This is a genomic window from Mesorhizobium sp. P160187, assembly GCF_057766425.1.
On record NZ_JBYMDX010000003.1, the window covers coordinates 2,568,711 to 2,795,393 of the forward strand.

The window sequence follows — 226,683 nt, forward strand, 5'->3', positions numbered from 1 at the left end:
TGGAAGGCGCTGTTTTATCTCGGAATCATGCTGCCGCTGTGGTCGAGCTACCTCGTCAAGATCTACGCCTGGAAGTTGATCCTCGCCAAGGAAGGCATTCTGACCTGGCTGCTGGCCAAATTGCATCTGCTTTGGATGCTCGATGGCTGGCTGTCGCTGCCGGTCGTCGGCGGCAATTCCCTGTCGGTCTCCGCCACCGGAACCTTCATCGCCTTCGTCTATGTCTGGCTGCCGTTCATGATCCTGCCGGTGCAGGCGGCATTGGAGCGCGTGCCCGGCAATCTGGTCGAGGCGTCCTCCGATCTCGGGGCGTCGCCGGGCCAGACCTTCCGCAACGTGCTGTTCCCGCTGGCGCTGCCCGGCATCGTCGCCGGCTCGATCTTCACCTTCTCGCTGACGCTGGGCGACTACATCATCCCGCAGATCATCGGCACGTCGCGGCTGTTTATCGGCCAGGCCGTCTATTCGCAGCAGGGCACAGCCGGCAACATCCCTCTCGCCGCCGCCTTCACCGTCGTGCCCATCGTCATCATGGGTTTCTATCTCTGGGGCGCCAAGCGCATGGGGGCCTTCGATGCGCTCTGACGGTTCGCAATCCGCCCCGCTCGGCCTCAAGATCGCAGCCGCTTGCGGCCTGCTCTTCCTGCACCTGCCGATCCTGCTGATCTTCGTCTATGCCTTCACCACGGAAGAGAAGAGCTTCGTCTGGCCGCCGCCGGGGCTGACCACGCAATGGTTTGCCGTCACCTGGAACCGGCCGGATGTCTGGCAGGCGCTGTCGCTTTCGGTCCGTGTCGCCGCCATCTCGACGGCGATTGCCTTGATCCTGGGCACGCTGTGCGCCGCCGCCGTGTCACGGACGAAATTCTTCGGCCGCGAGACGATCTCGCTGCTCGTCATCCTGCCGATCGCGCTGCCCGGCATCATCACCGGCATCGCGTTGCGCTCGGCCTTCTCGCTAGCCGACATCCCGTTCTCGTTCTGGACGATCGTGCTCGGCCACGCCACCTTCTGCGTTGTCGTCGTCTACAACAATGCGGTCGCCCGTTTCCGCCGCACTTCCGGCTCAATGATCGAGGCCTCGATGGATCTCGGCGCCGACGGCTTCCAGACCTTCCGGCACGTCGTGCTGCCCAACATCGCCACCGCTCTGCTTGCCGGGGGGATGCTCGCCTTCGCGCTCTCCTTCGACGAGGTCATCGTCACCACCTTCACCGCCGGCCAGCAGCAGACCGTGCCGATCTGGATGCTGGAAGAGCTGATCCGCCCACGCCAGCGTCCGGTCACCAATGTCGTCGCCATGGTCGTGGTGCTGGTGACGCTGCTGCCCATCCTTGCCGCCTATTACCTGACCCGCGACGGCGACCAGATCGCCGGTTCGGGCAAATGAAGAACAGCGAATAGGGAGTAGCGAATAGCGAATAGGGGAGATTGCACGACCAGCCCTATTCGCTACTCGCTATTCGCTACTCGCTCCTGACCGAGGAGAACCTGCATGGACACCCAGATGCTGATCGGCTCGAAGTTCGAGAACGGCACCGAGACCGAGGAGCCGATTCTGAATCCAAAGACCGGGGCGACCATTCTCAACCTGCCTGAAGCAAGCCAGGCGCAGATCGAGGCGGCTGTTACTGCCGCCGGGCGAGCATTCGTCTTGTGGTCACGCACAACGCCGGCGCAGCGCTCCGGCTATCTCCTCAAGATCGCCGACCGCATCGAGGCCAACGCGCGGGAGTTCGCGGCGCTCGAGGCGCTGAATTGCGGCAAGCCGATCAACGCCGTGCTCAATGACGAGATCCCGGCGATCGTCGACTGCTATCGTTTCTTTGCCGGCGCTGTGCGTTCGATGCCGGGCGTGGTCGCCGGCGAATACATTCCCGGCCACACCTCGATGGTGCGGCGCGATCCGATCGGCATTGTCGCTTCCATCGCGCCGTGGAACTATCCACTGATGATGATGGCCTGGAAGCTGGCGCCGGCCATTGCCGGCGGCAACACCGTCGTCTTCAAGCCGTCGGAGCAGACGCCGCTGACGGCGCTGAAGCTGGCCAGGATCCTGGCCGAGGTTCTGCCCGAGGGCGTCGTCAATGTCGTGCTCGGCCGCGGCGACAGCGTCGGCAACACGCTGATTAATCACGCCAAGGTCAACATGATTTCGATCACCGGCGACGTCGCCACGGGCAAGAAGGTGCTGCAGGCCGCCGCCAAGTCGGTCAAGCGCACGCATCTGGAACTCGGCGGCAAGGCGCCGGTCATCGTTTTCGACGACGCCGACCTTGGCGCCGTGGTCAACGGCCTGCGCGCTTTCGGCTACTACAATGCCGGGCAGGATTGTACAGCCGCCTGCCGCATCTATGCCGGCAAGAAGATCTACGACAAGCTCGTCGCCGATCTCTCATCTGCCGTCTCGACCATCAAATACAACCAGCCCGACGACACCGAAAACGAGATCGGGCCGCTGATCTCGCGCCGCCAGCGCGATCGCGTCTCGAGCTTCGTCGAGCGCGCTTCGGAACTGAAGCACATCGAGATCACCACCGGCGGCAAGCCCGGCGAAGGCTCCGGCTTCTATTACCAGCCGACGGTGGTTGCCGGCGCGCTGCAGGAAGACGAGATCGTGCGCCGCGAAGTGTTCGGTCCGGTCGTCTCCATCACCCGCTTCTCCGAAGTCGATGAAGCCGTGAACTGGGCCAATGACAGCGACTACGGCCTGGCATCCTCGGTGTGGACCAAGAACGTCTCGCGCGCCATGGCGACGGCCGCCCGTCTGCAATATGGCTGCACCTGGATCAACACCCATTTCATGCTGACCAACGAGATGCCGCATGGCGGGCTGAAGCAGTCTGGCTACGGCAAGGACATGTCTCTCTATGCGCTGGAGGATTATACCGCCGTTCGTCATGTGATGGTGGCGCATGGGTAGAGGCCGCCACTATCTCTAAAATATTCGCCAACCCGTTTTCTGTACATTAAGCGAGAGTTACTTTTGCGGTACGGCGGGAGTTCACGATTTACTGAATATTCAACCTGAACGAGCAGCCTCTTGCCGGGAAACCGCGCGGCGAGGGGTTTGCGCATGAACACGACCAAGATCAAGCTGGTACTCATTGCCGGCTTCTGTCTGCTGATCGCTGTGTTCGGCGGCAAGGACATGATCAAGAAGAGCGGCTGGCCCGAGGCGCCTGCTGAAATCCTCGCGGTCAATGTCGAATGCGACATGGAATCGACCACCCACAAGATTGTCTACAAGACCGTCAGCACCGCCACGATCCCGTGCGAACTGGTGGATGCGTTCAAGACGGTTCATGCTGACAAAGAGTGGAAGGTGACCCAGAAATTCACCGGCACCTTGCGCGTCGGCACCGGCGCCGACGCCGTCGAGGCCACGATGGAGCTGAACAAGAACGGTGCCCGCGAACCGCAGGTCGGCGACAAGCTCACCGTCGTCCAGAACCCCGCCAACCCCACCCAGATCGAACGCACCGGCATGACCGGCACGCGTTTGACGATCGTCATTGGGGCTGGACTGCTCGGCGCGTTGCTTCTCTATCTTGCTTTCAAACCCCGCCGGCGGATGTCGACCTCCGCCGTGGCGGGCAACCCTGCCGGAGATGCCGGCGCGGACCAGCGCGCGCGCCAGGCCGACGCCTTGATAGCGGCGGCCCTGGCCAAGCAGGCCACATTGCCCAATCAGCCGGCACGTGTCGCGGCTGCCGGATTGGCCAGGGAAGGGCGGTTTTCCGGGCAGCGGACGAGTTTCGGCCGCCGCAACTGATGGCCGAAAACTGCTGCACCTGCCACGGCTACTCCACGATGCGGTAGATGTTCCAAAGGCTGGTGCCTGAAACGACGTAGGGCTCCATCTCCTTGCCCCATTTGGCGTGGGCGTCGATCATGCCGATCCTGGCGAAGAAACCCTCCAGCTGGGCAAGGCTTTCGACCTGATGATGCGATTCGACCGTCGCTTCCCGAGCTCCGATCGAACCGGTCATGATCTGGAACTCGAGATCGGCAATGCCGACCTGAGAGCCGATCTCGCGTTCCCATTTCTTCAACAGGTCGAGCACGGTCTGCTTGTGCCCGAACTTGGCGTCGATCTGCCATCTGGCGCTGAACATTTTTGTCTCCTCCAGTTTTGCGGCCCAAACCGCGGTTGATCTTTTCGCGGTGCAACTACTCGTCCCAAGCCTGCACGACCGTCTGTCGTGCAATCCGCCCATTCTTCAGCTCCAGCATCGCCGCGCAGAACACTTTCGTTCCGTCCGGATAGACGCAGGCCTGGGTGAAGGCGAGATTGTCGCCGTCGGCGATGGTGGTGTCGACCTTGTGGGTCATCGCCCGGCTGCAGATGTCGTCCCAGAACGTGCTGATCGCCGCCCGGCCGCGGATCTCGCGCGGCTTGCTCGGCGGATTGTTGCGGTCGATCACCCGCACCAGCGCGTCGTCGGCATAGAAGCTCGCCAGCATCCTGCCGTCCCGTCCTTCGATCGCTTTCTTGATCGCCGCGCCGTCCACGCTTTGCGTCTTTGTCAGCATTTCTTCCTCCATGGCCCGTCGATCGGGCGGTTGATGATCAAGCACTGCCCGGCGCGCACCGCCGGGCGTTTGTCTTTCACTGCGACTTGGCTTTGACGGCTGCGAACACGCCGTCGGTCTGCTGTTTGAAGGTCGCGAAATCGACCTGGCTGCCGTTGAGCATCGTCGACCAGTGGCGAACGATGGCCGCCATCGCGATCGCTTCCTTGATCTCCTCATCGGTCGCGCCATTGAGCTTGGCGGCCTCGGTGTGGAAATAGATGCAGTACTGGCAGGGGATCTGCGAGGCGACGGCCAGCCCCAGCAGTTCCTTGGTCTTGCCGTCGAGCGCGGTCTTGGGGTTGAGCTGCACACCCTTGATCTCGGCCCAGGCGCCGGCAACCGCGACATCCGGCAGCGTCTTGAACATGTCCGGCACCGAGCCGAGCGTCGCCTCGATGTCCTTGTAGGCGGCGGCCGCCGAGGCATCCTCGGCCCTGGCGGGAGCGATCGTGAACAGCGCGCCAACGCCTGCCGCTATCACCAGCGATTTGATCGACCTGTTTGACTTCAGCATTGCATCCTCCATCCGCAGTGCCTTTCCCGGCGACATCCGCCTGGCCTGCGTGGAGAGAATTGGTACGCCTCGACCCCACCTGGCCGCTTCGCCCGAAAGCGCCATGGTCCCTATGGCCCGTCCGGGCCAGCCTGCCTGGCGGAAAATGCCGCTGCCGCCGCCCGTGACGGCAAATCGAGCTTCAGCAATATGTTGGCGACATGACGCTTGACCGTATGCTCGCTGAGCCTCAGCTCGGCGGCGATCGCGGCATTGCTCTTGCCGTCGGCGATCAGGATCACCACCTCGCTTTCGCGCGCCGTCAGTTGAGCCGGCTCGGCGGGTTTCGCCTTGGGGCGGCAGGCCGGCTCCAGGTGCTGTTCCGACGTCGCCTGGACCAGCGCCAGCGGCTCGTCCAGCTCATCCACCGTGACACGCCCGGCATCGATGAAATACAGGCCGGACCCCGCCGCCAGATCGGCCGCCAGCCGCGACGCCAGAATGTCGCCGCGCCCGGCATGGGCGGCGATCTGCATCGTCACCCGTGCCATCAGCCCCACGGGCGGCCCGCGCATTTCGACCTCGCCGACATGGGCGCCCTGGGCGCTTGCAATGCCCATATGTTGCGCCGCATCGCGCAGTGCCGCCGCGCAGCGTATGGCCCGCGCCGGCCCGTCGAAGCGCGAGATCATCAATTCGCCATGGATGCCGGCAACGCGTCCGCCATGACGGCCGACCAGCTGCCGCCAGCTCTCCTGGAAGCGCTCGCTGCGCTCGCTCCACATGCGGTCGCCAACCCGCGCCGTGTCGTAGATGCGTGTCGCCAGAAGAGCGGCAAGCACGCGCTCCGCTTCGGCCACGGCACGCTCGCCGGTCAGGAATTCCTCGATCAGGTCGGCCACCCGGTCGACATCGCCGGTCCAGATCGGGTGGTCGCGCCCGGGGACCTCGACCAGTCGCGCATTCGAGATGTTTTTCGCCAGAAAGCGGCTGGCTCCGGGGTCCACCCGCGCGTCGTTGCGGCGATGGATGAGCAGAGTCGGTGCGCCGATCGCCGAAAGCACGCCGCGCACGTCGATCCCGGCATTCATTCGGGCAAGAGCGGCCGCTGCCGTCGGACTGGCCGACAGCCGCTCGAAGCGGGCCCACCACTGGGTGAAATGCGCATCATCTACCCGGCCGGGAGCGAAGTTGGGCAGTGTGGCGCCCGTGCCCCATTCCGTGCCGGCCGTCGCGATGAAGGCCTCGAGGCGCTCCGGCGACATCACCCATTTGTGGAAATGCGCATAACCGCCATAGAGCGCCAGCGCTCGTGTCCGTTCCGGATAGGTGGCGGCAAACAACATTGCCATCGGCGCGCCTTCCGAAGCGCCGAGCAAGGCCGCGCGGCCGCTGCCGGTGGCATCCATCACCGCGCGCACATCGTCCATGCGGGTTTCGAGGCTGGGCAGGTGGCGTGGGTCGACGCGGTCGGACAGGCCGGTGCCGCGCTTGTCGAACAGGATCAGCCGCGAGAACGCCGAGAGCCGTTTCAACAGCCTGGCGTAGCCCTCGTCTTCCCAATGCAGGTCGAGATTGGAGATGAAGCCAGGCACGAAAACCAGGTCGAACGATCCCTGGCCGACCACCTGATAGGCGATCCGCACGTCGCCGCTGAGGGCATATCGCGTCTCGATCGGCCTCACGTTGCTATCCCGCCCGGCCAGACGATTTCTGATCGCCGACCATAGCAGACGCCCGGCGGATGCGGCAGCCAAACTTTAGAAGACAGGAATATAGCCCGCGGCGAACCGTGTTCGCCCGCCATTTCTGGGGGAGGCTATTTCTGGGGAGCGGCGCTCTCTGCACCCGTGGGTTGGACGTAGCCGATGCTCACATCGGCCTGCTCCTCGGTCTTCGGCCGCTTGATCCTGGCCGAGGCCACGACGACGAGTTCGTCAAAACCTTCGCCGCCGCTGTCCAGCATCTCGAAGAACTGCCGGCGCATCCTGGGCTCCCAGAACTTGTTGATGTGCTCGGCCACGCCCGCCACACCTTCCTCGCGGGGCCTTGAATGGAAGAAGGCGGCGATCTGGTTGGCCATGCGCACCAGCTTTTCCCCGGTGCTCGTGATGTGTTCTTCGTCATGCGACATGCTGGGCAACTCCCAAGACCACCCGTTCCGGGTGGGTGAAAACATCGAAATCGTCGCCGCGCACCAGCGCCACCAGCGTCATGCTGGCCTCATCAGCGGTGCGGATGGCGAGCGCTGTCGGCGCCGAGACGGCGATGATGAAGGCCGAGCCGATCGCCGCCGTCTTCTGCACCATCTCCACCGAGACGCGTGATGTCACCACCACCGCGCCCGATGCACCGTCAATGCCGGCCTTCGCCAGCGCGCCGGCCAGCTTGTCCAGCGCATTGTGCCGGCCGACATCCTCGCGCGCCATGACGATGCCTTTGCCGGGAATGTAGAAGCCCGCTGCATGCACGGCGCCGGTTTCTGAATGCAGAGGCTGCACCTTGGACAAAAGCTTTACCGAACGGGTGATATCGTCGGCTTCAAGCGTAAGCTTGGACGCACCAACCTTGTCGACCGAGCGCATCGCTTCCTCAATCGATTCGATGCCGCACAGCCCGCAGCCAACCGGCCCGGCCAAGCGCCGGCGCCGCGTCTCGAAGCGCGTATTGGCCTGGTCCTTCAGCCGGATCTGGATATCGATGCCGGCGCCATGGTCCTCGACCTCAATCGCATCGATTTCGTCAGGCAAGGCTATGATGCCTTCGGTCAGAGAGAAGCCGAGCGCGAAATCCTCGAAATCGGCCGGGCTCGCCATCATCACCGCATGGGTGGTGCCGGCAAAGGAGAACGCCACCGGCGTCTCCTCCGGCACCATGCGGTTGGCCGCCGCAGTGCCGCTGGCGCGGTGGGCAAGGCGAGAGATTTGGGTGGTGGCTTGGCCTTTTCGGGTCACGAGGCGCGCCCCTCTGCCCTGTCCGTCCTTCGCAGTAGCTGTGGAGGCTCGCGCCTTTCCTCTCCCCCCTCCGGAGGGAGAGGAAAGGCGCCAGGCGGCATAAGCTCGCGTCCTTCCTCTCCCCCGTCGATCGGGGGAGAGGTGTTGAGCAAAGCTCGACGGAGTAGGGGTCGACCAACCGTCAAGATTGAAGCTCTTATTGTCGAACGCCGTGGCAAGACTACTCCGCCGCTTCCAGCTTTGCGATGCGGCGGCTCTGCTCGGCCTGCTCGTTATAATCGCGCTGCCAGTCCGAAGGCCCGTTGGAGGCGCCGACCTGCACCGCGGTCACCTTGTACTCCGGGCAGTTGGTCGCCCAGTCGGAGAAGTCGGTGGTGATGACGTTGGCCTGCGTGTCGGGATGGTGGAACGTTGTGTAGACCACACCTGGCGACACCCGGTCGGTGATCAGCGCACGCAGCGTCGTCTCACCCGAACGGCTGGTCAGCCGCACCCAGTCGCCATCGCGCAGGCCGCGGTTCTCGGCATCGTGCGGATGGATCTCCAGCCGGTCCTCCGAGTGCCACATGACGTTTTCGGTGCGCCTTGTCTGTGCACCGACATTGTACTGGCTGAGGATGCGACCGGTGGTCAGCAGCAACGGGAAACGCGGCCCGGTCCGCTCGTCGGTCGCCACATATTCTGTGCGGATGAACTTCCCCTTGCCGCGCACGAAGCCGTCGATATGCATGATCGGCGTGCCGAGCGGCGCCTTCTCGTTGCAGGGCCATTGCACCGATCCGACACGGTCGAGCAGATCGAAAGAGACGCCGGCGAAGCTTGGCGTCGTTTTGGCGATCTCGTCCATGATTTCGGAGGGATGCTGGTAGTTCCAATCCAGCCCGATCGCGCGGGCAAGCTCCTGTGTCGCTTCCCAGTCGGCATAGCGCGCCTTCGGCTCCAGCACCTTGCGCACCATGTTGATGCGGCGCTCGGCATTGGTGAAGGTGCCGTCCTTTTCCAGGAAGGTCGAGCCCGGCAGGAAGACATGCGCGTAGTTAGCTGTCTCGTTGAGGAACAGGTCGTGCACGACGACGCATTCCATCGCCGCCAGGCCGGCCGCGACATGCTTGGTATCAGGGTCGGATTGCAGGATGTCCTCGCCCTGGATGTAGATGCCCTTGAAGGATCCGTCGACGGCGGCATCCAGCATGTTGGGGATGCGCAGGCCCGGTTCGTCGTCGAGCTTCACCCCCCACAACGTCTCATAGATGTCGCGCACCGCCTCGCCGGAGATGTGGCGGTAGCCCGGCAGTTCATGCGGGAACGAGCCCATGTCGCAGGAACCCTGCACGTTGTTCTGGCCGCGCAGCGGATTCACCCCGACGCCCGGGCGGCCGATATTGCCGGTCGCCATGGCAAGGTTGGCGATAGCCATAACCGTGGTCGAACCCTGGCTGTGTTCGGTCACGCCGAGGCCGTAATAAATCGCGCCATTGCCGCCCTTGGCATAGAGCCGTGCAGCACCTCGGATCAGTTCGGGATCGACGCCGGACAGCTTGCCCACGATTTCGGGGCTGTTTTCCGGCAAGGCGACGAAAGAAGCCCAATCCTGGAACTCCGCCCAGTCGCAGCGATCGCGGATGAAGGCTTCGTCGAAAAGCCCTTCGGTAACGATGACATGCGCCAGCGCCGTCAGCACCGCCACGTTGGTGCCGGGCTTCAGCGGCAGGTGATAGTCGGCCTCGATATGCGCCGACTTGACCATTTCGGTGCGGCGCGGATCGAGCACGATCAGCTTGGCGCCCTGGCGCAGCCGCTTTTTCAGCCGCGAGGCGAACACCGGGTGCGCGGAAGCCGGATTGGCGCCGATGATGACGGCGACATCGGTGAAATCGACGGAATCGAAATCCTGCGTGCCGGCCGAGGTGCCATAGGTCTGGCCGAGGCCGTAGCCGGTCGGCGAGTGGCAGACGCGCGCGCAAGTGTCGACATTGTTGTTGCGGAAGCCTTGGCGCACCAGCTTCTGGACGAGATAGGTCTCTTCATTCGTGCAGCGCGAGGACGTGATACCGCCGATCGAGGTGCGGCCGTATTGATACTGGATACGGCGGAATTCCTTGGCCGTATGGGCGATGGCCTCTTCCCAACTCACCTCGCGCCAGGGATCGCTGACCTTTTCCCGGATCATAGGCGACAGGATGCGGTCCTTGTGGGTGGCATAGCCATAGGCGAAACGGCCCTTCACGCAGGAGTGGCCGTGGTTCGCCTTGCCGTCCTTGTAGGGCATCATGCGAATGACTTCGTCGTCCTTCACTTCGGCCTTGAACGAGCAGCCGACGCCGCAATAGGCGCAGGTGGTGACAGCGGAACGCTCGGGCATGCCTTTCTCAAGCACGGTCTTTTCACGCAGCGCATCGGTCGGACAGGCCTGCACGCAGGCGCCGCAGGACACGCATTCGGAGGCGATGAAATCCTCGTGCATGCCGGCGACCATGCGCGATTCGAAACCGCGGCCCTCGATCGTCAGCGCGAAGGTGCCCTGCACCTCCTCGCAGGCCCGCACGCAGCGCGAGCAGACGATACATTGCGCCGGATCATAGGTGAAATAGGGGTTGGACTCGTCGCGGGCGATGTAGTCGACCGCCAGCGAGCCATGGCCGGGCGCGACGCCGTTTTCCTGCTTGACGTGGTTGCGGCCCTCAATGCCGAAGCGGTTCTCGGTCAGGCCGACCGATTTCGCCACAACGTCGAACTCGCTGGCGCCGGTGCCGGCCTTCTCGTTCCAGCCGGTCGGGTGGTCGGAGACGTAAAGCTCCATGACACCGCGGCGGATGGCGTCGAGCCGCTCGGATTGCGTGCGCACCACCATGCCTTCGCCGACGGGGGTCGTGCAGGATGCCGGCGTGCCGCCGCGCCCGTCGATCTCGACCAGGCAGACGCGGCAGGAGCCGAACGAGTCCAGCATGTCCGTGGCGCAGAGTTTTGGGATCTCGACCCCGCCTTCCATCGCCGCGCGCATGATCGACGTACCCTCCGGCACGCTGATGCTGCGGCCGTCGACGATCAGCGTAACCTGCTTTTGCGCCTTCGATTCCGGGGTTCCGTAATCGAGTTCTTCGATGAGTGTCGGGAAGTCGGCCTTGATATTCATCTGCCAGCTCCTATTCAGCAGCCACGCGCGCCGGCGCGGGCTTGAAATCTTCGGGGAAATGGGTGATCGAGCTCATCACCGGATAGGGCGTGAAGCCGCCCAGCGCGCAGAGCGATCCGAACTTCATCGTGTTGCAGAGATCGGTGACCAGTGCCAGGTTCTTCTCCGGCTCGATGCCGGCGGCAAGCCGGTCGATGGTCTCCACCCCGCGTATCGAGCCGATGCGGCAGGGCGTGCACTTGCCGCAGCTTTCGATGGCGCAGAACTCCATGGCAAAGCGCGCCTGCTTCAGCATGTCGGCCGTGTCGTCGAACACGGTGATGCCGGCATGGCCGATCAGCCCGTCGCGCTTCGCGAACTCTTCGTAGTCGAACGGCGTGTCGAACAGGCCGCGCGGGAAATAGGCGCCGAGCGGGCCGCCGACCTGCACCGCCTTCACCGGGCGACCTGTGGCCGTACCGCCGCCGATATCGTCGACGATCTCGCCCAGCGTCATGCCGAACGCCGCCTCGAACAGGCCGCCGAACTTGACGTTGCCGGCGATCTGTATCGGGATCGTGCCGCGCGAGCGGCCCATGCCGAAATCCTTGTAGAAGGCAGCACCCTTGTCCATGATGATGGGCACGGAGGCCAGGCTGATGACGTTGTTGATCACCGTCGGCTTGCCGAACAGACCCTGGATTGCCGGCAGCGGTGGCTTGGCTCGCACCACGCCGCGCTTGCCTTCAAGGCTGTTCAGCAGCGAAGTTTCCTCGCCGCAGACATAGGCGCCGGCGCCGACGCGGATTTCCATGTCGAAGGCGTTGGGCGAACCCAGCACGCTGACGCCGAGCACGCCTGCCTTGCGGGCGACCTCGACAGCCTTGTTCATGACAGCCACCGCATGCGGATATTCCGAGCGGATATAGACGAACCCCTTGGTCGCGCCGGTGGCGATGCCGGCAATCGTCATGCCTTCGATGAGCACGAAGGGGTCGCCCTCCATAATCATGCGGTCGGCAAAGGTGGCGCTGTCGCCCTCGTCGGCATTGCAGACGATGTATTTGCGGTCAGATGTCGTATCGAGCACCGTCTTCCACTTGATGCCGGTCGGGAAGCCGGCGCCGCCTCGGCCGCGCAAGCCCGATTCCGTGACCTGTTTGACGATGTCGAGCGGCGCCATGGCCACCGCGTTCTGCAGGCCCTTGAGCCCGCCCAGTGACTTGTAGGCATCGAGCGATAGCGGGTCGTTGATGCCGCAACGCGCAAAGGTCAGGCGCGTCTGCTTGGCCAGGAACGGGATTTTGTCGGGCGCGCCCAGCCAGCGCTTGTGATGCCCGCCGGTGAGAAAGCCGCTGTCGAACAGGCTCTTGACGTCCGATGGCTTGACCGGCCCGTAAGCGACGCGGCCCTTTTCGGTCGCGACCTCGACCATCGGTTCGAGGAAATAGGCGCCGCGCGAGCCGTTGCGGACGATCTTGGCCTCGACACCCCGTTCGGCCAGTTCCGCACGAACAGCCTTGGCGACTTTTTCGGCGCCGAGCGCCAGCGCGCCGGAGTCACCTGGAATGTAGATGCGCGGGATCATGAGCGTACCTCCGCGACGATCTCTTCGATCTTCTCGTCATCGAGCCGCCCGATCACCTCACCATCCAGCATCGCCGACGGTGAACAGGCGCACAGCCCGAGGCAATAGACAGGCTCAAGCGTAACCGATCCGTCGCGGGTGGTCTCATGGAAATCGATGCCGAGCAACTGCTTGACCTTTGCGGCGATCGCATCCGAACCCATCGACTGGCAGGCTTCCGCCTGGCAAAGCTTGAGCACATGCCGGCCAGCCGGCCGGGCACGGAAATCATGATAGAAGGTCACGACGCCATGCACTTCGGCCCTCGACAGGTTCAGCCCATCGGCGATGACGGGCACGGCGTCCTGCGGCACGTGGCCAAATTCTTCCTGGATCTCGTGCAGGATCGGCAGCAGGGGGCCTTCGAGGCCCTTCAACTCCTGGATGATCGCCGCCGTGCGCGACTGTATCTCGGTACTTGCAGGCTGCATCGTCACGCAGCGCCCTCCCTATCGTAGCGATCGATGCATATAATCGTCCAAAAGCATGAAGCGGTTTTGGAACAACGACATGCCTACGCCGCTTAATCGCTAAGTGCTTAAGAAATCAGAGGAAACCTCTGAAATCAATAAAGCGGTTTCGTTGCACGATAGAAAATTTCTATCGCGCCGATTGACCAGTTATGACTAGCTCAGCGATTGGTGCGGAAATCGTCTGCCAGCGCCATCGCCTCGTCCAGCAGCGCCTGCACCAGCGGCGTGTGCGGTTCGCGCGGCGCGGCGACCAGCCCGACCGTGTGGCTGGCATCCGGTTCGACGATCGGAATGGCCCGGATCGGCTCGGAAAAACCGAATGTTTCCGCCAGGTTGAGCGGCATGATCGACGACCATTTGCCTGTCCGTATGTGGGAGAACAGCACGATCATCGAGTTGGATTCCAGTGTCGGCCGCACCTGCACGCCGGCCTCGGCCAGATGCTGGTCGATGATGCGGCGGTTCTGCATGTCCGGCGTCAACAAGCAGAGCGGCAGCTGGCTGATTTCGGCCCATGTCACTTTGTCGCGATCCGAATAAGGATTTCCGACCGCCGTGATCAGCTGGTAGCGCTCGTCATAGAGCGGCACGCTGGTCACCCGTCCGAGAGGCTCGTTGTCGAGATAGGTGATGCCGGCATCGACGTCGAAATTGCCGAGCAGCGACAACACCTCGATCGAGGTGCGCGACAGGATAGAGAAGGTGACGCCCGGATGCTTCTCGCGAAATGGCGTCGTAAGCCGCGCCACCATGGCGAGGGCGGTTGGGATGGCGGCAATACGGATACGCCCGGACAGGCCATGTCGCGCCGCCCGCATCTCTTCGCGCATGGTCCTGGAATCGCCGACGATGCGACGCGCCCACACCAGCACCTGCTTGCCTTCCGGCGTCAGCCCCTGAAAGCGCGAACCGCGATTGACCAGCATGACGCCGAGCTGGCCCTCCAGCTGCTTGATCCCGGCCGACAAGGTCGGCTGCGTGACGCCGCACGCTTCCGCCGCCCGGCCGAAATGCTCCTCCTTGGCCAGCGCGATGAAGAATTCGAGCTTGTCGATCATACCATCCGTCCGTTCGTTGCGCGCAAGGTCGGGGAAATTGCCTTTCGCCGCAAGCTCTACCCGCAATTGGCCATGCATCCACATCTTTGGGCCGGCTGGCTGTTTCCCCCGGCCGAACACGGCGCTATGTGGTTGGATGGAATACGAGGAGATCGGACATGCTGGGCTGGTTCCGCAAGCTTTTGCCGCGCGAAGATCGCTTCTTCGACCTCTTTGAACGGCATTCCCGCACCGTGGTCGGCGGCGCCGAGGCGCTGGAGCAGCTCCTGCAGGGCAAGGACATCGATCGTTGGTGCCAGAAGATCATCGATCTCGAGGACGAGGCCGATCATATCACGGCCGAAGTGCTGCTGGCGGTGCGGCGTTCCTTCATCACGCCCTTCGATCGCGGCGACATCAAGGACCTGATCCAGTCGATGGATGACGCCATCGACATGATGCACAAGACCGTCAAGACGGTGAAGCTGTTCGAAAAGAAGGAATTCGACCCGCTGATGCAGGAGATGGGTGGCGTCATCGTTGCCGCCTCCAGGCTGGTTGCCGAAGCGATCCCGCTGCTCAGCAAGGTCGGCACGCACACGGTACGCCTCAACGCCATCGCCGAAGAGGTGATGCGCGTCGAAAGCCGCGCCGACGATCTGCATGAGCAGGGATTGAAGGACCTGTTCAAGCGGCATGGCCGCAGCGATCCGATGGCCTACCTGATCGGCTCGGAGATCTACGGCCAGCTGGAGAAGGTGGTCGACCGCTTTGAGGACGTCGCCAACGAGATCAGCGGCATCGTCATCGAGAACGTTTAGGCAATGGAAGCCACCATCGCCTTTCCCGTGCTGATCGGCCTTGTCGCCGTCGCGCTGTTTTTCGATTTTCTCAACGGCCTGCACGATGCAGCGAACTCCATCGCCACCATCGTCTCCACCCGCGTGCTGAGACCGCAATATGCGGTCCTGTGGGCGGCTTTCTTCAATTTCATCGCCTTCATGTTCTTCGGCCTTCACGTGGCTGAAACCGTGGGAAAAGGTATCGTCGACGTCAGCATCGTCACGCCGGCGGTGATCTTCTCGGCGCTCGTCGGCGCTATCGTCTGGAACATCGTCACCTGGATTGCCGGCATCCCGTCCAGCAGTTCGCATGCCCTGATCGGCGGGCTTGTCGGCGCCGGCGTTGCAAAGGCTGGGCCCGGCGCCATCGTCTGGACCGGGCTTGGCAAGACGGTCGCCGCAATCGTCGTGTCGCCGGCGACAGGGTTTGTTCTGGCGCTGGTCCTCATCCTGGCCGTTTCCTGGCTGTTCGTGCGCCAGACACCGTTCGCCGTCGACAGCACTTTCCGCGTCATGCAGTTCTTTTCGGCCTCGCTTTATTCGCTAGGGCACGGCGGCAACGACGCCCAGAAAACCATGGGCATCATCGCCGTGCTGCTCTATTCGCAAGGCATGCTCGGCGGGACGTTCTACGTGCCGCTGTGGGTCGTCCTCACCTGTCAGACAGCACTGGCGCTCGGCACTTTGTTCGGCGGCTGGCGCATCGTTCACACGATGGGCTCGAAGATCACCCGGCTGAATCCGATGCAGGGCTTCTGCGCCGAGACCGGCGGCGCCATCACCCTGTTTGCCGCCACCTGGCTCGGCGTCCCCGTGTCGACCACCCATACCATCACCGGGGCCATCATCGGTGTCGGCGCCGCCCGCCGCGTCTCGGCCGTGCGCTGGGGCATTGCCGGCAACATCGTCATCGCCTGGATCGTCACCTTGCCGGCCACGGCTGCAATTTCGGCGCTCACCTACCTTGCGGTTGGCCTGGCAAGGTGAGGCGGACACCGTGGTGCTTGGAGTCGCTGCCAATCTGCACTATCTGAGCCGCAGCCAAACGCCTTAGGGAATAATGCATGTCCGTCACCAAGGAAATCGTCACCGAGCGTCTGAAGACGGTCAACGGGCCGGACTTCACCGGCAACATCGTCGACCTCGGCATGGTTTCGGAGATTTTCATCGCCGATTCGAAAGTGTTTTTCTCGATCACCGTTCCCGCCGCCCGCGCACAGGAGATGGAGCCGCTGCGCGCCGCAGCCGAGCGTGTCGTCAAGGCGATCCCTGGTGTCGCCGGCGCCGTCGTCGCGCTGACGGCGGAGAAGAAGGGCGGCGGCATGGAGGCTCCGGTTGCGTCGCGCCCGGCGCCCAGGCCGGCACCGACGGCCGCGCCCGCCGCGCCGCGCCCAGCTCCACACTCCCCAGCCCCGCACGCCCCGGCCTCGCAAAGCTCGGGCAAGCGCGGCGTGCCCGGAATCGAGGCGATCATCGCGGTGGCGTCCGGCAAGGGCGGCGTCGGCAAGTCGACCACCGCTGTCAACATCGCGCTTGGCCTCGCCGCCAACGGTTTGCGTGTCGGCGTGCTCGATGCCGATATTTATGGCCCGTCCATGCCCAGGCTGCTCAACATCCATGGCCGGCCGCAGACCGTCGACGGCAAGATCCTGAAACCGATGGAGAATTACGGCCTTAAGGTGATGTCGATGGGCTTCCTCGTCGACGAGGAGACGCCGATGATCTGGCGCGGTCCGATGGTGATGTCGGCGCTGACGCAGATGCTGCGCGAGGTCGAATGGGGCCGCCTCGACGTGCTCGTCGTCGACATGCCGCCCGGCACCGGCGACGCGCAGCTGACCATGGCCCAGCAGGTGCCGCTGGCCGGCGCCGTCATCGTCTCGACCCCGCAGGACCTGGCGCTGATCGACGCCCGCAAAGGATTGAATATGTTCAAGAAGGTCGACGTGCCGCTGCTCGGCATCGTCGAGAACATGAGCTATTTCATAGCCCCCGATACCGGCAAGCGCTACGACATCTTTGGCCATGGCGGGGCGCGGCGCGAGGCCGAGCGACTCGGCGTGACCTTCCTCGGTGAAGTGCCGCTGGAAATGGGCATTCGCGAAAGTTCTGATGAAGGTGCTCCGGTGGTAGCGTCGAAGCCAGACAGCGCCGAGGCGAAGATCTATCGCGGCATTGCTTCGAAGGTCTGGGACCGGGTCAACGAAGAACGCGGCGCGGCCGAAGCGGCGGTGCCGAACATCGTGTTCGAGTAGCTCGGATATGCCTTCCCCTTGAGGGGAGGGTGGCCCGAAGGGCCGGGTGGGGTCCGCGGTGACACGCTCGACGCTATTTCTTTACAAGTCGAGGCAGCTCAACTCAGGTTGAGGCAGTTGAGGCGACCCCACCCGCCTCGCTTCGCGAGGCACCCTCCCCTCAAGGGGGAGGGGAACCCACCTTCTCACCAAAGCTTGAGAAAAACTGCCCGGCCAGCTTCTTCGAAGTCGATTCGATGAGCCGGCTGCCGAGTTGGGCGATCTTGCCGCCGACTTCGGCTTTGGCCGCGTATTTGAGGACCGTCGCATCCGGCCCGTCCGCCGTCAGCGTCACGTCGGCGCCACCCTTGGCGAAGCCGGCAATACCGCCCTTGCCCTCGCCCTGGATGGTGTAGGAGTGCGGCGGCTTCAGGTTCTTCAACGTCACCTCGCCGTTGAATGTCGCCTTGATCGGTCCGATCTTCAACACCACCGTCGCCGCCATTTCGGTCGGCGATTTCATCTCCAGGTGCTGGCAGCCGGGAATGGTCGCCTGCAAAACCTTCGGATCGTTCAGCGCGTCCCACACTTTCTGCAGGGGGGCGGCAATGCGTTCCTCGCCTTCGATCACCAAAGCCATCGACACCTCCCGGACAGACTTCGAAGGCCTAACGCACGGTCTGGTCTGTGTCTATCGCACCAAAGTCCGGTTGCGACGGTGCGCCCTCTTGCCTGCTTCCGCGCGTTGCCATATCGATTTGTCTTACAAATACGGAGACCATGATGGCAGGCGCCCCCACCGGAAAGAAGAAGTTTCGCTCGCAGGAGTGGTTCGACAATCCCGACAATCCAGGCATGACCGCGCTCTACCTCGAGCGCTACCTGAACTACGGCCTGACGCGGGCCGAGCTGATGTCGGGCAAGCCGCTGATCGGCATCGCCCAGACCGGCTCGGATCTGTCGCCATGCAACCGCCATCATATCGAGCTCGCCAAGCGCGTGCGCGAAGGCATCGTCTCGATGGGCGGCATCCCCTTCGAATTCCCGTGCCATCCGATCCAGGAGACCGGCAAGCGCCCGACCGCGGCACTCGACCGCAACCTTGCCTATCTCGGCCTGGTCGAAGTGCTTTACGGCTATCCGCTCGACGGCGTCGTACTGACCATCGGCTGCGACAAAACCACGCCGGCGCTGCTGATGGCGGCGGCCACCGTCAATATTCCGGCCATAGCACTTTCGGTCGGACCGATGCTCAATGGCTGGCACAAAGGCAAGCGCACGGGATCCGGCACCATCGTCTGGGAATCGCGCCAGCGGCTCTCCGCCGGCGAGATTGACTATGACGAGTTCATGGACATCGTCGCCTCATCGGCGCCGTCGACCGGCTATTGCAACACCATGGGCACCGCCACCACGATGAACTCGCTGGCAGAGGCGCTCGGCATGCAATTGCCGGGTTCGGCTGCCATCCCGGCGCCCTATCGCGAGCGCGGCCAGATCTCCTATGAGACGGGCAAGCGCATCGTCGAGATGGTGCATGAGGATCTGAAGCCGTCCGACATCATGACGCGCAAGGCCTTCGAGAACGCCATTGTCGTCAATTCGGCGATTGGCGGCTCGACCAATGCGCCGATCCACCTCAACGCGATTGCCCGCCATCTCGGCGTGCCGCTCACCAATGACGACTGGCAGACGGTCGGCCTCCATGTGCCGCTCATCGTCAATCTGCAGCCATCGGGCGAATATCTCGGCGAAGACTATCACCATGCCGGCGGCGTGCCGGCTGTGGTGGCCGAGTTGATGAAGGCCAAGCTGCTGCCTTATCCCGAAGCGATGACCGTCAATGGCAAGACTATCGGTGACAATTGCAAGGGTGTCGCCAACGAGAACACCGACGTCATCCGCACCGTTGCCGAGCCGCTGAAGGCCAATGCCGGCTTCATCAATCTCAGCGGCAATCTGTTCGATTCCGCCATCATGAAGATGAGCGGCATCTCGCCGGAATTCCGCGAACGCTATCTCTCCAACCCGAACGACCCGGAAGCCTTCGAAGGCAACGCCATGGTCTTTGACGGGCCGGAGGACTACCACGCCCGCATCGACGATCCGGCGCAAGGCATCGACGAGCACACCATCCTATTCATGCGCGGCGCCGGCCCAATCGGCTATCCCGGCGGCGCCGAGGTCGTCAACATGCAGCCGCCCGCTTATCTCATCAAGAAGGGCATTCACGCGCTGGCCTGCATCGGCGATGGCCGCCAGTCGGGCACATCCGGCTCGCCGTCTATCCTCAACGCTTCGCCGGAGGCCGCCATTGGCGGCGGCCTGGCGCTGCTCAAGACCGGCGACCGTGTGCGCATCGACTTACGCAAAGGCACTGCCAACATCCTCGTCTCCGACGAGGAAATCACGCGGCGCCGTGCCGAACTGCAGGACGATGGCGGCTATCATTATCCCAAGCATCAGACGCCATGGCAGGAGATCCAGCGCTCCATGGTCGACCAGTTCTCGGAGGGCATGGTGCTGAAGCCGGCGGTGAAATACCAGGACGTCGCGCACACCAGCGGCGTGCCGAGGGACAATCACTAAGCACCCGCTTGATATGAAAATGCCGGCCTGATCGGGCCGGCATGAAAGCCTTGGCGTAAGCTTGTTTGGATGGCGGCCTCAGGGTGGAGGCGGGCCGGACGAAGCGGCGATGGCTGTGATGCCGGAGAGTCGTCCTGCCTTGCGGATGACTGGTGTGTGATACTGTTTCTTCATAGGACCCGTTGCCCGTTTTAGATCACTGCTCGCACGCCAACTGATCCCACCTGTCAGTATGACATTGCAGTCCTCGTCAGTTTCGGGTTTTTTGACACGAAATCAAGAGGGGTCCAGAGAGTCGTCCATGATGATGGTTTTCCGCCACGGGCGTATCCTTGCCGCCTAGCCCGATCGACATTGCCCCGGTCGACATTGCTATTGTCGGCGCGGGCATGGCCGGTCTCTTCCTGGCGTGGCGCTTGTCCCAAAGTGAAAAGCCCGCAAGGATCGCTGTTTTCGAATCCGCCGGTCGCGTCGGCGGTCGGGCCTCCACGGTCTCATTTCCCGGAGAGCCGAACTTCGGCATCGATCTCGGCGCGATGATGCTGATGCCGCAACATCGGCTACTCAAAAAACTCATGGCGACGCTGGATGTAAAGCTGTCGGGTATGGACGTCGTCACCGGCGCCAACCGGCTCCATCTGCGCGGTAGGAGCCTGCCCTACGCCGCTATATCGCGCTTTGCGCCGCGCCGCCTGTTTGCCTATGACGTGACGCGTCGGCTGCAGGAAAAAGGCCCGTCCCGCCTGCTGCGAAAGGCGGCAGCACTGATCCTGCCGGGTTCGGAGGCCTTCGGCAGCGCCGAATGGAACGGCGCCGCAGGCTTCGTTTATGGCGGCCGCAAGCTGGCGGATTGGGCGACTTGGGATGTGCTGGCGACGGTCTTGACCCCGGAGGAAATGGCTTTTGCCGAGGACGCGGTGGGCTATTCGTTGCTCCTGCGTGGACCCAACGCCGCCGAGACGTTCAGGCTTGCGCTCGGCGAGCTGAGCGGCGGCCGCTCCTATTGTTCCCCCGATGGCGGGTTCCAGCCGGTTGCGGAGCGAATGGCCGGGCGGATCGCTGTCAGCGGCGGCGCCGTCCATCTCGATCACACCGTGACCGCCATCGCCCGCTCGGCGCAAGGGATGGTCTTGTCTGTCGAGGGGCAGGGCGGGACGGTCGAGGCGCGCAAGGTCGTGCTGGCGTTACCGGTCCGCCCCCTGCGGACCCTGCTGGAAAAGTCCGGCATCGAGCAGCCCAGCGATCTGCCGGCACCGGAACCCTGGCCGATGCTCACGCTGGCCGCCTGCTATGCCAGCCCGTGGTGGGCTCGAAACGGCATCGCGGCCGGCCACAGCGTGACCGATCTGCCGGCTCGCCAGATATGGCAGTTCACAAAAGCGGACGCTCGCGACGCGACGATTCGTCGGAGCGTCGCCATGGCCTATTGCGATGGCAAGCACATGGTATTCTGGCGCTCACTGCTGCCTGAGCTCGCTCGGCGCCACGGCTTTGCGGTTTTGGCCGAGGGACATTCCGCGCTGGAGGCCTTTCACGGCCAGATGGTCGAAGTCCATGGCAAACACGGCGCCATCTCGAAACCCATCGGCGGGTTTGCGCAGGATTGGGGTGCGCCGGCCTATGGCGGCGCGTCGCATGTCTGGGACCGTGGCATAGATATCTCCGGTATAAAACTGGCGAGCCATACGCTCGCTCCGGGCATTCATGTCTGTGGCGAAGCGTGGTCCAACAATCACGGCTGGATCGAGGGCGCGCTGGAAAGTGCGGAAGACCTGTTGCAGCGGGAATTCGGGCTCGACGCCTGGTTTGCCTGAGACTCCGGAAAGGCGATGAAAAACGATCCTACATTCCCATATGAGTGGTCGGCTATCGGACGGAAAGTATCAACGTGACTAAACGGCGCTCTTCCCTCGGTTTCCTCGGCATGTTCGGCCGCTCGGGTGACTTGCGGGAACTGGACAACGCGCTGCGCGGCGCCGACCTTCACCCGGCACTGGTGCCAGAGGGAGTAAAGCTCACCATCGTCAATCTGATGAAGGATCACTGGCCGGACGAGCCCCCGCCAGAGGCTTATCGGTCCGTGGCGCAGCTGTTTGGTTATTGCATCGCAGGCCCACAAACCTTTGAGCAGGCCAATGGGCCGGAGCGGCGGCTGGACGCTGAGCGCCGCATCGAGGCAGCGCTTGAAACCGGCGACAGCCTGGATGCCCAGATCGTGCTGATGGCGCTGCATGGCAAGCTGATCAGCGCCGAAGTCGTCGAGCGCTTTGGGCTAAGTGCGGACTGACCTTCGTAAGGTGAAGCTTACCCGCCCATGCCGCTGCGTGGCAGCTTGATCATCTCGCCGAAGCGGGCGCGCAATTTGTCGTCTAGCAGCTTCGGCACATGGCGCGGGAAGCGCTCGGCAAGCACGCGCTTCTTTTCGATGATCGCCCGCTGCAAGATGTCGGGCCGGCCCTTCTCGTTCCATTCCTTGGGCGAAAAGCGGTCGCCGACGGCCGGATAAAAATACTCGGTCTGCATCAGGCGCAGCGTCTGCTCGTTGCCGAGATAGTGGCCTGGGCCATTCATGCAGACTTCGGTGATGGTGTCGATCGACAGCGCTTCGTCGGTCACTTCGATGCCCCGCACGCAGCGCAGGCAGTGGCCCAGCATGTCATTGTCTATGATCAGGCTCTCCAGGCAAAAGCCGAGCAGCGAGGCGTGCATGCCCGCCGATTCATAGACCAGATTGAGGCCGGCAAGACCGGCCATCACGTCGGTGATCCCCTTTTCATAGCCGGACTGGATGTCGGGCAGTTTCGAATCCGTCATGCCGGCGGCCGAGCCGCCCGGCAGGTCGTAGAACTGCGCCATCTGCGCGCAGGCCGAAGTCAGTACTGCCTGCTCGGCCGAGCCGCCCGACATGGCGCCGGTCCTCAGGTCGGAGACGAACGGCCAGGTGCCGAAGATCGCCGGATGCCCGGGCTTGATGGCGTTGACGTAGATGAGGCCGACCAGCACTTCGGCCACCGCTTGCACCACAGCGCCGGCAATCGCCGCGGGAGCGGTGGCGCCGGCCTGGCCGGCCGATAGAAGCAGGATCGGGATGCCGCCGTCGACACAGGCTTCGAGCACGCCGCAGGCGTCCTCGGCAAACTTCATCGGCGGCACGACGAAGCAATTGGAGTTTGACACGAACGGCCGGGCGCGAAAGTTCTCCTCGCCGCCGGCGATCGCATAAAGCATTTCCAGCGCCGGCTGCACGTTCTCGCGCACCGTGAACGAGGTGCCGACATGCTTCGACGTGCCCATCACGCAGGCGTAGAGCGTGTTGAAGTCCATTTCGAGCGGATCGGGAATGTCGCGCGGCACCATCGGCCGCTGGAAGAAATGGATGTTGTCGAGCCCTTCGACGAGGCGAGCGGCATCATAAATGTCCTGCACCAGCGACTCGCGGTATTCGCGCTTTTCGACATCGACCAGATGCACCGCCGCACCCGCCGTGCCGTAATGCACGCGCTTGCCCTGGATCAGCATGTCATGCCTGGGGTCCTGGCCGTGCAGCGTAAAATTTCGCGCAGCTCGTCTGATCGTGTCCATCACAAGCCCGCGTGGGAAACGGACGCGGCCGTCATCGCCGTAAACGGCGCCGACCCCGGTCAGCGCCTCGACGCAGGAGGGAATGGCATTGGCGAAGCCGACGGTCTCCAGCAGCGTCAGCACCGCTTCATGGATGCGCTCCTGGTCGTTCCGGTTGAGCGGGCCGTAACTGCCGCCTTCAAGCCCGGCACGTACCGGCCTGATGTCGTCGGCCAAAGGTGCTGCCCGCATGGCGCGGCGCGCTTCGCGCCCGCCGGATCGTCGCGAACGCTGGTCGGCTGATGTATCTTTAGGAGCCGCATCCTTAAGAGCCGCATCCTGCTGCTCAACAGCCACTGACATGGGGGGCACTCCACCTTTAGCTTGCGAAACACGACGCGGTGATTGGTCCACCGTCGGCCTGCTTCGTCCCTCTGTCAGCCGACTATGCCGTTGCCATTGGCCCAGCCTATGGGCCAGTCAACGCAGCCGAGTATGCCAGAGAGCTAATGCAGAATGTTGGTGATCATGCCAAGGGCCGGGCTGTTCAAAGCCCCGGCACAGGCAAATCAGGCTGCAGCGGGCCTGCGTCCGGCTGCGGTCGCGAGCTCGCGAATACCCGGCTCGATGTGCTGCAGTGCGATCGAGGAAATGCCCAAGCGCATGAAACGCGACGGCTTTTCGGTGCGATCGAAGAAGCGATCGCCCGGCTCGATGATGACGCTGCGCGAGGCCGCGGCCTCGGCCAGTCCACGTGAATCGGTGCCGCGCGGGCCTTCCAGCCAGAGCGATGTGCCGCCGGCCGAATCGGTCGAGCGCCATTCCGGCAGGAATGCGGAAATCGCATGGACCAGACGCTTGCGCCGCTCGTCGAAGGCCGACGACAGCCGCCGCACCAGGGCTTCGTGATGGCCGAGCGACAGGAACAGCGCGACCGCGCGCTGGTTGTTGGCCGGCGGGTGCCTGAGCATGAAGCGACGCAGCGCCCTGAGCTCGGAGATTAGTCCAGCCGAAGCGACGATGTAGCCAAGCCGCAGGCCCGGAGCCAGCGTCTTCGACATCGAGCCGACATAGACGACGCGACCCGAGCGATCGAGGCTCTTCAGCGCCTGCTGCGGCGCCTCGTCGAGAAGCTGGCTGTCATAGCCGTCCTCGATGATGATCTGGTTGTGGCGGTTGGCGCGCGCCAGAAGGTCCTGCCGCCGCTCCGCCGACAGCGGCACCATGGTCGGGCAGTGGTGGCTGGGGGTGACGAAGACAAAGCCGGAATCGTTGGGAATGGACGAGGTGACGATGCCGGACTGATCGACCGGAACCGGCTGGATTTCGGCGCCTGCCAAGCGGAAGATCGAGCGCGCGTCGGGGTATCCCGGGTCTTCCATCGCGACCTTGGAGCCCTTTGTCATCAGCAGTGTCGCCAGCATATAGAGCGCGTTCTGGGCGCCCAGCGTGACGATGATCTCGTCCGGATTGGCGAAGATGCCGCGCCGCGGCAACAGCCGCGCCTGGATCTGCTCGATCAAGAGCGGATCGTCACGATCGACCATGTCGGAGGCCCAGTTGCGGATTTCGAGCACGGCCAGCGCCATGCGGTTGCACTCACGCCATTCGGCTGTCGGGAACAGCGCCGGGTCGAACTGGCCGTAGACGAAGGGGTAGGAGGACTTGATCCAGTTGTCGTGCTTGGCCGGTGGCGGCATGTCGCTGGCGGCGATCTGCCGGCGTGCCTTCCAGTCGATCTCGTTCTGCTGGTCGGGCGCCTTCTGGTGCGGCTTGGCGGGGGTGGCCAGCACATCCGGATTGACGAAATGGCCGCGCCGTTCGCGCGCCACCAGGAAACCTTGGTCGACCAATTGCTGGAACGCCAGCACCACAGTGCCGCGCGCGACGCCGAGTTTTTCAGCCAGGATGCGGCAGGACGGAAGCGGCATCGAAGCGGCGATCTGCCGGTCGAGAATGGCGGCGACGATCGCCTGACGGATCTGCGCCTGCAGGGTCTGGCCCGATTCCGCCGAAATCCGGAACAGGCCGGACCATATGGCCGTGTCGTTACGCTGTGGCATGGAAGGTGTTCCTCGATGGCCAGTCTTTTTTGCTTGGCTGGACCAGCGGAAGGTAACCGTGGCACAAGGGGTTGCGCCAATCAATTTTTCTGATCGCTGGGATTTATGCCAGTGATCTATGCGCGACGCGCAGCGTCGTCGCATCCCCGGGTGACGCTTGCGTCATCCCGCAGCGCGGACGCCCGCGCGATGCGAAGCGTCGTCGCGCCTCATTATCCCCAGCGCGACGCGCAGCGTCGTCGCTACTCCCATCAAATCATCCAGCGCGGCGCGCAGCGTCATAGCTCCATCACATCGCACTATGCTGCACTGCGTCATCCCCACGCATTGAAACATGCGGAATTCGGCTCAATAAGATCAGCGCGACGACACGCGCCGGAAACATCCGGTCTGATAAGATGTCGTGAAAAACGATCAGGAGCCGAAAGTGGATCATTCCTCCTTCGACAAACAGCTTGTCGCCTTGCGTGCTGCGCGCGCGGCGGCATCGGGTACGATGCGCGAGGCTTTTGCCGCCGACCCCAAGCGCTTCGAGACGTTCTCGGCCAGCGACGGCGACCTTTTGCTCGACTGGTCGAAATGCGCGGTCGACCAGGGCACGATGGAACTGCTCGAGAAGCTCGCCGCCGCCGCCGATCTCGAAGGTCGCCGCGCCGCAATGTTTTCCGGCAAGAAAATCAACATCACCGAAGACCGCGCCGTGCTGCACACGGCGCTGCGCAACCTCTCGGGCAAGGGCGTCACCGTCGATGGCCAGGACGTCAAGGCGGATGTGCTGTCCGTGCTCGACGCCATGGGCGCTTTCGCCGACGCCATTCGCTCCGGCAAGGCCGCCGGCGCCACCGGCAAGAAAATCACCGACATTGTCAACATCGGCATTGGCGGCTCCGATCTCGGCCCGGCCATGGCGACGCTGGCGCTGGCGCCCTATCACGACGGCCCGCGCGCGCACTACGTCTCCAACATCGACGGCGCCCATATCCACGACACGCTGAAGGGCCTGTCGGCCGAAACCACCCTGTTCATCATCGCCTCGAAGACCTTCACCACGGTCGAGACGATGACCAATGCCGAGACGGCGCGCGAATGGGTGCAGAAGGCGCTCGGCAAGGAAGCTGTCGGCAAGCATTTCGCCGCCGTCTCGACCGCGCTCGACCTGGTTTCCAAGTTCGGCATCGAAGCGGATCGCGTGTTCGGCTTCTGGGACTGGGTCGGCGGCCGCTATTCGCTGTGGGGCGCCATCGGCCTGCCGGTGATGATCGCCATCGGCCCGCGCAACTTCCGCGCCTTCCTCGATGGCGCGCATGAGATGGACGAGCACTTCCGCACCGCACCCCTGCAGAAGAACCTGCCGGCGCTGCTGGGGCTGGTCGGCTGGTGGCATCGCGTGATCTGCGGTTATCCGGCGCGTGCGGTCATCCCTTATGACCAGCGCCTTTCCAGGCTGCCGGCCTATCTGCAGCAGCTCGACATGGAATCGAACGGCAAGGGCGTCACCCTCGACGGCACGCCGGTGACGACGCCGACCGGACCGCTGGTCTGGGGCGAGCCCGGCACCAATGGCCAGCACGCCTTCTTCCAGCTGCTGCACCAGGGCACCGATTCCATCCCGGTCGAGTTCCTTGCCGCTGCCGTCGGCCATGAGCCGGATCTGAAGCACCAGCACGATCTACTGCTTGCCAATTGCCTGGCCCAATCGGAAGCGTTGATGAAGGGCCGCACGCTGGACGAGGCTCGCGCGCAGATGCTGGCCAAGGGCATGAAGCCGGCCGATGTCGACAGAATAGCCCCGCACCGCGTCTTCTCCGGCAACCGCCCCTCGGTGACGATCCTCTACCGCAAGCTCGACCCGCGCACCTTCGGCCGGCTGATCGCGCTTTACGAGCACCGCGTCTTCGTCGAAGGCACTCTGTTCAACATCAATTCCTTCGACCAATGGGGCGTCGAGCTCGGCAAGGAGCTGGCGACCGGCCTGTTGCCAGTCGTGGAAGGCAAGGAGAGCGCCGCCAAGCGCGACGCATCGACGGCCGGGCTGGTGGCGCGCATCCAGCAACTGCGGGGGGCGCAATGAAAAATCCGGCCGACATCAAGGGCATATTGTTCGACAAGGACGGCACGCTTGTCGATTTCAACGCGACCTGGCTCGGCATCGCCGATTTCATGGCCATGGATGCTGCCGAGGGCGATCGCTGGAAAGCCGACAGGCTGCTTTCAGCGGCGGGCTTCGATTTTGTCGCCAAGCGTTTCAAGCCGGATTCCATCTTCGCCTCGGGCACCAACATGGATGTCGTCGAACTATGGTTCCCGCGCCTGTCCGACGAGGACCAGATGCTGGCCGTCGCCCGTTTCAACGAGATCACCTCGGTGCAAGGCTCATCGATGGCGGTGGCCTTGCCCGGCATCGTCGCGGCGCTGACGGCTCTGCACAAGCGATCCTACCGGCTCGGCGTCGCCACCAATGATTCGACTGCCGGTGCCGAAAAGACCATGGTCACGCTCGGCGTCGCGCAGCTGTTCACCGCCGCCTATGGCTATGACGCGGTCGCCAATCCGAAACCGGCGCCGGACACGATCGTCGCCTTTTGCGACCTGACCGGGTTGAAGGCGTCCGAGATCGCCATGGTCGGCGACAACCGCCACGACCTGGAGATGGCGCGTGCCGGCGGCTGCGGCCTGGCGGTCGGCGTGCTCTCCGGCACCGGCACGCGGGAATCGCTGGCGTCGATCGCCGATGTCGTTCTGGATTCGGTTGCCGACTTGCCGGACTTTCTGTCGGCGCGGGTCAAGGAGACGGTCTGACGGGGGCCTGGGGCAAACTCAATTCGGCTCGGGATTTCCCCGCCAATGGCCGAGTTGGGGGAAGCAGCCATGAAACTATGGAGCTTCTGGTTTGTTTTCGGACATAGTGGGCTACTCATCAGCAGAGCAAACGTACCCGCATCTGCCGCACCTGATCTTGGCGCTTGCGTTATCGATGTCTTCGCCAGGCTGAAGCTCGAAGCCGCGATTTTCGCACTTTGGGCAAACTATGAAGCCGATACGTTGAACAACTTTAATCCACGCCATTCGACTTCTCCTATCAACGGCTAATCCAATCTATTTTCTGCCCCTTGAGGTTTGTCCACAATGAGTAGAATCCGGCCATTCAGAGCGACTGGGCTTTGCCGCGTCGCGCTAGCAATCTTCCGGCTCGAACCAAAACACACCGCTCGGCTTGGTCACATCACCCTTTGCGTCGCCGAAATCCGGCACCTGATATTCGGCGAGCAATCGTAGCCGCGACAGCGGCAGATCGGCGCGGCGGGGATCGCCGACCAGCACCTCGATGCCGGCTGCCAGGCAGCGGTCGAGGAACGGGATCATCCGCAGAGCAACCTCGCGGCCGTAGAACACGTCGCCGGCAAGCACGAGGTCGACCGCTGGCGGCGGGCCCGTCGTGATATCCTGGTCGACAATGGTGATCTCGACGCCGTTGGCCAACGCGTTGAGGCCGATCGCGGCGACGCCGTTGCGATCGATCTCCGCCGCGATCACCGCGCTGGCGCCGGCCTTGGCGGCGGCGATGCCGACGAGGCCCGAGCCGGCGCCGAGGTCGAGCACGCGGTGACCGGCCACGATTTGCGGATGGTCGAGTATATAGCGCGCCAGCACGGCGCCGCCGGCCCAGGCATAGGCCCAGTAGGGCGGCTGCGGCTCAGCTTCGTGCTCCTCGGTCTGGCTGCCGTCTTCCGGTCCATGAGCTCGCCACTCGACAAGCCGCCTCAGGCCGCTGCCGGAATGAGCCGTATAGAGCTGGATTTCACGAAGGGCGGGAACGGGCGCAAGCCGCAGGTTCGCCTTGATGAACACTACTGCATCGGGACGCCGACTATCGTCCGCCATCCCGCCGTCGCCAGGCTCGCCGTTCAAATTATTCCCGCAGCGCCCGGCGCAAAATCTTGCCCACCGGCGTCTTCGGCAGCTCGGTCCTGAACTCGATGTATTTCGGCCGCTTGTAGCCGGTCAGGTTCTCGCGGCAGTAGGCGGTCAGCGCCTCGACGGTCAGCGCCGGGTCCTTCTTGACCACGAACAGCTTCGGCACTTCGCCCGAATGCTCGTCCGGCACGCCGACCGCCGCCACTTCGAGCACGCCCGGATGCTGGGCGACGACTTCCTCGAGTTCGTTGGGATAGACGTTGAAGCCGGAGACCAGGATCATGTCCTTCTTGCGATCGACGATCTTGGTGTAGCCGCGCTCGTCCATGAAGCCCATGTCGCCGGATTTGAAGAAGCCGTCCTTGGTCATCACCTTGGCGGTCTCGTCCGGCCGGTTCCAGTAACCGGCCATGACTTGCGGCCCGCGGATGCAGATCTCGCCGACTTCGCCGAGCGGCAGGTTGTTGCCGTCATCGTCGCGGATGACGATCTCGGTCGACGGCAGCGGCAGGCCGATCGTGCCGGTGAAATTGCTGTCGCTGAACTTGTTGGCGGTGGCCACGGGCGAGGTCTCCGATAGCCCGTAGCCCTCGGTGATCGAATTGCCGGTCAGCGCCTTCCAGCGCTCGGCAACCCCCTTCTGCACCGCCATGCCGCCACCCAGCGTCATGATCAGCGGCTTGAAGTCGAGCTTGCGGAAATCCTCGTTGTTGAGCAGCGCGTTGAACAGCGTGTTGAGGCCGGGGAAAATGTGCATCGGGTATTTCTGCAGCTCCTTGACGAAGCCGGGAATGTCGCGCGGGTTGGGAACGAGCACGTTCTGGGCGCCCTGCTGCATGCCCATCAGCGCGTTCACCGTCAGCGCGAAGATATGGTAGAGCGGCAGTGCGCAGATGAAGTTGAGATGCGCCGGTTTCGGCTTGATCGCATAGGCGTCCTGCAGCCACAGCGTGTTCTGCGCGACATTGGACAGCACATTGGAGTGCAGCAGCACAGCACCCTTGGAAATCCCCGTGGTTCCGCCGGTATATTGCAGGAAGGCGACGTCGCTGGCTTCCATCTTGGCCGGTTTGAAGGCGATGCCGGCGCCGGCTTTCACCGCCGCATTGAACTTGACATGGCCGGGCAGCGACCAGGCCGGCACCATCTTCTTCACCCGGCGCACGACGAGGTTGACGATCGTGCCCTTGAGGGCGCCGAGCATGTCGCCCATCGCCGCGACCACCACATGCTTGACCGCCGTCCTGGCAATCACCGCGTCCAGGGTGCTGGCGAAATTCTCCAGAATGACGATCGCCTGCGCGCCGGAATCCTTGAGCTGATGTTCGAGCTCGCGCGGCGTGTAGAGCGGATTGATGTTCACCACGACATAGCCGGCGCGAAGCAAGGCCATCATCGCCACCGGATATTGCAGCACATTCGGCATCATCAGCGCCACGCGTGCGCCCTTCTGCAGGCCCTTCGATTGCAAATAGGCGCCGAAGGCGGCCGATTGCCGCTCGAGTTCGGCATAGGAGATCGACTTGCCCATGCAGACGTATGCCGGCTGGCCGGAAAACTGCTTGCAGGCGCCGACGAGGAAGTCGCCGATCGAACTGTAGGGCAGGGCGCCGATCTCCGCCGGCACGACTTTCGAATAGCTTTTTAGCCATGGCTTTTCCGGCAACCCCGCGGCAAGCGCCGTCAGCGTATTCGGCAGTTTTTTGGCCACGCCCGTCGACGGCTTCGAGGCGGGCTTCGCCGCGGCTGTCTTGGCGGCTGGCGGCTGGGCGGGCTTTGCAGCGGGTGCTGTCTTCCCAGCGCGGTTGACCGCAGGTTTCGCCGCCGGCTTGGCGCTTGCCTTCGCCTGCGTCGAGGTTGCCGTTGGCTTGACGGCGGGAGTGGCTTTGGCCGGTGGCGCTTTCGACTTGGCGGCAGCGGCGGCCGGTTTTGAAGCTTTCGCCGCTTTTGCTTTCGCCGGGGCCGTTGTCTTTGTTGCTTTCGCCACCTCTAGCCTCCCTGGGTCGTTCTGTTGCCTGCTCCTGCTGCGCCGCCTCGATGTGGTGAGGCGTCCTCCGCTGCAGCGATGTCGCGGATTCCCGGAAAATCCAGCGTGTCATCTATCTATTGCGACTATCGGCGGCCGTGCAAGTCTTGCCCCAGCGGCAGGACGGCAAAGGTTTGCCGTCGAAATCCTTCCCGCGATGCCAGCTCAGGCAATGCCGTCCTGTCATCTCGGTGGCGAAACCCAGGCTTGTGGATTTTTGGCTTAGGATTGCTGCGATCAATGAAAAAATGCGGTCGTTAACAATCCCGTGATTAGCAGATTTTGCTATTTGTTTCTGCAGTTCGTCAAAGACCGAGAAATATTTTCTGCTTACGGTGGGGTAGGCAAACAGGGTGTTCCAAAGCCGGAAAAACGGTGCTTATATGCGCGCTTCGCGAGCCTATAGAGGGGCTTGGAAGAACATCAGGGAGTGCTCAATGAGAAAGAAACTGACTTTTGCAGCCGCGTTGCTGGCTGCAAGCGTCCTCGGCGGTGTGGCCAATGCCAAGACGCTGGTCTATTGCTCGGAGGCCTCGCCGGCCAACTTCGACCCGGGTACCACGACGGGCGGCAACGACTTCGACGCCTCGTCGCGCACCGTCTATTCGCGCCTGGTCGAGTTCAAGCATGGCGGCACCGAAGTTGTGCCCGGTCTCGCCGACAAATGGGAGATTTCGGACGACGGTCTGGTCTATACTTTCCACCTGCATCCGGGCGTGAAGTTCCAGACGACGGATTTCTTCAAGCCGACGCGTGATTTCAATGCCGACGACGTCGTCTTTTCGTTCGATCGCCAGTTCAACAAGGAAAACCCCTGGAACGGCGAGAAGTACCTGCCGAACCTGACCTGGGACTACTACACCGGCATGGACATGCCGAAATACGTCGCCAAGTGGGAAAAGGTCGATGACCTGACCGTGAAGCTGACGCTGACCGAGCCGAACGCGCCGATGCTGGCCAATCTCGGCATGGACTTCGCCTCGATCGTGTCGAAGGAATATGCCGACCAGCTGGAAAAAGACGGCAAGATGGCCGACTTCTCGACCAAGCCGGTCGGTACAGGTCCGTTCCAGTTCGTCGACTACCAGCTGGATTCGGTCATCCGCTATGCGGCCAACCCGGACTACTTCAAGGGCAAGGAAAAGATCGACGATCTCGTCTTCGCGATCACGCCTGACGCCACCGCCCGCATCCAGAAGGTGCTCGCCGGCGAATGCGATATCGCGCCCTATCCGAATCCTGCCGACATCGGCACGATCAAGGCCAACGCCGACGTGACCCTGATGGATCAGGCTGGCCTCAACATCGGCTATATGAGCTACAACACCACCATCCCGCCGCTCGACAAGCCTGAAGTGCGCCATGCGCTCAACCAGGCGATCGATCGGGAATCGCTCATCAAGTCGCTGTTCCAGGACGCTGGCGCCACGCCGGCCGTAAACTTGATCCCGCCGACCATGTGGTCGTGGAACAAGGACGTGAAGTCCGACGCCTATGATCCGGAAGCCGCCAAGAAGGTGCTGGCCGATGCCGGATTGAAGGAGATCCAGCTTTGGGCCTCCGACCGCGTCCGTCCCTACAACCCGAACTTCCAGCGCGCCGCCGAACTGATCCAGGCTGACTGGGCCAAGGTCGGCGTCAAGGCGGAAATCGTCAGCTACGAGTGGACGAAGTACCGCGAAGAAGGCAAGAAGAAGGAACGCCCGGGCGCCTTCCAGATCGGCTGGACCGGTGACAATGGCGATCCGGACAATTTCTTCGCCACGCTGTTCGCCTGCTCGGCTATCGGCGTGTCGAACTACTCCAGCTGGTGCGACAAGGACTTCGAGGATCTGATCCAGAAGGCCAAGAAGACCAGCGACCAGGCCGAACGCACCAAGCTCTATGAAGAGGCGCAGGTTGTCTTCCAGAAGCAGGCTCCGGCCTTCCTCATGGCACACAGCCAAGTCTACGCAGTCGTGCGCAAGAATGTCAGCGGCTTCATGATGGACCCGCTCGGCATTCATCGCTTCGACGGCGTCGACAAGGCCGAATAGAACTGTTAGGCGGGCGGCGCGCAATCAGGCGCCGCCCGCTTTTCAAGATGCTCCGATATCTCCTAAATAAAATCGTCTTGGTGCTGCCGACGCTGATCGGCATCACCATCTGCGCCTTCGCTTTCGTCAGGCTGCTGCCCGGCGATCCCATTCTTGCCATGGCCGGCGAGCATGGCGTGTCGCCCGAGCGTTACGCGGAACTGAAGGAACAGTTCGGCTACAATTTGCCGATCTGGGAGCAATACGCGCATTATGTCCGCGATGCCGCGACCGGTAATTTCGGCGTGTCGATTTCGTCCAAGCGGCCGGTCATCGAAGATTTCATGACGCTGTTCCCGGCAACCATCGAGCTCTCCGTCTTCGCCATGATCTTCGCCATGGTGCTGGCCATACCGGCCGGCATCATTGCTGCGGTCAAACGCGGCTCCTGGTTCGACCAGGGGCTTATGGGCACCGCCCTCGTCGGCTATTCCATGCCGATCTTCTGGTGGGGCCTGCTGCTGATCATCTTTTTCTCCGGCTATCTCGGCTGGACCCCGGTTTCAGGCCGCATCGGCCTTCAGTTCTTTATCAAGCCGATCACCGGCTTCTTGACCCTCGACAGCCTGCTCTACGGCAAGTGGGATGCTTTCCGCTCGGCATTGAGTCACCTGGTGCTGCCGACAATTGTGCTCGGCACCATCCCGCTGGCGGTGATCGCGCGCCAGACGCGCTCGGCCATGCTCGAAGTGCTGGGCGAAGACTATGTGCGGACCGCCCGCGCCAAGGGCCTGTCGTCGTCCCGCGTCATCGGCGTGCATGCGCTGCGCAATGCGCTGATCCCGGTGGTCACCACCATCGGCCTGCAGGTCAGTACCCTGCTCGCCGGCGCCATTCTCACAGAAACCATCTTCGCCTGGCCGGGCATCGGCAAGTGGATGGTCGAATCCATATCCAAGCGCGACTATGTCGTCGTGCAGTCAGGCTTGCTGCTGATCGCCCTTATCGTCATGGCGGTGAACCTGATCGTCGACGTGCTTTATGCCGTCATCAACCCGCGCATCAGGGCGGCGTGATGAGCCAGTCGACCGAAATCGCCCCGATGGCCGCCGGCAACCCTGACCGTCTGACCGGCTTCAGGACCTTCTGGCACTATTTCTCGGTAAACCGCGGCGCCGTCATCGGCCTGTTCGTCTTCATCCTTTTGGTGCTGGCCGCGCTCTTTGCACCGCTGCTGGCACCCTATGCGCCCGACATCCAGGACAAGACAGCTTTCCTGCGTCCGCCGGCCTGGCAGGCAGGCGGCAGCATGGAATATCTGCTTGGCACCGACGCGGTCGGCCGCGACATGCTCTCGCGTCTGCTCTATGGCGCGCGTTTCTCGCTGCTCATCGGCGCCGTCGTGGTCACGCTGGCGCTTGTCGGCGGCATCACGCTCGGCCTTTTGGCCGGCTATTTCCGGGGCTGGGTCGACGTGGCGATCATGCGGGTCATGGATCTGATCCTGTCCTTCCCGTCGCTGCTCTTGGCGCTGGTTCTGGTCACCATCCTCGGCCCCGGCCTGTTCAACGCCATGCTGGCCATCGCGCTTGTCCTGCAACCCCACTTTGCCCGTCTGGTGCGCGCTGCCGTCATGGCCGAAAAGAGCCGCGAATATGTGGTCGCCGCCAAGGTCGCCGGCGCCGGCCATATAAGGCTTATGCTGCGCACCATCCTGCCCAACTGCCTGGCGCCGCTGATCGTCCAGGGCACGCTGTCCTTCTCCAACGCCATCCTGGAGGCGGCCGCTCTCGGCTTTCTCGGCCTTGGTGCCCAGCCGCCGACGCCGGAATGGGGCACCATGCTCGCCTCGGCGCGTGAATTCATCCTGCGCGCCTGGTGGGTGGTGACCTTCCCCGGTCTGGCCATCCTCATCACCGTGCTTGCCATCAACCTGATCGGCGACGGTCTGCGCGATGCGCTCGATCCGAAGCTGAGGAGGTCGTAATGGCGCTGCTCGACATCCGCAATCTCGTCGTCGAGTTCCAGACCGCATCCGGCCCGTTCCGCGCGGTCGATGGCGTCTCGCTCCATGTGAACGAACGTGAAGTGCTGGCCATCGTCGGCGAATCCGGCTCCGGCAAGTCGGTGTCGATGCTGGCTGTGATGGGGCTGTTGCCGTGGACGGCGACGGTCACTGCCGACCAGATGAGCTTCAACGGTCGCGATCTTCTGAAGATGAGCCCGGCCGACCGTCGCAAGATCGTCGGCAAGGACATGTCGATGATCTTCCAGGAGCCGATGGCCAGTCTCAATCCGTGCTTCACCGTCGGCTTCCAGATCGAGGAAGTGCTGCGCTTCCATATGGGCATGGACAAGGCCCAGCGTCGCGAGCGCGCCATCGAATTGCTGACGCAGGTCGGCATTGCCGAGCCGGCCGAACGGCTGAACTCGTTCCCGCACCAGATGTCGGGCGGCCAGTGCCAGCGGGTGATGATCGCCATCGCCATCGCCTGCAATCCCAAGCTTCTGATCGCCGACGAGCCGACCACCGCGCTCGACGTTACCATCCAGAAGCAGATTCTCGACCTGCTGGTCTCGCTGCAGGTCCAATACGGCATGGGCCTGATCATGATCACCCACAATATGGGCGTCGTCGCCGAGACCGCCGACCGCGTCATCGTCCAGTACAAGGGCCGCAAGATGGAAGAGGCCGACGTGCTGTCGCTGTTTGAATCGCCGAAGAGCAATTACACCCGCGCGCTTTTGTCGGCGCTGCCGGAAAATGCCGTCGGCGACCGGCTACCGACCGTCTCGGACATGCTGTTCGAACCGGCTGCCGGGGGCGTCTGATGAGCATCAAGGTCGTCGAAGGCAAGGACATCGTGCGCGACTATCACGTCGGCGGCGGCCTGTTTCGCGGCGCGCGCACCGTGCATGCGGTCAAGGGCGTCTCGTTCAGCGTCGACAAGGGCAAGACGCTGGCCATCGTCGGTGAATCGGGCTGCGGCAAGTCAACGCTGGCGCGCATCATCACGCTGATCGATCCGGCAACGTCGGGCGAACTGTTCATCGACGGCAACAAGGTCGACATCGCAAGGAACGGCCTGACCAGGGAGATGCGCCGCAAGGTGCAGATCGTCTTCCAGAACCCTTACGGATCGCTCAATCCGCGCCAAAAGATCGGAGATGTGCTGGGCGAGCCGCTGCTCATCAACACCGACAAGCCGGCCGAAGAGCGGCGCGACCTCGCCATGAGGATGCTGAAGAAAGTCGGCCTCGGAACCGAGCACTACAATCGCTATCCTCACATGTTCTCGGGCGGCCAGCGCCAGCGCATCGCCATTGCCCGCGCGCTGATGCTGAACCCGAGCCTGCTGGTGCTTGACGAACCGGTCTCCGCGCTCGATCTTTCGGTGCAGGCGCAGGTGCTCAACCTGCTCGCCGACCTGCAGGACGAATTCCAGCTGACCTATGTCTTCATCAGCCACGATCTGTCGGTCGTGCGCTACATCGCCGACGATGTGATGGTGATGTATTTCGGCGAAGCCGTCGAATACGGCTCGCGCGAGGAGGTCTTCGCCGACCCCAAGCACAACTACACCAGGACGCTGTTCGCCGCGACGCCGCGCGCCGACGTCGCCTCGATCAAGGCGCGGCTGGCGAAGAAGAAGGCCGCCTGACCTCTCACCGAGAATTGTTTTTGAACAATCGGAAATGCGTCGCGGCGGTGGTTTGCCGGCAGGATTGATCGCGATCTGCGAGCTGCCGGGCGTAAGCCGCGTCGCAGGTTGGGGTGCGCCCCATCACTCACCCGCTCCGTGCTGGTAAAGCTCGTCCATGCTGAGCATTGCCAGGGTTGCGAAGGGGGCCTGTTTTTTCACCCGACCGCGGCTCAAGATCACCACGTCGTCGCAGAACGATATGGTGCTGTAATGATGACTGATGACAATGGTGGTGCGGCGGCCGGCCCGCGACTTCAGCGTCTCGACAATAGCGGCTTCTGACAACCCATCCACCGCACTGGTGGCTTCGTCGAGGATGAGAATATCGGGATCGCGCACCAGCGCCCGCGCCAGGGCGATCCTTTGCCTTTGTCCGGCTGACAGGTTGATGCCCCGGTATCCGACCAGCGTCGCGTAACCCTGCGGCAGGTGCTCGATGAATTGATGTGCCTCGGCCAGCCTTGCGGCGCGCATGGCGTCGCTGGCCGACGCCGTGTCGTAGCCGTAGATAATGTTTTCAAAAATGGTGCCATCGACCAGTTCCAGCTCCTGACTGGCCAGGGCAATGTTCCGCCGCCACTGGCTTGGGTCCACTTCATCGAGCGGTGCCCCATCGACGAGGATCCTGCCGCTGTCGGGTTTGACGAAGCGGCACAGGAGATTGACGATCGTCGTCTTGCCGGCGCCCGAGCGGCCGATCAGCGCCGTCGAGCGGCCGCTGCGGATATCGAACACCGCCTTATGCAGCACCGCCTCGCGCGCGTCGGGGCCTGACAGGGGACCGGAATAGGCGAAGCTCACATCATCGAAGCTGATCCCTTGGCGCAAGCCGTCGAACGGCAGGCTGCCCTGCGGCGCCTCGGGCTTGTCGGAAGGATCGAGCAGCCATTGTACCTCCTCCAGCGAGCCGCTCATGCCTTGCAACTGACTCCAGGACATCTGCAAGGCCCGCATATGCGGCTGCAGTCGGTAGAGCAGGATGAGGAAGGCGACGGTCAGCGGGAAGCTTACATTCGCCAGCCAGGCTCCGATCACCACCGCCAGGAACAGCATTGCGTGCAATACCTCGGTCAGTGGCGGCAAGACGCCCTGGCGGATTGAAAGCACGAAAGCCGCCCGCCGCACCCCGTCGGACGCTTTGGCGAAGACCGCCTTTTCGCGGTTCTCCTGCCCGAAGATGCGAATCAGGCGCCCGGCATGCACCAGATGCAGCATCTGCGACGCCAGTGCGCTGTTGCGCGAGACGACGCTGCGGCTCGGCGCCTTCAGATTGGACGACAAAACCCCGTGCGCCAGCTGGACAAGCGCCAGCCCTAGAGTCACCAGCAGCGTCATCTGCCAAGAGAGGAGCAGGAGGAAGGCGAGCAGGATGACGGCGGCCGAGGCACTGACGATCGCGCCGAGCAGGGCCTGGATAGCGTCGGATGCTCGCCAGGATTCGTTGGAGATGATGTTGAGCAGCCGCCCGGGGCTTTGCTGCAGGAAAAAGGGGTAGCCGACCCTGAGCAACTGCTCCGACAGTGCGCTACGGATCGAATAACCTGCCTTGCCGTAGATGTAGCTGGTCAGCAGAGTGTTGGCGAAGGCAAAGACATTTTTCAGTACGATCGAACCGAGGATCGCGGCCGAAATGGCGATCAGCCGCTGGCGCTCGCCGAGGTCCGCTCCAACCTGCTGGAGGAGGGCGGAGAAACCGGCCATGCCTGATGTTTCGCCACGTCCCATAATGATGCCGAGCAGCGGAATGATGAGACCGATGCCGAGGCCTTCCAGCGCGGCGCCCGCAAGCCCGAGCCCCACCACGACGGGAACGAGCCGCAACAGCCTGCCACCAAGCGCGCGGCGCAGCATTGGCAGGGCTGACGGAATCAGTGACATTATCGCGCTCTGGCCTCCGCATTGGCTTCGCTGGCTTCTCGGTCGTGGCGCAGCGGCAGCCGTTTTGGCCATCCCATCATGACGAGCAGCGCAAATCTGGCGGCACCTGCCAGATTCATTACGACAATAGGCCAGTGCGACAGATCGAGGTCGCGGTCAAAGCGAGGACGGCCCGCCAGTTCCCTGAACGCGGCCCGCGCGGACCAATAGACATGGCGAAGCAGCCAAGGGGCGTGGCGGACATGTTTCAGGCACAGCGCACCATTACCGAGGCTATAGTCGCGGTGCAGCCTGTCGATCGATTTGCGGTCTCGCCGGCCGTGATGATGCAAGACCGTCATGTCGGGCACATACTCGACCGGCATGCCGAGCAGCATCGCCCGCACGAGATAATCAGTATCTTCAGCCGAGCGTAGCGGGCCGCCAGCGCCGAAGCGTTCGTCGAACGACCCGATGCGGGCCGCGACGTCGCGGTGCATGGTCATGTTGCAGCCGAGCACGAAGCCGCCGGGGTGGACCGCCGGGGTCAGCCGCTCGCTTGCCTCGCAGAGCTTTATGGTGAAGGGCAGGTCCCGGGCATCACCGAGTTCGACCCGGCCGCCGCGGATCAGCCACTTCTCGCCACTCCGGTAGTGCCGCTCCAGGTCGCGGAGATAGTCGCGGTCGAGCTTGCAGTCGTCGTCGACGAAGACCAGCACGCGGCCTCGCGCTCGCGCCAATCCGGCATTGCGGGCAGCGGCTAGTCCGGGGCGAGTCTCCGAGACGGCTGTGACTGGGATGTCGGAAGTTTCGGCGATAGCGGCCAGCCGCTTTGACGTGCCGTCCCGTGAACCATTATCGACCACCACCAACTCTGCCGCGAAGGTGGCGTGCACCCGGCATGCGGCCTGGATCGAGGCTATGCAAGCCTCCAGCACAGCGGCGCGGTCGCGCGTGCAGACGATGAAACTGACCTCGAGCGACGGCCGCTCCGATCGGGGAGATGTCGGGACCGGCGCACTCGCAAACTGGTGATCGCGCAGGAGCGGGTGGGGCCTGTCGGTCATACCAGTCCCCGCTGATAACGCGCAAGCACCGCTTCGGCCGGCGTGGTTTTGAAGAAGTAGGCCACCGCGTCCGCCCGCTTTCCGGCCCTTATCGAGAGCAGGCTGAGCCAAGGCGCCCAGACGCCGGGACGCAGCGCATATTGTTCGCGGCGCCGGATGAAATTCCATCTCGCCGTCCGCGTGAGCAATTCGTGGGTCAGCGGCGGTTCTCCTTCGTCGCCGACGAGTTGGTAGAGGAAATAGAACAGGTTCAGCGCGCCTGCCTCGAAGCTTGGCCGTGTGTCGGTCGGCAGCTCGGAAATCCGCTCTTCGAGCGCACGGATGAAATCGGCTGCGCGCGAAACCGTGTCGAAAGAGACGGCCTCGCCGATGTCGCGCAGATCCGCTGTGGTTTCCGCAAGCCCCTCACGCTCGAGATTTTCGGCCACGATCCGCAAATGCGTCCTGCGCATTTCCTTGGCATGCCGCATGGTTACGCTTCCCGCATGGATGCGATAGACGAGCAGGCTATCGGGCAATATGGTCGCCGGGAAACGGCCGGCAAGCCGTCTGAAGAGATCAAAATCCTCGGCATGTCTATATTTGGGATCGTAATAGAGATCGTTGTTCCCAATGACATTCCTGTTGTAGATCACCGTCGGATGTAAGAATATCGTAAAGAACATCGACAATATGTCGAGCCGGCCGAGCCGGAACACCGGGTCTAGCCTGCCTTTGGCGATACGGCCGTGAAGCAAGGTATCGACGCAGGCGCCGCAGAAGCCGAGATCGGGCCGCCGCTCGAACAGTGCGACCTGGCGCGAGAGGCGCCGGGGATAGGCGACATCGTCCGCATCCATTCGCGCAACAAGCTCGCCCTGGGCCAGTCGTAGCCCTTCATTGAGGGTGGCGACGAGGCCGCGGTTCTCACGCGAGATGACAGAAACGCGATTGTCTGCCCGGCGGTATCGTTCGAGAATCTCGAGCGAGTTGTCAGTCGATCCGTCATCGATAGCGATGACCTCCAGGCGATCGTAGTCTTGCCGCAGAATGCTCTCCAGCGCAGCGGTGAGATAAGGCCCGGCATTGTAGACCGGCAGCAGGACGGAGACGAGCGGCGCGGTGGTCATCTCTGCGCATCCGTTCGCCGGAGTTCGAGTGCGGCGCGGCCATCGGGGGATCCGCCGGGATAGGCGTCCGCCGCCCTGCCGAGCCAGCCGGCATCGCCAGAGCGTGCCTGGGAGCGGCGGCGCGCTACATAGGGGAAGCGGCGCTTGAGGCCGTTGAGCGGCTTTTCGAAAGCCGTCCACGAGATCGAAGCGACGGCGATCGTGGCGGCGCTCGCGACCAGGAAACGCCCTGGCCCCTGCTCCGAGACATTGAGCGGGATCCAGGGCTGTGACTTGACGGCGAGCGACAGAAGGATCGGATGGTAAAGATAGACGCCGTAGCTGATGCGGCCCAGTGACAGCAGCGGTGGCAGTTCGAAAACCCTGCCGAGGACGCCGCCAAGGCCGGCTGAACAGGCGGCGACAACGGCCACCAGCGGCACCAGGGGCAGGATCTGCAGCAACGCCCAGCGGGCCCATTCCAGCATAGGATCGGCCGGCGCAGGGATAAGCCACTCAATCGCCAGGAAGACAGCCGCAAGGGCTGGCCAGCCTAGCCGCATCCATTGCGGCAGGCCGGCGCCTCTGGTCCGCCGGCAGGCAAGCAAAGCACCAAACGCCAGCGCGTCCATCGATGCTGGCGGCAGCAGGTCGCGCGCTAGCGCCGGGGTGGCGGTGATCGGCCAGTAGAAGCGATAGGCCAGCGACAACAGGATGACGCCGATAGTGATCGCTTCCACCCGCCGGCGGGGTGCGAGAAGCACGACCAGCGGCCAGGCGATATAGAACTGCTCCTCGATGCTCAGGCTCCAGAAATGGCAGAGTAGCCAGGGCGTCCATTCGTTGCGCAGCGCGTACCAAAAATTCGACAGGTAAAGCGCATGCCAGACGAGCGATCCACTGGACTGCTCCAGATCGGTCAGCCAGACGAACCCAAGCACGGCGAAATAGGGCGGGAATATGCGCAGCGCGCGCCTGATGTAGAAGGAACTCAATGCAGGGCCGGCTTTGAATTCGGCCGCGTCGCGCGCTTCGAGCAGCAGTCGTGTGATCAGGAAGCCGCTCAGCACAAAAAAAAGCCGCACCCCGATGTGGCCCCAAAAGGAGGACCCGTTGGGTGCAAGGAAATGGGAATAGAGAACCATCGTGACAGCGATGGCCCGCAGAGCGTCCAACTGATTGTCACGCGCGACCGCCATCAGCCATTTCCGCCGGTCTGAAATCTCCGATGAAGCCAGCGGCCCTGCATTCCGGGCCTCAGGTCGAGGCCTGCCAGCGTCGAGAGTGCGCCGACAACATCAAACCCGCGCCTTGTGCGCGGGGCAGCCTCGAAATCGGTGCTGGCCAGCGAAAAATTCAAGCTGATCAACTTGGCGGAATCCTCCACGGCGCACTTCCCAGTACCAAATCCCCCAAGAAATGGTGCAACCGGGCAATGGTGCAGTGCAACACAAAATATCTATCGAGCTGTAATATTTGTGTGAGTTAGTGCTAAAAATGGGTATGATTTGCGAGTGCGTTGCGTCGCTGAGGGTTTTTCACGTCCGCAATGCTGCATGAGCAGTAGTACCATGTCAGAAAGGCACGGTTTAATTACACAACTATAATCCGTAGTGTCTGATATAGGTCAAAATTGACGAAGATTATTCTAAGATAGTGGTTTTGTATCTTATAAATTATGCTTGTATTGTCGGGTTCTCTAGGCTGTCGATCTTGCGCGATGCAGCATAGTCGATGGTCAAGCGTCTGACGACGCAATCCTGTGGCGGCGGCCATATGGCGCATGTCGACGAGGCAGACAGGAAGTGCCGGTGTTGGCGTAGGGAGTGACGTGCATTAGCCTTGCACCTGCCGTCACGCTTGCGTCGGATGGAGAACTGGTGCCGCTTAGGTGACTCGAACACCTGACCCCATCATTACGAATGATGTGCTCTACCAACTGAGCTAAAGCGGCCCAGGAAGCGCGAAGCCTCCAGGATCGGCTGGGTGATAGACTCAACCGGCCGCTAATTCAAGATGGGCAACCGTGATTTCAAGGCTGGATCCGGCAATTCGTCCCGTCATTTTCCATTGGCGCGGAATAAGCCATCGCCTCGTTTGCTTTTTCGATTACGCGGAGACGTCGCGCCGGACTGCGCGCAAATCGCCCGGCAAGGCGGCAAACGGACTGATTTTATTGCTAAAAGGCATCGAAATGGGCGTTGAACAGGCCTGTAAGGCAGAATGCGGGCGCTCGCCCGTTGATTGATTGGTCGCCTGCGGCTAACGATCATGGCAATGTAAGCGAACGGACAGGGGAATTCGCTTGGACGCGATCGAAAAAGCGATCCGCAACGCCTTCGAGAAAGGCAACGCCGAGGACCGGGCATTTCGCGAGCGGGTCTATCGGTCGGCTTTCGCGGCGCTCGACCGCGTGCTCCAGGCCAATCCCGGCGTGACGGTGGAAGCCGCCATCAAGCGCCGTAAGGCGGTGCAGGAAAAGATCGCCGAGATCGAATCCGAATTCCTGCCCGCGGTCCCCGATGTCGCCGCGCAGACGCAGAGCGCTGCGCAGACACAAGATACCGCGCTGACGCAACGCGTTGCGCAGCCGCAAGACGCCGTACAGGGCGCCGCCGAAGCGCCCGCGGTCGATGCCCCGACAGGTGTCGCGGCCGGACCGTCGCCGGCGATCGTCGTTGATGAACCGGTTCAGCCCGAGGCATCCGACGCGCCGCGTTCGCGCGTGCTGCCGGTCGTCCCCGACATCATGCCTGACGCCACGCTGCCCGGCGCCCCGGCGATCGATATGGCCGATTCCGCGCCGGCCGAGGCCGCGGCGGAAGTGGCGCCTGACCGTGATGAAAGGCGGATAAGGGGCCGCCGCCTGCCGCTGACGGCGATCTTCTTTGGCGTGACGTTGCTCGCCGCCGCCGGCATCGGCCTCTATTTCGCCGTGCAGACCGGGGTCTTCAAGACGCCGGCGCAGCTCGACACGGCGCCGCCCGAAGCGCCGCCGACCGTCGACGATGACGACTTCACGCCGCCTGCCGATACAACTGAGCCGCAGCAGCCTGGCGCGCCGCAGCAGCCTGGTGTCGCCGAACAGACGCGCGACTGGATCAACGTGTTTACACCCACCGATCCAACGCATGTGGCGACCCCGTCCGACGCCAAGGCCGATGTCGTGCAGGACGACACCGGCTCCTTCCTGCGCATCCGCTCCGGTGCTTCCGGCTCGGCCATCAGCTTCGATGTCGGGCAGGGCGTGCTGGAGAAGCTTGCCGGCAAACATGCCGTGTTCGACATCGTCGCCCGCGCCGAGGACGGCAAGGACACGCAGATCTCCGTCGACTGCAATTTCGGCGATCTCGGCGACTGCGGCCGCAAGCGCTATGCGGTCGGCCAGCAGCGTAACGAATATCTGTTCGACGTGAAATTCCCCGACAAGCCCCCGGGCGCGGCCGGCAGCATCGCCATCAACTCCGACTTCGACAAGCAGGGCAAGGCGGTCGACATCTACGAGATCCGCGTTTCGATCGAACCGTAAGCGCCGCCTAGCGATCAAGCAGCGCCTGCAGCGTCTCGATGCGGTCGGCTTCGGCGGTCGGCTTGTCCCAGCGCAGCCGTGAGATGCGGGGAAATCGCATCGCAACGCCGGATTTGTGGCGGGTCGAACGGTTGAGACCTTCGAACGCCACCTCCAGCACCAGGCCTTGGCTGCGGTCGGCGCGCACCGAGCGCACCGGGCCGAAACGCTCGACCGTATTGTCGCGGACAAATTTGTCGATCTGCTTCAACTCCTCGTCGGTGAAGCCGAAATAGGCCTTGCCGACCGGCACCAATTCCTCCGCGCCTTCCGGCCCCGACCAGACGCCGAACGTATAGTCGGAATAAAAGCTCGACCGCTTGCCATGGCCGCGCTGCGCATACATCAGCACAGCATCGACCGTGTGCGGATCGCGCTTCCACTTGAACCACGGCCCTTTCGGCCGTCCCGCGAGATAGGGCGAATCCCAGCGCTTCAGCATCACGCCTTCGATAATCGGGTGCGGCGGCGCGCGGCGCAGTTCCTCCAGCGTTTGCCAATCCCGGAATTCGACGAATGGCGACAGATCGAAACGGTGCGGGTCCAGCGTTGTGATGAAGGCCTCAAGACGGGCCCGCCGCTCGCGGAAAGGTAGCGCGCGCAAATCTTCGCCGTTGATCTGCAGCGCATCGTAGCAGCGCATGAAGGCCGGGTATTGCTGCTGTATCTTCGGGGCCACGCTCTTGCGATTGAGCCGCTGTTGCAGGTCCGAAAACGTGCCGGTCGCCGCGGGCTCGCCGACCAGCAATTCGCCGTCGAGCGCGGCGGAAAAATTCATCGCCTGGGCGAGATCGGGGAATGCGCCGGACACATCGTCGCCGGTGCGCGAATAGAGCCGGCGCACGCCGCCCTCGCACACCGCCTGAACGCGGATGCCGTCCCATTTCCATTCCGCGGCATAGGCGGCCGGATCGAGCTTTTCGAGGTCGCCGTCGCCGACTGGGTTCGACAGCATCACCGGACTGAACAGGGCAAGTGCGGTCCGCTTCGGCTTCTCGGCCTTGCCTTCCAGCCACGCGAACAGCGAGATATAGGGCGGCGTCAGCCCGTGCCACAGCTCCTCGATCTCGGCGACATCGACCTTGCCGAAATCGGCCAGCGCCTGTTTGGCCAGCCGCGCCGAAACGCCGATGCGCAAGCCGCCGGTGACCAGCTTGATGATGGCAAAGCGCGCCGAAATGCCGGCGCTGTCGAGCAGCCCGGCCAGCACCTTGGGTCCGTCCGAGCGGCTCGCCGCCTGCAGCTTTGTCACGACGTCGCCAAGCGTCGGCTCCCGGTTGGGGATATGTCCCGGCGTTTGCGGCCAGACCAGCGACACGGTTTCAGCGAGGTCGCCGACATAGTCGTAGGAATAGCCGAACAGCACCGGATCCATGCGCTCGGTGACCAGCGTGCGCAGCATCGCCGGCTTGACCGCCGCAATGTTGAGGTCGCCGGTGATCGCCGCCAGCGCCAGCCCGCGGTCGGGGTCCTCGACGCTGCGGAAATAGTCGACGAGCAGCGTCAGCTTGCCATTGCGCGACGGCGTCAGCACCAAGCGGTCGAGGAGTTCGGCAAAGCGGTTCATGGATGCAAGGACCGCGTTGACGGCAGAGGTTTGCGCTCTGGCACACCCCCCTCTGTCCTGCTGGACATCTCCCCCGCAAGGGGGGAGATTGGCAGCCTTGATCTTGCCGCCCATCTTGCGAGGTTGGCGATTGGCGAAAGCGGAGGTGACATCTGATCTCCCCCCTTGCGGGGGAGATGGCCGGCAGGCCAGAGGGGGGTGGGAAGGATCGCCGCGCCGGCGATTTCTGGATCAAAAATCACCATCAATCGCCCTCGTCCTCATAGCCCACAAGGTGCAGTGGCCTGGCGGCGATGCCTTCCAGCTCGCACCAGCGCACCAGCGCTTCCTCGCGGCCGTGCGTCACCCAGATTTCGCCGGCGCCCGTCTCCTTGACGGTAGCGGTCAGTTCATCCCAGTCGGCATGGTCGGAAATGATCAGCGGCAGTTCGACGCCGCCTTGCTTGGCGCGCTGGCGGATGCGCATCCAGCCCGAGGCGAAGCATGAGATCGGGTCGGGAAAGCGCCGCGCCCAGCGGTCGGCGAAGGCCGATGGAGGGCCGACAACGATGGCCCCGGTGAAATCCTGCTTGCCGCCGCTGTCGACGGTTGCCGGCTCCAGCGTGCCGAGGTCGATGCCCTGGCTCTGGTAATATTCGCTGAGCTTGGCCAGCGCGCCGTGGATATAGATCGGTCTGTCATAACCGGCATCGCGCAGCAGCCGCATCACCCGCTGTGCCTTGCCCAGCGCATAGGCGCCGACCAGATGCGATCGCTCGGGAAACTGCGCCGCCGATTTGAGCAGCCGGGCGATCTCCTCCGTGTCGGGCGGATGGTGAAACACCGGCAGGCCGAAGGTCGCCTCGGTGATGAACACATCGCATTGGACCGGTTCGAACGGTGCGCAGGTCGCGTCCTTCTGGCGCTTGTAGTCGCCGGAGGCGACGATGCGCCTGCCCTTGTGCTCGACCGCGATCTGCGCCGAGCCCAGCACATGGCCGGCCGGATGGAAGGTGACGCTGACATTGTTCAGCGCCATCGCTTCGCCAAGCACGGCCGCTTGCGTTGTCCCGGCAAAATCCTCGCCATAACGCAACCCCATAATGTCGAGCGTCTGCTGCGTCGCCAGCACCGAACGATGGCCGGATCGGGCATGGTCGGAATGGCCATGCGTGATCAACGCCCGGTCGACTGGCCGCACCGGGTCGATGAAGAAATCGCCGGATGGGCAATAAAGGCCTTCAGGCCGGGGATGGAGCAGGTCGCTGGCGCGCATCCAGTCAAGATAGTGGCTAATTCCAGCGCGGGAAGCCTGTTGCAAGAGACTGCTGACTCGGCCTACAGCCAGCCACCGGCCGCATCAGCCGGCGGGGCCATCGCCATGCAACCGCTGAAAATCTCGTCCGGCGACCTGACCGCCGACCGTCGCGCCGACTATGCCGAGATGCTTTTCGGCTCGGGCGAGCACGCGGCAGCGGCGGAGCTGCTGCTCGGCGCGCTGGAACTGGCGCCGCAATGGGCGGCGGGCTGGTTCCGTCTTGGCGAGATGCAGGAGACAGCCGAGCGGCTCGACGTGGCGGCTCAAGCCTGGGCGACGGCGCTGAAACTGGACCCGGCGGATCGCCTGGGTGCTGCGCTGAAGCTGCAACTCATCGGCAAGGCGCCGGCTGCCGCAGCGCCACCCAGCGCCTTCGTCGAGACGCTGTTCGACCACTATGCCGAGACTTTCGAGGACTCGCTGGTCGACAAGCTCGGCTACCGGCTGCCGGAGTTTCTCGATCGCGCCATTCGCGCGGCAAGACCGGGCCGCTTTTCGCTGGCGCTCGATCTCGGTTGCGGCACCGGTCTGATGGGCGAGAAACTGCGGCCGGTCGCCGAACGGCTGGAGGGCTACGATATCTCCGCCGCCATGCTGAAAAAGGCCCGCTCCAAGGGCGTCTACGACCTGCTCGCCAAGGCCGATCTGCAGCATTTTGCCTATGCCGGGCCGAAAGCCGATCTGGTGGTGGCGGCCGACGTGTTCATCTATGTCGGCGCGCTCGATCGCGTGGTGAAGACCGTCGCCGGCATTCTGGCCACCAATGGCCTGTTTGCCTTTTCCGTCGAAACGCCAGCCAAGGGCGGGGCGGGCGGCGACGCCGGTTTTGCGCTGCAGCCGTCTCGTCGCTACGCCCATTCTCAAGCCTATGTCGAGCGGGTGCTTGCCGCAAACGGCCTGTCGGTGCTGTCGATGCAGCCGACCGTCATCCGCTGGGATCGCCGCCAGCCGGTCGGCGGGCTTGCCGCGCTGGCGGTGCCCTCGTCCAAGGGTTGATGTCTCGTCTTGTTCGAAAACGTGAATAGGATTTTTGCGGCTCGCGCGGCATCAGGTAGGATACAAGCCGAGAAAAGCCCTCGGCAGGCATTGAGGAGGAACACATGCGCTGGAACATGATGGTCTTGGCGTCCTGCCTGGCGATGGCCGGCTGCAGCAGCTCGATGTCGGAGCGGCAGGACCAGGACGTACAATCGTCGCTGCAATATGACAACGTGCCTTGCGACCAGTTGCTGGCGCAGCGCAACGAACTGGCGCAGCAATACCATCTGTCGACGGACGCCAAGCCGAGCTTCTCCAATCCGGCGATGGGCTTCGGCCCGTTCACGCCGGATATGCGCTCCAAAAGCAAGCGCGATACTGATCTGGCAAGTGGCAAGATCGACGCCATGAACCGCTCGATCGTCCGCCGCGACTGCGGCAAGCCCAACAAACAGAAGAAGTTCACCCTGCCGAGCTGAACCTGAACTTCCTCAGTACCCCGCCTTGCGGTCGACCACGTTATCAAGCTTTTCGCCGCGCTCGAAGGCATCCATCTGCCGCAACATGCTCGGCGCCAGGTGGACAGGGTCGGAGGTCGCCGCCGCGTGCGGCGTCACGAACACTTTCGGGTGACTCCAAAGCGGACTGGTCTTCGGCAGCGGCTCGACCTCGAACACGTCGAGGCTCGCCTCCTTCAGCGTGCCGTCGTCCAGCGCTCGCAAGATGTCGGCGTCCTTCTGCAGCCGGCCGCGCCCGGCATTGATCAGCACCGAGCCGCCGAGGCCGTTTCGCTTGCGCAATTCCTTCAGCACGCCGTAATTGATGATGCCGTGCGTGTCCGGCGTCAGCGGCAACAGCACCACCAGTATGTCGGTGGCGTTGAGGAAGGGGATCAGCCCGGCCTCTCCGGCATAGGTCGCAACGCCTTTCATGGCCTTGTCGCTCCGCGACCAGCCATTGACGGCAAAGCCGAGCGACAACAGCACCGATGCCGCCGCGCGGCCGAGATTGCCGAGCCCCATAATGCCGACCGAGATGTCACCGGCCGGCCGCTGCGGCGGTTCGTGCCAGGTCTTCTTCGGCTGCTGCGCACGATAGAGCATGCCCTGGCGGTGATGGTCGAGCACGCGCCAGACGACATATTCGGTCATGTACTGCGTCAGGTTCTCGGCGACCACTTTGACGATCGGCACATCGGGCAGGCCGGGATCGGCGAAGATGTGGTCGACGCCGGCGCCGATCGAGAAGATTGCGCGCAGATTGGGCAGCGATTTCAGTAGGTTCGGCTTCTGCTTCCACACCACCGCATAGGTGATCGACGGATCCGAAGCGCCGTCCGGCTCCAGCACCACTTCGCGCTCGGCCGACAGCAGCTCGCGCCAGCGCTGCGGATGAAAGCCGGTGACGGCAAGCAGGATTTTGCCTTTTTCCATTTGCGGATTGTATTCCCTGTTATTCGCTGACGATACCGACCGGCGCCGTCTCGATCTTGAACGCGGCCGAGATCAGCGCCTTCGTATAGTCGGTCTGCGGCCGCTCGAAAATCTGTTCGGAAGGGCCGGCTTCGACGATCTTGCCATTGCGCATGACGATGACGTCATTGGCAAGGGCGCGAATGACTTTCAGATCGTGGCTGATGAACAGATAGGCAAGGTCGTGCCTGGCCTGCAGATTGCGTAAGAGGTCGACCACTTGCGCCTGCACGCTCATGTCGAGCGCCGAGGTCGGTTCGTCCAGCATGACGAAGCGTGGATTGAGCACCATGGCGCGCGCAATGGCGACGCGCTGGCGCTGGCCGCCGGAGAATTCATGCGGATAGCGGTTCCTGGTCGCCGGATCGAGCCCGACCTCCTTCAGCACGGCGACGACCTTGTCGTCGCGTTGATCGGGCGACAGCTTCGGCTCGTGGATCTTCAAGCCTTCCTCGATGATCTCCGAGACCGACATGCGCGGGCTAAGCGAGCCGAACGGGTCCTGGAAAACGATCTGCAACTCGCGGCGCAGCGGCCGCATGGCGTTGAAGGAAAGCTGGTTGATGTCGCTGCCATTGAACTGGATGGTGCCGGTCGATGAGATCATCCGCGCCAGCGCCAGCCCGAGCGTCGTCTTGCCGGAGCCGGATTCGCCGACGACGCCTAGCGTCTGGCCGGCGCGTACGGTGACGTCGATTCCGTCAACAGCCTTCACATTGTCGACGGTGGTGCGAAAGAAACCCTTTTTGATCGGGAACCAAACCTTGATGTCCTTGCCGGTCATAACCGGTTTGGCGGCGTCGTTGGCGGCCGGCGGCTTGCCCTTCGGCTCGGCGGCCAGGAGGTGCTTGGTATAAGCGTGCTGCGGGTTGGCGAAGATGTCCCTGGTCGGCCCGGTCTCGACGATCTTGCCTTTGGTCATCACGCAGACGCGGTCGGCGATCTTTCTGACAATGCCGAGATCATGGGTGATGAACAGCATTGACATGCCCTTGCGGCTCTTCAGCCCCGCCAGCAATTCGAGGATCTGCGCCTGGACAGTGACGTCGAGCGCCGTCGTCGGCTCGTCGGCGATCAGCAGTTCAGGCTCGTTGGCCAGCGCCATGGCGATCATGACGCGCTGGCGTTGGCCGCCGGACAGCTGGTGCGGATAGGCGTCGAGCCGCTTTTCCGGTTCGCGAATGCCGACCTCGTTGAGCAGCGCCAGCGTGCGCGCCTTGGCCTGGCGGTCGCCCATGCCCTGATGCAGCGCCAGGATCTCGACGATCTGCTGCTCGATCGTGTGCAGCGGATTGAGCGAGGTCATCGGCTCCTGGAAGATCATGGTGATCTTGTTGCCGCGCACGCTGCGCAACTGCTTTTCGTTCATCGCCAAAAGGTCGGCGCCCTGGAACAGGATCTTGCCCGAGGGATGGCTGGCCGTCGGGTAGGGCAGAAGCTTCAGCACCGACAGCGCCGAGACCGATTTGCCGGAACCGGATTCGCCCACAAGCGCCACCGTCTCGCCCTTGGCGAGATCGAAGGAGATGTGGTCGACGGCGGTCGACTCGTTGCCGCCTTGGGTGAAGGCAACGCTGAGATCGCGGACGGAGAGCAGGAGTTCGCTGCTCATCGGAACGCCTTGCGCGGGTCGAAAGCATCGCGCGTTGCTTCACCGATGAACACCAACAGCGACAGCATCAGCGAGATGACGATGAAGCCCGATATACCGAGCCAGGGGGCATTGAGGTTACTCTGCGCCTGTTTTAGCAGTTCGCCGAGCGACGCGGTGCCGGGCGGCAGGCCGAAGCCGAGATAGTCGAGCGAGGTCAGTGTCGAGATCGAGGCGCTGACCAGAAAAGGCATGAAGGTCAGCGTCGCCACCATGGCATTGGGCAGAAGATGGCGCAGCATGATGGTGCGGTTGGACACACCAAGCGCGCGGGCCGCGTTGACATATTCGAAGTTGCGCGCGCGCAGGAATTCGGCGCGCACCACGCTGACAAGCGACGTCCAGGAGAAGAGCAGCATCAGCCCAAGCAGGATGAAGAAGCCCGGCGGCAGGATGGCGGCGACGATCAGCAGCAGATACAGCAGCGGTATCGCCGACCAGATTTCTATGAAGCGTTGAAAGAGAAGGTCGGTCCAGCCGCCGAAATACCCTTGCAGCGCGCCGGCGGCGACGCCGATAACCGACGAACCCGCGGTCAGGATCAACCCGAACAGCACGGAAATCCTGAACCCGTAGATGATGCGCGCCAGCACGTCGCGCGCCTGGTCGTCGGTACCCAGCCAGTTCCAGTTGCCGACAATGCAGTCAGGATCGGCAGCGCCTTGCGGATATTGGCTGCATCGCCTCTGCGCGTCGTATTCCCATGACGGTTTTGCGGGAGCGGCGTCGGGGATCGCATTGTTGACGGTGCGGTAGGAATAGCGGATTGGCGGCCAGATCATCCAGCCATTGGCGTTAATCTCGTCGCGGATGACCGGGTCGCGATAGTCGGTGACGGCGTAGAAGCCGCCGAATTTTTCCTCGGGGTAGGCGACCGCCACCGGGAAGAGGATCTCGCCTTTGTAGTAGGCGACGATCGGTCTGTCGTTGGCGATCAGTTCGGCAAACAGCGACAGCACGAACAGAGCGAGGAATATCCACAACGACCAGTAGCCGCGCCTGTTGGCCTTGAAGTTCTGCCAGCGCCGCTTGTTGAGCGGCGACAGCCAGGGGCGGGCGATCCTTGTCGGTGTGATCTCGGCTGCAGCCTGCGTCATCAGACGTCTCTCCGCTCGAAATCGATGCGCGGATCGACCCATGTGTAGATCAGGTCGGACAACAGCGTCACGAACAGGCCAAGCAGCGAAAATATATAGAGGTTGGCGAACACGACCGGATAGTCGCGCGCCAACACGGACCTGAAACCGAGCAGCCCGAGACCGTCGAGGGAAAAGATGTTCTCGATCAAAAGCGAGCCGGTGAAGAAGGCCGAGATGAAGGCCGCTGGAAAGCCGGCAATGACGATCAGCATTGCGTTGCGGAACACATGTCCGTAAAGCACCCGCCGCTCCGACAGGCCCTTGGCACGGGCCGTCACCACATACTGTTTGCGTATCTCTTCCAGGAAGGAGTTCTTGGTCAGCAGCGTCGTCGTCGCGAAGGCCGACAGCACCAGCGCCGTCAGCGGCAAGGTCATGTGCCAGAAATAATCGACGATCTTGTCAGGCCACGACAATTGGTCCCAATTGTCGGAGACGATGCCACGCAGTGGGAACCAGTCCCAGAACGAGCCGCCGGCGAAAAGCACCATCAGCAATATGCCGAACAGGAAGGCCGGTATGGCATAGCCGACGATGATCACGCCGCTGGTCCAGATGTCGAAGGCGGAGCCGTCCTTGACCGCTTTGCGGATGCCAAGGGGAATCGAAATCAGATAGGAGAGCAGCGTGATCCACAGCCCGAGCGAGATTGAAACCGGCATCTTCTCCAGGATCAGGTTGAGTACCGAAATGTCACGGAAATAGCTGTCGCCGAAATCGAAGCGCGCGTAGTTCCACAGCATCATGCCGAAGCGTTCGAGAGGCGGTTTGTCGAAGCCGAACTGCTTTTCCAGCTTCTTGATGAATTCAGGATCGAGCCCTTGCGCGCCGCGGTACTTCGAACCGACATCGCCGGCCACATCGAAATTGCCGCCACCTCCTGCATCGCCGCCGCCACTGCCGAGCCGATCGTTGCCGCCCTGGTTGGTCAGGCTGGCAATGACCTGCTCGACCGGTCCACCCGGTGCGAATTGAGTGACGACGAAAGCAACCGCCATGATGCCGAACAGGGTCGGTATCATCAGCAGGATACGGCGCAGTATGTAGGCGCCCATCAGCTTTCACCCTCCCCCTTGTGGGGAGGGTCGATCCGCGAAGCGGAGCGGGGTGGGGGTAGTCTCGATCCGGCGTACGCCGTCACACCGCCACCCCGGTTCGCCATTCGTGCTGCGCACGAAGTGCTCACCGACCCTCCCCACGAGGGGGAGGGTAAAGTGCCGCGCAACAGCCTACCCTTTGCCAATTTTTGCCGCCTTGCCCTTGTCGACCCACCACAGCGCTTCGACCGGGAAGTCGAAATCGGGTTTCCGCTCGGGAAAACCGAACATGTCCCAATAGGCGCTTCGATGATTCGCCAGGAACCAACTTGGAATCCAATCCCTCCGTGCACGCAAGACCCGGTCGAGCGCGCGCATGGCAATTGTCAGGCTTTCGCGACCCTCGGCGGCACCTGCGGCGTCAACCAGGGCGTCGATGGCCGGGCTCGACGTTCCCGGCAGATTGCGAGAGCCCGATACGGTAGCTGCTCGCGAATGGAAAATGGTTTCGAGGTCATCACGGGTTGGCGTCGCCGGAAACGAGGCCGCGACCGAGACGAGGTCGTAGTCGAACGAATTCTGCCGCAGCTGATATTGCGCGGCATCCACCAGCCGGATCGAGGCATCGATGCCGACCGCCTTCATGTTTTCGACCCAGGGCGAGTAGACCTGTTCGAAGACTTCGTCGTCGACAAGAAACTCTGCGGACAACCGACCACCCTTGTCGTTCACGACGAAATTGCCGGACCGTTTCCAGCCGGCCTCGGCCAGAAGCTTGGCCGCCTTGCCAAGCAACTGCCGGTCGCGGCCGGAGCCGTTCGACGCGTCCTGGATCACGGCTTCGCCAAAAGCCTCGGCGGGAATCTGCTCACGCAGCGGCTCAAGAAGAGCCAATTCTTGTGGCGACGGTCTGCCCTCGGCGCGAAATTCGGATTTCTCGAAGCAGGATTGCGAGCGCTCATAGGAACCGTAGAAGAAATTGCGCCGCGTCCATTCGAAGTCGAAGCACAGCCCGATCGCCTGCCGCACGCGCGAGTCGCGAAACTGCTCGCGCCGCTGGTTGACGGCGGTGCCCTGCATCGAAGGCACCGTTTCGGCCGGGAATTCGTGCTTCACCACCTTGCCGGCAGTGAAGGCTGGGAAGTCGTAGCCGGTCGCCCAGACGCGCGAGGTGAATTCCTCCCTGTAGAGGATTTCTCCCTTCTTGAACGCTTCGAAGGCAACGCTACGGTCCTGATAGAACTCAACGCGAATCCGCTGAAAATTGTTCTGGCCGCGATTGACCGGCAGGTCGTTGCCCCAATAATCAGCCACACGCTCATATTCGATCCAGGCCCCTGCCGACCAGCGACCGACCTTGTAGGCGGCTGACCCCAACGGCGGGTTCATCTGCGAGGAATCGAACGGGTTGGCCGTGTAGAACGCCTTCGACAGGACCGGGAACTCGACGACGTTGAGGATGGTGCGGCTTGTCTGCTTGCCGGAAAACCTAAGCTGCAGCGTGTGGGCATCCACGGCAATCGCGTCATTCAGATGCGTTAGCGGCAGGGAATAGTACGGGTGCCCCTTGTCCTTGAGCAGCTTGAAGGTGAAGGCGGCATCCTCTGCCGTCAATGGCGTGCTGTCATGGAAGCGGGCCTGCGGGCGCAGCGAGAAGGTGAAGTCGTTGCGGTCGTCGGAAATCGTCACGCCGTCAGCGATCAGCCCGTAAACGGCGTCAGGTTCGTCGTACGCTCTCACCATCAGTGAATCGAAGCACATCTCCGTGCGCTGGGGCGAATCGCCTTTGGGAACGAACGAATTCAGCGTGTTGAAGGTCAGCGGCGTCTGGTTGGCAAGCCAGTTGCGCGGCAGGAAGTTGAAGACGCCACCTTGCGGCGCATCGACATTGACATAGTCGAAATGAGTGAAGTCCGGCTTGTATTTGAGGTCGCCGAAAGCCGACAGTCCATGCAGTTTCACGCCGGTTGGGCTGGCGGCGAAAGCCTTGCCCGGCAGCAGCGCAGCAACGGCCGCGGCGCCACTGAGGGCCAGGAAATCGCGGCGAGGGAGCCCCGCCATCAATTGCTGCCCTTGTACTTGGCGGCCAGGGCCTTTTCCTTGTCCGCATCGATCCACCAGGAATCGATATCGGCGCCACGGTAGCCGGGCTGCTTTTCCGGGATGCCGAACTTGTTCCAGTAAGCCAGCCACACAACGGCGCGATAGTATTGCGGCACCACATAGTAATTCCACAGCAGCACGCGATCGAGCGCATGGGTGGTGGCGACGAGGTCATCGCGATCCGTGGCAAAAATGATGCGGTCGACAAGGGCGTCAACGACCGGGTTCTTGATGCCGGAATAATTGCGCGATGCCGGTGTGTCGGCGGCCTTGGAGCTCCAGAAATCGCGCTGCTCGTTGCCGGGCGATTCCGACTGTTGGAGCTGTCCTGTGATGACGTCGTAATCGAAATTTCTGACGCGGTTGGTATACTGGCTCGGGTCGACGATGCGCAGTGTCGCATCGACGCCGATCTTGCGCAGATTGGCGATCCAGGGGCTGGAAATGACCTGGTCGGTTTCATTCGAGCCTAGGATTTCAAACTTGAATGGCTCGCCGGTCTTGGCGTTGACCATCTTGCCGCCCTTGATCACCCAGCCGGCCTGGGCGAACAGGTCGACCGCCTGCTTCAGATATTTGCGCTCCGCCTGCGGCGAATCGTAGACCGGCAACTTGAATTCCTGGGTGAATACTTCCGGCGGCAGCTTGTCGCGGTACTTCTCCAGGATCTCCAATTCCTTGCCTTGCGGCAAGCCGCTGGAGGCTAGGTCCGTGCCCTGGAAATAGCTGTGGGTGCGAGTGTTGAAACCGAAGAACAGCGTGCGGTTCATCGATTCGAAATCGAACGGGTAGGTGAGCGCGGCCCTGACCAGACGATCGGCAAACAACCTATGTCTCTGGTTGAGCATGAAAGCCTGCATCGGCTCGGGCGAGGTGGTCTTGAACTCCTGCTTGATCACATCGCCGGCCTTGATCGCCGCGAAATCATAAAATGTCGCCCAGCGCTTCGAGCTGTTTTCCGGCTTGATATCGTCGAGGCCACCTTTCTTGAACGCCTCCCAGGAGGCGTTGTCGTCAAGAATGTAGGTAAAGTGCTGCGTGTCGAAATTCTCCCGACCGATTTTCACAGCCAGCTTGGCGCCCCAATAGTCGGGGACGCGCTGCCAGACGATTTCCGACCCCGCCTTGAAGCTGGCGATCTTGTATGCAGCCGAGCCCAGCGGCGGCTCCAGCGTCCCCTTGGTGATGTCGCGCTTCTTGCCATTGGCGTCGGTGCCTTCCCACCAATGCTTGGGCAGCACGACAAGGTCGCCGAGGATCTTGGGCAGTTCGCGATTGCCCTTCTGGTCGAAGTGGAACTCGACCTCACGGTCCGAGACAGCGACGGCGTCGGTGACGTTTTCGAAATAGCGGCTGTACATCGGGCTGTTGGCCTTCAGCACCTGGAACGACCAGATCACGTCGTCAGTGGTGATCGGCTGTCCGTCATGCCATTTCGCCCGTGGGTCGAGCCGGTAGGTGGCCGAGGAATAGTCGGTAGGGTACTTGTAGGCATCGGCGATGAGCGGGTGGCTGACGCTGCCTTCGTCAGTCGCTTGATCCATGAGCGTGTCGTAGAGCAGGCCGCCGCCAAATGGCTGCAGGCCGGCCGCCGGCGAGCCCTGCACGATGTAGGGATTGAAGCTGTCGAACGTGCCGGAAACGACCGAATTGTAGGTGCCACCCTTCGGTGCATCCGGATTCACATAATCGTAGCGCTGGAAGTTCTCGCCATATTTGGAGGGGCCGATCAGCGAAGAGGTGGTGTGCCATTCCTGGGGGAAGGCTGCCTGCAGGCCGCCTGCGAGGGCGCCCACAACCAGAAAGGACCTCAGAAGCGTTCGGCCAACCGTCATGCGTTCTCCTCTTCGCGATGCCCGGCAATCCTAAATGATTTGACGCCGGTGAAAACCGCCATGCGGCGGCTTTGTCGCCGCATATGCGATTTTCCTAACAAAAAGCCGGGCTGAACCCGGCTTTTTTGAGATCATGGAGATGACAATTCGGTTATTTGGCGGGCGCCGGTGCCGGCGTCGCAGGGGCTGGAGCTGCCCCTTCAGCCGGCTTGGCCGGAGCAGCACCCTCGGCCGGCTTGCCCGGCGCGGTTGCATCAGCGGCGGCACCTGGCGTCGGCAGCGGCTTTGGGCTGTCCGACAGCGTTCGCAGATAGGCGATGACGTTGGCGCGGTCCTCGTCCTTCGGCAGGCCGGCAAAGCCCATCGCAGTGCCCTTCACGAATTTCTTCGGCGAGGTGATGAAGTGGTTGAGGTTGTCATAGGTCCACTTCTCCGCGCCGCCCTTGGAAAACTCTTTCATGCCGGCCGAATAGGCAAAGCCCTCATGCTCGGCGACGGGGCGGTCGACGATGTCCCAGAGATCCGGGCCGACCTTGTTGGGGCCGCCTTTTTCGCCGGAATGGCAGGCCTGGCATTTCTTAAAGACGGCCGCACCTTGCTCGACATTGGCGGTGGCCAAAAGGTCGGCGATCGGCTTGGCCTCTGCCGCGGGTCCGGCGGCGCCGCCTTCGGCAGGCTCCGTCGCCTCGATGGCGAAGCCGGGCTTTTCCGGCGCCGGCGAGGCAAACAGGGCGTCGGAGACCAAACCGACCGAGAAGACGACGAAACAGGTTCCAAGCAACCCGGCGAGCAGTTTGTTGACTTCGTTGGAATCCATACGCCCCAGGGCTCCCTTTTCCGGCGGACCTCTCCGTCCACTCCGTCCGTCGGTATCGTGACCCACCCCGTCGAGCCGGTCAAATCGGGCGGAAACTAGGTCTTTTGCTTGGGCGTTGCAACACCTATAAGGGCGCTTCCAGTGAGACCTTTTGCCACTTTCCCCATCCTCTTTCGAACGCCTTGCAACCTCGATGTCCACGCTCATCCTGATCCCGGCCCGCATGGCCTCGACGCGCCTGCCGGGCAAGCCGCTGGCCGACATAGCCGGCGCGCCGATGATCGTCCATGTCGCCCGCCGCGCCGCTGAGGCTGGGCTTGGCCGGGTGGTGGTGGCAACCGACACGCGCAACGTGGCCGAAGCGGTGCGCGCGCACGGTTTCGAGGCGGTGATGACGCGCACCGACCACGAATCCGGCTCCGACCGTATCTTCGAGGCGCTGACCGCGCTCGACCCCGATCGCAAGGTCGAAACCATCGTCAATGTGCAGGGCGACCTGCCGACCATCGATCCCAAGATCATCGGTGCGGCGCTGAAACCGTTCGAGGACGCTGCGGTCGACATCGCCACGCTCGGCGTCGAGATCGTCCGCGACGAGGAAAAGGCCAACCCCAACGTCGTCAAGATCGTCGGTTCGCCGTTGTCGGCGACGCGGCTGAAGGCGCTCTATTTCACCCGCGCCACCGCGCCCTGGGGCGAGGGGCCGCTCTATCACCATGTCGGCCTCTACGCCTATCGGCGCTCAGCCCTCGAACGCTTCGTCGCTTTGAAGCCGTCGCCGCTGGAGCGGCGCGAGCGGCTGGAGCAGTTGCGGGCGCTGGAGGCCGGTATGCGCATCGATGCCGAGATCGTGCAATCGCTGCCGCTCGGCGTCGACACGCCGGAAGACCTCGAACGCGCCCGACAAATTCTTTCCTGAGACCTTCAACCTGAGATATCGGCATGCCTGACAAGACCAACAGAATATCCTTCCAGGGCGAACCGGGCGCCAATTCCGACACCGCCAGCCGCAACATGTTCCCTTCGATGGAGCCGTTGCCGTGCCCCACCTTCGAGGATGCCTTCAACGCGGTCGAGACCAACAAGGCCGACCTCGCCATGATCCCGATCGAAAACACCATCGCCGGCCGCGTCGCCGACATCCATCATCTCTTGCCGGAATCGAAACTCCACATCGTCGGCGAATATTTCCTGCCGATCCATTTCCAACTGATGGTGCTGCCCGGCGTCAAACGCGAAGAGATCAAGACCGTGCACAGCCATATCCATGCGCTGGGACAGTGCCGCAAATACATCCGCAAGAATGGCTGGAAGCCGGTGATTGCCGGCGACACGGCGGGTTCGGCGAAGCTGGTTTCCGAGCTCAAGGACCGCACCATGGCCTCGCTGGCGCCTGCGCTCGCCGCAGAACTCTATGGCCTCGACATCATCGAGAAAAATGTCGAGGACACGGACTCGAATGTCACCCGCTTCGTCGTCCTGACCAAGGACAAGCGATTGGCCGAACGGCCCTCGGCCGACACCAAGATGATGACGACCTTCATGTTCCGTGTCCGCAACGTGCCGGCTGCGCTCTACAAGGCAATGGGCGGTTTCGCCACGAACGGCGTCAACATGACGAAGCTGGAGAGCTATCAGTTGGGCGCCTTCACCGCGACGCTGTTCTACGCCGATATCGAGGGCCATCCCGACGATCCGCTGGTCAAGCTGGCGCTGGACGAACTGCGCTTCTTCTCGCGCGAAGTGCGCATTCTGGGCGTCTATCCCGCCAGTGAGTCGCGCGAGCAGTGGAAGGTCGCGGACTAAGGTTCCCCTAAACCAGCAGGGTCAGCGGCACATAGTCGATTTCCATGAAGGTTTCGACTTCCGGGATCCAGCGGTCACGCACGAAGGCGACGTGGTCCGGGTGCTCATTGTATCTGGTGTAGGCGGCCTGATCGACGAACTCCATCCAGAAGCCGAAGTGATAGTCGTTCTTCGGGCTGACTTGCCGCAGCGGCTCGAAATGGGTGACGCCCTTGATTGCGCTGAGAATGCGCTTGGCATCGGAGAGGAACCGCTTTTCCTCCAGCGAGTACTGCGGGTGCTTCAGGGTGAAAACCACGGTGTGACGGATCATTTTTTGCTCCCGTTAAGCATTCCAGGAAAAGTGTGAAGCGGTTTTCCGTCCGGAATTGCGTAAAATAACAACTCTTATTCGCTGTCGACCCAGGCGCGGATCAGATGATGCGCGATCGCGCCTTTCGGCGGCGTGACCAGATTGTCCTTGTGCGTCCTCTCCAGCATGGAACGCACCTCGTCGCGAAAAAACCAGCGGCAATCTTCCAACTCGTTGAGATCGGCCTGGATGTCGTCATTGAGCGGTTCGCCGAAACAGCCGATCATCAGCGAATAGGGGAACGGCCAGGGTTGGCTGGCATGGTAGACGACGCGGCCGAGCCGGATGCCGGCTTCCTCCAGCGTTTCGCGGCGCACCGCCGCCTCGATCGTCTCGCCCGGCTCGATGAAGCCGGCAAGCGCCGAGTACATGCCGGGCCCGAAATGTCGGCCGCGGCCGAGCAGGCATTTTTCCCGCGTCGCCGTCAGCATAATCGCCACCGGATCGGTGCGTGGAAAGTGCTCGGTGCCGCAATTTGGGCAATGGCGCTTGTAGCCGCCGGCCCGCATTTGCGATTCATGGCCGCATTTGCTGCAGAAGCGATGGGTGGCATGCCAAGCAAGCAGGGCGGCGCCTTGCGCCAGCGCGCCCGCTGCCGCCTCGTCGATCAGCCCCTGAATATAGACCGAGCGATAATCGATCGCCTTCATGGTCTCCGGTAGCTGTTCGGGATCGAGGCCGACCGGCACGGCAAGTACCGGGCCGCTCTCGGCAAAGCCAAGCAGCACGCCTTGTGCGAGTGATGGCTGCAGCTTCTGGCTCTCAGCCAGATCGAACCAAGGGTCGAAGCTGCCATCGTGCAATTTCAGATACAGCCGTCCGCCATGCATCGGCAGAAGACGTGCCGAGGGATCGGCTAACGCCCTTTCGACGGAATCGTCGGCGCGGTTCTCGGATTGCCGATCAATCGTGTTTCCGGCGAAGCCGACGAACTGGCTCGGTTCGCGCAAGGGCGCGTCAAAAAGGCGAAAGGTCATGGAAGCTCGAACGTCTAGGAATGGACACAGGCGGCTTATAGCGCCGCCTTGATCTGTTGCGCAAACTGGCGGATGCCTGAACGCTCATAGGGCTCGCGCATGCCGTGCCCCCACACCGGCCCCGGCCAGCCCGGATCGCCTTCCGAGCGGGCGATGACGTGGACATGCAATTGCCGAACGATGTTGCCGAGCGCGCCGGTGTTGATCTTGGTGCAGCCCGTGGTTCTTTTCAGCGCCTGCGCCACCATGTTGGTTTCGAAGGTCAACATCGCCTGGTCGAGCGGCGTCATGTCGTGGATTTCTTCGGCCCCCGGCCGCTGCGGCACCAGGACCAGCCATGGCCAGCGGCTATCGTTCATCACCCTGAGCTCGCACAGGCCGAGCCACATCAGCTGCTCGCTATCCGCCTCCAGCCTGGAGTCGAGCGTGAATCCGGCCTTGAGGCCCGGTAGCATTGGCGTTTCCCTTGCGCTTCTCGCATTATTCCCAAACTCATGACGCTAGAGCGGCTGCACGGGGGCTGCAAGCGATTCATTGAGCGGCGGAGTTCACGGGCATCCGATTCTCAATGCACCCTTGCATTTGATCGCTGAATTGCCGATATGGAACGCGGGAGGTTGGTGGTGGACGATCCACTCGCCAACCGGGTCAGGTCCGGAAGGAAGCAGCCCTAACGAGCCCGGAACGGGTCATTGTTCCAGCCTCCCACCTCATCGGCCCCTCTCGCGACATTGACGACGCATTGCAGCGCGGGCGAGACTATTAGCAGGAATCGGCTACGCTGAGACGCGGCCTTTTGGAGCTTTACGGGCGAATGAGCGAAGCCGGAAATTCGGACCCCGAAACCCTGGAGAAGCAAAAGGCCGTCGCCTATCGCGTGCTGGCGCGCAAATATCGTCCGTCGAATTTCTCCGAACTGATCGGCCAGGAGCCGATGGTCCGCACTTTGACCAACGCTTTCTCCACAGGCCGCATCGCCCAGGCCTGGATGCTGACCGGCGTGCGCGGCGTCGGTAAGACCACGACGGCGCGCATCCTGGCGCGGGCGCTCAACTACAAGACGCCGACGGTCGACCATCCCTCGGTCGACCTCGCCCTCCTGGGCGAGCACTGCCAGGCGATCATGGAAGGCCGCCATGTCGACGTCATCGAGATGGACGCCGCGTCGCATACCGGCATCGACGACATCAGGGACATTATCGAGCGCGTGCGCTATGCCCCGGTGTCGGCGCGCTACAAAGTCTACATCATCGACGAAGTGCACATGCTCTCCACCCAGGCCTTCAACGGCCTGTTGAAGACGCTGGAAGAGCCGCCGCCGCACGTCAAATTCATCTTTGCCACCACCGAAATCCGCAAAGTGCCGATCACCGTGCTGTCGCGCTGCCAGCGTTTCGACCTGAGACGCATCGATGCCGGCGCGCTGGTCGCGCATCTCGCCTCGATTGCCGGCAAGGAAGGCATATCGGTCGACGAGGACGCGCTGGCGATGATCGCGCGCGCCGCCGAAGGCTCGGCCCGCGATTCGCTCTCCATCCTCGACCAGGCAATCGCCCATGGCGGCGGCGCCGTCAGCGCCGAAGCGGTGCGCGCCATGCTGGGTCTCGCCGACCGCGCCCGCATCGTCGACCTGTTCGAACATGTCATGAAAGGCGATGTGGCGGCCGCCCTTGCCGAATTCCGCAACCAGTACGACACCGGCGCCGATCCGGCTGCCGTGCTGACCGATCTGGCCGAATTCAACCACCTCGTCACCCGGCTGCGCTTCGTGCCGACGGCTGCCGACGACGCTTCCCTGTCCGAGGATGAGCGCCGCCGCGGCGCCGACTTCGCCAGCACGCTGTCGGTCAAGGTTCTGTCGCGAACCTGGCAGATGCTCTTGAAAGGCATTCCCGAGGTGCAGTCGTCCAACCGACCGGTCAGCGCCGGCGAGATGATGCTGATCCGGCTGGCGCATGCCGCCGACCTGCCGACGCTGGACGAGGCGCTGAAATCTCTGGAGAGCGGCGCTCCGGCGTCCGGTGGTGCGTCACGCCCGAATGGTGCGCCGGTAAATGCCGGCAATGGCGGCGGCGCCAGCGCCGTAGCGCAGACCCGGGTGCCGTCCGGGCCAGCCGGTGCGCAAATCATGCGGCTGGTCGACGCGCCCCCGGTCGCCTTTGTCGCGCCTCCGCAGCCGGTCGTGGAGCCGCAATCGCCGCCGCTGAAATCGCTGGCCGATATTGTCGCTCTTGCCGACGCGCAGCGTGACATCGCCTTCAAGGTGCTGGTCAAGAGCTGTATTCGCCTGGTGAGCATCGAGCCCGGCCGTATCGACGTCGGCCTGACCGCCGATGCGCCCAAGATGCTGCTGAACGACTTGACGACGAAGCTGCGGGCCTGGACCGGCCGCAACTGGCTGGTGTCATTGTCGAAGGAAGAGGGCGGCCAAACGCTGGCCGAGATGGAATCGACCAGGCGCGAGACTGCTTTCTCCGACGCGAAAAGCGATCCGGCTGTGGCCGCCATCCTGGCGCGCTTTCCCGGCGCCAAGATCATCGACGTGCGCATTCCCGACGCGCCGGAAGTCGACACCGACAAGGCCGAAGCGCCGGTCGAGCCGCCGTCCGACGACGACGAAACCTGACCATAGCCACGAATCCGCAAAGGACCCGACCATGAAAGATCTTCTCGGCCTGATGGGCAAGGCGAAGGAAATGCAGGCCAAGTTCCAGGCCATGCAGGACGAGATCGCGACGATTGAAGCAAGCGGGCAGGCGGGCGGCGGGCTGGTCAATGTCACGCTGACCGGCAAGTTCGAAATGAAGTCGCTGAAGATCGATCCGTCGCTGTTCAAGGAGGACGAGGTTGAGATTCTCGAAGACCTGCTGCTGGCCGCTCACAATGACGCCAAAAATAAGGTCGAGCAGATTATGCAGGAGAAGACCAAGGCGCTGACGGCAGGCTTGCCGATCCCGCCCGGAATGAAATTGCCGTTCTGAGCCGGCTCCAACCAGTTAATTGATTATGAAGGGAAATCGGCTGCGGAGGCTGTTGTTAAGACTTTCTCCGGCTTTGTTCACGCGGACATATCTGGGCATTTATAAAGTTTTACCTATGCTGCACGAAAGCTAATCCTTTAGCCATCTTTTTGCCTTTAAGAGTCTCATTCTTGCCACATCTCGGGGCGGGCTGGCATCTGGACAATGAGGCATTTTTGTTGATCGCGACGCGATGGAAGACGCCGCTTCTGCTCGGCATCATCTTCTCCCCTATGTTCCTGGCCGGTTGCAGCCAGACCACGTCTTCGCACGGCCTGTCGGTCGCCAGCCTGACCGACGCCATCACGCCCAGTTTCCTTTCGACGCGCGCCTACCGCAACACGCCGAAGGAGAAGGAATGCCTGGAGCGGGCGATGTTCTTCGAGTCCAACCGCTCGAGCCGTGACGGCATGATCGCCGTCGGCACGGTGGTGATGAACCGGCTGCGCTCCGGCAATCATGGCAGCACCATTTGCCAAGTGGTTGGCGAACCGGGCCAGTTCGCGCCCGGCGTGATGACGCGGGCGATGAATTCGAAAGCGATGCCCGATGTCGAGGAGGCCGCCGATGCGGTGCTCAAGGGCGAGCGCAAGGCCAAGCTGAAGAACACGATGTACTTCCACACCGCCGGCCTGAGGTTCCCCTACAAGAACATGCATTACACCATGGTTGCCGGCGGCAACGCCTTCTACGAGAAGCGCGGCCGCAACTGGCAGCCGCTGCCGGATGAATCCACGACCATGGTTGCCTCGGGGACGCCGCGCGCGCCTGTGCCTGAAGCGCCGGTGCAGGTTGCCTACGCCGAGCCGGTGGTGAAGACCATTGTCCGTCCAGATCCTGCCAAGCAGGCCGCGGCGGTTCGCGCAGCCAAGGCGACACGTGCCCCGGCCGAGCAGACCTATGTGACGGCTTCCGCGGCGCCCGCCAAGAGCGCCCGCGTCGCCGCCAAGCAGACGGAGGTGGCGATGCAGGAGCCGATGGCCGAGCCGGATGCCTCGCGTTTCGGCGGCACGCTGAACGCCCGCTACATCACCTCGGTTCCATCGGCGACGCAGGAAGCGTCGATGGGCTTCCAGTCGACGCCTGAGAACACCGACGCTATCGGCGCAATGATCGTCGATCAAACCCGGCCGCTCTCAGCCTACTGACGCCTAAAACAGTTTCCGAGCCCGCCATGGCAGCATGGCGGGCTCGGTGCGTATGCGGCATGTTTCAAAGCGCGCGGAAAAATCCTAGATCAGTGCGATGTCGAAGCGAATCGCCGGTCCCGAGATCGAACGCCTGATCCAGCTCCTGGCCAAGGTCCCGGGACTAGGGCCGCGTTCGGCCAGGCGTGCGGCACTGCACCTCATCAAGAAGAAGGAGCAGCTTTTGTCGCCGCTCGCCGCCGCCATGGCTGAAGCCGCCGACAAGGTGCGCATCTGCACGACCTGCGGCAATGTCGATACCTCCGACCCTTGCATGATCTGCACCGATCCGCGCCGCGATGCCTCGACGCTGATCGTCGTCGAGGATGTCTCCGACCTCTGGGCGCTGGAGCGGGCGGCGGCCATGAATGTGCGCTACCACGTGCTCGGCGGCACGCTGTCGCCGCTCGACGGCATCGGCCCCGACCAGCTCAATGTCCGCTCGCTGGTCGACCGCGTCGCCGGCGGCGAGGTGAAGGAGGTGATCCTCGCCGTCAACGCCACGGTCGAGGGCCAGACGACGGCGCATTATCTCACCGACCAGCTCTCGGGTTTCGAGATCAAGGTCACCAGGCTTGCGCATGGCGTGCCGGTCGGCGGCGAACTCGACTATCTGGATGAGGGGACGCTGGCGGCGGCCTTGCGCTCGCGGACGGCGTTTTGACGCAATTGGCGGGCAGGATGTGCGACATGAAAGCTTCGCATTCTTCGAGGTTTGCGCCAAACACCCCCCTCTGTCCTGCCGGACATCTCCCCCTCAAGGGGGGAGATCAGCAGCTTCTCGGGCGGCATTCTTCTTTCAACGCTGGTGGTTGGCGAAAACCGAAGCGACAGCCAATCTCCCCCCTTGAGGGGGAGATGTCCGGCAGGACAGAAGGGGGCGCGACAGAACGCGGATCTTTCGGATTGGCGCTCGTTGCGCTTCTCGCATCCCTTGTTGCCCTGCTTTTTGTAGCCCCCGCCTCCGCCGCCAAAATCGACGACCAGTTCCGCGCCTGGCTGCAAACCGATCTCTGGCCGGAAGCCCAGACCAAAGGCATCTCCAAATCCACTTTCGACGCCGCTTTCGACGGCGTGAAGCCGAACCTCAAATTGCCCGACCTCGTCCTGCCCGGCGAGAAACCCAAAACTCCGCAAAAACAGCATCAGGCCGAGTTCGGTTCGCCCGGCGCCTATTTCGCCGAAAAGACGGTGCGCGCCGTCACATCAGGCGGGCGCACGCGCGAGGCGGCCAACGCCAGGACGCTTGCTGCGATCGAAAAGCGCTACGGTGTCCCGGGCGAGATACTGTTGGCGATCTGGGGCCGCGAGACCGGCTTCGGCGCGGCGAAAATGCCCTACGACGCCTTCGAGGTTCTCGGCACCAAGGCGTTCATGTCGACCAGGAAGGACTGCTTCCGCACCGAGGTGCTGGCGGCGCTCGAGATCGTCGAGCATGGGTTGGCGCCGGTCGGCGCCATGAAATCGTCCTGGGCCGGCGCGCTCGGCCAGCCGCAATTCATGCCGACCTCGTTCCTGAAGCACGCCGTCGACTACGACGGTGACGGCCACCCCGACATCTGGAATTCGACGCCGGACGTGCTGGCCTCGATCGCCAACTATCTCGTCCACTATGGCTGGGTGAAGGGGCGTGGCTGGGGTTTCGAGGTGACGGTTCCGGAAAGCGTTTCCTGCTCGCTCGAAGGTCCCGACCAAGGCAAGAAGATCTCAACCTGGGCGGCGATGGGAATCAGCCGCGTCGGCGGCAAACCCTTTCCGGCCAACGAACTGAAGGGGGAAGGGTTCCTTTTGATGCCGGCCGGACGCAGCGGCCCCGCCTTTATCGCCACGCCCAATTTCTACGTGCTGAAACAGTACAACACCAGCGACCTGTACGCCCTGTTCATCGGCCATGGCGCTGACCGCATCGCCCATGGCGATGCTGATTTCGTCGGCAGCTGGGGTGCGGTTGGCGGCCTGCATCGTTCCGACATCGCCGCGCTGCAACGGGCGCTGGAGGCCAAGGGCTACGATGTCGGCAGCGCCGACGGCCTGCCCGGCTTCAAGACCCGCCGCTCGATCGGCAGCTGGCAGGAAAAGAACGGCCGCCCCGCCACCTGCTTCCCCGACGCCGATCTGGTTGCTGCCATCAAGTAACACCGAAAAGAGCAGATTTTTCCCCATCGGCGGCTGCAATTGGGTCGCCCATGCTTCGACGCGCACAGCGTATTCCGGTCCAGTATGCCGGCTCGCAAAATGCCCGTTGTCGGTTGGAGGGCTGCCGGATAGGGTGTTGACCAACTGGAAAAAAATCAACACGGTATGGGGTCTAACGGTCGTCCTCCGGCCGCGAAAAAGATTACTGCAGCCCTGAGCCGGGAACTCGGGGTCAACAATCAACAAAACAGGGAACAATCATCATGATGATGGAAAAGTTTGCTCTACGTTCGCGCGTCTGGCTCGCAGGTGCTGCCATGTCCGCTCTGCTCATTGGCGTCGCGCCTGCCTTCGCCGTGACACCCGCCGACACGCTGGTCGAAGGTTTTGCCATCGACGACATCATCTCCATGGATCCGGGCGAAGCGTTCGAGCTGTCGACCGCCGAAGTCACCGGCAACACCTATGATCTGCTGGTCCGCCTCGACCTCAGCGACACCTCCAAGGTCAAGGGCGACCTTGCCGAGAGCTGGACCGTTTCCGACGACGGCCTGGTCTATACGTTCAAGCTCAAGGCTGGCCTAAAGTTCGCTTCGGGCAATCCACTGACCGCGGCCGATGTCGCCTATTCCTTCGAGCGCGCCATCAAGCTGGACAAGCCGCCGGCATTCATCATCAACCAGTTCGGCATCAGCGGCGACAATGTTGCCGACAAGGCCAAGGCCGTCGACGACACCACCTTCCAGTTCACCGTCGACAAGGCCTATGCGCCGAGCTTCGTGTTAAACTGCCTGTCGGCAACGGTCGCTTCGGTCGTCGACGCAAAGCTGGTCAAGGAACATGTCGCCGCGGTGACGCCGAGTGCCGACTACAAATGGGACAACGATTTCGGCAACGCCTTCCTGAAGACCGGTTATGCCGGCTCCGGCGCCTACAAGCTGCGCGAATGGCGGGCCAATGAGGTCGTCGTGCTCGAGCGCAACGACAATTACAATGGCGAGAAGGCCAAGCTCGCCCGCGTCATCTACCGCAACATGAAGGAAAGCTCGGCACAGCGCCTGGCGCTCGAAGCAGGCGACATCGACGTTGCCCGCAACCTCGAGCCGAACGATCTCGACGCCATCGCCAAGAATGCCGATCTCACCACGACCAGCGCGCCGAAGGGCACGGTCTATTATATCAGCCTCAACCAGAAGAATCCGAACCTCGCCAAGCCCGAGGTTCGCCAGGCGTTCAAATATCTGGTCGACTACGATGCGCTGAGCACGACCATCCTCAAGGGCATTGGCGAGATTCACCAGACCTTCCTGCCCAAGGGCGTGCTGGGCGAACTGGACGAAAATCCGTTCAAGTTCGACGTCGCCAAGGCCAAGGAACTGCTGACCAAGGCCGGCCTGGCCGACGGCTTCAGTGTAACCATGGACGTACGCACGGGACAGCCGACCACCGGCATGGCGGAATCGATCCAGCAGACGCTTGGCCAAGCCGGCATCAAGCTGGAAATTATCCCCGGCGACGGCAAGCAGACGCTGACCAAATACCGCGCCCGCAATCATGACATCTATATCGGCCAGTGGGGCCAGGACTATTTCGATCCGAACTCCAACGCCCAGACCTTTGCCTCAAACCCGGACAATTCGGATGAAGGCAAGACCAAGACGCTGGCCTGGCGCAATGCCTGGGACATCCCGGACCTGACAAAGCAGACCGAAGCAGCCTTGCTGGAGAAGGATGCCGGCAAGCGCGCCGATATGTACAAGAGCCTTGAAAAGACGATCCTCGACACCAGCCCCTTCGTCATCATCCACCAGCAATTGGAAGTGGCAGGCCTGCGCAAAAACCTGAAAGGCTTTGCGCTCGGTCCGAGCTTCGACACCAACTTCGTCGGCCCGGTCTCCAAGGAATAGCGCCGGCGGACGCGCCCTGATGAGCGCGATTGAAAACCAGGCGACGGCGGGGCAGGGAAGCGCCCGCGCCGTCGCTATCTTGTTGGCGATCGGCCGCTTCCTGGTCATCGCCGTCACCACCTATCTCGGCCTGCTCGCGGTGACCTTTTTCATCGGCCGCGTCATCCCGATCGATCCGGTCCTGGCGGTGCTCGGCGACCGCGCACCGGCCAATGTCGTCGAGCGCACCCGCCGCGAGATGGGGCTCGACCTGCCGTTGATCGAGCAATTCTATATCTATCTCAAACATGCGCTGAACGGTGATTTCGGCACCTCTGTGCTGACCACCAATCCTGTGATGACCGACATCCGCCGCGCCTTTCCGGCAACGATCGAACTGGCGACTTTGGGCACTCTGATAGGCTCGTTGATCGGCGTGCCGCTCGGCGTGCTGGCAGCGGTAAAACGCGGCAGTCTCATCGACCAGATCGTTCGCATTGTCGGCCTGATCGGCTATTCCGTGCCTATCTTCTGGATCGGGCTTCTGGGGCTTGTCCTGTTCTACGCCAAGCTGCAATGGGTGGCTTTTCCCGGCCGCCTCGACATCGTCTACGAGTACACATTCACACCGATCACCGGCTTCTACCTGCTCGACGCCGCGCTGCAGGGCCAGTGGGACGTCTTCTACGACGCTTACCGCCACATCATCCTGCCGGCAGGGCTGCTCGGCTATTTCTCGCTCGCCTATATCAGCCGCATGACGCGCTCCTTCATGCTGAATGAGCTGTCGCAGGAATACATCGTCGCCGCGCGCGCCAAGGGCCTGTCTGAAACGCGAATCATCTGGGGCCATGCGCTGCGCAACGCCGCGGTGCCGATGGTCACGGTGATCGCGCTGTCCTATGCCGGGCTGCTCGAAGGTTCGGTGCTGACCGAGACGGTGTTCTCCTGGCCCGGCATCGGCCTCTACATCACCAATTCGCTGCAGAACGCCGACATGAACGCCGTGCTCGGCGGCACCATCGTCATCGGTTCGGTGTTCATCGGCATCAATCTCCTGTCCGATGTTCTCTACAAGGTGCTCGATCCGAGGACGAAGACAGGATGAGCGCCGAAGCAATCCAAACGCGCCGCGATTGGCTGCTCAGCGATCGGCCGGCCTCGCGCATGCAGGCAAGGCTCGGCCGCGCCTATGTCGCCTGGCGGCGCTTTTCCGCCAACCGGCTGGCGTTTCTCGGCCTGCTCATCATCATCGCGCTGCTGCTGGTCGCCGCCTTTGCCGATGTGCTGGCGCCCTATTCGCCGACCATCGGCGATCTCAAGAACGCGCGGCTTTTGGCGCCGAGTGCGGCGCATTGGTTCGGCACCGACGATCTCGGCCGCGATATCTATTCGCGCATTCTTTTTGGCTCACGCTGGACCCTCTATGTCGTCATTCTTGTCGCTGTCATCGCAGCCCCCATCGGCCTTTTGGTCGGCACCGTCGCCGGCTATGCCGGCGGCTGGACCGATGCCATTCTGATGCGCATTACCGACATCTTCCTCGCCTTCCCCAAGCTGATCCTGGCACTGGCCTTTGTCGCCGCCCTTGGCCCCGGGATCGAAAACGCGGTGTTGGCCATCGCCATCACCTCGTGGCCGCCTTACGCGCGAATTGCGCGGGCCGAGACGATGACCGTGCGCAATTCCGATTACATCAAGGCGGTGCAATTGATGGGCGCCTCGCCGTTCCGCATCGTGCTGCGCCACATCATGCCGCTCTGCATCTCTTCGCTGATCATCCGGGTGACGCTCGATATGGCCGGCATCATCCTCACCGCCGCCGGCCTCGGTTTCCTTGGCCTCGGCGCGCAGCCGCCGCTGCCGGAATGGGGCACCATGATCGCGTCCGGCCGTCGCTTCGTGCTCGACCAATGGTGGGTGGCCGGCGCGCCCGGCTTCGCCATCCTGATCGTCAGTCTCGGCTTCAACCTGCTGGGCGACGGCCTGCGCGATGCGCTCGATCCCCGGAGTGGCGACCAATGAGTGGTGACCAATGAGCGGTGCACTTCTCGATGTCGACGACCTGCGCGTCACCTTCCCGACTCGGACCGGCCTCATCCAGGCGGTGCGCGGCGTCACCTTCTCGCTCGGCCGAGAGCGGCTGGGCATTGTCGGCGAAAGCGGCTCCGGCAAGTCGCAGACCGGCCGCGCCATCATGGGGCTGACGCCGCCGCAGGCTCTGGTTTCGGCCAAGAAGCTCGCCTTGGACGGCATCGATCTTTTGGACATACCCGCCCGCCAGCGCCGGGCGCTGCGCGGCAAACGCATCGCCATGATCCTGCAGGATCCGAAATATTCGCTCGACCCGGTGATGAGCATCGGCCGCCAGATCGTCGAGACGCTGCGCACGCATGAAAAGGTCTCCAAGGCCGAAGCGCGCGAGCGGGCGCTGGCCATGCTGGAAGCTGTGCAGATCCGCGATCCCTCGCGTGTCTTCGACCTGCATCCGCACGAGGTGTCCGGCGGGATGGGCCAGCGCGCCATGATCGCAATGATGCTGATCGCCGGACCGGAACTGATGATCGCCGACGAGCCGACCTCGGCGCTCGACGTCACCGTTCAGCTCGATGTGCTCGGCATCCTCGACCGCTTGGTCAGTGAGCGCGGCATGGGTCTGATCTTCATCTCGCACGATCTGCGGCTGGTCGCCTCCTTCTGCGACCGCGTCATCGTCATGTATGCCGGCAAGGTGGTCGAGCAGCTCAAGGCGTCGGAGCTGCGCGACGCCCAGCATCCCTACACGCGCGGCCTGCTCAACTGCATGCCCAGGATCGGTTACGAACGCCACCCGCTGCCGGTGCTCGACCGCAAGCCGGAGTGGGCGGCATGACGCCAGCCATTTCGATTGAAGGGCTGGAGGTGGTGTTCGACCGTTTTCGCGCGCTGAAAGGGGCGAACCTCGAGGTGAAGTCCGGCGAATCCTTCGGCCTGGTCGGCGAGAGCGGTTCCGGCAAGTCGACGCTGCTCAAAGCCATTGCCGGCCTGGTGCCTGTCGCATCCGGTACTATCACGGTCAATGGCAAGACGCTGGGAGCGCGACGCGACAAGGCTTTTTATCGCGAAGTGCAGATGGTCTTCCAGGACCCCTATGGTTCGCTGCACCCGCGTCAGACCGTCGACCGCCTGCTACAGGAGCCGCTCGCCATTCACGGCTTTGCCGATGGCGAGCAACGCATCCAGCGCGCCCTCGACGAGGTCGGATTAGGCAACGGTTTCCGTTTCCGCTACGCGCACCAGCTCTCCGGCGGTCAGCGTCAGCGCGTGGCGATCGCGCGGGCGCTCATCCTCGAACCGTCGATCCTGCTGCTCGACGAACCAACCTCGGCGCTCGACGCTTCGGTGCAGGCGGAAGTGCTCAACCTGCTGGAAGAGGTTCGCCGTCGGCGCAAGCTGACCTTCCTGATGGTCAGCCACGACCTCGCCATCATCACCCATATGTGCGAGCGCCTGATGGTGATGCAGAATGGCGAAGCGGTGGAGAACCTGACGGCGGGCCAGCTGATCGGGCACCGCGTGGAGAAGGATTACACACGCAATTTGCTTAGGGCGAGCGAGGGGTTTGTTCGGACGGCGTGAACTAGTTTGTTCCGCAGAATAATCGCTTGGGGAATTCCATGGAAGAATGGAAGTTTGCAGATCCGCCCAATGTCGCGGTGCTATCGGACAAGAGCATATTCAAACGGGGCGACTGGATCGCATACGTTGTGCATGAAGCTGACGATGACGAGAACTACAACGATGAAGGGGGCAGTTGGCAATTCTATAGCAGCGACTCTCGAGATTGGGATGAACGCGAGATAATGCTCGTTGGCCTGCAAGAGGTGGTGCAGCAGGATGAAAGCATCCTGGCATTGGCCGACTTGCCAAAAGGCTGGCATGCTTGGCGGACGTCAAAATCATCGCCATGGCAGCGAGCGAAATCGCGCCCCGAACCCTCTAACGATAACGAATGATCCGGCAAAGCCTTAAGCGGGGTCTTGCGCCAGTTCGCCGTTCTCCGGAACAGATGGTTCGTCCCCCTGCTTAGGCTCCTTGATCCTGAACCACGTCACATAAAGCGCCGGCAGGAACAGCAGCGTGATCGCCGTGCCGGCGATGATGCCGCCCATCATGGCGTAGGCCATCGGGCCCCAGAACACTTCGCGCGCGATCGGGATCAGCGCTAGGCTGGCGGCCGCGGCCGTCAGCGCGATCGGCCGCATGCGGTGCTCGGTCGCTTCGATCACGGCTTCCCAGCGGTCTTGGCCCTCGGCCACCAGATCCTCGATCTGCACGATCAGGATCACCTGAGTTGCGGATCAGGATGCCGACCAGCGCCAGGACGCCCAGAATGGCGACGAAGCCGAGCGGTGCGCCGCTCGGCACCAGGGCCGCGACCACGCCGATCAGGCCGAGCGGCGCCACCGCCACGACCAGGAACAGTCGCTGAAAACTTTGCAACTGGATCATCAGGATGGTCGCCATCACGAACAGCATCAGCGGCACCACCGCTGCGATCGGTCCCTGGCTTTTGGCGCTTTCCTCGACCGAGCCGGCGGTTGCAACGGAATAGCCGGGCGGCAGTTTGGCGATGAAGGCGTCGACCGACGGCTTCAATTCGTTGACGACGGTGGCCGGCAGCACGTCGCCAACGAGGCCTGCGCGAACGGTGATCGTCGGGATGCGGTTTCGCCGCCACACCGTCGGCTGTTCGAGGTCGTAGCGGAAGTTCGCCACCGCGGCGAGCGGGATCGCTTCGCCGTTCCCGGTGACGGGTGAGCTGTCACGGACTGCCCCGTACGTGTATCGGTCGGCTGGTTAAGACCGGTCTGTCGAAGTGGCCCGCATCGACGACAGGCCCAATCGCCCGGCGGCGGTGCCAACTTGAGGAAAACGTGAAATAAGGTCAGAAGAGGCCTTGGCATTCATCTAACGAGAACGGGCGTCGGCCCGATGAGGGACGAAATGAAGAACGCAGCCATTTCTGAGCGCAAGAACCAGTCGATCTCGCGCGGCGTCGGCATGACGACGCAGATCTATGCCGACCGCGCCGAGAATTCGGAGATCTGGGATGTAGAAGGCCGCCGATACATCGATTTCTCCTCCGGTATCGCCGTCGTCAACACCGGCCACCGCCATCCCAGGGTGATCGAGGCGGTCAAGGCACAGCTCGACCGCTTCACCCATACCTGCCACCAGGTCGTGCCCTATGAGAGCTATGTCAGGCTGGCCGAACGGCTGAACGGCATGCTGCCCGGCAAGTTCGAGAAGAAGACCATCTTCGTCACTACGGGTGCTGAAGCGGTCGAGAACGCCATCAAGATCGCCCGCAACGCCACTGGCCGCCAAGCCGTCATCGCCTTTGCCGGCGGCTTCCACGGCCGCACCTTCATGGGCATGGCGCTGACCGGCAAGGTCGTGCCCTACAAGGTCGGCTTCGGCGCCATGCCGGGCGACGTCTACCACGCGCCGTTTCCGGTGCCGCTGCACGGCGTGTCTACAGCCGATTCGCTGGTCGCACTCGACAAACTGTTCAAGGCCGATGTCGATCCGGCTCGCGTTGCCGCCATCATCATCGAGCCGGTCCAGGGCGAGGGCGGCTTCTACGACGCGCCACGCGAATTCCTGACGGCGCTGCGCAAGCTCTGCGACCAGCACGGCATGCTGCTGATCGCCGATGAGGTGCAGACCGGCTTTGCCCGCACCGGCAAGATGTTCGCCATGGATCATCATGAGGTCGCGGCCGACATTACCACCATGGCGAAAAGCCTGGCCGGCGGCTTCCCGCTGGCGGCGGTCACCGGCCGCGCCGAGATCATGGATGCGCCCGGTCCTGGCGGGCTCGGCGGCACCTATGGCGGCAGCCCGATCGGTGTCGCCGCAGCACACGCCGTGCTCGACGTAATCGAGGACGAAAAGCTGTGCGACCGCGCCAATACGCTGGGCGCCCGGCTGAAACAGCGGCTGCAGTCGATCCGCGACGATGTGCCCGAGATTGTCGACATCAGGGGTCTCGGCTTCATGAACGCGGTCGAGCTCAACGACGTCAAGAGGGGCCTGCCGTCGGCCGAGATCGCCAATGCGATCCGGCTGAAGGCGCTCGACAAGGGGCTGATCCTGCTGACCTGCGGCGTCTACGGCAACGTCATCCGTTTCCTGGCTCCGATCACCATCCAGGACAATGTCATGAACGAGGCGCTCGACATTCTGGAAAGCTCGATCCGCGAAGTCTGCGCTGCCTAGCGCAAAACCCTACCTCCCCCTTGTGGGGAGGTCGGACCGCAGGTCCGGGTGGGGGGCCTCGCGCCGACCCCAACCCCGCTGCTTCGCAGCGACCCTCCCCACAAGGGGGAGGGTAAGTGCGTCTAGCCCGCAGCCCGTGCCGGCTCATCCTGCTGGAACGCTGCCAGTGCAGCCTTCAGCCCGTCAGGTCCCTCAGCAATCGTCTGCGCCATCGGCGAAAACCCGGCCCCGAGCATCTTGCGGCCCAGCATATGGTCGCCCGGCCTGTTGACGGATTCGATGCCGAGCAGCCGGCTTCCAGCATAGTGGTAGATCGAGAACTTGTTCTCAGCGAGGTCGCCCAGCACGACATGGCTGTCGCCGCCCGAGGTCAGCCCGACCATCTGCAGTTTCATGTCGCCGATGTCAGACCAGAACCACGGCACCGCCGCATAGGCGTCCGTATGGCCGGTGATCGTGCGTGCGGCAAGCCGCGCCTGGTCGGTGGCGTTCTGCACCGATTCCAGCCGCACGTCGCCGCCGGTCGACCAGTGGCGGTAGGAAGCGGCGTCGCCGATGGCCAGAATATCAGGCACTGAGGTGCGCATCTGTTGGTCGACGCGGATGCCATTGGCGACAGTCAGTCCGGCAGCCTGCGCAAGTTCGACATTCGGCACGGCGCCGATGCCGACGATGACCATGCGCGCGGGCAGCCTTTCGCCGGTGGAGGTGATGGCAGCGCAGACATGGCGGTTTTCCCCTTCCAGCCTGGCAATGGTGGTGCCGGTGAGGATACGCACGCCGATCGCCTCCAGCCGTTGGCGGACATGGCTCGCCACCACCGGCGCCACGGCGCGGCCAAGCAGCCGGTCGACAGCCTCGACCAGGGTGACGTTGCGGCCGGCGGCCCTCAGCGTTGCCGCGATCTCCAGCCCGATGAAGCCGCCGCCGAGGATGACCACGTCTTCGCTTTGGGCGCTGAGCGCGCGGATCAGCCGCGCATCGGCGATCGAGCGCAGCGACAGCACGCCCGAGAGGTCGGCGCCCGGCAGCGGCAGAAGCCGCGGCCGCGAACCGGTGGCCAGGATGAGCCGGTCGAACGGCAGCACGCCGCCGCCCGCTATGTCCAGCTTGCGGCCTGCCGTATCGATGCTGTCGATTCGGACGCCCGGCCTGAAGTCGATGGCGCTGCCGGTGTAAAAGGCCTCGCCGCGCAAGGGTTGCGGCTTGGCATCGGCGTCCTTGATGAAGGTCTTCGACAGCGGCGGCTTGTGATAGGGCAGATCGGTTTCGTCGCCGATCAGTATGACAGGCCCGTCATAGCCTTCCTCGCGCAGGCTGGCGGCCGCTTGCACGCCCGCATGACCCGCACCGACAATGACGACCCCGTTCTTCATCGCAACCCGAATTCCTGTTTCAAATCTGGAGCATGATGCCGAAAAGTGTGAAGCGGTTTTCGGACGACATCATGCTTTGATTGTGAGCCGTTCCGCCAGATGGCGATTGTCTGCCGCCGTCGCAAGAGCCCCGGTCCGGGTCGCACCCGGAACGGTCGCTTGTCAATCGCGGCGTCTCTCACCTTGGCTGCTGGCTACGATTTAAAGTTGATAGTGCTAGTTTAGAATAATTCTAAACTATTGTTTCAATTGAATTTTCTAGGGTTCACCAGTTGACTTCCGGCCTCGCCATCGTTTTATGGAGGCTCGCGCGTCAGCGCATCCCTTTGATGTTTGGGCCTTGAACCCGTTCGATTGGAGGCATTTGGTGTCTTTCTCCCGTGAGCCGCAGAGCGGCGCGGCATCTGTGGTGTCCTACGGCATGCCTATGTCCCGGCACCGTTTGGCACGCGCGCCTTTTACCGAATCCCCTTTGAACTGGAGACTGATGATGACAGCGCGATATGGCGGCAGACTGGCTGCGATCGGTGCCACGGCTATGTTGACGGCGGCGGTTTTCATCCTGCCGGCCAAGGCGGCGGAGATCGATGCCAAGGCGGTCATCAAGACCTATTCCGACATCGCGCTGGCCAAGTACGAGGATTCGCTGACCACGGCGCAGGCGCTCGACAAGGCTGTCGACGCGCTGCTTGCCAACCCGTCGGCGGACACGCTGAATGCCGCCCGCGATGCCTGGAAGGCGTCGCGCGTGCCCTACCAGCAGACCGAGGTCTACCGCTTCGGCAACAAGATCGTCGACGACTGGGAAGGCAAGGTGAACTCCTGGCCGCTCGACGAAGGCCTGATCGACTACGTCGCCAAGAGCTACGGCACCGAGTCCGACGCCAACGCGCTCTACACCGCCAATGTCATCGCCAACAAGGACATCGAGATCGACGGCAAGAAGGTCGACGCCTCGAAGCTTTCGCCGGAGTTCCTCGCCGGCACGCTGCAGGAGGCCGGCGGCATCGAGGCCAATGTCGCCACCGGTTATCACGCCATCGAATTCCTGCTCTGGGGCCAGGATTTGCACGGCACCGGCCCGGGCGCCGGCGAGCGTCCGTACACCGACTACGACCTCAAGAACTGCACCGGCGGCAATTGCGATCGCCGGGCCGAGTATCTGAAGTCGGCCAGCGATCTTCTGGTCTCCGACCTGCAGGAGATGGTCGGCAACTGGAAGGAAGACGGCGCCGCCCGCAAGAACCTCGTCGATGGCCAGCCGAACACCGCTATCTCGGTGATCTTCAACGGCATGGGCTCGCTGTCCTACGGCGAACTGGCCGGGGAGCGCATGAAACTCGGCCTGCTGCTGCACGATCCCGAAGAGGAGCACGACTGCTTCTCGGATAATACCTACAACTCGCATCTCTATGACGCCATCGGCATCCGCGCCGCCTATCTCGCCAGCTACACGCGCATCGACGGCACCGTCGTTTCAGGCCCGTCGGTGCACGATATGGTCAAGGCGGCCGATCCGGCGATCGACAAGGAACTGTCCGACAAGCTCGATGTCTCGGTCGCCAAGATGGAGGCGATCAAGGCGCGGGAAGTGGCCGGCGAGGCCTACGACCAGCAGATCGCCGAGGGCAACACCGAAGGCAATGCTACCGTGCAGGCGGCAATCGACGCGCTGGTCGACCAGACCAAGTCGATCGAACGCGCCGTCGGCGCGCTGAACCTGAACAACATAGCCTTCGAGGGGTCCGACAGCCTCGACGCACCGGACAAGGTGTTCAAGTAGCACCCCAACCAACTACCAGCCAAACGGCGCGGAGGGGCGCCGTCAGCCAGAGCCAATCCATGCTGATCTGCCATTGCAACATCATCACCGAAAAGGAGATTGAGCAGACGATCGTCGATCTGCTGGATCAGGACCCCTGGCAACTGATCGTGCCGGCGAAGGTCTATCACACGATGCAAAAGCGCGGTCGCTGTTGCGGCTGCTTCCCAAATGTGGTCGAAACGATCATTCGGGTCACCGAAAATTACCACACCCGTTCGGAGGCGAGCGGCGTGGACATCGTTTCACACCTGGATCGCGTCAGAGGCCTGCGCGTCCAATATGGGAGCAGAATCCATGAAAGGCGAACCGCAGATCATCGAGCGGCTTAACGAGGCTCTGTTCCTGGAGCTTGGCGCCGTCAATCAATACTGGGTGCATTTCCGCCTGCTCGAAGATTGGGGATATGCCAAGCTGGCAAAGAAGGAACGCGCCGAATCGATCGAGGAGATGCACCATGCCGACCGGCTGGTGGCCCGTATCATCTTCCTCGAAGGGCATCCCAATTTGCAGTCCGTGGCGCCGTTGCGCATCGGCCAGAACGTCAAGGAAGTGCTCGAATCCGATCTCGCCGGCGAATATGACGCACGCACCGCCTACAAGCGTTCGCGCGAGATCTGCAACGAAGCCGGCGACTACGTGACGATGAAGCTGTTCGAGGAATTGCTGGCGGATGAGGAAGGTCACATCGACTTCCTCGAGACGCAGCTCGACCTCCTTGCCTCGATCGGCGAGGAAAAATACGGCCAGCTCAACGCCGCATCGGCGGACGAGGCGGAATAGGACCATGCAGGAATGCGGCGCCCCATAGATATTCTGCGCCGCTTGCGGCGGGCCGCCGGCCCGCTGCTCCTCAAAAACCCGCGATATCAGGCCTTTCGCGGGCTTTCGGTTGTAACCCTGGCGGCAATTTTGGCCCCGGCCCTGGCCGGATCGTCGGAACCGGTCGGCCTCGCCACGAGCCGCACCGACCTGACGCCGAAGGACCGGTCCCGCGTCCTTGCCGTTACCAGGCCAACCCAGGATTTCTCCAAGCCCGAATCCTTCGAAACGATGCAAGGCGGCGCCGGCACGTCGCGCAAGCAGGTCGACCGCGACGCCTTCTCGCAACCCTCTGAAAACATCACCTTCGAGGAACAGGGCAATTTCAAGCTCGGCAATGCGCTTTTCCGCAAGAACTGGGTGTCGTCGCCATCCTCGACCCAGGCCTCGGATGGTCTCGGACCGCTGTTCAACGAGCGCGCCTGCCAGAATTGCCATTTGAAGGATGGCCGCGGCCGACCGCCGGCCGCCGACAGCCGCACCACGTCGATGTTCCTGCGGCTAGCGCGCGATGCGAGCACGGCCGAGGAAAAGACCGAGATCGCCGCGCACAAGGTGCTGAACTTCCCCGATCCGGTCTACGGCGCGCAGTTGCAGGAACTGGCGGTGCCCGGCCTCAAGGGCGAAGGCCGCATGTATGTCGACTATCGCGAGGAAAAGGTCACGCTCGGCGACGGCAGCGTGGTTTGGCTGCGCAAGCCGAGCTATTCGGTCGACGGGCTTGGCTACGGCCCGCTTGACCCGCGCACCACGCTGTCGCCGCGCCTGACGCCGCCAATGATCGGCCTTGGCCTGATCGAGCAGATCGCGCCGGCCGACCTCCTTGCCCATGCCGATCCCGACGACCGCGACGGCATTTCCGGCAAGCCCAACATGGTGCGTGACCTCAGCAGTGGGCAACTGACGCTTGGCCGCTTCGGTTGGAAGGCCCAGACCGCGTCCATCCGCCAGCAGGCGGCGGACGCCTTTGCCGGCGACATCGGCATTTCGACGCCGGAAGAGCCCAGTCACTGGGGCGATTGCACCGCAGCCGAAGAGGCCTGTTTGGCCATGCCCAATGGCGTGCAGAAGCGGCTCGGCCCGGTCGAGGCGCCACCACCGGTGATGGACCTCGTCACCTTCTATTCGCAGAACCTTGCGGTGCCGGCGCGGCGCGATGTCGGCGCACCCGCCGTGCTCGCCGGCAAGAAGCTGTTCTACGAGATGGGCTGCATTGCCTGTCATACGCCGAAATTCGTCACCATGCGCGGGAACAAGGCGCAGGCGTTCCAACTGATCTGGCCCTATTCCGACTTTCTGCTGCACGACATGGGGCCGGGCCTTGCCGACGGCCAGGCAGTGGGCGATGCCACGGGCAGTGAATGGCGCACCCCGCCGCTCTGGGGCATCGGCCTGACCAAGGCCGTCAACGGCAACGCTTTCTTCCTGCATGACGGGCGTGCGCGCACGCTTACCGAAGCGATCCTGTGGCATGGCGGCGAGGGGCAGAAGGCGCGCGATCGCTTTGCCGCCGCCAATACGGCCGACCGCGATGCTCTCATCAAATTCTTGGAGTCATTCTGATGCTCAAGCGGGTTTTGCCTGTTCTACTCCTCCCATTGGCTCTGTTCGGTGCGTCCCCGGCATCGGCCTCGGTGAAAGCCTCCGATGTCATTCAAAGAGCGATCGACGGCTTTGTCCGCCCCGCCTATGCCAGCCTGCATGGCCATGCCGGCACCTTGGCGAAGGCCATGGACGCGCTCTGCCAGGCGCCGTCGCAGGGCAACCTCGATGCCGCGCATGCCGGATTCTCGGCCACGGTCGCAGCCTGGTCGTCGGCTGAAATCATCGGCTTCGGGCCAATCAAGGAGAACAACCGGCTGGAGCGCATGCTCTACTGGCCGGACCGAAAGAGCATCGGCCTGAAGCAGGTGCAGGCGGCGCTGGCCGGCAAGGATCCGACCGCCACCGATCCGGCGCAGCTGGCGGGCAAGAGTGTCGCGATGCAGGGATTAGGGGCGCTTGAGTTCGTGCTTTACGGCGACGGCGCCGAGACGCTCGTCGGCAAGGACGAGCCCTATCGCTGCGCCTATGGCGCGGCAGTCGCCAAGAACATCGAGACCATGGCGGCCGATGTCGACGCGGCCTGGAAAAAACCGGACGGTTTTGCAGCCTTGTGGGCTAATCCTGGACCCGACAATGCGCTTTACCGCGACGGCACCGAAGCGGTGACCGAACTGGTCGGCGTCTTCATCAACGAGCTGGAAATGGTCCGCGACGTGCGCCTCAAAGGTTTTCTCGGCGCCAAACCGCAGGGTGACAAGCCGAGGCAAGCGATCTACTGGCGCTCGCAAAACACCGGCCTTTCATTAGCCGGCAACCTCTCCGGCATTGATGCGCTGTTCCAGGCCTCGAAGCTCGGCGACTCGCTGCCCGAGGATAGCAGATGGATGGCGGAATCCATCCATATCCAGCTCATCAATGGCGTTGCCACTGCCAAATCCATCCAGGGTCGGATCGACAAGACGCTCGCCGATCCCGCGGAGCGCGGAAAACTCGAACATTTCGCGCTGATCACCTCCAGCCTGTCGGGCTTGATCGGCACCCGGCTAACCGCCGAGTTCGGCCTGACCGCCGGCTTTTCGTCACTGGACGGGGACTGACCAATGGTTGCGACACGCACGCCGCTGATGGACCGCCGCGATTTTCTCAGAGCTGCCGGCGCCGGCTTCGTCGCGTCAATGGCGCCGCGGGCCTGGGCGGACACGCTTGCCGCCGATGCCGTCTTTGCCACCGCCTTCGTCAAGCTCGACGGCAGCTTTGGCGCCGCTGTGTTGTCGGAAGCCGGAAAAGTATTGCATGCGATCGATCTGCCCGACCGTGGCCACGACGTCACCTTCGATCCGCTCTCGAAGCGCTCCGTGGTCTTCGCCCGGCAACCCGGCACCTTCGCCGTGGTCTTCGACCATGCCGGCCGCGAGCCGCCGCTGACCATCGCCAGCATCACCGGTCGGCATTTCTTCGGCCACGGTGTGTTTTCCACCGACGGCGCGCTGCTTTACGCCACCGAAAACAATTTCGACAATGCCGCCGGCGTCGTCGGGATCTACGACGCACGGGCCAAGTTCAGCCGCATCGGCGAGTTTCCGACCTATGGCATGGGGCCGCATGAGCTCTTGCTGCTCGGAGACGGCCGGACGATCGCCATCGCCAATGGCGGCATCGAGACCCATCCCGACTATGGCCGCGCCGAGCTCAACATCGCCACCATGAAGCCGTCCTATGTGCTGGTCGATCGCACAACCGGCGATCTCATCGAAAAGCACGAACTGCCGCCGGCTCTGCACCAGCTGTCGATTCGCCACATGGATGCCGACCCCACAGGCACCATCTGGTTCGGCTGCCAGTACCGCGGGCCGGGCACCGAGCGGCCACCGCTGGTCGGCCGCGCCACGCGCGGCAAGGGGCTGCAGCTGCTCGACATGCCGCAGGACGTGCTATCCGGCTTCCGGAATTACATCGGCTCGGTCGCCGCCAACCCGATTGCCGGCACGGTCGCGGTGTCTTCGCCGGAAGGTAATTCGCTGGCCGTCATCGACGCCGCCAGCGGCAAGATCGTCGCCACCAAGGCGCTGGTCGAGGTCTGCGGCCTGGCGCCCGACGGCCCGGGCTTCATGGCAACCACGGGTGCCGGCGAAATCATCGAAGGCAGCGGCGCGACGCGCTCCGAGCCCGACTATGTCTGGGACAACCACATGCTGCGCATCGCGCCGGCGGCGTAAGCCGTCCGGCCTGCACCGAAGCGAAGCCGCTTAACAATTTACGCGCTGGCTCTTGCGGCGGCGCGCCGTGGCGGGCAGAGGGAGACTGTTTTTCGAACCGGTCGCCCATGAAACTGCTCGCCATCGACTGTGCCGCCAATCTCTGCGCCGCTTGCGTCTATGACGCATCGGGCGGCAGAGAGCTCGGCCGCACGGTACTCGATCTCGGCAAAGGCCACGCCGAACACCTGATGGCTGTCATTGACGAAGCGTTGAAAGCGGACGGCACCGATTATGCCGGCCTTGGCGCCGTTGCGGTCTCCATCGGTCCGGGTTCCTTCACCGGCCTGCGGGTGGGCGTCTCGGCGGCGCGCGGCCTGGCGCTGGCGCTGAAGATCCCGGCGATCGGGGTAACGACACTGGAGGCGCTGGCGGCCGAGGCGAGGGCAGCATTTCCCGGCCGCCCGGTCCTGGCCGCTCTCGATGCCGGCCGCGAGGAAATCCATGCCGCGCTTTACGATGCGGAAGCGATTTTGCGCTATGGTCCGGCGGTGACCACACTTGCGCAAGCCGCGGGAATGGCGGCGGACAATCGTCCGGTGCTTGCCGGCACGGCCGTCGTGCAGATCGCAGCCGCGGCCGGTCGCGATTTCGATATCGGCCCGACGGCTGCCACCGCCGACATTGCCGTCTACGCCCGGCTCGCCGCTGCAAAAGGCGAGGGCGACAAGCCGAAGCCACTCTATCTGCGCGGCGCCGATGCCAAGGCGCAGGCCGGGTTCATCCTGTTGAGGCAGGAAAAGTGATGCGCATCCCTTTCCTCCAGCCGCGCCGCAGGGACTATGCGCTCGAGCCGCTGACCATCGCCGACAGCCCGGCAGCGTCGGTGCTGCACCGCGAGGATTTCGTCCGGCCCTGGACCGATGGCGAGTTCGCCGCGTTGCTCGAACAGGAAACCGTGTTCGGCTATGCCGCGCGCGAAATCGGCCAGGGCGCCAAGCCGCCTGTCGGCTTCGTGCTGGCCAGGCTTGCAGCCGGCGAGGGCGAGATTCTGACCGTGGCGGTGGCGCGCTCGCATCGCCGCCAGGGGCTCGGCTGGCAATTGATGGACGCCGTGCTGCGCGAATTGCATGCGCAGCGCGCCGAGGCGCTGTTCCTTGAGGTCGACGAGACCAATGTCGCTGCCATCGCCCTCTACCGGCGGCTCGGCTTCCGCCAGGTGGGCCACCGCGCCAATTATTACCGCTCGACCGAACATGGTCCTACCGGCGCGCTTGTCATGCGCCGCGATCTTCGCTAGCCAAAGTTTTGGGGCAGGGCCAAGCTGCATGATCGGAAAAATCAGGATTTTCCTGGCGCTGAGCCTCGTTGTCGTCGGTTCGCTGGTCCTTGTGCCTTTGCAGTTGCTGTCGATGAAGACCGGGATCTGGCGCGAGACGGTCATTCTGAAGGTCTGGCACAGCCTCATCGTCCGGACGCTCGGCCTGCGCATCCATGTCAAAGGCGCACTGTCCAGCCAGCGCCCGCTGCTGGTCGCCTCGAACCATATCTCCTGGACCGACATCATGGTGCTCGGCTCCTTTGCCGATGTGACATTCATCGCCCGGGCGGACATGGAGGGATGGCCGCTGATCGGCTGGCTGTCGAAACTGCAGCGTACGGTCTTCATCGAACGCGAGCGCAAGCGGACAGCTGGCGACCAGGCCAGCGAGATCGCCAGCCGCATGGCCAAGGGCGACGCCATGGTGCTGTTTGCCGAGGGCTCTACCGGCGACGGCAACACCATCCTGCCGTTCAAGAGCACCTTGTTCGGCGCCGCCTCGATGGCGATTTCGGACGGCGCGGCCGAGCAGGTCTTCATCCAGCCGCTGGCGATTGCCTACACGCGGGTGCACGGCGTGCCTCTCGGCCGCCGCCACCGGCCGCTCGCTGCCTGGATCGGCGATCAGGACCTGATGCCGCATCTCAAGGTGCTGATGGCCGAAGGCGCCATTGACGTCGAGGTGCATTTCGGCGAGCCCATCGCCTTTTCCAAGGGCTCGAACCGCAAGGAAACGTCGAGGCTGATGGAAAGCCAGGTGCGCGCCATGATGCAGGCCGCGCTCGCCGATCCCCGTCCAAGCCGCTAGCGCAGGCCGGGCGCCTACAGGCCGATGCCCGAGAATCGTCTGTTTTTTGTCACGGAAAGGCGTTAGAAGCCGCCGGATGGATTTGAACACGATAGAGCGGAACGAAACCGACAGCGCCTCGCAAAGCGCTGCTGCGGCGTCCGCCCCGGCCAAAAAGGTCTTCGTCAAGACCTATGGCTGCCAGATGAATGTCTATGACTCACAGCGCATGACCGATGCGCTGGCCGCCGACGGCTACACCGCGACCGATGTCATCGCCGACGCCGACCTGGTGCTGCTCAACACCTGCCATATCAGGGAGAAGGCGGCGGAAAAGGTCTATTCTGAGCTCGGCCGCATCCGCGACATGAAGGCTGAACGCGCAGCAGTTGGGCGCGAAATGCTGATCGGCGTCGCCGGTTGCGTCGCGCAGGCCGAAGGCGCGGAAATCATCCGCCGTTCGCCTGCTGTCGATCTGGTCATCGGCCCGCAGACCTATCACCGGCTGCCCGATGTGCTGGCCCGGGTGCGTGGCGGCGAGAAGATCGTCGAGACCGAATACGCCATCGAGGACAAGTTCGAGCATCTGCCGCAGCCGAAGCGTGCCGAAATGATCAAGCGCGGCGTCACCGCCTTCCTCACGGTACAGGAAGGCTGCGACAAATTCTGCACCTTCTGCGTCGTGCCCTATACCAGGGGCTCGGAAGTGTCGCGGCCGGTGGCGCAGATCGTCGCCGAAGCCGAGCGGCTGGCCGATGCCGGTGTGCGCGAGGTGACGCTGCTGGGGCAGAACGTCAATGCATGGCACGGCAAGGGTGAGGATGGCATGGAATGGGGGCTTGGCCGCCTGCTGTTCCGGCTGGCCGAAATTCCTGGCCTGGCGCGGCTGCGCTACACCACCAGCCATCCGCGCGACATGGACGACGAATTGATCGCTGCCCATCGCGATCTCCCGGCTTTGATGCCTTATCTGCACCTGCCGGTGCAATCCGGGTCAGACCGCATCCTCAAGGCGATGAACCGCAGGCACACGGCCAAGGACTATCTGGCGCTGCTCGAGCGCATCCGCGCTGCACGCGGCGACATCGCGCTGTCCGGTGACTTCATCGTCGGCTTCCCCGGTGAAACCGAGGCGGATTTCGAGGCGACGATGGGTCTGGTGCGCCAGGTGAACTACGCCTCGGCCTTCTCGTTCAAATATTCGCCGCGTCCCGGCACGCCGGGCGCCGATATGCCCGATCACGTGCCGGAAGCGGTCAAGGACGAGCGCCTGCAACGCCTGCAGGCGCTGCTGCTGAAACAACAGCAGGATTTCGGCCTGAGCCTGGTCGGCTGCACCATCGACACGCTGATCGAGAAGCCCGGCCGTCAGGCCGGCCAGAAGGTCGGCCGCTCGCCCTGGCTGCAGCCGGTTATTGTTGATGAAAAGGCCGGCGAAATCGGTGACATTATCCGGGTGCGAATCACGAAGACGGGCTACAATAGCCTGTTCGCCGAGTTGGCTTGATGGCCTCGGCAGATGAGGAGAGACGGTTGAGCGCTGCTGAAGTGAAGACTCTGCCCCAGAACCAGACATCCGGGGCCTCTGACATGGCGCACATCGTTCTGACTTTCGACAACAACAAGCTTGCCAGCGCCCTGTACGGTCAGTTCGACGAGAATTTGGCCCGGCTTGAGCAGAAGCTCGGCGTCGACATCCGCTCGCGCGGCAACCAGTTGACCATCAAGGGCTCGGCCTCGGCGGCCGAACAGGCGCGCCGCGCACTCGACAATCTCTACGGCATTCTCCAGAAGGGCACCGACATTGGCCAGTCCGACGTCGATGGCGCCGTGCGCATGGCGATTGCCGCCGACGACCAGCTGACGCTGCCGACGCTTGAACGCAAGGGCAAGGTTTCGGCCGCCCAGATCTCCACCCGCAAGAAGACGATCTATGCCCGTTCGCTCAACCAGGACGCCTATATGCGGGCACTGGAGCGTTCGGAACTTGTCTTCGGCATTGGCCCGGCCGGCACCGGCAAGACCTATCTGGCGGTGGCGCATGCGGCGATGCTGCTCGAACGCGGCATGGTCGAGCGCATCATCCTGTCACGGCCGGCGGTCGAGGCCGGCGAGCGGCTGGGTTTTCTGCCCGGCGATATGAAGGAAAAGGTCGATCCGTACCTGCGGCCCCTCTATGACGCGCTCTACGACATGATGCCGGCCGACAAGGTCGAACGTGCTATCGCTGCCGAGGTCATCGAAATCGCGCCGCTGGCCTTCATGCGCGGCCGCACGCTGGCGCATGCCGCCGTCATCCTCGACGAGGCGCAGAACACCACGCCGATGCAGATGAAGATGTTTTTGACCCGCCTCGGCGAGAATTCGCGCATGATCGTCACCGGCGATCCGACGCAGATCGATCTGCCTCCAAGCACCAAGTCGGGCCTCGTCGAAGCCTTGCGTGTCCTTGACGGCGTGGCCGGCGCGGTAACCGTGCGCTTCAACGATGTCGACGTTGTGCGCCACCCGCTGGTGGCCGAAATCGTCAGGGCCTATGACCGCGACGCCAAGCTGGCGCGGGGCCTCGGCGCCGAGAGCTGATGTGACGATGCGGGCTCATGCCTGAAGACATAAGACCTGGCGGCGGGGATAGTTCGGTTCCCGTCGAGATCGATATGTCGGTCGGGGCCGGCGACTGGCCCGATGAGGCGGCGCTGACGCGTCTGGTCAATCGCGCCGTGTCGGCTGCCTTTGCCGAAACCGCTGCTGCCGGTCCTTCCGAACTCAGCATCGTCTTTTCCGACGATGCCCATATCCGTACCCTCAATGCCGGCTGGCGCGGCAAGGACAAGGCGACCAACGTCTTGTCTTTCCCTGCTTTTCCGTTCCCCAGGGGTGGCAAGCTGCCGCCCATGCTGGGTGACATCGTGCTGGCCGCCGAGACGGTGGCGCGCGAAGCAGCCCTGGAAGACAAGCCCTTCGAGAACCATATCACCCATCTCGTCATCCACGGCCTGCTGCATTTACTGGGCTACGATCACGAGACCGATGCAGAGGCCGAGGAGATGGAAGCCATCGAGCGCTCAACGCTCGCAAGGCTTGCCATTCCCGATCCCTACACGTAATGACAAAAGACCAATTGACCGGACGACGATGAACGACAAACCAGAAACTGCCGCCCGCCCCGAGGCTGGCAGTGCGACAAAGCCTTCCGATACGACGGAAGAGGGATCGAGTCCGAGTCCCAGTTCCGGCAGCCCCGCTTCTGGTAGTATTGCCAGCGAGCCATCGCCTGCCGGTCCGTCCTTGTTCGACCGCGTCTTGGGCCTTTTCAGGCAGCGGAACGGCACCAGCCTGCGCGAGGAAATCGCCGGCGCGCTTGCCGAAACGACCAGCGATGCCGGGTCTTTCTCGCCCGGCGAACGCGCCATGCTCAACAACATATTGCGCCTGCGCGAGGTACGCGTCGAGGACGTCATGGTGCCGCGCGCCGATATTGAGGCCGTCGAGATCACCACGACGTTGGGCGATCTGCTCGGTCTGTTCGAGCAGTCCGGCCATTCCCGCATGCCGGTCTATTCCGAGACGCTCGACGATCCGCGCGGCATGGTTCACATCCGCGACGTGCTGGCCCACATCACCAAGGTCGCCCGGGTCAAGAAGGGCAGAACATCCAGGAAGACGCCGGCAACGACGCTTCTCGACCTCGCTCAGGTCGATCTCGGCCGCACCATCGGCGACCTCAATCTGATCCGCCCGGTGCTGTTCGTGCCGCCCTCGATGCTTGCCTCCGACCTGATGGGCCATATGCAGACGACGCGAACCCAGATGGCGCTGGTCATCGACGAATATGGCGGCACCGATGGTCTCGCCTCGCTGGAAGACATCGTCGAGATGGTCGTCGGCGATATCGAGGACGAGCATGACGAGGACGAGCCGCTGATCACCCAGACCGGCGAGGGCGTGTTCGTCGTCGACGGCAAGGCCGAGATCGACGAGGTCGCCAAGATGATCGGCGAGGACTTTACCGCCGGTGAGCATGGTGAATATGTCGACACGATCGGCGGCATGATTTTCAACACGCTCGGTCGCGTGCCCGCGCGTGGTGAGGTTGTGCAAGCCATCCCCGGCTTCGAATTCCACGTGCTCGACGCCGATCCGCGCCGCGTCAAGCGGGTGCGCATCGTCCAGAACCAGAAGGGCGAGCGTCGCCGCCGCGTGACCGCCCCCCGCACCGAGCAGGCCTAGGACAGAACGTTGCCCGGCCGATGACGATCGACGATCCCTTCAAGCACTCAACCTTTGGCTCGGGTGTCTTCTACAAGGACCCGCGAGCCGCATTGAAATGGCTCGAAACGGCCTTCGGCTTCGAGCCGAGCATGGTGGTCAGCGATGCCGACGGACGGCTGGTCCATGCCGAAATGCGTTTTGGCGACGGCTACATCATCGTCGATTCCGAATGGGCCGATCATATTGCCAGTCCGGTAAGCGTCGGCGGCAAGAACACTCAGTCGGTCTGTGTGCGTCTGAAAGACGGCCTGGACGTGCATTGTGAGCGGGCAATGGCGGCTGGAGCCCAAATCGTCGAGGAGCCTGCCGACCATTTCTACGGCGAACGGCAGTATCGGGCGCGCGACCCCGAAGGCCATGTCTGGACCTTCTCCCAGACCTTGCGCACCGTGCCGCGCGAGGAGGCCGAGCACCTGAGCGGGCTAACCATCGAGGGATGGCACCGATAGCGCAGCGATCGGCCGGTTCGCGTTTCAATAAATCTGATAAATCTTGGCTCTTGATTCGCGCGACCTGGGAAGTCTGTATGGAGCGCCTTGCCGGCCGGATAATTCTGCTTTGGGGCTGGCGGCGCGCGCTGGTGGCGTTTCTTGCCGGGGCGCTGGCGGTGCTCGCCCAGGCGCCTTACGATTTCTTCGCCGTCTGTTTCGTCTCGTTTCCACTGCTGGTCTGGCTGCTCGACGGCGCCACCGGCGAGGCTTCCGACGGCTGGCTCAGGCGCCTGCGGCCGGCTTTTGCCATCGGCTGGTGGTTCGGCTTCGGCTATTTCCTCGCCGGCCTATGGTGGATCGGCGAGGCGCTTCTGGTCGAGGCCGACAGTTTCGCCTGGGCCTTACCCTTCGCGGTCGTAGGCATTCCTTTGGCGCTGGCATTTTTCTACGGCTTCGCCACCGTCGTCGCGCGGCTGTTATGGACCAACGATATTGGCCGCGTTGCCGCCCTTGCCTTTGCTTTTGGCCTGACGGAATGGCTGCGCGGCTTCCTGTTCACCGGCTTTCCCTGGAATGCCGTCGGTTATGCGGCGATGCCCGTGCCGCTGTTGATGCAAAGCGTGTCGGTGACCGGCATGGTCGGCATGAACGCGCTGGCGGTCTTTGTCTTCGCCATGCCGGCCTTGCTTGCAGCACGCCGGCATGTCCGTCTCGGTGTGGTCCTGCTTGCCATTCTCGTCGCCGCTCATGCCGGCTTCGGCTATGTCAGGCTCGCGACCCCCGACAAGCCGGCAACCCGCACTCTCGATGTCCGCATCGTGCAACCGGATGTCGACCTCAGCGAAAAATGGGACGCCTCGGTGCGCGACCGCATCTTCGCCACCATGATGGGCCTGTCGGTCGCAGCGCCCGATCCCGGTCATGACAAACCGCAGTTGATCCTGTGGCCGGAGACCTCGGTACCCTTCCTGTTCACCGAGCGTCCGGACGCGCTGACCGCGCTCGGCGACATGCTGCAGCCTGGTCAGATGCTGATTGCCGGCGTAGTGCGCGAGGAGCGCGGATCGGGGGCGGATGCCGACAGCCGCTACTACAATTCGGTGGTGGCGATCGACGACAAGGGCGAAATCGCTGATGCCGTCGACAAGGTCCATCTGGTGCCGTTCGGCGAGTATCTGCCGTTTTCCGGTCTGCTCAGCCGCTTCGGCATCGGACAACTCGTCGCCGGGCCGATGAACTTCGCCGCCGGCAACGAGCGCCATCCGATCGCTCTGCCCGGCGGCATCAGCGCCTTGCCGTTTATTTGCTACGAGGTGATCTTTCCGGATCTGGTGGCTGTTGACGCAACGTCATCCCAGCTTATTGTAAACGTCACCAACGACGCATGGTTCGGCGACACGCCCGGGCCGTACCAGCATTTCAGGCAGGCTCAGATTCGCGCGGTGGAAAACGGATTGCCGCTGTTGCGCGCCGCCAACAACGGCATTTCCGCCGTTGTCGATACGCGCGGACGCATCGTCGACGCATTGGCGGTCGATGCGCGTGGCGCCATCGACGTGCGGGTGCCGATCTCCGGCCAAGCCTTCATCTCCGCCGCGGGGCGGCGCATTAACGGAATGCTGATCATGTTGGTGTTTGCCGCAATCGGCCTCAGCTTGAACGTAAGGCAACGGCTACGGGTGAATTGACAGTCGACACATTAGAAACTCATACTGTTACCGCCTAATTTTCTCGAAGTCGGTTGGTGTTTCTGTTGGGGCAGTTGGCTCCGGCTTCGTTTGGGCGAGAAAAATAGAAAAGGCCGGAAAAATTCGGCGAGGAAAAAATGACAGAAGAAAACAAGAAGAAACCGAATCCGATCGACATCCATGTCGGAAGTCGCGTCCGCCTTCGGCGCAATATGCTTGGAATGAGCCAGGAAAAGCTTGGTGAAAATCTCGGTATTACGTTTCAGCAGATCCAAAAATATGAAAAAGGAACGAACCGCGTCGGCGCCAGCCGTCTGCAGGCAATAGCCTCGATACTCAGCGTGCCTGTCGCCTTCTTTTTCGAGGATGCGCCAGGGCAGGAGCCGGTGGGTAATAGAGGATTTGCCGAGGACACTTCGATGGCTTTCGCCGTCGAATTCTGCGGCAGTCCGGAAGGGCTTCAGCTCAACCGCGCGTTCGTCAAGATCGCGGATGTGAAGGTGCGCCGCCGGATTATCGACCTTGTGAAGTCCCTTTCTGCCGAAGATGCCGAGTGATTCGGTGGGTCGATTGACCCATTGGCCCCAGTAATCCCCCGGGCCCGAGTAGCCCAGAGGCTCGACTGCCGGCGGCGCCAAGCCGCCGGTGGTACAAGATATATTGCTGCGACACTCATGCCAGAACCGCGGCACCGCTTGACGAGCGGCGTCCGGCACCGTTAACACGTGGCGCGCCAAAATCGGCAGCCCTGCCGATCGTTTTTTCAAGAGGGGACACCCGTGACGCGGCAGAACTACTTCTTCACCTCGGAATCCGTGGCCGAGGGTCATCCCGACAAAGTCTGTGACCGCATCTCGGACGAGATCGTCGATCTGGTCTATCGCGAGGCCAAGAAGACCGGCATGGACCCATGGAAAGTCCGGGTCGCCTGCGAGACGCTCGCAACCACCAACCGCGTCGTCATCGCCGGCGAAGTAAGGGTTCCCGATACTCTGCTGAAGCGGGACAAAGCGGGCAACATCCTCAAGGACGCCGCCGGGCATTCGGTCGTCAACCCGGCCAAGTTCAAGTCGGTCGCCCGCAAGGCGATCCGCGAAATCGGCTACGAGCAGGCCGGCTTCCACTGGAAGACGGCAAAGATCGAGGTTCTGCTGCACGGCCAGTCGCCCGACATCGGCCAGGGAGTCGACAACGCCGCCGACCGCCAGGGCGAAGAGGGTGCCGGCGACCAGGGCATCATGTTCGGCTATGCCTGCCGCGAGACCCCGGACCTGATGCCGGCGCCGATCTATTACAGCCACAAGATTCTCGAACTGCTCGCCGCTGCCCGTCACGAAAACAACGGCGAAGCCGGCAAGCTCGGACCCGACGCCAAGAGCCAGGTCACCGTTCGCTATGTCGATGGCAAAGCCGCCGAAGCGACGCAGATCGTGCTGTCGACGCAGCATCTCGACGCGACCTGGGATTCCAAGAAGGTCCGCAAGGTCGTTGAGCCTTACATCCGTGAGGCGCTCGGCGACCTCAAGATCGCCGACGATTGCATGTGGTACATCAACCCGACGGGCAAGTTCGTCATCGGTGGACCGGACGGCGACGCCGGCCTGACCGGCCGCAAGATCATCGTCGACACCTACGGTGGTGCTGCCCCCCACGGCGGCGGCGCCTTCTCCGGCAAGGACACCACCAAGGTCGACCGCTCCGCCGCCTATGCGGCGCGCTATCTCGCCAAAAATGTAGTGGCGGCCAAGCTCGCCGACCGCTGCACCATCCAGCTGTCCTACGCCATCGGCGTTGCCCAGCCGCTGTCGGTCTATGTCGACCTGCACGGCACTGGCAAGGTCGACGAGGCCAAGCTCGAGGAAGCGCTGCGCACGGTGATGGATTTGTCGCCATCCGGCATCCGCAGGCATCTCGACCTCAACAAGCCGATCTACGCAAAGACCTCGTCCTACGGCCATTTCGGCCGCAAGGCCGGCCGAGACGGGTCCTTCTCCTGGGAAAAGACCGATCTGGCCAAGGCGCTCAAGGACGCGATCGCTGCTTAGGCATGATTCCAAAAAGTGGGTACCGGTTTTTTGGAAAAGATCATGCTCCAACAAAGGATTAGATTGAGATGAGATTTCAGCCAAATCTCATCTCAATCCCAAATCTCATCTCAATCTAAGCGCGGCGCGCGACCAGGCCATGGATCCACAGGACAGGCGGAGCCGGGCGACCGAAGGGTTCTTCGGCCGCCGGCACGGCAAGACCATTCGCCCGCAGCAGGCGGCGGCGCTGGAAAGCGGTCTTGGGGCCTATGGCCTCGACCTCTCCGTCCAGGCACCGGCAGAATTGCGCGCGCTATTCTCAGCGGATGTTTCAACGGTTCGGCTGGAAATCGGCTTCGGCGGCGGTGAGCATCTGCTGCACCGTGCCACGGAGGCACCGGCGACCGGCTTCATCGGTGTCGAGCCGTTCGTCAACGGCATGGCCAAGCTGATGATGGCGGTGCGGGAAAAGCCGCTTGCCAATCTTCGCGTTTATGACGACGACGCCACGCGCCTGCTCGATTGGTTGCCGCAGGCGTCGCTCGACGGCATCGATCTGCTCTACCCCGATCCCTGGCCGAAGAAAAAGCACTGGAAGCGGCGTTTTGTCAGCCCGCTCAACCTCGATCGGTTCGCGCGCGTGCTGAAGCCGGGCGGAAAATTCCGCTTCGCATCCGACATCGACACCTATGTGAACTGGACCTTGTTGCACTGTCGGGCGCATGGCGGGCTCCTCTGGCAGGCGCAAGATGGGGCCGACTGGCATCGGCCCTATGAAGGCTGGCCGGGCACACGCTACGAGGCGAAAGCCACTCGCGAGGGCCGACGGCCGGCCTATCTCACCTTCATCAGAAAATAGTTCGATGCGGGAAAGTATCCCGCATCGACAGCCGGTCTGGCTTCAGAAACGGCCGATCTTGCCGAAAGCGGTCGGGTCCATGCCAAGCCGGCGCAGATCGTTGGCGCGCGGCTTGCGGCCGGCTTCGACGGCCCGCGAGGCGGCAACGGCGCTGCCGAACAGGGCAAAGGCGTCGCCTATGGCGGAAAACACGGTAGGGTTGCTCATTGTCTTGACCTTCCGCGCGCCACCGCGCGCTCATCTTTGATTTGTGCAGTGCAACATAGATAGGGATGTGAAATCCGGGATCACAGGGCCGTTACCGCATAGCCGGCATGCGCCGCGCGCAATCCTGCCAGCCGTCCCCGCTGCACTCTGCCCGGCCCGTCAACAGACTTGAAACACCGGCCGGGATCGTCTATATCAGCCTCAAATTCTTGGTCGGTATGACGAAGAGTGGGTCCACCCGGTCCCGCTCTTTTTTATTACCTGCCGGTCAGCCATCAGCAAAGAGATGGTTCGGGACGACGATCATCCTGATCCAGAGAACGACAGGAACCGCATGACTGCAACGGCAAGCGAAGCCGACGACCGCATCATCCGCGAAAGCGGTATCGATGCGCGCATCGCGCTGATCGTTCAGCCGGTGTTGCGAGGCATTGGCTTCCGCCTCGTGCGGGTGCATCTGTCGGGCCAGAACGGCCTGACGCTGCAGATCATGGCCGAACGCGAGGACGGCACCATGACCGTCGAGGATTGCGAAGAGGTTAGCCGCGCTGTGTCGCCGGCGCTCGACGTCGATGACCCGATCGAGAAGGCCTATCATCTCGAAGTGTCGTCGCCGGGCATCGACCGGCCGCTGGTACGCAAGTCGGATTTCGTCACCTGGACCGGCCATCTGGTGAAGATGGAAACCTCGGTGCCGGTCGCCGACCGCAAGCGCTTCAAGGGCAAGATCGCCGAAGCCGGCGAAGACGACATGCTGCTCGAGCGCGACAAGGCCGCCTACGGCGAAGAGCCGACGGTTCGCATTCCTTATGACGCGATCGCCGATGTGCGGCTGATCCTCACCGACGACCTTATTCGCGATGCCCTTTCGAAGGACAACCGGGAACGCAAGGAAGCCAAGAAACGCCGCGGCGAAGCTGATGATGCACCCGAAGGTGCTGAAGGCGGCGCGGAAGACGAAATCGAACAGGAACTATGATGAGCGGCCGGGCCTAAAAGCTCGGCAACAAGCTCGGGAGAAATAAGATGGTTGTAAGCGCCAACAGACTTGAACTGCTGCAGATCGCCGACGCGGTGGCGCGTGAAAAGTCGATCGACAAGTCGATCGTCATTGCCGCCATGGCTGATGCGATCCAGAAGGCCGCGCGCTCGCGCTACGGCCAGGAAACCAACATCCGCGCCGACATCAACGCCAACACCGGCGAGATGAAGCTGCAGCGGCTGATGGAAGTGGTCGAGAAGGTCGACGACTACGCCACCCAGATCGCCATTTCCTCGGCCCGCGAGCGCAATCCGGACGCCCAGCTTGGCGACTTCATCGCCGAACAGCTGCCGCCAATGGATTTCGGCCGCATCGCCGCCCAGTCAGCCAAGCAGGTCATCGTGCAGAAAGTGCGCGAGGCCGAGCGCGACCGCCAGTATGACGAATACAAGGACCGCATCGGCGAGATCGTCAACGGCACCGTCAAGCGCGTCGAATATGGCAACGTCATCGTCGATCTCGGCCGTGGCGAGGCCATTATCCGCCGCGACGAGCTGATCCCACGTGAAAACTACAAGTACGGCGACCGCGTCCGCGCCTATGTCTACGACGTGCGCCGCGAACAGCGCGGCCCGCAGATATTCCTGTCGCGCACCCATCCGCAGTTCATGGCCAAGCTCTTCACCATGGAAGTGCCGGAAATCTATGACGGCATCATCGAGATCAAGTCGGTCGCCCGCGACCCAGGCTCGCGCGCTAAGATCGCCGTCATTTCGCGTGACTCGTCGATCGATCCGGTCGGCGCCTGCGTCGGTATGCGCGGCAGCCGCGTCCAGGCCGTGGTCGGCGAATTGCAGGGCGAAAAGATCGACATCATTCCGTGGTCGCCTTCGGCCGCCTCCTTCATCGTCAACGCGCTGCAGCCGGCGGAAGTCGCCAAGGTGGTGCTCGACGAGGATGCCGAGCGCATCGAAGTGGTGGTTCCCGACGACCAGCTGTCGCTGGCCATCGGCCGTCGCGGTCAGAACGTGCGTCTTGCTTCGCAGCTCACCGGCTGGGACATCGACATCCTGACCGAGGCCGAGGAGTCCGAGCGCCGCCAGAAGGAATTCGTCGAACGCTCGTCGCTGTTCATGGAAGCCCTTGATGTCGACGAGATGGTCGGCCAGGTGTTGGCCTCCGAAGGCTTCACCAGCGTCGAGGAAGTTGCCTATGTCGATTCGGGCGAGATCGCCTCGATCGACGGTTTCGACGAAGACACCGCTTCGGAGATCCAGACCCGCGCCCGCGAATATCTGGAGAAGATCGAAGCCGAGCATGACGACAAGCGCAAGGCGCTGGGCGTCACCGACGAACTGCGCGAGATCCCTGGCGTCACCACCGCCATGATGGTGACGCTCGGCGAGGATGGCGTGAAGACGATCGAGGATTTCGCCGGCTATGCCGCCGACGACCTGACCGGCTGGAAGGAACGCAAAGACGGCGAGACCAAGGTATTCCCGGGTGTGCTCGCCAATCACGGCGTGTCGCGCGCCGACGCCGAGCAGATGGTTCTGGCAGCCCGCCTCAAGGCCGGCTGGATCACCGAAGACGAGCTTGCAGCCGAACAGGTCCCGGCTGACGAAGCCGTTGGTGCGTGAGGTGAAACCGCATCGCACACAACCCGCCCCAGGACGAGATGAACGATCGCACCTGCATCGTCACGCGCAAGCAAGCCGAGCCGGATGAGCTGATCCGTTTCGTCGTCGGCCCGGATTCGGCCGTCGTTCCTGACCTGAAGAGAAATCTGCCCGGCCGTGGTTGTTGGGTGAGCGCCGACCGCCTACATATCGACAAGGCGGCGGCGAAGAACCTGTTTGCCCGCGCCTTCAAGGCGCAGGTCGTCGTGCCGCCCGATCTCGGCGGCATGGTCGACGGACTGCTTGCACGATCCGCTTTGGGTATGCTTGGCCTTGCCCGCAAGGCTGGCTCGATCGCACTCGGCGCAACCAAGGTCGAGAGCGCGGTGCGCTCGGGGTTGGCGCTTTTCGTGCTCCACGCGACCGAGGCATCCGACGATGGCGTGCGCAAGATCAGTCAGGCGCGGCGGGCAACTGTCCACCTCGGCGGGCCGGCAGTCCTTGCCTACAAACTTTTCTCCGAGGCCGAGTTGAGCTTGGCATTGGGGGGTACAAATGTGATACATGCTGCCGTTCTCGCGGGAGACGCGGGCAAGGCGGTTGAGAGGCGCATGGTTGCGCTCGACCGATATCGGGGCGGAACCCCCGACGATCTGGCAATGCTTGCGGCCGTTGCTGACGAAGATGATGCTGCAGAGGATATGGAATGAGCGATACGAAATCGGGCGACGACAAGACGTTGAGTGTTACACCGAAGAAGACCTTGACGCTGAAGCGCCCCGGTACCGAGCAGAGCGTCGTGCGACAGAATTTCTCGCATGGCCGCACCAAGCAGGTCCAGGTCGAGATCAAGAAGCGCAAATTCTCCATGCCCGGCGACAAGCCGGAGCCGGTGGCTGCACCCGTATTTACGCCCAAGCCCGCGGTAGTGGCAGCCCCCGTCGTGCAGGAAGCGCCCAAGGCGCCGCCTCCGCCGCCGCCGGCCGAACGCGGCGGCATGGTGCTGAACGAACTGTCGCGCAATGAAATGGAAGCGCGCCGCAGGGCGCTCGAAGGCTCCAAGGTTCGCGACGTCGAGGACCGCCAACGCGCCATCGAAGAGGCCAAGCGCCGCAACGAGGATGAGGAACGCCGCAAGCGCGAGCGCGAGGAATCCGCGCGCCGTCAGGCCGAGGAAGAAGCCCGCCTGCAGACCGAGGCCGAGTCCCGCCGCCGCGCCGAGGAAGAAGCGCGCCGCCGCGCGCCGCAGGCTGCCGAGCTTGTGGCATCGGACGACGAGGAAGAGGTCAAGCCGAAGCGCACCGCCGCCGGCGCCCCGGTACGCCGTCCGGTTACGCCCGAAGTGGCGCGCCCGGCCAAGCCGACCAAGGCCGAGGAAGACCGTCGTCGCGGCAAGCTGACCCTCAACACGGCGCTTTCCGACGAGGACGCGCGCGCCCGCTCGCTGTCGTCGATGCGTCGCCGCCAGGAAAAATTCAAGCGCGCGATGCATAATGAGCCGCGCGAGAAGGTTATGCGCGAAGTGATCCTGCCTGAAACCATCACCATCCAGGAACTGGCGCAGCGCATGTCCGAGCGCGCTGTCGATGTGGTCAAGTACTTCATGAAGCAGGGCCAGATCCTGAAGCCGGGCGACATCATCGACGCCGACACGGCCGAGCTGGTCGCCACCGAATTCGGCCACACGGTCCGCCGCGTCGCCGAGTCCGACATCGAGGAAGGCCTGTTCAACATTGCCGACAATGCCGAGGACCTGGTGTCGCGGCCGCCTGTCGTGACCATCATGGGCCATGTCGACCACGGCAAGACCTCGCTGCTCGACGCCATCCGCAATGCCAATGTCGTCTCCGGCGAAGCCGGCGGCATCACCCAGCATATCGGCGCCTACCAGGTCGAGAAGAACGGTCAGAAGATCACCTTCATCGACACGCCCGGTCACGCCGCCTTCACGGCGATGCGCGCCCGCGGCGCTCAGGCGACCGACATCGCCATCCTGGTGGTGGCGGCCGACGACAGCGTCATGCCGCAGACCATCGAATCGATCAGCCATGCCAAGGCGGCCGGCGTTCCGATCATCGTGGCGATCAACAAGATCGACAAGCATGATGCCGATCCGCAGAAGGTGCGGTCGGAACTGCTGCGCCATGAGGTGTTCGTCGAATCGATGGGCGGTGAAGTGCTGGACGTCGAAGTGTCGGCGACCAAGGGCACCAACCTCGACAAGCTGCTCGAGGCGATCCTGCTGCAGGCCGAAATCCTCGACCTCAAGGCCAATCCGGACCGTACCGCCGAGGGCGTGGTCATCGAAGCCCAGCTCGACAAGGGCCGTGGCCCCGTCGCCACCGTACTGGTGCAGACCGGCACTTTGATGCCGGGCGACATCCTCGTCGCCGGCAACGAATGGGGCCGGGTGCGCGCGCTGGTCAACGACCGTGGCGAGCAGATCAAGGAGGCGCCGCCGGCAATGCCGGTCGAGGTGCTCGGCCTGCAAGGCACGCCGCAAGCCGGCGACCGCTTCGCTGTCGTCAACAACGAGGCCCGCGCCCGCGAGATCACCGAATATCGCCAGCGTCTGGCGCGCGAGAAGGCAGTGGCTCGCCATGCCGGCCAGCGCGGCTCGCTTGAACAGATGATGTCGCAGTTGCAGACGAGCGGGTTGAAGGAATTCCCGCTGGTCATCAAGGGCGACGTGCAGGGTTCGATCGAGGCGATCAACGCCGCTCTCGACAAGCTTGGCACCGACGAGGTGCGTGCGCGCATCGTTCATGCCGGCGCCGGCGCCATCACCGAAAGCGACGTGTCGCTGGCGGAGACCTCGGGGGCCGCGATCATCGGCTTCAACGTCCGTGCCAACGTGCAGGCACGTGCGGCCGCGGCGGCCGCGGGCATCGAAATCCGCTACTACTCGATCATCTACAACCTCGTCGACGATGTGAAGGCAGCACTTTCCGGCCTGCTGTCGCCGGAACGCCGCGAGACCTTCATCGGCAATGCCGAGATCCTCGAGATCTTTGACATCACCAAGGTCGGCAAGATCGCCGGCTGCCGTGTCACCGAAGGCAAGGTCGAGCGTGGAGCGGGCGTGCGCCTGATCCGCGACAACGTCGTCATCCACGAAGGTACGCTGAAGACCCTCAAGCGCTTCAAGGATGAAGTCGCGGAAGTTCCGGGCGGCCAGGAGTGCGGCATGGCCTTCCAGAACTACGAGGACATGCGCGTCGGCGACATCATCGAGTGCTTCCGCGTCGAGATGGTGACCCGGACGCTCTGAGTTCGTATACTGTCGATACGACCGGGCGGTGGTCGAAAGACCGCCGCCCTAACTTTAATGCCTGTCGCCCAAAAGTGCGGGATAAACGACATGCATAGAACAAATATGAGACATGGCGGCACGGTCCGATCCCGCGCCTCACGCTTTCCGGATTGAGAAAAATGCCCCGTCCAACCGCCTCCAGCCCATCCCAGCGCATGCTTCGCGTCGCCGAACAGGTGCGCCATGCGCTGTCGGAAACCTTGCAGCGCGGCGAGATTATCGACCCGCTGATCGAGAACACCGTGGTTTCGGTCTCGGAAGTGCGCATGTCCACTGATCTGAGGGTCGCAACGGCCTTCGTTTCGCCGCTCGGCGCCAAGGACACGGGTGCGGTCATCGACGCGCTCAACAAGCACGCGAAGTTCGTCCGTGGCCGCGTCTCCGGCACGCTCCGCCAGATGAAGTTCATGCCGGAGTTCCGCTTCAAGCTCGATACGTCCTTCGACAATTTCGCCAGGATCAACGATTTGCTGAAATCGCCGGAAGTCGCGCGAGACTTGGGTACCGATGGCGAAGACAACGACAAGGACGAGAAATAGTGGGGCGCCGCGGCAAGAAGAAGGGCCGGCCGATCTCCGGCTGGGTGGTGCTGGACAAGCCGGTTGGCATGGGTTCGACCGAAGCCGTCTCCAAGATCAAATGGCTTTTCCAGGCCGAAAAGGCCGGCCATGCCGGCACGCTCGACCCGCTGGCCTCTGGCATGCTGCCGATCGCGCTGGGCGAGGCAACCAAGACCGTGCCTTATGTGCAGGACGGCGCCAAAATCTACCGGTTCACCGTCGCTTGGGGCGAGGAGCGTTCGACCGACGATCTCGAAGGCCCGGTGACGCAAAGTTCCGACCGCCGTCCGGCGGAAGAAGATGTCAGGGCGCTGCTGCCGAACTACACCGGCGTCATCATGCAGACACCGCCGCAATTCTCGGCCATCAAGATATCAGGCGAACGCGCCTACGATCTCGCCCGTGGGGGCGAGACAGTCGACATCCCCGCGCGCGAGATCGAGATCGGCCGTCTGGACATCGTCGAGCACGCTGCCGACCACACCTTGTTCGAGGTCGAATGCGGCAAAGGCACGTATGTGCGCTCGCTGGCCCGCGACATGGGCCGCGACCTCGGCTGCTTCGGTCATATCGCCGAATTGCGCCGGGTCGAGGTCGAGCCGTTCACCCAGGAGGATTTCGTCACCCTCGCCGAACTGGAAGTCGCCCGTTTCGGCGAACAGCGCGAAGCTGACGGAGAGGGCGACGCCGATGTTGCCGATGCGCCGATCGACTTCGGCGCCATCGATGCGCTGCTTGTCGACACGGCTGCCGCGCTCGACTGCCTGCCCCAGATCGCCATCAGCGACGAAGCGGCGACCAAGATCCGCCTTGGCAATCCCGTCATCATCCGCGGCCGCGACGCGCCCGTGGAAGCCGAGGAAGCCTGCGCCACCGCGCGCGGCAAGCTTGTCGCCATCGGCGCCATCGAGCAAGGCATGTTCAAGCCGAAGCGGGTCTTTGTCGGCTGACCACTCTCGTCTAGTCTTACGTCGACGTCACATCCGAGGGGCACATGGCAAAGGCTGAGGCGGTGAAGAAGCGGGCGCCGGTGACAACGCGCCGGCCGCCGGTTGGCGCCTCGCCCGGCACGCTGATCGCCGATCCGGCGGCGCGACGGTCCGAGCTGCGGCTGACGCTGATTTCGCCTGAAAAATTCAAGACCATCAACGATGCCAGCATCGACGATCTCAACACCCATTGCGACAACTGGCCGGTCGTCTGGTTGGACTGCACCGGTCTCGCCAACATCCAGCTGATCGAGGAGATCGGCCGGATCTTCAACCTGCATCCACTGGCTCTGGAAGATGTCGTCAACACCGGCCAGCGGCCGAAGGTCGACTTCTTCGAGGACCACGCCTTCGTCGTCATGCGCATGATCGACGACGTCAAGGTGCATCGCTATGAGCAGATCGCGGTGTTCTTCGGCAAGAAATTCGTCGTCACCTTCCAGGAGCGCGAAGGCGATCCGTTCGACCCAGTGCGCAAGCGCATCGCCGCAGCGTTGCCCAACCGCTTGCGGATGCGCGGCGCCGACTATCTGGCCTATGCGCTCATCGACTCCATCGTCGACAGCTATTTCCCGCCGATTGAGGCCGCGAGCGAGGAGGTCGATGGCATCGAGGACGAGATGCTCAACACGCCTCACAAGCATCAGATGCGCCAGCTGCACGAATTGCGGCGCGACGCCAATGTGCTGAAGGGCGTGCTGTGGCCGATGCGCGACGCGCTGGCGACGCTGATCCGCAACGACGTGCCCTATGTCAAGCCGGAGACGAAAATCTTCTTCAACGACACGCTCGACCATGCATTGCGGCTGATCGAGCTGGTCGAGAACCAGCGCGACATGCTGACCGGCTTGATCGAAATGCATTTGTCGCTGAGCCAGGCGCGCACCAACGACGTCATCTCTTATCTCACCATCGTCTCGGTGATCTTCATGCCGCTAACGTTCCTGGTCGGTATCTGGGGGATGAATTTCGATCCCGAGATCTCGCCGTGGAACATGCCGGAACTGAAAGCCTACTATGGCTACCCGGCTTCGCTGCTGTTCATGCTGGCCGTTGCTGTCGGGCTGATCGTCTTCTTCAAAAGCAAGAAGTGGCTGTAAGGTTTCGGCGTCAGGGAAATCTTGGATTCCCGAGCAAAGGGCTGCGACAAGCCGGCTTTATGAATGGGCTGGTGTTTTCCGGGGAATTGCCCTATATGCGCCGCAGCATCGCGCCATGTCGCTTTGCTTGCACCGGCCCCTGCTGGACGACATCCCGGCTGAGGGCGACCCGTTTCCTCAAACAGATAAGGAAAAACACGATGTCGATTACTGCCGAGCGCAAACAGGAATTGATGGGTGAATTCGCAACCGCCAAGGGCGATACCGGGTCTCCGGAAGTCCAGGTGGCCATCCTTTCCGAGCGCATCAAGAACCTGACCGACCACTTCAAGGACCACAAGAAGGATAACCATTCCCGCCGTGGTCTGCTCGCTCTCGTCTCCCAGCGCCGCAGCCTGCTTGATTATCTCAAGCGCAAGGATGACGCGCGCTATCAGACGTTGATCGAGAAGCTCGGTCTGCGCCGTTGACGAATTGACCGGCGGGCTTTCGAAGGAGAGCCCGCCGGTCGCGCATTCTGCCAGTCGCATCGATTGGCCAGACCCGGTTTCGAGCGTGCAGAGGCCACTCGAAACCGCCCATGGACGGTCATGGGGCAGGATTGCAGGACGCTCGTGCGCTAACCAGCGCCGAAATTTACCGAGCTTCCCGTTGTCTTGCCCGTGGCTGCCCGAGAAAGGAAGCCAGGGAAAGGGCATCCGCGCACCGTGAAACGGCGCGGCCCTTTCCGCTTATTAAGGACAAGATATGTTCAACTACCACAAAGTGGAAATCGAATGGGGCGGCCGTCCGCTCATCCTGGAAACCGGCAAGATCGCACGTCAGGCTGACGGCGCGGTGCTTGCGACCTACGGCGAAACTAAGGTTCTCGCCACCGTCGTTTCGATGAAGGAGCCGAAGCCAGGCCTCGATTTCTTCCCGCTGACCGTCAACTACCAGGAAAAGACCTACGCCGCCGGCAAGATCCCGGGCGGCTACTTCAAGCGCGAGGGACGTCCGAGCGAAAAGGAAACGCTGGTTTCCCGCCTGATCGACCGCCCGATCCGCCCGCTCTTCGCCGACGGCTACAAGAACGACACCCAGATCGTCGTCACCGTCGTCCAGCATGACCTCGAGAACGATCCCGATATCCTGTCGATCGTCGCCACCTCGGCCGCTTTGACGCTGTCGGGCGTTCCCTTCATGGGCCCGATCGGCGGCGCTCGCGTCGGCTACATCAACGGCGAATACGTGCTCAACCCGCATGTCGACGAGATGCAGGAATCCAGGCTCGACCTCATTGTCGCCGGCACCGCCGACGCCGTGCTGATGGTCGAGTCCGAAGCCAAGGAACTCGGCGAAGAGCTGATGCTCGGCGCCGTCATGTTCGGCCACAGGGGCTTCCAGCCGGTGATCGACGCCATCATCAAGCTGGCCGAAGTTGCCGCCAAGGAGCCGCGCGATTTCACAGCGCCGGACTACTCCGCGCTTGAAGCCGAAATGCTGAAGATCGTCGGCGACGAGCTCAGCAATGCCTACAAGAACGTCGATAAGCAGAAGCGTTACGCCGCCGTCGACGCAGTCAAGGCGAAGGTCAAGGCAGCGTTCGCTCCGGCCGAAGGCGAAGACGCCAAGTACACCTCCGAGCAGATCGGTTCGGTGTTCAAGGAACTCCAGGCCAAGGTCGTGCGCTGGAACATTCTCGACACCGGTTCGCGCATCGATGGCCGTGACCTCAAGACTGTCCGCAAGATCGTCTCGGAAGTCGGCGTCCTGCCGCGCACGCACGGTTCGGCGCTGTTCACCCGCGGCGAGACCCAGGCGCTGGTCGTTGCCACGCTGGGCACCGGCGAGGACGAGCAGTATGTCGATTCGCTGACCGGCATGTACAAGGAGAAGTTCCTCCTTCACTACAACTTCCCTCCCTACTCCGTCGGCGAGACCGGCCGCATGGGTTCGCCGGGCCGCCGCGAAATCGGCCACGGCAAGCTCGCCTGGCGCGCCATCCGTCCGATGCTGCCGAGCGCGGACCAGTTCCCCTACACGCTGCGCGTCGTCTCGGAGATCACCGAGTCCAACGGTTCGTCGTCGATGGCCACCGTCTGCGGCACATCGCTGGCGCTGATGGATGCCGGCGTTCCGCTGGCCAAGCCGGTTGCTGGTATCGCGATGGGCCTGATCAAGGAAGGCGAGCGCTTCGCGGTTCTGTCCGACATCCTGGGTGACGAAGATCACCTCGGCGACATGGACTTCAAGGTCGCCGGTACCGAAGGCGGCATCACCTCGCTGCAGATGGACATCAAGATCGAGGGCATCACCGAGGAGATCATGAAGATCGCGCTGGACCAGGCCAAGGATGGCCGCCAGCATATCCTCAGCGAGATGGCGCATGCTCTGACCGGCGCCCGCCCCGAACTCGGTGAGTTCGCACCGCGCATCGAGGTCATGCACATCCCGACCGACAAGATCCGCGACGTGATCGGCTCCGGCGGCAAGGTTATCCGCGAGATCGTCGAGAAGACCGGCGCCAAGATCAACATCGAGGACGACGGCACGGTCAAGATCGCTTCGTCGAACGCCAAGGAGATCGAGGCGGCCAAGAAGTGGATCCATACCATCGTCGCCGAGCCGGAAGTCGGCGAAATCTACGAAGGCACGGTCGTCAAGACCGCCGACTTCGGCGCTTTCGTCAACTTCTTCGGTCCGCGTGACGGCCTCGTCCACATCTCGCAGCTTGCCAACGACCGGGTCGCCAAGACCTCGGACGTCGTCAAGGAAGGCGACAAGGTCTGGGTCAAGCTGATGGGCTTCGACGAGCGCGGCAAGGTCCGCCTGTCGATGAAGGTCGTCGACCAGGCCACCGGCAAGGAAATCGCCCGCGACAAGAAGACCGAAGGCGAAGAAAACGCCGCCTGAGTGGTCTGACAATAGAGTTGAACGGGCGCGGCTTATGTCGCGCCCGTTTTCGTTTAAGACCCGTCTACGACATGAGAATCGAAGAATGGCCGCTGAGCCGCTGAAGACACTGTTCCATCCCTTCGAGGCCGAGGGGCTCCCTCTGCCGCAAAAGGGCGAGCGTGTGCTGTTCCTGGGCGCCGAGCCTGGGTTTCGCCTGCCGGAAGGCTTCGAGGCAGAGCTCCATCTTGCACAGGGTTTCCGGCCGTATCTCCGAGCGCTGGAGCGTGCCGGCCACAAGGTAACGCCGCGCGCGGAAGGCGATGCATTCGATGCAGCGCTCGTGCTTGCCGGCCGCCATCGTGGGCTAAACGAGATGCGTATTGCCGAGGCGATCGAACGCGTCACGCCGGGCGGTCTGATCATTGTCGCCGGCGGCAAGGACGAAGGCATCGCCAGCCTGCGCAAGCGCATCGACGAGCTTGTTCCGCTCGAAGGGCATCTGCCGAAATATCACGGCATCGCCTTCTGGCTTCGCCGTCCGGTCGATCTGGCGCCTGCGGAAAAACTGCGCGTCGCCAATCCCGCCTTGGTCGTAGAGGACCGCTTCCGCACCGCGCCCGGCATGTTCTCCTTCGACCGGATCGACGCCGGCTCGAAACTTCTGGTCGACAACCTGCCCAAAGACCTGCGCGGCAACATTGCGGATTTCTGCGCCGGCTGGGGTTATGTCGCCGCCGAGGTCGCGGCACGTTCATCCGGTATAACGGGGCTCGACCTTTACGAAGCGGATTTCGACGCGCTTGAGGCGGCCAAGGGCAATATCGGCCAGACAGGCTTCGAGCCCGGCTTCTTTTGGACCGATCTGCTGAGCGAGCCGGTCGAGCGGCGCTATGATGCCATCGTCATGAACCCGCCCTTCCATCGCAGCCGGGCGGCCGAGCCGGAAATCGGCGCCGGCATGATCCAGGCGGCGGGCAAGGCGCTGAAGCCGGGCGGGCGGCTGTTCATGGTGGCGAACCGTCAGCTGCCTTACGAACCGGTTCTGAAGGCCGTCTTCTCCAGCCATGCCGAGCTCGCCCGCGACGGCATGTTCAAGGTTTTCTCCGCGCGCCGATAGGACGGTGCCGGTCGCCTCAATGCATGCTGACGATGCGCGCCGGCTCGTGGACGGGAATGGTCGGTCTGATATCGCCAGGCTTGATCTTGAGCGGCGCCGGCCTGCCGAACAGATAGCCTTGCACCATCTCGCAACCAGCTGCTCGCAAAAGCGTCGCCTGGTTCTCGGTCTCGACGCCTTCGGCGATGATGCCGACGCCGAGCGCCCGCGACAGGCCGACGATGGTAGAGACGACGGCGCCCGAATTGGAATCGGTGTCGATGCGGCTGACGAACGAGCGGTCGATCTTCAGCTTGCCGAAGGCGAAGTCGATCAGGTAGCTGAGATTGGAATAGCCGGTGCCGAAATCGTCGACGGCCACCGAAATGCCCATGTCGGCAAGCTGCTGCAGGATGATGGCGGCGCGGTCGCGGTCCTGCATCATCGCCGTCTCGGTCACTTCGAGCTCCAGCCGCGACGGCTTGATGCCGGTGCTGGCCATCGTGTCGCGCACGATACCGACGAAATCCTTGGTCCTGAACTGGACCGGCGAGATGTTGACGGCAACGAAGCAGTCCTCGGGCAAATGACGGGCATCGCTGCAGGCCTTGTTCAGCACCCAATTGCCGATCGGGTGGATCATGCCGGTCTCTTCGGCGATAGGAATGAATTCCATCGGCGGGATCATGCCGCGTTCCGGGTGCTTCCAGCGGATCAGCGCCTCGTAGCCGACGACACGGCCGGTCGGCAGGTCGAGCTGCGGCTGGTAATGAAGGTCGAAATCGCCACGGTCGAAGGCGATGTGCAGTTCGGATTCGATCCAGTGGCGGTAGTCGGCGACCTGGCCCATGTCGGAATGGAAGACCGACCAGTTGCCCACGCCGCCGGCGCGGGCATTCTGCAGCGCCAGGTTGGAGCGGCGCAGGATGAGGACCGGATCGACGCCATCCTTTGGCATCGCCACGATGCCGACCGACAGGCCGACCGACTGCAGGTGGGAATCGAGCTGGTACGGCTTCAGCATCTCCTCGATCATGGTTTCGACGGTGCTTTCCATGGACCTTTGGAGTTGGTGTTCCCAGACAAGGATAGCGAACTCGCCGGCGCCGATGCGCCCCATGACCGCGCCTTCGGGCATGCAGGCCTTCAACCGCTTGGTGAAGCCGCGGATCAGTTCGTCGCCATGGCTGTAGCCGATGGCGTCGTTGATCTGCTTGAAGCGGTCGATGTCGATGTCGATGAGGAACACCGGCTCACCGGTCCTGATCGTCGCGGACGCCGCGTCGGCAATCCTGCCGACCATCGCCGGCCGCGCAAAAAGCCCGGTCAGCTTGTCGAAATGGGTTTCGTTGAAAACGTAGTCCACCGATTCATCGACGCCGGCGAAGAAGGACAAGGCAGCACCGGCGGCGGCCAGCGCGCATAGCGCCGACGCGATGCCGATCATGGTTTCCGCCTGCATGCCGGCAAAGCCGTCCCCGAAACCATGCCGGAGGCCCCAAAGCCCAAGGATGAAACTGCCAAGGCCCGAACTGGCGACGGTGAGCAGCCGGAACACAGGTGTTCGCTTCGGGTTGCTGACAGCAGGCATTGCTCAGTCCCTGTCGCATGATCCCGAAATCAACTCGACTTCGGGAAATATCAAGCGCAAATTCATAAAGGCTAAAGCATCCTTTGCGCCCAGCAAGAACGCGCAGAGCCCAAGCCCATAGGACTTCTAGCGGATATCTCCTTAAAATGAGTTTCCGCCGATGCATCTAATTTTACTGGTGAGTTAATCGCGTACGCTGTCGGTCTGCTTCAACTCATCCAGGGTTGGCATCGACACGATGTGATAGCCGGAATCCACATAATGGATTTCGCCGGTGACGCCTGACGAGAGGTCGGACAAAAGATAGAGCGCCGAGCCGCCGACCTCGTCGATGGTCACCGTGCGGCGCAGCGGCGAGTTGCGCTGCTGGTAGGAGTACATGTGGCGGGCGTCCGAGATTCCGGCGCCGGCCAAAGTACGCACCGGTCCCGCCGATATGCCGTTCACCCGGATGCCGCGCGGGCCATAATCGTTGGCGAGATAGCGCACGCTGGCTTCCAGCCCGGCCTTGGCGACGCCCATGACGTTGTAGTTCGGCATGACGCGGACAGAGCCGGCATAGGTCAGCGTGATCATCGCGCCGCCTTCGCTCATCAGCGGGGCGGCATGGCGGGCGACCTCGGTGAAGGAGTAGCAGGAGATGACCATGGTGCGGACGAAATTGTCGCGGCTGGTGTCGGCGTAGAGCCCTTTGAGCTCGTTCTTGTCGGAAAAGCCGATGGCGTGGACGACGAAGTCGAGCCCGCCCCATTCCTTGCCGAGCGTCTCGAAGGTGGCGGCGACCGATGCGCTGTCCTCGACGTCACAGGGCACCACCAGAGACGCGCCAAGCTTCTCGGCAAGCGGCTTGACGCGGCGCCCGAATGCGTCGCCCTGATAGGTGAAGGCAAGCTCCGCTCCGTGTTCGGACAATTTCCTGGCGATGCCCCAGGCGATCGAATGATCGTTGGCGACGCCCATGACAAGCCCGCGCTTGCCCTTCATCAGTCCGTCCATGGCCGGCAATCCCCCTACAATAAAACGCTGGCCTTATGCGGAATAGCGCTGGAAAATCAGCGTTGCGTTGGTGCCACCGAAGCCGAACGAGTTGGACAAAACCGTGTCGATCCTGGCGTCGTCGATGCGCTTGCGCACGATCGGCATGCCCTCGAATTCGGGATCGAGGTTTTCGATATGGGCGCTCTCGCCGATGAAGCCGCCTTGCATCATCAGGATCGAGTAGATCGATTCCTGTACGCCGGCGGCACCAAGGGAATGGCCGGTCAGCGACTTGGTCGAGGTGATGAACGGCATCGTGTCGCCGAACACCTCTCGGATGGCGCCCATTTCCCGGGAATCGCCGACCGGCGTCGAGGTGCCGTGGGTGTTGATGTAGTCGACCGGCGCGGACACCGTCGCCAGAGCCTGGCGCATGCAGCGCACCGCGCCTTCGCCCGACGGCGCCACCATGTCGTAACCGTCCGACGTCGCGCCATAGCCGACGATCTCAGCGTAGATCTTGGCGCCGCGCGCCTTGGCGTGTTCGAGCTCCTCCAGGATGAGGACGCCCGCGCCGCCCGCGATGACGAAGCCATCGCGATTGGCGTCATACGCGCGGGAAGCTGTTGACGCCTTGTCGTTATACTTCGACGACATCGCCCCCATGGCATCGAACAGGTCCGACATCGTCCAGTCGAGGTCCTCATGGCCGCCGGCAAACATCACATCCTGCTTGCCCCACTGGATCAGTTCGTAGGCGTTGCCGATGCAATGCGCCGAGGTCGAGCAGGCCGACGAGATCGAATAGTTGACGCCGTGGATCTTGAACCAGGTGGCGAGCGTCGCCGACGCGGTCGACGACATCGCCTTCGGCACCGCGAACGGACCGATGCGCTTGGGGCTGTTGTTCTTGAGCGTGGTCTCGGCCGCCTCGACGATGGTGCGGGTCGAGGGGCCACCCGAGCCCATGACAATGCCGGTGCGCTCATTGGTGATGTCGCTTTCGCCAAGCCCGGCGTCGGCGATCGCCTGGTCCATCGCGACATGGTTCCAGGCCGCGCCCTGGCTCAGGAAGCGCATGGCGCGCCGGTCGATCATAGGGGTCGGGTCGAGCGTCGGCGCGCCCCAGACCTGGCAGCGGAAGCCGTGTTCGGCGAAGGAATCGGAGAAGCTGATGCCTGATTTGGCATCGTGGAGCGAGGATTGCACCTCGTTGGCGTTGTTGCCGATCGACGATACGATGCCGAGGCCTGTGACGACGACCCTTCTCATTCGCAACTCCTTCCAGCGGATGATCCCGAAACCCTAGTCGGTTTTCGCCGGCGATCATACGCAAAACCAAAATGCCGCAGCGTCGTTGCGCGTCCGGGAACGCCCTGCTGCAGTGGCGCCGGTCAGGCGGCCGATTGCTTGGACAGCCCCACTTTGAGGTCTGTCGCCGCGTATATGGGTTCGCCGTCGGCTTTAAGCCAGCCATCGGCGATGCCGAGAACCAGGCGTCCGCGCATGACGCGCTTGAAATCGATGCCGTATTCCACTTTCTTGACCGAAGGCGTCACCATCCCCTTGAACTTCACTTCGCCGGTCGACAGCGCCATGCCCTTGCCCGGCTCGCCGAGCCAGCCGAGGTAGAAACCCGTCAATTGCCACATGGCGTCGAGGCCCAGGCACCCCGGCATGATCGGATTGCCGATGAAATGGCAGGCGAAAAACCACAGGTCCGGCTTGATGTCGAATTCGGCGCGGATGAAGCCCTTGTCGTGGGCGCCGCCGGTCTCGCTGATCTCGGTGATGCGGTCGAACATCAGCATCGGCGGATAGGGCAGCTGGGCGTTGCCGGGCCCAAACAGCTCGCCGCGGGCGCAGGCAAGCAATTCCTCATAACCGTAGCTGGATTTCGAACCCGCCATATGTCTCGTCCCCATAATGTCCCGGGCGGTGGGGCGCCCTTGTCGTTGGTCCTAACACAATCCCTTTCGGTCCGGAAACCGGCGTTTGCGCTTAACCCGCCCGTCTGCCCGGGTCAATGCGCGCTCTCGCATCGGCCCGAAATCGATCTCGATTCCGGAAAGCACGATGCGACGCCAAAAAAGCGATAGAGCGCACTTAGTGCGTCCAACTGGACGCACGTCGCTCTATTGATCGTATTCCGCCAACAGAATATATGTCGGGAGGTATCCAGTTTCGGTTGATGACGTTTTTTCGCCACTCTGGGCGTGTCTTGAGGCAGAACTGTGGGCTTGGACGGATAGATGGATCTGGGCGGCCGGAAGGAAAATGTCGCTGTGGACAAGCGGGTTCGCGAAGCCGGCCTTAGGCCGACACGCCAACGCATTGCGCTGGCCGATCTGCTGTTTGCCAAGGGCGACCGCCACCTTTCGGCCGAGGAACTGCATGAAGAGGCGGTCGCCGCCGGCGTGCCGGTCTCGCTCGCCACCGTCTACAACGCGCTTCACCAGTTCACCCAGGCCGGCCTGCTGCGCATCCTGGCGGTCGAGGGGTCCAAGACCTATTTCGACACCAACACCTCCGATCACCATCATTTTTACATCGAAGGCGAAAACAGGATCTTCGATATAGAAAGCGGTCCGGTGACCGTCTCCAACCTGCCGGAGCCACCCGCAGGCATGGAGATCGCCAATGTCGACATCGTGGTGAGGCTGCGCCCGAAGCGCAGCGTTTAAGCCCCAACCCGTGAAACCTGTCGATTTTGCAATCCGGCTCGAATGGGTTGCGGTCGCGGTCGTGGCTATAGTCGCCTATGCCGCGTCAGGCGTTTCCTGGTGGCTGTTCGCCCTGCTTATTCTGGCGCCCGACCTGTCGATGCTGGGCTATCTCGCCGGGGCACGGATCGGCGCTGTCGCTTACAACGCGTTGCACATCCTGATCGTCCCGCTGTTGCTGGCCCTCGCCGGATATGTTCTGGCCAATTCGACGGCGACCGCGATTGGTCTGATCTGGATCATCCACATCGCCGTCGACCGCGCGCTCGGCTACGGTCTCAAACTGTCGACCGGTTTTCAGGACACCCATCTCGGCCGTATCGGCCGTTAGGCCTCCAGCAATCTCAATTCTTGACGTGCTCGCCGGGATAGGCGCCCCACACCTGCGACTGGGCGATCCAGCCGGTGTGGCCGTCGAAGGTCATTTCGCACCACTGGCCATCGCAGGTTTTGATCGTGCCCGTAACGCCCGGCTCGATGATGGCGATGACGCTGGCGTCCTTATCGGCATCGTCGAGCAGATTGATTCGGCCACCTTTGGTGCGTTGCCAAGGGGCGACGATCGCGGTCCGGCGGCCGGACAGCAGCGACTGGTTGATCCAACCCTCCGAGCCATCGGCATCGCGCACCCGCCGCCAGGTATCGAATTCCTGGATGATTTCCATCGGCAGGCCGGCCTTTGTGTACATCCAGTCGACGGAATAGTTGGCGCCGGGGCCAACGCGCGAGTTGACGCGAGCCGATTTCAGGCTGACGAAACGCGGCAGCGGCAGGCCGCTCGGCCCGAGCGTGACCGTCTGCACAGGTGCGGCGGCACCTTGCGCCGCGGCTTGCGGGGAATGCAGGAGAGCGCCGAGAAGCGCTGCGCTGAGGATCAGGCGAAGCGACGCGAAACCAGACACTTTCATTCCTTTCGGCGCGTGCCCTTTGGTCCGGGCGCCCCTTTTTCTTTGTCTTCGGCGGCACCGCTTGTTACAGGAGTGGCAGGCACCGCGACCGGTATTCAGTTTCGCCTGTCTTGGTTAAAGAGGTCTCAACGAGATCGGGTTCGAGGAAACAATGGCAGGCAAAAAACGGCCTCTCGTCGTCATCACGCGCAAGCTGCCCGATCCGGTCGAGACCCGCATGCGCGAACTCTTCGACGCCAGGCTGAATGTCGAGGACCGCCCGATGACGCAGCCGGAGCTGGTCGCGGCGATCAAGGAAGCCGATGTGCTGGTGCCGACCATCACCGACCAGATCGATGCGGCGCTGATTGCCCAGGCCGGCGACAATCTCAAGCTGATCGCCAATTTCGGAAATGGCGTCGACAAGATCGATGTGGCGGCGGCGGCCAGGAAAGGCATTACCGTCACCAACACGCCGAACGTGCTGACCGAGGATACGGCCGACATGACCATGGCGCTGATGCTGGCCGGCCCGCGGCGGCTGGCCGAAGGCGCCAATGTGCTCACCAGCGACAAGAAATGGGCCGGTTGGTCGCCGACCTGGATGCTCGGCCGGCGCATCTGGGGCAAGCGCCTCGGCATTGTCGGCATGGGCCGCATCGGCACCGCTGTTGCCAGGCGCGCCAAGGCTTTCGGCCTGTCGATCCACTACCATAACCGCCATCGCGTGCTGCCGGCGGTCGAGGAAGGGCTTGAGGCGACCTACTGGGAAAGCCTCGACCAGATGCTTGCCCGCATGGACATCATCTCGGTCAATTGCCCGTCGACGCCGGCGACCTTTCATCTGCTTTCGGCGCGGCGCCTGGCTCTGCTTCAGCCCACCGCCTATGTGGTCAACACCGCGCGTGGCGACATCATCGACGAGGAAGCGCTGGTCAAGCTGATCCAGGACGGCAAGATCGCCGGCGCCGGCCTCGACGTCTACGAGCACGAACCGGCGCTGAACTCGAAACTGCTGAAGCTTGCCGCGAAGAACAAGGTCGTGCTTTTGCCGCATATGGGTTCGGCGACGATCGAGGGCCGCATCGACATGGGCGAGAAGGTGATCATCAACATCCGCGCCTTCTTCGACGGCCACCGGCCGCCGGACCGCGTGCTGCCGCTACGGACTTGAAGCGGGCCGCGTTCAGGATGCGGTTGTGAGGGCGCCATCCGCCGCGACACTCACACGCTTGCCGCGATAGGCCTCAAAAGCGTCGCGCCTGAGCCTGAGCGCTACCGGCGTCGGCCAGCCCATTTCCCTGGCCACAATCAAGCCAAGCAGCAGGATCGCGTCCGGCTCGTGCAGCACGAGTGCCGTCGGCGCATGGCCATTGTGGACGAGTTCCATCAGCACGGCTGACGCTGAGGACGAGCCGATCGTGCCGGGCAGGAACAGCACGCGCCCGGAAATGGTTTCGCCATGCTGCGGGTGACGGACATCGGCGATGCGGCCGCTCTTCGGATCGACGCCGCCCCAGAAGCTGATCGGCGCGGTCAACACCAGGGCTGCGCCTTCGCCGCCACTGCCAGGCACCAGAATTTCGGCTGCGGCGCTCATGCGGCGATATCCGTAAATCGCGGCTTACCCGTGACGGCGCTTTCGACGCAGTCGGCCAGCGAACCGTAAAGCACGGCGTAGCCGGTATTGCCCGGGGCATATTGCGCGAATTTTCCCGAATTGGTCATCAGCACGCCGCCGGCCAACGCCGGCAGGATCGGCGTCACCACCACGCAGGTATCGGCGACGATGACGACACCGCTGGCCTCGAGCGTCTTGCGCTGGCCGTTCTGTTCCAGCCCGGTGAGCACGTGCCGGCCGGTGCAGGCGTAAATCGGCACGCTGAGCTGCCGCCCGCCAATCAGCCGTTCCAGTGCATCGAATTCGGCCGACGACAGATGCGGACTGCCGATCGCCACCGCATCGATGGCGGTTTGCGTGGCTGCCGTGGACAGGCCTGCGCGGGCTTTGGCGGCCATTTCCGGCGTCACGCGGATCACCGTTTCCGGCCTGCCGCCGGCCAGGATGGTCTCGGCGTCGGGCGCTTCGGGCGTTACCCCGGCGATATGGAACAGGCCGACGGCGCCCGACGATGCCGCCGCGGCGCCGAAGGCTTTCAGCGCGTCCTCGCCGGGATGGCTGGATGTGCCGGTGACGACGCCGACCGCGTTGCCGACCTCGCGGCCGTAGAGGCTGCCCAGCACCGGCCAGGCGATCTCCGAACCAAGGAACGAGGCGGAGAGGCCGGACACATCGAACACCAGCCGTGCCTGCCGGTTCTCGGGGCGATGCAGGCCGTAATCCGGCGCGCGCCCCGATATGGCGCAGGCGATGTCGAGGAAGTCGCCATAGCGGTTGGTGCGTGCCCCCAGCACCGAATTGCAGAACACCACCGCGTTGGATTCGCCCCAGGCGACATCGCTGCCAAGCGCTGGCCTGTGGCCGGCTTGATAGGGCGCGCAGGTCCAGCTCTGCTCGCAGCCAAGTTTGCGGTAGGCCTCCATCATTCGTCGCGCCATGCCGCGCGCCGGCTCTTCGAGGCGCACGCGCGAGCAGCCCATCAGATCGAGCGCGCCGACATTGAGCGTCGAGCGCACCGCGACCCTGGCGCCGCCATCGACCAGCCTTTCGGCAAACAGCGTGCCGGAATCGCCGTGATAGAGCGCGCCGTCTATATGCGTCGAGGCGATCGGGATCAGTCGCGGCGCGCCGAGCAGCGCAGCGCTTTCGGCAACGATGCGCATCGCCATCGCCGCCCCGTCATGGCCGGAGGCGATTGTCTGCTCCTGTGCGCTGAGGGCGAGGCTCACGCGAACTCCTTGCGCATGGTGATCGAGGTCGGCCGGTCATAGCCGTCATGCGCGGTGCGTTCAGTCTCGCGAAAGCCGAGACCGGCAAAGGTTGCATGATTTACGGTCAGTTCGATTCGCGTCTGCAGTTCGATGGCCGGTTTGTTCCGGCTGCGGGCGAGAAATTCGACAGCCTGCATCAGCCGCCTGCCGATGCCTTGCCCTTGAAGCTCAGGTTCGACGGCGAGCTTGCCGATGTAGAAATCATCGGCTCTCTCCAGCGCGAAAACGCAGCCGGCGATCCTGTCATCCTGCAGGGCCAGCAACACGGTCTCGCGGCCAGCCTTGTCCCTGAGGTTTCCGGCGTTCAGCAGATGTGCCGAGGAGGGCGGGTCGATGACGCCGTCCATCGGTGCAAAGGCGCGCATGATCAGGCTGAGCAGTTCGTCCCAGCGGTCGAAGCCGGGGGCGAGCTGCGTGACCAAAACACTGGCAGGCTGATCCATGCGGTCAGCTTCTCTTGTAGCGGATCGTGTCGAAGCGCGCCGACAGCGCATCGTAGAGCAGCAGCCGGCCGACCAGCGGTTCGCCGATGCCGGTGATCAGCTTGATCGTTTCCATCGCTTGCAGCGTGCCGACGACGCCGGTCAGCGCACCGACGACCCCGGCCACCGCGCAGGATGGCACCAGCCCCTCTGGCGGCGCTTCGGGAAAGAGGTCGCGATATCCAGGGTTCGGTCTGCCGTCGGTGCCGGTGCCGAACGGCATCAACACCGTAACCGAGCCGTCGAAGCGGCCGACGGCGGCATGCACGAGCGGCCGCTTTTCCGCCGCGCAGGCATCCGCCACCACATAGCGCGTCTCGAAATTGTCGGAGCCGTCGACGACCACGTCGTAGCGCGCCACGAGAACGGCAGCATTGTCGGCCGTCAGCCTGAAATCGTGCAATTCCACCGCGACATGGGGATTGATCCGGGCGATCGCTGCTTTGGCGCTCTCGGTCTTCGCCGTTCCGACCGTATCGGTGGCGTGGATCACTTGCCGCTGCAGATTGGATAGCGAGACAATGTCGTCATCAACGATGCCAAGTGTGCCGACGCCCGCGGCAGCGAGATATTCCAGCACCGGTGCGCCGAGGCCGCCGGCGCCGATCACCAGCACCCGTGCGCGCTTCAGCCGCTGCTGGCCGGCGCCGCCGATCTCGGGCAGCACGATGTGGCGGGCATAGCGTTCGAGTTCTTCGTCGGTGAGGGCGGCAGGGGTCATTGCCCGACCATATAGCGGAGCAAAAACCTTGTCAGGTCTCTTCGGTTGGCCCAACCGTGCCGTGGTCGACGGTGAGGAACTGCGCGCGTCCCCTCAGGCTGGAAAACAGCGCGGCGTCGGTTCCGGTCATGAAGGCCTGGCAGTTCAGCTCCTCCAGGATCGAGAACAGCGCGGCGCGCCGGCCGGCATCGAGATGCGCGGCAATCTCGTCGAGCAACAGGATCGGCGTCATCGCCGACATCTCGCCGGTCAGCCTTGCGTGCGACAACACGATGCCGACCAGCAGCGCCTTCTGCTCTCCGGTCGAGCAGAGTTCGGCCGGCATCGCCTTGGGGCGGTGGCGCACCAGCAGATCCGAACGGTGCGGGCCGTCGAGCGTGCGTCCGGCGGCGCGGTCGCGCTCGCGGCCGTCGGCAAGGGCGTCGCGATAGCGTTGCTCGACATCCACAGCGGGTGCTGAGGCGACATGGCTTTCAAGGTCGCCGAAGAGGCTGATGTCGGCTTGCGGAAACGGCCCGCTGGACGGCAACCTGTCGATCATGGCGGCCAGCAGGCGCACCAGCTCGGCGCGCGCCGCGGCAATCGCCACGCCGGTTTCGACCATTTGCATCTCGATGGCGTCGAACCATGCGCCGTCTCGCGAACCTTCCGTAAGCAATCGGTTACGTCCGCGCATCGCCTTCTCATAGTCGAGCGCGCGCTGGCCGTGGCCGGGATCGATCGCAAGCACCAGCCTGTCGACAAAGCGCCGCCGGTCCGCGGCAGGCCCCGGGAACAGGCCGTCCATGGCCGGCGTCAGCCAGACCACGCGCAGCCATTCCAGCATGGCGTCGGCCGACCGTGCCGGCGCGCCATTGATGCGCACCTTGCGACCGCCCTCGCCGGCCGCTTCACCCCCGGTGATGCCGGTGCCGATCTCGACCTGCCCCTCCGGCCCGTCGAGCCTTGCGTGCAGCGCAAAGCCGCCATCGCCGCCTTCGCGGGCCACGTCGACATAGGGCGCCCGGCGCAGGCCGCGGCCAGGCGTCAGCAGCGAGATGGCTTCCAGGAGATTGGTCTTGCCGGCGCCATTGTCGCCGGAAAACACCACCGCGCCGGGTGAAAAGCCGATCGACAACGCCGCATAATTGCGGAAATTCGTAAGTGTGAGCTTACTTATGTGATTTTGTTCCGGCAACCGCTATCCGCCTATAGAAGTCGCCGCAATCACTATGCTGCAGTGTGCCGCAGTGCGGCTACACCCGCATCGGCATCAGCACGTAGAGCGCGGTCTCATCGGCCATGTCGTGGATCAGCGTCGGCGAGCCGGCATCGGCCAGCATGAACTTGGCTTCCGTGCCGGTGAGTTGAGCAGCGACGTCGAGCAGATATTTGGCGTTGAAGCCAATCTCGATCGGGTCGGACGAATAGTCGGCCGCCAGTTCCTCGGTGGCGCTGCCCGAATCCGGATTGTTGACGGCAAGCGTCACCTGGCCTTCGGTGATCGAAAGCTTCACCGCGCGGCCGCGCTCGGAGGAAATGGTCGAGACGCGATCGACGGCGGCGGCGAAGCTCTGGCGGTCGATGATCAGCTTCTTGTCGTTGCCGGTCGGAATGACGCGCTGGTAGTCCGGGAAAGTGCCGTCGATCAGCTTCGAGGTCAGAACCACGCTGCCGATGGTGAAGCGGATCTTGGTGTCGGACAATTCGGTGGTCACCGCGACATCGGGATCGTCGACCAGCTTCTGCAATTCGCTGACCGTCTTGCGCGGAATGATGATGCCCGGCATGCCTTCGGACCCGGCCGGAGCGTCGATCTCGGCGCGCGCCAGGCGGTGACCGTCGGTCGCCACCGAACGCAGCTTCAGCTTGCCGCCAGTTTCATGCGTGTGCAGGTAGATGCCGTTGAGATAGTAGCGCGTCTCTTCGGTGGAGATGGCGAACTGGGTCTTTTCGATCAGGCCTCTCAGGGCGACGGAATCGAGCCGGAAGATGTGTGAGAAGGACCCCGCCGAAAGCTCCGGGAAATCGGACTGCGGCAGGCACTGCAGGCGAAAGCTCGAGCGGCCCGACGTCACCGTCATGGCGTTGCCGTCCTCATCGGTCTTCAGCATCACTTCGGCGCCGTCGGCCAGCTTGCGCACGATGTCGTAGAGGAGGTGCGCCGGAACCGTCGTCGCCCCGCCGCGCTCGACCTTTGCCGGCGTCGCTTCGGTCACTTCGAGGTCGAGGTCGGTGGCTTTCATTTCAAGGCTGGCGCCCTCGGCGCTGAGCAGCACGTTCGACAGGATCGGTATGGTATTGCGCCGCTCGACCACGCGATGAACGTGGTTGAGCGACTTCAGGAGATTGGACCGTTCCAGGATAACACGCATGACGAAACAGGCTCGCTTGAATGAATGGACGGGTCACCAGTGGGCGGCGCCCCGCGAAAGGTCTGAACAGGCTCAGAATCTATGCAAACTGACAGGAAAAAGCCAGCAAACGCAAGTCCGGGCCACCGGTTCGCGCCGGTTAAGCGGGCTTTCTGGGGATAAAGCGGACGTTGGCCGGCAACCGATGCATGTCGCCGAAAACTGCGCAGCGGTTTTGGGACAACGACATGCATCAAAACAAGAAAATTTAAAGCGCGACGACCGAATACTCTAACCCGGCGCGCTCCGTTTGCCGCGCCGATCAGGCTTGGTCGTTGATCAGCCTGCGCAACAGTTCCAGTTCCTGCGCCAGCGTGTTGTCGACGCCGGAAAGGTCCTCGATCTTGCGCACCGCATGCAGCACCGTGGTGTGGTCGCGCCCGCCGAACCGCCGGCCGATCTCCGGCAGCGAGCGCGGCGTCAATACCTTCGACAGGTACATGGCGACCTGCCTGGGCTTCACGATGGTGCGCGTGCGCCGGTTGGACAGCAACTCGGTCTTCGACACATTGTAGTGGCGCGCCACGATGCGCTGGATGTCCTCGATGCGCACCCGCTTCGGCTCGCCAGAGCGATAGATGTGCCCCAGGATCTCGTCGATGCGGTCGATGGTGATCGCCGGCTCGAACGACTGACGAAACAGCAGTTGGTTGAACGCGCCCTCCAGCTCACGACCGCTGCCGGTCACCGTGCGGGCGACATGGTTGAGGATCTCCTCCGAAATATTGAGCGATGCATCGTCAACCTTGGCGGTGGCAAGCCGAAGTTTGAGCATGCCTATGCGCATGGCGAAGTCCGGCGCCGACATTTCCAGCGCGACACCGCCATTGAGGCGCGAGCGCACCCGCGGTTCCAGCGATTCCAGTTCCGACGGCGGCCTGTCAGCGGCAACCACCACTTGCTTGGCGCTGTCGAGCAGCATGTTGATGAGATGGCAGAATTCGTGCTGGATCGACTTGCCCTGCAGGAACTGCATGTCGTCGATGATCAAGAGGTCGATGTCGCGCAGCTGTTCCTTCAGCGTCAGCGCATTGTTGTCGCGGATCGCGGTGGCGAAGCGCCACATGAAATATTCGGCCGTCAGATAGACGACGCGCGATTTCGGGTTCTGTTTCAGGGATTCGGCCGCAATCGCCTGCAAAAGGTGCGTCTTGCCGAGCCCGACGGTCGCATGAAGGAACAGCGGGTTGAAGCGCACCGCGCTCGACTGCGATTCCGCCACGGCTTTGGCTGCGGCGAAAGCCACCCGGTTCGACGGGCCTTCGATGAAGGAGCCGAACGTGTAGCGCGGGTCGAGCGGCGACCCCAGCACATTGTGCCGGAATTCGCTCTCGATCGGCGTGCCGGGACGAGGGGCGGGCGCCCGCTCCACCCTGCCGGGGCCGACCGTGCCGGCCGCCAATGCGGTCTGCGTATGCTTGGTCATCTTGCGCGCCGGCACGGCCTCGGGTTCGACGCCATTGCGGGCAGGACGGGTCGCGGTGCGCACGACCATCTCGATCTTGAGGATTTCGGGATCCTCGTGCTTCCACAGATCGGCGATGAGATCGAGATAATGGCCATTGATCCACGAGCGCAGGAAGGCCGTGGGCACCGAGATGCGTACAATGCCCCGGGAAGCCTCAGCCACCTTCATACGGCCGAACCAGCTCGAATAGACCTCGGTTCCCAGGCGCGCCTTCAACTGGGCCTTGACCCGGTCGAACTTCTGTTCCGCGTCGCTGGAAGCCGCCATATCGTGCGCTCCGACCAATGTTCCGGGAAATGGCAGGTCGCCCGTAAGCTCCCGCTCGATGCCGCTCTGCATGATTGTGCGTCCCTTTTCCTTTGTACCTTTTTTCCGCCGGGAGTGCGCCTCCTGCACCCATGTTTCCGGCGACCGTATCTTCGCTACAACACCACCGCCGCCGCCGGCGGATGACGTTGCCTCGTCAAAAAGGGATGGGTCCCGGCTGCTTAAAGCCAGTCCGTCTGACATGTTCGGGCAAAGCGGTGCTACCCGGCGAAAACGCCGGTGCGCCATCAAGCTGCCATGTACAATTACGCCAGTCCCCTATCGTATCGAAAAGGCAAGCCATACCAGTTCGCGGAATTGATCCACGTCATGAATTCTGCCACTGTTAGCTGGCCGATTCAGGCTGGGTTAAGGGCTAATGGCCCGTCCCTTTCGATAGACCGACATTACCGAAATCGCTGTGGATAGGGCAAGGCCACCTCTAACGGATTTTTAAGGAATCTGGTTAGTGAACAACGGTTCGGGCTCCGTGCTGGAAGCGCATATTTTGACAAAGCCATTGGGATTCAAACCCTTTTGCCGCGAATATGAAAATGGCTGTGCGGTTTGAAATTTTCTGAAATAATTCGCTTGACACCAACTTGCTGCCTGTCGCCCACAGGCTATGTGAACAAGCTGTGGATCACTTCCAGCAAGCCACTGAAAAATATCAGCAATTTGTGACAGCCAAATTTATTGGCGTGGGCCGTTTCGGCGGATTGGAATATCAGTGGGAGTGTATGTGCCGGCAAAGCATTCCGGACTCTGGAATGCGGCTCGGGCGTGTTTTGCGGTCGTTCTTTTAAGTGCTTGCCGGCAAACGAAAAACCCGGCGCGATTGGCCGGGTTTGAAAGAACGACAGTTCAGGAACGGTCGATCAGGCCGACAGCACCTTGAGGCGGTGAGCCAGACGCGACACCTTGCGCGATGCCGTATTCTTATGGATCACGCCCTTGGTCGCGGCGCGCATCAATTCCGGCTCTGCGGTCTTGAAGGCTTCCAGCGCGGCTGCCTTGTCGCCGGCAGCCAGTGCCTCTTCGACCTGGCGGACATATGTACGCACGCGCGAGCGGCGGTTCTTGTTGATCGCTGCGCGGCGGGCGATCTTGCGCGTTGCCTTTTTGGCCGAGGAGGTATTGGCCATGATGCCTCTCTTCTGATCTGGTGGGCGCATGCGGGATGCCGCAGGGCGCAAAAAACAAACGGGCAGCCAACGGCCGCCTCGGTTGGAGCGGCTTATAGTTCAGCTTTTCCGGCGCGTCAACGCCGCTTTGGCTTCTTTTTGGTCCTCGCCGCCGCCACTCTAGCGATTGGTGAAATTCGGCTTCCGCTTCTCGGCAAAGGCTGCCATCCCTTCCTTCTGGTCGTCGAGCGCAAACAGCGAGTGGAACAGCCGGCGTTCGAAGCGCAGTCCCTCCGCCAGCGTCGTCTCGTAGGCGCGGTTGACTGCCTCCTTGGCCATCATCACCGATGGCAGTGAAAACTCTGATATCCTGGCCGCGGCCTTCATCGCCTCCTCGATCAACTCGCCGGCCGACACGACGCGCGAGGCCAGGCCGCTGCGCTCGGCTTCGGCGGCATCCATCATCCGACCGGTCAGGCACATGTCCATGGCCTTCGACTTGCCGACAAAGCGGGTCAGCCGTTGCGACCCGCCCATGCCGGGAATGACGCCGAGCGTGATTTCGGGCTGGCCGAATTTCGCCGTGTCGGCGGCAATGATGAAATCGCACATCATCGCCAGTTCGCAGCCGCCGCCCAGTGCATAGCCGGCGACAGCGGCGATCATCGGCTTGCGCGCACGGGTAAACTCTTCCCAGCCGACGAAGAAATCCTGCACATAGGCCTCCGCGTAGGTGACGGCCTGCATTTCCTTGATGTCGGCGCCCGCCGCAAAAGCCTTCTCGGAACCGGTGATGACCATGGCGCCGATGCCGGGATCGGCGTCGAACCCCTTTGCCGCCGTCAGCAAATCCGCCAGCACCTGCGCGTTCAGCGCGTTGAGCGCCTTAGGCCGGTTCAGCGTGATCAGGCCGACCTTGCCGCGCGTCTCGACGATGATGGTTTCATAGCTCATGGGCTGGCCTCCTGGTTGCGGCACTGAAGGACCGTCTAGCTTACCGCTGGCAGGTCCGGCAATAAAAGGTCGAGCGGCCGCTTTGCACGATGCGCTCGATGTGGCCGCGACAGCCGGGCGTCGGACAGGGCTCGCCTTCGCGATCGTAGACCGCGAAGGAATGCTGGAAATAGCCCAGCGACCCGTCTGTGTGCACATAGTCGCGCAGCGAAGACCCGCCGGCGGCGATCGCATCGGCGATCACCGAACGGATTGCCTCGGCCAGTCGTTCGCTCTGTTCCTTGGCCTTCTTGCTGGTCCCGGCGATGGTGCCTGCCTCGCGCAATGGCGAAAGGCCGGCGCGCCACAGCGCTTCCGACACATAGATATTGCCGAGCCCGGCAATCAGCTTCTGGTCGAGCAGCGCCGCCTTCAACGGCGATCTGCGGCCCTTCAGCAGAGAGGCGAGCAGGGCGCCTTCCAGCGCATTGCCGGTCGGCTCGACGCCCAGTCCCGCGAGCATCGGATGCGCCTCGGCCAGGCCTTCCGCAAACAGCATGAAGCCGAACCGACGCGGGTCGTTGAAGACCACGCGAGACTGGACGCCGACAGGCGACACGACATGGAACACCACATGGTCGTGCTTGGCATTCCTCGAGCGCTCTTGATGGAACGTGCCGGGCGTCTCTTTCTCATCGGCGGTCTCGATGCGGAACGAGCCCGACATGCCGAGATGGCAGATCATCACCGGGCCATCGTCCAGGTGTATGGTGAGATATTTGGCGCGGCGGCCAAGCGCGATGACCGTCTTGCCGGTCAGCCGCTGCGCAAATTTCGCCGGAAACGGAAATCGGAGATCGGGCCGGCGCGCCTCGACGCGCACGATCCGCGCGCATTCCAGAACCGGCTGCAGGCCGCGCCGGACGGTTTCGACCTCGGGCAGTTCAGGCATGGCCGCCTATCGCCGCATGGAAGGAAGCGCCGTGGCGGCCGCGCGCCAGCTTGAGGTGTTCGGCGACCGTCTCGCCGATATCGGCGAAGGTGGTCCTGAGCCCGATGTCGCCGCCCGTGAGACCTGGTGCGGTGCCGATGACCGGGACGCGTTCGCGCGTGTGGTCGGTGCCACGCCATGTCGGATCGTTGCCATGGTCGGCGGTGAGGATGAGCAGATCGCCCGGCTTCAGCTTTGCCAGTGCCTCGGGCAGCCGGCGGTCGAAGGCTTCGAGCGCTGCAGCATAGCCGGCGACGTCGCGGCGATGGCCGAACTCGGTGTCGAAGTCGACGAAATTGGCGAACACCAGGTCGCCGTCGCCGGCATCGTCCATCGCGCCCAGCGCCTTGTCGAACATTGCCATGTTGCCGGGCGCCTTGCGTACTTCCGAGATACCGCGGTGGGCGAAGATGTCGCCGATCTTGCCGACCGCGATCACCCGGCTGCCGCGCCCGGTCAAGCGGTCGAGCAGCGTCGGCTCAGGCGGCGGCACGGCGTAGTCATGGCGGTTGTAGGTGCGCTCGAAGGTGGCCGATGTTTCGCCCAGGAAAGGCCGTGCGATCACCCGTCCGATCTTCAGCGGATCGACCAGCCGGCGTACCGTCTTGCAGAACTCGTAGAGCCGCTCCAGGCCGAAATGAACTTCGTGCGCTGCTATCTGCAGGACGGAATCGACCGAGGTGTAGCAGATCGGCTGGCCAGTGCGGATATGCTCCTCGCCGAAGCGCTCGATGATCTCCGTGCCGGGCGCATGGCAGTTGCCGAGAATGCCCGGCACCTTACCCTCGCGGATCATCGCTTCGGTCAGTTCGGCAGGGAAGGCGGGCACCTTATCGGGGAAATAGCCCCAGTCGAACCGCACGGGCAGCCCGGCGATTTCCCAGTGACCCGACGGCGTATCCTTGCCGCTCGAAATCTCCTGCGCGGCGCCGTGGAAAGCGGAGGCTGAAACAGCGGCTTTGCTGTCGAATTGGAAGCCGGTTGCGGTTTCTGCTGCGCGGCCGAGACCGAGCGAAACCATGGTGGGCACCTTCAGCGGTCCCTCGCGCAGGCCCTCGCGATCGGCGCGGGCTTCCGCGCAGGCCAGCGCGATATGTCCGAATGTGTTCGAGCCGGCGTCGCCATAGGGTTCGGCATCGGCGGCGCCGCCAATGCCGAAAGAATCGAGAACGAAGAGGAAAGCGCGTGCCATCGGTGCCGTCATTGCCAGTCTGGTTGACCAGACATAAGGTCCCGTCGCGGCATTGGCAAATCGTAAACCAGGCGGCAACGGCCTGACGCGATGGTCGCGAAGTCGGGCAGGCGCGCTGTACGCATCCTTGAGACATGCGATGCGCTTCAAGGAACGGCGTGCGGGGCATGGATCGATGAGACGGGCTGACCTGGGTTGGAGTGCACTGGCGACCACTGTAGCGCTGCTGGCCTCGCAGCTCGCCGCGCACGCCGACTGGCGCGACCAGATCGGCACGTTTCGGATCGGCATCGTTGCCGAGCCGGGCGCCGGCAACACGGTTCCGGGTCTGGCCATGCTGACTGACGCCTACGGCAGGGCGCTCGGCATGAAGGTGGAATTCGTCGTCGCGCATGACTATGCGGCGCTGATCGAGGCACAGGCCAATGGCCGGATTCAGTACGCGGTCTATTCGGCGACCGCCTACGCCACCGCCTCGGAGCGCTGCGGCTGCGTCGAACCTCTTGTGGCGCCGGTCGATGCCGACGGTGCCACGGGGATCCGCTCCGTGCTTTGGACGCGCGACGGCAGGCTTTCCGGTCTCGCGGCCCTGGAAACGCACCGCATCGCCATGGCGCCTTCCGACAATGTCGGCGGTTCGCTTCTACCGCTCGCCGGGCTGGCGGCCGACGGCATCAAGATCAACCAGGATGCGCCATTCCTCGCTCATGCCGGCTCGGCTGCCGCCGCAGAAGCGATGCTGGTCGATGGCCAGGCCGATGCCTTGTTCGGCTGGGAGCGGGCCAGGGCGGAAAACCGGACGGCGATTGCTGGCGATCAGCCGGCGGATCCGGACGGCACGGCGGCGCGGCTGGAGGCGGCGGGCATTCCAGAAGCCGCGCTCCAGATCATCTGGACCTCCGGCGTGCTCAGATACGGCCCTCACGCCGTCCGCAGCGATCTCGACCCCGAAGCCAAACGCCGACTGACCGTCTTCCTCACCAATCTCCGATCGCAGTCGCCGGAAGTCTACGATTTCGTGGAATCGAAACATGCGGGAGGGTTCACGCTCGCCGCTGCGAGTGACTATGCGATGGCCGCTTCCATCGTGCGCCTGGTGTCAGGCAGCACGGACAGCAGCGCGCAATGACCCGGGTTGAATGGGTAGAACTGCTTCAGCAATTGCTGCAGGGGATCGAGGTGGCCCGGCGCGGCCTGAGATAGTAGGTTTCGCTCATCGTTATTTTGCCTTCGTTGAAGGCCGAGATAAATCCGAGCGGCTTTTCGGCGCTTTCCGACCAGGAGATGATCGGTTCATATTTGAGAGTGGTTTTGACACGAATAAGGAAAGTCCCCGCAACGTTGAGCGTCGCCGGAACAGTTGTGGAGCTTGTCGGGTTGGAGTCGCGGCTCGTGACCCCATTCAGCACGCGCCAGGACCACGCCACCTTCGCCTTCGGTGTCGGGTTGCCCGGATCGGCTTCGATGTCGATTGCTGTGATGAAGATATCGGCGACTGAGCGGTTATAAGGCTGAAGGCTGGAGTTTCCGATCTTCATAATGTCGGTGAGATCTGCATTGACCACCGACGTTTGCTGCGTGACGAGGTCGGCAACCATGGAGCTGATGCGGCTGACCTTCTTGCTGGCCTCGATGGCTTGCGAGGCCTCCATGGTAACGAAATACATGATCAGCAGGACGGGCACGATGAGGGCAAACTCGACCGCCGCTATGCCCCGACGATCGGCACAAAACCGCGCCGCTCTCTTCCAGATAACCGATATCCCCGGATGTGCCCCCGCACGAAACATGCCCTTTTCCTTTGCTACACGTGCCTCAGTTGTCGAATGGCTCGTTTTGCCACGTTGCCGTTGCGTAATGCAGCGTCTTGCCGCCATCCATATTCGACATGTATTGAGCCATGAAATCGGTCATGACCGGCCAAGGGTAGAAAACCCGCAGCATGTTCTTTGATTCTGCCGGACCTATTGTGGGGGTCCCGAAAGCCGGGTCCTTGCCTGTATCCGGATCCTTGCCCGTCAGCGTGATGGTCGAGCCGGAAATCTTGAAACCCGCACTGGCTGCCCCGGCAAAGGTCTTGAACGGGCGCAGATCAACCAGCAAACCGGGGCAACCCTTGGCGACAATGATCTCGAGTCTGGCGCAGACCCTACCCTTTAGCTTCTCTTCCGTCACATCGGCTTGCCTCAACTGGCCAGTACGCAATTGACGGGCGATATCATCGGTGATGTTGGCCATCACCTCCTGTCCGGCAAATGAAATGCAGCTCTCGAGGATGGCGAAGACGAGAGCCGCAAACGGTAACGCAAGCATGGCGAATTCTATCGCCGTGCCGCCGCGCCGATCGCCAAGGAAACGACGGGCAAACGTCACGCGCCCTGCCTTGGCCTTGCAGATCTTGCGTCTTGAATCCTCGTCCAAAACGTCGCCCATATCCCGTTCCTGCCGATCCTGATGCGGTACCGTCAGCACCACTATCAAGAACCCATTTAGCTCCGGTTTGAATGACCGTTAAATTCGACCAGGCGACATTAACCGGCCGCTAACCGACGCGGCTCTCCCCCAGACAATCAAGTCACCTGAGGCGCTTACTGCCCAGCGCTCATCTCGGCCTCGGACGACTTTTCCGAGTCGCTCTTGTACGAGCTTTCGCAATAGGGCGTGCAGGACATGGTCTGGACCGAGGCGCGCCTGTAGATACGCACCGACGACGCGTCCTGGCGCACTACGGTCACCTGCTCGTCGACGATCGGGCTGCCATCGTGGTCGAGGACAACCAAATTGGTCACGCCGAATCCCTTGCCCGTCAGCACGATCGTCGATGCATCCTGGACGGAGGCGTCGGCGATCGCCGGATTGCCGACGACGATGGTGTCGGCGGGGCGTGTCAGTTTGACGATCTTGGCCTGGTTCATCGTCACTTCAATGCCGGCTCCGGCCTTGGCCGGCAGCACGAAAGCCGGGACGGCGAGAAGCGCGACAAGCAGGAATGACGATTTCATGGCGGTCATCAAGGCGCTCCACAGCGGCAAAACTTGTTCACGGAACATGAAGGAGATTGGTGAACCAACGGTTAAACCCTTGACCGGCGCCGGGTATTCGCTCCAATCTTGCTGCCAGCTGATATAACATTGCGTCCTGCCGATAGCCGTGAAATTACAGCTTTTCACGGGCAGGCGAGCCACTGTCCAGCGTTTAGTTTACGGTTAACCACGCAAGCTGTTCGAAGCGGGAAAGGAATCGGTAAGGCTGTTTATTAAGCCGATTGAAAGAGCTTCTCCGTAGATTGGCAGCATCCGATCAACCACCACAGAAGTTGACGGAAGTGCTGTAACACGTGGAGTAGGAGCTCTCGAATGTCTAATCTCATCGCACGTTTCGCGAAGGACGAATCCGGCGCGACCGCTATCGAATACGGTCTGATCGCCGCTCTCATCGCGCTTGCCATCATTTTTGGCGCTGGTCAGCTCGGCAACGCCCTGAACAACAAGTTCATCGCCATCGCCGGTAAGGTGAGTGGTTCGTAATACCCTGGTTGCCTTAGAGATAGGGGCCGCCTGACTGGCGGCCCTTATTTCATCGCGTCGGGCGGTTTTGAGTAACCCAGTCTCATCGATCGTTAATCATATATGTCTAGGCTGAGGCTGGACACAGTTGGCAACAGGGTGTCGCGCCCATGCTCGAAGCGTTGATCTTCGTCATCTTTCCTTTTTGCATGCTCTTCGCCGCGATCTCCGACATGCTGTCGATGACGATCGCCAACCGCGTACCGGTGCTGCTGCTGGCGGTGTTTGCGCTGGTTGCGCCGCTGACGGCCATGGACTGGGCAACCTATGGCTGGCATTTCGCCGCCGGCGCCCTAGTGCTGGCCGTGACGTTCGGTCTGTTTGCACTCGGCGGCATGGGTGGCGGCGACGCCAAGCTGCTCGCCGGCACCGCCGTCTGGATGGGGTTCAACATTCACCTTGTCGAGTATCTCGTGATATCGACGTTCATCGGCGGACTGCTGACGCTCGCCATCCTTCTCTACCGGAAATCGCCGCTGGCGATTTACACCAGCCACAATCTATTCCTGCGCCATTTCGCCGACGACACGACTGGCGTTCCCTACGGCATTGCACTCGGCATTGGCGGGCTGCTGACCTATCCGGATTCACCCCTGATGGTTTGGGCACTGGCAAAGCTGGCGAACTGAAGCAGCAAGCAACCTTTGCCGCTCCGACATCGGTCTGAAAAGAGGCCGCTGGTCGCCCTTTCTGTCGTCGGAGCACGGGTCCGTCCAATTTATGTAAACCTTAAATTAATCACGATCGTAAGCATTGCATTAACCTTGTTTTGACGATTGCCGCTGCAAAGTCCGGCCTGGCTAGGTGGTTGCCTAAAGGCGAGGGTTCGGACAGATGCCAGCATCCCGACTGATTATTCTGGGCGTGGCGGTGGCTGCGGCGGGTGGTGCAGGTTATGTTGCCAAGAATATGGTGGCGGTCCCGCCCCAGCAGGTCGTCGCCGATGCCCCGCAGGCGCCGGCCATTGCCTTGCAGGATGTGCTCGTGCTTTCCGGCGACGTGCCGATGGGCAGCCCACTTGAGAACAATCTCAGCTGGGAGTCCTGGCCGTCCGATGGCATCAATGCGAATTTCATCACCCGTGCCGCCGAACCCGAAGCGCGGGAGAAACTGAAGGGCTCCGTCGCCCGCATGGCGATGTACACCGGTGAGCCGCTGCGGCGCTCCAAGCTGATCGGCGAGGGGCAAAGCTTCATGTCTTCGATCCTGCCCACCGGCATGCGTGCCGTCGCCACCGCGATCTCGGCTGACACGTCGGCAGGCGGGTTCATCCTGCCCAACGATTTTGTCGACGTCATCATGACCCGCAGATCCGACACCGGCAACGGCGGCAGCGGATTCACCACCGAGACCATCCTCAAGAACATCCGCGTCCTGGCGATCGATCAGACCATCCAGGAGGACGAGGAAGGCAAGAAGACCAGGGTCGGACAGACGGCGACGCTGGAGCTGACGCCGCAGCAGGCCGAGATCATAACCGTCGCCCAGCAGATGGCCGATCGCCTGACGCTGGCGCTGCGCTCGATCACCGACAACAAGGAAAAGGGTACCGATGAAGCCGACTACCTCGTTTCCGGCAGTGGGCGGCGCGGAACGGTGCGGTTGATCAAATCGGGCGAAGTTTCCGAAGTAGGGGCAAGGAAATGAGGTTAGTCGCTAAACTGCCGGTCACCATGGCTGCAGCCGTCGGCCTGCTTTTCCTCGGAGCCCATGCAAGTGGCCTCGGCGACGCCAAGGCCGCCGGAAAGAGCGTCGGGGTCACGGCCTCGACCGCCACGCAACGTGTCAAGCTCGGCCTCAACAAATCGGTCGTCATCGATCTGCCGAGCGACGCCTACGACATCCTTGTCGCCAATCCCGCGGTCGCCGATGCGGTGACCCGCACCGCAAGGCGCATCTATCTGTTCGGCAAGTCGGTGGGCGAAACCAACATCTTCGTCTTCGGTCCCAATGGCGAGCAGATTGCCAGCCTGGATCTGGCCGTCGAACGCGACGTCGCCGGATTGGAAGACTACCTCAAGCGCTTCCTTCCGAATGCCGAGATCAAGGTCGAATTGCTGAACGACAACGTCGTCCTGACCGGGACGGTGGATACGCCGCTCGATGCCAAGCGCGCCGTCGATCTGGCAACCATCTTCGTGTCCGGCGGTGAAGCGACGACGGGCCAGTATTCGCAGACCGCGGCCGGCGGTAATGCCAATGGCGGCGTCGACATCAACAACCCGGATGCCGAACGCCGGGTCTCGAAGATCGTCAACCTGCTACAGATCATCGGCGACGACCAGGTGACGCTGAAGGTGACCGTGGCCGAAGTCAGCCGCTCGGTGATGAAGCAGCTCGGCGTCAACATGGTTGGCAGCGGCAGCATGGACGGCATCGCCTACGGTGCGCTGAGTTCGCCCAACTACGGTTTGGGAAAGCCGCTTTCGCAGAATTCAGGCTTTAACTTGGGCGGCAGTGGCCTCAAAGCCTACATCAATGCCATGGAGCAAAGCGGCGTCATGAAGACGCTTGCAGAACCGACCCTCACCGCGGTTTCGGGCGAGAAGGCAACGTTCAGGGTCGGCGGCGAATTCAATCTCATCACGGCACGTACGAACAACGTTTCGACCGACAACCAGACCGGCCAGGTCACCTACACCAACGAAAAGCTGGAATACGGCATAGGCCTCGAGTTCCAGCCCGTTGTGCTGTCGGCGGGTCGGATCAGCCTCAAGGTCAGAACATCGGTTTCGGAGCCGACCTCGGAAGGTGCTACCACCCTGGAAGGCGGCGGCAGCTTGCCCGGCCTGACGCTTCTGTCGATCCGCAAGAGACTTGCCGACACCACCGTCGAATTGCCGTCGGGCGGTTCGATGATGATTGCCGGCCTCGTTCGCGACGACGTCCGCCAGGCTGTATCGGGCTTGCCCGGCCTGACCAAGATCCCGGTGCTCGGCACGCTATTCCGCAGCCGCGATTTCGTCCGCAATGAAACTGAACTGGTCATCATCATCACGCCTTATCTGGCTCGGCCGGTGGCGCGCAACGACCTGGCTAAGCCGGACGACAATTTCAATGCCGCCGGCGATGGTCCGGCCATGTTCCTTGGCCGCGTCAACCGCGTCTACGGCACCATGCAGACCGACAAGCCCAACGGCCGCTACCACGGCGTTGTCGGCTTCATCTACAAATAAGCGGGGAAGCGGACATGTCTCAGTCAGCATCAAAGGTACTGGCGATTGCCGCAACGGCATGGTCTGGCCGTGGCCGGATCCGCCGATCGGCAATGCCGATCCTGGCGATCGCGATCGCCGCCTCGCTTGCCGGTTGCGCTAAGCGCGACAGCATCACGGTTGGGGCGATTCCCGATGATTATCGCACCACGCATCCGATCGTAATTGCTGAGAAGAACCAGAAGCTCGACCTCCCGGTCGGCGCCGGCGATCGCGGCATGACCGGCTCGCAGCGCGACACGCTTCTGGGCTTCCTCGACGGTTACGACAAGAGCGCTGCCCCGGCGCTGACGATCGCAACCCCGATCGGCTCGGCTAATGAGGTCGCGGCGACTGCCGCGGCGCGCGATTTCGCAAGGCTGGCGGTTGCCAGCGGCATCAAGCTAAACCGGATCGTGGTGACCTCCTACCAGTCGGTTTCCCCGGAAGCGTCGGCGCCTATCCGCGTTTCCTATATTTCGGTGAGAGCCCAGACCGACAAATGCGGGCGCTGGCCCGAAGACATCCTCGAAACCTCCGAAAACAAGCACTACGCCGATTACGGCTGCTCGTCTCAAAACAACCTCGCCGCGCAACTCGCCAATCCGACCGATCTGCTCGGGCCAAGAAAGTCGTCCGACATCGACGCCGAGAACCGCGGCGCGGTGATCGACGTCTACCGCGGCAGAGGTATTTCGGACGAGTTCCTCGGCAATTCGGAAGTGACGTACTAGGAGCGCCGGTCCCGCGTAGAGACCGGAAGAGAAGTCACGGAAAAGAGCATGACAATGAGCAATCTTGCCTACGATACGCCCGTAGACGGCGGCGACAGCTCGCAATTGGATATTGCCGCGATGCAGGCGCTGCGGCCGGTTCCGCGTATTTCCATCCAGGCATTTTGCGAGACGGAAGGTGTCGCGCATCCGGTGGAGCGGGCCGGCGAGGATCGCCGCATGGCCAAGGCGCATCTGAAAGTGCATATGGGCGGCATCGCCACGGCGATCGAATTCTACCAATCCGCGCCGACGCCGAACCTCATCCTTCTGGAGTCGCGCAGCGAACCGAAGCAGTTGCTGGAGCAGCTTGCCCAGCTTTCAGAATATTGCGATCCCTCCTCTAAAGTCGTGGTGATCGGCCACTACAACGATGTCGGTCTTTACCGCGAACTCATCCGCTTCGGTATTTCCGAATACGTCATCGCGCCCGTGTCGATGGCCGATATTGTCTCGGTGGTTTCGTCGATCTTCGTCGATCCGGAAGCCGAGCCGATCGGCCGCTCGATCGCCTTCGTCGGCGCCAAGGGTGGCGTCGGCTCCTCGACCATCGCCCACAATGTGGCCTGGGCGATGTCATCGCTGTTCAAGTCGGAAGTGGTCGTAGCCGATCTCGACCTGGCTTTCGGGACGGCCAACATAAACTTCGACCAGGACCCTGCGCAAGGCATCGCCGAGGCCGTGTTTTCGCCCGAACGCGTCGACGAGGTTTATCTCGACCGTCTGCTTGCCCAGTGCGCCGAACATCTGTCGCTGCTCGCCGCGCCCTCCACCCTCGAACGTGTCTATGATTTCGATCCCGATGCCTTCACGCAACTCATCGATACCGCCCAGCGCAGCGTGCCGCTGCTGGTGCTCGACGTCCCCCATATCTGGACGGGCTGGACCAAGAACACACTGATCAAGGCCGACGAGATCGTCATCACTGCGACGCCGGAATTGGCCAATCTGCGCAACACCAAGAATCTGGTCGATATGCTGACGCGGCTTCGCCCGAACGATCCGCCGCCGAAACTGATCATCAATCAGGCCGGCGTGCCGAAACGGCCCGAGATTTCCGCTTCCGACTTCGCCGAGCCGCTCAGCCTCACGCCGATGTCGGTCATCGCCTTCGACCCGTTGTTGTTTGGAAATGCCGCGAACAACGGCCGCATGCTGGGCGAGATGGATCCCAAGAGCCCGGTCGTCGGCATGATCAACGAAATCGCGCACGTGCTGACCGGTCGCAGCGAAATCAAGGCCAGGAAGAAGGCAGGCCTTGGCGGCCTCCTCGGCAAGCTCTCGCGTAACAAGAAATGACGCTTCTCAAGCGAAATTGGTAGTCGATCATGTTTGGAAAAAGAGGCTCCGACGACGGCGGCCGGTTCACCCCGGAGTTCCGTCAGCCAGCGTCAGCGGCGCCGGCTGCTGCAACGCCTGCGGACATGGCAGTACTTGCCCGACCCCCGGCAGCGCCGCCGCCGGGAGCGCTGGCAACGCCGCCAACTCGCCGTGCCGTTGAGGCGCCGTCGATGGCGCCGGAGCCGCCAAAAAAGATCCAGCGCGAAAAAAGCGAAACCTACTACGACACCAAGAGCCAGGTCTTCTCCGCGCTCATCGACACCATTGACCTGTCGCAACTTGCGAAACTCGATCCCGAGAGCGCGCGCGAGGAAATCCGCGATATCGTCAACGACATCATCGCCATCAAAAATTTCGCAATGTCGATCGCCGAGCAGGAAGAGTTGCTCGACGACATCTGCAACGATGTGCTAGGCTACGGGCCGCTGGAGCCGCTGCTCGCCCGCGACGATATCGCCGACATCATGGTCAACGGCTCCAAGAACGTCTACATCGAAGTCAACGGCAAGGTCGAACAGACCGGCATCCGCTTCCGCGACAATCAGCAGCTGCTCAACATCTGCCAGCGCATCGTCAGCCAGGTTGGCCGCCGCGTCGACGAATCGAGCCCGATCTGTGACGCCCGTCTTCCTGACGGGTCTCGCGTCAACGTGATCGCGCCGCCGCTCTCCATCGACGGCACCGCGCTCACCATCCGCAAGTTCAAGAAGGACAAGCTGACGCTCGATCAGCTGGTCAAGTTCGGCGCCATCTCGCCGCAGGGCGCCGAGATACTCAAGATTATCGGCCGCGTCCGCTGCAACATCGTCATCTCCGGCGGTACCGGCTCCGGCAAGACGACGCTGCTCAACTGCTTGACCAACTATATCGACCGCGAGGAACGCGTCATCACCTGCGAGGACTCGGCCGAACTGCAACTGCAGCAGCCGCACGTGGTACGTCTCGAAACCCGCCCGCCCAATCTCGAGGGCGAAGGCGAGGTGACCATGCGCGACCTGGTCAAGAACTGCTTGCGCATGCGGCCCGAACGCATCATCGTCGGCGAAGTGCGCGGACCGGAGGTTTTCGACCTGCTGCAGGCGATGAACACCGGCCATGACGGGTCGATGGGAACGATCCACTCCAACAGCCCGCGCGAATGCCTGAACCGTATCGAATCGATGATCGCCATGGGCGGCTATTCGCTGCCGCAGAAGACCGTGCGTGAAATCGTCGTCGGCTCCGTCGATGTCATCATCCAGGCAGCACGCCTTCGCGACGGCTCGCGCCGCATTACCCACATCACCGAGGTGATCGGCATGGAAGGTGACGTCATCATCACGCAGGACATCGTGCTCTACAACATCAAGGGCGAGGACTCGAACGGAAGGCTGCTTGGCGAGCATGTGTCGACCGGCATCGGCCGTCCGCATTTCTGGGATCGCGCCCGCTACTATGGCGAGGAACAGCGCCTCGCCAATGCTCTGGAATCGATGGAGAAACGCGCTGACTAACGCATATCCAGGCTTGGGGACTGAGGTCGATGTTCGGAATTGATACCACCGTACTGGCCTTCATCGTGCTCGCCGGCTTCAGCGCCGGTGCGGTCGCCTATGCCTTCCTGTTCACCAAGATGAGCAACGAGAAGCAGGCCGGCAAGCGGCTCGAGACGATCAAGGCCGCCGAGACCGATCGTTCGGTCGTCAAGGCTTCGCGCGACCGTGTCGCGGAGGCGGTCAAGCGGCGTAAATCTGTCCAGGACACGCTGAAACAGCTCGACGAAAAGCAGAAAACCAACGAACTCGCCGTCAAGAAGCCGCCGTTGAAGGCCCAGATTCGTCAGGCCGGCATGCAGGTCTCGATCGAGCGTTTCTATATCTACTCCGTCATTTGCGGCATCGCGCTGACGGTGCTCGCCTATCTCGCCGGCGCGCCGCTACTTGTCCTGCCGGGTACGCTTCTGGCCGGCGCGCTCGGCCTGCCGCGCTGGTTCGTCTCGTTTCGCCGCACGCGCCGGGTCAAGGCATTCCTCAACGAATTTCCCAACTCCCTCGACATCATCGTGCGCGCCGTCAAATCCGGCCTGCCGCTCAACGACGCCATTCGCCTGATCGCCAATGAATCGCCGGAGCCGGTCAAGACCGAGTTCCGCCGGATCGTCGATTCGCAGCAGGTTGGCATGTCCATCCCCGACGCCACCTTGCGCATGGCTGAGACCATGCCGTGCAGCGAGGCAAGTTTCTTCGGAATCGTTATCCAGATCCAGTCACAGGCCGGCGGTAATCTCTCCGAGGCGCTAGGCAACCTTTCGCGCGTGCTTCGCGATCGCAAGAAAATGAAGGCCAAGGTCCAGGCGCTGTCCATGGAAGCGAAGGCGTCGGCCGTCATCATCGGCGCGCTGCCTATTGTCGTCGCCCTTCTCGTCTATCTGTCGAGCCCGAACTACATCATGCCGCTGTTCACCACCAGCACCGGCAATCTGATCCTTGGCTGTTCCGGCGTGTGGATGTCGATCGGCATTCTGGTGATGCGCAAGATGATGAACTTTGAAGTTTAGGCCCACCTTGGAAAGCTCGAACGAAAAGACTGAAAACGGATGACCGACCAAGTCGTAAAATCGCTGACCGATCCTGCCTTCCTGATCGCATTGCTGGTCGGCGTTGCGGTGTTCGCGACCGTCTTCACGTTGCTGCCGGCGCTTGGCGGCAATCAGCTCAAGGCGCGCATGAAATCGGTGGCGCTGGAGCGTGACGAATTGCGCGCCAAGCAGCGCTCGCGGCTTGCCAACGAAGCCGATCGCCGCCGCAAGGGGCTGCGCGAAGAGCAGTCGATCGGCATGCGCAACATCGTCGACAGGCTCGACCTGCGGCGTGCGTTGGCCGATGAAGGCACGTTGCAGAAGCTCAAGGTGGCGGGCTTTCGTGGCCAAAACCCGCTGACGCGCTTCCTGTTTTTCCGCCTGATCCTGCCGTTTGTGGGTTTCGCGCTGGCAGCGATCTATCTGTTCGTGCTCGGCGGACTGCCTGACCGGCCGGCCTTCGCGAAACTGTTCGTCTGCATTCTCGTCGCCTACGCCGGCTTCTACGCGCCGATCCTTTACGTCAACAATCGTGCCGCCAAGCGCAAGCAGTCGATCCAGGCGGCGTGGCCGGATGCGCTCGACCTGATGCTGATCTGCGTAGAGTCGGGCATGTCGGTCGAGGCTGCCTTGCGCAAGGTCTCCGAGGAGATCGGTTCGCAATCGGTGGCGCTGGCGGAGGAATTCGTGCTGACCAATGCCGAACTCTCTTACCTGCAGGAACGCAAGCAGGCTTATGAAAACCTGTCGGCTCGTACCGGCCTGGAATCGGTGAAGTCAGTGTCCCAGGCACTGGTCCAGGCGGAACGCTACGGCACACCCGTGGCGCACGCATTGCGCGTGCTGGCCGCGGAAAGCCGCGACATGCGCATGAATGCAGCCGAGAAGAAGGCCGCCGCCCTGCCGCCGAAGCTTACCGTGCCGATGATCCTGTTCTTCCTGCCGGTTTTGTTCGCCATCATTCTGGGCCCAGCCGGCATTCAGGTCAGCCAGCGCGGCATCTTCGGCGACCAGCACAATTCCTCAAGCCAGTAGGCCTCGTTGCAGCCATACAAAGAGCCGCACTGCCAATGCAGTGCGGCTCTTGGTTTTCAGCGTTGATGCGTGGACGGATTTTGCGCTGTGCGGAGCCGGCGCCCATGCGGCGCTCAGTTGGTCGCCGCCTTTGCCTTGTCCTGATCCTTGAGCTGGCTCCAGGCGTTCTGCTGGGCAAGCATCTGGCGAAGATAGGCTACATTGGCTTGCGCCTGTTCCGGCGAAAGCTCCTGCGAGGCGATCTTCTCGGCCTCGTCGAAGCGGCCCTGCAGTCCCACGACCAGCGCAAGGTTCTGGCGCACCCGGCTGTCGGCATTCGGTTGCTGGGCTGCCGAGCGCATATAGGTCTCGGCGGTGCGCAGATCGCCTTCCAGCACATAGGACATGCCGAGATTGGAAAGGATCGAGGGTTCGTTCGGCTTGAGGTCCAGCGCCTTGCGGTAGTTCTGGCGCGCTTCATCCTTCTGGCCAAGCTGGTCGAGAATGGCGGCCTCGGCCGACATCAGCCGCCAGTCCGGATATTCCGGCGTCTGCGCCCGGCGCACGGCGTCGAGCGCCGGCTCGAACTGGCCGTTGGCGGCCAGCGCCTTGCCGTAGGCGGCAAGCACGTCGCGATCCTTGGGGTAGGCGATCGCCAGCTTGCGCATCACGGCAAGCGACTGGTCGGCATCGCCGTCCATCTGGAGCGCCGCCGCAAAATTTGTCGCCAGCCGCTTGTCGTTGGGGTTCTTTGCGTAGGATTCGCCGAGCCGCCCGGTCGCCCCGTGCAACTCGCTGGCCGACATGGTTTCCAGCGGTTTGCCGCTGGTGCGCCCGATCGAGCCGGTCGTGAGCTTGCTGGTTCCGCACCCCGCAGCACCGGCCGCCAGCGCCATCAGCAGCGCTGTGGTGACCAACCGTTTGCCCGTGACGTTCATCCTTCGGCTGGTGGGCATCGGCACGGGGCTCTCCATTCTGGGCGTGGCCATTCACGTGGCCATCTTCATCCCTGCAGAAATATTCTGTTAACCCTAACGGACAGTTAAAAAGCGAGCCGTCGGATCGGTGAACGGCCCGCCGAAAGCCACTGACCTGGCACGTCCCATGCCCGGCTCTGTGTATAGATGTTGAAATCATTCGACGTCCCTGTCACTTGACTGAGGACGATCTGCAAGCCTCCCGGAGACCATCGAATGCCCGTCGAACTCGTCGAGACACTAAACACTGCCTTGCCGATCCATCTGGTCGCGAGGGATGGACTGGAGGCCTTGGGGCTTTCGCCTTCCACGATCGCATGGGCGGCCGCCAACGGCTTTTCCGGCGAAGCCGGCAGGACGCTCGCCGTCCCGGGCGACAACGGTTCCCTTGCTGGCGCCTTGTTCGGCGTCGGTGACGGCGAGGGCGCGCTGGCCGTCGGCATGCTGGCGAGAGCCTTGCCGGAAGGCGACTGGCATTTTGCCGCCGCTCCAGCCGAGCCGGAACTCGCGGTCATAGCCTTGGTGCTCGGTGGTTACGTCTTCACTCGCTACGGCAAGAAATCAGGCAAGGCGCTGCGTTTCGCGCTGCCGCTCGGCGTAGATCCAGGACGTGTCCGGGGCATCGCCGACGGCGTCTTCCTGGCGCGCGACCTGGTCAACACGCCGACCAGCGACATGGGACCGGACGAGTTGGAGAAGGCGGTTCGGACCCTGGCGGCCACTCACAAGGCCGAGGTGTCGGTGATCAAGGGCGATGATCTCCTGAAGCAGAATTTCCCGATGATCCATGCGGTCGGCCGCGCCTCGGTCGGAGCGCCGCGACTGATCGACATGGTTTGGGGACCGGAAGGCGCGCCGAAGGTGACGCTGGTCGGCAAGGGTGTCTGTTTCGACACTGGCGGCCTCGACATCAAACCGTCGTCGGGCATGCTCTTGATGAAGAAGGATATGGGCGGCGCCGCCAATGTGCTGGGCCTGGCCTCGATGATCATGGCTGCCGGGCTGAAGATCCGGCTGCGCGTCCTGATCCCGGCGGTCGAGAATTCGATTGCCGGCAACGCCTTCCGGCCTGGAGATGTACTGACCAGCCGCAAGGGCCTCACCGTCGAGATCGGCAACACCGACGCCGAAGGGCGGCTGGTGCTGGCCGATGCGCTGGCGCTGGCCGATGACGAGGAGCCGGAACTGCTGATCGACATGGCGACGCTGACCGGGGCAGCGCGTGTCGCGCTCGGTCCCGATCTGCCGCCTTTCTACACTGGCGACGAAGCGCTGGCGTCCGAACTGGCTGCGGCCTCGGTGGCCGTCGAGGATCCGTTGTGGCGCATGCCGTTGTGGCGGCCCTATGACGCCAGGCTGGCGTCGAAGATCGCCGACATCAACAACGTCACCACCGACGGCTTCGCCGGTTCGGTCACCGCGGCGCTTTTCCTCAAGCGCTTTGTCGAACGGACAACGGGCTGGGCGCACTTCGACATCTTCGCCTGGAACCCGTCCGATCGCCCCTACGGACCCGCCGGCGGAGAGGCGCAAGGCATCCGTGCACTGGAGCGGGTCATTTCGAGGCGCTATGCCTGACGCCCTGAGACGGCCACCAAAACTGAAACGGAACCGAAACAATTTGCCGTCATGCTCGGGCGATGTCGATTTCGATGCGTCCGAGCCAGGCGATGCGGCTGTGGCAGCAGGTGATGCTGTCGCAGGTGCGCGCCGGCGCGCCAGATCTCACCATGCGCCAGATGGCGATCCTGTTCACCATCTATCTCGACCCGCCGCCGCACACGGTGCGCGGTCTAGCCGCCCGCCTCAATGTCACCAAGCCGGTTATCACCCGCGCGCTCGACACGATGGGTGCGCTGAAACTGGTGTCACGCCATCGCGACGAGCTCGACAAGCGCAATGTGCTGATCCGGCGCACGGTCGAAGGCGCGCTCTTTGTCGAGCGCTTCGGGGATGGTATCGTTGCCAGGGCTCATGAACTGCCCATCTGATCAATCCATGAATTAGAGCGAGTACCGATTTGACTGCCAGGGATGCCCGCCTCCACGCCTTCCGTTCCGACCTCGCCGATGCAAGGCTGAAAGGGGAGGTTTCGGCCGACCGCTTCGTCACCGGCCGTCCGGCTCGGATCACGGCCTCCGTGGCTGACGTGCGCAAGGCACCGCGCCCGGATGCCGGCGTCAACACGCAGGTACTGTTCGGCGACGATGTGCTTGTCTTCGAGGAAGCCGAGGGCTGGGCCTGGGTCCAGGCCGAACGCGACGGCTATGTCGGCTATGTCGGCGCCACCATGCTGGGCGCACGCGAGCATGCGCCAACCCACATCGTCACGGCGCCGCGCACCTTCCTCTATCCTGGCCCGGATCTGCGCTTCCCGATCAGCGGCCAATTGTCGATGGGCTCGACGGTGACGGTAACCGGTGCCGCCGAAACGCGCGGCACGCACTATGCGCTGTTGCCCTCCAGCGAGGCGCTGATCGCCGGCCATATTTGCCCGGTCAGTGACATCGCCGCCGACTATGTCTCGGTCGCCGAGATGTTTCTCGGCACGCCCTATCTCTGGGGCGGCACCTCCGGCTTCGGCATCGACTGTTCGGGCCTCGTGCAACTGGCCATGCGCATGGCCGGCCGCAATGTGCTGCGTGATTCCGACATGCAAGCGGCAGGCCTCGGCGAGCCGCTCGATCCGGGATTCGATTATGCCGGACTGAAACGCGGCGACCTGGTGTTCTGGAAGGGCCATGTCGCGATCATGACCGACGCCGAGACAATGATCCACGCCAACGGCCACACCATGCTGGTCTCGCGCGAAGGGCTGAAGGATGCGGTTGATCGGATTGGGTATCTGTATGGCGGGCCGACTGGGTTTCGGCGGCCCTAGCGCCTCTTCCTCGCCCGTTCACGGGGAAAGGTGCCCGAAGACGGATGAGGGGCGACGCCAGCGACTGAAAGGTCGCGCTGCGCCTCACCTGCCTGCCGGCATCCTCTCCCCGTAAACGCGGCGAGGGATAGCTCACCCGATCACCTTTTGTTCCGATTTTCCTTGGCGATCGCGCGCCATCGCGCTAACTCTTTCGCGTGACCGAGCAGCCGCGCCTTGCCAAACAGAATGCCGCCGTCCTTCTGCCCGAGCCATTCATCAGATGGTTTGGCGAAAAAGGCTGGTCGCCGCGCGCTCACCAGATCGAGCTGCTGGCGAAGGCTCAAGCCGGGCAATCGGTGCTCTTGATCGCACCGACCGGCGCCGGCAAGACGCTGGCCGGCTTCTTGCCATCGTTGACCGAACTGGCCAACCGCCCCAGACGCAAAGCCGGTATGGCACGGCGCGGCATCCATACGCTCTACATCTCGCCGCTGAAGGCGCTGGCCGTCGACATCGAGCGCAACCTCGGCAAGCCGGTGGAGGAGATCGGCCTGCCCGTCACCATCGAGACGCGCACCGGCGACACGCCTTCCCACAAGCGACAGCGCCAGAAGCTGGCGCCGCCCGATATCCTGCTCACCACGCCCGAGCAATTGGCGCTGCTGATTGCGGCGGGCGATGCCGGGCGCTTCTTCGAGGATCTGCGCTATGTCGTGCTCGACGAGCTGCATTCGCTGGTGACATCGAAACGCGGCCATCTGCTGGCGCTCGGGCTGGCGCGGCTGCGCAGCATCGTGCCCGGCCTGCAGACGATCGGTCTGTCGGCAACGGTGGCCGAGCCCGACGAATTGCGGCGCTGGCTGGTCAGCCAGAATCCACCGGGAGACATGGCTGAACTCATCGTCGTCACCGGCGGCGCGAAGCCCGAAATCTCGATCCTCGATTCGGAAGAGCGCGTGCCATGGGCCGGCCATTCGGCGCGCTATGCGACGCCGGAAATCTATCGCGAGATCAAGCGCCACAAGACCACCCTGCTGTTCGTCAACACTCGCAGCCAGGCCGAGATGCTGTTTCAGGAATTGTGGCGGGTCAACGAGGATACCTTGCCGATCGCGCTGCATCACGGCTCGCTCGATGTCGCCCAGCGCCGACGCGTCGAGAAGGCGATGGGGGAAAACGCGCTCCGTGCCATCGTCGCCACCTCGACGCTCGACCTTGGCATCGATTGGGGCGATGTCGATCTGGTCGTCCATGTCGGCGCGCCCAAGGGCGCCAGCCGGCTGGCGCAGCGCATCGGCCGCGCCAATCACCGCATGGACGAGCCGTCGAAGGCGATCCTGATCCCGGCCAATCGTTTCGAGGTGCTGGAGTGCCGGGCAGCGCTGGACGCCAACTACCTCGGCGCCCAGGATACGCCGCCGCTGGTCGATGGCGGGCTGGACGTGCTGGCGCAGCATGTGCTGGGCTGCGCCTGCGGGGCGCCGTTTCGCGCCGACGATCTCTACGAGGAAGTGCTGACAGCAGCGCCCTATGCCAGCCTCGACCGGCCGACATTCGACCGCGTCATCGATTTCGTCGCCACCGGCGGTTACGCACTGAAGAACTACGAGCGCTACGCCCGCATCCGCCTCAACAAGGACGGCATGTGGCGGGTCTCCAATCCCCGCGTCGCGCAGCAATATCGGCTGAACGTCGGCACCATCATCGAGGTGCCGGCGCTCAATGTGCGTTACGTCAAGGCCGGCAGCAAAGGCTCGGCTTCGCACGGCGGCCGGGCTCTGGGCAAGATCGAGGAGGCCTTCCTCGAAACGCTGACGCATGGCGACACCTTCATGTTTGCCGGCAAAGTCCTGCGCTTCGAAGGCATCCGCGAGAACGAATGCTTCGTCTCGAATGCGCCGGGAAGCGACGCCAAGGTGCCTTACTATGGCGGCGGCAAATTTCCGCTTTCGACTTACCTCGCCGAGCAGGTGCGCGCCATGCTGGACGACCCACAGCGCTGGAAGAAGCTGCCCGAGCAGGTGTCGGATTGGCTGCGTTACCAAGCCGACAAATCGGTATTGCCCAAACGCGACGACCTCTTGATCGAGACCTTTCCGCGCGGCAACCGTCACTATCTCGTCGCTTATCCTTTCGAGGGCAGGCTGGCGCACCAGACGCTGGGCATGCTGCTCACCCGCCGCCTGGACAGGGCCGGTGCCAGGCCGCTTGGCTTCGTCGCCACCGACTACGCATTGGCCATCTGGTCGCTGGGCGATATGGGCGCGATGTTCAAATCGCGGAAACCTTCGCTTGGCGCGCTGTTCGACCAGGACATGCTGGGCGACGACCTCGAGGCTTGGCTGGCCGACAGCTGGCTGCTCAAGCGCACCTTCCGCAACTGCGCGCTGATTTCAGGCCTGATCGAGAAGCGCCACCCGGGACAGGAGAAAAGCGGCCGTCAGGTCACCGTCTCGACCGATCTGATCTATGACGTGCTGCGCAGCCATGAACCCGACCACATCCTGCTGCAGGCGACGCGCGCCGACGCGGCGACCGGTCTGCTCGATGTCAGCAGACTTGCCGACATGCTCTCGCGTATCCAGGGTCGAATCGTGCATAAGGCACTCGAACAGATATCGCCGCTGGCCGTGCCGATCATGCTCGAAATCGGCAAGATGCCGGTGAATGGCGAGGCCGACGAAACGCTGCTGATGGATGCCGCGACTTTGGTCGAGGAAGCCATGGGTCCTGGGATGGTTGAGGAATGAATTTTTCGCTGGCGCGGGCATCGCTGATCGCCGAGGCCGATTTTGTCGGCATCGCGGGCGAGCGCGCGGTCTGTGATTCGCGCGGCGTGCTCTATTTCCCCGATCTCAGGCTGCTCGCGGTCTCCGACCTGCATCTGGAAAAGGGCTCGTCCTTCGCCAGGCGCGGCGCACTGATCCCGCCCTACGATACCGGCGCCACTCTGCTCCGGCTGCAGGCGGTAATCGCGGACTACCAGCCGGCCATCGTCATCAGCCTGGGCGACTCCTTCCACGACGGCGGCGGCGCCGAGCGCATGCATCAAACCTTCCGCGATCGGCTGGAAGCATTGATGGCCGGCCGCGACTGGTTCTGGGTCGCCGGCAACCATGACCCGGAAGCGCCGGCGGATTTGCCAGGCGAGACGGTGCGCGAACTCGCCATCGGCTCGCTGCTGTTCCGCCACGAGCCGTCGAAGGTAAGAACCGAGGGCGAAGTTGCCGGCCATCTTCACCCTTGCGCCCGCATCGTCCAGCAGGGCCGCTCGGTGCGGCGGCGCTGCTTTGCCGGCGATGGCGGCCGCATGATCATGCCGGCCTTCGGCGCTTATACCGGCTCGCTCAACGTGCTCGACCGCGCCTATGCCGGCCTGTTCCGCCGCGAGACGTTGATAGCCTATATGATGGGCGCCGCGCGCATCTTCGCCATTTCCGGTTCGATGCTGCGGCCGGGCTAAGTTTCTACGGTATAAGCACGGTTGCGCCTGTCGTCTGCCGTGCTTCGAGCCGGCGATGCGCCTCCGCCACTTCGGCAAGCGGCATGCTTGTGTGCACCGGGATTTTCACTGCGCCGCTGAGGACGACGCTGAACAGATCCTCGCTCATGGCGACGACGTCCTCACGCCTGGCGAGATGATGGAACAGCAACTGCCAGGTGGCGAACAGCGATCCTTTCTGCATCAACAGCATGATATCGAAGGGTGGGATCGATCCCGATGCCGTGCCGTAGCTGACGAAGGTGCCGAACGGCCGCAGGCAGTCGAGCGAGCCCGGGAAGGTCGCGTTGCCGACGCCGTCATAGACGACGTGGCAGCCTTCGCCGTTGGTGACCTCTTTCACCCGTGCGGCGAAATTCTCTTTGCTGTATTCGATGACATGGTCGCAGCCATTGGCGCGCGCAAGTTCGGCCTTTTCGGGTGAACCGACCGTGCCGGTGACGGTCGCGCCGAGATGTTTGGCCCATTGCGTCAGGATGAGGCCGACGCCGCCCGCCGCGGCATGCACCAGGATGGTATGGCCCGCCTCGACGCGAAACGTGCGGCGCAGCAGATATTGCGCCGTCAGCCCTTTCAGCATCATCGCCGCACCCGTCTCGAAATCGATGGCGTCGGGCAGATGCACGACGAAATGCGCCGGCACGATGCGTTCTTCGGCATAGGCGCCGAGCGTCTCGACATAGGCGACTCGGTCGCCAGGCGCGAAGCCGCTGACGCCTTCACCGACGGCGACGATTTCGCCGGCGCCTTCATTGCCGGGAATGAATGGCAGAGCGGGCGGCGCGTATTCGCCGGTGCGAAAATAGATGTCGACGAAGTTGAGGCCGACCGCCCGGTTGCGCACGCGCACCTCGCCCGGTCCGGGCTGGCCGATGTCGACATCTTCGTAGGCGAGCACATCTGGCCCGCCATGGCGGTGAACACGGATCGCTTTCATGGTTTTCTTCCCTGCGCTGTTCTCTTGAGTGTGAGATAGCGCGTGGCGGGATATCATTGTAGACCGATACCGATGACATCAGAGTTCAAACAAGATGATATCTGAACAGATCGGCCTCGACCTTCTCCGCACCTATGTCGCGGTCTGCCGGCAAGGTAGCCTGAGCAGGGTCGCCGCGCAGACCGGCAAGACCCAATCGGCGCTGAGCATGCAGATGCGACGGCTGGAGGGCCTGCTCCAACGGCATCTGTTCCAGCGCACCGGCCGCGGTGTCGTACCAACTGCGGAGGGAGAGCTCTTTCTGGGATACGCGACCCGCATCCTCGCTCTCGGCGATGAAGCGGTGGCGCGTCTGCAGCAGGCTGGCATTGGCGGCGGCGTGCGTATTGGTCTTGCCGAAGAGGTCACCACGGCCGCGCTTTCGGCCGCGCTTGGGCGGCTGCATCGCACATATCCCGACATCAGCCTCGACGCGATGGTCGAGCACAGCGTCGCGCTGGGACGGCTGTGGAGCGAGGATGCGCTGGATGTCATGATTGCCCCGACATCCGTCGTCGCGGCCGATGCAGTGACGACATGGAACGTCGAACTGCAGTGGGTCTGCGCCCAGGACTATGTGCTGGACCATGACCGGCCACTCGATCTCGCCGCCTTCGGCGCAACCTGCCCTTGGCGCAGGCGTATGATCGAGGCGCTGGTCGCCGCCGGCCGGCAGTATAGGATCGTCCTGTCGTGCCAGAGCGTCACCGGCCTGCAGGCGGCGATCGAGAACGGGCTCGGCGTCGGGCTGCTTCCGCCGGAATCCGTGCGCGCCGGCTCAATGCGCGTCCTGAAGACATCGGTGCCCGAGCCCCTGATCGTCCAATACGGTCTCTACGTGCATGACCGCAGGACAGCCGTCGTCGATGCCGCGATCGAAATCCTGCTTAAGGATTTGCCGGCGGCGCCACGAGCACGGACCGCCTGACGGCGGGACGCTCTACCGGCCGTAATAGAGGGTGACGGTGTGCTTGGCCTCGGCGAAGAACAGCCAGCGCTCGACCAGCATGCCGGCGAACTGGACGATTGCGGCAAGCACCGACAGCGCCGCTGCGAACGGCCAGGGCAAAGCGAATGCAACAGCTAGCAGCAGGGCAGGCAAGGCGAAAGCCAGCACCTGCGTGATACGACGCAGCCTGGCGCCGTGCTTGCGCGCGATGCGAAAGCCCATTTCCTTGAGCAGGTAGTTCTCTTCGGTGTGCGGCCATTCCAGTGAGCGCACTGTACCCCCGGCGAGCCCCGTTGCCGTGTTGGCGGTGCTCGCAATCTCTAGCGCGTCATTGTATCGCCACGTCGCCAGCTTCCAGCCCCAGCCGAGCAAGGTCAGCAGCAGAGCGGCTACCGCAACGGCGGTCGAGCCGATGGCGAAAGCCTGCAGCAGCGCGTTCAACAGCACGCTGCCGGTCATCGCCGAAAAGATGAGATAGCCCGGCAGCGTATACGGGCTATGCCACTGCGCGATCGGCTTCAGCGAGGCATAGATCATGCCGGTGGTGCAGACGGTGACGATTGCGCCGATAGTTGCGAGAAGCCCGGCGATGGCCATCCAGCCTCCGGTGCGGCCAAAAAACACCCAGCCGATGCCGAACAGCCCGGCGGGAATGAAGGTTGCGACCGACGATACACCCTCGCGTGACAGCCAGGAGCTACGCCATTGCGAAAAGGCGCGCCAGGCGCGTTCGGGCCGGCCGAGATGGCCGGTCGACGACAAAAGGCCGGCGGCAATCAGGCCAAGCGCCAGCCCCATGCCGATAAGGCCGAGCCAGAAATGGGCCGGGATAAAACCCAGTCCGCCAAGCACGCCGAGCAGCGCCAGCAGTCCATAGCCCGCTCCTGTGGCAGTGGTGAAGAAAACGACGGAAAAGGCTGGATGCATTGGTCAGCTCGAAAGCATGCGGTCGATCCAGCCAAGAAAACCGCCTTCGACCGTGACTGGCTCGAGCCTTGGCGCCGGCACCGATGCGGCGCGCTGGGCGCGCGGCGGCAGATATTTGTTGGTCGGCTTGTAACCCATCTCCGGCATCAGGTCGACGCCGCCACGCTCCGCCACCAGTTGCGACACCGCCGAGGTGGGATCGCCGAGGTCGCCGAAATGCCGGGCGCTGGTCGGGCAGGCGGCAACGCAGGCCGGCACGCGGTCTTCCTCGGCCAGATTGTCGTTGTAGATGCGGTCGACGCACAGCGTGCATTTCTTCATCACGCCGACGTCGGTATCGAATTCGCGCGCGCCATAGGGGCAGGCCCAGCTGCACAGTTTGCAGCCGATGCATTTGCTTTCGTCGATCAGCACGATGCCGTCCGACGCCCGCTTGTAGGACGCGCCGGTCGGGCAGACAGTGACGCAGGCAGGCGTCTCGCAATGCAGGCAGGAGCGCGGAAAGTTGACCGTGCGCCCGCCCGCCTCGGTCGTGTGCTCGTAGCTGTGCACGCGGTTGAACCAGACGCCGTCGACATGGCCGCCATAGGGGTCGATGTCGGTCAGCGGCGCCATGTGGCCGCCGGTGTTCCACTCCTTGCAGGCGGTGACGCAGGCCTGGCAGCCGACGCAGGTGTCGAGGTCGATGACCAGGCCAAGCTTCTTGTCTGTATGGGCGGGAAGGCAGGTCATTCCACAGCTTCCCTATGGACGCGGAACTCGGCGCCGAAGCGAAGGATGTCGGGCGATGGCTCGACATTTGGCGGCTGGCTGAAGCGCTCGAATTGCGGCTCGGTGAAGCCGGCTTCTTCGGAGGCGCATTTGACGATGCGAACCCTGAGATCGAACCACGCCGCCTGGCCGGTGACCGGATCGGAATTCGAATAGCGTTTACCGTTCGCATCGGCCGAGGTCTGGTCGCCGATGATGTGGTTGAGCAGGAAGCCGCGATTGCTCTCGGCGGCGTTGTCCTTCAGCCCCCAGGCGCCGCGCCTTTTGCCGATGGCGTTCCATGTCCAGACCGTATCCGCATTGACGCCGTCGACCAGCTTGATCTGCCCCTTCACCCGGCCGTTGATGCTTTCGATCCACACCCAGTCGTCGTCGGCCAGGTCGAGAACTGCCGCGGTCTTGTGGTGCACGAACAGGCGGTTCTGGCTGGTGATTTGCCGCAGCCACGCATTCTGCGAGCCCCAGGAATGATACATGTGCATAGGCCGCTGCGTCAGCGCATGCAGCGGGTATTTCTGCGGATCGACCGCGGCCTCTTCGAACGGCGTAAACCAGAACGGCAGCGGATCCATATAGGTCTCGATGCGCTGGCGTTCGCTCTCGGGCGGCTGGACGCGACCATGACCGCGCGCGGCGAGGCGAAAGCGCTGCATCGGTTCGCAATAGAGCTGGAACACGATCGGCTCGGCCTTGGGGATGAACCCCATCTGCTCCGCGAAGTCGAGATAGGAGCGGTTGGCCATCTTGTAATAGCGCTGGTCCTCAGCAAAGTCCTGGTGCCAGAAGCCGCCATTGTCGATGTAGCGCTGCAGCTGGTTTGGGTTGACCTCGCCCTTGCCTGCAGACGTGCCGTCCTTGCCGCGCCAGCCTGCGAGCGGGCCGATGCCGGGCGTGCGCTCGTGATTGACGATGTAGTCGGCATAGTCGAGGTATTTCGCCACCCCATCGTCGTTGACGAAGCAGGGCAGGCCGAGCCGGGCGCCGAGTTCGATCAATACTGACTGGAACGGCCTGACGTCGCGGTTGGGTTCGACGACGGGATGGCGGATGGCATCGCCTGGTCCGTCGGCATGGCTGATCGGCCGGTCGAGCAGGCTGATGCAGTCGTGACGTTCGAGATAGGTGGTGTCGGGCAGCACCAGGTCGGCGAACGGCACCGTCTCGGAATAATAGGCGTCGGAATAGATGATGAAGGGGATCTTGTAGTTGCCCGCTTCGTCATGGTCGGTGAGCATGGCAATGGTCTCGACGGTGTTCATCGAGGAATTCCACGCCATGTTCGACATGTACATCATCAGCGTGTCGATCGGGTATGGGTCGCCGGCCCACGCATTGCGGATGACCGTATGCATCAGCCCATGCGCGGCGAGCGGCGCATCCCAGGAATAAGCCTTGTCGATGCGGAGCGGCGTTCCGGCCTCGTCGACCAGGAGATCGTCCGGCCCGCAGACGAAGCCGAGCGGCATGCCGTCGAGCGGCGTCATCGGCTTGACCACCTTGCCGGTCGGCTTCGGTCCCGGCGGCGCCGAGCGCGGGTAGGGCGGCTTGAAACGGAAGCCGCCGGGCACGTCCACCGTGCCGAGCAGCACCTGCAGCAGGTGGATGGCGCGGCAGGAGTGAAAGCCGTTGGAGTGGGCCGAGATGCCGCGCATGGCATGCATCGACACCGGCCGTCCCTTGATCGTCTCGTGCCGCCGTCCGGCCCAGTCGGTCCACGCAACCGGCAGTTCGATCGTCTGTTCGAAGGCGACGTGGGCGAGTTCGGCAGCGATCCGGCGGATGGTGTCGGCCGGAACGCCGCATCGCGCCGCGACCGCATCGGGTGCGTAGCTGTCGTCCATGTAGCGGTCGGCGATAAGCTGGAACACCGGCACGCAACGGCGGCCGGCGAACGTGAAGCTGCCGGTCAGCGCCGGTTTCGCATCCGCATCGGCTGCGTTGACGGTTGTCTTCGCCACTCTGTCCCAGGCGAGAAGATTGTTGTCGCTGTCGCGCAGGAACAGCCCGTCGTCCGCCGCACCCGGCTCCTGGACGACTAGCACATGGGCGTTGGTGTAGCGCAGCAAATAATCGAGATCGGCGCGGCCTGCCTTCAGCAGTTCATGGATTAGGGCTAAGACGAAGAGGCCGTCGGTGCCGGGCCGGATCCCGATCCAGTCGTCGGCAATGGCGTTGTAGCCGGTGCGACAGGGGTTGATCGACACCACCTTGGCGCCGCGCGCCTTGAGTTTACCCAAGCCGATCTTGATCGGGTTGGAATCATGGTCCTCGGCGACGCCGAACAGCATGAAGTATTTCGTGTTGTTCCAGTCCGGCTCGCCGAACTCCCAGAACGAGCCACCGATTGTGTAGAGTCCGCCGGCCGCCATGTTGACCGAGCAGAAGCCGCCGTGGGCGGCGAAGTTCGGCGTGCCGAACTGGCTCGCCCACCAGCCGGTCAGCGATTGTGACTGGTCGCGCCCGGTGAAGAAGGCAAGCTTTTTGGGATCGGTCCGGCGGATATGCGATAGCCGCCCGGTCGCAATCGAAAGGGCTTCCTCCCATTCGATCTCACGGAATTCGCCCGAGCCGCGCGGGCCGCTGCGCAGCAGCGGCTTCTTCAGCCGCGCCGGGCTGTAGTGCTGCATGATGCCGGAGCTGCCCTTGCCGCAGATCACGCCGCGATTGACCGGGTGGGCCTTGTTGCCGTTGATGTAGCGGACCTTGCCGTTCTTGATATGGACGTCGATGCCGCAGCGGCAGGCGCACATATAGCAGGTGGTCTTGGCGATGCTGTCGGAGACATCGGGCGAGGTGTCGACGCCGTCGCCTTCATCCGGCGCGCGCGTGTCGGCAAGCGACCGTTGCGACGGTGCGGAATTGGCCCCGCGCGGCGCAGCTGGGTTCATGATGCCGGCGTGCTTTTGCTACCTGCGAATTTGGCCCGCGTCTTCGGTCCGGGGCCACGCATATAGTGTTCTTCAGGATGATAGCGGTCGCCGGCCAGCCGCCGCCTGAGGCCACGGGTCCAATGCGCAAACAGGGATCTGAACCGCCCGATCATTTTGTTGGATGCGATTTGTTGGCGAATTTTTTCTAACTTTGGCAGAAAAAGTAGAATAAAGCTATCGATCCGTCCAATCAGTTGTTCTTGTAAATTCGATCGGAATTGGTTCTTAATGCACACATGACGCTGGACCAGTTGCGCATTTTCGTTGCCGTTGCCGAACGCGGCCATATGACCAAGGCGGCGGAGCTTTTGGGCATCTCCCAGTCGGCGGCGTCGGCCGCCATCCGCGCGCTCGAAGAGCAGCATGGCGTTCATCTGTTCAACCGCGTCGGCCGCAACATCGAGCTTGCCCAGACGGGGTACCGTTTCCTGCCCGAGGCCAAGGCGGTGCTGGAACGCGCCGCCGCCGCCCGAAATGTGCTGGAGCATGTCTCGCAGACGGTCGCCGGCAGCCTGTCGATCGCCGCCAGCCTGACCATCGCCAGCTACTGGCTGCCGCGCAGGCTGGCCTCTTTCCATGAAGCCTACCCGGCGGTGCGCTTGAGCGTCAGCATCGGCAACACCAGGCAGGTCGAGGCCAATGTGCTCGACGGTACCGCCGATCTCGGTCTGGTCGAGGGGCGCACCGAGTCAGACATCCTCCGCCGCACCAAGGTCGACGTCGACAGGTTGATGCTGGTCGTCGCCGCCTCGCATCCCGAAATCGCCGAGATCGCGCCGGGCCGCCCGGATATCAGAGGGCTGCGCTGGATCATCCGTGAGGGTGGTTCGGGCACGCGCGAGGTGCTGGAGGACCTGGCCCGCCGCGAGGGGATATCGCTTGGCGACCTGCAGATATTTCTGGTGCTGCCGAGCAACGAGGCGGTTCGCCAGGCGGTCGAGGCCGGCGCCGGCGCCACCATCATCTCGGACCTCGTCGTCGGACGCGCCGTCGCCGAGGGCAGTCTCCGGTCGGTGCCGCTCGAACTGCCGAAGCGCGACTTCGCCATGATCACCCATCGTGACCGCCGGGCAAGCCTGGCCCAGATGGCGCTCAAGGCGCATCTCGGCGCTGAAGCGGGGAACGGCATCCCGGCATAGCCGTCCTCAGGGCATCTGATATCGGTCTAGGGTCGGGGTGAAATGGTGCGGCCTCGTTTGGGTATTTATGGTCATTATGGGGTAGCCGCAGTTATGTGTTCAGGAGAACTTCCGCTGCGCATCCAGCGCCAGGCCGAGGCCAACCGAGCCGAACATGTCGCCCTCGATAACGGCGGCTTGCGGCACCAGCGACAGGATTTCACGCCGTGCCAGCGGGATCGCGGTCGAACCGCCGGTGAGGAATACGGCGGTGATCGCAGACGCCGTTATGCCGGCATCGGCAATCGTCTGCCGCACCGTAGCGGACACCCGCTCGATGTCGGCGGCGATGGTCTCTTCCAGGCCGGTCCGCGTGATCTCGGCGGCGAAATGTGCGCCGGGCAGTGCCACCGTCACATCAGCCGAAGCCTGATCTGTCAGCGCGATCTTGGCTCGTTCGACCAGGCCGGCCAGCGCATGGCCGTAACGGTGCTCGACAATATGGATGAAGCGGTCGACAAGGTCGGCGCGGACGGCCTCGAAGCGGATCTGCCTCAGATGCGTCATCGCCTTGGCGGTGTAAACGAGGTTGATGCGTTGCCACGTCGCGAGATCAATGAAATAGCTCGCCGGCAGGTTGCGCTTGCCGTCTTTTGTCGACGTCAGATAGCCGAGCTTGGGCATGACATGGGCAATGCTGAGCAGCCGGTCGAAATCGGTGCCGCCGATATGGATGCCGCGGTTGGCCAGGATATCGTGCTTGCGGTCGCGTGAGCGGGCGCGTTGCGGCGAAACGCGCACGATCGAGAAGTCGGACGTGCCGCCGCCCATGTCGACGATCAACGCCAGTTCCTCGCGCTTCACGTCCTGCTCATAGTCGAGCGCTGCCGCGATCGGTTCGAACTGGAAGGCGATGTGCTTGAAGCCTTGCGCGCGCGCCGCCTTTTCAAGCTCGCTTTGCGCCTTGGCATCGGCTTCCACATCGTCGTCGACAAATTGCACCGGCCGGCCGAGCACAACGTTCTCCACCGGAGCGCCGGCATCTTCCTCAAGCCGCTTCTTCAAATGGCCGACGAACATGCCGACAATGTCGATGAAACCGATCTGCCGGGCCTTGATCCGCGTCTTCTCATGCGCCAGCGAACTGCCGAGCACGCTCTTCAGCGACCGCATCAGCCGGCCTTCGATGGCATCGGTGTAGTCGGCAATGGCGCGGCGGCCGAAATAGGTGTGACCGTCCTCGAAGTTGAAGAAAACCGCGCTTGGCAATGTCGGCTGTTCACCTTCCAGCGCCACCAGCCGTGCCTGGCCGTTGCGGATCACGCCCACCGTAGAATTGGACGTGCCGAAATCGATGCCGCCAAATGCCTGGTGCATTGCAGCCTCCTGTCATTGGGTCGTCGCTGTGGCAGGCGTCCGCAAGGCGCGCGCCGTCCAGAGGCCTGACCGCTCTGCCGAATGATTGTACGTGTTACCCGAGGGTTGGGAGGCGGCGGTCTATCGCAAGACTGAGAAAAGGGGAACCCCTTTTCCCCGGAAATGGGTCCTGCGCGTCAATCCCTGCGGAAAATCAGCCTGCCCAGCCAGCCGGTGATCATGGCCAGCGACACGGAGAAGACGCCGTAGAGAAACGAGTAATCATGCGCGACGCGGAAGATCGACTGTTCGAAGCCCGATTTGCGGATTTCGAGCTGGGCCGAGCTTTCCTTGAGGAACAGACCGCTCTTGAACAGGAACGCGCGGGCTTTATGGGTTCCAACCGGGACGTTGGGCGCCAGCCGCACCGTGGCGCGAAACAGGTTCTGCGACAAGAACTGCACGCCGCCGACATTCTCGCTATAGAGGCCGGTCGCCGCCTTGCGCTCGCGCAGCGCCACGGTGAATTCCTCGATCGTCGCCGGACTGTCGGTTACCTCGGCCGGCTGCATGTAAAGGTTGGAGGCGCCGAGCGACAGCTGCTTGTAGCTGTTGGGTTCGGTGATGTCCTGCAGCGGCCGCGTCGTGGCGACGGAGTAGGATACCGGCACGTTCTCGAAGGTCTCGGATTCCAGATTGACCCAGACGCCGAGCACGCGGTCCTTGCGGCGCACCACCACCGGCCGCGGCGGGCCTTCGAGCACGACGATGACGTCGTAGCGCCCCTGTCGCGCGACCAGCGGGTCGGGATTTTCCAGCGAACCGAAAATGGTCAGGTCGGCGCCGGAAAAACCGGCGGTGATCGACACGGCGTCGGTGGAGAGACCGATCTGGATGCCTTCCGGCAAGGGGTTCGGCGATTGCGCTGCGGCCGGCAGAGCGACGGCGATAAGCAAAGCGGCGGCCGAAAAAATCCCCCACTGCGGCATCAGTTCAGGCCCGCGGCGGTCAGCGAATAGAGGTTTGGCGGCGTGACGAAGAGATCGATGGCAAGCCGGATGGCAACCGCCAGCACCAGCAGCGCCAGCAGTGCCCTGAGCTGTTCGCCGCGCAGCTTCTGTCCTGCCTTGGCGCCATATTGCGCGCCGGCAACGCCTCCCGCCATCAGCAGGAAGGCAAGCATGACGTCGACCGTCTGGTTGGTGGTGGCGTGGACAAGCGTGGTGTAGGCCGAGGTGAAAATGATCTGGAACAGCGAGGTGCCGATGACGACGTTGGTCGGCACTTTCAAGAGATAGATCAGCGCCGGCACCATGATGAAGCCGCCGCCGACACCCATGATCGACGACAGGAAGCCGATGCCGGCGCCGAGCCCCAGCACCGGAATGACGCTGACGAACAGCTTCGAGGCCCTGAAGCGCATCTTCAGCGGCAGCCGGTGGATCCAGTTGTGCTGGCCGGATTTCTTCAAGACCGGCGCCGCACCGCTGCGCGTCGCGCGCAGCGCATTGACGCTCTCGACCAGCATCAGCCCGCCGACGGTGCCAAGCAGCACGACGTAAAGCAGTGAGATAAACAAATCGAGCTGGCCGAGCCGACGCAGGAAGGCAAAGACAAAGATACCGCCGGTCGAGCCGACGATGCCGCCGGCCAGCAGCACCCCGCCGAGCTTGAAGTCGAGCGTGCCGCGCTTCATGTGCGACAGCGCGCCGGAGAAGGAGGAGGCGATAACCTGGTTGGCGCCGGTAGCGACGGCGATTGCCGGCGGGATGTTGTAGAAGATCAAGAGCGGCGTGATCAGAAAGCCGCCACCGACCCCGAACATGCCCGACAGGAAACCCACCGCCGCGCCCATTGCCAGCAGCACGAAGACGTTGACGGAAATTTCCGCGATCGGGAGATAGATGCCCACCCGTCAGTCTCGATCAGTTTGCCTGTCGGCGATTGCAGCCATTCCAGGGCATTGTCGCACCGAAAAGCCAATTCTTTCTTGCACCGCCGGGGCAGTGGGATCAAACCCCGCCGCCCTACCGAAACAAAAAACATCTCAAGCAGTTAACAGGCAAATGTATGGCAAGGGCGTCGCGTTAGCGACGCATCTGCCGTTATTTGTGCGCCAGCAGCGCCTTCACCAGCTTTTCGTCGATTTCGCCGGTCGCCTGCATCTTGTTGTCGGTCTGGAAAGCCATGATTGCGGTCTTGGTCTTGCCGCCCATCACGCCATCGGCGCCGCCGGCATCGTAGCCGTTCTTGTTGAGGATGAGCTGGATGTTCTTGACCGCCTTCTTCATGTCGACGCTGGCGGTGGTCTGCGGCGTGCCTTCCTGCCAGGATTCAGGAATGTCGGCCGAGTTGGACGCCGGGTCGAGCGGCTTCGGCTTCCACAGTTCCGTGGCGGCGCGCGCCCGCTCCAGCTGTTCGGGGCGCAGCGCAGTGGCGACCTCGTCGCGCTTTGCAGCCGCATCCTTGTCGCCGGTCTTGGCGACGAGCGCGAACCATTTGTAGGATTCCTCCAGGCTCTGCTTCATGCCGACGCCCTTTGCCGCCAGGATGCCGAGATTGAATTGGCTGTCCTTGACGCCGACATCGGCCGCCGCCTGAAACCAGTGCGCGGCCGATTCATTGTCGGTCACGCCGTCGGCGGCCATGGCAAACAGAACGGCCAGATTGTGCATGGCGCTGGCATTACCCTGCGCGGCGGCGAGCTGGTAGAAGGTCTTTGCCTTCTTGACGTTGCGCGTGACGCCGATGCCCTTCTCGTAGAAATTGCCGATGCGGTATTCCGCCGGTGCGAAGCCGAGCTCGGCCGATTTTTCGTACCATTTGGCCGCTGCCGCCATGTCTTCCTTGACGCCGCGCGATTCAGCATAGCGCGAACCGAGCTCGAACAGCGCCTTGGCGTCACCGCCGGCAGCCGCGTCGCGCAAGGCTTGCGGGCCGGCATCGGCCGGAACGTCTATCTTGGCCACGACAGGTGCTACCGCGGCATCAGCCGGCGGAACGGCGCCGGTAGTATCCGAGGCCGTCGTATCCGAGGCCGAGGGCGCCATGACGGCGGCCGCAGGCTGCGCGTCAGCAGCCGCCGGTTCCGCAGTGGCGGTCGTCGGCAGCATTGCATTTGGCGCGGGGGCCGGATCGGCCAGAGCCATCGGCGCTGGCGCGGGTTCCACGGCCGGCATTTCGGGCTCGGCGATCGAGGCCGCATTCATTGGCGCATCGTTGCCAACTGCCGGTTCCGTGGGCTCCGCCTGCCTGACGGTCCGGGCCGGCGCGTCCTGCACGGCCACCTGCGCGTCTGCCTTGGGTTGGCTGGCAGCGTTGACCGAAGCAGTCTCGACCGGCTGCGAGGCGACGATCGGCGCTGTATCGTTGCTTGCGACCTCGACCGGGTCGGCGAAGAAGGCCTTGCCGAGTTGCAGGCCGGCAAGCGCCAGCATGATCGCGACCGCTCCCATCAGTATCGGCTTGCGCCGCGCCTTGAGCAGGTCGCCGATACGAAGCGCCTTGACCGGGCCCTTCATGGTGGACTGGCGTTTCAGCGCGTCGGCCTCGGCGGCCGCAGCCTGCGCCGCGCGCCTGGCAGCGGCAATGAAGTCGGATTTCGATGCATCGCCGGAGTTTTGGCGCACCGGTGGGCCACGTTCGTCGCGTACGCGCTTCATGATGGCGTTGAGGTCGGGCGCGCCGGAGCCCGGCTCCAACGGTCGGTTGGCGAGCTTCGGATCGAGCGGCTCGTCGAGATCGACGCTCGGCATGTCGACATTGGGCCCCGAGCCGGCAAGCGGCGGCATGTCAGCCGGCTTCTTGCCCCTGAAGGCGCGCGCCAATCCACCGAACAGCGACGTCTTGGCCGTGGCTTCGCCTTTCTCGGCAATCCTGTCGGAACCGAGCGCTGCCTGGGCAGCGGCCGCGGCAGCCTCGGCTGGCGAGCGCCGCACGGGTTCGCTGCCCATGACCGGGTCGCTACGCGTACCCGGGTCGGCGCGCATATCCGGCTCGCTGCGCATGATGGCGGCGGCGCGGCCGTCGAGATCGGCCATGTCTCCGGTCAGCGGCAGCGGCTGGTCGATATCCATCGACGGCGCGTCCTGCACCGAAATCTTGGAGGCGCGTGCATCGCGGGCCCGCCGCGCCGGCTCGGCCTGGGCATCCAGAAGCTCGCTCACCGCCTCGGCCGGTTCGCTGGTCTCCAGCGAGCCCAGACGATCGACGATCTTGAGCAACGTGTCGTGGATAGCCTCGAATGTCCGTGAATTGCGCTCGTCCGAACGACGCGTCAGCGCTTCCAGCGTCTTCAGATCCTGGGCAAGGCCGGTAACGGCCGCGGTGTTGGCGTTGGAATCTGCCAGCGAGCGCACGGCGCTCTCGGCCGCTTCGCGTGCCGCGCCCATGATGGATTCGCGGGTTCCAGCCAGCGACTTCTCGATTTCGTTGAGACGCGGGCTGATGTCCTCGAATTCCGGCAGCGGCGTGCCGGGCTTCGACAGGTGAGCCGACAGGCCGGAGACCTGCGCCTCGAGGCTGCGGATCAGTGCCGGATCGATGCCGGCGACCTGCGCGGCCGACGATTCCAGCCGGCTTGAAATGTCTTCGAGCCGGCTTTCCAGGCCGCGGATCGCCGCCTCGTTGGCAGGATCGGGAATGCGCGTCTCCATGCGTTGGGCGAGTGCGGTGAAGCGTGCGTCGATGGCGTCCATGATGCCGGCGCTGTCAGCCTGCGGCTGACGCTGGTCCAGCCGGTCGGCAACCTCGTCCAGCCGCCGCTCGAGATCGCGAAACAGCATGTTGCCCTGTTCGATGGCGTCGCCCTGCCGGCGTTCCATCATGCCCGACAGCACGTCGAAGCGCTGTTCCAGACCCTGGAAGATATAGTCGGCGTCGGGCATGGCCGGGGCGCGGTCGATCTTGTCGGCGATCATCGCGATCTGCTTGCCGAGGCGCTCCATCGCCTGTTCCGGCAGATTGGCGCGGCCGGCAAGCTCGTCGACCCTGTTCGACAGCGTGCTGAGACGGTCGAGAACCTCGCCGCTCGGACGAACCTGCACGACTTCCTCGATCTGCTGCGCCAGCGAGGCGATCCGCTTCTCGATGCGCTCGAACGGTTCGGGGTCGAAGGAATTGGCCTGTGCGGCGACGGTCGAGGCGACGATGGCGCGCGAAATCTCATCGAGCCGTTCGTCGATCAGGCCAAGCGTGTCGCCGCCGCGGTTGCTCTGCTGGCTGACGAAATGATCGACGGCGCCGGCAAGCGTGCGGACCTTTTCTTCCATCGAGCGCAGCGACAGCGATTCCGGCAGATTGTGGACCGCATTGCTGATCTGTTCGAGCCGGTCGGTCAGGGCCGAAAATCCGGGGCCGTCGGCGCGGTTGCGCTGGTCGGCGTCGACACGGTCCTCGAACGCGCTCCAGCGGCGGTCGAAATCGTCCCAGCGGCGGTCGACCTTCAGCACGCTTTCCTCGCGCGCCAATGTGTCGAGCGCCGTCTTTACCTGCTCGAGCTCGAGCCGCAGCATGTTGACGCTTCGGTCGTCGCTCTTCTCGGCCAGCGTCTGGATGGCGCCGGACAGCCGCTCGAATTCGACGCCGAGTTCGGCGCTGCCCTTGCCGGGCAAGCCGCCTGCCTGACCACCCGATTGGTTGCTCGCCTGGAAGGCCCGTTCGATGTCCTTGCGCAACGCGGCGAATTCGCGCTGCAGGCCGGCCGTCATCTGATGGCGCAGTTCCTCGCGCAGGCCACGCAATTCGCCGGCGATCTTGCCGACCACGGCGACGCTGTCTTCCTGGCCGCGCACGCGGTCGATGTCGCGGGCGATCGCCTGATAGTTCTGGTCGAAGCCGGCCGGCGCCGCGCCTTTCGGCCGCGGCGTGGGCTGCGGGTCCTCGTACCAGCGCGGCGGGGCGTAGGGCTGGGCGCTTGCGTAGCGCGGCTCCGGGGCGGGCCGGCGCGGATCGAAGCGCTCGGCGGCGTCCTCGCGCTTGCGCTCCAGCCGCTGCTCCAGCGTTTCCAGCGAGCGGTTCAATTCATCGAGCGTGGTGTTCGGCCTGCGCGGCCTGCCGGCGTTGAGTGTATCGAGATAGGACCGCTTGCTGTTCATCGATGCGTCCGTTTTTCAGAATGGCCGGCTTGCTGCCAGTTTCCCAAGTCCTTGTCGGGAACGAAGGCGGCCGCGCGGCACTGCTGCGGCGGAAGACGAGCTTCCCGGGCCAGGCCCGCTCTCCGAAAAACCGTGAAAAATTCGCTACAGGATAAACACGGGTGACCGACATCCGCACATTTCACCCATCGTGGTAAACAAGGTGTTAACCAAGCTTAAGAAGTTACGGCATTGCTGAAATACAGACGGTGCCCGTTCGGACCCGGCGCCGGGGGTGCGGCATAAGGTTTCGCAATCCCAGAACGCCCTTGCGTCATGCGGCGGCTATCGATATAGAATTGACGTAAACGTAAGAGAGGCGCCGTTCGTGCCTTTTGCGATGAATTAGTTGAAACCACGACTGGAAGCATGCCCCCGCTTCCACTCAGGCGTTGCAAGGTCCGAGACCGCGATGCCACGACAGGGGAAAGCCAGTGACTATGAAACTTGTTTCGCCCGGCGAAGCCGCGGCCAACACCAACAATATGTCTGCCGAAGCCAGTGAGGAGCTCGTGCGCATCGGCGAGATGGCCAAGAAATACGGCGTGACGCTGCGCACGCTGCGTTTCTATGAAGACAAGGGCCTGCTCAATCCAAAGCGCGATGGGGCGACGCGGCTATACACGCGTCGCGACAAGGCGCGGCTGAAGCTGATCCTGCTCGGCCGCAAGGTCGGGTTCTCGCTACGCGACGTCAAGCAGATGATGGATCTCTACGATCCGACGGGATCCAACACCAAGCAGCTGCGGCTGGCTCTCGACAAGTCGGAGAAGCAGCTTGCCCGCCTGCAGAAGCAGCGCGCGCTGATCGACGACGCCATCAACGAGTTGAGCGGCTCGATGTCGGCCGTGCGCCAGATGCTGTCCGAGCGTTCGGCCCCGGCCAGCGCCGCCAGCTGATTTTGCTCCGCAGCTCCCGGCGAAAGCTTTGAACTTAAGAGCCGCGCGGCCGCCCGCGCGGCTCTTTTTGTTTGACCCCCCTCGCTTTGCACAAAGCCATGCACCGCTCGTGCCGATAGGCTGGCATAGGTAAATTTTGTCCCGGCGACAAAATTGACGTTTACGCAAACGTCAATTTTTGCTATCCCGCTTTCAACATTGGCCCGCATGCCGCCCCAACCTCATGTTTCGGGGCTCGATCTCGCGGCCAAGACCCGCATGGTGGAGGAAACACATGCCGATCTACAGGGCGCCGGTCCAGGACACGCTGTTCGTGCTCAACGAGGTGCTGGGTTATCAGCGCTACTCCAACCTTCCCGGATTTGCCGACGCGACGCCCGACGTTGTCGAGGCGATCCTCGCCGAAGGCGCCAAGCTCGCCGAAAACGTTATGCATCCTCTGAACCGCGTCGGTGACATGGAAGGCTGCGTGCGCCATGAGGACGGCTCGGTGACGACGCCGAAGGGCTTCAAGGAAGCCTACGACCAGTATCGCGAAGGCGGCTGGATGGGACTGGCGGCGCCCGTCGAGTTCGGCGGCCAGGGGCTGCCCTATGCCGTGCACACCGCGGTTGCCGAATACATGGTTTCGGCCAACATGGCGCTGATGATGTATCCCGGCCTGACGCAAGGCGCTATCGCTGCGATCATCACACACGGCACCGACGAACAGAAGGCGACATGGCTGCCGAAGCTGGTCGAGGGGTCCTGGACCGGTACCATGAACCTGACCGAGCCGCATTGCGGCACCGATCTCGGCCTGCTGCGCACCAAGGCGGTGCCGAACGGCAACGGCACCTACAAGATCTCAGGCCAGAAGATCTTCATCTCGGCCGGCGAGCACGACATGTCGGAAAACATCGTCCATCTCGTGTTGGCCCGCATCGAAGGCGCGCCGGCAGGCGTGAAGGGCATCTCGCTGTTCATCGTGCCAAAGCTGAAGCTCGATGCCTCGGGCAATCCGGGCGAGAAGAACACGCTCTCCTGCGGGTCGATCGAGGAGAAGATGGGCATACACGGCAATTCGACTTGCGTCATGAATTATGACGAGGCCGAAGGCACGCTGCTCGGTGAGGCCAATGGCGGCCTGAAGGCGATGTTCACGATGATGAACGAAGCCCGGCTCGGCGTCGGCCTGCAGGGCCTGTCGCTGTCCGAGATCGCTTACCAGAACGCGGTCTCCTACGCCAAGGACCGGCTGCAGGGCCGCTCGCTGTCTGGCGCCAAGGCGCCGGACAGACAAGCCGATCCGATCATCGTCCATCCCGACATCCGCCGCTCGCTGATGACCATGAAGGCCTTCAACGAGGCCGGCCGCGCGCTGGCGCTGTGGACGGCGATCAAGTCCGACATCGCCCACCGCTCCGCCGACGACAAGGATCGCCAGGCGGCCGACGACTATACCGGCCTGCTGACGCCGGTGATCAAGGGCGTGCTCACCGACAAGGGTTTTGACCATGCAGTCATGGCGCAGCAGGTGTTCGGGGGCCACGGCTACATCGAAGAGCACGGCATGAGCCAGTTCGTGCGCGATGCCCGCATCGCCATGATCTATGAAGGCGCCAACGGCATCCAGGCGCTCGACCTCGTCGGCCGCAAGCTTGGTCTGAATGGCGGTCGCGCCGTGCAGGCCTTCTTCAAGGACGTCGGCGAGTTCTGCGAGGAGAACCGCGCCGACGAGAAGCTGGCGCCTTTCACCAAGGCGCTGAAGAAGGGCCTCAACGATCTGCAGGCGGCGACCATGTGGCTGGTGCAGAACGGCATGGCCAAGCCCGACAATGCCGGCGCCGCGTCGACCGATTACATGCATCTCTTCGGCCTGGTCGCGCTGGGCTACATGTGGGCGCAGATGGCCAAGGCCGCGCTCGGCAAGACCGGCGCCAACGGTTCGCAGTCGTTCTACGACAACAAGGTGGTGACGGCGCGCTTCTTCATGGAGCGGATCATGCCCGAGACATCGGCACATCTCGCCCGCATTTCCAGTGGTGCGGACACGCTAATGGCGCTGCCTGCGGAAGCGTTCTAGAAATGGCCGGCGTCCCCCTCCCCTTGAGGGGAGGGTGGCCCGAAGGGCCGGGAGGGGTCCTGCGTGCAGTGCGCCGGCTGGTTGGCGCTTTGGTAGGAGATGATCGCAATGCCCCAAACCCGCGTCAATTCCGAAGATAAGGTCGAGCACGTCATCGGCGACCCCACCCGACCGCTTCGCGGCCACCCTCCCCTCAAGGGGGAGGGGGACGTTGGCGCGGGAGAAACGGCATGACAAATCCATCAGAAGTGCTCTCTTTGCCGAAGCCAGCCTGGGCGGCGGACGAAGTCGGCATGCTCTACGACATGGCGCATCGCTTCATGTCGGAAGAGATCGCGCCGCGCTACGACGAGTTCGAGAAGAACGAGATGGTCGACCGCGAGAGCTGGCGCAAGGCAGGTTCCGCCGGCCTGCTCTGCGCCTCGATGCCGGAGGAATATGGCGGCTCCGGCGGCACCTTCGCGCATGAGAGCGCCATCATCGAGGCAATTGGCCATGTCGGCGTCGACGGTTTCGGCATCGGTCTCCACAACGCGATCGTTGCTCCTTACATCCTTCACTACGGCTCGGAAGAGCAGAAGAAGAAATGGCTGCCGAAACTGGCGACCGGCGAACTGATCGGCGCCATCGCCATGACCGAGCCGGGCGCCGGCTCCGACCTGCAAGGCGTCAAGACGCGCGCCGAGAAGGACGGCAACCAGTACAAGATCAACGGTTCGAAAACCTTCATCACCAATGGCCAACTGGCCAATTTCATCATCGTCGTCACCAAGACCGATCCGGCCAAAGGCGCCAAGGGCACCTCGCTGATCGTCGTCGAGACCGACGAGGCCGAAGGCTTCGAACGCGGCCGCAACCTCGACAAGATCGGCCTGAAGGCCAACGACACGTCGGAGCTGTTCTTCAATGATATGCGCGTGCCGACCTCGAACCTGCTTGGCCACGAAGAGGGACAGGGCTTCATCCAGCTGATGCAGCAATTGCCGCAGGAGCGCCTGCAGATCGGCACCGGCGCGATCGCCATGATCGAACGCGCCCTGGCGCTGACCATCGACTACGTCAAGGATCGCAAGGCCTTCGGCAAGGCGATCATCGAGTTCCAGAACACCCAGTTCAAGCTCGCCGAACTGAAGACCGAGGCCACCATCGGCCGCGTCTTCTACAATGATTGCGTCACCCGCCACATCAATGGCGGCCTCGATCCGGTGGCGGCGTCTATGGCGAAATACTGGCTCTCGGACCTGCAGGGAAAAGTCGTCGACGAATGCCTTCAATTGCATGGCGGCTATGGCTACATGAATGAATATCCGATCGCCCGCATGTTCCGCGACGCCCGCGTCCAGCGCATCTACGGCGGCACCAACGAGATCATGAAATTGCTGATCGGCCGCTCTCTCTGAGAGCGACGTCGGCAAAGCAAGGAGCAAGCAAATGGCTGAAGCTTATGTCTATGACGCCGTGCGCACACCGCGCGGCAAGGGCAAGAAGGATGGCTCGCTGCACGAGGTGCCGGCGGTGCGGCTTGCGGCCAGGACGCTTGAAGCGTTGCGCGACCGCAACGGCCTCGACACTGCAAACGTCGACGACATCATCTTCGGCTGCGTCGATCCGGTCGGCGAAGCCGGCTCCGTCATTCCGCGTGCCGCCGCCTTCGAGGCCGGCTACGACAACAAGGCGCCGGGCATGCAGATCTCGCGCTTCTGCGCCTCAGGCCTCGACGCCATCAATTTCGGCGCCGCCAAGATCGCTCAAGGCGCCGACGAGATCGTCATTGCAGGCGGCGTGGAATCGATGTCGCGCGTCGGCATGGGCGCCTCGGGCGGCGCCTGGTTCATGGACCCGTCCGTCGGCCTGCCCGGCTGGTTCGTGCCGCAAGGCATATCGGCCGATTTGATCGCCACCAAATATGGTTTTTCGCGCGACGACGTCGATGCCTATGCGGTCGAGAGCCAGAAGCGCGCCGGCAAGGCCTGGGCCGATGGCCGTTTCAAGAACTCCGTCATACCGATCAAGGACCAGAACGGCCTCACCATCCTCGATCATGACGAGCATATGCGGCCGTCGACCGACATGCAGTCGCTGGCCTCGCTCAACCCGTCCTTCGTCATGCCTGGCGAAATGGGCGGCTTCGACGCGGTCGCCGTGCAGAAGCACCCTGAGGTGGAAGAGGTCAACCACGTCCACCATGCCGGCAACTCGTCCGGCATCGTCGATGGTGCGGCCGCCGTACTGCTCGGCTCGAAGAAGGCCGGCAAGACGATGGGCCTGAAGCCACGCGCCCGCATCCGCGCCTTTGCCAACATCGGCTCCGAGCCGGTGCTGATGCTTACCGGTCCGGTCGACGTCACCGAGAAGCTTCTGAAGCGCGCCAAGATGAAGCTGTCGGATATCGACCTGTTCGAGCTCAACGAGGCCTTCGCCTCAGTGGTGCTGCGCTACATGCAGGCATTCGAAATCCCGCACGACAAGATCAACGTCAATGGCGGCGCTATCGCCATGGGCCATCCGCTCGGCGCCACCGGCGCGATGATCCTGGGCACGGTGCTGGACGAGCTCGAGCGCCGCGATTTGAACACCGCTCTGGTGACGCTCTGCATCGGCGCCGGCATGGGCACCGCAACGATTATCGAACGCGTCTGATTTTCGGCCGGAAGGAGAGAGACATGACTTATACAAACTTCACGGTCGACACCGACGCAGACGGCATCGCGCTGGTCACCTGGAACATGCCGGACCGCTCGATGAACGTCTTCACCGAAGAGGTGATGAACGAGCTCGAGAAGATCATCGACCAGGTGGTGGCCGACGCCGCCATCAAGGGCGCGGTGATCACCTCGGGAAAGGACAGCTTCTCCGGCGGCGCCGACCTGACCATGCTGCAGAAGATGCTGGCCGTATTTGCCAAGGAGAAGACCAAGGGCCCGGAGAAGGCGGCACAGCTTTTGTTCGACAATGCCGGCCGCATGGGTGGCTTGTGGCGCAAGCTCGAAACGTCGGGCAAGCCTTGGGTCTCGGCGATCAACGGCACCTGCATGGGTGGCGCGTTCGAGCTGTCGCTGGCCTGTCATGGCCGCGTTGCCGCTGACTCCGAAAAGGTCAAGATGGCCTTGCCGGAAGTCAAGGTCGGCATCTTCCCCGGCGCCGGTGGCACCCAACGCGTGCCGCGCCTGACCGACCAGCAGCAGGCGTTGCAGATGCTGACCACCGGCCAGACGCTGTCGCCGCAGAAAGCCAAGGCGATGGGGCTGATCCACGAGATCGCCGAACCCGGCAAGCTGATCGAGACCGCCAAGGCGATGATCAGGAACGGCCTGAAAGCCGTCCAGCCCTGGGACGAGAAGGGCTTCAAGCTGCCTGGCGGCCAAATCTATACGCCGGCCGGCTTCAATCTGTGGCCGCCGGCCATCGCCATCCTGCGCCGCGAGACCTACGGCAATTATCCGGCCGCCGCGGCGATCCTGAAATGCGTCTATGAAGGCCTGCTGGTGCCGTTCGACACCGGTCTGCGGATCGAACAGCGCTATTTCACCGAAATCATGCAGTCCAAGGAAGCAGCAGCGATGATCCGCTCGCTGTTCGTCTCGCTGCAGGAGCTCAACAAGGGCGCCCGCCGTCCGGCCGGCGTGCCGGAGACCAAGTTCAAAAAGATCGGTATTCTCGGCGCCGGCTTCATGGGTGCCGGCATCGCCTTTGTCACCGCCAAGGCCGGCATCCCGGTCGTCCTGCTCGACCGCGACATGGCGTCGGCCGAAAAGGGCAAGGCGCATTCCGACAGCCTGATCTCCGATCAGGTCAAGAAGGGCCGCGCCAAGCCCGAGGAGAAGGACAGACTTCTGTCGCTGATCACGCCGACGGCCGACTATGCCGATCTCGCCGGCTGCGATCTGGTGGTCGAGGCGGTGTTCGAGGATTCGGCCGTCAAGAAGACTGCCACCGAGCAGGCCGAAGCCGTGCTGAAATCGTCAGCGGTCTTCGCCTCCAACACCTCGACCATCCCGATCACTGCACTGGCCAAGAATTCGGCGCGGCCGAAGAATTTCGTCGGCATCCACTTCTTCTCGCCGGTCGACAAGATGATGCTGGTCGAGATCATCCTGGGCAAGAAGACCGGCGACAAGGCGCTGGCCACCGCGATCGATTTCGTGCGCGCCATCAAGAAGACGCCGATCGTCGTCAACGACACGCGCGGCTTCTACGTCAACCGCTGCGTGCTGCGTTACATGTCGGAAGCCTACAAGATGCTGATCGAAGGCGTTCCGGCGCCGATGATCGAGAACGCCGCCAAGGCCGCCGGCATGCCGGTCGGCCCGCTGGCGCTGACCGACGAGACGGCGATCGACCTTGCCCAGAAGATCATGAAGCAGAACATCAGGGACCTCGGGGACAAGTCTGTCGACCCCAGGCAGATGGCGCTGATCAACACGCTGGTCGACACCCATGGCCGCTTCGGCCGCAAAAACGGCAAGGGTTTTTACGACTATCCCGCCAAGCCCGCCAGGAAGAAGCTGTGGCCGGGCCTGAAGGATCTCTATCCGCAGCTGGAGGCCGAGAAGGTCGATTATGAGGAACTGCAGCAGCGCCTGCTGGTCACCATTGCGCTGGAAGCGGCCCGGGTGATGGAGGAAGGCATCGTCACCGATCCGCGCGAGGCCGATCTCGGGTCGATCCTCGCCTTTGGTTTCGCGCCATTCACCGGCGGCGCGCTGTCCTATATCGACGGCATCGGCGCCAGGGAGTTCGTCAGAATAGCCAAAGGCCTGCAGAAGAAATACGGCGCCGAGTTCAAGGCGCCAAAGCTGCTGCTCGACCTGGCCGAGAAGGGCGAGACCTTCTACCAGCGCTTCGATCCCTATGCGAAAGGCGAGGTGAAGAAGGCCGCTTGAGCTAGCGCCCCATGTACGTCTGAGGGCGCCTTGCTTGCATGATGGCCACGACAAGGCGCCGTGGCCCTTACGCGGTCGGCAGCGAAAGTCGGCTGGCTTTTCGCTGCCTGCCGACATCGACTTCAACCTCCATCTCAACAACGCCCGCTACATGATGCTCGCCGACCTCGCGCATGACCCCGAAAATCGGAATCGATTTTCGGAAAGGATCATGCGCCAAATCAAAATGCTACAGCGTCCTTGGCGCGTCCAATAGGACGCTTGCCCGCTCCGTTCAACCGCGACCGCCGACCGAGGCCGAGCGGGTTTGCATGACCTCCCACCAGGGATTGCGCAGCCTGCCCAAGGCAGTTTGAGGCATCCATGACGACTTCGCCGCACGCAGCTTTTTGAGAGATCGGGCCGCGCGCCGGTGGACAATCGGATAACCGCGCGTTAGAAGGAAAAGGTATTTTTTCCTGTTTTGAGGAGAGCGAATTGCTCTCGCATGACCGAGTTTGGGCAGCCATCGACGCTCTCGCCGAGCGCTATTCGTTGTCGGCCTCCGGCCTGGCCCGGCGAGCTGGTCTGGACTCCACCGCTTTCAACAAGTCGAAGCGGCTGTCCTCGGATGGGCGGCCGCGCTGGCCGTCGACCGAATCGCTGGCCAAGATCATCGAGGCGACCGGCGCTTCGCTCGACGAATTCACCGGACTGGTCGAAGGCCGCGCCGGGACAGCTTCGGGCTCGTTAGCCCCGCAGCGTTCGGCGGTGCCGCTGCTCGGCTTCGCCCAGGCCGGCGCCGGCGGCTTCTTCGATGATGCCGGCTATCCCTCAGGCCAGGGCTGGGACCTTGTCGAGCTTCCGGCACGGGCGACCGAAACCTCCTATGCGTTGAAGGTGCAGGGCGATTCCATGCTGCCGCTCTACCGCAATGGCGATGTGCTGATCGTCGAGCCGGGCGCCGCTACCCGCAAGGGCGACCGCGTCGTCGTCAAGACCAATGCCGGCGAAGTCATGGCCAAGGTGCTCGACCGCCAGACGACGAAATCGATCGTGCTGATTTCGCTCAACCCCGACCATCCGGACCGCGACATCGCGATGCGCGATGTCGAATGGGTGGCGCGGATCGTCTGGGCAAGCCAGTAGGTCTCGCGGTGCGTCTGCTTCAAATCCTCATAGCCCTCCTGGCGATCCCGGTGATGGTCGCCATTGTCGTCGCCGGCGGTCGCGCGCTGCATCGCGACGGCCCCGCCATTACTGTCGACCAGATCGACCCGGACACCGAGGCCGTGCCCGAGGAGCCGGCGACGTCGGCGATCCCCGAGGTCCAGCCCGTCAAGCCTCCGATGCACTCGCCTCAGGTGCATTCGAGGGCGATCGATCCCGAGGCCATCGCTCCGCCGCCGCTGCTGGTAGAAGAACTTGAACGGGTTGAGCCACGCGCGCCGCTGAGCGACCTGGCGCTGGCCGGGCCGCCCAAGCCGCGTGGGCGCAGAGCGGTCGACGACTGGGGAGGAACAAAACTGTTCCAGCCGGTCGCGGCCGCCGCCGGCCTGATCGAAGCCAATGGTAATTCCGTGACGGTCTCCGGCATCGACATCGTCAGGCAAGACGAGACCTGCACCGAGGGCGGCAAGTCCTGGGCTTGCGGTATCAGGGCGCGTACCGAGTTCCGGTCTTTCCTGCGCGGCCGGGCCGTTGCCTGCAAGGTGCCGCCGGAGGCCGACCGTGCGCTGATCGCCGCCGAATGCCGCATCGGCAAGCTGGATGTCGGCCAGTGGCTGGTCGAAAACGGCTGGGCGCGCGCCACGGCAGGCGGCCCCTATGTCGAAGCGGGCGACAAGGCGCGCGCCGCCAAGAAGGGCGTCTTCGGCGCCGCGCCCGATCTTGGCGGCCTGCCACCGGCGCCAACGCCTGTTGCGGCACCGACGGCGTCGCAACCGATCCTCGATGCCCCGGCGATAGACACGCCGCCGGCCGGGACGGAAATTACGCCGCCAGCTGACCAGCCAGCGCCCGCTCAATGAGCGCGCGGGTTTCGGCGATGCCGTAGAGGGCTGCGAACGAACCGAAGCGCGGTCCGCGTTCCTGGCCGATCAGCACCTGGTAGATCATCTGGAAGAAAGCGCCCGAGACACCAGGGCCGCCGTCCGGGCTCTTCTTCGAATGGTCCTGATAGCGTTCGATCTTGCGCGCCACGTTGAGCGAAGCGTTCTGGATCGCTTCGCCGTCGGCGCCGGCCGGCAGGCCAGCAAGCGCGTTGCCAAGCGCTTCCAGCGCCACGCGTTCGACATCGTCGGCCGGCCGGAAGGTCTTCGTCGGCTTCACGAAATCGTCGAAGTAGCGGATGGCGAAACCGACCAGCTGGTCGAGTTCGGGATGCGTCGCCGGCGTCACGCCAGATGCATGGCGCGAGATGAAGCCCCACAGCACATCCTTGTTTTGCGCGTTGGAGGCGCTGACCAGGTTGAGCAGCAGCGAGAACGGCACCGGCATGTCGATGGAAGGCGGCTTGCCGTCATGCATGTGCCAGACCGGATTGCCCAGCCGCTCCTTCCAGTCCTGGCGCGGATAGGCGTTGAGGAAGGTGTAGTACTCGTCGACGGCGCGTGGGATGACGTCGAAATAGAGCTTTTTCGCCTGCCTTGGCCGCTGATACATATAGAGGCCGAGGCTTTCGGTCGGCGCGTAGCGCAGCCATTCGTCGATGGTCAGCCCGTTGCCCTTCGACTTCGAGATCTTCTGGCCGTTCTCGTCCAGGAACAGTTCGTAGACGAAATGCTCGGGCGCGCGCCCGCCGAGAATGTTGCAGATGCGGTCGTAGATCACCGCGTTCGTCTGGTGGTCCTTGCCGAACATTTCGAAATCGACGTCGAGCGCTGCCCAGCGCATGCCGAAATCCGGCTTCCACTGCAGCTTGACCTTCCCGCCGGTCACCGAAAGTGTGGTCTCGGTGCCCTCATCGTCGAAGGTGATGGTGCCGGCCTTGGCGTCGACATGCTTCATCGGCACGTAGAGCACGCGCCCGCTCTTCGGCGAGATCGGCAGGAACGGGCTGTAGGTTGCCTGCCGCTCCGGCCCCAGCGTCGGCAGCATCACCGCCATGATCTGCTCGTAGCGCTCGGCGGCGCACACCAGCATCGCATCGAAACGGCCGGCCTTGTAGTACTGCGTGGCGCTGGCGAATCCGTAGTCGAAGCCGAACGTGTCGAGGAAGCGGCACAGCATCGCGTTGTTGTGGTCGGCAAAGCTCGCATAGTCGCCGCCGAACGGATTGGGCACCGACGAAAGCGGCATATGAAGATAAGGCTCGAGGGCTGCGCGATCCGGCACATTGTCGGGGATCTTGCGCATGCCGTCCATGTCGTCGGAGAAGCAGAGCAGCTTGGTCTTGACCTTGTTCCCGGTCAGCACGTGAAAGGCATGGCGCACCATCGAGGTGCGCGCGACCTCGCCGAACGTGCCGATATGCGGCAGACCCGACGGGCCGTAGCCGGTCTCGAACAGGACGGTCTCGGGAAAGTCGCCGCCTTTGTAGCGCTCGATGATCTTTTTGGCTTCCTCGAACGGCCAGGCCTTGCTTTCGGCGGCTGCCGCAAGCATTTCGGGGTTGAGATCGGCGATGTTTGATCCCGTCATGTCAAAGTTCCAGTCATGGGCCGGCTTCGCGGCTGGTAAGATTTTTCAACCGGGTCTCTAGGCGCGACAGGGCGGAGCGTCAACGATATCAGGCGTTTTCGTTGCGACGGCGCCGTGGCGTCCCTACCTTCGACCCTCACTATCAAGGAGTTTTGAATGCCGTTGCCGTCCACCCATGAAGCCCTGATCTACCTGATGGTCATCACCTCGGCTTCCGATCGCAACATGACCGATATCGAACTGGCGCGCATCGGCGACGTCGTCCGCAGCTGGCCGGTGTTCGAGGATTTCAAGCAGGACAGGCTGATCGCCATTGCGCAGGACTGCCAGAAGATGCTGCATGAAAAGGATGGATTGGAAGGCGTGCTCGAGCGTGTCGCCGAGACTTTGCCCGAGCGGTTGCGCGACACCGCTTATGCCGCCGCCTTCGAAGTTGCCGCCGTCGATCTCGAAATGCGCATGGAGGAATTGCGGGTGCTGCAGTTGATCCGGCGTGAGCTCGATCTCGACACGCTGACCGCCGCAGCCATCGCGCGCGGGGCGAAGGCCCGCCTGCGCACGCTGACCTGATCCAGCCCCTAGAGGAAGCTGACCGGGACCGGATCAGAAAAAGCTGACCGGGAAATAGCGCAGGTAGAATTCGGCGAAGGTGCCTTTCACCGATATCTCCTGCAGCGCGTAGTCCATGGCTGCGGCCAGCGCTGGGTCGCTGGCCCGGGTGGCAATGGTCATGCCGGACCCCAGATATTCCGGCGCCAGGTAGGGTCCACCGGCGAAGCGGCAGCAACCGGCGGCGTCCGTGCCGCCCAGCCAGAAGGAAAAGCGCATGCCGTCGCCGAAGGCGGCATCGATCTTGGCGCTCTTCAAGTCGCTGTAGAGGTCTTCCGGCCGTTGAAAGCGGATGATCTGCACGGTGCCGAAATAATCGCGCAGCATCTTTTCATGCGCCGAGCCGGCCAGCACGCCGACCCGCTTCGAGCGCAATTTGTCGAGGATCGGCTCGGCGAAGGCCTTGGTCTTCGGCATGATGAAGCGCGCCGGAAACTGTAGATAGGAGCGCGAAAAGCTGTACTTCGCCCGCGTCTCCGGCGTTGCGGCGATGCCGGCGATGATCGCCTCGCCTTCGCCCTTCTGCAACGCGTCGTCGAGTTCGGCCCAGGGCAGCGCCTGGATCTGGCATTTGTCGGCGATGTCGAGTTCGGCGCAAATCGCCCGCGCCAGGTCGATGTGGAAGCCGGACAGTCGGCCCGTGCCGTCGAGAAAATTGAAGGGCGGGAAATCGGTTGTGGTGAGGAACCTGAGCCTCGGCAGCGCCGCAAGGTCCGGCTTCGGCAGCCGCTCCTTGGCATCCCAAAGCACCGGCACCTGCGGTTCCGCTGCCCGCACAGCGCCGGCAAACGGCTGCACTCCGATCAGCATCGACAGCAAGGCGATGGTTATCCAGCGTGATGTCACAAAAAACTCCGCCCGTCTTGGCCGTTGGCTTGTGATACGAAAACGGCGCAGGCACAATTGTTTTTGATTTCAAAGGGCAAATTTCGGGTTATGCTTTGGCGAGGTTGCAAATAGCCGCACAGAGTCGGCCCGGGGTTGGCGGTCGCTGGCGTTAGAAAAGCTAAGGATGTGGCTTTGCAATCCGGGGTTGATGGCTAAGTGCGGGGCAGGCACGTAGCATCGGTCTCAAGAGCGGTAGGCAACATGGGGTAGATGTTGCGATGGGTTATTTTGACCGGACACTTGAATATATTGACCGGGTGCAGCGTGCCGACACGTCGGCTGCGGTGTGCGAGCAGCTACTTAGTGTCACCTCGAATTTCGGATTGACGGCCCTGATAGCCGCAACGGTGCCGCAGCCCGGTACACCAAGCAGCCAGACGAAGGACCATGTGCTGCTCTGCGATTGGCCTAGCGAATGGCTGGAGCGTTACTTATCGCGCAACTACGTCGACCACGATCCGGTCGTCAGCCATTTGAAGCAGTTTCGGGCGCCATTCCAATGGCGCGATGCCGTTCAAAGCATGCCCGCCGACAAGAGCAGCGCCGAGGTAATGCGCGACGCCCGCCAGTTCAAGCTGCGTGACGGCCTCGCCTTCCCGCTGATCACGCTCGAAGGCCAGATCGCGCTGGTCTCGCTGGGCGGTGAGGCGGTCGAACTGTCCGAAGCCGAATTCGCAATGGTCTCGCTGGCCTCCACCTATGCCATCGGCCGCGCCATGCAGCTTCAAACGACGGCCGGCAAATCTATCGATCACATTGAATTGACGCCGCGCGAGCGCGAATGCCTGCAATGGGCGGCGGTCGGAAAATCCGAGTGGGAGATTTCGCAGATCCTCGGCATCTCGGAGCATACCTCTGAGAAACACCTTCTCAACGCCAAGAGCAAACTAGGCGCCGCCAACCGTGTGCAGGCAGTCGCCGAAGCAGTCAGGCACGGCTATATCAGCTAGGCCGGTTCTGGCGGCCCGAAATTTATGGCCGCATTGTTGGCGTCATATCTTCAGAAAAGACCGGCCCCTGTCGTCCTCTTGAGACGGCTAATGCTTTCTTAACGCCAAAAGCAGACTCGGCGTCGCCAACAGGGTGCACGCCATCGCGGAGGCGTTTAGACGCAGCTATATTAGCCATGTCGGCTGTGGCAGCCTGGAAATCCTTGCCAACACCTTCGCGCAATTTTTTCGGGAAAGCCCGGCCGTATCTTCCTCTTAAGCCCAGGAGACGGCTAATGCTATTTTCCCTTACCACTCAACAACTGATGGAACGTCCCGACCTATGGGAGGCCGTCCATCGCCTGCGTCACAAGGTCTTCGTCGATGAGATGCGGTGGACCGATCTCGATCGCCCGGACGGCCTCGAAATCGATCAATTCGACCATGATGAGGCCGAACACCACCTTGTCATACGCAATGGCGAGCTTGCAGGCTATCATCGGATGCTGCCGACCACACGGCCGCATCTCCTTAGCGATGTGATGCCGGAACTCTGCGAGGGAAAGCGCCCTTCGGGACCGAATGTCTGGGAGCTAACCCGTTACGCGGTGGCGCCAGGCTTTCGCGATGGCAAGCGCGGCGTGTCTACGGTCGGCACCGAACTGATCGCCGGCTTCGTCGAATGGGGCCTTGCTCGCAATGTCGATCAGGTCATTATCGAGGTCGAGCCGGTGTGGGTGCTGCGGACGCTGCAGTTGCACTTCCTGGCGACGCCGCTCGGTTACCAGCGCACCTATGGCAACCAGCAGGTCGTCGCCACACTGCTGACCTTCAACGAGCATACGCTGGATGTCGTGCGCTCGCGCCGCAACCATCACGCCCCGGTGTTGGCCAGGGGCACCCCCCACATGCTCGGCATGCGGCAGGCGTCGTGAGACTGTCTTCACCCGACGCGCTTTAATGCATGTCGCTCAAAGTGGCCCCGGTTTTGAGAGAACGACATGCATGAAACAAAGACCTAAAGCGCGTCGCGTGAATCCGTTCAAATGCGATGCGCTTTAGACAATGGCCACAGAGCCCACCTCCGTGTGGGGGTGGGCTCTGTAATTTCAGCCTCTGCCTATCGAGGCCAGTCTCTACTTCTCGAGAAACGACGGCCCTTCGCCGACGATCTTCTTATCTTCCTTGCCGATGGCGTCGAGATCGCGCCCATCATAGGGCAGTGACAACAGGATGCGCCGCATGACGGCCAGCCGCGAGCGTCGCTTGTCATTGGCCCGCACGATGATCCAGGGCGCGAACTGTTTGTGCGTGCGCTCGACCATCTGGTCGCGCGCCTTGGTGTAGTCGTCCCATTTGGTGATGCCGGCAATATCGATCGGCGAGAACTTCCAGTTCTTCAGCGGCGACCAGCGGCGGTCGTGAAACCGTTCGAGCTGGGTCTCGCGGCCGATGTTGAGCCAGAATTTGAAGAAATAGATGCCCTCATTGGAGATCATCCGCTCGAAATGCGGCGTCTCGTCGAGGAATTTTGCATGCTGTTCCGGTGTGCAGAAGCCCATCACCGGCTCGACGCCGCCGCGGTTGTACCAGGACCGGTCGAAGGTGACGAATTCGCCCGATGTCGGGAAATGGGCGACGTAGCGCTGGTAGTACCATTGCCCGACTTCGGTCGGGGTCGGCTTGGTCAGCGCCACGTTGCGCGCGGTTCGAGGATTGAGATACTGGCGCAGCACCGAGATGGTGCCGCCCTTGCCGGCGGCATCGCGCCCCTCGAACAGCGACATCAGTCTGCTGCCGGTCGCCTGCAGCCAGGCCTGCGCCTTGACCAGTTCGATCTGCAGCCGCTCCAGAGTCTCGTCATACTCCTCGCTCTTCATTTTCTTGTCGTAGGGGTAGTCGCCTGCGGTCAGTTTGTGGTCCTCGATCCAGCTGGGAAGCTCGGGGTTTTCGATGTCGAACTCCCGCTCCTTGCCGTCCACCTTGATCTTCAGCGGCCCCTTTGCCGGCTCTGCGGCGGGACTTTCCTTGGCTTTTTTCATCGAGACGAACCTTTCCAGCTTGCGGACTCATGCTATGGGGGGCCTCAAACCCGGTCCAGCGGAAGTTTCGGCGGGACCGGCGCAGAAGCACGGAAAGCACGAATGGCTGACACCGGCGCAGAGCGGACAACCACGGGGCAGGCCGTCGCCGGCCGGCTGTGGAACAGCCGATGGCTGCTTGCCGCCGGTGCGATCGCCATCATGGCCGTTTATGGGTTTGCCGGTATCTCCGCCTATGTTGTCCTGGCTGCGTTGACGGTGCTGCTGGCCGCCGCGCTTCTGCCAACCGGTGGCGCCAGCCGGTCTGCTGAGACCATTACCACGGTCGAGGCGAGCGGGCTGCAGCGGCTTTCCGGCGAATATCTTGCGGCTGCCGTTGCCGATCCGCTGATCATCTTCGACCGCACCGCCACCATCGTCCACGCCAATGCCGCCGCCTATGCCGCCTTTGGCGGCATCGCGCCCGGCCTGTCGCTGTCGCTGAAATTCCGCGCCCCGGAAATGCAGGCATTGCTGGACGGCGTACTGTCGGGAGCCGTCGCCTCCGATGCCGTCGACTACACCGAGAAGCTGCCGGTGGAACGCGCCTACCGGGTCAGCGCGTCCTCGGTCGGCCACGCCACCGATCTCTATGTGCTGGTATTCAAGGACCAGAGTGAGACGCGCCGCATCGACCGCATGCGCGCTGACTTCATAGCCAATGCCAGCCACGAGTTGCGCACCCCGCTTGCTTCGATCTCGGGCTTCATCGAGACGTTGCGCGGCCCGGCCCGCAACGATCCGGCGGCGCGCGAGCAGTTCCTGCAGATCATGCAGAACCAGACCGGCCGCATGGCGCGCCTCATCGACGATCTCCTGTCGCTGTCGAGGCTTGAAATGAAGCCTTACCTGAGGCCGGGAACCGAGGTCGATCTGCGCCAGACCATCGACAGCGTCATCGATTCACTGGGCCCGCTCGCCAGCGAGAACGGCGTCGTCATCGAACGCGACTACGCCGAGGGGCCGCTCGACGTGCCCGGAGACCGCGACGAGCTGTTCCAGGTGTTCGAGAATCTCTTGGAAAACGCCTGCAAATACGGCCAGCCTGGCGGACGCGTCACGGTGTCGATCGCGCGGGGCGAGGCCGGCCCGGAACCGGGCATCGATGTCACCATCAGGGACTATGGCCCGGGCATCCCGGAAGAGCACATACCGCGCATTACCGAGCGCTTCTATCGCGTCGACGTGGAGAGCAGCCGCACCCAGAAAGGCACCGGTCTTGGCCTGTCCATCGTCAAGCATATTCTGACGCGCCACAACGCCCGGCTTTCGATCAAGTCGGAGGTTGGCAAGGGCGCGGCGTTCACGGTCCATTTGCCGGCAGGCTGAGGCGGTACTATCTGCTAACTGCCTGTTTCTTCTTTCTGTCATCCGGCTAGCGTATCAGCACAGGGGTCGAGGAAACGACGCAAAAGGCCAAAGATTTAAGGAAGGCATTTCGCCCATGCAGTCCGTACACATTGTCAGCGCCTATGACGAAGAGCTGAAATACCTGGCGAAGCGCATCGCTGCGATGGGCGGCCATGCCGAGCGCATGGTCGAGCAGGCGATCCAGGCGCTGGTCAATGCCGATCCCGGCCTCGCCCAGAAGGTCATCCGCGACGACATCGTGCTTGACGATGGCCAGCGCGAAATCGACGACAAAGCCATCGTCATCATCGCCAAGCGCCAGCCCATGGCGACGGATCTGCGCGAGATCGTCGGCGCCATCCGCATTTCGGCCGACCTCGAACGGGTCGGTGACCTCGCCAAGAACGTCGCCAAGCGTGTGGTCAGCGTCATTGACGGCCGCCAGCCGACCAGCCTGTTTCGCGGCCTCGAGGCGCTGGCCGAACTCGCTTTGACCCAGCTCAAGGAAGTGCTCGACGTCTATGCCTCGCGCTCGGTCGAGAAAATAGGCTTCGTTCGCGACCGCGACGACCAGATCGACGCCATGTACACCTCGCTGTTTCGCGAGCTTTTGACCTACATGATGGAAGATCCGCGCAACATCACGCCGTGCACGCATCTGCTGTTTTGCGCCAAGAACATCGAGCGCATCGGCGACCACGCCACCAACATTGCCGAGACGATCTACTACATCGTCACCGGCGAGCAGTTGCCGGCCGAGCGTCCAAAGGGCGACAAGACCGACAAGGTTGCCCTGCCGGCGCTGCCGGTGAAGTGATCGCGCGCCCCTCGAACGCTTAATCATATTGCGCTAAACTGCCCGGATGTTAGCGTCTCGGTTCCTGGCCAAGGCCAGGCGCTCAGGAGGCTGCGATGGAATATGTCCGAGAGTTCAAGCCGGCGCCGGCATCGTCCGGCATCATCGCGTCGAGCGTCTACACCGCCGGCAAGCGGATCGCCGACATTCCGATCGAGGAAGCCGGTGAATGGGCCAAGAAGTCGGGCCATGTCGTCTGGATCGGGCTGCTCGAACCCGACCGCGAGCTTCTGCTGCGCGTCAAGGCACAATTCCATTTGCATGAGCTGGCGATTGAAGACGCCGAACATCCGCACCAGCGGCCGAAGATCGAGCAATATGGCGATGCGCTGTTCATCGTTGCCCGCACTGCACAGCTGATCGACGGACGCGTCACCTTCGGCGAGACGCATCTGTTCGTCGGCTCAGGCTATATCGTCAGCGTCAGGCATGGTCCCTCGACCTCATACGCCGCCGTGCGCCAGCACTGGGAAAGCTGTCCGCACTCACTGGCCAAGGGCGAGGATTTCGTCCTCTACGCCATTCTCGACTTCATCGTCGACAACTACATGCCGGTGCTCGAGCAGATCGAGGACGAGGTCGAGGCGATCGAGGACAGGGTGCTGCTGAAGCCGATGACCGGTCCCGACATCGAGCGGCTCTACATGCTGCGCCGCGATCTGTTGCGCCTGCGCAATGCGGCGCTGCCGCTGGTCGAGGTCTGCCGCCGGCTGACCAGCGCCGAACTGCCGCAGATCCATACCGCAATGCATCCGCTGTTTCGCGATGTCACCGACCATATCCGGACCGTGCAGGAAAAGATCGACAGCCTGCGCGAGGTTCTGGCGTTCGCTTTCGAAGCCAGCCTGCTGGTCGGCCAGAGCCAGGAAACCGCGAACACCAAGAAGCTGGCCTCATGGGCGGCGATCCTGGCGGTGCCGACGGCGCTCGCCGGCATTTACGGCATGAATTTCGACGACATGCCGGAACTGAAGATGCAATACGGCTATCCCGTCGTATTGGTCTCGATCGCGCTGATCTGCTCGTTTTTGTATTGGCGATTTCGGAAGAGTGGGTGGCTGTGATGGTAGGCAGTAGGCAGTAGGCAGTAGGCAGAATAAGGTAGCGCCTCACGAGCGCTACCCCATTCCCTACTGCCCAGTCCCCAATCCCTATTCCTAACTACCGGCTCCTGCGCCGCTCTGAAGCCGGCTGGAACGCCACCCTTGCGTGGTACTTGCAGTAAGGTCCGGTTTCAGCCGCCTCGTTGCCGCAGAAGTTGAAGTCTTCCGATAGCGGATCGCCATTCGGCCATTTGCAGGTGCGCTCGGTGAGATCGGTGAGCTGCAGATGCCGCGAGATCGGCACGACGACGTTTTCGACCGGGCGGATGTAGTGGCGCGCCACCGGCTCGGCGTCGAACTGCGCCTGCAGTGCGTTCGCCCCGATCGAAGTCGTGACATGGCGCTGCGTGGTTGCGGCGCGAGGCACCGATTTCTGGATCGAAGATCCCTGCGTTGTCTTCTTCTGACGCGCCGGCGTCGCGGTCGAGCGTCCGCGGCCCGACAGCTTCAGCCGGTGCACCTTGCCGATGACCGCGTTGCGGCTGACCCCGCCGAGTTGTGCGGCGATCTGGCTTGCGCTCAAGCCCTCCGACCACAGTTTCCTGAGAAGTTCGACCCGCTCGTCAGTCCAGTTCATGAGACCGCGCTCCTGCTATGTGTGCGGCAGCCGGAATCCGTTCCCGACCCGGCAATCTTTGCCGGGGCAGACACCACATATATTAGGTGATTAGGTCCGCCGCACGAAATCTAGTTATTTCCCGACTACAATTACCTCATGTGTTGACTCGGTGACAAGAGTCCCAGGTGCAACACGAATCGGTTTTTTAGGTTTTCCCCAACTTGCCCGGTCGCTTATGAGCCGGCGTCTCGTCGGGAGCTGGCCACGCGCCTCTGCACGACGTTTTCGTTGACTTCATGGCCGAAAAACACGATAAGCCGCAAAGGCCGCCGCTTTGGCGGCTTTTTTGATTTTTCCGGTACCGGAGACGCATATAATGAGCGGTTCGGCGCTTTACGAGACCTTTGCCCGCGCCCCTTTGGCCTTCGATCATGGCGAAGGCACCTGGCTGGTTACCGACAAGGGCGAGCGATATCTCGATTTCGCTGGCGGCATCGCGGTCAATTCGTTGGGCCACAGCCATCCGCATCTGGTCTCGGCGCTGACCGAACAGGCGGCCAAGCTCTGGCACGTCTCCAATCTCTACGAGATCCCGGGGCAGGCCCGGCTCGGCGAGCGGCTGGCTGACGCCACCTTCGCCGACAAGGTGTTCTTCACCAATTCCGGCGCCGAGGCGCTCGAATGCGCGATCAAGACGGCGCGGCGCTACCAGTTCGTCAAGGGCCATCCCGAGCGCTTCCGGGTCATTACCTTCGAAGGCGCCTTCCACGGCCGCACGCTGGCGACCATCGCCGCCGGCGGCCAGTACAAATATCTCGAAGGCTTCGGCCCCAAGGTCGAAGGCTTCGACCAGGTCGGCTTCGACGACATCGACGCCGCCGAGAAGGCGATCACACCAGAGACCGCCGCGATCCTGATCGAACCGGTACAGGGCGAGGGCGGCATCCGCCCGGTGCCGACGCAATCCTTGAAGCGGCTGCGGCAGCTCTGCGACCAGCATGGCCTGCTGCTGATCTTCGATGAGGTCCAGTGCGGTATCGGTCGCACCGGAAAGCTGTTCGCGCATGAATGGACCGGCGTGACGCCCGACATCATGGCGATTGCCAAGGGCATTGGCGGCGGCTTCCCGATGGGCGCGTGCCTCGCCACCGACGACGCTGTCGTCGGCATGACGGCAGGCGTGCATGGCACCACTTTCGGCGGCAATCCGCTGGCCATGGCGGTCGGCAACGCTGTGCTCGACGTCGTGCTGGAAGACGGCTTCCTCGAAGACGTCCAGCGCAAGGCATTGCTGATGAAGCAGGGCCTGGCGGCGGTCGCCGACGAATTTCCTGATGTCATCGAAGGCATCAGGGGCAGCGGCCTGATGCTTGGCCTGAAATGCGCCATGCCCAACACCAAGGTCAACATGGCGCTGCGCGACCAGCATCTGCTGGCGGTGCCGGCAGGCGACAACGTCATTCGTCTGCTGCCGCCGCTGACCGTCACCGACGCCGAGATCGGCGAAGCGCTCGATCGCATCCGCGCCGGCGCCAAGGGCCTGACCGACGCCATCGCCGCGGCCGCCTCGAAGTAATCCCGAGAGCCATTCCCGATGAGCCTTCGCCATTTCACCGATCTTTCCGCCGTTTCCGAAGGCGATCTGCGCCTGATGCTGGACGATGCGGTGGTGCGCAAGGCGCGCCTCAAGGCCGGCGAACGGACCAAACCGCTCGAAGGCAAGGTGCTGGCCATGATCTTCGACAAGCCGTCGACGCGCACGCGCGTGTCCTTCGACGTCGGCATGCGACAGCTCGGCGGCGAGACCATCATGCTGACCGGGACCGAAATGCAGCTCGGCCGCTCCGAGACCATTGCCGACACCGCCAAGGTGCTGTCGCGCTATGTCGACGCCATCATGATCCGCACCACGTCGCATGAGCGGCTGCTCGAGCTGACCGAGAATGCCACGATTCCGGTCATCAACGGGCTGACCGACGACACCCATCCCTGTCAGCTGATGGCCGACATCATGACCTTCGAGGAGCATCGCGGTCCGGTTGCCGGCAAGACCATCGCCTGGACCGGCGACGGCAACAACGTGCTGCATTCGCTGCTCGAGGCCTCGGCGCGGTTCCGCTTCAACCTGAACGTCGCAGTGCCGGAAGGCAGCGAGCCGGCGCAGAAGCACATCGACTGGTCGAAGACCAATGGCGGCAAGCTGCACTTCACCCGCTCGCCCGAAGAGGCCGTCGACCAGGCCGACTGCATCGTCACCGACTGCTGGGTGTCGATGGGCCAGGAACACCGCGCCCGCGGCCATAATGTCTTCTCGCCCTATCAGGTCAATGCGGCGCTGATGGCCAGGGCCAAGCCCGACGCCCTGTTCATGCACTGCCTGCCGGCGCATCGTGGCGAGGAAGTGACCGACGAGGTCATCGACGGTCCGCATTCGGTGGTCTTCGACGAAGCCGAGAACCGGCTCCACGCCCAGAAGGCGGTTTTGGCCTGGTGTCTGGGCGCTTGATCTCCAGGCGCTTGATCTCCAAGCGCTTGATCCGGGGCGGCGCGATGCCTATTTGCGCCCCATCACGCAAATCAAGCGCGTTTGGACGCATGCACCCCTCCGGGCCGCATGGCCACGCCCTGGAGCTTTGTCATGTTGGAAACGCATCAAGTGACTGAACATCACCCCAAACTCGGCGAGTTCGGCTATGCCGGCGACGATCATGTCGTACCCTTCGAGGTCGGCCCGCTCGACGTGCGCGGCCGCACCGTGCAACTCGGGCCGATGCTCGACGCCATCCTCAACCGTCACGACTATCCCGAGCCGGTCGCCCGCCTGCTCGCGGAAGCCTGTGTGCTGACGGTGCTGCTCGGCACCTCGCTCAAATTCGAAGGCAAGTTCATCTTGCAGACCCGCACCGACGGCCCGGTCGACATGCTGGTCGCGGATTTCTCCACGCCTTCGGCATTGCGCGCCTATGCGCGTTTCGACGCCGACCGGCTGGAGGCCCTGGTGGCCGCAGGCCAGACCTCGCAGCAGACGCTGCTGGGCAGCGGCGTTTTGGCGCTGACCATCGACCAGGGCGCGCACACGCAGCGCTATCAGGGCATCGTCCAGCTCGACGGCGAGACGCTGGAGGACGCCGCGCGCACCTATTTCCGCCAGTCGGAGCAGATCCCGACCGACCTCAGGCTGTCGGTGGCCAAGCTTCTGACGCCAGGTCCCGGCGGCGCTCGTGAGCAGTGGCGCGCCGGCGGCATCCTGGCGCAGTTCCTGCCGCAGTCACCCGAGCGCATGCGCGTGCCCGACATTTCGGGCGGCGACGGCGATCCGCGTGACGTGACGCAGGAGCCGGCCGACAATTCGTGGCGCGAGCTGGTGGCGCTGCTCGGCACCATCGAGCCGACCGAGCTGATCGACCCGACCATCGGCGCCGAGCGGCTGCTCTTCAGGCTGTTCCACGAACATGGCGTGCGCGTCTTCGGCGGCGTGCCGGTCGCCGACCAATGTTCCTGCTCAAGGGACAAGATACGCGGCATCCTCGAGGGGTTTTCCGCGCAGGAGATCAAGGACAGCACCGAAGATGGCGGCATCCACGTCGCCTGCGAGTTCTGCTCGAAGCAGTACGACTTCGACCCGGCGGAGTTTGCAACTCAGTAGCATCTCTTCCTTCTCCCCGTTCACGGGGAGAAGGTGCCCGAAGGGCGGATGAGGGGCAGCGCGAACTTTGGTGAATGGCCGCGCATAGCCTACGTCATGTGCGTGGAAGATAACCTCATGAGTCCGGCGGCGCCCCTCGTTGCACTGCCGGGCATTCCTCCCCGTATAGAGATGGGGAGAAAACCCCTAATTCACCGTCCGCCGCGTCCCCGGCAGATCCAGCGAAAACGCGGGAATAGCGACGTCGAACGTCTCGCCCTTTTTGTTGCGCATGGTGTAGTGGCCGACCATGAAGCCGGAGGGCGTCGAGAGCGGGCAGCCTGACGTGTATTGATAGCTGTCGCCGGGATTGAGCTCAGGCTGGTCGCCGACCACGCCGGCGCCGCGCACTTCCTCGATCCGGCCGCTGCCGTCGGTGATGTGCCAGTAACGCGACATAAGCTGCACGAAATCGTCCGACTGGTTGTCGATCGTCACCTGGTAGCCCCAGACATAACGGTTCTCCGCCGGGTCCGAGCGGTCCTCCAGGTAGAACGGTCTGACCTGCACTTCGATGTTGCGCGTGACGGCGCGATACATGGGCTGCTCCGGTTGCGCGGCAAGGAACATTTGTCGCGCTATGCGGTTTGATACGCGCACAACGGCATGTCCTGCCAGCCTCAAAGCGGAGGTGCCGACAAACAATGTCATTTAAGTGACACATGACAATGTTGGTGTGCGCAAACCTTGCCGGCGACTCAAGGCCCATCTGTCGACTGACAAAGCAGCCGCGAGCGGCCTTTCCGGAGTGACCAGATCTCGATGGAACCAGCTCTCACAGCCGCCTTCGCCTCCTCCGCTTTGCTTCTTTCCAATCTCGCCAGCATCCTGCTTGCTTCGTCGAAACTGCAAGCGCGCCGTCTCATCCCCCCGCCGTCCAACGAGCAGCCACCGGTCTCGATCGTCGTGCCGTCGCGCGGCGTGGAGCCGTTCACACAAGAGACGCTGCAGCGAGCCTTCTCGCTCGACTGGCCGCGCTACGAACTGATCTTCTGCGTCGCTCACGCCGACGATCCCGTCGTCAAACTGATAAACAGGGCGATCGTCCTGTTTCCCAACGTGCCGGCCCGGCTGCTGATCGGCGACGACCGCGTCAGCAGCAACCCGAAGCTCAACAACTGCGTCAAGGGCTGGGAAGCGGCGCGCAATCATTGGGTTATTCTGGCGGATTCCAACGTGCTGATGCCTAGGGATTACGTCCAGCACCTGATGGCGGCCTGGCGGACCAATACCGGGCTTATCTGCTCGACGCCGATCGGCTCGCGGCCGGAAGGCTTCTGGGCCGAGGTCGAATGCGCGTTCCTCAACACGCTGCAGGCGCGCTGGCAATATGCCGGCGAGGCGCTTGGCCTCGGCTTTGCCCAGGGCAAGAGCATGCTGTGGAACAAGCCGATGCTCGATACCAATGGCGGTATCCGCGCGCTGGCCGCCGAGATCGCCGAGGATGCTGCTGCAACCAAGCTGGTCAACGGACTGGGCCTGCGCGTCAATCTCGTTGCCTCGCCTTTCGAGCAACCACTGGGGCAGCGCCGACTTGCCGACATCTGGTCGCGTCAGGCGCGCTGGGCGCGGTTGCGCCGCGTCACTTTCCCGCTGTTTTTCGCACCCGAGATCCTGACCGGCGTCGCCGTGCCGTTGGCGTTGGCGCTGGTGGCGGCAGCAAGTGCCGGCATCAGCCTGCCGGCCACGGTGTTGGCCGTGCTGGCGGCGGCCTACATTCCCGAATGCGCGCTGGCCGCGGCCAAGGGCTGGCATCTGTCGCTGCGCATGGTCCCGGCGATGATGGTCCGCGACATGATGCTTCCCGCCATCTGGGCGCGCGGCTGGCTGAGCGGCGCCGTCGATTGGCGCGGCAACACCATGATCATCGGCACCAAGACGGCCGAGCTGGAAGAGGCTTCGTCGGGAGCGTGACGCCTCGCGGCCTACCCGGCTGCCTTCAGCGCCTGCGCAACGTCCTCCAGCAGATCGTCCGTATCCTCAAGACCGACCGACAGCCTGAGCGTTCCCGGCCCGATGCCAAGCTCGGCGCGAGCTTCGTCGCTGAGGTTCTTGTGCGTGGTGGTCGCCGGATGGGTGATCAGGCTCTTGGCGTCGCCGAGATTGTTGGAGATCAGCACGATGTCGAGCGCGTTCTGCAAGGCGAAGGCCGCCTGCTTGCCGCCCTTCACGTCGAGGCAGATCAGCGTCGATCCGCCCGTCATCTGCTTCTTGACGATGTCGGCCTGCGGGTGGTCGGCGCGGCCGGGATAGATGACGCGGGCGATTTCCGGCCGTCCTGCCAGGAAATCCGCGATCTTGGCCGCGCTTTCCGTCTGCTGGCGCACCCGAACCGGCAGCGTCTCCAGGCCCTTGAGCAGCGTCCAGGCGTTGAACGGCGACAGGCTCGGGCCGGTGTGGCGGAAATAGTCGTGCAAATTCTCGTCGATCCATTTCTTGTCCGACAGGATGATGCCGCCGAGACAGCGTCCCTGGCCGTCAATGTGCTTGGTCGCGGAGTAGACGACGATATGGGCGCCGAGCTGCAAGGGCTTCTGCTGCAAGGGCGTGGCAAAGACATTGTCGACGATCAGCCTGGCGCCGATCGAGGTGGCGAGCGCCGCCACCGCTGCGATGTCGACCACTTCCAGCGTCGGATTGGTCGGGCTTTCCAGGAAGAACAGTTTCGTGTTCGGCCGCACCGCCTTTTCCCAGTTGGCGATGTCGGTGCCGTCGACCAGCGTTGCCTCGATGCCGTATTTCGGCGCCAGCGTCTCCACCACCCAGCGGCAGGAGCCGAACAGCGCGCGCGCCGCAACGATATGGTCGCCGGCCTTGGCGCTGCACAGGAGCGCTGCCGTCACCGCAGCCATGCCGGACGCCGTGGCGCGCGCATCTTCGGCACCCTCCAGCGCGCACATGCGCTTTTCGAACATGTCGACGGTAGGGTTGGCATAGCGCGAATAGATGAAGCCCGGCTCCTCGCCCTTGAAACGGGCCTCGGCAGCCTGCGCCGTCTCGTAGACATAGCCTTGGGTGAGGTACATCGCTTCGGACGTCTCGCCGAACTGGGAACGCAGCGTTCCCCCGTGCACGAGTGCGGTCTGAGGTTTCCAGTTACGCTTCTTGGTGCTCATCGCTTTTGTTCCAGACACAAAAAAACCGGCCGCGAAAGTCGCAACCGGTCCATATGGCCTTGCGGCCCGACGGTCCTTTAGCGACTTGTTTAACGTGGCTGCAAGCCGACCGGCCAAATCACCACGGGATAACGACCCTTTAGACCTCACCTGCGCTTGCGTCAATTGCCGGCTTCATTAAGAGGTTTGTACCAGGCAGGTTCCGCAATAATATCCAGCGGTTTTGCGGCAAGAACCTGCCACAAAGAGACCGACCTTGGAGCGGAGCCAGCCTTTTGCGGCAGACAGGCATTCTTCCCGATCAGGACATTTCCGCGCTGTTTCAGTCCGGCGCGCTGAAGTCGCCGCGCGCGCTCGATGTCGACCAGGTGCAGCCGGCGAGCCTCGATCTCAGGCTCGGCGACAAGGCTTTTCGCGTGCGCGCCTCCTTCCTGCCGGGTCCCGATCATCTGGTGGCCGACAAGCTTCACCGGCTGAAATTGCATGAGTTCAGTCTCGCCGAGGGCGCGGTGCTGGAAACCGGCTGCGTCTACATCGTGCCGCTGCTCGAACGCCTGGCGCTGCCCGCAAACGTGTCGGCCTCGGCCAACCCGAAGAGCTCGACCGGCCGGCTCGACATCTTCACCCGGGTGATGACCGATCGCGGCCATGAGTTCGACAAGATCGCCCCCGGCTATCACGGGCCGCTTTATCTCGAAGTCAGTCCGCGCACCTTCCCGATCGTCGTACGCGCCGGATCGAGGCTGTCGCAGATCCGCTTTCGCACCGGCAACGCGCTGTTGTCGGAGGCAGAACTGAACGAATTGCACCGCGCCGAGATGCTGGTGGCGACCGAGCCGCCCAACATTTCCGGCGGCGGCATTGCGCTGTCGATCGATCTTGACGGCGACCAGAACGGCCTGGTCGGCTATCGCGGCAAGCATCACACCGGCTTGGTCGATGTCGACAAGCGCGCCGCCCAGGATGCCGTCGATTTCTGGGAGCCGCTCTATAAGAGCGGCGCCGGCGAACTGGTGCTCGACCCGGACGAGTTCTACATCCTGGTCAGCCGCGAAGCCGTGCACGTGCCGCCGCTCTACGCCGCCGAGATGACGCCCTTCGATCCGCTGGTTGGCGAATTCCGTGTTCACTATGCCGGCTTCTTCGATCCGGGCTTCGGCCATTCGGCCTCAGGCGGCACCGGCAGCCGGGCGGTGCTCGAAGTGCGCAGCCACGAAGTGCCGTTCATCCTCGACCACGGCCAGATCGTCGGCCGGCTGGTCTACGAACACATGCTGAAGCGGCCGCAGGCGCTTTACGGCACCGATCTCGGCTCGAATTACCAGGCGCAAGGCCTCAAGCTCTCCAAGCATTTCCGCCCCGCCGGCTGAACCTTCGATCACCGTCAGGCAAAATACTTGCCTGCGCTGCCTCACCATGCTTGGCTGCCTTTCGGTGGCCGGCAAGAGAACGGCGCGCAAGGGGAACCAAAATGCAGATTTCAATATGGATCATATCGGCAGCGGGCGCTGCCATGCTGGTGATATCGGCCGGCTCGCTGGCTGAGGCGCAGGAGAAATTGAAGATCGGCACCGAGGGCGCTTATCCGCCCTTCAACACCATCACCGCGGACGGCAAGATCGAGGGCTTCGACATCGACATTGCCAATGCGCTGTGTGCGCAGATGAAGGTCGAGTGCGAGATCGTCACCCAGGACTGGGACGGCATCATCCCGGCGCTGCAGGCGAAAAAGTTCGACGCCATCATCGCCTCGATGAGCATCACCGAGGAGCGCAAGAAACAGGTCGCCTTCACCAACAAATACTACACGACGCCGCTGGCGCTGGTGGCGCCCAAGGACAGCGACCTCACTTCCACCGAACCGGCAGCCCTTGCCGGCAAGACGGTGGGCGCGCAGGCCTCGACCACCCAGGCCGACTATGCGCAGGACGCCTATGGCAAGGCCGGCGCCGAGGCGAAACTCTACCCCACCCAGGAAGAGGCGATCACCGACTTGCAGAACGGCCGTCTCGACGCCGTCATCTCCGACAAGTTCGTGCTGATGGACTGGCTGAAGAAGGCGAGCGAAGGCTGCTGCAAGCTTGTCGGCGACGTCAAGGGCACCGAGACGCAAGCCGGCATCGCTGTCCGCCTGGAAGACACGGCGCTACGCGACAAGCTGAATGCGGCGATAGACGCCATCGTCGCCGACGGCACTTACAAGAAGATCCAGGCCAAGTATTTCGATTTCGATATTTATTGACTTCCGGCCCGCCGGAGTCAGCCGCGAAAGAGATACTCTTTCGCGGCGCCAAGGCAGGCATGAAAATGGCCGATAAACAGCAGTTCGCGTGCGGCCAAACGTTTCCTGCCCCAAAAGCCTTCGGTCAGTTTGACCTCGTCGAGCGAAGCGTTTGAGCCGCGCTTCAACGGGAACAACTGCTTGTCGAGGCAACCGAGGACATGGGCCTTGGCGGAGTCGATGCCGCAGACCTTGCCATTGTTGTTCAGCCTGTCGGTGCGAAGCGCTGATGTCATGTGATCCGTGTTGCGCATCAGAAAGCTCACCTGGGCTTTCGAATAGCCGGTTGCCAGAAGACGGCTCGTCATCGCCAAACGGGCTTCACGATAGGACTTCGGGCTGCACTGGCCGGCGCTAAAGGCCACCGACGGTTGGGTCAGGAACAGGGCCACGCCCGTGAACACAATGACAAGCCGCATTCCGTTCATTCCGGCTCCCAAATGTGATGCTGCCTCAAAGCGCCTTCACCGCCACCTTCACCGGCTGCTCGATCTCCAGCGGGTTGCGCAGCGGCAGGCCGAAATCCCCGGCCTCGATCTCGAACACGTCGCCGGCCTGAGTCTTGATGCCGTCGGCAAAGGACAGCGTCGCCGTGCCGAACATGTGCACATGCACGTCGCCCGGCTGGCGGAAGGCCGAATATTTGAAGTGATGATGTTCGAGATTGGCGATTGTGTGCGACATGTTCGCTTCGCCCGACAGGAACGGCTTTTCCCACAGCAAATTGCTGTCGCGATAGATTCGCGATGAGCCCCTGACGTCGGCCGGCAGGTCGCCGATCAGGATTTCCGGCCCGAACGAGGCGTTGCGCAGTTTGGAATGTGCCAGGAACAGATAGTTCACCCGCTCGGTAACATGATCGGAAAACTCGTTCGACAGCGTGAAGCCGACGCGGAACGGCGCGCCGTCGTCGCCGATGACATAGATGCCGGCGATTTCCGGCTCCTCGCCGGCGTCCTGCGCAAAGGCCGGCGACATCAGTGCGGCGCCCGGCGCCACCGCCATGGTGCCGTTGCCCTTGTAGAACCATTCCGGCTGCACGCCGGTCTGGCCCTTGGCCGGCTTGCCGCCTTCGAGCCCCATGCGGAACATCTTCATGGAATCGGTAAGCTGCTCCTCGCCGCCATCGCTGAGCTTCTTGTGCATGGAATCGCGCGTCGCCGCCGAGCCGAGATGGGTCAGGCCGGTGCCGGTCAGATGCAGATGCGCAGGATCGGGATGGTTGATCGGCGACACCAGCCGGCCCTTCTTGTAGACGGCGTCGAGGTCTATCGCTTCACCGAACCCCTTGCGCTCGATCAGCGCGGCGAGGCCCGTTCCGGTGCGCGCGGCTTCCATGGCCAGCGAATAGACGCTGCGGGCGCCGTTGATGATCCTGGTCTTGCCGCCGCCATTGCGGGCGACGACGCGGATGGTCTCGGCGTCGTCGAGGATCTGGGAGATCAGCATGATGAAATCCTCTCTCATGTGCCTTGGCCGGGTTGCCCCTTGGCAAACCTTGACCTGCGCGGCTCGGACCTCGCCGCGCCACGGGTTGAACTCTTCGTCCGGATTGCGCTCGCGAGCTCCATCCCTCGGGGGACTTCTTATGCCGACAACTTGCCGGCTGCGCCGCGACCGTATGCCTCCTGCTTGCCTCGCCTGAAGCTTGTCAGGCCTTGTTCTTGTTGTAGACGTCGAAGATCACGGCGCCGAGCAGCACCAGGCCTTTGACCACCTGCTGCCAGTCGACATTGACGCCCATGATCGACATGCCGTTGTTCATCACGCCCATGATGAAGCCGCCGACGACCGCCCCGATGACCTGGCCGACGCCGCCCATCGCCGAGGCGCCGCCGATGAACACGGCGGCGATGACGTCGAGCTCCGAGCCGAGACCCGCCGCCGGGACCGCCTGGCCCAGACGAGCCGCGATGATCAGGCCGCCAAGCGCCGACAGCACGCCCATATTGATGAACACCATCAGCGTCAGCCGCTCGGTGTTGATGCCCGACAGCTGCGCCGCCTTGGGATTGCCGCCCATGGCGTAGATGCGCCTCCCGATGGTCATGCGCTTGGTGACGAAGACGAACAGCGTGATCAGCACGCCCATGACCAGCAGCACCACGGGCAGGCCGCGGTAGCTGGCAAACTCATAGACCAGGAACAGCGCCAGCGCGCTGGCGACCAGCGTCTTGACGACGAACAGGGTGAAGGGCTCGGCCTCATAACCATGGCGTTCTCGTTTGCGCCGGGTGCGGACCCCGAAATAGGCATAGGCGAGCACGGCGATCAGCCCCAGCACGACCGTCGTCATGTGCAGGGTCACGCCGCTGCCCATGATGGTCTTGCCGGCTGCGTTCACGACCGGCGGGACGAGCGTCAGTGGGCCGATCACATCCGGGATGAAGCCGGAACTGAGCATCTTGAAGTCGTCGGGAAGCGGACCCACCGACGAGCCGCCGCCAAGCAACGCCTGGCAAATGCCGCGGAAGATCAGCATTCCGGCCAGCGTGACAATGAAGCTCGGTATCCGGTGATAGGCGATCCAATACCCTTGCGCGGCGCCGATCAGGCCACCCGCGACCAGGCAGACGATCGAAACCACCAGGGGATTGCTCAGCGGTCCGAGTTGCCAGATGACCATCATGTTTGCCGCCAGCGCGCCGATGAAACCGGCGACCGATCCGACGCTGAGGTCGATATAGCCCGATACGATCACCAGCAGCATGCCCAGCGCCATCACGATGATGAAGGAGTTCTGCTGCACCAGATTGCTGAGGTTGACCGGCTTGAACAACGTCCCCGACGTGGTGAACTGGAAGAACAGCATGATGACGATCAGGGCTATGATCAGTCCGTATTCGCGTAAATTCGTCGCCAGCGCCGAGACGGCGATGCGCGGGCGCTGTTCGTCGGCGACGTTGCCCTGCGGGGCGGGGGCGCTTTCGGTGCTCATGCTGCTTTTCCTTCTCCCCGGACGATGGCGCGCATTATCTTTTCCTGGCTTGCTTCCGCCGCCGGCATTTCGCCCACCATGCGCCCTTCGTTCATGACGTAGATGCGGTCGGTAATCCCCAGCAATTCCGGCATTTCCGACGAGATGACCACGATCGCCTTACCCTCCGAGGCAAGGCGCGCGATGATCGTGTAGATTTCATACTTGGCGCCGACATCGATGCCGCGTGTCGGCTCGTCGAGGATCAGCACGTCAGGATCGGCAAACAGCCATTTCGACAGCACCACCTTCTGCTGGTTGCCGCCGGAAAGATTGCCGGTCATCTGATAGACGCTTGACGCACGGATATTGGTCTTCTTGCGATAGTCGTTGGCGACCGCAAGTTCGCGCATGTCGTCGATCACGCTGTGGCGCGACACGCCGTCGAGATTGGCCAGCGTAATGTTATGCTTGATATGGTCGATGAGGTTGAGGCCGTAGGTCTTGCGGTCCTCGGTGACATAGGCGATGCCGTGTTGGACCGCCTTGCTTACCGAGGAGACATCGACCGGCTTGCCCTTGAGCAGCACTTCGCCGGTGATGCGGCGGCCATAGGAGCGGCCGAACAGGCTCATGGCGAATTCGGTGCGGCCGGCGCCCATCAGCCCGGCGATGCCGACCACCTCGCCCTTGCGCACATTGAGGTCGATGCCCTTGATCACCTGCCGCTCGGCATGGAGCGGGTGATAGACCGACCAGTTTTTCACCTCGAACACGACTTCGCCGATCTTGGGCTCGCGCGGCGGATAGCGGTCGTCGAGCGAACGGCCGACCATCGAGGTGATGATGCGGTCTTCGGAGATATCCTTCTTGGCCAGCGTCTCGATGGTGCGCCCGTCACGGATGACGGTTACCTTGTCGGCGACCCGGTTGATCTCGTTGAGCTTGTGCGAGATCAGGATCGAGGTCATGCCTTGTCGCTTGAATTCGAGCAGAAGATCGAGCAGCGCCTGGCTGTCTTTCTCGCTGAGCGACGCGGTCGGCTCATCGAGGATCAAAAGCTTGACGTCCTTGCTCAGCGCCTTGGCGATCTCGACCAACTGCTGCTTGCCGACGCCGATATTGGTGATCAGTGTCTTGGGGTCCTCCTTGAGGCCCACCTTCTTCAACAAGGCAGCGGTGCGCGCCTCGTTGGCATCCCAGTCGATGACGCCATATCGGGCGTTTTCGTTGCCGAGGAAGATATTCTCGGTGATCGACAGCATCGGCACCAGCGCTAGCTCCTGGTGGATGATGACGATGCCCTTGTGTTCGCTGTCATGGATACCTTTGAACTGGCATTCCTGACCCTGAAAAATGATCTGGCCGTCATATGTGCCGGCGGGATAGACGCCCGACAGAACCTTCATCAGCGTCGACTTGCCGGCGCCGTTCTCGCCAACCACGGCGTGGATCTCGCCTTCCTCGACGCTGAGGTTGACGTTCGACAGCGCCTTCACGCCGGGGAACGTCTTGGTGATGTCGCGCATCTCCAAAATCGTCGTCATCAGGGCAAGCTCCTCCTGTTGCATGTCGCTCAAAAGTGCTTGCGGTTTGAGACAACGACATGCACGGAAACAAAGTCCGGTAGAAACAATACCGGGGTCGCTTGTGAACGGAAAGGGGTCCTGCGTCGCGCAGGACCCCTGTCTTTATAAACGGATTACTTCAGTTCGTCGGCCTTGATGTAGCCGGAGTCGACGACCAGTGCCTGGTAGTTCGACTTGTCGACCTCATGCGGCGTCAAAAGGATCGAGGGAACGACCTTGACGTCGTTGTTGTAGGTCTTTTCGTCGAGGCCGTCCGGCTTGCCGCCCGAGAGCACCTTGTCGACGAGTTCGACGGTGGCCTTGGCCAGTTCGCGGGTGTCCTTGAACACGGTCGAGTATTGCTCGCCCGTGATGATCAGCTTGACCGAAGCGGTCTCGGCGTCCTGGCCGGTCACGATCGGCCACGGCTGGGCGTCGGTACCGTAACCGACGGCGCGCAGCGAAGCGGTGATGCCGCGCGACAGGCCGTCATAGGGCGAAAGAACGCCATCGACGCGGCTGCCGTCCGAGTAGTTGGCCGACAGCAGGTTGTCCATGCGCGCCTGGGCGGTCGCGGCGAGCCAGCGCAGCGTGCCGACCTTGTCCATGCCGGTCTGGCCGGACTTGATCTTGATCGAGCCGTCATCGATCAGCGGCTGCAGCACCGAGATTGCGCCGTTGTAGAAGAAGAATGCGTTGTTGTCGTCCGGCGAGCCGCCGAACAGTTCGACGTTCCACGGCTTGGTGTTCGGGAAGCGCTCCTTGAGACCCTTGACCAGCGAGTTCGCCTGGATCACGCCGACGCCGAAATTGTCGAAGGTGGTGTAGTAATCGACATTGGCGGTCTTCTTGATCAGGCGGTCATAGGCGACGACGACGACGCCGGCGTCGGCGGCCTTCTGCAGCGCGTCCGAAAGGGTGGTGCCGTCGATCGAAGCGATGATCAGCGCCTTCGGGCCTTTGGTGATTTCGTTTTCCAGCTGGCTGAGCTGGTTGGGGATGTCGTCCTGCGCGTACTGCAGGTCGACCGTGTAGCCGAGAGCTTCGAGCTGGGACTTGACGGCATCGCCGTCATTGATCCAGCGCTGCGAGGTCTTGGTCGGCATCAGCACGCCGACAAGACCCTTGTCGGCTGCGTGCGCCGAGTAGGTCATGGCAGCGATGCCAAGGGCCGCGACGGCGGCCAGTGTCTTGATGATTTTCACGTAAAACTCTCCCTGGTTGATGGACGCGACACCTCGGGGCTTCGCGGGCCGCGCAGTCGGGCGGATGCGCCAAAGCGCCGCCGCCGTCATAATCGATCTCCGGTATCCTCCCAATCGGCCCTCAGTCTTGATTTAAATCGATACGATTTTGCTCGTCATCGACCGTCAAGTCTTGAGGACGCGCGAAAGTGTGACCCTTTGCCATAACTGTCAAATGCGATCTTCGGTGGTTGCTATACCAAAACCGGTATATGACTAGACCGGGCTGGAACAGTGGCGGAAGCGGGAAAAGGCATGGCGGCTTTACGAGGTCCTCAGGGAATTTCAAGCGGTTACGATGAATTGCCGGGCGATGGCGAGACACTTCTGCGCAGTGGCTTGAGCCTGCGTCACATGCGCATGATCGCAGCGCTGGACGATCACGGTCGGGTGAGCGCGGCCGCCCAGGTGATGAACATCTCGCAGCCGGCGGCCTCGCGCATGATTTCCGAGATGGAAGCGGTGCTTGAGGTCAAGCTGTGCGAAAGGCTGCCGCGCGGCATCACGCTCACCCCTTACGGCAAGGCGCTGGCGCGGCGCGCGCGCTCGATCCTGCTCGAAATGCGCGAGGCCGACCGCGAAATATCGGAGCTCAAGGCCGGCAAGGGCGGCTCGGTGTTCCTTGGCGCGGTGACGGCGCCGGCGATCGAACTGGCGGTCCCGGCGATCCGCGAGATACGCCGCCTTTATCCGCGCATCGAGATTACCATGCAGGTCGAGACGTCGAATGTGCTGGCGCGCGAACTGATCGCCACGCGCCATGATTTCATCATCGCCCGTGTCCCCGAAGACCTCAATCCGCGCCTGTTCGAATCGCGCGTCATCGGCGTCGAGAAGGCCTGCCTGATCGTGCGCCGAGGCCACCCGCTGAGCAACGGCCATCCTCTAAACAATGGGAAGGCGGTGAGGCTGGAGGACACCGCCGCCTTTGACTGGGTGTTCCAGTCGGGCGGGTCGCCGCTGCGCCAGGCGATGGAGAGCAATTTCCTGAACCGCAACATCGCCCTGCCGGACCGCATCCTCAACACCTCGTCGCTGCTGCTCACACTGGTCATGGTGGCGCAGTCCGACGCCATCGCCCCGGTGTCGATCCAAGTGGCAAAATTCATCCAGAACCCCGACGGTCTCGCCGGCGCCATCGATGTCGTCCAGACCGAGTTCGACATCGAGGTCCGCCCCTACAGCCTGATCACGGTGAAGAACCGCGTGCTGTCGCCGGCAGCCAAGATGCTGCACGATTTTATCTTGCGGGAAGTGGGATAGGAACTGGAGCGGGTAGAGGGAATCGAACCCTCGCGTTCAGCTTGGGAAGCTGACAAGCTACCATTACATCATACCCGCGTCGGCCTCTCGATATCATGATGGGCGTGCTTCGGGCAATCGCCCTTGGACAGCTGTTCGGAAACGGCTGTTGGAAACCCGACCGATTGCGCCGTCCGCCCGCCTTGATGCGGGCGCAGCAAGTGCGTATTCGTGGGTTTGTACCCCGAATCCGGGCACACCAATCTGGAGGCAGGCCCCTTGTCCACAGTGACGCGCTTTCTCGGTGACTCGCCCGTCAGGGTGATCGTCAAGCTGCTGGTCGTTTCGTTCCTGGTCGGCCTGGTCATGAATGCGTTCGGCTGGACGCCGATGGACGTCTTCTACCGCATCCAGGGTTTCTTCATCGATCTTTGGAACCTCGGCTTCAACGCGGTCTATCGCTTCTTGGGCTATATCCTGCTCGGCGCCGCGATCGTCGTGCCGGTGTTCATCCTGCTCAGGGTCGCGAACTACCGCAAGTGAAGCGGAGCATGATCCCGAAAAGTGGCAACCGGTTTTCGGAAAAGATCATGCTCAAACCAAAGGCCACTTAGGCAAAGTCCGACGCCACCTCGAACAGGATGGCGTGGCGCGCGGCGAGCGCTGCGACATCGGTCGAATAGCCGCCGCCGATGACACCGCAGACCGGGATGCCCAGCGCCCGGAAATGACCGATCACCATGGCGTCGCGGGCACGTACGCCGTCATCGCTGAGCGACAGCCGGCCGAGCCGGTCCTCGGCATGCACGTCGACACCGGCATTGTAGAAGACGATGTCCCAGTGCGCCTTGGCCGAGAGCTCCGGCAGGAGGACACCCAGCCGTTCGAGATAGGCGCCATCGCCGGTGCCGTCCGGCAGGGCAACGTCGAGATCGGAGGCAATCTTGCGCACCGGATAATTGCGCTCGCCATGCATGGAAAAGGTGAACGCGCGTGGCTCTCCTTTCAGGATGTCCGCGGTGCCGTCGCCCTGATGCACATCGAGATCGACGATCAGGATGTTTTTCACCGCGTCTTCGGCTAGCAGCACCAGCGAAGCGACGGCAACATCGTTGAAGGTGCAGAAGCCCGCGCCTTGCGCGCGCCGCGCATGGTGGCTGCCGCCGGCGCTGTTGCAGGCAATGCCATTGATAAGCGCCAGTCGCGCCGCCAGCACCGTGCCGCCGGCGGCGAGTTGCGCCCTGAGCGAAACGCGCGGTCCCACGGGAAAGCCGATCTCGCGCTCGATCTTTTCAGGCACTGAACACGTGATGACCTGGTCGACATAATCAGCCGCATGGGCGAGCTTCAGCCAGGAGGCCGGCGCCGGCTCGGGCATCGACAGCGCCCCGGCATGGATCAGACCCCTGATATGCAAGGCCTGCATCAGCAGCGGATATTTGCTCATCGGAAAGCGATGATTGACGGCGAAGCCGGCATCGTAGTCGGGATGATGGACGATCTGCAGGGGCATGGCTAAAGCAATTCCAGGAAAAGTGTGCAGCGGTTTTCCCGGGAGAAGCGCGTAGCGCCTCCCTTTGGGAATTGCTTAAAACCAGTACTGGGATCCGGCGGGCTCGCGCCAGAAGAACATTTCGGTTGGCCGTCACGGCAAGAGTGATTGCGCGGTGGCGGGAAAATGGGGCACATCGGCTGTTCGATCAAGCCGCAACCAGCAAGGCAGCAATCCCCTGGACACGGGTGCAACCCCAGCCGACGCGAGACCCTTCGCCGTCACCAACCGTTCGGTGCTCGCCATCGCCGTGCCGATGACGCTCGCCTATCTGACGACGCCGCTGCTCGGCATCGTCGACACGGCGGTGGTCGGGCAGTTCGGCGATGCCGCCCTGCTCGGCGGCCTGGCGGCCGGGGCCCTGGTCTTCGACGTCGTCTTCAGCACCTTCAATTTCCTGCGCTCCGGCACCACCGGCCTCGTCGCCCAGGCGTTTGGGCGCGGCGACGAAACCGAGGAGCAGGCGGTGTTCTGGCGCGCCGTGCTGATCGCGGTCGCCGCCGGCATCGTGCTTGTCGTCCTTGCGCCGCTGATCGCCATCGCCGGCCAGAAATTCATCGGCGGCGAAGCGCGCGTCGGCGAGGCGATGGGCGTCTATATCCACATCAGAATGCTCGCCGCCCCCTTCACGCTGATCAACTACGCCATCCTCGGCTATGTCCTTGGACGCGGCGAGGGCGGGCTTGGGCTGATGCTGCAGGCGGTGCTCAACGGCATCAACATCGTGCTTTGCATCCTGCTCGGCCTGAAGCTTGGCTGGGGCGTCGCCGGCGTGGCCTGGGCGACCGTCACCGGCGAATGTCTGGCCATGCTGCTGGGTCTCGCCATCGTTGTCTGGCGCTTCCGGGCCGCACCCCGCCTGCCGCGGCATCGCCTGCTCGACATGCCCGCTTTCCTGCGCATGCTGTCGCTCAACCGCGATATCATGATCCGCTCGTTCTCGCTGCTCGCCGCTTTCGCGCTGTTCACCCGCCAGGGCGCGCAGTTCGGCACGCTGACGCTGGCCGCCAATGCCGTGCTGATGAACTTCTTCCTCGTCGCCGGCTATTTTCTCGACGGTTTCGCCACCGCGGCCGAACAGTTGGCGGGACGCGCGATCGGCGCACGTGCCGAGACGGCGTTCCGCCGGGCGGTACGTCTGACCTTATTCTGGGGGTTCGGCCTCGCCGGAACCGCCACGCTGATCTTCTGGCTCGGCGGCGCCGGCCTGATTTCGTTGATCACCACGTCGCCGGACGTTCGTGCTGTTGCCGACATCTATCTGCCGTGGGCGGCACTGACACCGCTGAGCGGCGTGCTGGCCTTCCAGATGGACGGCGTCTTCATCGGCGCCACGTGGTCGCGCGACATGCGCAACATGATGCTGGTCTCGTTCCTGGCCTTCAGCGCCGCATTGTTCAGCTTGGCGCCGTCTCTCGGCAATCACGGCCTGTGGGCGGCGCTGCACGTTTTCCTGCTGGTGCGCGGCTTCAGCCTGCTGGCCATCCTGCGGCTCCGGTTGCGCACGGCGTTTTAGAGCGGCCTGGCAGCCCACTGATCGAGCCGGCTGTCGCGCAGTTCGCGCAATGATTTCAGCCTTTCCTTTTCTGCAAAGCGCACCATGCCTGAAAGAATGCGGCCTGGCAGCGCGGGGCCGGCATAGATCATGCCGGTGTAGAGTTGCACCAGATCGGCGCCGGCGCGGATTTTTTCCAGAGCCGTCTCGGCAGAATCGACACCGCCGACGCCGATGATGGCGCACTCCGGCCCGAGCAGTTTGCGCATCTTGGCCAGCACGATCGTCGAGCGTTCGAACAGCGGCTTGCCGGAGAGCCCTCCGGTCTCGCTGGTGGTGCTACGCAATCCGGTCCGCGCCAGCGTCGTGTTGGAGACGATGACCCCGTCGATCTGCTTTTCGCTGACCTCGGCGGCGATGTCCTCCAGCTCGGCCTCGACCAGATCAGGTGCGATCTTGAGGAAGATTGGTGGCTGGGCCGATGCCGAGGCACGCGCCGATACGACGCGAGCCAGAAGTTCGCCGAGCTGTTCGCGTGCCTGCATGGTGCGCAGGCCGGGCGTGTTGGGCGACGAGATGTTGACGGTGAGATAGCTGGCGTATTTCGCAAAGCGGGAGACGCCGAGCTCATAGTCACGGACGCGATCGGCGCTGTCCTTGTTGGCGCCGATGTTGACGCCGACTATGCCGACGCGTCCCTTGCGCGCGGCAAGGCGTTTTTCCGCCGCCTCGTGGCCCTCATTGTTGAAGCCCAGGCGGTTGATCACCGCGTCATCCTGGGCCATCCGGAAGATGCGCGGCTTCGGATTGCCCGCCTGCGGCAGCGGCGTCACGGTGCCGACTTCGGCAAAGCCGAAGCCGAGGCCAAGCAGCGCGTCGGGCACTTCGGCGTTCTTGTCGTAGCCGGCGGCCATGCCGAGCGGATTGGGAAAGGCGATGCCACAGAGGCTGACCTTCAACCTATCGTCGCGCACCACCCGTGCGCCGACCGGCAGACCGCATCGCAACGCCGCGATCGACATGCCATGCGCCGTTTCAGGGTCGAAGGTGAACAGTAGTTTCTGGCCGATGCGGTCGAACACGCTCATTCGGCCTCCAGCGCCGGGAATTGATGCGTGCCGTCGGCGCCCAGCGGCAATGGCCGCACCCACAGGACTGTCTTCAGGTCGAGCTCGCCGTAAAGATGCGGAAACAGCGCGCCGCCCCGCGAGACCTCGTACTTCAGCGCTTCGCCCAACCGGGCTCCGTCGATAGCGATCAGCAGCAAATCCGTCTGGCCGGCGAAATGCTTCGCCGCCGTCTCCTTGGCCTGATCAGCGGTGGAGAAATGGATGAAGCCGTCGGCGATGTCGATCGGAGCTCCGGTGAAGCGGCCGTTTTTCTCGGCCGCGCGCCAAAGCGCTTCGGGCACGATCTTGTAGATAATCTGAGACATTGTTGCGCTATAAAGCAATTCCAGGAAAAGTGTGAAGCGGTTTTCCGTCCGGAATTGCGTCAAAACAAGGATGTAGAGCGGAGCGCCGTGGAACGGCGACCCGCTCTGGTCCGGATGGCTCATGCAGGGAAGGGCAACTCGTCCGCATTTACGGCGCAAAGCTGTGATAGGTTGCGCACACTGGCTCGTGGAGGATGGAACATGCGTCTGCAACACATACTGATCCCCGCCGCACTGGTCTCGCTGGTCGCGGCATCGGCCTGGTCGGAGGAGGCCGACCGCTACCGGCTGGAAAAATCCGCCAACGGTTATGTCCGCATGGATACCCAGACCGGCGCCATGTCGATCTGCGAGGAGCGCTCCGGCCAGCTCGTCTGCAAGATGGCCGCCGACGAACGCGCCGCCTTCCAGGACGAAGTCGACCGTTTGCAGGCTTCGATGAAGGCAATGGACGAACGCGTCGCCAGGCTCGAGAACTCGCTGTCCGCCCGCCTCGAATCGAAGCTGCCGAGCGAGGAGGATTTCGACAAGACGATGAGCTATATGGAGCGCATGCTGCGCGGCTTCATGGGCATCGTCAAGGAGTTGGACAAGGACAATGGCGACGGCGCCAAGCTCAACTCGCAAAAGACCTGAGCTGCCGGGCGCAAAGTGCCGTCCGGCCATTGCCGCTTAAAAACAAAGCGCTTCGCCGCATAATCGTCCGATCCCGGAAAGCCGTCAATCGATAACGAAGTTTGGGCAACAACGGGATTTGGGAGGAAGATTTGCCGTCGGGTTACACCTTCGTCATTGCCGACGACCATCCGCTGTTCCGCGGCGCTTTGAAAGAGGCGCTTGCCGGCGTCGGCGACGTCGCCGCCATTCACGAGGCCGGTGATTTCGAAAGTGCCAAGGCCCTGGTCGTGGCCAATGAGGATGTCGACCTGGTGCTGCTCGACCTGTCGATGCCGGGCGCCAGCGGCCTGTCCGGTCTGATCGCGCTGCGCGGCATCCACCCGGCGGTGCCGCTGGTGGTGGTGTCGGCCCACGACGACCCGGTGACCATCCGGCGCGCGCTCGATCTCGGCGCATCCGGCTTCATCTCCAAATCGGCCAGCATGGAGGAGATCCGCGGCGCCGTGCAGACGGTGCTGGCCGGCGATATCGCCGCGCCCGTCGGCATCGACCTCGGCGTCGAGCGCGACCCCGAAATATCCGACCTGATCAAGCGGCTGCAGGCGCTGACGCCGCAGCAGACGCGTGTCCTCGGCATGCTGGCCGAAGGCCTGCTCAACAAGCAGATCGCCTACGAACTCAGCGTCTCCGAAGCGACGGTCAAGGCGCATGTCTCGGCCATCCTGCAGAAACTCGGCGTCGACAGCCGCACCCAGGCGGTGATCCAGCTGTCCAAGATCGGCAGCGATCCGTTGCAGCCAGCAGGCTAAAGCTATTCCAGGAAAAGTGCGTAGCGCTTTCCCTTGGGAATTGCGCAAAAACAAAGAGATAGGACTCTACTCGGCCGCCGACGCCAGCGGCCTGACCCTGGCCATCATCGAGCGTAGCACGGCCGGCTTCAGCGGCTTGTTGATCACCGGCACGTCAATGGCGGCGGCAGCGGCACGGACCTCGGTGGAGCGGTCGGCGGTGACCAGCACGGCCGGCAGGTCCGAACCATGGATGTCACGCAGGCGCGCGATGATGTCGAGGCCGCTTCTGCCATCGAGATGATAGTCGGCAAGCACGATGTCGGGACGATCGGCCCTGCCAAAATCCTCCGAACCCGAAAACGTGCCGACGCTGCAGCCCCAGCCTTCGAGCAAAAGCCGCATGCCATCGAGAATGCGAGGGTCGTTGTCGATGCACATGACGCGCAGGCCGGCCAGCGAATTCGCGGTGCGGGCAGGCGCCTTCGGCTCAACCTCGCGCCGCGGCGCCTCAACCGCCGCAACCGGCAGGATAACGGAAAAGCGCGTACCCTTGCCCGGGTTGGAAAAGATCTGGATCTCGAGCCGCAGTACCCGCGCGATGCGGTCGACGATGGACAGGCCAAGGCCGAGACCTTCGGCTTCGCGCACGCCTTCGTCCAGCCGGGTGAACTCGTTGAAGACCGTGTTCAGCTTGTCGCCGGCAATGCCGATGCCAGTGTCGATCACCTGGATTTCGGCGAGTTCGCCGCGCCGTCGCACGCCGACCAGGATGCGGCCATGGGGGGTGTATTTGATGGCATTGGAGACCAGATTCTGGATCAGCCGGCGCAGCAGGTTGCGGTCCGTCAACACGCTGAGCGACGAGGCTATGATCGTCAGATCGAGTTTCTTTTCGGCGGCGAGCGGCTGAAAATCATTGCCGATCTGGCGCAGCAGCCCGTCCAGGCGGAAGGCGCTGTCATCGGGTTTCATCGCGCCGGCGTCGAGGCGGGAAATGTCGAGCACGGCGCCCAGGATCGTCTCGACCGATTCCAGCGAGGATTCGATGTTGGTAGCAGCCTTCCCGGCCGGGCCCTTGCCGGCCTTTTCGATCAGCGACGAGCAGTAGAGACGGGCGGCGTTCAGCGGCTGCAGGATGTCGTGGCCAGCGGCGGCGAGGAAGCGCGTCTTGCCCAGATTGGCCTCCTCGGCCAGCATCTGCGCCTGCGCCAGCTCCTCATTGACCCGGGTCAACTCCTCGTTAACCCTAGTCAGTTCGATGGTCCGCGTCTTGACCCGCTGCTCCAGCGATTCATTGGCCCGCTTCAGCGCCAAATCCTGTTCGACGCGTCCTGATATGTCGGCATAGGTGGCGACGATTCCGCCGTCCGGCATCGGGTTGGAGCGCAGTTCGAGGATACGGCCACTGGTCTTCAACTCCATCTGCCATGGGCTGACGAAGCTGGTCAGCCGGTTGAGCATCGCCACGCGCTGGTCGGCCGGAATATCGCCGCGCTCGGCGAGGTGGCGCAGGATGCGGTCGAGCGAGACGCCGACCTGGCCCATCTCGTCGGGCAGGTCGAACAGCGCGCGATATTGTCTGTTCCAGCAGATCAGACGAAAATCGCGGTCGAATACGGTGATGCCCTGCTCCATCTGGTCGAGCGCGATCTGCAGCAGGTCGCGATTGTGCTGCAGCGCTTCGGTGGCGTCGTCGAGCAGGCGAAAGGCGTCCTTGGACTCGCGGTCGTTGCGGCGAAACAGCAGCGACAGGATCAGCCGCGCCGAAGACGAGCCGACCGCGCTCGCCAGCAGCTGCTCGGAAAAGCGGATGACATCCATGCTGGCCTGCTCATTGCCGTGCAGCGAGACGCCATTGCTTTTCTCGAAGGATTGGAAGGAGCGCTCGGTGCGCTCGACGCCGAGGTAGCGCGAGATGGTGTCCTTCAGCACGTTGACGGTGATGGCGGTGCGGAAGCGGCGCAGGCTGGGCATCGGGCCGGATTCGCGCGGCACGAAGATCGACGCCTGGATCCGCTCCAGCGGCACTGACGCGCGCGACAGCGAGCCGAGCACGAAGAACAGCGTGTTGACCGACAGGCTCCAGAGCACGCCGTGGTTCAACGGTTCGGCGACGGTGCCGAACAGAGCCTGCGGCCGCAGCGCCTCGAAACCGAACAACCCCTGCACGACGATGTCCGCGTCGGCTGCCGAGAGCGACGGCAAAAGCAGCGTATAGCCCCAGACGAGGATGCCGGCGACCATGCCAAGGGCCGCGCCGCGGCCATTGGCGCCGCGCCAGATCAGCCCGCCGATCAGCGCCGGCGCGAATTGGGCGATTGCCGCGAACGACATCAGGCCGATCGACGACAGCCGCGCCGAGTTGGTGCTTTCGCGGTAGTAGAGGAAGGCGATGAACAACAGGATGAAGATGGCGCCGCGCCGCACGTTGAGGATCAGCGTCGACCAATCCTCATTCTCAGAGGTCGTGGTCTTGAGCAGGCGGCGCACGAACAGCGGGATGACGAGGTCGTTGGAGATCATGATCGACAGCGCCACGCTTTCGACGATCACCATGGCGGTCGCCGCCGACAGCCCACCGATGAAGGCGGCCATGGCGAGGAAGTCATGGCCGCCGAACAAGGGCAGCGCCAGCACATAGAGGTCACTGGTGGTTTTGGCGCCGACCAGCGCCAGGCCGGCGAAGGCGATCGGCAGCACGAACAGGTTTATCGCCACGAGATAGAGCGGAAACACCCAGGTCGCGGTGCGCAGTTCAGCCTCGCCGCGGTTCTCGACGATGGTGACGTAGAACTGGCGCGGCAGCATGATGATGGCAAAGCCGCTCAGGCAAGTCAGCACCAGCCAGGTGGCGAGCGAGGTGTTGTAGCCCATGGCTTGCCGCACCTGGCTGTTTTCGGCCAGCTTGTCGATCATGTCGCCCGGGCCACCGAAGATCAGGAAGGTGACCATCAGGCCGATCGCCAGGAAGGCGGCGAGCTTGACCACGGTTTCGACCGCCACCGCCAGCACCAGCCCGTCCTGGTGCTCGGTGGCGTCGGCATGGCGGGTGCCGAACAGCACCGCAAACAGCGCCAAGAGCATGGCCACCACCAGCGAGATGTCGCTGACGAAGGGATCGAAGGAGGGCGGCGATCCCGTATAATGCTCGACCATCAGGCCGACCGAACCGGAGATCGCCTTCAATTGCAGTGCGATATAGGGCACCGCGCCGATGGTCGCGATCAGCGTGGCGATCGCCGAGACGGCAAAGCTCTTGCCGTAGCGCGCGCCGAGGAAGTCGGCGATCGAGGTGATCTTCTCGCTCTTGGCCAGCCGCACGATGCGATTGAGCAGCGGAAAGCCGAACACGAACACCAGCACCGGCCCGGTGTAGATGCCCAAAAATTCGAGGCCGCGCTCGGACGACAGGCCGACCGAGCCGAAGAAGGTCCAGGAGGTGCAGTAGATGGCGAGGCTGAGCGCATAGATGAAGGGCCGGGCGCGGCCGGGTCCCAACGCCGTTGAACGCCGGTCGCCGAGGCTGGCGATGACGAACAGCAGCGTTACATAGGCGACCGCAATGATGACGATGAACCAGCCCTGCACGGCCCGAAAATCCTCCTCGGCCAGCTTTCACCCCGGCCTGCCCAGAGGCAATCACAGCTCCAAGGTCAAGTCCATCGCGGCTTTCGGCGCATGGCCGCGACGCCGCCCTGTCGAACCGTGAACCAAGGTAAGGAGAAAGCGGTGTTTTCCAGCTTTTGCTTCTGTTGCAACCGCAGGTTTTTGTTATGGTGCGCACGGGCCGACGCCGGAGGGACGGCGGCAGCGCGGTCCGTCATGACAAGGAGGGTCGAATGCTGAAAGAATTCCAGGAATTCATTTCCAAAGGAAATGTGATGGACCTTGCGGTCGGCGTCATCATCGGCGCGGCCTTCAGCAAGATCGTCGATTCTCTTGTCAATGACATCATCATGCCTTTCATCGGCGCACTTGGTGGCGTCGACTTTTCCAACTACTTCATAGGCCTCTCATCAACAGTGCATTCGACCAATCTTGCCGACGCGCGTAAGGAAGGCGCGGTGTTCGCCTACGGCAATTTTATCACCGTGGCGCTGAATTTCGTCATCCTGGCTTTCATCATCTTCCTGATGGTCAAGGCCGTGAACAACATGCGCAAGCGGCTCGAGCGGGAGAAGCCGGCCGCACCTGCGGCTCCGCCGCCGGCTGACGTCGCACTGCTCACCGAAATTCGCGATCTCCTCGCCAGGAAATAGACAAGGCCAGATTTCTGGACCAAAACCCCGGTCGTTCGCGGCCGGGGTTTTCTGTTGCCGCATCTGCTAAGAGCATCCGCCAATGCATGTCGCCCATAAGTGCGCAGCGGTTCTGGATAATGACATGCATCAAAGCAGACATCAAAACGGACCTGTCATGACCCTGATCGATAGCTTGCGCGCCGAAGCGGTGGCCGCCCCCGAAAGCGGCATTGTCGCCGTCGTCAATTACGGCCGTACGCGCGAGGGCATGATCCCGCTCTGGGCCGGTGAAGGCGATTTGCCGACGCCTGCCTTCATTTCGGAAGCCGCCGCCAAGGGGCTCGCCAATGGCGAGACCTTCTATACCTGGCAGAAAGGCATTCCGGAGCTGAGGCAAGCGCTTTCCCGCTACTATGCCAGGCATTTCGGCAAGAGCTTCGCCGAAGAGGAATTCATCGCCACCGGTTCCGGCATGCATGCCATTCAGTTGGCATTAGCAGCGGTCGCCGGCAGCGGCGACGAGGTGGTCTATCTCTCCCCGGCTTGGCCGAATTTCGCCGCCGCCGCCGGTATTTCCGGCGCTACCCCGGTTGCGGTCACGCTCGACCAGTCCGGCAATGGCTGGTCCTGCGATGTCGACAAGATTGCAGCTGCGGTGACGCCGCGCACCAAGGCGCTGTTCGTCAACACGCCATCGAACCCGACCGGCTGGACGGCCGATAAGGAAACGCTGCAGGCGATCCTGAATCTCGCCCGCCAAAAGGGTCTGTGGATCATCGCCGACGAGATCTATTCGCTGTTCCACTACGGCCACGGCCGTGCGCCGTCCTTCCTCGACATTTCGACCGCGGAAGACCGCATCCTGTTCGTCAACTCCTTTTCCAAGAACTGGGCGATGACCGGCTGGCGCGTCGGCTGGATCAAGACCCATCCCGAGCTGCAGCAGGTGTTCGAGAACCTGATCCAGTATTCGACCTCAGGCGTCGCCCAGTTCATGCAGCGCGGCGCCGTCGCGGCGCTGGACCACGGTGATGCGTTCATCGTCGAACAGGTTGAGCGGGCGCGAAAGGCGCGCGACCTGGTCTGCGATATTCTCGGCGCAACCGGCAAAGCGCGCTTCACCGTGCCGCAAGGCGCGTTCTATTTGTTTTTCACGGTCGACGGCATCACCGATCCGCGCCGGGCCGCTTTCGACATCGTCGACAAGGCCAATGTCGGCCTGGCGCCGGGCACCGCCTTTGGCCCTGGCGGAGAGGCGTTTTTGCGCCTGTGCTTCCACCGCCGCCTCGACCAGCTCGAGGAAGCGGCACATCGCTTGGCGGGATGGATGAGGACGGTTTGAGATAAATGGGCGGCGGCTTCAGCCGCCCGACTTCGGCACAAGCAGCGGCACAATCCGGTCGCTCTTGGCGACAGTGGGCCGCCCTGCGGAGCCATAGGGAATGCCGAGCGCATCCCATGTCTCGACCAGCGCGTCCTGAAGTCCCGCAATCAGCGCATCGGTATGGAACGGCGTCGGCGTGATGCGCAGCCGCTCGGTGCCGCGCGGCACGGTCGGATAGTTGATCGGCTGGATGTAGATGCCGTGCACGCCGAGCAGACGGTCGCTGGCCATCTTGCAGAGTTCGGGGTCACCGACCAGCACCGGCACGATGTGTGTCGGCGATTCCATCACCGGCAGGCCGGCTGCAGACAGAACCTCCTTGGTCCGCGACGCCTGGCGCTGTTGCGCATCGCGCTCGGCTTGCGAGCGCTTGAGGTGGCGGATGGAGGTGGTGGCGGCGGCAGCGATCGCCGGCGGCAGCGCCGTGGTGAAGATGAAGCCCGGCGCATAGGAGCGCACCGCGTCGATGACGGCGCTGTTGCCGGCGATATAGCCGCCCAGCGTGCCGAACGCCTTGGCCAGCGTGCCTTCGATGATGTCGATGCGGTCGGCCAGCCCCTCGCGCTCGGTGATGCCGCCGCCGCGCGGTCCGTACATGCCGACGGCATGGACCTCGTCAATATAGGTCATGGCGTTGTAGCGTTCGGCCAGTTCGACGATCTGCTTGATCGGCGCGATGTCGCCATCCATCGAATAGACGCTCTCGAACACGATCAGCTTGGCGCGTTCGCGGCCCGCCACCTGCAGCAGGCTTTCGAGATGCGCGACGTCGTTGTGGCGGAAAATCCTCTTTTCGGCGCCCGAGCGCCGTACGCCTTCGATCATCGATGCATGGTTCAACTCGTCCGAAATGATCAGGCAATTGGGCAAAAGCCGAGCAATGGTTGAGATCGAGGCCTCGTTGGAGACGAAGCCGGAGGTGAAGACCAGCGCCGCTTCCTTGTCGTGCAGGTCGGCCAGTTCCAGCTCGAGCTCGACGAGCGGGTTCGAGGTGCCGGAAATGTTGCGGGTGCCGCCGGCGCCCGAACCCATCTTGCCGGCTGCATTCTGGAACGCGGCAATGACATCGGGGTTCTGGCCCATGCCGAGATAGTCGTTGGAGCACCAGACGGTGATTTCCTCGGCGCGGCCGTTTGAACGCCAGATGGCGCGCGGAAACTTGCCGACAATGCGCTCGAGATCGGCGAAAACCCGGTAGCGCCGCTCGGCGTGGAGCTGGTCGATCGCTTCCTCGAAGAACCGCTGATAGTTCATGTCGCCTTCCCAGTTTTGCGCGGGATCATAATCGTTGGCCCATTCGTCGTCCACCGGGCCGTTTTGGTCAAAATGCCACGCCCCAAGCCTGTTCCTAACGATGCCAGATCGTGGCCTATTCCCTTGATGTGGATTAATTTTGTGTCCGTACGATGCCACAGGCCGGTGAGACTGTTACGGATTTAACATTCAGGCGTTTCTAATGGCCTTGCCGCAGGCTTTCCAGTAAGGCGGTGATTGAGACAGTTTCCGATAAATCATGAGTAAAAGAGGACGCGGATGACGGTTTTGGTAACGGGCGGCGCCGGCTATATCGGCAGCCACATGGTCTGGGAACTGCTGGATGCCGGCGAGAGCGTCGTCGTTCTCGACCGCCTTTCCACGGGCTTCGAATGGGCGGTAGCGCCGGAAGCCAAGCTTGTCGTCGGCGATGTCGCCGATAGGGAATTGGTCGGCCAGATCATCCGGGATAACAAGGTCGACGCGATCATCCACTTCGCCGGTTCCATCGTGGTGCCGGAATCGGTTGCCGATCCGCTCGCCTATTACGAGAACAACACCTCCAAGACGCGCACGCTGATCGAAACCGCGGTACGAGAGGGTGTGCCGCATTTCATCTTCTCCTCGACCGCCGCCGTCTATGGCGGCGCCGGCCTGGAGCCGGTGCACGAGGATGCCCGCCTGGCGCCGGAATCGCCCTACGGCCTGTCCAAGCTGATGAGCGAATGGATGCTGCGCGATGCAGCGCTTGCGCATCCCTTGCGCTACACGGCGCTTCGCTACTTCAACGTCGCCGGCGCCGATCCCAGGGGCCGGACGGGGCAGTCGACGCCTGGCGCCACGCATCTGATCAAGGTCGCCTGCGAGACCGCGCTCGGCAAACGCCCCTTCATGCAGGTGTTCGGGACCGATTATCCGACGCCGGACGGCACCTGCATGCGCGATTATATCCATGTCAGCGACCTGGCCGCGGCCCACCGGCTGGCGCTGCAGCGCCTGCGCGCCGGCGGCGGCAGCCTCGTCGCCAATTGCGGCTACAGCCACGGCTATTCGGTGCTCGAGGTCATCGACAGCGTGCGGCGCGCCTTCGGCCGGGATTTCGAGGTCAAGATGGGCGACCGGCGCCCCGGCGACGCCGCCGCCGTGGTTGCCAATTCGGACCTTGCACGCGCCGAACTCGGCTGGACCCCGCAACGCGACGACCTCGACCAGATCGTCGCCGATGCACTCGCCTGGGAGCGTATCCTCACCGGCAAGAACTCCGCGCGGGGCTGAGCCGGGCACTTCCGAGGGCTCGCAAGGCGCGCGGCGAAGCGCTATTGAAGCAATGGCGGTGCGGCGTGGAGGCGCTGTGCAGCGAAGAGGGGGTGGCATGAAGATAACGGTGCTTGGAGCCGGCGTTGTCGGTACCGCGGCCGCCTATTATCTGGCCGCCGACGGCCATGAGGTCACCGTGATCGAGCGCCATCCGGCGCCGGCGCGCGGCACCAGCCAGTCCAATGCCGGTCTGGTGTCGCCGGGCGACGCCACCGCCTGGGCCTCGCCGGCGGCGCTGAAGACCTTCCTGCGCGCTCTCTGGAACCATGATCTCGGCATCAAGGTCAGGCTGCGCTTCGATCCTTATTTCCTCGCCTGGAGCCTGCGTTTCCTGCGCCAGTGCACCGTGGCCCGGCTGCGCGCCAACAGCCAGGTCAAACTGCGCCTGGCGCTCTATTCGCGCGACTGCATCAACGCGCTCTCCGACGCCACCGGCATCCACTATGACGAGCGCAAGAAGGGCATTCTTTATTTCTTCCGCTCGCAGCACAGTCTCGACACCGGCACCGACAACTACCAGTTTCTGGCAAAGCATGGCCTGCCGATCGAGATCGTCGGCCGCGACCGGCTGGTCGAACTTGAGCCCGGGCTCGCCGGAGTGAAGGAAAAGATCGCCGGCGGCGTTTATTCGCCAATCGACCAGACCGGCGATTCCAGGATATTCGTCGATGGGCTGGCCGCCTATGCCGCCGAAAAGCTCGGCGTCAGATTCCTGTTCGACACCACGGTCGAGGGGCTCGACATAGAGGGCGACTGGGTGCGTGCGGTCATGACGTCGGCCGGCCCGGTGACGGGCGACGCCGTCGTCATCGCCATGGGCCCCGAGAGCGGCCTGATCGGCCGCCGCTACGGTATCGATCTGCCCGTCTATCCGGTTAAAGGCTATAGCGCGACCATCCCGCTGGAGGACGAGAGCAAGGGACCGACCATGGGCGGCGCCGACGAGGACCGGCTGGTTGGTTACTCCAGGCTCGGAAACCGCCTGCGCATGTCCTCGACAGCCGAGTTCACCGGCTTCGACCGCAGCTTCAAGCCCAGCGACTTCAAGTCTATGCTGAGCACCGGCAAAGACCTTTTCCCTGGCGCTTTCGACGAGAAGAAGGCGCTGTTGTGGGCAGGTCTGCGGCCGATGATGCCCAACTCGGTGCCGGTCATCGGCAAGGCGAAATACAAGAACCTTTACCTCGACACCGGCCACGGCCATGTCGGCTGGACCATGGCCTGCGGCTCGGGCAAGTTCCTGGCCGACCTCGTCGCCGGCCGCAAGCCGGAGATCGACCCGCAAGGGCTGGTCTACGGGAACTGAGGGAGCTCTAGTCGTCGTGTTGGCATCGAGTCCATTCGCCGTGCACCCATTCGGCAAGCCATCCGCGCTCAAGCTGGCCAATCTGTGCCAAGTTTTCCTGCCTGGCGGTCAAATGGCCGAGACCGATAACTTCGAAATCTCCACAGTCCGCGGGATGATCATGTTCGCCGCAGGTCAGTTGCCACTCACCATCGAAATGATGAACGACCAGCGTCACCGGCCTCTCCGATCGAAAGACGTGCCCACATACAATTGCTCTGGTTTCCAACATTGAGGCCGTCACTGCGCAAAGTTTGACAAAATCGTACGACGGTCTGGAAGATGCATCTGGCTGACAGATTCTACAAACCCTGAGTGACGAAATGTCGGGACCGCAAGTCGCTATCGACCTTGGCCGCATCGAGCGCAACGCCCGCACCATCGTCGAGCGCTGCGCGCTGTCCGGCATCAAGGTGTTCGGAGTTACGAAGGGCACATGCGGCATGCCGCAAGTGGCGCGGGCCATGCTGCGCGGCGGTGTTGCCGGCATCGCGGAATCGCGTTTTGAGAACATTCGGCGGCTGCGCGACAGCGGCATCAATGCGCCGGTCATGCTGCTGCGCAGCCCGCCCATGGCGCGCGTCGAGGAGGTCGTGCGCACCGTCGACATCAGCCTGCAGTCGGAACTGACCACCATCCGCGAGATATCGCGCATTGCCGAGCGCATGGGCCGCGTCCACGACATCATGCTGATGATCGATCTCGGCGATCTCCGCGAAGGCATCTGGCCAAGCGACCTGATCCCCACCGTCGAGCAGATCCTGGAATTCAAGGGCGTGCGCATCGCCGGCATCGGCACCAATCTCGGCTGCTTCGGCGCCATAATGCCGACGCCGGAGAACCTTGGCCAACTCGTCGCCCATGCCTACAAGACCGAGCGCCTGTCCGGCAAAAGCCTCGACTTCATTTCCGGCGGCGCCTCGTCGTCGCTGACGCTGCTGCTCGAAAGCAAGCTGCCGCCCGGCATCAACAATCTGCGCGTGGGCGAGGCGATCCTGCAAGGCGGTGTCGAAACCTTTCGCGACGTGCCGTGGCCCGAACTCGAACCCGATGCCTGCCGGCTGACCAGCGACATCATCGAGGTCAAACTCAAGCCTTCGCGGCCGATCGGCACATCCGGCTACGACGCCTTCGGCAACCAGCCGGTCTTCGCCGACGAGGGCGACCGGCTGCGCGCCATCGCCAATATAGGCCGCGAGGACGTGCTGGTCGAAGGGCTGACGCCGATCGCCAAAGGGGTGAGGGTGCTCGGCGCTTCCAGCGACCATCTGCTGCTCGATGTGCAGGATGCCGATCCGCGACCTACCGTCGGCGACCGTGTCGCCTTCCGCATGAATTATGGCGCCATGCTTCTGGCGATGACCTCGGAATATGTCGAGAAGGCGCCGATGCACGACGTCGCGGATTTCTCCGGCCGCAAGATGGTGTCGATCTCGGCCGAACCGGAAGCCGGCGGGATTATCGCCCGCGAGGGAACCGGCGCGCGTCTGGAGGCGATGAATTTCGACGTGGTCGAACTCGCCGACGTCGAGCGGCCGCCCTCGGGCTTGATCCGGCTCGCTGCCGGCGCCGATCGCCGTATCGCCCACAAGGCGCTGACCGCAACGGCGCGCGCGACGCATTCCTTCGGCCTGATCTGGATCGATTCCATCGCCGCCCTGATGCCCGAGGACGAGGAGGCCAAAGACATGCCTGAAGTCTCGGTGCTGGCCCGCGCGCTCGGTCTCGATCACAAGCCCTGCGCACTGCAGCCGCAGCTGTCGCCGGAAAATGTCGTCATCGTCGGCCTGCGCCATGCCGATCCGGCGGAGGCAAGGGTGCTCAAGGATTCGCGTGTCTCGGCCTTCACCATGACCGACATCGACGCCATGGGCATGCGCGACCTCATGCACGAGGCGATCCGCATCGCCACCTCGGGCACGCAAGGCTTCCATCTCAGCTATTCGCCGACGGCGACCGAATTCGCCGGCTGGGCTGCGGGCTCCGGCGGGCTGACGGTGCGCGAGACGCATCAGGCGATGGAGGCGATCGCGCTGTCCGGCGGTCTGCTGTCGATGGACGTTTCCGGACTGACCGCCGGTCTGGAGCCGCGGATCGGCGCCGACGCCATCAACTTCGTCATGTCGGCCTTTGGCAAGCGGATTTTGTGATCAGCCTTGCGCCTCGACTGCCGCGCGCCACGCGGTGACATAGGCCGCCCAGACCGGGTCGGTCTGCGGTTCAGTTCTCTCGCCCTTGCCGTGTGGAACGGACTGATCCGTTGCCAGCAGCGCCGCGCCGATGCTGGTGCCGGTGGCCGCCTCGGAGGCGATGACGATGCGCGCGGTCGCTGCCGCCAGCATGCCGACAAAGAGCCGGTTGCGAGCAAACGGTCCTTCCACGGTGGTCGGGCCGTCGGCGCCGATCAGCTCGAGGCAGGTCGCCGTCATCAGTGCCAGATAGAAGGAAATGGCGGCGAACCGCTCGCCTTTGCTGATGCCCTCGGCACCAAGCCATGCCGCGGCATGGTGCGGGAACGGACCTGATCGCTGCTGGGTAGAAGGCAAAAGCAGCATCTTTTTTGTCAGAACGGCCAGCACCTCGCTGCCGCTGCAGTCCTGCGGCTTGTTCTTGGTCAGCCGGGAAAACTCACGGCCACCCATGAAACGCGCCGAGGGCACGGGGTCGCCCAGCGCGCTGACATTGACCAGCGTGTTGCGCGCAGCATCGAGCGCAATCTCTCTGCCGCCGACCGCCATCGATACCACCCAGGTGCCGGTCGAGACGACCGAGAAGGGCGGCTCGTCGGACAGAAGATGCGGCAATAGGGAGGCGTTGGAATCGTGCAGTCCGCAGAAAACCGGGGTCTGCGGATCGAGCCCGGTGCGCGCGGCAAGCGCCGGCAGGATCGGGCCGAGCTGGCCCCTGGCCGGCCGCACCGATGCCATCAGCCTGCGCCAATCCAGCCTGTCGACCATCGAGGAAAAGTCCGCCTCCCAAGGGCTCCACAGATCGGTGTGGCAGCCGAGCGAGGTCACCTCGTTGGCGGCAACGCCGGTCAGGCGCAGCGCCCAGTATTGCGGATACATCAGCATCGCGGCGGCCTTGGCGAATTCGGTGGGGAAACGCTTCTCAAGCCAGAAGAATTGCGCGCCGAGATTGAGACCGACCGGCAGGCGCGGTGTACCGGTTTCGGCGAAGGGCGGACGAACAGCATCATACTCCGCCGCCAACCTGTCGGGGCCATCGAACTCATAGTCTAGGACAGGCAGCACCAGCTCGCCCGAGGCGTCGACCAGCACGCCGGTCGCACCATGCGTGGTGATCGAAATCGCGTCGATACGCTGTTCGCGGTCGAGGCTGGCAAGGCTGTTGAGGATAAACGTCCACAGCGCCTCGACATCGTGATGCGGATAGGGCGCTTGTCGCAGCGGCGCGTTCGCCATGCGGCGCAACCCCACCTCGCTCAGCGTGACGAGATCGACCAGCGCCACCTTGGCGTTGGTCTTGCCGATGTCGATGACGGCGATGTGGCGCAGCGCACTCATGCCATATGGAACATTGTTTCCAGGGGGATGGCCACCGGTTGGTTGTCCGGCCTGGTCTCCATGATGTCGGCCATGTGCGCCCACCAGCGCTGCATCACCGGACGCTTCGGCAGGTCGGCCATGCCATGGTCGTCCCGCCGCCACAGCACGCCGAACAGGATGTTGGTGTCTTCATCGAGATGGATCGAATAATCGGCGACGCCGGCCTCTCTCAGCAGCGCCACCAGCGACGGCCAGATCTCATCGTGGCGCTTTTTGTACTCGGCTTTCATGCCGGGTTTGAGCTGCATCTTGAAGGCGTATTTCTCAGGCATCAGCTGTTACCACGCAGCTGTCGCCAGACGATCGGCAGCGCGATGACGAAGATCAAGAGCAGGCCGATGAAGATCGACATGACGATGCCGGGCACGTTGAGCAGGCCGAGGCCGAAGGTCACCAGCCCCATGATGAAGGCGGCGAGCACGACGCCTAAAATGCTGCCGGAGCCGCCCAGAATGCTGACGCCGCCGAGCACCACCATGGTAATGACTTCGAGCTCGTAACCCTGCGCGATGGACGGTCGCGTCGAGCCGAGCCGAGAGGTGATCAGCACCGAGGCGATGCCGGCCATCAGCCCTGTCAGGCAAAACAGGATGAATTTGATGCGGCCGACGCGAACGCCGGAAAACTGTGCCGCGACCGGATTGTTGCCGATGGCAAAGACACGGCGGCCGAAGCTGGTGCGATGCAGCAGGAACCAGTAGGCGACGGCCGCGATGAGGAAGAGCACCAGTTCGAACGACACCACCCACCAGACATAGCCCTGGCCGAAGAAAGCAAAACTCTCAGGATAGCCTTTGTAGGCCTGATCGCCCAGGACGATGAAGGCAATGCCGCGAAACAGGCTCATCGTGCCGATGGTAACGACGATGGACGGCAGGCCGAGCCTCGTCACCAGGAGCCCGTTGAAAGCGCCGCAGCCGAGCCCGACGACGATGCCGATCGCCACCAGCACCGGCGTGTCGGCGCCGGCCTGCACCGCCATGCCCATCATAGTCGAGGCGAGCGCGATGATGGCGGCGACCGACAGGTCGATCTCGCCCGAAATGATCAGCAGCGCCATGGCGAAGGCGATCAGGCCTTTCTCGGTGAAATTGAAAGTCAGATCCGACAGGGAGTAGGCGTCGAGGAAATAGGGCGAGGCGAAACTGTTGATGGCGAAGATGGCGACCGCCACGACGACCAGCAGCGCCTCCCAGGAAAAGATCGCCGAGGAGAGCGGCTTGTCGAGCCGGTCGGGAATGTGGCGCGGGGCGGGGGTGTCGGTCATGCCGCTTCCGCTTTCCTCAGGATAATCCGCCCCTGCTGACGTTCGCCACGCGCGTTGAGCACGACGGCCAGGATGATGGCGCTGCCTGAAATCGCCATCTGCCAGAAGGGCGAGATGTTGATGACGGGCAGCGCGTTGGAAATGATGCCGAGGAACAGCGCCCCTAACACCGCGCCCCCGACCGAGCCGATGCCGCCGGCAATCGAAATGCCGCCGATGACGCAGGCGGCGATGATATTGAGTTCATAGCCATTGGCGACCTCGACCGAGGCGATGACATAACGAGAAATCCAGAGATAACCGGCGAGCCCGCCGATCATGCCGGAAATGCAGAAGACGATGAATTTGGTTCGGCCGACATCGATGCCGGCATAGACCGACGCCGTGGGGTTGACGCCGATGGCATAGATCGAACGGCCAAGCGCGGTTCGCGTCATCACCACGAAGAACAGCGCGAGGACCAGTATGGCGATCCAGGACAGAACCGGAATGCCCAGGAAAGCTGCGCGCTGGAAGCCGATGAACTCAGGGCTCATCTTGTCGGCATTGACCCATGCGCCGCCGGACAGGACGAAGGTGGCGCCGCGATAGATGGTCAGCGTGCCCACCGTCACCACGATCGAAGGGATGTTCAGCCGCCACACCAGCATGCCGTTGATGGCGCCGAGCACCAGTCCGACGGCGAGCGCGATGACAATCAGCAGCGGGATCGGGATCGCCGGATGCGCCGCGTTCAGCATCGCCACCACCATGCCGGTGAAGCACAGGTTGGAGGCCATCGACAGGTCGATCGAGCGGGTCAGGATGACGACCATCTGTCCCAGCGCCAGAATCATCAGGATCGAGGTGTCGTTGAACACCTGGGCGAGATTGCCGGGGTCGGCAAAGGCCGGGAAGCGCGTCGAGATCAGAGCAATCAAAACGACGATCGCCGCTGCCAGCCAGATCTCGCGGTATTTAAGGAGAGCCTTCATGCCGCGATCCCCGCTGCCGTCCGGACCAGCGTTTCGGCGTCCAGCCCCTTATTGTCGTAGACCGCCGCAACCAGCCCTTCGCGCATGACGACGACGCGGTCGGACATGCCGAGAATCTCCGGCAGTTCCGACGACACCATGATCACCGACAGGCCCTGCGCGACGAGCTCCGCCATGAAGCCGTGCACGGCGGCCTTGGAGCCGATGTCGATGCCCTTGGTCGGCTCGTCCAGGATGATCACCTTGGGCGCCGTCGCCAGCCATTTGGCGATGACGATCTTCTGTTGGTTGCCGCCCGACAGCGTGCCGACATCCTGGCTGAGCGAGGAGGCCCTGAGGTCAAGCCGCTCGGTGTAGGAGCGGGCGAGCGCGAATTCTTCCGACAATCGCAGCAGGCCGGATTTGGAGGTGCGCTTGAGCGAGGGAAGCGAGACGTTTTGGAAGATCGGCAGGCCGATCACCACGCCCTGCTTGCCGCGTTCCTCCGGCACGTAGACGATGCCGGCTTCGATGGAATCCGCCGCCGATTTCGGCGTGATCACCTTACCTTCCAGCGTTATCGTGCCGCCCGATATGCGGGTGATGCCTGAAATCGCCTGCATCACCTCTGACCGCCCGGCGCCGACAAGGCCGTAGAAACCGAGGATCTCGCCCTTGTGCAGTTCGAAGCCGATGTCGTTGAATTCGGTCGGGTGCGAAAGGCCAGCGACCGACAGCACCGGCGCGCCGATCTCGGCCTTGCGTTGCGGAAAGATGTGATCGACCGAGCGGCCGACCATCATGCGCACGATCTGGCTCTGGCCGGTATCCTTGATAAGGCCCTCGCCAACCATCTCGCCGTCGCGGAACACGGTGTAGCGATCGGCGATCCGATAGATCTCGTCGAACTTGTGGCTGATGAACAGGATCGCCTTGCCTTCCTCCTTGAGGAATTCGATCAGCAGGAAAAGCTCCTCGATCTCCTTCATCGAAAGGGCTGCGGTCGGCTCATCCATGATGACGATCTGCGCATCGATCGACATCGCGCGAGCAACCGCTACCAGATGCTTGTTGGCGATGCCGAGGTCTTTCAGCCGCGCATCGGCGTCGATATGGCCGGCATGCATGGTGTCGAGCACTTCGCGCGCGTGTTTTCGCATGGTGCGCCAGTCGATGGTGCCTAGCCGCGTGCGCGGCGCATGGCCGAGAAAAATGTTTTCGGCGACGCTCAGATCGTCGAACAGCACGGTTTCCTGATGAATGGCAGTGACGCCGTGGCCGAAGGCGGCATGCGCGCTGGGCAGGGTGACGGCCTGGCCGTCAATGCTGATCGTGCCGGCGTCCGGCTGGTAGATGCCGGTCATGATCTTGACCAGCGTCGACTTGCCGGCGCCGTTTTCACCGATCAGCGCCGTAACCTGGCCGGGGTAAAGCGACAGGCTGACATTGTGCAGCGCGCGCACGCCGGGAAAGCTTTTGGAGACGCCGGACAGCGTCAGGCGCGGGGCAGGACCCGTGGGCTCCTCCTTCGCAATGCCGTGCTGGGCTGTCGTGTCCATATCCGTATCAAGCCCTGAAACAAGGTCCGTTTAAAGTCGCGGCGGGATTTTGGTCCCGCCGCGCTTGGTCCGAGACGTCCGAGATCAATAGATCTTGGAGAACTTTTCGATGTTGGACTTGTCGAACTGGAAGGGCGGAGCCATCGCAGCCGAGTTGCTGTCATCGAGCGTGACCTTGCCGACGCGGCCGATCGACAGCGTTGCGCCCGGCTTTGCCTCTTCCTTCTTCACCGCCAGATCATGAGCGAGGTAGACGGCGGAGTAGCCGAGGTCGATCGGATTCCAGAGGGCAACCGCCTGGCTGGAACCGTTGTCGATGAACTTCTTGAACTCCGACGGCAGCGCGAGACCGGTGACATTGACCTTGCCGATCAGGTTCGCGTCGGTGACGACCTGGGCAGCGGCAACGACGCCGACGGTGGTCGGCGCGATGATCGCCTTGAGGTTCGGATAGGATTTCAGCAGGCCCTTGGCTTCGTCGGTGCTCTTGGCCGAATCGTCATCGCCGTAGACGGTGGCGACGAGTTTGATCTTTGGGAATTTTTCCGGCAGGATTTTCTTGGCCGCGTCGATCCAGGCGTTCTGGTTGGTCGCGGTCGACGAAGCCGACAGAATGGCGACTTCGCCGCCTTCCGGCAGATAGTCGGCGGCAAGCTTGATGATGGTCTCGCCGATCAGGCCGGTGTCGGACGGGTTGAGATGCAACTGGCGGCCTTCCTTGGCGACGCCCGAATCCCACGAGATGACGGTGATGCCGCGCTCCATCGCCTTCTTCAGCACCGGCACCAGCGCGTCGGCGTCATTGGCCGAAATCGCAATGGCGTTGACCTTCTGCGCGATCAGCGAATTGACCACTTCGATCTGCGCTTCGGCGGTCGCCTTGGTCGGGCCGGTGTAGATGATGTCGACATCGCCGAGTTCCTTGGCCGCCTCTTCGGCGCCCTTATTGGCGGCGTCGAAGAAGCCGTTGCCGAGCGACTTCACCACCAGCGCGATCTTGACGTTCTCGGCATAGGCGGCATTCACGAACATGGCGGCCGAGAACGCGGCCGTCACCATCAATTTCTTCAGAAAGCTCATCGTATTTCCTCCCTTGAGCGTTGCATTCCATCGTCGCTGCGGCTGGTCTCAGGCCTGCAGTGAAGATTCTTCCTTTACCGATCTGCGGGCGACGATCAGCGTCACACCCGCGGTCTCCAGCATGTTGGCTTCGCGATCCTCGATGCCGTCATCGGTGATGACGGTGGCGATGCGCTTCAGCCCGCACAGGATCAGGCTCGAGCGCTGGCGGAATTTCGATGAGTCGACCAGCACCACCAGTTCGTCGGCCTGGTCGATCAGTTTCTGCTCCGCCTGGATCAGCAGCGGGTCGCCTTCCATCAGGCCAAGCGGCCCGAGCCCTTGAGCGCCCATGAACATGCGGCGCGCGTAGAAATTGCGCGTCACGTCATTGTCGAAGGGCGAGAGGATGATGTTCTGCTCGCGGTAGATGGTGCCGCCCGACAGCATGACGGTGTTCTTCGAATGCTTGAGCAGGTGCTCGGCGATGGGGAACGAATTGGTGAAGATCGGCATGCGGCGTCCGGTCAGGAAATGCACCATCTGGAAGGTGGTGGTGCCGCCATTGATGATGATCGGCTCGCCGTCCTTGCACAGCTCCACCGCTTCGCGCGCAATCGCGCGCTTCTGCGAAGCATTAAGCGTTTCGTTGACGGAAAAGGGCCGGCCGGCGAGGCCGATGAACTGCGGTGGCGAGATCGCCTCGGCGCCGCCACGCACGCGACGCAGGCGCTTTTGCACATGAAGAGCCGCGATATCGCGCCGGATCGTCGCCTCGGAGGAGTCAGTCAGGTCGACCATCTCCTGCACCGTCACCACAGGCTTTTCCTGGACGGCGGACAGAATGATCCTGTGGCGCTCTTTTTCGTGCATGGTTCCTCCCTGCATGGTCATGAGGCACTAGAAAACCACCAGTGTCAATCATTTCCGCTCATATAATTTCATTGTGCAGTGCAATATGATCGATCTTGATCGTTTATGATTGACAACCGAGATGCTTGCGTAGACATTTCCGGCAAAATGGACCGCGCCTTTTGCGTCCCAGGGAGGATAATCATGCTCGACAAGCGCTCCGGCTCGCGCCTTGCCAACCTTTGGGACGATGCTAAAGCCAAGGGGCTGAGCGAGCCTGAGCTTCTGGTCTATCGCTCCAACACGCTCGGCTCCGACAAGCGTGTCACCAATTATGGCGGCGGCAACACCTCGTCCAAGATCCGGCAGAAGGACCCGCTCTCCGGCGCCGAAGTCGAAGTGCTATGGGTCAAGGGCTCGGGCGGCGACAGCGCCTCGATCAAGCTGGACGGTTTCGCCACGCTTTACATGGACAAACTGCAGGCGCTGAAAGGCCTTTATCGCGGCGTCGCGCATGAGGACGAGATGGTGGGCTATCTTCCCCACTGCACCTTCAATCTCAACCCGCGCGCGGCCTCGATCGACACGCCGCTGCACGCCTATGTGCCGAAGCCGTTCGTCGATCACATGCATCCCGATGCCATTATCGCGATTGCCGCGGCCAAGGATTCCAAGGCGTTGACCAAGGAGATATTCGGTGACGCCATCGGCTGGCTGCCGTGGAAGCGGCCGGGCTTCGAACTTGGCCTCTGGCTGGAGAAATTCTGCGTCGAACACCCCGAGGCCAAGGGCGTCATCCTCGAAAGCCACGGCTTGTTCACCTGGGGCGACACACCCAAGGAGTGCTATGAGACGACGATCTCGGTCATCAACCAGGCGATCGAATGGTTCGAGCGCCGCTCCGAGGGTCTCGCCATCTTCGGCGGCGAAGTCGTCAAATCGCTAGACGCCGCTGAGCGCCGCGCCATCGCGGCGAGACTGATGCCGAGGATCCGCGGCCTGATTTCGGAGAAGAGCCACAAGCTCGGCCATTTCGACGATTCCGCCGCTGTGCTCGAATTCGTCAACTCCAGGGATTTGCGCCCGCTGGCGGCACTCGGTACCTCATGCCCGGATCATTTCCTGCGCACAAAAATCCGCCCGCTGGTTATCGAGTTCGACCCAGCGAAGCCCGACGTCGAAGCCGTGATTGCGCGCCTCGCCGACGATATTGCTGAGTACCGTGTCGGCTACCAGGCCTATTACGACAGCTGCAAGCATCCGGACTCGCCCCCGATCCGTGACCCCAACGCCGTGGTCTACCTGATGCCCGGCGTCGGCATGTTCACCTTCGCCGGCGACAAGGCCACCGCCCGCATCTCGGGCGAGTTCTACGTCAACGCCATCAACGTCATGCGCGGCGCCTCGACCGTCTCGTCCTATGTCGGCCTGCCGGCGCAGGAAGCCTTCGACATCGAATACTGGCTGCTCGAGGATCTGAAGCTGCAGCGCATGCCGAAGCCGAAGTCGCTCGCGGGCCAGATCGCGCTGGTCACCGGCGGCGCCGGCGGCATCGGCCGCGCCACCGCCAGCCGACTGCTGCGCGAAGGCGCCTGCGTCGTGCTGGCCGATATCGACGAGGCCGCACTTGCCAGCGCCAATGACGAACTGGCGAAAGCCTATGGCAAGGACTTCGTTCGGCCGGTGCTGATCAACGTCACCGCGGAGGAGCAGGTGATTTCCGGCTTCGCCCAGACAGCCGTCGAGTTCGGCGGCATTGATATTCTCGTCTCCAACGCAGGCCTCGCCTCCTCGGCGCCGATCGAGGAGACGACGCTGGTGCTGTGGAACAAGAACATGGACATATTGTCGACCGGCTATTTCCTGGTCTCGCGCGAAGCCTTCCGGCTGTTTCGCGCCCAGAAGATCGGCGGCAATGTCGTCTTCGTCGCCTCCAAGAACGGCCTTGCCGCGTCACCCAACGCCGCCGCCTATTGCACCGCCAAGGCGGCCGAAATCCATCTCGCCCGCTGCCTGGCGCTGGAAGGCGCGGAAGCCCAGATCCGGGTCAATGTCGTCAATCCGGACGCCGTGCTGCGCGGTTCGAAGATCTGGACCGGCGAGTGGAAGGAACAGCGCGCCGCCGCCTACAAGATGTCGACCGACGATCTGGAAGAACACTACCGCTCGCGCTCGATGCTGAAGCGCTCGGTGTTTCCGGAAGACGTCGCCGAAGCGATCTATTTCTTCGCCTCCGACATGTCGGCCAAGTCCACCGGCAACATCATCAACGTCGACGCCGGCAACGCGCAGAGCTTTACGCGCTGAGTTAAGAGCGGAGCGCTTCTCTTCTCCCCGTCACTATAAGGGAAGAAGGTGGCCCGAAGGGCCGGATGAGGGGCAGCGCTGACTGAACGCATTGGGAGGAATAGCACTTGTCCGAAACCATCATCGCCGCCGATCTCGTCTCCAGCCACAACGCCCAGCGCAAACCCGACCTCGAGCGCGACTACGCCTCTCTCGGCGAACGCCTCGACCGCCGCGGCATCGCCATCGATGCCATCCGCGACAAGGTCGAGAAATTCGCCGTCGCCATTCCGTCCTGGGGCGTCGGCACAGGCGGCACGCGGTTTGCCCGCTTTCCCGGCGCCGGCGAGCCGCGCGACATTTTCGACAAGATCGAGGACTGCGCCGTCATCAGCCAGCTGACGCAGGCGACGCCGACCGTCTCGCTGCATATACCGTGGGACAAGGCCGATCCGAACCGGCTGAAGCAGGCGGCCTCGCGCTTCGGCCTCGGCTTCGACGCCATGAATTCCAACACCTTCTCGGATGCCAGGGACCAAAATCTGTCCTACAAGTTCGGGTCGCTGTCGCATGCCGATGCCGGCACCCGCCGGCAAGCGGTCGAGCACAATCTCGAATGCATCGAGATCGGCAAGACGCTTGGTTCCAAAGCGCTGACGGTGTGGATCGGCGACGGCTCGAATTTCCCCGGCCAGGTCAATTTCGCCAGGGCTTTCGAGCGCTACCTCGACGCGATGAAGGAGATCTATGCCGGTTTGCCGGCTGACTGGAAGCTGTTCACCGAGCACAAGATGTACGAGCCGGCTTTTTACTCCACGGTCGTGCAGGACTGGGGAACCAATTACATGATCGCCAAGGAGCTGGGCGACAAGGCGTTCTGCCTGGTCGACCTCGGCCACCATGCGCCCAATGTCAACATCGAGATGATCGTATCGCGGCTGATCCAATTCAAAAAGCTCGGCGGCTTCCACTTCAACGATTCCAAATATGGCGACGACGACCTCGATGCCGGCTCGATCGATCCCTACCGGCTGTTCCTGGTCTTCAACGAACTGGTCGATGCCGAACTGTCGGGCGCGGAAGGGTTCGACCCCGCCCACATGCTCGACCAGAGCCACAACGTCACCGACCCGATCGAAAGCCTGATGCTGTCGGCAGTCGAGGTGCAGCGCGCCTATGCGCAGGCGCTGCTGGTCGACCGCAAGGCGCTCGAGGGTTTCCAAGACGGCAATGATGCGCTGATGGCGACGCAGACGCTGAAAGCTGCCTACCGCACCGATGTCGAGCCGATCCTGGCCATGGCGCGGCTGAACACAGGCGGCGCCATCGATCCAGTCGCCGCATATCGCGCGGCGGGCTACCGGGCGAAGGTCGCGGCGGAACGGCCGGCGGTTGTGGCCGGTTCAGGCGGGATTGTTTGAGATTGGCTAATCTCCACCACAGGGGGGAGATCAGCTTGCCTCCGCCAGCAGGCGAACACCAATATATGTTCGCTCATATTGATGATGGACTCGGCCGCTCCATGTAGGTCTTCTAGCCACACTGCACTTGGAGCACCGCCATGCCCTTGACCCGCCGGACGCTGATTGGCGTCACCCTTTCGCTCGCAATTGCGCTCGCGCCATCCGGCGCGCTCCATGCCGCCTCGCCTCAACCGGCGAAGGGCGAGCACGGCATGGTCGTCACCGCCCAGCATCTGGCGTCGGAAGTCGGCGTCGAGGTGCTGAAGAAGGGCGGCAATGCCGTCGATGCGGCGGTCGCCGTCGGCTATGCGCTCGCCGTCGTCTACCCTAATGCCGGCAATATCGGCGGTGGCGGGTTCATGACCATCCGCTTCAAGGACGGCAAATCGACCTTCCTCGATTTCCGCGAGCGCGCTCCGCTGGCGGCAACCAAGACCATGTATCTCGACAAGGACGGCAATCCGGTGAAGGGCGCCAGCCTTGATGGCTACCTTGCGGTCGGC

General features: G+C 63.1%; 204 protein-coding genes, 2 tRNA genes, 1 other RNA gene, 2 pseudogenes and 1 riboswitch (2 of these 210 running past the window's edge). Of the genes and pseudogenes, 119 read left to right on the top strand and 90 right to left on the bottom strand.

Annotated features, from left to right (window positions below; translation table 11 throughout):
- From AC3CCE_RS15815 to AC3CCE_RS15830, 4 genes are all read left to right on the top strand, one after another.
- Positions 1-585: the 3' portion of an ABC transporter permease gene (locus tag AC3CCE_RS15815; protein ID WP_352496890.1), read on the top strand. The gene continues 381 nt to the left of window position 1, outside the view; the window shows 585 of its 966 coding nt (coding positions 382-966); its start codon lies off the left edge, out of view; it ends in the stop codon at positions 583-585.
- A complete protein-coding gene (locus tag AC3CCE_RS15820; protein WP_023673416.1) occupies positions 575-1,390 on the top strand; it encodes an ABC transporter permease in 816 nt (271 codons plus the stop codon). Before AC3CCE_RS15815 ends, AC3CCE_RS15820 begins: the two co-directional genes overlap by 11 nt.
- A gap of 105 nt (positions 1,391-1,495) precedes the next feature.
- The gene (locus AC3CCE_RS15825) at positions 1,496-2,923 is read left to right on the top strand and encodes a gamma-aminobutyraldehyde dehydrogenase (protein ID WP_023673417.1); all 1,428 of its coding nucleotides are present in this window, start codon (positions 1,496-1,498) and stop codon (positions 2,921-2,923) included.
- Between the two features lie 153 nt (positions 2,924-3,076).
- Complete coding sequence (locus AC3CCE_RS15830; RefSeq protein WP_023755750.1) at positions 3,077-3,775, top strand: DUF3592 domain-containing protein; 699 nt, start codon at positions 3,077-3,079, stop codon at positions 3,773-3,775.
- A 28-nt stretch (positions 3,776-3,803) separates the two neighbouring features.
- Here the strand turns inward: AC3CCE_RS15830 and AC3CCE_RS15835 are convergent, their stop codons facing one another.
- The 10 genes from AC3CCE_RS15835 to AC3CCE_RS15880 all read right to left on the bottom strand — a co-directional run bounded on the left by AC3CCE_RS15835 (position 3,804) and on the right by AC3CCE_RS15880 (position 14,295).
- Positions 3,804-4,118: a hypothetical protein gene (locus AC3CCE_RS15835; protein ID WP_023834344.1), complete on the bottom strand. Its 315-nt coding sequence runs from the start codon at positions 4,116-4,118 to the stop codon at positions 3,804-3,806.
- Between the two features lie 55 nt (positions 4,119-4,173).
- Positions 4,174-4,536, bottom strand: coding sequence for a nuclear transport factor 2 family protein (locus AC3CCE_RS15840; RefSeq protein WP_352496887.1), 363 nt, complete (start codon positions 4,534-4,536; stop codon positions 4,174-4,176).
- Positions 4,537-4,612: 76 nt separating this feature from the next.
- Entirely contained in the window at positions 4,613-5,092 is a 480-nt protein-coding gene (locus AC3CCE_RS15845; protein WP_023688798.1) for a carboxymuconolactone decarboxylase family protein, read from the bottom strand.
- A 110-nt stretch (positions 5,093-5,202) separates the two neighbouring features.
- Positions 5,203-6,756, bottom strand: a complete 1,554-nt coding sequence (locus AC3CCE_RS15850) for an alpha/beta fold hydrolase (RefSeq protein ID WP_023823790.1) — start codon at positions 6,754-6,756, stop codon at positions 5,203-5,205.
- A 134-nt stretch (positions 6,757-6,890) separates the two neighbouring features.
- On the bottom strand, positions 6,891-7,205 hold the full coding sequence (locus tag AC3CCE_RS15855) for a formate dehydrogenase subunit delta (RefSeq protein ID WP_023688796.1): 315 nt from the start codon (positions 7,203-7,205) through the stop codon (positions 6,891-6,893).
- Positions 7,195-8,025: a formate dehydrogenase accessory sulfurtransferase FdhD gene (fdhD, locus tag AC3CCE_RS15860; RefSeq protein WP_352496886.1), complete on the bottom strand. Its 831-nt coding sequence runs from the start codon at positions 8,023-8,025 to the stop codon at positions 7,195-7,197. The genes AC3CCE_RS15855 and fdhD overlap by 11 nt, the downstream gene beginning before the upstream one ends.
- 220 nt (positions 8,026-8,245) lie before the next feature.
- Complete coding sequence (gene fdhF / locus AC3CCE_RS15865; protein WP_023673425.1) at positions 8,246-11,158, bottom strand: formate dehydrogenase subunit alpha; 2,913 nt, start codon at positions 11,156-11,158, stop codon at positions 8,246-8,248.
- 10 nt (positions 11,159-11,168) lie between these two features.
- The gene (locus AC3CCE_RS15870; RefSeq protein WP_023673426.1) at positions 11,169-12,725 is read right to left on the bottom strand and encodes a formate dehydrogenase beta subunit; all 1,557 of its coding nucleotides are present in this window, start codon (positions 12,723-12,725) and stop codon (positions 11,169-11,171) included.
- On the bottom strand, positions 12,722-13,201 hold the full coding sequence (locus AC3CCE_RS15875; protein WP_023738147.1) for a formate dehydrogenase subunit gamma: 480 nt from the start codon (positions 13,199-13,201) through the stop codon (positions 12,722-12,724). Before AC3CCE_RS15875 ends, AC3CCE_RS15870 begins: the two co-directional genes overlap by 4 nt.
- A gap of 194 nt (positions 13,202-13,395) precedes the next feature.
- Positions 13,396-14,295: a LysR family transcriptional regulator gene (locus tag AC3CCE_RS15880; protein WP_023703519.1), complete on the bottom strand. Its 900-nt coding sequence runs from the start codon at positions 14,293-14,295 to the stop codon at positions 13,396-13,398.
- Positions 14,296-14,453: 158 nt separating this feature from the next.
- Here AC3CCE_RS15880 and AC3CCE_RS15885 point away from each other — a divergent pair, with 158 nt between their 5' ends.
- From AC3CCE_RS15885 to AC3CCE_RS15895, 3 genes are all read left to right on the top strand, one after another.
- Positions 14,454-15,095 carry a DUF47 domain-containing protein gene (locus AC3CCE_RS15885; RefSeq protein WP_023673429.1) on the top strand — a complete coding sequence of 214 codons (642 nt, stop codon included), beginning with the start codon at positions 14,454-14,456 and terminating at the stop codon, positions 15,093-15,095.
- Positions 15,096-15,098: 3 nt separating this feature from the next.
- Positions 15,099-16,103: an inorganic phosphate transporter gene (locus tag AC3CCE_RS15890; protein WP_023688789.1), complete on the top strand. Its 1,005-nt coding sequence runs from the start codon at positions 15,099-15,101 to the stop codon at positions 16,101-16,103.
- A gap of 77 nt (positions 16,104-16,180) precedes the next feature.
- On the top strand, positions 16,181-17,371 hold the full coding sequence (locus AC3CCE_RS15895; protein WP_027049316.1) for an Mrp/NBP35 family ATP-binding protein: 1,191 nt from the start codon (positions 16,181-16,183) through the stop codon (positions 17,369-17,371).
- A 160-nt stretch (positions 17,372-17,531) separates the two neighbouring features.
- Here the strand turns inward: AC3CCE_RS15895 and AC3CCE_RS15900 are convergent, their stop codons facing one another.
- Positions 17,532-17,990 carry an SRPBCC family protein gene (locus tag AC3CCE_RS15900; RefSeq protein ID WP_023696771.1) on the bottom strand — a complete coding sequence of 153 codons (459 nt, stop codon included), beginning with the start codon at positions 17,988-17,990 and terminating at the stop codon, positions 17,532-17,534.
- 143 nt (positions 17,991-18,133) lie between these two features.
- On the opposite strand from AC3CCE_RS15900, the gene AC3CCE_RS15905 reads away from it, so the two are divergent.
- The 3 genes from AC3CCE_RS15905 to AC3CCE_RS15915 all read left to right on the top strand — a co-directional run bounded on the left by AC3CCE_RS15905 (position 18,134) and on the right by AC3CCE_RS15915 (position 22,226).
- A complete protein-coding gene (locus tag AC3CCE_RS15905) occupies positions 18,134-19,939 on the top strand; it encodes an IlvD/Edd family dehydratase (RefSeq protein WP_352510992.1) in 1,806 nt (601 codons plus the stop codon).
- 332 nt (positions 19,940-20,271) lie between these two features.
- Positions 20,272-21,753, top strand: a complete 1,482-nt coding sequence (locus AC3CCE_RS15910) for a flavin monoamine oxidase family protein (protein WP_023823786.1) — start codon at positions 20,272-20,274, stop codon at positions 21,751-21,753.
- Between the two features lie 74 nt (positions 21,754-21,827).
- Positions 21,828-22,226, top strand: a complete 399-nt coding sequence (locus tag AC3CCE_RS15915; RefSeq protein WP_023692622.1) for a hypothetical protein — start codon at positions 21,828-21,830, stop codon at positions 22,224-22,226.
- Between the two features lie 17 nt (positions 22,227-22,243).
- Here the strand turns inward: AC3CCE_RS15915 and AC3CCE_RS15920 are convergent, their stop codons facing one another.
- Together AC3CCE_RS15920 and pdxR are read right to left on the bottom strand one after the other, a co-directional pair.
- Positions 22,244-23,863 carry a trimethylamine methyltransferase family protein gene (locus tag AC3CCE_RS15920; RefSeq protein WP_023745244.1) on the bottom strand — a complete coding sequence of 540 codons (1,620 nt, stop codon included), beginning with the start codon at positions 23,861-23,863 and terminating at the stop codon, positions 22,244-22,246.
- Between the two features lie 206 nt (positions 23,864-24,069).
- Complete coding sequence (pdxR, locus tag AC3CCE_RS15925) at positions 24,070-25,563, bottom strand: MocR-like pyridoxine biosynthesis transcription factor PdxR (RefSeq protein ID WP_023669484.1); 1,494 nt, start codon at positions 25,561-25,563, stop codon at positions 24,070-24,072.
- A 427-nt stretch (positions 25,564-25,990) separates the two neighbouring features.
- On the opposite strand from pdxR, the gene pgi reads away from it, so the two are divergent.
- The 3 genes from pgi (at position 25,991) to AC3CCE_RS15940 (ending at position 28,653) form a co-directional block, all read left to right on the top strand.
- The gene (pgi, locus tag AC3CCE_RS15930) at positions 25,991-27,634 is read left to right on the top strand and encodes a glucose-6-phosphate isomerase (RefSeq protein WP_023688784.1); all 1,644 of its coding nucleotides are present in this window, start codon (positions 25,991-25,993) and stop codon (positions 27,632-27,634) included.
- On the top strand, positions 27,631-28,362 hold the full coding sequence (locus tag AC3CCE_RS15935; RefSeq protein ID WP_023688783.1) for an HAD family hydrolase: 732 nt from the start codon (positions 27,631-27,633) through the stop codon (positions 28,360-28,362). Before pgi ends, AC3CCE_RS15935 begins: the two co-directional genes overlap by 4 nt.
- A gap of 69 nt (positions 28,363-28,431) precedes the next feature.
- Complete coding sequence (locus AC3CCE_RS15940) at positions 28,432-28,653, top strand: hypothetical protein (RefSeq protein WP_155922478.1); 222 nt, start codon at positions 28,432-28,434, stop codon at positions 28,651-28,653.
- 84 nt (positions 28,654-28,737) lie between these two features.
- On the opposite strand, the gene AC3CCE_RS15945 is transcribed toward AC3CCE_RS15940, so the two are convergent.
- Together AC3CCE_RS15945 and AC3CCE_RS15950 are read right to left on the bottom strand one after the other, a co-directional pair.
- Positions 28,738-29,445: a class I SAM-dependent methyltransferase gene (locus AC3CCE_RS15945; protein ID WP_352510989.1), complete on the bottom strand. Its 708-nt coding sequence runs from the start codon at positions 29,443-29,445 to the stop codon at positions 28,738-28,740.
- Between the two features lie 28 nt (positions 29,446-29,473).
- Complete coding sequence (locus tag AC3CCE_RS15950) at positions 29,474-31,465, bottom strand: long-chain fatty acid--CoA ligase (RefSeq protein WP_352623971.1); 1,992 nt, start codon at positions 31,463-31,465, stop codon at positions 29,474-29,476.
- A gap of 476 nt (positions 31,466-31,941) precedes the next feature.
- On the opposite strand from AC3CCE_RS15950, the gene AC3CCE_RS15955 reads away from it, so the two are divergent.
- The 5 genes from AC3CCE_RS15955 to AC3CCE_RS15975 are packed head-to-tail and all read left to right on the top strand — an operon-like array spanning position 31,942 to position 37,181.
- Positions 31,942-33,540 carry an ABC transporter substrate-binding protein gene (locus AC3CCE_RS15955; protein ID WP_352623969.1) on the top strand — a complete coding sequence of 533 codons (1,599 nt, stop codon included), beginning with the start codon at positions 31,942-31,944 and terminating at the stop codon, positions 33,538-33,540.
- Between the two features lie 47 nt (positions 33,541-33,587).
- Positions 33,588-34,595 (top strand): ABC transporter permease subunit, encoded by a 1,008-nt coding sequence (locus AC3CCE_RS15960; protein ID WP_023703511.1) that lies wholly within the window; start codon positions 33,588-33,590, stop codon positions 34,593-34,595.
- Between the two features lie 26 nt (positions 34,596-34,621).
- Positions 34,622-35,506, top strand: a complete 885-nt coding sequence (locus tag AC3CCE_RS15965) for an ABC transporter permease subunit (protein WP_050485757.1) — start codon at positions 34,622-34,624, stop codon at positions 35,504-35,506.
- Positions 35,506-36,351, top strand: a complete 846-nt coding sequence (locus tag AC3CCE_RS15970) for an ABC transporter ATP-binding protein (protein ID WP_352623967.1) — start codon at positions 35,506-35,508, stop codon at positions 36,349-36,351. The genes AC3CCE_RS15965 and AC3CCE_RS15970 overlap by 1 nt, the downstream gene beginning before the upstream one ends.
- Positions 36,351-37,181 carry a dipeptide ABC transporter ATP-binding protein gene (locus AC3CCE_RS15975; RefSeq protein ID WP_023682050.1) on the top strand — a complete coding sequence of 277 codons (831 nt, stop codon included), beginning with the start codon at positions 36,351-36,353 and terminating at the stop codon, positions 37,179-37,181. The genes AC3CCE_RS15970 and AC3CCE_RS15975 overlap by 1 nt, the downstream gene beginning before the upstream one ends.
- 123 nt (positions 37,182-37,304) lie before the next feature.
- Here AC3CCE_RS15975 and AC3CCE_RS15980 read toward each other — a convergent pair whose 3' ends face one another.
- The 6 genes from AC3CCE_RS15980 to AC3CCE_RS16005 all read right to left on the bottom strand — a co-directional run bounded on the left by AC3CCE_RS15980 (position 37,305) and on the right by AC3CCE_RS16005 (position 43,189).
- The gene (locus AC3CCE_RS15980; RefSeq protein WP_027049321.1) at positions 37,305-39,101 is read right to left on the bottom strand and encodes an ABC transporter ATP-binding protein; all 1,797 of its coding nucleotides are present in this window, start codon (positions 39,099-39,101) and stop codon (positions 37,305-37,307) included.
- A complete protein-coding gene (locus AC3CCE_RS15985; protein WP_023682048.1) occupies positions 39,101-40,147 on the bottom strand; it encodes a glycosyltransferase family 2 protein in 1,047 nt (348 codons plus the stop codon). Before AC3CCE_RS15985 ends, AC3CCE_RS15980 begins: the two co-directional genes overlap by 1 nt.
- Positions 40,144-41,256, bottom strand: a complete 1,113-nt coding sequence (locus AC3CCE_RS15990; protein WP_023669498.1) for a glycosyltransferase family 2 protein — start codon at positions 41,254-41,256, stop codon at positions 40,144-40,146. The genes AC3CCE_RS15985 and AC3CCE_RS15990 overlap by 4 nt, the downstream gene beginning before the upstream one ends.
- Positions 41,253-42,434, bottom strand: a complete 1,182-nt coding sequence (locus AC3CCE_RS15995) for an acyltransferase family protein (RefSeq protein ID WP_352623964.1) — start codon at positions 42,432-42,434, stop codon at positions 41,253-41,255. The genes AC3CCE_RS15990 and AC3CCE_RS15995 overlap by 4 nt, the downstream gene beginning before the upstream one ends.
- Positions 42,434-42,622 carry a hypothetical protein gene (locus tag AC3CCE_RS16000; protein WP_023682045.1) on the bottom strand — a complete coding sequence of 63 codons (189 nt, stop codon included), beginning with the start codon at positions 42,620-42,622 and terminating at the stop codon, positions 42,434-42,436. Before AC3CCE_RS16000 ends, AC3CCE_RS15995 begins: the two co-directional genes overlap by 1 nt.
- 491 nt (positions 42,623-43,113) lie before the next feature.
- Positions 43,114-43,189: transfer RNA gene (locus tag AC3CCE_RS16005), tRNA-Thr, on the bottom strand.
- 72 nt (positions 43,190-43,261) lie between these two features.
- Between AC3CCE_RS16005 and AC3CCE_RS16010 the strand changes: the two genes are divergently transcribed.
- Entirely contained in the window at positions 43,262-43,483 is a 222-nt protein-coding gene (locus AC3CCE_RS16010) for a hypothetical protein (protein WP_155921595.1), read from the top strand.
- A gap of 57 nt (positions 43,484-43,540) precedes the next feature.
- Entirely contained in the window at positions 43,541-44,764 is a 1,224-nt protein-coding gene (locus tag AC3CCE_RS16015; RefSeq protein ID WP_023669501.1) for a hypothetical protein, read from the top strand.
- Between the two features lie 7 nt (positions 44,765-44,771).
- Here AC3CCE_RS16015 and AC3CCE_RS16020 read toward each other — a convergent pair whose 3' ends face one another.
- Positions 44,772-46,370, bottom strand: coding sequence for a cisplatin damage response ATP-dependent DNA ligase (locus AC3CCE_RS16020; protein WP_023738162.1), 1,599 nt, complete (start codon positions 46,368-46,370; stop codon positions 44,772-44,774).
- A 244-nt stretch (positions 46,371-46,614) separates the two neighbouring features.
- Entirely contained in the window at positions 46,615-47,625 is a 1,011-nt protein-coding gene (locus tag AC3CCE_RS16025) for a ligase-associated DNA damage response exonuclease (RefSeq protein WP_023725791.1), read from the bottom strand.
- A gap of 105 nt (positions 47,626-47,730) precedes the next feature.
- Here AC3CCE_RS16025 and AC3CCE_RS16030 point away from each other — a divergent pair, with 105 nt between their 5' ends.
- Both AC3CCE_RS16030 and AC3CCE_RS16035 read left to right on the top strand, forming a co-directional pair.
- Positions 47,731-48,663, top strand: coding sequence for a class I SAM-dependent DNA methyltransferase (locus AC3CCE_RS16030; protein WP_023725790.1), 933 nt, complete (start codon positions 47,731-47,733; stop codon positions 48,661-48,663).
- Positions 48,664-48,767: 104 nt separating this feature from the next.
- Positions 48,768-49,124 carry a hypothetical protein gene (locus AC3CCE_RS16035; protein WP_023725789.1) on the top strand — a complete coding sequence of 119 codons (357 nt, stop codon included), beginning with the start codon at positions 48,768-48,770 and terminating at the stop codon, positions 49,122-49,124.
- 12 nt (positions 49,125-49,136) lie between these two features.
- Here AC3CCE_RS16035 and AC3CCE_RS16040 read toward each other — a convergent pair whose 3' ends face one another.
- The 7 genes from AC3CCE_RS16040 to AC3CCE_RS16070 all read right to left on the bottom strand — a co-directional run bounded on the left by AC3CCE_RS16040 (position 49,137) and on the right by AC3CCE_RS16070 (position 58,699).
- A complete protein-coding gene (locus AC3CCE_RS16040) occupies positions 49,137-50,078 on the bottom strand; it encodes a 2-hydroxyacid dehydrogenase (protein ID WP_023696755.1) in 942 nt (313 codons plus the stop codon).
- Positions 50,079-50,097: 19 nt separating this feature from the next.
- Positions 50,098-51,729 (bottom strand): ABC transporter ATP-binding protein, encoded by a 1,632-nt coding sequence (locus tag AC3CCE_RS16045; RefSeq protein ID WP_023688772.1) that lies wholly within the window; start codon positions 51,727-51,729, stop codon positions 50,098-50,100.
- Positions 51,726-52,865: an ABC transporter permease gene (locus tag AC3CCE_RS16050; protein ID WP_023682037.1), complete on the bottom strand. Its 1,140-nt coding sequence runs from the start codon at positions 52,863-52,865 to the stop codon at positions 51,726-51,728. The genes AC3CCE_RS16045 and AC3CCE_RS16050 overlap by 4 nt, the downstream gene beginning before the upstream one ends.
- A complete protein-coding gene (locus AC3CCE_RS16055; protein WP_023688770.1) occupies positions 52,865-53,962 on the bottom strand; it encodes a microcin C ABC transporter permease YejB in 1,098 nt (365 codons plus the stop codon). Before AC3CCE_RS16055 ends, AC3CCE_RS16050 begins: the two co-directional genes overlap by 1 nt.
- Positions 53,963-54,136: 174 nt before the next feature.
- Positions 54,137-56,005, bottom strand: coding sequence for an extracellular solute-binding protein (locus tag AC3CCE_RS16060; RefSeq protein WP_023821514.1), 1,869 nt, complete (start codon positions 56,003-56,005; stop codon positions 54,137-54,139).
- A complete protein-coding gene (locus tag AC3CCE_RS16065) occupies positions 56,005-57,882 on the bottom strand; it encodes an extracellular solute-binding protein (protein WP_023745252.1) in 1,878 nt (625 codons plus the stop codon). The genes AC3CCE_RS16060 and AC3CCE_RS16065 overlap by 1 nt, the downstream gene beginning before the upstream one ends.
- Before the next feature lie 151 nt (positions 57,883-58,033).
- The gene (locus tag AC3CCE_RS16070; protein WP_023688767.1) at positions 58,034-58,699 is read right to left on the bottom strand and encodes a c-type cytochrome; all 666 of its coding nucleotides are present in this window, start codon (positions 58,697-58,699) and stop codon (positions 58,034-58,036) included.
- A 193-nt stretch (positions 58,700-58,892) separates the two neighbouring features.
- Here AC3CCE_RS16070 and AC3CCE_RS16075 point away from each other — a divergent pair, with 193 nt between their 5' ends.
- On the top strand, positions 58,893-59,618 hold the full coding sequence (locus AC3CCE_RS16075; RefSeq protein WP_352510987.1) for a 3-deoxy-manno-octulosonate cytidylyltransferase: 726 nt from the start codon (positions 58,893-58,895) through the stop codon (positions 59,616-59,618).
- 23 nt (positions 59,619-59,641) lie between these two features.
- Entirely contained in the window at positions 59,642-60,505 is an 864-nt protein-coding gene (locus AC3CCE_RS16080; RefSeq protein ID WP_023692604.1) for a prephenate dehydratase, read from the top strand.
- Positions 60,506-60,512: 7 nt separating this feature from the next.
- On the opposite strand, the gene AC3CCE_RS16085 is transcribed toward AC3CCE_RS16080, so the two are convergent.
- The 3 genes from AC3CCE_RS16085 to AC3CCE_RS16095 form a co-directional block, all read right to left on the bottom strand.
- The gene (locus tag AC3CCE_RS16085; protein ID WP_352623958.1) at positions 60,513-60,818 is read right to left on the bottom strand and encodes a Dabb family protein; all 306 of its coding nucleotides are present in this window, start codon (positions 60,816-60,818) and stop codon (positions 60,513-60,515) included.
- A 74-nt stretch (positions 60,819-60,892) separates the two neighbouring features.
- Positions 60,893-61,834, bottom strand: coding sequence for an NAD(+) diphosphatase (gene nudC / locus AC3CCE_RS16090; RefSeq protein WP_023715298.1), 942 nt, complete (start codon positions 61,832-61,834; stop codon positions 60,893-60,895).
- 35 nt (positions 61,835-61,869) lie between these two features.
- Positions 61,870-62,289, bottom strand: a complete 420-nt coding sequence (locus AC3CCE_RS16095; RefSeq protein ID WP_023682032.1) for an HIT domain-containing protein — start codon at positions 62,287-62,289, stop codon at positions 61,870-61,872.
- A gap of 157 nt (positions 62,290-62,446) precedes the next feature.
- On the opposite strand from AC3CCE_RS16095, the gene ffs reads away from it, so the two are divergent.
- The 12 genes from ffs to AC3CCE_RS16155 all read left to right on the top strand — a co-directional run bounded on the left by ffs (position 62,447) and on the right by AC3CCE_RS16155 (position 74,058).
- Positions 62,447-62,543: signal recognition particle sRNA small type (gene ffs / locus AC3CCE_RS16100), an RNA gene on the top strand.
- A 105-nt stretch (positions 62,544-62,648) separates the two neighbouring features.
- Positions 62,649-64,460 carry a DNA polymerase III subunit gamma/tau gene (locus tag AC3CCE_RS16105; protein ID WP_352623955.1) on the top strand — a complete coding sequence of 604 codons (1,812 nt, stop codon included), beginning with the start codon at positions 62,649-62,651 and terminating at the stop codon, positions 64,458-64,460.
- Positions 64,461-64,491: 31 nt separating this feature from the next.
- Positions 64,492-64,815 carry a YbaB/EbfC family nucleoid-associated protein gene (locus AC3CCE_RS16110; RefSeq protein ID WP_023669519.1) on the top strand — a complete coding sequence of 108 codons (324 nt, stop codon included), beginning with the start codon at positions 64,492-64,494 and terminating at the stop codon, positions 64,813-64,815.
- A gap of 218 nt (positions 64,816-65,033) precedes the next feature.
- On the top strand, positions 65,034-66,002 hold the full coding sequence (locus AC3CCE_RS16115) for a cell wall hydrolase (RefSeq protein ID WP_023736155.1): 969 nt from the start codon (positions 65,034-65,036) through the stop codon (positions 66,000-66,002).
- Positions 66,003-66,099: 97 nt separating this feature from the next.
- The gene (recR, locus tag AC3CCE_RS16120; protein WP_023696745.1) at positions 66,100-66,705 is read left to right on the top strand and encodes a recombination mediator RecR; all 606 of its coding nucleotides are present in this window, start codon (positions 66,100-66,102) and stop codon (positions 66,703-66,705) included.
- A 194-nt stretch (positions 66,706-66,899) separates the two neighbouring features.
- A complete protein-coding gene (locus AC3CCE_RS16125; RefSeq protein WP_352623952.1) occupies positions 66,900-68,177 on the top strand; it encodes a lytic murein transglycosylase in 1,278 nt (425 codons plus the stop codon).
- A gap of 263 nt (positions 68,178-68,440) precedes the next feature.
- Complete coding sequence (locus AC3CCE_RS16130) at positions 68,441-70,084, top strand: ABC transporter substrate-binding protein (protein WP_352623950.1); 1,644 nt, start codon at positions 68,441-68,443, stop codon at positions 70,082-70,084.
- 19 nt (positions 70,085-70,103) lie between these two features.
- Positions 70,104-71,171: an ABC transporter permease gene (locus tag AC3CCE_RS16135; protein WP_023669524.1), complete on the top strand. Its 1,068-nt coding sequence runs from the start codon at positions 70,104-70,106 to the stop codon at positions 71,169-71,171.
- On the top strand, positions 71,168-72,088 hold the full coding sequence (nikC, locus tag AC3CCE_RS16140; RefSeq protein ID WP_023682024.1) for a nickel transporter permease: 921 nt from the start codon (positions 71,168-71,170) through the stop codon (positions 72,086-72,088). The genes AC3CCE_RS16135 and nikC overlap by 4 nt, the downstream gene beginning before the upstream one ends.
- 10 nt (positions 72,089-72,098) lie before the next feature.
- Positions 72,099-72,935 (top strand): ABC transporter ATP-binding protein, encoded by an 837-nt coding sequence (locus tag AC3CCE_RS16145; protein WP_023669526.1) that lies wholly within the window; start codon positions 72,099-72,101, stop codon positions 72,933-72,935.
- Positions 72,932-73,681 carry an ABC transporter ATP-binding protein gene (locus tag AC3CCE_RS16150; protein ID WP_023669527.1) on the top strand — a complete coding sequence of 250 codons (750 nt, stop codon included), beginning with the start codon at positions 72,932-72,934 and terminating at the stop codon, positions 73,679-73,681. Before AC3CCE_RS16145 ends, AC3CCE_RS16150 begins: the two co-directional genes overlap by 4 nt.
- Positions 73,682-73,719: 38 nt before the next feature.
- Entirely contained in the window at positions 73,720-74,058 is a 339-nt protein-coding gene (locus AC3CCE_RS16155; RefSeq protein ID WP_023696743.1) for a DUF2185 domain-containing protein, read from the top strand.
- 12 nt (positions 74,059-74,070) lie between these two features.
- On the opposite strand, the pseudogene AC3CCE_RS16160 reads toward AC3CCE_RS16155, so the two are convergent.
- Positions 74,071-74,854 (bottom strand): annotated as a pseudogene (locus tag AC3CCE_RS16160) (efflux RND transporter permease subunit); the annotation flags it as partial.
- A gap of 195 nt (positions 74,855-75,049) precedes the next feature.
- On the opposite strand from AC3CCE_RS16160, the gene AC3CCE_RS16165 reads away from it, so the two are divergent.
- Positions 75,050-76,327 carry a 4-aminobutyrate--2-oxoglutarate transaminase gene (locus tag AC3CCE_RS16165; RefSeq protein ID WP_023738174.1) on the top strand — a complete coding sequence of 426 codons (1,278 nt, stop codon included), beginning with the start codon at positions 75,050-75,052 and terminating at the stop codon, positions 76,325-76,327.
- A 122-nt stretch (positions 76,328-76,449) separates the two neighbouring features.
- Here AC3CCE_RS16165 and AC3CCE_RS16170 read toward each other — a convergent pair whose 3' ends face one another.
- Positions 76,450-77,703 (bottom strand): NAD(P)/FAD-dependent oxidoreductase, encoded by a 1,254-nt coding sequence (locus AC3CCE_RS16170; protein WP_023696740.1) that lies wholly within the window; start codon positions 77,701-77,703, stop codon positions 76,450-76,452.
- 490 nt (positions 77,704-78,193) lie between these two features.
- Here AC3CCE_RS16170 and AC3CCE_RS16175 point away from each other — a divergent pair, with 490 nt between their 5' ends.
- From AC3CCE_RS16175 to trmB, 18 genes are all read left to right on the top strand, one after another.
- Positions 78,194-79,486, top strand: coding sequence for an imelysin family protein (locus AC3CCE_RS16175; protein ID WP_023692591.1), 1,293 nt, complete (start codon positions 78,194-78,196; stop codon positions 79,484-79,486).
- A 59-nt stretch (positions 79,487-79,545) separates the two neighbouring features.
- Complete coding sequence (locus tag AC3CCE_RS16180; protein WP_023669536.1) at positions 79,546-79,857, top strand: (2Fe-2S)-binding protein; 312 nt, start codon at positions 79,546-79,548, stop codon at positions 79,855-79,857.
- On the top strand, positions 79,823-80,308 hold the full coding sequence (gene bfr / locus AC3CCE_RS16185; protein WP_023669537.1) for a bacterioferritin: 486 nt from the start codon (positions 79,823-79,825) through the stop codon (positions 80,306-80,308). The genes AC3CCE_RS16180 and bfr overlap by 35 nt, the downstream gene beginning before the upstream one ends.
- A gap of 12 nt (positions 80,309-80,320) precedes the next feature.
- A complete protein-coding gene (locus tag AC3CCE_RS16190; protein WP_352623944.1) occupies positions 80,321-81,910 on the top strand; it encodes a di-heme oxidoreductase family protein in 1,590 nt (529 codons plus the stop codon).
- Entirely contained in the window at positions 81,910-82,989 is a 1,080-nt protein-coding gene (locus AC3CCE_RS16195; RefSeq protein ID WP_352623942.1) for an imelysin family protein, read from the top strand. Before AC3CCE_RS16190 ends, AC3CCE_RS16195 begins: the two co-directional genes overlap by 1 nt.
- Before the next feature lie 3 nt (positions 82,990-82,992).
- Positions 82,993-84,108 carry a DUF1513 domain-containing protein gene (locus tag AC3CCE_RS16200; protein ID WP_352623940.1) on the top strand — a complete coding sequence of 372 codons (1,116 nt, stop codon included), beginning with the start codon at positions 82,993-82,995 and terminating at the stop codon, positions 84,106-84,108.
- 107 nt (positions 84,109-84,215) lie between these two features.
- On the top strand, positions 84,216-84,893 hold the full coding sequence (gene tsaB, locus AC3CCE_RS16205) for a tRNA (adenosine(37)-N6)-threonylcarbamoyltransferase complex dimerization subunit type 1 TsaB (protein ID WP_352623938.1): 678 nt from the start codon (positions 84,216-84,218) through the stop codon (positions 84,891-84,893).
- Entirely contained in the window at positions 84,893-85,387 is a 495-nt protein-coding gene (gene rimI / locus AC3CCE_RS16210) for a ribosomal protein S18-alanine N-acetyltransferase (protein WP_023669542.1), read from the top strand. Before tsaB ends, rimI begins: the two co-directional genes overlap by 1 nt.
- A gap of 28 nt (positions 85,388-85,415) precedes the next feature.
- Entirely contained in the window at positions 85,416-86,216 is an 801-nt protein-coding gene (olsA, locus tag AC3CCE_RS16215) for a lyso-ornithine lipid O-acyltransferase (RefSeq protein WP_352623936.1), read from the top strand.
- A 76-nt stretch (positions 86,217-86,292) separates the two neighbouring features.
- Positions 86,293-87,702, top strand: a complete 1,410-nt coding sequence (gene miaB / locus AC3CCE_RS16220; RefSeq protein WP_352623934.1) for a tRNA (N6-isopentenyl adenosine(37)-C2)-methylthiotransferase MiaB — start codon at positions 86,293-86,295, stop codon at positions 87,700-87,702.
- Between the two features lie 83 nt (positions 87,703-87,785).
- Positions 87,786-88,778 carry a PhoH family protein gene (locus AC3CCE_RS16225; RefSeq protein WP_027049340.1) on the top strand — a complete coding sequence of 331 codons (993 nt, stop codon included), beginning with the start codon at positions 87,786-87,788 and terminating at the stop codon, positions 88,776-88,778.
- A gap of 17 nt (positions 88,779-88,795) precedes the next feature.
- Positions 88,796-89,302, top strand: a complete 507-nt coding sequence (ybeY, locus tag AC3CCE_RS16230; protein ID WP_352623933.1) for an rRNA maturation RNase YbeY — start codon at positions 88,796-88,798, stop codon at positions 89,300-89,302.
- Positions 89,303-89,330: 28 nt separating this feature from the next.
- Complete coding sequence (locus AC3CCE_RS16235) at positions 89,331-90,425, top strand: hemolysin family protein (protein WP_023682011.1); 1,095 nt, start codon at positions 89,331-89,333, stop codon at positions 90,423-90,425.
- A gap of 20 nt (positions 90,426-90,445) precedes the next feature.
- A complete protein-coding gene (locus AC3CCE_RS16240; RefSeq protein WP_352510975.1) occupies positions 90,446-90,916 on the top strand; it encodes a VOC family protein in 471 nt (156 codons plus the stop codon).
- A 77-nt stretch (positions 90,917-90,993) separates the two neighbouring features.
- Complete coding sequence (lnt, locus tag AC3CCE_RS16245; protein WP_352623932.1) at positions 90,994-92,586, top strand: apolipoprotein N-acyltransferase; 1,593 nt, start codon at positions 90,994-90,996, stop codon at positions 92,584-92,586.
- A 137-nt stretch (positions 92,587-92,723) separates the two neighbouring features.
- A complete protein-coding gene (locus AC3CCE_RS16250; RefSeq protein WP_023669550.1) occupies positions 92,724-93,143 on the top strand; it encodes a helix-turn-helix domain-containing protein in 420 nt (139 codons plus the stop codon).
- A 222-nt stretch (positions 93,144-93,365) separates the two neighbouring features.
- Complete coding sequence (gene metK / locus AC3CCE_RS16255; protein WP_023669551.1) at positions 93,366-94,631, top strand: methionine adenosyltransferase; 1,266 nt, start codon at positions 93,366-93,368, stop codon at positions 94,629-94,631.
- A gap of 139 nt (positions 94,632-94,770) precedes the next feature.
- Positions 94,771-95,472, top strand: coding sequence for a tRNA (guanine(46)-N(7))-methyltransferase TrmB (trmB, locus tag AC3CCE_RS16260; RefSeq protein WP_352444004.1), 702 nt, complete (start codon positions 94,771-94,773; stop codon positions 95,470-95,472).
- A gap of 42 nt (positions 95,473-95,514) precedes the next feature.
- Here the strand turns inward: trmB and AC3CCE_RS16265 are convergent, their stop codons facing one another.
- Positions 95,515-95,679 carry a hypothetical protein gene (locus tag AC3CCE_RS16265; protein WP_352623930.1) on the bottom strand — a complete coding sequence of 55 codons (165 nt, stop codon included), beginning with the start codon at positions 95,677-95,679 and terminating at the stop codon, positions 95,515-95,517.
- 334 nt (positions 95,680-96,013) lie between these two features.
- Here AC3CCE_RS16265 and rimP point away from each other — a divergent pair, with 334 nt between their 5' ends.
- The 10 genes from rimP to AC3CCE_RS16315 all read left to right on the top strand — a co-directional run bounded on the left by rimP (position 96,014) and on the right by AC3CCE_RS16315 (position 108,236).
- Positions 96,014-96,658, top strand: coding sequence for a ribosome maturation factor RimP (rimP, locus tag AC3CCE_RS16270; protein WP_023669554.1), 645 nt, complete (start codon positions 96,014-96,016; stop codon positions 96,656-96,658).
- Between the two features lie 47 nt (positions 96,659-96,705).
- Positions 96,706-98,301: a transcription termination factor NusA gene (nusA, locus tag AC3CCE_RS16275; RefSeq protein ID WP_023669555.1), complete on the top strand. Its 1,596-nt coding sequence runs from the start codon at positions 96,706-96,708 to the stop codon at positions 98,299-98,301.
- A gap of 38 nt (positions 98,302-98,339) precedes the next feature.
- A complete protein-coding gene (locus AC3CCE_RS16280; RefSeq protein ID WP_023669556.1) occupies positions 98,340-98,990 on the top strand; it encodes an RNA-binding protein in 651 nt (216 codons plus the stop codon).
- Positions 98,987-101,551 (top strand): translation initiation factor IF-2, encoded by a 2,565-nt coding sequence (gene infB, locus AC3CCE_RS16285; RefSeq protein WP_023669557.1) that lies wholly within the window; start codon positions 98,987-98,989, stop codon positions 101,549-101,551. Before AC3CCE_RS16280 ends, infB begins: the two co-directional genes overlap by 4 nt.
- Positions 101,552-101,712: 161 nt before the next feature.
- Positions 101,713-102,132: a 30S ribosome-binding factor RbfA gene (rbfA, locus tag AC3CCE_RS16290; RefSeq protein ID WP_352623927.1), complete on the top strand. Its 420-nt coding sequence runs from the start codon at positions 101,713-101,715 to the stop codon at positions 102,130-102,132.
- A complete protein-coding gene (gene truB / locus AC3CCE_RS16295; protein ID WP_352623925.1) occupies positions 102,132-103,103 on the top strand; it encodes a tRNA pseudouridine(55) synthase TruB in 972 nt (323 codons plus the stop codon). The genes rbfA and truB overlap by 1 nt, the downstream gene beginning before the upstream one ends.
- Before the next feature lie 44 nt (positions 103,104-103,147).
- On the top strand, positions 103,148-104,242 hold the full coding sequence (gene corA / locus AC3CCE_RS16300; RefSeq protein WP_023738181.1) for a magnesium/cobalt transporter CorA: 1,095 nt from the start codon (positions 103,148-103,150) through the stop codon (positions 104,240-104,242).
- 95 nt (positions 104,243-104,337) lie between these two features.
- A complete protein-coding gene (gene rpsO / locus AC3CCE_RS16305) occupies positions 104,338-104,712 on the top strand; it encodes a 30S ribosomal protein S15 (protein WP_280790898.1) in 375 nt (124 codons plus the stop codon).
- Between the two features lie 277 nt (positions 104,713-104,989).
- On the top strand, positions 104,990-107,137 hold the full coding sequence (gene pnp, locus AC3CCE_RS16310) for a polyribonucleotide nucleotidyltransferase (RefSeq protein ID WP_352510973.1): 2,148 nt from the start codon (positions 104,990-104,992) through the stop codon (positions 107,135-107,137).
- 85 nt (positions 107,138-107,222) lie between these two features.
- Positions 107,223-108,236 (top strand): class I SAM-dependent methyltransferase, encoded by a 1,014-nt coding sequence (locus AC3CCE_RS16315; RefSeq protein ID WP_352623922.1) that lies wholly within the window; start codon positions 107,223-107,225, stop codon positions 108,234-108,236.
- 16 nt (positions 108,237-108,252) lie between these two features.
- On the opposite strand, the gene AC3CCE_RS16320 is transcribed toward AC3CCE_RS16315, so the two are convergent.
- From AC3CCE_RS16320 to fabA, 4 genes are all read right to left on the bottom strand, one after another.
- Complete coding sequence (locus AC3CCE_RS16320; RefSeq protein ID WP_023688736.1) at positions 108,253-109,806, bottom strand: putative bifunctional diguanylate cyclase/phosphodiesterase; 1,554 nt, start codon at positions 109,804-109,806, stop codon at positions 108,253-108,255.
- A 183-nt stretch (positions 109,807-109,989) separates the two neighbouring features.
- Complete coding sequence (fabI, locus tag AC3CCE_RS16325) at positions 109,990-110,802, bottom strand: enoyl-ACP reductase FabI (RefSeq protein ID WP_023669564.1); 813 nt, start codon at positions 110,800-110,802, stop codon at positions 109,990-109,992.
- A 33-nt stretch (positions 110,803-110,835) separates the two neighbouring features.
- On the bottom strand, positions 110,836-112,056 hold the full coding sequence (gene fabB / locus AC3CCE_RS16330; protein ID WP_023669565.1) for a beta-ketoacyl-ACP synthase I: 1,221 nt from the start codon (positions 112,054-112,056) through the stop codon (positions 110,836-110,838).
- Between the two features lie 122 nt (positions 112,057-112,178).
- Positions 112,179-112,694 carry a 3-hydroxyacyl-[acyl-carrier-protein] dehydratase FabA gene (fabA, locus tag AC3CCE_RS16335; protein ID WP_023669566.1) on the bottom strand — a complete coding sequence of 172 codons (516 nt, stop codon included), beginning with the start codon at positions 112,692-112,694 and terminating at the stop codon, positions 112,179-112,181.
- A gap of 342 nt (positions 112,695-113,036) precedes the next feature.
- Here fabA and irrA point away from each other — a divergent pair, with 342 nt between their 5' ends.
- Positions 113,037-113,468 carry an iron response transcriptional regulator IrrA gene (gene irrA, locus AC3CCE_RS16340; RefSeq protein ID WP_031193300.1) on the top strand — a complete coding sequence of 144 codons (432 nt, stop codon included), beginning with the start codon at positions 113,037-113,039 and terminating at the stop codon, positions 113,466-113,468.
- A 10-nt stretch (positions 113,469-113,478) separates the two neighbouring features.
- Positions 113,479-113,838, top strand: coding sequence for a DUF4260 domain-containing protein (locus AC3CCE_RS16345; protein WP_023669568.1), 360 nt, complete (start codon positions 113,479-113,481; stop codon positions 113,836-113,838).
- A gap of 13 nt (positions 113,839-113,851) precedes the next feature.
- On the opposite strand, the gene AC3CCE_RS16350 is transcribed toward AC3CCE_RS16345, so the two are convergent.
- Entirely contained in the window at positions 113,852-114,409 is a 558-nt protein-coding gene (locus tag AC3CCE_RS16350) for an SH3 domain-containing protein (RefSeq protein ID WP_023669569.1), read from the bottom strand.
- Positions 114,410-114,566: 157 nt separating this feature from the next.
- On the opposite strand from AC3CCE_RS16350, the gene AC3CCE_RS16355 reads away from it, so the two are divergent.
- Positions 114,567-115,568 (top strand): 2-hydroxyacid dehydrogenase, encoded by a 1,002-nt coding sequence (locus AC3CCE_RS16355; RefSeq protein WP_023669570.1) that lies wholly within the window; start codon positions 114,567-114,569, stop codon positions 115,566-115,568.
- Between the two features lie 12 nt (positions 115,569-115,580).
- On the opposite strand, the gene AC3CCE_RS16360 is transcribed toward AC3CCE_RS16355, so the two are convergent.
- The 6 genes from AC3CCE_RS16360 to dnaN are packed head-to-tail and all read right to left on the bottom strand — an operon-like array spanning position 115,581 to position 120,843.
- On the bottom strand, positions 115,581-115,994 hold the full coding sequence (locus AC3CCE_RS16360; protein ID WP_023828448.1) for an aconitase X swivel domain-containing protein: 414 nt from the start codon (positions 115,992-115,994) through the stop codon (positions 115,581-115,583).
- Positions 115,991-117,244: an aconitase X gene (locus AC3CCE_RS16365; protein ID WP_352518530.1), complete on the bottom strand. Its 1,254-nt coding sequence runs from the start codon at positions 117,242-117,244 to the stop codon at positions 115,991-115,993. The genes AC3CCE_RS16360 and AC3CCE_RS16365 overlap by 4 nt, the downstream gene beginning before the upstream one ends.
- A complete protein-coding gene (locus tag AC3CCE_RS16370; RefSeq protein ID WP_352623919.1) occupies positions 117,241-117,729 on the bottom strand; it encodes a GNAT family N-acetyltransferase in 489 nt (162 codons plus the stop codon). The genes AC3CCE_RS16365 and AC3CCE_RS16370 overlap by 4 nt, the downstream gene beginning before the upstream one ends.
- Positions 117,730-117,733: 4 nt before the next feature.
- Positions 117,734-118,489, bottom strand: coding sequence for a molybdopterin-synthase adenylyltransferase MoeB (locus tag AC3CCE_RS16375; RefSeq protein WP_023703473.1), 756 nt, complete (start codon positions 118,487-118,489; stop codon positions 117,734-117,736).
- Positions 118,490-118,520: 31 nt separating this feature from the next.
- On the bottom strand, positions 118,521-119,666 hold the full coding sequence (gene recF / locus AC3CCE_RS16380) for a DNA replication/repair protein RecF (protein ID WP_023806292.1): 1,146 nt from the start codon (positions 119,664-119,666) through the stop codon (positions 118,521-118,523).
- A gap of 58 nt (positions 119,667-119,724) precedes the next feature.
- Positions 119,725-120,843, bottom strand: coding sequence for a DNA polymerase III subunit beta (dnaN, locus tag AC3CCE_RS16385; RefSeq protein ID WP_023669575.1), 1,119 nt, complete (start codon positions 120,841-120,843; stop codon positions 119,725-119,727).
- Here dnaN and AC3CCE_RS16390 point away from each other — a divergent pair.
- Positions 120,842-121,117, top strand: coding sequence for a hypothetical protein (locus tag AC3CCE_RS16390; RefSeq protein ID WP_155922476.1), 276 nt, complete (start codon positions 120,842-120,844; stop codon positions 121,115-121,117). The two genes, dnaN and AC3CCE_RS16390, sit on opposite strands and share 2 nt — an antisense overlap.
- 27 nt (positions 121,118-121,144) lie before the next feature.
- On the opposite strand, the gene dnaA is transcribed toward AC3CCE_RS16390, so the two are convergent.
- The 5 genes from dnaA to AC3CCE_RS16415 form a co-directional block, all read right to left on the bottom strand.
- The gene (gene dnaA, locus AC3CCE_RS16395; protein ID WP_031195619.1) at positions 121,145-122,689 is read right to left on the bottom strand and encodes a chromosomal replication initiator protein DnaA; all 1,545 of its coding nucleotides are present in this window, start codon (positions 122,687-122,689) and stop codon (positions 121,145-121,147) included.
- An 845-nt stretch (positions 122,690-123,534) separates the two neighbouring features.
- Positions 123,535-123,801, bottom strand: a complete 267-nt coding sequence (rpsT, locus tag AC3CCE_RS16400) for a 30S ribosomal protein S20 (protein ID WP_023681995.1) — start codon at positions 123,799-123,801, stop codon at positions 123,535-123,537.
- A 159-nt stretch (positions 123,802-123,960) separates the two neighbouring features.
- Complete coding sequence (locus AC3CCE_RS16405; RefSeq protein ID WP_352623918.1) at positions 123,961-124,734, bottom strand: enoyl-CoA hydratase; 774 nt, start codon at positions 124,732-124,734, stop codon at positions 123,961-123,963.
- 40 nt (positions 124,735-124,774) lie between these two features.
- Positions 124,775-125,665: a bifunctional DNA-formamidopyrimidine glycosylase/DNA-(apurinic or apyrimidinic site) lyase gene (gene mutM / locus AC3CCE_RS16410; protein ID WP_352623916.1), complete on the bottom strand. Its 891-nt coding sequence runs from the start codon at positions 125,663-125,665 to the stop codon at positions 124,775-124,777.
- A complete protein-coding gene (locus tag AC3CCE_RS16415) occupies positions 125,658-126,896 on the bottom strand; it encodes a phosphopentomutase (RefSeq protein WP_023834321.1) in 1,239 nt (412 codons plus the stop codon). The genes mutM and AC3CCE_RS16415 overlap by 8 nt, the downstream gene beginning before the upstream one ends.
- A gap of 175 nt (positions 126,897-127,071) precedes the next feature.
- On the opposite strand from AC3CCE_RS16415, the gene AC3CCE_RS16420 reads away from it, so the two are divergent.
- A complete protein-coding gene (locus AC3CCE_RS16420) occupies positions 127,072-128,025 on the top strand; it encodes a PhnD/SsuA/transferrin family substrate-binding protein (RefSeq protein WP_352623914.1) in 954 nt (317 codons plus the stop codon).
- Between the two features lie 25 nt (positions 128,026-128,050).
- Here AC3CCE_RS16420 and AC3CCE_RS16425 read toward each other — a convergent pair whose 3' ends face one another.
- The 3 genes from AC3CCE_RS16425 to AC3CCE_RS16435 form a co-directional block, all read right to left on the bottom strand.
- A complete protein-coding gene (locus tag AC3CCE_RS16425; protein WP_352510962.1) occupies positions 128,051-128,686 on the bottom strand; it encodes a TadE/TadG family type IV pilus assembly protein in 636 nt (211 codons plus the stop codon).
- A 25-nt stretch (positions 128,687-128,711) separates the two neighbouring features.
- The gene (locus AC3CCE_RS16430; protein ID WP_031196259.1) at positions 128,712-129,329 is read right to left on the bottom strand and encodes a TadE/TadG family type IV pilus assembly protein; all 618 of its coding nucleotides are present in this window, start codon (positions 129,327-129,329) and stop codon (positions 128,712-128,714) included.
- A gap of 155 nt (positions 129,330-129,484) precedes the next feature.
- Positions 129,485-129,907 carry a pilus assembly protein N-terminal domain-containing protein gene (locus tag AC3CCE_RS16435; protein ID WP_023681988.1) on the bottom strand — a complete coding sequence of 141 codons (423 nt, stop codon included), beginning with the start codon at positions 129,905-129,907 and terminating at the stop codon, positions 129,485-129,487.
- A gap of 345 nt (positions 129,908-130,252) precedes the next feature.
- Between AC3CCE_RS16435 and AC3CCE_RS16440 the strand changes: the two genes are divergently transcribed.
- From AC3CCE_RS16440 to AC3CCE_RS16480, 9 genes are all read left to right on the top strand, one after another.
- Positions 130,253-130,423: a Flp family type IVb pilin gene (locus tag AC3CCE_RS16440; RefSeq protein ID WP_023681987.1), complete on the top strand. Its 171-nt coding sequence runs from the start codon at positions 130,253-130,255 to the stop codon at positions 130,421-130,423.
- Between the two features lie 149 nt (positions 130,424-130,572).
- A complete protein-coding gene (locus AC3CCE_RS16445; protein ID WP_352510960.1) occupies positions 130,573-131,091 on the top strand; it encodes an A24 family peptidase in 519 nt (172 codons plus the stop codon).
- A 205-nt stretch (positions 131,092-131,296) separates the two neighbouring features.
- The gene (gene cpaB, locus AC3CCE_RS16450; RefSeq protein WP_023681985.1) at positions 131,297-132,109 is read left to right on the top strand and encodes a Flp pilus assembly protein CpaB; all 813 of its coding nucleotides are present in this window, start codon (positions 131,297-131,299) and stop codon (positions 132,107-132,109) included.
- The gene (locus AC3CCE_RS16455) at positions 132,106-133,638 is read left to right on the top strand and encodes a type II and III secretion system protein family protein (protein WP_023681984.1); all 1,533 of its coding nucleotides are present in this window, start codon (positions 132,106-132,108) and stop codon (positions 133,636-133,638) included. The genes cpaB and AC3CCE_RS16455 overlap by 4 nt, the downstream gene beginning before the upstream one ends.
- Before the next feature lie 14 nt (positions 133,639-133,652).
- On the top strand, positions 133,653-134,390 hold the full coding sequence (locus AC3CCE_RS16460; protein WP_352510959.1) for a CpaD family pilus assembly protein: 738 nt from the start codon (positions 133,653-133,655) through the stop codon (positions 134,388-134,390).
- A 54-nt stretch (positions 134,391-134,444) separates the two neighbouring features.
- Positions 134,445-135,728 carry a CpaE/TadZ family protein gene (locus AC3CCE_RS16465; RefSeq protein ID WP_023681982.1) on the top strand — a complete coding sequence of 428 codons (1,284 nt, stop codon included), beginning with the start codon at positions 134,445-134,447 and terminating at the stop codon, positions 135,726-135,728.
- Positions 135,729-135,757: 29 nt separating this feature from the next.
- Positions 135,758-137,263: a TadA family conjugal transfer-associated ATPase gene (locus tag AC3CCE_RS16470; protein ID WP_023738191.1), complete on the top strand. Its 1,506-nt coding sequence runs from the start codon at positions 135,758-135,760 to the stop codon at positions 137,261-137,263.
- 29 nt (positions 137,264-137,292) lie between these two features.
- Entirely contained in the window at positions 137,293-138,306 is a 1,014-nt protein-coding gene (locus AC3CCE_RS16475; RefSeq protein WP_352623910.1) for a type II secretion system F family protein, read from the top strand.
- Between the two features lie 39 nt (positions 138,307-138,345).
- Positions 138,346-139,362, top strand: a complete 1,017-nt coding sequence (locus AC3CCE_RS16480) for a type II secretion system F family protein (protein ID WP_023703460.1) — start codon at positions 138,346-138,348, stop codon at positions 139,360-139,362.
- A gap of 113 nt (positions 139,363-139,475) precedes the next feature.
- Here the strand turns inward: AC3CCE_RS16480 and AC3CCE_RS16485 are convergent, their stop codons facing one another.
- Complete coding sequence (locus tag AC3CCE_RS16485; protein ID WP_352510958.1) at positions 139,476-140,297, bottom strand: tetratricopeptide repeat protein; 822 nt, start codon at positions 140,295-140,297, stop codon at positions 139,476-139,478.
- A 237-nt stretch (positions 140,298-140,534) separates the two neighbouring features.
- On the opposite strand from AC3CCE_RS16485, the gene AC3CCE_RS16490 reads away from it, so the two are divergent.
- The 3 genes from AC3CCE_RS16490 to AC3CCE_RS16500 all read left to right on the top strand — a co-directional run bounded on the left by AC3CCE_RS16490 (position 140,535) and on the right by AC3CCE_RS16500 (position 143,199).
- On the top strand, positions 140,535-141,896 hold the full coding sequence (locus AC3CCE_RS16490; protein WP_352510957.1) for a leucyl aminopeptidase family protein: 1,362 nt from the start codon (positions 140,535-140,537) through the stop codon (positions 141,894-141,896).
- A 62-nt stretch (positions 141,897-141,958) separates the two neighbouring features.
- On the top strand, positions 141,959-142,309 hold the full coding sequence (locus AC3CCE_RS16495; RefSeq protein ID WP_352623907.1) for a MarR family winged helix-turn-helix transcriptional regulator: 351 nt from the start codon (positions 141,959-141,961) through the stop codon (positions 142,307-142,309).
- 29 nt (positions 142,310-142,338) lie between these two features.
- Positions 142,339-143,199 carry a C40 family peptidase gene (locus AC3CCE_RS16500; protein ID WP_352510956.1) on the top strand — a complete coding sequence of 287 codons (861 nt, stop codon included), beginning with the start codon at positions 142,339-142,341 and terminating at the stop codon, positions 143,197-143,199.
- Between the two features lie 140 nt (positions 143,200-143,339).
- Here the strand turns inward: AC3CCE_RS16500 and AC3CCE_RS16505 are convergent, their stop codons facing one another.
- Positions 143,340-143,534 (bottom strand): hypothetical protein, encoded by a 195-nt coding sequence (locus AC3CCE_RS16505; RefSeq protein WP_352511137.1) that lies wholly within the window; start codon positions 143,532-143,534, stop codon positions 143,340-143,342.
- On the opposite strand from AC3CCE_RS16505, the gene AC3CCE_RS16510 reads away from it, so the two are divergent.
- On the top strand, positions 143,442-145,931 hold the full coding sequence (locus AC3CCE_RS16510) for a ligase-associated DNA damage response DEXH box helicase (protein WP_352624119.1): 2,490 nt from the start codon (positions 143,442-143,444) through the stop codon (positions 145,929-145,931). The genes AC3CCE_RS16505 and AC3CCE_RS16510 overlap by 93 nt on opposite strands.
- Positions 145,928-146,644 (top strand): ligase-associated DNA damage response endonuclease PdeM, encoded by a 717-nt coding sequence (gene pdeM / locus AC3CCE_RS16515; protein WP_352510955.1) that lies wholly within the window; start codon positions 145,928-145,930, stop codon positions 146,642-146,644. The genes AC3CCE_RS16510 and pdeM overlap by 4 nt, the downstream gene beginning before the upstream one ends.
- 4 nt (positions 146,645-146,648) lie before the next feature.
- On the opposite strand, the gene AC3CCE_RS16520 is transcribed toward pdeM, so the two are convergent.
- Complete coding sequence (locus AC3CCE_RS16520; RefSeq protein ID WP_352510954.1) at positions 146,649-147,620, bottom strand: quinone oxidoreductase family protein; 972 nt, start codon at positions 147,618-147,620, stop codon at positions 146,649-146,651.
- Between the two features lie 94 nt (positions 147,621-147,714).
- Here AC3CCE_RS16520 and AC3CCE_RS16525 point away from each other — a divergent pair, with 94 nt between their 5' ends.
- Positions 147,715-148,587 (top strand): LysR substrate-binding domain-containing protein, encoded by an 873-nt coding sequence (locus AC3CCE_RS16525; RefSeq protein ID WP_352510953.1) that lies wholly within the window; start codon positions 147,715-147,717, stop codon positions 148,585-148,587.
- Positions 148,588-148,599: 12 nt separating this feature from the next.
- On the opposite strand, the gene AC3CCE_RS16530 is transcribed toward AC3CCE_RS16525, so the two are convergent.
- From AC3CCE_RS16530 to AC3CCE_RS16540, 3 genes are read right to left on the bottom strand one after another with little or no spacing between them, the layout of a single operon-like run.
- Positions 148,600-149,535 (bottom strand): dimethyl sulfoxide reductase anchor subunit family protein, encoded by a 936-nt coding sequence (locus AC3CCE_RS16530; RefSeq protein ID WP_352623904.1) that lies wholly within the window; start codon positions 149,533-149,535, stop codon positions 148,600-148,602.
- Positions 149,536-149,538: 3 nt separating this feature from the next.
- Entirely contained in the window at positions 149,539-150,267 is a 729-nt protein-coding gene (locus AC3CCE_RS16535; protein ID WP_352510951.1) for a 4Fe-4S dicluster domain-containing protein, read from the bottom strand.
- Complete coding sequence (locus AC3CCE_RS16540) at positions 150,264-153,194, bottom strand: molybdopterin oxidoreductase family protein (protein ID WP_352510950.1); 2,931 nt, start codon at positions 153,192-153,194, stop codon at positions 150,264-150,266. The genes AC3CCE_RS16535 and AC3CCE_RS16540 overlap by 4 nt, the downstream gene beginning before the upstream one ends.
- A gap of 278 nt (positions 153,195-153,472) precedes the next feature.
- On the opposite strand from AC3CCE_RS16540, the gene AC3CCE_RS16545 reads away from it, so the two are divergent.
- Positions 153,473-154,375 (top strand): LysR substrate-binding domain-containing protein, encoded by a 903-nt coding sequence (locus AC3CCE_RS16545; RefSeq protein WP_352623901.1) that lies wholly within the window; start codon positions 153,473-153,475, stop codon positions 154,373-154,375.
- A 99-nt stretch (positions 154,376-154,474) separates the two neighbouring features.
- Here the strand turns inward: AC3CCE_RS16545 and AC3CCE_RS16550 are convergent, their stop codons facing one another.
- The 4 genes from AC3CCE_RS16550 to AC3CCE_RS16565 all read right to left on the bottom strand — a co-directional run bounded on the left by AC3CCE_RS16550 (position 154,475) and on the right by AC3CCE_RS16565 (position 161,805).
- Complete coding sequence (locus AC3CCE_RS16550) at positions 154,475-155,731, bottom strand: Hsp70 family protein (RefSeq protein ID WP_352623899.1); 1,257 nt, start codon at positions 155,729-155,731, stop codon at positions 154,475-154,477.
- Positions 155,732-155,907: 176 nt separating this feature from the next.
- On the bottom strand, positions 155,908-156,699 hold the full coding sequence (locus AC3CCE_RS16555) for a TIGR02186 family protein (RefSeq protein ID WP_352510949.1): 792 nt from the start codon (positions 156,697-156,699) through the stop codon (positions 155,908-155,910).
- Positions 156,699-157,622, bottom strand: coding sequence for a sulfite exporter TauE/SafE family protein (locus tag AC3CCE_RS16560; protein ID WP_023669608.1), 924 nt, complete (start codon positions 157,620-157,622; stop codon positions 156,699-156,701). Before AC3CCE_RS16560 ends, AC3CCE_RS16555 begins: the two co-directional genes overlap by 1 nt.
- Before the next feature lie 193 nt (positions 157,623-157,815).
- Positions 157,816-161,805 carry a peptidoglycan-binding protein gene (locus tag AC3CCE_RS16565; protein WP_352623897.1) on the bottom strand — a complete coding sequence of 1,330 codons (3,990 nt, stop codon included), beginning with the start codon at positions 161,803-161,805 and terminating at the stop codon, positions 157,816-157,818.
- Positions 161,806-162,284: 479 nt separating this feature from the next.
- Here AC3CCE_RS16565 and AC3CCE_RS16570 point away from each other — a divergent pair, with 479 nt between their 5' ends.
- From AC3CCE_RS16570 to AC3CCE_RS16605, 8 genes and pseudogenes are all read left to right on the top strand, one after another.
- A complete protein-coding gene (locus AC3CCE_RS16570; protein WP_023669610.1) occupies positions 162,285-162,743 on the top strand; it encodes a MerR family transcriptional regulator in 459 nt (152 codons plus the stop codon).
- Positions 162,744-163,017: 274 nt separating this feature from the next.
- Entirely contained in the window at positions 163,018-164,808 is a 1,791-nt protein-coding gene (locus AC3CCE_RS16575) for an acyl-CoA dehydrogenase (RefSeq protein ID WP_352623894.1), read from the top strand.
- Positions 164,809-165,038: 230 nt separating this feature from the next.
- Positions 165,039-166,208 carry an acyl-CoA dehydrogenase family protein gene (locus AC3CCE_RS16580; RefSeq protein ID WP_352623892.1) on the top strand — a complete coding sequence of 390 codons (1,170 nt, stop codon included), beginning with the start codon at positions 165,039-165,041 and terminating at the stop codon, positions 166,206-166,208.
- 31 nt (positions 166,209-166,239) lie between these two features.
- The gene (locus AC3CCE_RS16585; RefSeq protein ID WP_023669613.1) at positions 166,240-167,448 is read left to right on the top strand and encodes an acetyl-CoA C-acetyltransferase; all 1,209 of its coding nucleotides are present in this window, start codon (positions 166,240-166,242) and stop codon (positions 167,446-167,448) included.
- Positions 167,449-167,471: 23 nt separating this feature from the next.
- A complete protein-coding gene (locus AC3CCE_RS16590) occupies positions 167,472-169,691 on the top strand; it encodes a 3-hydroxyacyl-CoA dehydrogenase NAD-binding domain-containing protein (RefSeq protein ID WP_352623890.1) in 2,220 nt (739 codons plus the stop codon).
- 38 nt (positions 169,692-169,729) lie between these two features.
- Positions 169,730-169,860, top strand: a pseudogene (locus tag AC3CCE_RS16595) (thioesterase family protein); the annotation flags it as partial.
- Between the two features lie 308 nt (positions 169,861-170,168).
- Positions 170,169-170,819: a S24 family peptidase gene (locus AC3CCE_RS16600; protein ID WP_352510943.1), complete on the top strand. Its 651-nt coding sequence runs from the start codon at positions 170,169-170,171 to the stop codon at positions 170,817-170,819.
- An 8-nt stretch (positions 170,820-170,827) separates the two neighbouring features.
- Positions 170,828-171,700: a thermonuclease family protein gene (locus tag AC3CCE_RS16605; RefSeq protein ID WP_352623888.1), complete on the top strand. Its 873-nt coding sequence runs from the start codon at positions 170,828-170,830 to the stop codon at positions 171,698-171,700.
- Here AC3CCE_RS16605 and AC3CCE_RS16610 read toward each other — a convergent pair.
- Entirely contained in the window at positions 171,663-173,312 is a 1,650-nt protein-coding gene (locus AC3CCE_RS16610) for a lysine--tRNA ligase (RefSeq protein ID WP_352623886.1), read from the bottom strand. The genes AC3CCE_RS16605 and AC3CCE_RS16610 overlap by 38 nt on opposite strands.
- Before the next feature lie 156 nt (positions 173,313-173,468).
- On the opposite strand from AC3CCE_RS16610, the gene AC3CCE_RS16615 reads away from it, so the two are divergent.
- On the top strand, positions 173,469-173,882 hold the full coding sequence (locus AC3CCE_RS16615; RefSeq protein WP_352510940.1) for a tellurite resistance TerB family protein: 414 nt from the start codon (positions 173,469-173,471) through the stop codon (positions 173,880-173,882).
- A gap of 33 nt (positions 173,883-173,915) precedes the next feature.
- Here the strand turns inward: AC3CCE_RS16615 and AC3CCE_RS16620 are convergent, their stop codons facing one another.
- Complete coding sequence (locus AC3CCE_RS16620) at positions 173,916-174,731, bottom strand: ABC transporter substrate-binding protein (RefSeq protein ID WP_050586840.1); 816 nt, start codon at positions 174,729-174,731, stop codon at positions 173,916-173,918.
- Positions 174,732-175,027: 296 nt separating this feature from the next.
- Here AC3CCE_RS16620 and AC3CCE_RS16625 point away from each other — a divergent pair, with 296 nt between their 5' ends.
- Both AC3CCE_RS16625 and AC3CCE_RS16630 read left to right on the top strand, forming a co-directional pair.
- Positions 175,028-175,759 carry a helix-turn-helix transcriptional regulator gene (locus AC3CCE_RS16625; RefSeq protein WP_023669621.1) on the top strand — a complete coding sequence of 244 codons (732 nt, stop codon included), beginning with the start codon at positions 175,028-175,030 and terminating at the stop codon, positions 175,757-175,759.
- Between the two features lie 275 nt (positions 175,760-176,034).
- The gene (locus tag AC3CCE_RS16630) at positions 176,035-176,673 is read left to right on the top strand and encodes an acyl-homoserine-lactone synthase (RefSeq protein ID WP_023730968.1); all 639 of its coding nucleotides are present in this window, start codon (positions 176,035-176,037) and stop codon (positions 176,671-176,673) included.
- 201 nt (positions 176,674-176,874) lie between these two features.
- Here the strand turns inward: AC3CCE_RS16630 and ppk2 are convergent, their stop codons facing one another.
- The gene (gene ppk2, locus AC3CCE_RS16635) at positions 176,875-177,780 is read right to left on the bottom strand and encodes a polyphosphate kinase 2 (RefSeq protein WP_352510938.1); all 906 of its coding nucleotides are present in this window, start codon (positions 177,778-177,780) and stop codon (positions 176,875-176,877) included.
- Between the two features lie 102 nt (positions 177,781-177,882).
- Between ppk2 and AC3CCE_RS16640 the strand changes: the two genes are divergently transcribed.
- The 3 genes from AC3CCE_RS16640 to AC3CCE_RS16650 all read left to right on the top strand — a co-directional run bounded on the left by AC3CCE_RS16640 (position 177,883) and on the right by AC3CCE_RS16650 (position 181,089).
- Entirely contained in the window at positions 177,883-179,148 is a 1,266-nt protein-coding gene (locus AC3CCE_RS16640; RefSeq protein WP_352510937.1) for an ATP-binding protein, read from the top strand.
- A 115-nt stretch (positions 179,149-179,263) separates the two neighbouring features.
- On the top strand, positions 179,264-179,986 hold the full coding sequence (gene phoU, locus AC3CCE_RS16645) for a phosphate signaling complex protein PhoU (protein ID WP_023692535.1): 723 nt from the start codon (positions 179,264-179,266) through the stop codon (positions 179,984-179,986).
- Positions 179,987-180,081: 95 nt separating this feature from the next.
- Entirely contained in the window at positions 180,082-181,089 is a 1,008-nt protein-coding gene (locus tag AC3CCE_RS16650; RefSeq protein WP_023692534.1) for a magnesium and cobalt transport protein CorA, read from the top strand.
- Between the two features lie 97 nt (positions 181,090-181,186).
- Here AC3CCE_RS16650 and AC3CCE_RS16655 read toward each other — a convergent pair whose 3' ends face one another.
- Positions 181,187-181,705 carry a GcrA family cell cycle regulator gene (locus AC3CCE_RS16655; protein ID WP_023669627.1) on the bottom strand — a complete coding sequence of 173 codons (519 nt, stop codon included), beginning with the start codon at positions 181,703-181,705 and terminating at the stop codon, positions 181,187-181,189.
- Positions 181,706-182,063: 358 nt separating this feature from the next.
- Between AC3CCE_RS16655 and AC3CCE_RS16660 the strand changes: the two genes are divergently transcribed.
- The 3 genes from AC3CCE_RS16660 to AC3CCE_RS16670 all read left to right on the top strand — a co-directional run bounded on the left by AC3CCE_RS16660 (position 182,064) and on the right by AC3CCE_RS16670 (position 185,333).
- Positions 182,064-183,263: an aspartate aminotransferase family protein gene (locus AC3CCE_RS16660; protein ID WP_023745297.1), complete on the top strand. Its 1,200-nt coding sequence runs from the start codon at positions 182,064-182,066 to the stop codon at positions 183,261-183,263.
- 18 nt (positions 183,264-183,281) lie between these two features.
- Positions 183,282-184,193: an ornithine carbamoyltransferase gene (gene argF / locus AC3CCE_RS16665; RefSeq protein WP_023681949.1), complete on the top strand. Its 912-nt coding sequence runs from the start codon at positions 183,282-183,284 to the stop codon at positions 184,191-184,193.
- Between the two features lie 108 nt (positions 184,194-184,301).
- Entirely contained in the window at positions 184,302-185,333 is a 1,032-nt protein-coding gene (locus AC3CCE_RS16670) for an Hsp33 family molecular chaperone (RefSeq protein ID WP_352623881.1), read from the top strand.
- A gap of 186 nt (positions 185,334-185,519) precedes the next feature.
- Here AC3CCE_RS16670 and apaG read toward each other — a convergent pair whose 3' ends face one another.
- Positions 185,520-185,912 (bottom strand): Co2+/Mg2+ efflux protein ApaG, encoded by a 393-nt coding sequence (gene apaG, locus AC3CCE_RS16675; protein ID WP_023681948.1) that lies wholly within the window; start codon positions 185,910-185,912, stop codon positions 185,520-185,522.
- A 222-nt stretch (positions 185,913-186,134) separates the two neighbouring features.
- On the opposite strand from apaG, the gene AC3CCE_RS16680 reads away from it, so the two are divergent.
- Positions 186,135-187,286 carry a ceramide glucosyltransferase gene (locus AC3CCE_RS16680; RefSeq protein ID WP_023831973.1) on the top strand — a complete coding sequence of 384 codons (1,152 nt, stop codon included), beginning with the start codon at positions 186,135-186,137 and terminating at the stop codon, positions 187,284-187,286.
- An 11-nt stretch (positions 187,287-187,297) separates the two neighbouring features.
- On the opposite strand, the gene AC3CCE_RS16685 is transcribed toward AC3CCE_RS16680, so the two are convergent.
- Positions 187,298-188,488, bottom strand: a complete 1,191-nt coding sequence (locus tag AC3CCE_RS16685; protein ID WP_023669633.1) for an O-succinylhomoserine sulfhydrylase — start codon at positions 188,486-188,488, stop codon at positions 187,298-187,300.
- A 57-nt stretch (positions 188,489-188,545) separates the two neighbouring features.
- A riboswitch (SAM riboswitch) is annotated at positions 188,546-188,623 on the bottom strand.
- A gap of 140 nt (positions 188,624-188,763) precedes the next feature.
- On the opposite strand from AC3CCE_RS16685, the gene AC3CCE_RS16690 reads away from it, so the two are divergent.
- On the top strand, positions 188,764-189,858 hold the full coding sequence (locus AC3CCE_RS16690; RefSeq protein ID WP_023669634.1) for a 2'-deoxycytidine 5'-triphosphate deaminase: 1,095 nt from the start codon (positions 188,764-188,766) through the stop codon (positions 189,856-189,858).
- Positions 189,859-189,959: 101 nt separating this feature from the next.
- The gene (locus tag AC3CCE_RS16695; RefSeq protein ID WP_352623878.1) at positions 189,960-190,730 is read left to right on the top strand and encodes an ABC transporter substrate-binding protein; all 771 of its coding nucleotides are present in this window, start codon (positions 189,960-189,962) and stop codon (positions 190,728-190,730) included.
- Between the two features lie 17 nt (positions 190,731-190,747).
- On the opposite strand, the gene AC3CCE_RS16700 is transcribed toward AC3CCE_RS16695, so the two are convergent.
- The 5 genes from AC3CCE_RS16700 to chvE all read right to left on the bottom strand — a co-directional run bounded on the left by AC3CCE_RS16700 (position 190,748) and on the right by chvE (position 196,459).
- The gene (locus AC3CCE_RS16700; protein ID WP_031195624.1) at positions 190,748-191,197 is read right to left on the bottom strand and encodes a hypothetical protein; all 450 of its coding nucleotides are present in this window, start codon (positions 191,195-191,197) and stop codon (positions 190,748-190,750) included.
- A 25-nt stretch (positions 191,198-191,222) separates the two neighbouring features.
- Entirely contained in the window at positions 191,223-192,218 is a 996-nt protein-coding gene (gene araD1 / locus AC3CCE_RS16705; RefSeq protein WP_023669636.1) for an AraD1 family protein, read from the bottom strand.
- A gap of 202 nt (positions 192,219-192,420) precedes the next feature.
- On the bottom strand, positions 192,421-193,707 hold the full coding sequence (gene mmsB, locus AC3CCE_RS16710) for a multiple monosaccharide ABC transporter permease (protein ID WP_023669637.1): 1,287 nt from the start codon (positions 193,705-193,707) through the stop codon (positions 192,421-192,423).
- Positions 193,704-195,236 (bottom strand): multiple monosaccharide ABC transporter ATP-binding protein, encoded by a 1,533-nt coding sequence (gene mmsA / locus AC3CCE_RS16715; RefSeq protein ID WP_031203726.1) that lies wholly within the window; start codon positions 195,234-195,236, stop codon positions 193,704-193,706. Before mmsA ends, mmsB begins: the two co-directional genes overlap by 4 nt.
- A 152-nt stretch (positions 195,237-195,388) precedes the next feature.
- Positions 195,389-196,459, bottom strand: coding sequence for a multiple monosaccharide ABC transporter substrate-binding protein (chvE, locus tag AC3CCE_RS16720; protein ID WP_023681943.1), 1,071 nt, complete (start codon positions 196,457-196,459; stop codon positions 195,389-195,391).
- A gap of 294 nt (positions 196,460-196,753) precedes the next feature.
- Here chvE and AC3CCE_RS16725 point away from each other — a divergent pair, with 294 nt between their 5' ends.
- A complete protein-coding gene (locus AC3CCE_RS16725) occupies positions 196,754-197,761 on the top strand; it encodes a LysR family transcriptional regulator (RefSeq protein WP_023681942.1) in 1,008 nt (335 codons plus the stop codon).
- A 4-nt stretch (positions 197,762-197,765) separates the two neighbouring features.
- Here AC3CCE_RS16725 and AC3CCE_RS16730 read toward each other — a convergent pair.
- Positions 197,766-197,839: transfer RNA gene (locus tag AC3CCE_RS16730), tRNA-Gly, on the bottom strand.
- Positions 197,840-198,019: 180 nt separating this feature from the next.
- Here AC3CCE_RS16730 and AC3CCE_RS16735 point away from each other — a divergent pair.
- Positions 198,020-198,283, top strand: a complete 264-nt coding sequence (locus tag AC3CCE_RS16735) for a DUF6460 domain-containing protein (RefSeq protein ID WP_023681941.1) — start codon at positions 198,020-198,022, stop codon at positions 198,281-198,283.
- Positions 198,284-198,350: 67 nt separating this feature from the next.
- Here AC3CCE_RS16735 and AC3CCE_RS16740 read toward each other — a convergent pair whose 3' ends face one another.
- Positions 198,351-199,253, bottom strand: coding sequence for a histone deacetylase family protein (locus AC3CCE_RS16740; RefSeq protein ID WP_023681940.1), 903 nt, complete (start codon positions 199,251-199,253; stop codon positions 198,351-198,353).
- Positions 199,254-199,470: 217 nt separating this feature from the next.
- Between AC3CCE_RS16740 and AC3CCE_RS16745 the strand changes: the two genes are divergently transcribed.
- Positions 199,471-200,808 carry an MATE family efflux transporter gene (locus tag AC3CCE_RS16745; RefSeq protein ID WP_352624117.1) on the top strand — a complete coding sequence of 446 codons (1,338 nt, stop codon included), beginning with the start codon at positions 199,471-199,473 and terminating at the stop codon, positions 200,806-200,808.
- On the opposite strand, the gene AC3CCE_RS16750 is transcribed toward AC3CCE_RS16745, so the two are convergent.
- Positions 200,805-201,875 (bottom strand): quinone-dependent dihydroorotate dehydrogenase, encoded by a 1,071-nt coding sequence (locus tag AC3CCE_RS16750; RefSeq protein ID WP_352623874.1) that lies wholly within the window; start codon positions 201,873-201,875, stop codon positions 200,805-200,807. The two genes, AC3CCE_RS16745 and AC3CCE_RS16750, sit on opposite strands and share 4 nt — an antisense overlap.
- Positions 201,872-202,222, bottom strand: a complete 351-nt coding sequence (locus AC3CCE_RS16755) for a DUF952 domain-containing protein (protein ID WP_352624116.1) — start codon at positions 202,220-202,222, stop codon at positions 201,872-201,874. Before AC3CCE_RS16755 ends, AC3CCE_RS16750 begins: the two co-directional genes overlap by 4 nt.
- Before the next feature lie 201 nt (positions 202,223-202,423).
- Between AC3CCE_RS16755 and AC3CCE_RS16760 the strand changes: the two genes are divergently transcribed.
- A complete protein-coding gene (locus tag AC3CCE_RS16760; RefSeq protein WP_352623872.1) occupies positions 202,424-202,858 on the top strand; it encodes a hypothetical protein in 435 nt (144 codons plus the stop codon).
- A gap of 131 nt (positions 202,859-202,989) precedes the next feature.
- Complete coding sequence (locus AC3CCE_RS16765) at positions 202,990-203,649, top strand: response regulator transcription factor (protein ID WP_023703427.1); 660 nt, start codon at positions 202,990-202,992, stop codon at positions 203,647-203,649.
- 66 nt (positions 203,650-203,715) lie between these two features.
- On the opposite strand, the gene AC3CCE_RS16770 is transcribed toward AC3CCE_RS16765, so the two are convergent.
- A complete protein-coding gene (locus AC3CCE_RS16770; RefSeq protein ID WP_352623870.1) occupies positions 203,716-207,219 on the bottom strand; it encodes a PAS domain-containing hybrid sensor histidine kinase/response regulator in 3,504 nt (1,167 codons plus the stop codon).
- Between the two features lie 251 nt (positions 207,220-207,470).
- On the opposite strand from AC3CCE_RS16770, the gene mscL reads away from it, so the two are divergent.
- Positions 207,471-207,890, top strand: coding sequence for a large conductance mechanosensitive channel protein MscL (gene mscL, locus AC3CCE_RS16775; RefSeq protein ID WP_023681933.1), 420 nt, complete (start codon positions 207,471-207,473; stop codon positions 207,888-207,890).
- A 157-nt stretch (positions 207,891-208,047) separates the two neighbouring features.
- A complete protein-coding gene (locus AC3CCE_RS16780) occupies positions 208,048-209,214 on the top strand; it encodes a pyridoxal phosphate-dependent aminotransferase (RefSeq protein WP_023669650.1) in 1,167 nt (388 codons plus the stop codon).
- A gap of 18 nt (positions 209,215-209,232) precedes the next feature.
- On the opposite strand, the gene hemA is transcribed toward AC3CCE_RS16780, so the two are convergent.
- Positions 209,233-210,510 (bottom strand): 5-aminolevulinate synthase, encoded by a 1,278-nt coding sequence (gene hemA / locus AC3CCE_RS16785; RefSeq protein WP_352623867.1) that lies wholly within the window; start codon positions 210,508-210,510, stop codon positions 209,233-209,235.
- Between the two features lie 279 nt (positions 210,511-210,789).
- Between hemA and galE the strand changes: the two genes are divergently transcribed.
- Entirely contained in the window at positions 210,790-211,785 is a 996-nt protein-coding gene (gene galE / locus AC3CCE_RS16790; RefSeq protein WP_023696679.1) for a UDP-glucose 4-epimerase GalE, read from the top strand.
- Positions 211,786-211,882: 97 nt separating this feature from the next.
- Complete coding sequence (locus AC3CCE_RS16795) at positions 211,883-213,133, top strand: D-amino acid dehydrogenase (protein WP_023669653.1); 1,251 nt, start codon at positions 211,883-211,885, stop codon at positions 213,131-213,133.
- Between the two features lie 7 nt (positions 213,134-213,140).
- On the opposite strand, the gene AC3CCE_RS16800 is transcribed toward AC3CCE_RS16795, so the two are convergent.
- Positions 213,141-213,350, bottom strand: coding sequence for a hypothetical protein (locus tag AC3CCE_RS16800; protein WP_023745309.1), 210 nt, complete (start codon positions 213,348-213,350; stop codon positions 213,141-213,143).
- 145 nt (positions 213,351-213,495) lie between these two features.
- Here AC3CCE_RS16800 and AC3CCE_RS16805 point away from each other — a divergent pair, with 145 nt between their 5' ends.
- A complete protein-coding gene (locus AC3CCE_RS16805) occupies positions 213,496-215,322 on the top strand; it encodes an alanine racemase (protein ID WP_352623864.1) in 1,827 nt (608 codons plus the stop codon).
- Here the strand turns inward: AC3CCE_RS16805 and AC3CCE_RS16810 are convergent, their stop codons facing one another.
- The 7 genes from AC3CCE_RS16810 to AC3CCE_RS16840 all read right to left on the bottom strand — a co-directional run bounded on the left by AC3CCE_RS16810 (position 215,323) and on the right by AC3CCE_RS16840 (position 222,452).
- Entirely contained in the window at positions 215,323-216,699 is a 1,377-nt protein-coding gene (locus AC3CCE_RS16810; protein WP_352623862.1) for an FGGY-family carbohydrate kinase, read from the bottom strand.
- Positions 216,696-217,013: an L-rhamnose mutarotase gene (rhaM, locus tag AC3CCE_RS16815; RefSeq protein ID WP_352623860.1), complete on the bottom strand. Its 318-nt coding sequence runs from the start codon at positions 217,011-217,013 to the stop codon at positions 216,696-216,698. Before rhaM ends, AC3CCE_RS16810 begins: the two co-directional genes overlap by 4 nt.
- Positions 217,013-218,008, bottom strand: a complete 996-nt coding sequence (locus AC3CCE_RS16820) for an ABC transporter permease (protein WP_352623858.1) — start codon at positions 218,006-218,008, stop codon at positions 217,013-217,015. Before AC3CCE_RS16820 ends, rhaM begins: the two co-directional genes overlap by 1 nt.
- The gene (locus AC3CCE_RS16825) at positions 218,005-218,982 is read right to left on the bottom strand and encodes an ABC transporter permease (RefSeq protein WP_352623856.1); all 978 of its coding nucleotides are present in this window, start codon (positions 218,980-218,982) and stop codon (positions 218,005-218,007) included. The genes AC3CCE_RS16820 and AC3CCE_RS16825 overlap by 4 nt, the downstream gene beginning before the upstream one ends.
- The gene (locus tag AC3CCE_RS16830) at positions 218,979-220,520 is read right to left on the bottom strand and encodes a sugar ABC transporter ATP-binding protein (RefSeq protein ID WP_352623854.1); all 1,542 of its coding nucleotides are present in this window, start codon (positions 220,518-220,520) and stop codon (positions 218,979-218,981) included. The genes AC3CCE_RS16825 and AC3CCE_RS16830 overlap by 4 nt, the downstream gene beginning before the upstream one ends.
- Positions 220,521-220,604: 84 nt before the next feature.
- Complete coding sequence (gene rhaS / locus AC3CCE_RS16835) at positions 220,605-221,600, bottom strand: rhamnose ABC transporter substrate-binding protein (RefSeq protein ID WP_023669661.1); 996 nt, start codon at positions 221,598-221,600, stop codon at positions 220,605-220,607.
- Between the two features lie 48 nt (positions 221,601-221,648).
- Positions 221,649-222,452: a DeoR/GlpR family DNA-binding transcription regulator gene (locus AC3CCE_RS16840; RefSeq protein WP_352623852.1), complete on the bottom strand. Its 804-nt coding sequence runs from the start codon at positions 222,450-222,452 to the stop codon at positions 221,649-221,651.
- A gap of 183 nt (positions 222,453-222,635) precedes the next feature.
- On the opposite strand from AC3CCE_RS16840, the gene AC3CCE_RS16845 reads away from it, so the two are divergent.
- The 3 genes from AC3CCE_RS16845 to ggt form a co-directional block, all read left to right on the top strand.
- Positions 222,636-224,738, top strand: coding sequence for a bifunctional rhamnulose-1-phosphate aldolase/short-chain dehydrogenase (locus tag AC3CCE_RS16845; protein WP_352623851.1), 2,103 nt, complete (start codon positions 222,636-222,638; stop codon positions 224,736-224,738).
- 107 nt (positions 224,739-224,845) lie between these two features.
- Positions 224,846-226,138, top strand: coding sequence for an L-rhamnose catabolism isomerase (gene rhaI, locus AC3CCE_RS16850; protein ID WP_352623849.1), 1,293 nt, complete (start codon positions 224,846-224,848; stop codon positions 226,136-226,138).
- 140 nt (positions 226,139-226,278) lie between these two features.
- Positions 226,279-226,683: the start of a gamma-glutamyltransferase gene (gene ggt / locus AC3CCE_RS16855; protein WP_352623847.1), read on the top strand. It continues 1,335 nt past the right edge of the window; the window shows 405 of its 1,740 coding nt (coding positions 1-405); the start codon lies at positions 226,279-226,281; its stop codon lies beyond the right edge, outside the window.

What these genes read in the sequence shown, in the direction of transcription:
- AC3CCE_RS16565 (WP_352623897.1), bottom strand. Translation starts at nt 161,805, where the DNA reads ATGAACAGCAAGCGGTCCTATCTCGATACACTCAACGCCGGCAGGCCG.
- AC3CCE_RS16170 (WP_023696740.1), bottom strand. Translation starts at nt 77,703, where the DNA reads ATGAAGAACGGGGTCGTCATTGTCGGTGCGGGTCATGCGGGCGTGCAA.
- AC3CCE_RS16615 (WP_352510940.1), top strand. Translation starts at nt 173,469, where the DNA reads ATGCCGTTGCCGTCCACCCATGAAGCCCTGATCTACCTGATGGTCATC.
- AC3CCE_RS16150 (WP_023669527.1), top strand. Translation starts at nt 72,932, where the DNA reads ATGACGCCAGCCATTTCGATTGAAGGGCTGGAGGTGGTGTTCGACCGT.
- AC3CCE_RS16065 (WP_023745252.1), bottom strand. Translation starts at nt 57,882, where the DNA reads ATGACGGTTGGCCGAACGCTTCTGAGGTCCTTTCTGGTTGTGGGCGCC.
- galE (WP_023696679.1), top strand. Translation starts at nt 210,790, where the DNA reads ATGACGGTTTTGGTAACGGGCGGCGCCGGCTATATCGGCAGCCACATG.
- AC3CCE_RS16555 (WP_352510949.1), bottom strand. Translation starts at nt 156,699, where the DNA reads ATGCCGCAGTGGGGGATTTTTTCGGCCGCCGCTTTGCTTATCGCCGTC.
- AC3CCE_RS16525 (WP_352510953.1), top strand. Translation starts at nt 147,715, where the DNA reads ATGATATCTGAACAGATCGGCCTCGACCTTCTCCGCACCTATGTCGCG.
- AC3CCE_RS16180 (WP_023669536.1), top strand. Translation starts at nt 79,546, where the DNA reads ATGCTGATCTGCCATTGCAACATCATCACCGAAAAGGAGATTGAGCAG.
- AC3CCE_RS16165 (WP_023738174.1), top strand. Translation starts at nt 75,050, where the DNA reads ATGAAGAACGCAGCCATTTCTGAGCGCAAGAACCAGTCGATCTCGCGC.
- bfr (WP_023669537.1), top strand. Translation starts at nt 79,823, where the DNA reads ATGAAAGGCGAACCGCAGATCATCGAGCGGCTTAACGAGGCTCTGTTC.
- AC3CCE_RS16405 (WP_352623918.1), bottom strand. Translation starts at nt 124,734, where the DNA reads ATGAGCTATGAAACCATCATCGTCGAGACGCGCGGCAAGGTCGGCCTG.
- dnaA (WP_031195619.1), bottom strand. Translation starts at nt 122,689, where the DNA reads ATGCAGAGCGGCATCGAGCGGGAGCTTACGGGCGACCTGCCATTTCCC.
- AC3CCE_RS15905 (WP_352510992.1), top strand. Translation starts at nt 18,134, where the DNA reads ATGGCAGGCGCCCCCACCGGAAAGAAGAAGTTTCGCTCGCAGGAGTGG.
- AC3CCE_RS16465 (WP_023681982.1), top strand. Translation starts at nt 134,445, where the DNA reads ATGAGCAATCTTGCCTACGATACGCCCGTAGACGGCGGCGACAGCTCG.
- AC3CCE_RS16700 (WP_031195624.1), bottom strand. Translation starts at nt 191,197, where the DNA reads ATGAACGGAATGCGGCTTGTCATTGTGTTCACGGGCGTGGCCCTGTTC.
- AC3CCE_RS16075 (WP_352510987.1), top strand. Translation starts at nt 58,893, where the DNA reads ATGTCCACGCTCATCCTGATCCCGGCCCGCATGGCCTCGACGCGCCTG.
- AC3CCE_RS16355 (WP_023669570.1), top strand. Translation starts at nt 114,567, where the DNA reads ATGGCAGGCAAAAAACGGCCTCTCGTCGTCATCACGCGCAAGCTGCCC.
- AC3CCE_RS16725 (WP_023681942.1), top strand. Translation starts at nt 196,754, where the DNA reads ATGGCGGCTTTACGAGGTCCTCAGGGAATTTCAAGCGGTTACGATGAA.
- AC3CCE_RS15975 (WP_023682050.1), top strand. Translation starts at nt 36,351, where the DNA reads ATGAGCATCAAGGTCGTCGAAGGCAAGGACATCGTGCGCGACTATCAC.
- AC3CCE_RS16200 (WP_352623940.1), top strand. Translation starts at nt 82,993, where the DNA reads ATGGTTGCGACACGCACGCCGCTGATGGACCGCCGCGATTTTCTCAGA.
- AC3CCE_RS15960 (WP_023703511.1), top strand. Translation starts at nt 33,588, where the DNA reads ATGCTCCGATATCTCCTAAATAAAATCGTCTTGGTGCTGCCGACGCTG.
- mmsB (WP_023669637.1), bottom strand. Translation starts at nt 193,707, where the DNA reads ATGAGCACCGAAAGCGCCCCCGCCCCGCAGGGCAACGTCGCCGACGAA.
- AC3CCE_RS16685 (WP_023669633.1), bottom strand. Translation starts at nt 188,488, where the DNA reads ATGAGCACCAAGAAGCGTAACTGGAAACCTCAGACCGCACTCGTGCAC.
- AC3CCE_RS16540 (WP_352510950.1), bottom strand. Translation starts at nt 153,194, where the DNA reads ATGAACCCAGCTGCGCCGCGCGGGGCCAATTCCGCACCGTCGCAACGG.
- AC3CCE_RS16455 (WP_023681984.1), top strand. Translation starts at nt 132,106, where the DNA reads ATGAGGTTAGTCGCTAAACTGCCGGTCACCATGGCTGCAGCCGTCGGC.
- phoU (WP_023692535.1), top strand. Translation starts at nt 179,264, where the DNA reads ATGCAGTCCGTACACATTGTCAGCGCCTATGACGAAGAGCTGAAATAC.
- AC3CCE_RS16610 (WP_352623886.1), bottom strand. Translation starts at nt 173,312, where the DNA reads ATGACGGGATCAAACATCGCCGATCTCAACCCCGAAATGCTTGCGGCA.
- AC3CCE_RS16020 (WP_023738162.1), bottom strand. Translation starts at nt 46,370, where the DNA reads ATGAACCGCTTTGCCGAACTCCTCGACCGCTTGGTGCTGACGCCGTCG.
- AC3CCE_RS16530 (WP_352623904.1), bottom strand. Translation starts at nt 149,535, where the DNA reads ATGCATCCAGCCTTTTCCGTCGTTTTCTTCACCACTGCCACAGGAGCG.
- AC3CCE_RS16195 (WP_352623942.1), top strand. Translation starts at nt 81,910, where the DNA reads ATGCTCAAGCGGGTTTTGCCTGTTCTACTCCTCCCATTGGCTCTGTTC.
- AC3CCE_RS16755 (WP_352624116.1), bottom strand. Translation starts at nt 202,222, where the DNA reads ATGTCTCAGATTATCTACAAGATCGTGCCCGAAGCGCTTTGGCGCGCG.
- mscL (WP_023681933.1), top strand. Translation starts at nt 207,471, where the DNA reads ATGCTGAAAGAATTCCAGGAATTCATTTCCAAAGGAAATGTGATGGAC.
- AC3CCE_RS16570 (WP_023669610.1), top strand. Translation starts at nt 162,285, where the DNA reads ATGAAACTTGTTTCGCCCGGCGAAGCCGCGGCCAACACCAACAATATG.
- lnt (WP_352623932.1), top strand. Translation starts at nt 90,994, where the DNA reads ATGGAGCGCCTTGCCGGCCGGATAATTCTGCTTTGGGGCTGGCGGCGC.
- pdeM (WP_352510955.1), top strand. Translation starts at nt 145,928, where the DNA reads ATGAATTTTTCGCTGGCGCGGGCATCGCTGATCGCCGAGGCCGATTTT.
- apaG (WP_023681948.1), bottom strand. Translation starts at nt 185,912, where the DNA reads ATGTATCGCGCCGTCACGCGCAACATCGAAGTGCAGGTCAGACCGTTC.
- AC3CCE_RS15840 (WP_352496887.1), bottom strand. Translation starts at nt 4,536, where the DNA reads ATGCTGACAAAGACGCAAAGCGTGGACGGCGCGGCGATCAAGAAAGCG.
- AC3CCE_RS16820 (WP_352623858.1), bottom strand. Translation starts at nt 218,008, where the DNA reads ATGACCGACACCCCCGCCCCGCGCCACATTCCCGACCGGCTCGACAAG.
- AC3CCE_RS15885 (WP_023673429.1), top strand. Translation starts at nt 14,454, where the DNA reads ATGCTGGGCTGGTTCCGCAAGCTTTTGCCGCGCGAAGATCGCTTCTTC.
- AC3CCE_RS16315 (WP_352623922.1), top strand. Translation starts at nt 107,223, where the DNA reads ATGGCCGCTGAGCCGCTGAAGACACTGTTCCATCCCTTCGAGGCCGAG.
- AC3CCE_RS16625 (WP_023669621.1), top strand. Translation starts at nt 175,028, where the DNA reads ATGGGTTATTTTGACCGGACACTTGAATATATTGACCGGGTGCAGCGT.
- AC3CCE_RS16590 (WP_352623890.1), top strand. Translation starts at nt 167,472, where the DNA reads ATGACTTATACAAACTTCACGGTCGACACCGACGCAGACGGCATCGCG.
- AC3CCE_RS16840 (WP_352623852.1), bottom strand. Translation starts at nt 222,452, where the DNA reads ATGCACGAAAAAGAGCGCCACAGGATCATTCTGTCCGCCGTCCAGGAA.
- AC3CCE_RS15945 (WP_352510989.1), bottom strand. Translation starts at nt 29,445, where the DNA reads ATGGCGGACGATAGTCGGCGTCCCGATGCAGTAGTGTTCATCAAGGCG.
- AC3CCE_RS16670 (WP_352623881.1), top strand. Translation starts at nt 184,302, where the DNA reads ATGGCCACGCCCTGGAGCTTTGTCATGTTGGAAACGCATCAAGTGACT.
- AC3CCE_RS16420 (WP_352623914.1), top strand. Translation starts at nt 127,072, where the DNA reads ATGAGACGGGCTGACCTGGGTTGGAGTGCACTGGCGACCACTGTAGCG.
- AC3CCE_RS15880 (WP_023703519.1), bottom strand. Translation starts at nt 14,295, where the DNA reads ATGATCGACAAGCTCGAATTCTTCATCGCGCTGGCCAAGGAGGAGCAT.
- AC3CCE_RS16250 (WP_023669550.1), top strand. Translation starts at nt 92,724, where the DNA reads ATGACAGAAGAAAACAAGAAGAAACCGAATCCGATCGACATCCATGTC.
- AC3CCE_RS16370 (WP_352623919.1), bottom strand. Translation starts at nt 117,729, where the DNA reads ATGGATCAGCCTGCCAGTGTTTTGGTCACGCAGCTCGCCCCCGGCTTC.
- AC3CCE_RS16650 (WP_023692534.1), top strand. Translation starts at nt 180,082, where the DNA reads ATGGAATATGTCCGAGAGTTCAAGCCGGCGCCGGCATCGTCCGGCATC.
- fdhF (WP_023673425.1), bottom strand. Translation starts at nt 11,158, where the DNA reads ATGAATATCAAGGCCGACTTCCCGACACTCATCGAAGAACTCGATTAC.
- AC3CCE_RS15830 (WP_023755750.1), top strand. Translation starts at nt 3,077, where the DNA reads ATGAACACGACCAAGATCAAGCTGGTACTCATTGCCGGCTTCTGTCTG.
- AC3CCE_RS16695 (WP_352623878.1), top strand. Translation starts at nt 189,960, where the DNA reads ATGCAGATTTCAATATGGATCATATCGGCAGCGGGCGCTGCCATGCTG.
- AC3CCE_RS16070 (WP_023688767.1), bottom strand. Translation starts at nt 58,699, where the DNA reads ATGGATTCCAACGAAGTCAACAAACTGCTCGCCGGGTTGCTTGGAACC.
- fabI (WP_023669564.1), bottom strand. Translation starts at nt 110,802, where the DNA reads ATGGACGGACTGATGAAGGGCAAGCGCGGGCTTGTCATGGGCGTCGCC.
- AC3CCE_RS16125 (WP_352623952.1), top strand. Translation starts at nt 66,900, where the DNA reads ATGTCCGGCAGGACAGAAGGGGGCGCGACAGAACGCGGATCTTTCGGA.
- AC3CCE_RS16360 (WP_023828448.1), bottom strand. Translation starts at nt 115,994, where the DNA reads ATGAGCGCCGCAGCCGAAATTCTGGTGCCTGGCAGTGGCGGCGAAGGC.
- AC3CCE_RS16460 (WP_352510959.1), top strand. Translation starts at nt 133,653, where the DNA reads ATGTCTCAGTCAGCATCAAAGGTACTGGCGATTGCCGCAACGGCATGG.
- AC3CCE_RS16085 (WP_352623958.1), bottom strand. Translation starts at nt 60,818, where the DNA reads ATGATCCGTCACACCGTGGTTTTCACCCTGAAGCACCCGCAGTACTCG.
- AC3CCE_RS15825 (WP_023673417.1), top strand. Translation starts at nt 1,496, where the DNA reads ATGGACACCCAGATGCTGATCGGCTCGAAGTTCGAGAACGGCACCGAG.
- AC3CCE_RS16520 (WP_352510954.1), bottom strand. Translation starts at nt 147,620, where the DNA reads ATGAAAGCGATCCGTGTTCACCGCCATGGCGGGCCAGATGTGCTCGCC.
- AC3CCE_RS16035 (WP_023725789.1), top strand. Translation starts at nt 48,768, where the DNA reads ATGCGCTGGAACATGATGGTCTTGGCGTCCTGCCTGGCGATGGCCGGC.
- AC3CCE_RS16105 (WP_352623955.1), top strand. Translation starts at nt 62,649, where the DNA reads ATGAGCGAAGCCGGAAATTCGGACCCCGAAACCCTGGAGAAGCAAAAG.
- AC3CCE_RS16055 (WP_023688770.1), bottom strand. Translation starts at nt 53,962, where the DNA reads ATGGGCGCCTACATACTGCGCCGTATCCTGCTGATGATACCGACCCTG.
- nikC (WP_023682024.1), top strand. Translation starts at nt 71,168, where the DNA reads ATGAGCGCCGAAGCAATCCAAACGCGCCGCGATTGGCTGCTCAGCGAT.
- nudC (WP_023715298.1), bottom strand. Translation starts at nt 61,834, where the DNA reads ATGACCTTTCGCCTTTTTGACGCGCCCTTGCGCGAACCGAGCCAGTTC.
- AC3CCE_RS16680 (WP_023831973.1), top strand. Translation starts at nt 186,135, where the DNA reads ATGGAACCAGCTCTCACAGCCGCCTTCGCCTCCTCCGCTTTGCTTCTT.
- AC3CCE_RS15990 (WP_023669498.1), bottom strand. Translation starts at nt 41,256, where the DNA reads ATGACCACCGCGCCGCTCGTCTCCGTCCTGCTGCCGGTCTACAATGCC.
- AC3CCE_RS16095 (WP_023682032.1), bottom strand. Translation starts at nt 62,289, where the DNA reads ATGCTACCGGGCCTCAAGGCCGGATTCACGCTCGACTCCAGGCTGGAG.
- ppk2 (WP_352510938.1), bottom strand. Translation starts at nt 177,780, where the DNA reads ATGAAAAAAGCCAAGGAAAGTCCCGCCGCAGAGCCGGCAAAGGGGCCG.
- AC3CCE_RS16175 (WP_023692591.1), top strand. Translation starts at nt 78,194, where the DNA reads ATGACAGCGCGATATGGCGGCAGACTGGCTGCGATCGGTGCCACGGCT.
- rpsT (WP_023681995.1), bottom strand. Translation starts at nt 123,801, where the DNA reads ATGGCCAATACCTCCTCGGCCAAAAAGGCAACGCGCAAGATCGCCCGC.
- fabB (WP_023669565.1), bottom strand. Translation starts at nt 112,056, where the DNA reads ATGAGAAGGGTCGTCGTCACAGGCCTCGGCATCGTATCGTCGATCGGC.
- AC3CCE_RS16110 (WP_023669519.1), top strand. Translation starts at nt 64,492, where the DNA reads ATGAAAGATCTTCTCGGCCTGATGGGCAAGGCGAAGGAAATGCAGGCC.
- AC3CCE_RS15845 (WP_023688798.1), bottom strand. Translation starts at nt 5,092, where the DNA reads ATGCTGAAGTCAAACAGGTCGATCAAATCGCTGGTGATAGCGGCAGGC.
- AC3CCE_RS15895 (WP_027049316.1), top strand. Translation starts at nt 16,181, where the DNA reads ATGTCCGTCACCAAGGAAATCGTCACCGAGCGTCTGAAGACGGTCAAC.
- AC3CCE_RS16135 (WP_023669524.1), top strand. Translation starts at nt 70,104, where the DNA reads ATGAGCGCGATTGAAAACCAGGCGACGGCGGGGCAGGGAAGCGCCCGC.
- AC3CCE_RS16440 (WP_023681987.1), top strand. Translation starts at nt 130,253, where the DNA reads ATGTCTAATCTCATCGCACGTTTCGCGAAGGACGAATCCGGCGCGACC.
- AC3CCE_RS16280 (WP_023669556.1), top strand. Translation starts at nt 98,340, where the DNA reads ATGAACGATCGCACCTGCATCGTCACGCGCAAGCAAGCCGAGCCGGAT.
- AC3CCE_RS16030 (WP_023725790.1), top strand. Translation starts at nt 47,731, where the DNA reads ATGCAACCGCTGAAAATCTCGTCCGGCGACCTGACCGCCGACCGTCGC.
- AC3CCE_RS16780 (WP_023669650.1), top strand. Translation starts at nt 208,048, where the DNA reads ATGACCCTGATCGATAGCTTGCGCGCCGAAGCGGTGGCCGCCCCCGAA.
- AC3CCE_RS16825 (WP_352623856.1), bottom strand. Translation starts at nt 218,982, where the DNA reads ATGAAGGCTCTCCTTAAATACCGCGAGATCTGGCTGGCAGCGGCGATC.
- AC3CCE_RS16025 (WP_023725791.1), bottom strand. Translation starts at nt 47,625, where the DNA reads ATGCGCGCCAGCGACCTGCTCCATCCCCGGCCTGAAGGCCTTTATTGC.
- AC3CCE_RS15940 (WP_155922478.1), top strand. Translation starts at nt 28,432, where the DNA reads ATGAAACTATGGAGCTTCTGGTTTGTTTTCGGACATAGTGGGCTACTC.
- fabA (WP_023669566.1), bottom strand. Translation starts at nt 112,694, where the DNA reads ATGGCGGGTTCGAAATCCAGCTACGGTTATGAGGAATTGCTTGCCTGC.
- AC3CCE_RS16225 (WP_027049340.1), top strand. Translation starts at nt 87,786, where the DNA reads ATGGCGCACATCGTTCTGACTTTCGACAACAACAAGCTTGCCAGCGCC.
- rpsO (WP_280790898.1), top strand. Translation starts at nt 104,338, where the DNA reads ATGCGCCGCAGCATCGCGCCATGTCGCTTTGCTTGCACCGGCCCCTGC.
- mutM (WP_352623916.1), bottom strand. Translation starts at nt 125,665, where the DNA reads ATGCCTGAACTGCCCGAGGTCGAAACCGTCCGGCGCGGCCTGCAGCCG.
- AC3CCE_RS15965 (WP_050485757.1), top strand. Translation starts at nt 34,622, where the DNA reads ATGGCCGCCGGCAACCCTGACCGTCTGACCGGCTTCAGGACCTTCTGG.
- AC3CCE_RS16845 (WP_352623851.1), top strand. Translation starts at nt 222,636, where the DNA reads ATGCTCGACAAGCGCTCCGGCTCGCGCCTTGCCAACCTTTGGGACGAT.
- rimP (WP_023669554.1), top strand. Translation starts at nt 96,014, where the DNA reads ATGACTGCAACGGCAAGCGAAGCCGACGACCGCATCATCCGCGAAAGC.
- AC3CCE_RS15980 (WP_027049321.1), bottom strand. Translation starts at nt 39,101, where the DNA reads ATGTCACTGATTCCGTCAGCCCTGCCAATGCTGCGCCGCGCGCTTGGT.
- AC3CCE_RS16430 (WP_031196259.1), bottom strand. Translation starts at nt 129,329, where the DNA reads ATGGGCGACGTTTTGGACGAGGATTCAAGACGCAAGATCTGCAAGGCC.
- AC3CCE_RS15820 (WP_023673416.1), top strand. Translation starts at nt 575, where the DNA reads ATGCGCTCTGACGGTTCGCAATCCGCCCCGCTCGGCCTCAAGATCGCA.
- AC3CCE_RS16830 (WP_352623854.1), bottom strand. Translation starts at nt 220,520, where the DNA reads ATGGACACGACAGCCCAGCACGGCATTGCGAAGGAGGAGCCCACGGGT.
- AC3CCE_RS16050 (WP_023682037.1), bottom strand. Translation starts at nt 52,865, where the DNA reads ATGACGCAGGCTGCAGCCGAGATCACACCGACAAGGATCGCCCGCCCC.
- AC3CCE_RS15970 (WP_352623967.1), top strand. Translation starts at nt 35,506, where the DNA reads ATGGCGCTGCTCGACATCCGCAATCTCGTCGTCGAGTTCCAGACCGCA.
- AC3CCE_RS16265 (WP_352623930.1), bottom strand. Translation starts at nt 95,679, where the DNA reads ATGAGCAACCCTACCGTGTTTTCCGCCATAGGCGACGCCTTTGCCCTG.
- AC3CCE_RS16045 (WP_023688772.1), bottom strand. Translation starts at nt 51,729, where the DNA reads ATGAGCAGCGAACTCCTGCTCTCCGTCCGCGATCTCAGCGTTGCCTTC.
- AC3CCE_RS16435 (WP_023681988.1), bottom strand. Translation starts at nt 129,907, where the DNA reads ATGACCGCCATGAAATCGTCATTCCTGCTTGTCGCGCTTCTCGCCGTC.
- AC3CCE_RS16630 (WP_023730968.1), top strand. Translation starts at nt 176,035, where the DNA reads ATGCTATTTTCCCTTACCACTCAACAACTGATGGAACGTCCCGACCTA.
- AC3CCE_RS16810 (WP_352623862.1), bottom strand. Translation starts at nt 216,699, where the DNA reads ATGAGTGCGCTGCGCCACATCGCCGTCATCGACATCGGCAAGACCAAC.
- AC3CCE_RS15995 (WP_352623964.1), bottom strand. Translation starts at nt 42,434, where the DNA reads ATGGCGGTCGCGCGTGACAATCAGTTGGACGCTCTGCGGGCCATCGCT.
- AC3CCE_RS16130 (WP_352623950.1), top strand. Translation starts at nt 68,441, where the DNA reads ATGATGATGGAAAAGTTTGCTCTACGTTCGCGCGTCTGGCTCGCAGGT.
- AC3CCE_RS16155 (WP_023696743.1), top strand. Translation starts at nt 73,720, where the DNA reads ATGGAAGAATGGAAGTTTGCAGATCCGCCCAATGTCGCGGTGCTATCG.
- AC3CCE_RS16655 (WP_023669627.1), bottom strand. Translation starts at nt 181,705, where the DNA reads ATGAACTGGACTGACGAGCGGGTCGAACTTCTCAGGAAACTGTGGTCG.
- hemA (WP_352623867.1), bottom strand. Translation starts at nt 210,510, where the DNA reads ATGAACTATCAGCGGTTCTTCGAGGAAGCGATCGACCAGCTCCACGCC.
- AC3CCE_RS16080 (WP_023692604.1), top strand. Translation starts at nt 59,642, where the DNA reads ATGCCTGACAAGACCAACAGAATATCCTTCCAGGGCGAACCGGGCGCC.
- AC3CCE_RS15985 (WP_023682048.1), bottom strand. Translation starts at nt 40,147, where the DNA reads ATGACCGACAGGCCCCACCCGCTCCTGCGCGATCACCAGTTTGCGAGT.
- nusA (WP_023669555.1), top strand. Translation starts at nt 96,706, where the DNA reads ATGGTTGTAAGCGCCAACAGACTTGAACTGCTGCAGATCGCCGACGCG.
- AC3CCE_RS16580 (WP_352623892.1), top strand. Translation starts at nt 165,039, where the DNA reads ATGACAAATCCATCAGAAGTGCTCTCTTTGCCGAAGCCAGCCTGGGCG.
- AC3CCE_RS16480 (WP_023703460.1), top strand. Translation starts at nt 138,346, where the DNA reads ATGACCGACCAAGTCGTAAAATCGCTGACCGATCCTGCCTTCCTGATC.
- olsA (WP_352623936.1), top strand. Translation starts at nt 85,416, where the DNA reads ATGATCGGAAAAATCAGGATTTTCCTGGCGCTGAGCCTCGTTGTCGTC.
- AC3CCE_RS16545 (WP_352623901.1), top strand. Translation starts at nt 153,473, where the DNA reads ATGACGCTGGACCAGTTGCGCATTTTCGTTGCCGTTGCCGAACGCGGC.
- AC3CCE_RS15935 (WP_023688783.1), top strand. Translation starts at nt 27,631, where the DNA reads ATGAAAAATCCGGCCGACATCAAGGGCATATTGTTCGACAAGGACGGC.
- AC3CCE_RS16470 (WP_023738191.1), top strand. Translation starts at nt 135,758, where the DNA reads ATGTTTGGAAAAAGAGGCTCCGACGACGGCGGCCGGTTCACCCCGGAG.
- AC3CCE_RS16750 (WP_352623874.1), bottom strand. Translation starts at nt 201,875, where the DNA reads ATGAGCGTGTTCGACCGCATCGGCCAGAAACTACTGTTCACCTTCGAC.
- AC3CCE_RS15835 (WP_023834344.1), bottom strand. Translation starts at nt 4,118, where the DNA reads ATGTTCAGCGCCAGATGGCAGATCGACGCCAAGTTCGGGCACAAGCAG.
- AC3CCE_RS16795 (WP_023669653.1), top strand. Translation starts at nt 211,883, where the DNA reads ATGAAGATAACGGTGCTTGGAGCCGGCGTTGTCGGTACCGCGGCCGCC.
- AC3CCE_RS16040 (WP_023696755.1), bottom strand. Translation starts at nt 50,078, where the DNA reads ATGGAAAAAGGCAAAATCCTGCTTGCCGTCACCGGCTTTCATCCGCAG.
- AC3CCE_RS16740 (WP_023681940.1), bottom strand. Translation starts at nt 199,253, where the DNA reads ATGCCCCTGCAGATCGTCCATCATCCCGACTACGATGCCGGCTTCGCC.
- argF (WP_023681949.1), top strand. Translation starts at nt 183,282, where the DNA reads ATGAGCCTTCGCCATTTCACCGATCTTTCCGCCGTTTCCGAAGGCGAT.
- AC3CCE_RS16445 (WP_352510960.1), top strand. Translation starts at nt 130,573, where the DNA reads ATGCTCGAAGCGTTGATCTTCGTCATCTTTCCTTTTTGCATGCTCTTC.
- AC3CCE_RS16320 (WP_023688736.1), bottom strand. Translation starts at nt 109,806, where the DNA reads ATGCCTGCTGTCAGCAACCCGAAGCGAACACCTGTGTTCCGGCTGCTC.
- rbfA (WP_352623927.1), top strand. Translation starts at nt 101,713, where the DNA reads ATGCCCCGTCCAACCGCCTCCAGCCCATCCCAGCGCATGCTTCGCGTC.
- AC3CCE_RS16550 (WP_352623899.1), bottom strand. Translation starts at nt 155,731, where the DNA reads ATGCACCAGGCATTTGGCGGCATCGATTTCGGCACGTCCAATTCTACG.
- AC3CCE_RS16415 (WP_023834321.1), bottom strand. Translation starts at nt 126,896, where the DNA reads ATGGCACGCGCTTTCCTCTTCGTTCTCGATTCTTTCGGCATTGGCGGC.
- dnaN (WP_023669575.1), bottom strand. Translation starts at nt 120,843, where the DNA reads ATGCGTGTTATCCTGGAACGGTCCAATCTCCTGAAGTCGCTCAACCAC.
- AC3CCE_RS15870 (WP_023673426.1), bottom strand. Translation starts at nt 12,725, where the DNA reads ATGATCCCGCGCATCTACATTCCAGGTGACTCCGGCGCGCTGGCGCTC.
- corA (WP_023738181.1), top strand. Translation starts at nt 103,148, where the DNA reads ATGGCAAAGGCTGAGGCGGTGAAGAAGCGGGCGCCGGTGACAACGCGC.
- AC3CCE_RS15920 (WP_023745244.1), bottom strand. Translation starts at nt 23,863, where the DNA reads ATGTCAGTGGCTGTTGAGCAGCAGGATGCGGCTCTTAAGGATGCGGCT.
- AC3CCE_RS15900 (WP_023696771.1), bottom strand. Translation starts at nt 17,990, where the DNA reads ATGGCTTTGGTGATCGAAGGCGAGGAACGCATTGCCGCCCCCCTGCAG.
- AC3CCE_RS16485 (WP_352510958.1), bottom strand. Translation starts at nt 140,297, where the DNA reads ATGCCCACCAGCCGAAGGATGAACGTCACGGGCAAACGGTTGGTCACC.
- AC3CCE_RS16620 (WP_050586840.1), bottom strand. Translation starts at nt 174,731, where the DNA reads ATGCTGATCGGAGTGCAGCCGTTTGCCGGCGCTGTGCGGGCAGCGGAA.
- AC3CCE_RS16240 (WP_352510975.1), top strand. Translation starts at nt 90,446, where the DNA reads ATGACGATCGACGATCCCTTCAAGCACTCAACCTTTGGCTCGGGTGTC.
- AC3CCE_RS16660 (WP_023745297.1), top strand. Translation starts at nt 182,064, where the DNA reads ATGAGCGGTTCGGCGCTTTACGAGACCTTTGCCCGCGCCCCTTTGGCC.
- araD1 (WP_023669636.1), bottom strand. Translation starts at nt 192,218, where the DNA reads ATGCTGATCTCCCAGATCCTCGACGACGCCGAGACCATCCGCGTCGTC.
- AC3CCE_RS16425 (WP_352510962.1), bottom strand. Translation starts at nt 128,686, where the DNA reads ATGTTTCGTGCGGGGGCACATCCGGGGATATCGGTTATCTGGAAGAGA.
- AC3CCE_RS16640 (WP_352510937.1), top strand. Translation starts at nt 177,883, where the DNA reads ATGGCTGACACCGGCGCAGAGCGGACAACCACGGGGCAGGCCGTCGCC.
- AC3CCE_RS16585 (WP_023669613.1), top strand. Translation starts at nt 166,240, where the DNA reads ATGGCTGAAGCTTATGTCTATGACGCCGTGCGCACACCGCGCGGCAAG.
- AC3CCE_RS16535 (WP_352510951.1), bottom strand. Translation starts at nt 150,267, where the DNA reads ATGACCTGCCTTCCCGCCCATACAGACAAGAAGCTTGGCCTGGTCATC.
- AC3CCE_RS16145 (WP_023669526.1), top strand. Translation starts at nt 72,099, where the DNA reads ATGAGCGGTGCACTTCTCGATGTCGACGACCTGCGCGTCACCTTCCCG.
- AC3CCE_RS16235 (WP_023682011.1), top strand. Translation starts at nt 89,331, where the DNA reads ATGAACGACAAACCAGAAACTGCCGCCCGCCCCGAGGCTGGCAGTGCG.
- AC3CCE_RS16575 (WP_352623894.1), top strand. Translation starts at nt 163,018, where the DNA reads ATGCCGATCTACAGGGCGCCGGTCCAGGACACGCTGTTCGTGCTCAAC.
- AC3CCE_RS15890 (WP_023688789.1), top strand. Translation starts at nt 15,099, where the DNA reads ATGGAAGCCACCATCGCCTTTCCCGTGCTGATCGGCCTTGTCGCCGTC.
- rhaS (WP_023669661.1), bottom strand. Translation starts at nt 221,600, where the DNA reads ATGAGCTTTCTGAAGAAATTGATGGTGACGGCCGCGTTCTCGGCCGCC.
- infB (WP_023669557.1), top strand. Translation starts at nt 98,987, where the DNA reads ATGAGCGATACGAAATCGGGCGACGACAAGACGTTGAGTGTTACACCG.
- pnp (WP_352510973.1), top strand. Translation starts at nt 104,990, where the DNA reads ATGTTCAACTACCACAAAGTGGAAATCGAATGGGGCGGCCGTCCGCTC.
- AC3CCE_RS16475 (WP_352623910.1), top strand. Translation starts at nt 137,293, where the DNA reads ATGTTCGGAATTGATACCACCGTACTGGCCTTCATCGTGCTCGCCGGC.
- ybeY (WP_352623933.1), top strand. Translation starts at nt 88,796, where the DNA reads ATGCCTGAAGACATAAGACCTGGCGGCGGGGATAGTTCGGTTCCCGTC.
- pdxR (WP_023669484.1), bottom strand. Translation starts at nt 25,563, where the DNA reads ATGCCACAGCGTAACGACACGGCCATATGGTCCGGCCTGTTCCGGATT.
- AC3CCE_RS16060 (WP_023821514.1), bottom strand. Translation starts at nt 56,005, where the DNA reads ATGGCGGGGCTCCCTCGCCGCGATTTCCTGGCCCTCAGTGGCGCCGCG.
- AC3CCE_RS15955 (WP_352623969.1), top strand. Translation starts at nt 31,942, where the DNA reads ATGAGAAAGAAACTGACTTTTGCAGCCGCGTTGCTGGCTGCAAGCGTC.
- rimI (WP_023669542.1), top strand. Translation starts at nt 84,893, where the DNA reads ATGCGCATCCCTTTCCTCCAGCCGCGCCGCAGGGACTATGCGCTCGAG.
- AC3CCE_RS16390 (WP_155922476.1), top strand. Translation starts at nt 120,842, where the DNA reads ATGACGAAACAGGCTCGCTTGAATGAATGGACGGGTCACCAGTGGGCG.
- trmB (WP_352444004.1), top strand. Translation starts at nt 94,771, where the DNA reads ATGGATCCACAGGACAGGCGGAGCCGGGCGACCGAAGGGTTCTTCGGC.
- AC3CCE_RS16495 (WP_352623907.1), top strand. Translation starts at nt 141,959, where the DNA reads ATGTCGATTTCGATGCGTCCGAGCCAGGCGATGCGGCTGTGGCAGCAG.
- tsaB (WP_352623938.1), top strand. Translation starts at nt 84,216, where the DNA reads ATGAAACTGCTCGCCATCGACTGTGCCGCCAATCTCTGCGCCGCTTGC.
- AC3CCE_RS16760 (WP_352623872.1), top strand. Translation starts at nt 202,424, where the DNA reads ATGCGTCTGCAACACATACTGATCCCCGCCGCACTGGTCTCGCTGGTC.
- AC3CCE_RS16490 (WP_352510957.1), top strand. Translation starts at nt 140,535, where the DNA reads ATGCCCGTCGAACTCGTCGAGACACTAAACACTGCCTTGCCGATCCAT.
- irrA (WP_031193300.1), top strand. Translation starts at nt 113,037, where the DNA reads ATGGATCTGGGCGGCCGGAAGGAAAATGTCGCTGTGGACAAGCGGGTT.
- AC3CCE_RS16375 (WP_023703473.1), bottom strand. Translation starts at nt 118,489, where the DNA reads ATGACCCCTGCCGCCCTCACCGACGAAGAACTCGAACGCTATGCCCGC.
- rhaM (WP_352623860.1), bottom strand. Translation starts at nt 217,013, where the DNA reads ATGCCTGAGAAATACGCCTTCAAGATGCAGCTCAAACCCGGCATGAAA.
- AC3CCE_RS15855 (WP_023688796.1), bottom strand. Translation starts at nt 7,205, where the DNA reads ATGTCGCATGACGAAGAACACATCACGAGCACCGGGGAAAAGCTGGTG.
- cpaB (WP_023681985.1), top strand. Translation starts at nt 131,297, where the DNA reads ATGCCAGCATCCCGACTGATTATTCTGGGCGTGGCGGTGGCTGCGGCG.
- AC3CCE_RS16190 (WP_352623944.1), top strand. Translation starts at nt 80,321, where the DNA reads ATGCGGCGCCCCATAGATATTCTGCGCCGCTTGCGGCGGGCCGCCGGC.
- AC3CCE_RS16805 (WP_352623864.1), top strand. Translation starts at nt 213,496, where the DNA reads ATGTCGGGACCGCAAGTCGCTATCGACCTTGGCCGCATCGAGCGCAAC.
- miaB (WP_352623934.1), top strand. Translation starts at nt 86,293, where the DNA reads ATGGATTTGAACACGATAGAGCGGAACGAAACCGACAGCGCCTCGCAA.
- recR (WP_023696745.1), top strand. Translation starts at nt 66,100, where the DNA reads ATGTCGAAGCGAATCGCCGGTCCCGAGATCGAACGCCTGATCCAGCTC.